This window comes from Brucella sp. JSBI001 (genome assembly GCF_026014005.1).
GTDB lineage: Bacteria > Pseudomonadota > Alphaproteobacteria > Rhizobiales > Rhizobiaceae > Brucella > Brucella anthropi.
This window is the reverse complement of record NZ_CP110339.1, coordinates 2,169,943-2,400,628: the sequence shown is the minus strand read 5'-3', so window position 1 is coordinate 2,400,628 and position 230,686 is coordinate 2,169,943. Positions and strand designations below refer to the sequence as shown.

Below are 230,686 nucleotides of genomic sequence, written 5' to 3'. Positions count from 1 at the left end.
AAGCTTGGGAATTGACCCGCGATCTGTTGCGCGACACGAAACCGGTGGTGCGCACGGCGGAAGAACAGACTTGGGATGCAAGCGCTGCAATGAAGGCGCAGGACGATCTCATGGCCATGTTCTGGAAAAGCAACGTGCCGGGATCGGCAGCACCTGAATGTCTGATGGCCGGTGCGCTGCAATCGCTGGAAAACAAGGGCTTCGTTCTTGCTCCCTATGAGGAGCTTCTTCGCGACGGGCTGACCGCACTTGAACGCGGTGACTTTGAAACGCTGTATCGCGTCGACATGCGCCTGCGTGTCCTCATGCGCGCTGCACGGCCCGATCCGGACCATCCGTCACAAAAGACGGTGCGTTACGGATCGTGGGACGAATTCGACGCCGCCGTTCAATGGCCTGACGATGTGCTCTATGCTGTCCAGTCCGATGATTTCCGCGACCGCACCGCAGCCGCCTGGATGGCGCAGCTCGTGGGCGCTGCGGCTGGTACGGCGCTCGAAGGTTATACGGCAGAAAACATCGCCGAGGTCTTCGGACCGATCCGCGATTATGTGCGCGAGCCCAACACCTATAATGACGACATCACCTTCGAGATCGCATTTCTCGAAGCCTTCGGCGACAAGGGTTCTGCCGTGACCAGCGCCGACATTGCCGAGCGCTGGACCTCGCTGATCCCGCTTGGCTGGTCGGCGGAGGCAATCGCGCTTTCCAATATGCGGCGCGGCCTCACCGCGCCCGAAACCGGCACTTCCGACAATCCGTTCGATGAATGGATCGGCGCACAGATGCGCGGCACAATCTGCGGCATGGTCGTGCCGGGGCGTGCCCGCGAAGCTGCCCGCCTCGCCTGGATGGACGCCGAAATCTCCCATGCCGGAAACGGTATTTTGGGCGAAGTCTTCAATGCTGTCATGGCGGCGCGCGCTTTGCAATTGGCGACACGCGCGAATTGCTCGTCTCGACAGCAGCGCTTTTCTCAACCGACACCGAATATGGCGCGGTTCTGGCCTTCGCGCTCGATGCCTGCCATTCTGCCGGCAACTGGCAGGACGCATGGGCGAAATGCGATGTGGAATATGCCGAATATAACTGGATTCACGTCTATCCGAATGCAGCCGCACAGGTGATTGCGCTCTGGTTCGGCGAAGGCGATTTCGACCGCACGCTCGAAATCGTCTGCGGTATTGGCCACGACGTCGACTGCAATGCCGCGCAGATTCTGAGCATGATCGCCATCCAGCGCGGGTCCGCCATCATCGCCGAACGATGGTCGAAGCCGCTGCTGGCCGACGACATCGTCACCTATATGCGCCGCCCGGCGAAAATCTCCTTCGAAGCGCTTGTCGACCAGACGGTCAGTGCCGCGCGCAACGCTCTCTAAATCCCCTCATCAGGAAACCATCATGGCCCGTAAAATCATTATCGATACCGATCCCGGTCAGGACGATGCAGTCGCCATTCTTCTGGCCTTGGCAAGCCCGGAACTCGACATTCTCGGCATCACCGCAGTGGCAGGCAACGGCCCACTGGCGCGCACCGAAATCAACGCCCGTACGATTTGCGAAGTGGCGAAAAAGCCGGAAACCAAGGTTTTTGCAGGCTCCATCCGTCCTCTGGTGCGCCCGCTCGTGACGGCCGAAAACGTCCATGGCAAGACCGGTCTCGACGGTTACGACCTACCCGCCCCGACCATGTCGCTGCAGGCGCAGCACGGCGTCGATTTCATCATCGAAACGCTGATGAAAGAGGAGCCGGGCACCGTCACGCTTTGCCCGCTGGGACCGCTGACCAACATCGCATCCGCACTGATCCGCGAGCCGAAGATTGCTGAGCGCGTCAAGGAAATCGTGCTGATGGGTGGCGGCTATTTCGAGGGCGGCAACATCACGCCGTCGGCGGAATTCAACATCTATGTCGATCCGCACGCCGCTGCTGTCGTGTTCAAATCCGGCATCAAGATCACCATGATGCCGCTCGATGTGACACACAAGGTGCTCACCACCGAAAAGCGCATCGCCGCCATTCGCGGCATTGGCACGCATGTCGGCGAAGTGGTTGCAGCGTGGCTCGAATTCTTCGAGCGCTATGACGAAGCCAAGTACGGCACCGACGGCGGCCCGTTGCACGACCCGAACGTCATCGCCTATCTCATCAAGCCGGAACTCTATTCCGGACGCGAGTGCAATGTGGAAATCGAAATTAATTCGGAACTGACGATCGGCGAAACAGTCGTCGACTGGTGGGAGGTAACCGACCGACCGAAGAATGCGCTCTTCATCAAGGATGTGGACGCAGACGGCTTCTTCAGCCTGCTGACCGAGCGCCTCGCAACGCTCTGATTTTTTCTGAGCATGATCTTATCCGAAAACCGGTATCCACTTTTCGGGATCATGCTCTGAGACATAATTCAGCCACAAAAAAGCCGCGAGTACCTTATTCTCGCGGCTTCTTCGCCATGTTTCACAGGAGGTTTTTGCGCAGTTTTCTGCTCAAAATGAGCGAAACTGGCGCAAACTGCCCCGAATTTTTATTCTGCCTTAATTTGCAGAAGTGCCGCCACTTCCCCGGCGGTCGGTGCAGCCGCTCCCGCGCCCGCTCTTGTGACTGCAATCGCACCCGCTGCCGAACCATACCGCACGCAATCATGCAGGGACTGACCTTGCGAGAAAGCGACCGCGAAACCACCATTGAAACTGTCGCCGGCGGCAACCGTATCCACCACTTTGACCTTGAACGGCGCGAAGTGTTTGACCTCGTCCGCCGTCACCAGCAATGCACCACGGCTTCCAAGCTTGACGATGACCGTCTTCGGCCCGCGCTCCAGAAGATTGCGTGCGGCGGCTTCCGCCGAAGCAAGATCGGTCGGCTCGATACCGGTAATTTCAGCAGCTTCTGTTTCGTTGGGAGAGATGATGTCGCTGAGTGAAATCAGGTCCGCCATGCGGCTTGCATCGCCGACCGGTGCCGGGTCAAGCAAAACACTGCCGCCTGCCGCACGCGCGGCTTTTGCCACGGCCAGATTGGCTTCATGCGGAACTTCGCGCTGCAACAGCGTAATCTTCGCCCTGGCAATATCGGCAGTATAGGCATTGATGTCGGCAGCCGACCAGTGCGCATTGGCTCCGGCACAGACCGCAATCGTGTTCTGCCCGGCTTCTTCAACCTGAATGATCGCCATGCCCGTATCGACGCCGTCAATCACGCGCACCCTTTCGGTGTTGAGGCCAAATTCCTGCATCTGCTTCAAGGCCAGTTCGCCGAAGGCATCGTTGCCGACAGCTCCGACGAAGCGGATATCACCGCCCATCTTGGCGACCGCAACCGCCTGATTTGCACCCTTGCCACCGAGGCCAATACCATAGCCCGATGCATTCACGGTCTGCCCCGGACGCGGCAGTGCGGCCATCCGCGCGCTGACATCCACATTCACACTGCCGAAAATGAAAATCTTCAACACCGTCTCCATAAATATCGGCGTATTTCCTGCAGCTCTAGCATAGGAAATACGCGAAACAAAGTTGAGCCAACATAATCGCGACCGGCTGAAATTTCCATGCCAGGCAGGTCGTGATGCACAGGTTGGGTCAAACGTCATCTCGTCGAATCTTATTGTAAGCACGACTTAATTAGGCCCTGATTCTGGAAGTATATATTTTCTGCCTAATATTCTTTTCTTATTTAATTGGAGATAGACCATGCGAATTTACGGCTACGCTATTATTACTTCCCTTATTCTTGCTAGTGGATCCTTTGCAGCAAATGCGGCCCCAAAACAGGTCACAGATCCCGGCTTTACAATCAATGCAGACAGACTTGAAAAAGTAACAGACAACCATATGAAAGCGTCCGGCAACGTTTCCATCAAAATAGACAATACAGAGATAAAGTCGAACAAGATGGATATTCAAGTCCACCCTGATAAGCTTGAACTATCCGATGGAAAATTTAAAGCAACCATAAAAAGTAATTGAATTATATTACTCTCGACTATTTTGCTTCGAAGACTGCGGGGAATGATATTCTCCGCAGTCTCTGGAGCAGATATTTTATTCGGCTTTCAGGAACTCACCCACTTCCAGCAAGACGAATTCATTGTCATCGACCTTGTCGAGGAAACGACCAGCCGAGAACGGCAGATTGTTGTCGTTGCCGACCACGATATGCGTGTCGTCCACACGATCCACATTCTCGATGGTCAGGAACGGCATATCGTAAATGCCATCACGCCCACCCTGACGGCGCTTGTTTTCCGGGTCGGCGATGGCGAGCAGATCGATATAGCCGATCTTGCGCACTTCCTTGCCGACATTGCTGTCGTCGAAAGCGATCTTGTAGATGCGCTTGACCTTCGACGGCACATCGAAGCAATCGGCCTGCGGCTTCTTTGGATCGGCGCAGGCCTTGTCCGCCGTGCCGACGCCGTTGTCACGCTCGATGACCAGCGCTGTGGTTTCATCCAGCATGTTGAAATCGCCGATGGCTTCGCCACCCTCGGCCAGCGGATAGAGCCAGGAGCGGCCCGTCCACTTCTTGTCGGCAACGTTGAATTCGATGACCCGCAGGCCCGTCTTGCCGCTTTCGGTCTTTTCCGGCGCGCCATCGACGAAAAGCGGGCCTTCCAGAAGACCATAAAGCTTCGAACCGTCCTTCGACATCGCCAGCCCCTCGAAGCCGCCAGAGCGCTTCAGATTGTAAGACGGCAGTTTGAGGCTCGGATTGGCCGGCAGAGCGAGTTTCGGATTATCAGGCGACACCACTTCCGTCTCGCCGACAACCGTCGGAATAACGTCGGTCAGCTTGCCGTCCATGTCGAATTTCAACAGGAAAGGACCGAATTCCTCGCCGACCCAGAAGCCATCCGCAACCGGCTGGATGGATTCCACATCGAAGTCGGCGCCAGTCAGATAGCGCTTTTCAGCGCCTTCCATGACGATGGGAAACGGAGCCTTCTTGTCCGGATCGCTGAGGAACACGGTCTTCACGCGCTCGACCGTTCCCTTGTCCCAGTCGAACTTGACATTGTGCAGCATCAGCATGGCATCCGGCGAGTTAAGCTTCGAGCCAAAACCATTGTCGGACAGGGACCAGAAGCTGCCGTCTTCCATGGTCTTGATGCCGGAAAAGCCCTGCACCGGCTGGCCGTCGAACGGCACAGACAGACCGGTCTTGCGCACGCCGTCCTTGCCTTCAACAGTGCTGATGCCCTCAGCACGCTTGCGGTCGGCGGTGGTGAACTTGCCCGACGTCTTCAGGTGATCCGCCGCATCATCCGGTGCAGCGATGATCGTGTTCGCAGGCAGGATGGCATGGGCCTTGAGTGTTGCAGGAAAAGCCTTTTCTTCAGCGGAGGCCGGAAAAGCCGATGCGACGGCACCGGCAAGCATGGTCGAAGCGACGAGACGCGATATCATGATAAGTCCCCGTTGGAATTCAAATACAGGGACGCAATTAGGCTGGCTTTGTATCGCTGGCTTGACGCTTCCGTGAAGCTTTGACGAAGGCCCCCAACTTTCACCGGGGGCCAACTGTCTCATCAAGTCATTAGAGCATAATCCGACCGGAGTGAAACGAGGATCGATAAGATTATGCTTGAAATAAAGAAGTTAGAGCGCCCATCTGATCCTGTCAGATCGAAACGCGCTCTAAACCGCGATCTTGCCGCCGCCCTGCTTGGTGATTGCCACCACGGCAGGCCGAACCGGCATATCGTCCTTGAAATCCGGCCAGCGGGTGGACAGGTCCTCGTAATAGGACGGACGGCCATGACCGTCCCAATCCTCGCCGCCGTCGCCCGGATGCTGCACGGCGACGAAAGCCGTCTCATCGTCGGGTGCGAACAGCGGACCGCACATTTCTCCACCCACCGGCACGCGGTAGAACAGTTTCGAGGTCGCGCGCGCATCGCCTTCCGTGTCGACGGCCCAAAGCCCATCCGTGCGACCGGTACCCTTGTTGCTGTTGCCATCGGTTGCGACCCAAAGCCGACCGGCACTGTCGACGGCGGCGTTGTCCGGCATACCGAACCAGCCATTGCGCGTCGTATCGGTGGAGAAGCTGGCACCGACTTCGGCCACGGAAGGATCGCCGCATTTCAGCAGCACCTCCCACTTGCCTGTCGTGGCGGCAAAATCCTGACCATCTTCCTCGATCTCGATGATATGGCCAAAGGCATTCTTGGCGCGCGGATTGGCGGCATCCACCTGATCGTCCTTGCGCTTCGTGTTGTTGGTGAGCATGACATAAACACGGCCATTGACCGGGTTCGGCTGCACGTCTTCCGGGCGGTCCATCTTGGTCGCGCCGAGAAGATCACCGGCACGCCGGGTTTCGATCAGCACATCGGCCTGACTTTTGAAGCCGTTCTGCTCGGTCAGCGGACCCTGACCGAATACCAGCGGCATCCACTCGACCTTGCCATCCTCATGAAATTTGGCCACGTGAAGCGTGCCTTCATCCAGCAGGTCCATATTGGCAGCGCGATCATCCGGGTTGAACTTGCCCGCCGTCACAAACTTGTAGACATAGTCGAAGCGTTCGTCGTCTCCCAGATAGAAGACCACGCGCCCGTCCTTGTTGACGATGGATTCGGCACCCTCATGCTTGAAACGGCCAAGCGCAGTTCGCTTCTTCGGCACGGAGTTCGGATCGGACACATCGACCTCGACGATCCAGCCAAAGCGGTTCGGTTCGTTCGGCTCCTTGGAAACATCGAAACGGTCGTAGAAACGTCCCCATTCGTATGAGCCTTCGGGAATGCCCATGCGGTTGTAATTGGCGGTTTCCGCGTGACCTTCCGGCAGTTGGCCGATGAAATAGCCATGGATGTTTTCCTCGGCCATGATGTAGGTGCCCCAGGGCGTGACGCCGCCTGCACAATTGTTGACCGTACCGAAAACCTTGGTGCCGGAAGGATCGGCATTGGTCTTGACGCGATCATGACCGGCGACAGGACCGCTCAGCGCCATCTCGGTATTGGAGGTGATGCGGCGATTGTTTGCACCGTCGAGCACCGGTTGCCACTTGCTGTCCTGCTTGCGGATTTCGACAATCGTGCCGCCATGGGCAGCCATTTCGATATCCACCTGTTCTTTCGAGAGCGGAGCCTGCTCCACCTTGCCATCGACGATCTTGACGAGGCCAGGGAACATCAGGTGCGGATTGGTATATTCGTGATTGACCACGAGGAAGCCATGTTCCGGCGATCCCTCGATGGCGATATAGCCGACATAATCATTGTTGTAGCCGAACTGGCGCGCCTGCGCTTCGGCTGACTGTCTGGTTGGATCGAATTCCGGCGCATCGGCGAAAAGCTTGTCACCCCAGCGCAAAAGCACGTCGGCATCATAGCCTTCCGCGACATGGTGATGGGCATCCACACCGGCCTCGACCTCCTTGAAGGAAAAGGCCGAACCGGATGCAGCGCGCGCATCACCGGCGCTCATCAGTGCCAGCGGGCTGACCGTTGCCGCAATGGCCGAGACAGCAAGCGATCCACGCAGAAAGCCACGGCGGGAAAAGCGGCGGCTGATGATTTCGCCCATGGTCGGATTATCGGACGGATTGCGCGGATCGGCATCTGCTTCTTCCAACTGGCTGGTCTTGAACAGACTTTGCTGGGAAAGTTTCTCGGACATTGTTGGCTCCATATCGAACAGTGGAGTTGCAAATTAGAAGCACTAGATGACAGCCGCACGACATTGCGCCCGCCGCTGCGCGAACCTGCCGAGAATTTTTATCCAATTGTAGAATAATTTTGCCGGCAAATGCGCTTTCGGATAAAACCAACCCGGTTTTATCGATTGAGGGGTTGGTGATGACCGACATGACGACCGCACGGCGCAACATTGTTGTCCTGACGATTGCACAGGCACTGGGCGCTTCCAGCCCGCCTATCGTGATTTCGCTTGGCGGTCTGGTTGGCCAGAAACTGTCTTCCGATCCGGCGCTCGTCACGCTGCCTGTCAGCCTGTTCAATCTCGGCCTTGCGCTTGGCACCCTGCCTGCAGCTTTCTTCATGCGACAGTTCGGACGCCGCAATGCCTATATGCTGGGCGCGCTTGTCGGCGCTTCGGCGGGCGTGATCGCAGCCGCAGGTATTTTTACCGCCTCCTTCCTCATCTTCTGTCTTGGAACGCTGACCGCCGGTTTCTACGCCTCTTATGTTCAGAGCTATCGCTTTGCCGCCACCGATGCGTCCACCGGCGACATGAAGGCGCGCGCCATATCGTGGGTCATGGTGGGTGGGCTTGTTGCGGCAATCGTCGGGCCACAATTCGTTATCTGGACACGCGATACCATTCCGGATGCGATGTTTGCGGGCAGTTTCCTTAGTCAGGCGGTTCTGGGTCTTCTTGCCCTCCCCGTCCTTTTCATGCTGCGCGCGCCGAAAATCAGGACAGACCCCGGCGCCATCCATGATACAGGCCGCCCGCTGGGTGAAATTCTCCGTTCGCCACGTTTCATCCTTTCCGTGGCTGCCGGTGTCTGTTCCTATGCGCTGATGACATTTGTGATGACGGCGGCGCCCATCGCCATGGTCGGCCATGGCCATTCCGTCGATCATGCAGCCCTCGGCATCCAGTGGCATGTGCTCGCCATGTTCGCGCCAAGCTTCTTCACCGGCAAGCTCATCGCCCGTTTCGGCAAGGAAAAGATTACCGCGCTCGGTCTGGTTTTGATCGCGTTCTCCGCCATCATTGCATTGGGCGGCTTTGATGTCGGCCATTTCTGGGGTGCGCTGATCTTCCTCGGCATCGGCTGGAATTTCGGCTTTATCGGCGCGACCGCCATGGTGACCGATTGCCACACACCGGCGGAACGCGGCAAGGCACAGGGTGCGAATGACTTCATCATGTTCGGCACCGTGGCCTGCGCTTCGTTCTTTGCAGGGTCGCTGTTGCATTCTTCAGGCTGGGAAACCATCAACTGGCTGGTCTTCCCGGCTGTCGCCCTTGTTCTGGTTCCGCTCATTCTGCGTCTGAAGCCGAAAGGGGCAGCAGCCGAAGCCTGATCGATCAAAAACCCTGGTCTTTCATCCAGCGCCTGCCGCCTTCGGACACTGCGTCATAAACAGCGCCGCCGAGGGCGGTCCCAATATCCGTATGCAAGCCTGCATATGATGCCGTCTCTTGCGCCTGCCCGTGCGGAGCGGAAACGGCGATGCAATCTGTTCCGGTTCCCGTTGCAGCTCTGCCGCCGACATCGAGGCCGAGTTCGATAATAGCGGCGGTACGGGCCTCGGCAGCAATGGACATAGCCTCTATATGGGCTGCGACCGACAATGGCTTGTCGATGTGAACCAGAAGATTGATCGTTCCAACGGGCATTTTCATCTGCGTGAGTTCCCCCACCCTCCCCGCATTCGACAGGCCGACAGTGGCAAGGCAGGCGGCATGCGCTTCGCCGGAGCACCGTGTTGCAACATGGTGTTTGTGTACGCTACGCGATGTCATCATCTGCACCGCTCCGCCGTAACCGGCTTCGGCCAGTTTCTCTTGCAGCATAAGCACCGGGTCCACTTCCAACGTCAGATCATCATTGCGCACTTCCAGCCAGGCGACGGAGCACGCCGAAACGAACCCCGGACGTGTCAGAGACCAGCTCAGGATGTTTTGCCTGTCTGGGAATTCAGCCGCCAGGATCGGGCCGGAACAATGGATTGAAAAAGGCAGCATGACCAACCTATCGCAGATCAGTGCGAAGTTCGCGACCAGCGCCTGCCAGCCATCCACAGGAGTGCGGTGTCGCGATACCAACGGCGCGGCGATAAAGCACGCCTTCGTGACTTGGCCCTGATTTCGCAAGACGGTATTGATCTCGGAATATTGTTTCGCGCGTCACGGAAACGGACAAGCGGTTTGCTCTGGATTGCGTCATGATCAACGATCTCACCGATGAGATATTCTGGATATTCACCATCGGGTGCTGCATCCTCTTCATCATGCGCCTTCTTTCGCCTCCCCCGCGTCATAAGGTTGATCAAAAACAAGACTTAAACACTTTGCGCCCTCGCCGCCGTTCACGCCGTCGCCGCTTTCAGGCACTGGACTAAGACCAGACCTAACAGCCACATAAAGTTTCAAAGCGCGAACCCTTCGCGAGCTGTATAGTCTTAACCTCAATTGCCGTTGTGAGGCACCAATATCAGTGGTTATGCAACCCGTGACATCAGTGAAAAGGGCAGCCGAACAATCCGCTCCGGCCGAGTTTTATCTTCCGTGTCTGTTTTCCGGCTTATACTGGATAGCTTGATCTCCTTGAACTTCATGAACGATACGAAACCTAAATAGCCGTTTGGTTTTGTCATGCTGACTGGGCTTTATGGCTAACGACTTTGTCCATTCAGGGCAGCCATAAGCATAGGTCTGATCGAGAAAGAGCCGTTGGCAGCCTTTTCCGTCAGAATTCGCAAATAGCCGCCAGCGGACTGGATTTGCTCATAGCGCTGCAGGATATAAGCGATCACAATCGATGCATTGTGAGTTCCCAGCGTTTTCTTTGCGAGATCGTAGAGCTTTCCATCGATCCCGAGGAACGAGCGTACTTTCTCTGCTGTATTGGCCAAATCCTGCCAATGTCGGATGGATGAAATCGCATAGGCCGTGATCTCGGGACAGGAACGGAGCACCATGTCGAGCGAAACCGTGGGTTCAAACGGAGCACTGGTGATTTTATTGATGCGCTGGTCGATAAATTCAGGCGTTGCCTTTTCAAAATGGGAATCTGGATTCGATTCAATTTGCTGCCGCTCATTTTGAGATTCATTGGCGCGCAAATTTTGAACATTTTCATGAATTTTCAACGTGTTATCGATTTCCGCACGAATGTACTGCATGGATTCGACCAGCGCCGCCAGTTCTTCATAGTCTGCACGACGAGGAATGCTGTCGACGATCAGGCGGAAACGATGATGGATGTCTTCCCAGTCTCCGGCCAGTTCTTCCAGTGCGGCGAATTCAACAAGCTTGGTAATGTCGCGGCGCAGCAATGTCAGGCGTTCGCGCATTTCACGCAACGCCGTCTTTTCTGCCCTCACCTGCTCTGCAGCCGCTTCCAGTTCACGAGCACGTGCCAGCAGCGGTGTCAGTGAAAAGCCGAATGCAATCTGCACGTCTCCACTTTTGGCACGGCGTGCATAGCGCTTACCATTCGGGCTGTCCTGACGATGGATGAAACCGCTATCGACCAGCGCTGCCAGATGACGGCGCAAGGTTGCATCGGCCATGCCATGGGCTCGTAATGCCAGTTGCTTGTTGGACGGGAACACGATCAGGCTGTTCTGCGCATTCAGTTCCGTTTCCGGATAGAATGACAACAGGGCTGAAAGAACCGCCAGAGAACGATCATTCAGGCTGAACTGCGTTTTTGCTTCGCACAGCCAGCGATGCAGTTGCCACTTATCGGCAACCGTTCCCGGTGCGATTTGCTGTGTGTTCTGTTGACTTGCCAACAAGGCAAGCGTCATCCTTCGACTGCCAAACGGCGTCGAGGCCAATTGAATCTCCATTTTCTTTCACCTTCCACAAGGCAAAAGAAATCCACCCGCCGAAATGACGCTAATTACACTTGACAGTGATTCGTGGATTTGCGATTCTCTAGCTGCTAAACCAATGAGAAGGGCTTCCACACGGCGACGTTTGGGGGCCTTTTTCTTTGCTGTCTCGTTCCTCTTCCTGAACAGTTTCGACGCAAACACACTTACTATTGAACGCTAGAGCATTTCCTGTTTGTTGAACGCATTGGAAATGCTCTATTCTTTGTTCTACGCATGTCTTGACCCCGAAACCGGTTCCCACTTTCGGGAGACATGCACTACACAGTCGAACCGTGGCAACCGCCGCCGTTCGTTACGCTTACTTACTTCTCCTCGCTCTGGAACGACGCATAAAGTTCATCCAGATTACGAGAAAGCCAATCGGCAAAACGAGGCCCGTTGGCTGCACTGAGCGCCAATGTAGCCGATTTGCCATTCTGTTTGATAACTGCGCTGACCGTCTTGTCAGAAGCTGTCCAGCTGGTGCCAGGACGCAGAGCCGCCTTGGTAACAGGCTTCTTCTGCTTGCCGCCTTTCAGATAGCCGTAAAGCTGCTCGAAACGATCAACGGATGACGCATTTTCAAACGCTGATGTCACCAGAAGCTCTTCTGCTGCATCTTTTCTGCCCGGGATCTCGATCAGTTTACGCAGTTCCAACCAGCGGTCACGACCAATGCCCTTGGCCGGACCGATAGCCAGAAGAATATGTTCCGGAATAGCCTTCGGAATAGTCAGCATCTTCGACAAGGTCTGGTAATCGACTGTCAATGCTGCCTGTATGGCTTCACGCTCAAAGCCAAGTGATTCCAGACGCGCCGCGAAGAAAACACGCTCGATGAAGCTCAAATTGGCACGCGCGGAGTTTTCCTGGCCCTGGCTCAGAATATGTTCCAGATCGGCGAGAGGCTTAATGACGGCTTTGACTTTGATGCCCAGCTCTCTGGCAACCCGCGCGCGCCGATGGCCGAAAACGATCATATAGCGATCGCTGGTCTCGGGATGCGGACGAACGAGAATAGGGCTGTCCTGACCACGCTCGCGAATGGCTTCCAGAAGTTCCCGATATTCTTCGTCATCCGTTTCAGGCAGACGGTCCGCCACGAAGGAGACATCAAGATTGGCGGGATCAAGCTCGATAATGGCTTCGCCATCAAGCTTCTGGGCTGCCTGCTTTGCCAGCTCGTCAATCGAAGCGGACAGAGACTTGGCGGCACCGAACCGGCGCGATACGTTTTCGACCGACTGTGAGGCTTGTTCGGCCGCCGGTTCGTCCCGCATAACGCTTTCGAAGATGTTCTTTCTTGCCATTCTCATGTCCTCAAACCGGTCAGAGACCTGATTTTATTCAATATTCGCCGCTTTAGACGGCAGTCTAACGCCCCCATGCCTCGTGAATGAGGCCGCGAATTTCAGCGTTAACCGCTTCCATGGCTTCCATGGCGCGATCATAGGTGCCGCGATTCATCGATGAACGCTCGACCTCGTAAAGCGTCTGCTTGGTAAGACCAGCATCCGAAATCGCGGTTGATTTCAACATCTGGTGCTTCAGCATGTGCGAGGCGAGCATGCTCTGCATGAAACCGACCATCTGCGCTTGCGGAACGTCGGTCGGCTCGTAACGGGTAATCAGATAGCGGAACCAGTCGAGTTGCACCGCACCACCTGCCTGACGAACGGTCTTCAGAATGTCACCGAGCATCAGGAGGAATTGCGACATGGACATCAGGTCGAGCATCTGCGGGTGAACGGTAATCAGGACGGATGTTGCGGCAGATAGCGCCGTCAGCGTCAGATAGCCGAGCTGGGGAGGGCAGTCGATGACTACCACATCATAGTCACCATCCACATCGGCGAGAGCCTGCGCGATGCGGTTCCAGAAAGTCTTGCCCTCGCCGCCATTCTGCATGGCAAGCGGCGTGTCATACTCATATTCCTGCAGCTCCAGCATGGCTGGAATAATATCGAGGCCGGGGAAATTCGTCCGGCGAATGACCTCACGGATAGACTTCCTTTCGGAATCGTAACGAATGGCTTCATAGAGCGACGGAAACTCGTCGAGCTCCGGCTGAATGCCATGCAGAGCCGATAGCGAAGCCTGCGGGTCGAGATCGATTGCAAGTACGCGATGACCGGTCAGGGCCATGTGTTGCGCCAGATGTGCAGCCGTTGTCGTCTTGCCTGAGCCGCCCTTGAAGTTGACGACACCGATGACCTGAAGCTTCTCATTGCCGCGACGATGCGGAACGTAGCGCTTCACTTCAGCGCGACCATTCTGGTCAAGCCACTGGCGCAGCTCCTGAATCTGTTCGACACTATAGGCGCGACGGCCACCTGTCAGAATGGTCGGCTCGACACCTTTACCTTCCAGATGTAGTTTCTTGAGATTGCTGGGGGAGACACCAAGGAAGTACGCAGCCTCGGCCATCGAAAACTGGCGCAGCATATTCTTGCGCGCATCTGGCGGAAAGTTTTCGTGACGCAGCAGATTGAGCTTGCGAGAAATCTCGCGCCCTTGCGATAGTATCATGTCGTCAAACGACAAAGCTGCTGCTGGATTTGCGATATTCATTTACTTGGGATCCCTAGTGACGGCACTGGAACTAATACCGCCTAAATACCGTCATTATGTCCGATTCTTATTCTATCGCAAGAGGCGACGGAATTAACAAAGAGTTAGCACCGAGAGTAAAACTAAACAAAATTTTATTGATTCGGCTGAGAATAGCCTATCTATTTGTTTTTGTATGATAATATTGATTTTAGACGGCAGTCTATGATTCAGAGGTCTCCTACATCTGGAAATTTCAATTGAGAAGAGTCTGTTTCCACATGGGAATGAGACAGCTTTCCTGTTGTTGGAGGCGCCGGGCCGATTCTCTGATGGTATAGTTTATCAAGCATCATTCCGACGCCGAAATGATAAACTGGCACTCCTTGAACCCATCGGCGTGGAGTGGCTCTGCTCGGATCCTAGCTCGAGAAGAGATAGGTTATACAGAACGGAAATATAGGCGTTACCAACGCGTTTGTTTTTGGGGGCGAGACATGCCTTCTGCGCTTTTCCCATGCTGAGGTTCGTCCTGAATAGTCTTTGACCAGGCCGATAACCGCCGTTGGAAACTGCAAGGAGTACGACATACTCATTTTATGACGGGATGATTTCGAAAAGGGCTTTATTCCGGCCCGCTTCACATGGCCTCCTGCAGATGCGACGGAGCGAATACGAAACGCGCAATTGCGGAATGATAGAAGGTGCGCAGGTGGCTTCGGCGATCTAACGACGAAAGCTCGAAGAGGGGAGGGGCGGCGAACTTTTTCTCTGAAAGTTAGAGGCCGAATTCGTCGTGGCTCGGTTCCAATTTTGATATCGAGCTTGTTTTTCGGCTTCCGATCACTGGTTTCAAAGACCATGGCCTTTTTCCCACGATGGTGCAAACCAGCGCCTCCCATCTTTCAATCTGTGGGGCTTTTCATCTCTGGGGGATAGATTTCTTAACCAAATCGGGTTAGCATCGGAATCGTCAAGGAGATTGCTCCTGCGCTGTCAGCTCAACGCATCGCGACGCGCCAAATACCTTCCCAGAACAGCGAAAACCATTGTCAGCCTGGCGAAATCTAAGGCGTATTTAGCTTTAGTATTTTCCATAATCGCTAATTTTTTCAATATATTACTTATGTGGCTCGACATCATAGAAAGTGGCCGACAGGATTGGTTATGCGTGTTCGGTAAGAAGACGCTCGCAGAAGTGCTATGCAAAAGAAGAAGCTGGCGGAACGGCTTCATTGCGTATGGCCATTGCTATCTCTGGCTGCGAAGAAATGCGTTATGCCAGGCTCAAGCTTTCAAGCTGCATAGGCTGTCCGTTCGTCAGCCCTGCTCTCTTTGCCTGGGCCGACAAGTGTTGAGCGTAGGAAAAATTGTAGGTAGCGCTTGTCAGCAATGGCGCGCCGAACTTCGCCACGTCCTTCCGCACCAATCCAAATCGTGCCCTGAATGCCTTCGTAAATTGTGTGCCGTCATTAAAACCGCATTGATAGGCTATTCTTTTCAGCGAGGTTGACGGTGCTGTCTGCCTCACCAGCGTTTGGTATGCACTGTCCATTGGGGAGTTGGCGGCGCTTTTGCGGTAGAAATGAGTAATCAGAGCGTTCAAGCGATGAGCATGTCGACCCGTAATCATTCGCTTACGCAGATTGCCGATGGTAGCAGTCAGGAGGAGTGCCGGCAAAAGGCGCGAACCATTTGTTATCCGTTGAGAGAGCTGCCCCGCGAATATAAAAACTGCATCCAGCGTGAAGTGGCAAGATGCATGGGCACGCCCTTCAAGTTCTGATCGGATACTTGCTTCGGGATGAATGAATGCCTGGCGCCGGAACTGCGGTGTCAGGTTTTGCCGAGTCGTACCCAATTTATGAGGCGGCAGATGACGCAGTTGAACTCCCACCGCCTCGATTGCTTCTATGATGCCTGCAATCCTTTGAGCAGGCAGACTATCCAAACAAGCAGAAATCTTTTCGACCCGTGTTTCGCGTCGGTCGGGTCATGTTTTAATTCTTCGAAGCGGTGGTTAGCGGAACGACGATCTCTTTCCAGAATTTGTCTTCATCGATGTAGTTCTGTATGGCGGCTTTCTGAGTGCCGACCGGTCCCGGTTTTGCCTCCGCATTGCCTCCTATATCATTGTTGGTGAAAGCAAGGCTTCGGCCATAGTCGAGACCCATCTCTGTGTTCACGTCGACATAGACACCGGTGGTAGGTACAGCTGCGCCATCCTTGGGGCGAGGGGCGTTGTTCCAGGCAAGGACAATCGACGGGTCGATGACATAGGCGGCCGCAAACAGGTCCCAGACGTTATCGGGTCCGAATGTGGTTCCGCCTTGCGCCTTGATCTGTTCTTCCCGTGCAAGCCAGAGTTTCTGAATGCCGGGAGGGCTGCTGTCGACCATTTTCCGATAGAGGTCCTCCGGCATTCCTCCCGTATGTTCATTGGCTTCCAGACCGGAGATCACCTGATTGCCATATGCCTTGAAGGATTCGGAATTCGGATCGCCCCATTTCGACCTGACACTGATCTTGGCGGCTTCAGGGTCTGCCCACCAGTTGAACTCTGCCGATGCCGACGAATTCCCCGGAACGTAGAAGGCGCCGCCCATATAGACGATTTCAGCGACCTTCGATGGAAAGCTCGGATCCTTCAGGATGGCGCGTGCAATATTGGTGAGTGGACCAATTGCCACCAGCTTGACCTGGCCGGGATACTTGTTGACGGTGTCGACGAGAAAATCCACAGCGTCTCTGTTGCCATCCGGGTCCGGATTATCCAGGCCATACACCCGTTTATAGGATGGGGCCTCGCCATATTTATGCTTGTAGACGTCGGACCATTTTGCCGTCGGATCGGCATCGATCTCATTGCCCGCATCCGGCCGCAGATAACCGCCCCAACCGGTGATAGGGCTGATTTGCAGTTCGGCTGCCAGCACTTCCGGGGTGGCTTTGTTTCCTCGCCAGTTGCGGATGCCGTAACGGCTGCCTTCGTAGATTGGCACCTCAGAGCCGAGCGCCTCCAGTTGTCGCGCGCCCGCGGCGACACCGGCTGGCATGGGTGTGTTTCCTGAAACGACGGTTACGCCCAGCAGGTCGATGTTGGGAGCGCGCTCCAGTAGAAGCATGGCGGTGCCATCGTCGAATAGCTCGACCATATCCGCGTCTAAAATGACTTTCGTGCGCGTTTCTTGAGAAAATGCAACGCCAGATATTGCCAGCGAACAAGTCAAAGTCCAGGCAAAGATAGACGGCCTGATATCCATTCTGTCCTCCCTTTGTGATGCCCGCACTGTCAGGGCGGGGCAAGGCAATAGAATATTACGTGGTTTCACCTGTCAACATGAAGAATTTATGTATATCCAAATCTTATACAAAAAATCATTCTATATATATTTGAGAGCTACTGTTTAGAACTTCATGCATGTCCTGTTTTGCGCTGCCGCGCGGATAGATTGTTTTACCATTATTACATCAACGAAAATGGTGCGGTGCTTAGGTTTTCTGAAACCAGTCTTTCGTGTGTCTGGAGTATGCCCCAACCGAAGCGAAACGAAACAGTTTGAACTACTCATAAAAACGTTTTTATTTTTCTTGAAAACGTTTTTATATGTTGTTACCGTTTTGGTATGACGATTGTGGGAGCTTGAAATGTCGAGGTCGATTGACCGAATAAAAACGCGTGTGCGACCGACGATCAAAACGCTCGCGGAACACACGGGCTATTCGATTGCGACGATTTCGAAGGCATTGCACGGTTCGCCGGTTGTGACGGAAGAGACACGCAAGATTATTCTCTCCGCTGCAGACGAGCTTGGCTATCAGGCCAATGCCCGTGGCATGGCGTTGCGTACCGGCAAGACCTATCAAGCCGCCGTATTGATGCCGATGAATTCGGTGGCGGGTTATGAATGGGACGGTGTCGAATATACGCAGATTCTCAGCGGTCTCAGCCAGATTCTCGACGATAGCGATTATCAGCTTTCCGTTTATGGCTATCGCAGTTTTGACGATGCCTGTGCCATCACGCACCGCATCGTCGATCAAAGCCTCGCCGATGGCCTGATCTTTTCAGGTGTTCTGGCCGACGATGCGCGCATCGACATGCTGGTCGAGGCTGACTTTCCTTTCGTGTCCCTGGGGAGATGCCGCAAATCGCTCGTTTATGCCCATGTCGATGTGGACAATGAATGGGCCGCAAATGCCGCAACTGCACGACTGATCGCTGGCGGGCACCGGCGCATCGGTCTGGTGAATGCGGATGCGCGTTTTTCCTATGCTCTCGACAGGATCGATGGTTTTACGCGTGCCTTCACGGAGGCAGGTGCTGCGCCATGTACCGATCTGGTTATCGGCGGCGACTTGTCCACACGCTTCGGACGCGATTCTGCGCTGGCTCTCCGGGAAGAGCGTGATCCACCGACTGCGCTGGTCTGTGTCAATGAATCGACAACGCTCGGTGTGTTGTCCGCATTGCGGTCGCTGGGGCTGGAAGTCGGGCAGGACATCGACGTCATCGCCTATGACGACATCAATGTCAGCGCCTATTTCACCCCGCCGGTCACGACCCTCTATCAGCCGATCGAAGTGTTGGGGCAACGGCTGGGGGAATTTCTGTTGCGGCGTATGGGAGGGGAAGACCCTGCGCAGTTGAGGGAGGTTTTTCGTCCGGAGCTCGTCGCGCGTCAGCCCGACGATCTGGGCGGGAAGTTTAATTCCTAGAGCGGTTTGGCCTTCTCACGGGGTGGCGGGAACCGCTCCGGCGAACAGCTTTCAATGCTGTTTCAGAGACGCAACCGCTTCGTGCATTCGTCGAAAGTGTTCTAATGGGAGGAGTACACATGAAAAAGACAATCCTGACTTTGGCGCTTGCGCTGATGTCCTCTGTCGCCGCACATGCGGCCGATCTTGAGGGAAAAATGCTCAAGGTCGGTTCCGACACGACCTCGCCGCCGATGGAAAGCGTCGATCCGGCTACGGGACAGATCGTCGGCTTCGATGTCGACGTGGTGAATGCAATCTGCGCCAAGATCAATTGCAAGGCGGAATTCGTGACCACGGGCTGGGATGGCATTTTCGCGGCTCTGGAGCAGGGCAATTTCGATCTCGTTGCATCGGGAGTTTCGATTACCGATGAACGCAAGAAGGCGATGGATTTCTCCGAGCCTTACATCATCAACAGCCAGGCCGTTTTGATGCGTGCCGAAGATGATGGCCTGACACTTGATGACTTCAAGTCGAAAGGCAAAAAGCTGTCAGCCCAGGCGAATACGACCGACGCTCAGGTAGCCGAAGGTATTGTCGGCAAGGATAATGTTGTTGCCTATGACAGTTTCAGCGCCTCCGTCATCGCGCTCAAGAACAAGGACGTCGACGGCGTGGTGATCAACGGCGCCAATGCACCCGCCTATGAAAAGGAATTCGCAGGCGAACTCGTCGTTCCAATTCGCGACCTGCAATCCGATCCGCTGGGGCTGGTCTTCCGCAAGGGCGATGAAACCGCTGCCGCCTTCAATGAAGGGATCAAGGCCATCAAGGAAGACGGCACGCTCGATGCTCTCATCAGCAAATATTGGGGCGCAAAATAGTTCGGAACATTTCTGGCGGTGAACCTGCGAAAGTAAAGCACGTGCTGCCGAGATGATGCGCAAAACCAAGAAGGTGAGCCTATCCCGAAGAACGCATGGCGGTTTTCGGGATAGCCAAAACAGATAGAGCAGTTCCAACAACTCCAACTCCGTTGGCCTTGGCCCACACGCAACGCCTCTGGAACATCGCATCCAGAGGGTCGGGAGACGGTTCAAATGTATTTTTTGATGCGCTTGCGTCCGAGCAACATGATCGTGCTCGCCGCACTGCCGTTTGTCGTCTATCTCTTCGCCAGTTCAAACGACTACCAGCGTTCGCTTCTGGCTATCCTGGGCGTCGAGCCGGGATCATCAGCTTTCGTGCCGGGTTTTGTCCTGCTTTGCGCAGCCTTTGCCTCCGGTCTTGCCACGATGCTGTTCATGCGCAGGAACAATACGCGCTGGGCGATTCCTTGCGCGGCGCTCAATCTCCTGTCGGCTGCCGCGCTCGTGGCAACACCTGTTGTGTATCCCTATCTGCACTCGGTTGTGGCCAATGGGGTCGATCCGTTCACGTCCGATCTCGTGATGAAAGGCGTCACACCGCGGCGCCTTACCGAGGCCGCGGCACTAGCGACGGATCGGTACGGGTTCATCATCCTGTTGAGCTATCTCGGTGCGACCGTTCTGGGTCTGCTTCTGAGCCTGACGGGGCGATCCGGGAACGGATTGTCGGGATCGCGCAAGGCGGGTTTCATCCTGCTGGCAACGATCAACGGGCTTGGATTATTTCTTGTCCTCTTTGCAGCGCATGTGGCATTTGCCGCCGGGGTTGCAACGACCATTCGGGCGGCCATTTCGGCTTATATCATTGCGGCGCTTCTGGCCCTGCTTTGGGTTGGCCTGCAAAAGCTTCAATATAGCAGCCGGGGAGACTTTATCTTCATCGGCCTGACGTTGCTGATGGCCTGCATGGCTGCCTGGTTTCTGTTTCAGCCGCGCCAGGCCTATACGCTCGCCGGCACCCTCGACGGCAAGATCGGCGTGGTAACCGGCACGCCATCGAGCATGATCGGTACGGTGCGATACGGCCAGTTTCCCGATGGTCCCGAAAACGAAGTGCCATTGCGCACATTTCGCGGTCCGCCTGAAGCGCTCGCCGCCATTGGCAAGAAGGCGGATGTCAGCGCGGTTCTGCTTCCGGCGGCTTCAGTCCCGGCGAACATGCCTGTCCTGTGGCAGACGGAAGCGTTGAACGACCGCGACAAGTCGGCGGGCATTGCCTTCGTCGTTCTGGCCATTGCGCTCGGATTGCTGACGGCTTGCGGCCATATCCATCGCCGTCATCCTCTCTCCATCGGCTCAGAATTCATCGTGGATACGATCCGGGGCATTCCCATGCTCGTCATCGTACTCTATGTCGGCCTGCCCTTGAGTGGCGCCCTGAAGGACGCCACGCAGGGCGTGATCGATCCGCCGAATATGGCTCGCGGTGTGGCGGCGATGGCGCTGGCCTACTCGGCCTATCTGGCGGAAATTTTCCGCTCCGGCATCAACGCCATTCCGCGGGGACAAATCGAGGCGGCGCGCAGCCTCGGTCTCAACGGCTGGCAGACTGCCCGTCTGGTGATCCTGCCGCAGGCTTTCCGTATCATCATTCCGCCGCTCGGCAACGAACTGATCGCTATTCTCAAGGACACGTCGCTTCTGTCGATCCTGTCCATTCGGGATATCACGCAGCGCATGCGCGAGTTCCAGTCAGCAAGCTTCCTGCCGTTCGCGCCGTATAATTCGGCTGCGATCTTCTACATCCTCCTCACGCTGGCTGCGGCCAGTCTCGTCAGCACAATCGAGAGAAAATATGATGCCAACAAACATCGTTAAAGCCCGCCAAGACCTGCAGCAGCGCGCCTCCGGACTGGTCTTTCCGAATGACTTTGCCTTTGGTGCCGCGACCTCGGCCTATCAGATCGAAGGCGCCCCTTATGAAGACGGCAAGAGCGAGAGCATCTGGGACCGGTTCTGCAAAAAGCCGGGCGCCATCATCGACCAGTCCAGCGGTGACGTTGCTTGCGATCACTACAATCGCTGGCGCGAGGACATTGCGGTGCTGAAAGCGATGGACCTCAAAGCCTATCGCTTCTCCCTCGCCTGGACCCGGATTTTGCCGGGGGGGTACGGTGCGGTCAATTCCAAGGGAATAGGCTTTTACGACCGCCTCATAGGCGATCTGCTGGAGGCGGGCATCGAACCCTATGCGACACTTTATCATTGGGATCTGCCGCAGGTCTTGCAGGACAAGGGCGGCTGGTATGTTCGGGAGACTGCGGATGCGCTGGCCGAATATGCCTCGGTTGCCGTTCGCAGTTTCGGTGATCGCGTCAAGAAGTGGACGACCCTCAATGAACCATGGACCTTCTGTTGGTCTGGCCATGCCAGCGCCGAAGATGCGCCGGGCTTGGCTGATGGCGTAAAGGGCGGGGTCACGTCAAGCCATCATGCACTGCTTGGCCACGGCAAGGCTGTTCAGGCCATTCGTGCAGAACGCACGGATGTCTCCGTGGGCATTGTGTTCGATCTCAACGTGGCGGAACCGGCCAGCGCCGATCCGCGCGACGTTGCGGCAGCGAAACGTTTTGATGGTGCACAAAACCGCTGGTTCCTAGATGCCGTTTTCAAGGGTGCCTATCCGCAGGACATGTTGGAGCTTTACGGCGATCTCCTGCCGCCCATCTATCCGGAAGACAACAAGACGATTGCGGAGCCGCTCGATTATCTGGGCGTTAACATCTATCGCCGGTCTGTGATCGCGGCAGGTGACGAACTGCCACCGCTCAACTATCGTCGCGTACAGCCGGAAGGCACCTATTCCGCAGTTGGTTATGAAGTCTGGCCGCGCTGCATCTATGACATTCTTCATTATGTAAATGACGGCTATGCGCCAAAGGAAATCTATATTTCCGAAAGCGGCGTGGCAACGCGGCCGGAAGATGTGGGGCCGGACGGGCATGTCTGGGACGATCTGCGGGCGAAATATTATGTCGATCATCTGGAGCAGGTGGCCAAAGCCATTGATGAGGGCGTGCCGGTGAGGGGTTACTTCGCCTGGACACTGACAGACAATTTTGAATGGGCCTTTGGTTACACGACACCTTTCGGCATTACTCATGTCGATTTCAAAACCCAGGAGCGTCGCGTCAAATATTCCGGCGAGGTCTACGCCCTCATCGCACGGCAGGACGGAAATATTGAAACGAGGAGCGCGGCGATTGGCTGACAACGGGCACAGGACCGTCCTCATTACCGGAGCCACGCGCGGCCTTGGCCGCGAACTGGCATGGCAATATGCCAAGGATGGCTGGCGTGTGATCGCCTGCGGTCGCCGCCCGCCTGAAACGCCATGCGCCCCCGGTATCGAGTTTCAGACGCTCGATACGGCTGACCCGGTTTCGGTGGCAGCGCTTGGTGATCGTCTGGCCATGCGTTCTCTGGACCTTGTCATCAACAATGCGGCTGTTCGCAGTCGCATTGCTGGCCTTACGCCGCTCGATCCGGATGATTTCATGGCAGTCGTCAGGACAAATATGCTCGGCCCTGTTCTGGTCGCGCGCGCATTGCGGAGCTGCCTGGCGCGTAGCACGGAGCCGATGATTGCCAATATCAGCAGCCGGGCCGGCTCGATCTCAGAGGGGCTGCTGGACGATGACGACGACGATTATGCATATCGGTGCTCCAAGGCCGGATTGAACATGGCGACTGCCCAACTGGCCTTGGATCTTCGGGCCGAAGGCATAAAGGTGATTGCACTTCACCCTGGCTGGGTAAAGACGGATATGGGCGGTGAAGGAGCAGTCATGAATACGCAGAACAGCGTGTGTGGATTGAGAGCGGTAATCGCCGGTGCTCCCAAAACCGGGGCCTTCCTGTCCTATAACGGCGACAAAATCCGTTGGTAAGCTGACCTGATTCAACCAGATCGAAATACGTTCCGGGCAAACAGTGGTCGTTTATCGGGGATCAAGCGGCGCATTGACTCCTCTTAAAAACTGGCTATAACCATAAATGCAGACTGAAGATTTAAGACCATCTGCAAGGATGGTCTTATTGCGTCTGGAATCCGGATAAGTCCTCTTGCAGATGTCTTAACGACGTTGGGAGGACGCCGTAATGCACGGAAGCAAGATAGCCCTGAGGGGCGTGCCGGATATTATTTCCTACATTGATGCGAATGACGGTATTCGAGGTCGCGCCGGTATCATCTGGTGGCTTGCCCTCGGCGGCCTGTTTCTTGATGCTTTCGCCAATTCGGCGCTGAGCGCAGGGCTTGGACCTATGACACGGGATCTGGGGCTGGATGCGGCGCAGGTTGCGCTTATGACGTCTTTCGCCTCGTGGGTATCGATCGCATTCAATCCAATCGGCGGCTGGATCGCCGACCGCTGGGGCCGTATGCGCCCGCTGATCTTCGCAAAGCTCATTGCGCTCATCGGTGCGGTGCTGGTGATGACGGCCCATTCCTATGAAGTCATCCTCATGGGGCGTTTCTTCGTGGGCGCTGCCTACGGTATCGATTTTGCTATCGCCATGGCCGTACTTGCCGAGTTTACGCCTGCGCGCCTGCGCAGCCGCCTCAATACGTGGCAGGGCATCTGGTACACCGCTGTTTGTACAAACGTGCTTCTGGCCATGCTGTTCTACAGCTGGGACGTGGGTGACTCGATCTGGCGCTATTCTGTTGCCGCAACGGGTGTGTTCGCCTTCGCCATCATGGTTCTTCAGGCGGTATTCATGGTTGAAAGCCCGATCTGGCTCGCCCGCAAGGAGCGGCTGGAGGATGCTGCCCGTGCGATGACCCGCATCTATCACCGCGATTTTGTTGCCGCCCTGCCTGAAGACCGTTTGCCGGTTCTCAATCAGGCCCGTCGCGGCATCGCCAATGTTGCCCTGATTTTCCGTGGCATCTATCTGCCGCGCACGATTCTTGCTGCAACCGTCCAGATCGGACAGTCGATCCAGTATTTTGCCGTGGGCTGGTATCTGCCGCTTATCAGTGCGGCGCTGTTCGGCAAGGACTTCCTCTACGCCATGATGGGCACGCTGGTGTTCAACGTGTTTGGCATCATCGGTGGCTTCTCTTCGCCAGTCATCGGACGCGTACTCGGCTTGCGCAAGGCTTCCGCCATCGGCTTCGGCGCGGTTTTCGTCATGCTGCTGATCATGGGCCTGTTCCATGACACCATGCCGACCTGGCTCGCGGTGATCGTGCCGTCGCTGTTCATCCTGTTCCATTCCGGCGGTCCCGGTGCGAACGGCAAAAGCCTGTCGTCACTCTCGTTCCGCAGCGAATTGCGTGCTGGCGCCAACGGTGTGATCGGAGCGCTCGGTGCCATGGGTGCGGCTCTAGGCCTGCTGGTCTTTCCGATCTTCCGAGAGACCTACGGTCTCGGCACGACATTCCTGATCCTGTCGGTCGTTCCACTGATTGCCTGCATCATCTGCTCGATCATTAAGTGGGATCCGACACGTACCAAGATCAGCCCGGATGACGAGCCGAATGCGCCGCAGTTCGAAGGCGACAGGTAATAACGGAGGATAATGTGAACGGACGCAGACAGGCCATTCTGGCTATTGATGAAGGAACGTCCGGAACCAGGGCCGCGCTTGTCGCGGCCGACGGTTCGGTCTCTGCCGTCAATTACACGACGCTTGCCGTATCTTCGCCGCGTCATAACGTGGTGGAACAGGACGCCGATGTTCTTTGCAAAAGACCATCGAAGTGTGTGGCAAGACGATTGCCGCAGCGCGGGATGCGGGCGTGGAGATCGCCGCAATGGCAATTGCCACGCAACGCGCAACCGGTGTTCTGTGGGATACGGAGACGGGTCGCGCGCTGGTCCCGGCCATGGTGTGGCAGGATTCGCGCTATGCCGAAGAGCTGAAGCCGCTCGGCGCCATATGGGACGCGAAACTCGTGTCGCTTGCCGGGCGTCCGGTTGGCGGACGAGCGATCTATCTGTGGGCGGCGCGCCATATGCAGGAAACGCCTGCTGTGCGCGAGGCGTGGAAAGCGAAAAGACTTGCCTTTGGCACGGTCGACAGCTGGCTGCTGTGGATCCTGTCCGAAGAACGCAAAGCCGTTACGACGCCGACCAATGCGACCTCTGCCGGTGCCTATATTCTTGGTGAACATCGCTATTTCACCGATTGGGTGGAAGCGCAGGATTTTCCGCTGGAACTTTTGCCCGAGCTGAAACAGGACGCCGATGATTTCGGTTTTACGCGGCAGGACATTCTGGGTATCCGCGTGCCGATCAAGGCGTCCTGCGGTGATCAGCTCGGTGGTCTGGTCGGCCTTGGCTGTCACGATGCGGGTCAGGCCATGTGCGTGCATGGCACGGGAAGCTTCGTCGATCTGGTGATTGGAAAGCAGACGCCGAAAAATCCCGGCCTCTACGAGGCAACTTTCACCATGACGGCCTGGCGGAGCGAGAACCTCTCGCATTTCGCGGTCGAGACCTATGCCGCCACAACCGGCTCGGCGCTCAACTGGCTCTGCAATGAAATGCGCTGGTTCGAGAATGCCAGGGAAATCAGCGAACTGGCTGCGACAGTACCGTCTTCCAACGGCCTTTTCTTCATGCCGACCCTGACGGGATTGCGCCAGCCGAACATCGTACCGGATGGCCGGGCATCGCTGACCGGGCTTTCGATGGCCCACAGCCGGGCGCATCTTGCTCATGCCATTCTGGAGGGCATTGCCCATTCGGTTGTTTCCTGCGCAGAGGCAAGCTCTGAAGTGGCTGGCGTTCCGGTGCGGGAAGTGGTGGCAGGCGGGGGGCTTTCGTCCAGCGATACGCTGCTTCAGCTGCAGGCTGATCTCAGCGGTGCTCCTGTGCGGCGCATGGCGGATCAGGATCGCGCGAGCCTGCGGGGCACCGCGTTTCTGGCAGGCAGCGACGGATTGCTCTGGAGCGACCTTGCGGAAGCGCGCGCCACGCTGCCCGAAGGCAATCTCTTCATCCCCAAGACCAGCGAAGCGGAAAGACAAGACCGTAGAGCGCGATGGCACTCCCTCACGGATGAGGAAGTCGCACGCGTTCAGTCGGGTCACTATCATTAAACAGGAGTTGAAATGCTGAATCTGCGCTCCCGGCGCGCGGACAAGGATCGCGCCCGGATGATCCGCACCGAGCCGCTGAGGTTGAACCGGTCGGAACAGGAAGACCGTCTTGCCACTGAAACCTACGACATTCTGATCGTTGGCGGTGGCGTGACCGGTGCTTACTGTGCCTTTGATGCAAGTCTGCGCGGCTTTCGCGTTGCGCTGGTCGAAAAGGATGATTTTGCATCCGGTACGTCGTCCAAATCCTCCAAGATGGTGCATGGTGGCCTGCGCTATATCGAGCAGGGCAATCTCGGTCTGGTGCGTCACTCGCTGCTGGAGCGTCAGCGCCTGCGGCGCAATGCCAGTCATCTGGTGCAGCGCCTGCCTTTCCTGTTCCCCATTCTGGAACGGGATGGTGTGTTCGATTCCCGCTTCGCCAAGGCATTTGAAGGCCTGCTCTGGACATATGATCTGGCTGGTGGCTGGCGCGAGGGCATCCTGCATCAGAAGCTGACTGCGGCGGAAGTGCTGGCGCATTGCCCGACCTTCAAGGACGAATATCTGCGTGGCGGCCTCATGTATTTTGATGCCCGCGTCGATGATGCGCGCCTGACGCTGGCGCTTGCCCGTTCCGCCGGCTTTTATGGGGCCACGGTCCTCAACCATTCGAAGGTAGCAGAGATTACCCGTAGCTCGGGTCGGGTCGACGGCGCTATTGTTCAGACTGTCGAGGGTAAGGAAATCCAGGTGCGCGCCAAGACCGTCATCATGGCGACAGGCGTGTGGCTGCGCGACTGGATGGGACTCGGCAAGGATGGCGAAAAGCCCTTGCATGTGCGTCCGGCCAAAGGTGTTCACGTCGCGATCCCCTGGTTGAAAATTCGCAACGACTGCACCGTGACGGTGCCCGTGCCCGGCCGCAGCCGCCGCGCGACCATCACGCGCTGGGGCAACGTCTCCTATCTTGGCACGACCGACGAGGACTATCAGGGCGATCTCGATGATGTGCATTGCACGCGTCGCGAGCTTGATTTTCTGATCGAGGGCGCGTGCAGCGCGCTCAATATCGACCTGACGCCGGATGATGTCGTCGGCAGCATTGCCGGGTGCCGTCCGCTGGTAGCCGCTTCGTCTGGTGGTAGCACCATGGACGTCAAACGCGATCATTCCGTGCATGTTGCACCAGACGGCCTCGTCACGATTGTGGGGGGCAAGCTGACGACTTCGCGTCATATGGCCGAACAGACGGTGGATGCTGCTGCAAAAGTTCTGGGTGATCGTCGCCGCTGCACCACGAAGAAGGCGTTTCTGCTGGGTGCAGCGGGTTATGACGCACAGGCAATCGTGGCCTCCGGTGGCATGGAGGCACATCTGGGTGAACGTTACGGCACGGAATCGCGCTTCGTCAGCGATCTGATGGCTGCTCGTCCTGAGCTTGCCGAACCGGTGGTGGAGGGCCTGCCCTATACCGGCGGAGAAGTCGTCTACGCTGCCCGGCATGAACTTGCCCGGACCATAGATGACGTGCTGTCGCGCCGTATGCGTGCCCGCCTGATGGCGCGCGATGCCTCCGCCCGCGCCGCCGCAAAGGTTGGCGCCTTGCTGGGTGAAGAGCTGGGTCTCCCCCAGGCCGAAATCGACCGTCAGGTCGCCGCCTATGTGGCCGCGACCGAAAAAGAAAAATCCATTCTCACAGGAGCGAACTGAACATGATCAGCAAGGAAGCCATCAAGCGCGGTTACAATCGCGGAAATTATGTCGTTGGTGCCCCGACCCAGCCGCATTATGCCGGCAGCATCAACGAAATCGGAATCAAGGCCGATCTGGCTCAGGACGCCGTTTCAGTGGACGCCGCCCTTGTCGCGAAGCTGCAGGGCGTTGCTGACGAAGTTCTGACTGCGCGCGAAGATCTCGTTGTGAATACCCGCGACTGGTGGGCGCGCACGATGGTCGCGGAAACGGGCGGAAAGCCTGCAACGGTTGATGGCGTGTTCGTTCGCGTTTCGACGGTGGAGCAGGTTCAGGCTGTCATGCGCCTTGCGCACGAAGCCAAGGTACCCGTCACGGTTTCTGCCGGGCGCTCCAATGTTACTGGCGCGGCGCTGCCGCTGCGCGGCGGTATCGTGCTTGATGTCTGCAATCTAAACCGTTTTGTCAGCTTCGATGCGGACAGCCAGATCGTCGAAGTTGAAGCTGGCATGTTCGGCGATATTTTTGAGGAAATGATCCAGCGCGACTTTGGCATGACCATGGGGCATTGGCCGTCCTCGTTCGGTATCAGCACTGTGGGCGGCTGGATAGCCTGCCGCGGCGCGGGCCAGCTTTCGACGCGCTACGGCAAGATTGAGGACATGGTCTATGGCATGGAAGTCGTGCTGGCCGATGGTTCGCTGGTGACGGTTGGAAACTATGCCCGCGCGGCAATCGGACCTGATCTGCAGCAGATCTTTATCGGTTCGGAAGGTACGCTCGGCATCATCGTGAAGGCGCGCCTGAAACTGCATCGCCTGCCGGACTACGCTCGTGCGATTGCCTATGGGTTCAAGAGCTTTGCCATCGGTCTGGAAGCCTGCCGCCGCATCATGCAGGGCGGTGCCAATCCGGCAGCGCTGCGTCTTTACGACGAGTTGGAAAGCGGCGTGCAGTTCGGTCTGCCGGAAAGCAACGTGCTGCTGATTGCGGACGAAGGCGCGCAGGAAACGGTCGATGCCGTGATGGCGATCAGTGAGAAGGTTTGCGCTGAACTCGGTGACAAGCTTGATGGTGATACGATTTTCGAGAAGTGGCTCGATACGCGTTATCTGACCGGCAAGAGCGCCGAGGGCTTCAAGCGCAGCCCAGGCTTTGTTGCGGATACGCTGGAAATGACCGGCTGCTGGCGCGATCTGCCTGCGATCTATGATGAGGTGGTCGCTGCCATCAATGCAGTGCCGGGTACGCTGGCCGGTTCGGCGCACCAGTCACATGCCTATGTCGATGGCGCCTGCCTTTATTTCTCGCTGCGTGGTGACGTGGACGTGGAAAAGCGCGCAGAATGGTATCGCGCTGCATGGGATGCTGCCAATGCCGTTCTAATCAAGTATGGTGCGGCCTTGAGCCATCATCATGGTGTCGGACTGCTTCGCGCGCCTTACATGAAGGATGCTCTGGGATCAGCATTTCCGCTGCTGAAAACGGTGAAGAAGGCGCTTGATCCAGACAATCTGCTTAACCCCGGCAAGCTCGGACTTTCGCTCGACATGCCAAGAGACGGAAAATGACGGAATGACTTTGGACAGAACGATCGGTGAGCGGCTTTTACGGGCGCCAGTCATGGCAACGCTCTACGGCGTGGACAATCTTCAGGCGTTTCTGGACAGCAAGGCGGAAGTGGGCATCGTTGCCAATATCGCCTTGCGCCATGTGGCCGAAGTGCTGAACGCGCTCAAGAAAAGCAACAAGCTGATCGTTCTGAACATCGACAGTTGCGAAGGCCTGTCGCAGGACAAGGGGGCCATCGAGTTTCTTGCCGAGATTGGCATTTCGGTACTGTTGTCGACCCGCGTTCCAACAATTCAGAAGGCTGCGCAATGCGGCCTTCTCACCATGCAGAAAGTCTTCGTGACCGACCGTTCCACCTGGCCTCGCAGCCTGAAGGCAATCTCGCAAAGCGCACCCAATCTGGTGCAGATCATGCCATCGCCGATGCTTGGATACCTGTCTGCAGAAGACAAGCGCCGCCTGCCGCCCATCGTGGCTTCTGGCTTTATCTGCAATGAGGCCGATGTTGCTACGGCAATGAAGCAGGGTGCCATTGCCGTTTCGTCAAGCAACAAGTCGCTCTGGAACTATGGTAGCCGTCGATAGACGTCAGGCAAATGCAGTGGAGTCTGTTGCTATTCCACCCGGATACATACCCTTCAAGGACGCTCCGGCTGCATGACTGTGGCCAATGGTTCTGGCCAGCTTAATCTGTTTTGAACCTATTCAAGCCTATCCGCGGGTGCGCTCTGTATGGCGGCGTTCAGCTTGTTTTCGTCGGTCGAGACTTACTTATAGCAACCCAGTTGCGCGGCTTCTGTTCTCGCCTGTACCCGCTGTATTTCTCTTAGCGCCGGATATTCCGTTCGCTGGAGAAGCTGCTTGCACCTGACCTGTTTATATTCAGGGTCGATCGGCCGATCCGTGCTGCAACCAGACAGGACGAGTATTGTGATACAGGCTGCAGCGAGCGTTCTCATTAGCGTTCCTCCTTGAGGAGAGTATAGCGCTCATTCACGTAACGGGTAGAAGGGATGATCCAGAAGGAGTGATAAAAGTGCATGGTCGTTTGCCGGGCTATCTCTTCAACGAGGCTTGAGAAATATCTCGTGGAGACAGCGATCTCGCAAGCTACGGACCATTGATCAGGTTTTCACGACATTCTCTGAGCATCCATCAATGATCAGAAAATGCACCTACACTTCATTTGGTTTTGGGTGAAGGTCTTTGCCGTTCGAGCCATCGCCCGTAGGATGAGAAGATCGAGCTGACGGTGAAAAAGAAAACGGCCACCAGAATGTAGGCTTCGTCGTAATAGCCGAGCCATGAAGGATCGGTCGCAGAAGCTTTGGCCGCATTCAGAAGATCGAAAATTCCGATCACCGTCACCAGCGATGTGGCGAGCAGAAATCCCACAGCGAGATTGACAAGTCCGGGTATGACGATGCGGATTGCTTGCGGCAAAACGACCAGCCGCATCGACTGTGCCGTGGTCAGACCCAATGCCGTGGCGGCTTCATACTGGCCGTGTGAAATCGCCTGCAGCCCGCCACGGATGACTTCAGCCACATAAGCCGACCAGAATAACGCGATGAGGAGCGCAGCCCGCCAGATCTTATCGAGCTGTTCACCGCCCGGTAGCGCCATCGGCAGAATGAGCATGGCCACGTAGAGGATGGCGACCATGGGAATGGCGCGCATGAGTTCGATGTAGATGATCGAATGTACTCGTATCAAGCCCATCTTTGATCGTCTTGCCAGCGCCAGCAGCACGGCTATGGGCAACGATGTTGCAAAGCAGGTCAGCCAAAGAAGCAGCGTCACCGGCAAGCCGCCCCATTGATTGGAACTGATGCGCGGAGAAAACCAGCCGCCAGTCATAAGCGCCCAGCAAAGAAGCAGCGTAGCGACCCACAGCCATACAAGCCGTATCGACCAGAAGCGGGGCGAAGCCGAAAACCCAAGCAGACCAAATATTGCGACCACCGCCAGTGCCGGACGCCATTGCAGTTCCGCCGGGAAGAACGCAAAAAGAATGAAACGCAACTTGGCTGTAATAAAGGCCCAGCATGCACCTTCTGCCGCTTTGCAATCGACGCTCGTGCCAGCAAAGACGGCGTTGAACAATGCCCAGTTGAATATGACCGGGATCGTCCAAAGGAGAAAAACCAACGTAACGAGAGTGATAACGGTATTGAGCCGCGAGCCGAAGAGCCCGTCACGCACGTGACGCCAGCGGCGGAGAGCTGTGGTTGCGAAAACGCCAGGTATGGTGACGATCAGCCTCTCGTGAATTTCGCTCATTTCAGCAATTGACCTCGAAGCGCGACGCGGCGGTTATAAATATTCATTGCGATGGAAACTGCGATATTCAACACAACATAAATGCAGACGAGCAGCACTAGCGCCTCCAAAGCCTGACCTGTCGTGTTGGATGTCGTATTGATGATGCTGACCAGGTCCGGGTAACCAATCGCCACCGCAAGGCTCGAATCCTTGGTGAGATCGAGATAGCAGGATGTCATCATCGGGGTGATGACACGCAAGGCCTGTGGCAATACGATCAACCTGAATATCTGGTTATTATGCAGGCCGAGCGCGCGCGCTGCTTCCCATTGGCCTTGGTTCACGGACTGAATGCCCGCCCGCACGATTTCAGCGATGGTCGCGGAAAACTTGACTGTCAATCCGATCAGAAGGACTGCGAATTCCGGGCTGAGTACATGGCCGCCGCGAATATTGAAGCCGGACAGAGATGGAGCCTCGATACTTATGCCGACGCTGCTGGCCTTGACGGCTGGCAGAAAGAATGCAGCTCCAACAATGAGCGTGATCCATTTCGTGCGGCGGATTTGAGGCTTCCAGCGCCACCATAAGAACAAGGCGATTGTGCAAGCTGTAAGCAGCAGCACATCTGGTATAGTCAGGTCGATCGTCAATGCAGGAACGTACACACCGCGATTGCTGAGATAAAAACTGCCGAAGGCGGAAAAGGCTCGTCTTGGTGGTGGAAAGGCCTGGATTAAAGTCAGCCAGAAAAATAGCTGCAGCAGAAGCGGCGTATTGCGGATGATCTCAATATAACCGCGCAGAAGTCCGCCCAACAGGGGATTGCGCAACATGACTGCAACGCCGATCAGCACGCCAAGGATTGTTGAAAGCACGATCCCGCCGACCGCTACCTTAACAGTGTTCAGCAGGCCGACGCTGATCGCGCGCCAATATGGATCGCCAGCCTGAAAGGCAAACGAACTCTCGCCAATTTCGAAATTTGCGGAGCGGAAAAGGAAGCCGAATCCGGGCTGGATTCCGTGTCTATGCATCGCTTGCAGAACATTTCCCGCCAGCACGAACAGCGCAGCAAACAGAAGGACGATCAAAGCCAGCTGAAGCAGCGGATGCGGACCCAGCCAGCGTATAAAACCGCGCGGACGCGGTGGTGTTTGTGCACTGCTACTGCAAGTCCAATCGATGATTGAAGTCATGTCAAAATTCCGGTCGCTATGCAAGGAGTGGGAACTTTTGTTCCCACTCGAAAGTCGGCTCACCGGAATGGCGGCGAATAGAGGAGGCCGCCATTGGTCCACAATCGGTTATACCCACGATCGAAGCCGAGCGGTTTCAGATTGCGGTCGAAAATCTCACCGTAATTGCCCACGGTCTTGATGATGTTGTAGGCCCATTTCGGATCAAGGCCGATTGCTTCACCCAGTGCGGGGTCGACACCAAGGAAGCGCTTAATAGCCGGGTCCTCCGACGTCAGAAATTCATCGACGTTGTCCTTGGTGATGCCCCATTCTTCCGCCTGGATCGTTGCGTTGACTGTCCAATTGACGATCTCCAGCCAGCGGTCGTCGCCACTGGCAACAGCAGGGGCCAGCGGCTCCTTGGAAAGGCGTTCCGGGAGAAGCACGTAATCATCGGGATTCTTCAATTGTGTGCGTTTACCGACAAGATCGGTGGAATCCTGCGTCAGAGCATCAACGCGCGCCGATTCCAGTGCTGCATTGAATTCGTTCGTATCCTCGATGGTGACCGGCGTGAACTTGTGGCCGGTCTTGCGGAAGTAGTCGGCAATGTTGAGTTCACCAGTGGTTCCGCTTTGAACACCAATCGTTGCTCCGTCGAGATCAGCCGCACTTGAGACGCCCAGATCTTTGCGAACCAGAAGTCCTTGTCCGTCGTAGAAGACTGTCGGGCCGAAATGGAAACCGAGTTGAAAGGCACGCGTAATCGTTATCGTGACGCCGGAAAGGAGCACGTCGAACTCACCTGCCTGCAGGGCCGGCAGCCGTTGTTGCGGCGAGGAGTTGGTGAACTCCACCTTGTCTGGATCGTTGAAGACGGTGATGGCGAGCGCTTTTCCATAATCGATGAAAAAGCCTTGCCATTTACCGTCGCTGCTGGGCGAAAAGAAACCGGGCGTCGTGCCGACCCCGACTTTGATCACGCCGCGCTGCTTGATGCGGTCCAGCGTTGGACCCGCGTTGGCGGTTGTTCCCGCCACAAGGCTTGCAGCCATTACCGCCGCGCTCAAAGTCAAATTCACCAGCAGCTTGTTGCCGCGTGCCGCCCGCCCTAACCAACTCGTCATTTGCAATCCCTCTCCTACCCAACGCATTGCATCGGGCTTATCTGTTGACTAGGAAAGCTTAGGGCAATGAAAATAATGTAAGAAAGGAAGTGCTATCTATTTTTTATTTTCCAGGGGACAATTTATTCTTCTGAGCGGCGTTCATTTATATTTCGGATATTTTCCAGTATTTACGAATTAAATGGAATGCATCGATAAAAATATTATGATTTATAGTTTTGTTTTATAACTATAATGGATTTTTGCAGAAATATAATCTTGATGGATGTTGATTGGGGCAGATATTGCCCCGTTCTGATCAGCCTATCGAGACGAGTTCTTGTGAAAGAGCATTCATGGTTTCAGCGCCATCGGCGGTAATGAGGAATTGTTCTTCGATCATCAGGGCTCCTAGTCCGTTTGCGTAAAACGGCGCCTCCACGGCCAGCACCATGTTCGGTTTGATGGCCATGTCGTTGCCATGCGAGATGAAAGGCCATTCCTCGATCCCGAGCGCCGAGCCGACCGAGTGCCCGAAATGCCCGCGATAATATTCGCTGAAGCCATGACGACGCATGGTGGAGAGCATCGCTTCGTGAACCTGACCGAATGTGTTGCCGGGTTTCAGCAGGGCTGTTCCGGCTTGAAAGGTCTCCTGGAGCGCTTTGTAAATCTGCTCAGCAAGAGGAGCAGGCTTGCCATAGACGAAGGTGCGTGCGCCATCCGAAGAATAACCATTCACAAGCGTGCCGACATCGGCCTTGATGAGGTCGCCTTGCGCCAGTTGTGCGGCAGGGTTTTGAAGGTTCGGCCCGACCGAAATATAGGCCCAATGGCCGGACAGGCTCTGGCCGTTTGCTTTGGCAGCATTGGTCGCTCCGGTCAGCCAGGCATCGGAAAGCTCGGCGGTTGTGGAGTCCGACCGCGCCGCAGTCGCCATATTCTGCAACCCGCTTTCCGCATAACGGGCGGCATTGCGTAGATATTCAATCTCGCGGGGGCTCTTTATCAGGCGCAACCGCTTTACGATGCTGGAAGCATCGCGCCATTGGGCAAAAGGCAGAATTTCTTTCAACAGCACAAAATCAGCCACAGGCATGAATTCAAGGTCGACGCCGAGGCTGGCTTGAGCGAGACCACGTTCGGCAATCATATCTGCAAGCAATTGAAAGGCTGCTTTCTGGTCGAAGGTTTCCGGGCGGGGACCGATATTACCACTGTTGCGATAGGCAGCGTTGAGGTCTTCTATCGTATGGGCGTCGCGAACCGCGACGGCGTCGATCCAGATTCGATGCGAGCGGAAGTCGATCTCATCAGCCGTTGCGCGTGCTGCTGTCAGCGCCTGATCGCTGACAATGGCGCCAGCACGTGTCGAGGCATCCGCTGGAACCAGCGCTATGGCCGAACCGGCGCGCCCCCACATTGTCGCCACGCCCGCAGCAATTCCGGTGGCATAGCGAAAGTTTTCCGGCTGAAAAAGCACCAGTGCATCCAGTCCTTCTGCAGTGAGCAGATCCTGTACGCGGTTCCGATCCATATAAGTCATGGCTGATCTCTTGAGGTTATGCTTTGTCAGTGCGCCTTATATCGGACGGCTTGTGCTGCAGTCCGGATGGTTTGTCCAATAGATTGACTCTTTATGGAATAAATTTCTAATAATTCTCGCTATCTCATGGTGCCACCGCTTACCGATGCTCTCGCGGTCGCGGTATAAGCGTTGCTAATGGAGAGCCTGATAGGGCGCTTTCCACGCAGGAGAATAATATGGGCGGCTTCAACATTCGTGATCGCAAATCTGGATTGGCTTACTGGAGCTTGAGCGCGGCATTGGCCGTGACGCTCGGTATCGGATCGTTCAGCCAGGCGTTGGCACAGGAAAGCGACCCGGACGCGACAATCAATATCGGCTCGCTCTACGAACCGCAAAACCTCGACAATACCGCCGGTGCGGGGCAGGGCATCAACGAAGCCTTCAACGGCAATGTCTATGAGGCCCTGTTCCGGCTTGCTGATGACGGCAAGGTCGAGCCGGTCCTGTCGAAGGATTACAGCGTCAGCGACGACGGGCTGACATATACGTTCAAGCTGCAGCCGGGCGTGACTTTTCACTCTGGAGCGCCGTTGACTTCCAAGGACGTCAAATTCTCCATCGAGCGCGTTGCCGCGCCGGAATCGAAGAGCTCACGCAAAAGCAGCCTCAAGACTATTTCGGCCGTTGAGACTCCGGATGATGAAACCGTTATCGTCAAGCTGTCTTCGCGCTCAATCTCGCTGCCGTACAATCTAAGCTATGTATGGGTGGTGAACGACGAAGCGAAGGATCTGCAGTCGAAGGAAGACGGAACCGGACCTTACGAGCTGGAAGACTGGCGTCGTGGGTCGTCCCTGTCGATGAAGCGCTTCGATAAATATTGGGGCGCCAAGCCGAAAAACGGCGAGGTGGTCTTCCAGTATTTCACCGATGCAAGCGCGCTGAACAATGCTTTGCTGACCGGTTCGGTTGATATCATCACGTCGGTTCAAAGCCCGGATTCACTAGCCCAGTTCAAGGACAATCCCGATTTCACCGTCAGCGAAGGGCAGTCGACCACCAAGCTACTGCTGGCCTATAACGACCGTATTGCGCCATTCGACAATGTCAAAGTGCGCAAGGCGCTCGCCCGTGCAATCGACGACCATAAGCTTTTGAAGGCTGTGTGGGGCGATTATGGCACGCTGATCGGCTCATTCGTACCGCCGACCGATCCGTGGTATGTCGATCTCACCAAAGTCGACGCCTATGATCCTGAAAGTGCCAAGGAACTTCTCAAGGAAGCTGGTTACCCGGATGGCTTCACCTTCACTATCGATACGCCGAATTACGATCCACACCCGATTGCCGCGCAGTTCATCCAGAGCGAGCTGGCCAAGGTCGGCGTAACCGTCAAGATCAACGTCATCACTGCCAATGAGTGGTACACGAAGGTCTATAAGGCACACGATTTCCAGGCCACCTTGCAGGAGCATGTGAACCATCGCGATATCGTGTTCTATGGCAATCCCGATTTCTATTGGGGTTATAACAATCCGAAGGTTGTCGAGCTCATCAAGGAAGCGGAAGCAAGTGCTACGACGGATGAACAGACGGCCAAGCTGACCGAGGCGAACAAGATCATTGCCGAAGATGCGGCCAGCAACTGGTTCTACCTCTATCCGCAGATCGTTGTTTCGAAAAAATCAGTGAGCGGCTACCCGATCAACGGCCTGAACTCCCAGTTTTCCGCCTATGACATTGTGAAAGCGGAATAATAACCGCCTGTCGATATCGAGAACATCAGCTCGACAGACTGCGCCGCCTGAATTAATTTCCGGCGGCGTTGTCGCATTTGCATGAGGGTCCGAGCGCTGCCCTGACATCGGAGAGGTAAACGCTATTTTCGCCTATATCATACGCCGTTCAGCCATATTGGTTCTGTCGGTTTTCATCGCATCGATCGTGTTGTTTCTGCTGTTGCGCCTTCTGCCGGGCGATCCCGCAAATGCGCTTGTTTCTGTCGGCGCGGATGCGGCGCAGATCGAGGCCGCGCGCAAGCAGGTCGGTTCGGACCTGCCTCTCTACGAGCAGTTTCTGCGTTTTATCGGTAGCCTCCTGCGCTTCGATCTTGGTAATTCCTTTGTGAGTGGAGCACCGGTTCTTGCCGAAATCGGCAAGCGGTTGATTGTGACCGTGCCCTTGACGCTGATGGCATTCGTCGTTGCGATCATGATCGCGGTGCCACTCGGCATTCTGTCGGTCGTGCGCCAGGACCGCTGGTATGGAACGGTGATATCCGTCATCTCCCAGCTCGGCATCGCCGTGCCGGTGTTCTGGATAGGCATTCTGCTGGTCTGGTTTTTTGCAGTTAAGCTGCGGTTGTTTCCTTCGGGTGGGTTCCCATCACGAGGATGGCAGTCGGCGCCGGCTGCTTTTCAATCGCTGGTATTGCCGGTCACAACCATTGCCATCGTCATGTCGGCATCGTTGATCCGTTATGTCCGTTCGGCCACGCAGGACGTGCTTGGCAGCGACTATCTTCGTACCGCACGGGCGCTTGGCGCGACATTCTCGCAGGCTCTTGTCCGTCACGGTATTCGCAACGGCGCGGTGCCGGTGATCTCGATCCTCGGTATCGAGCTTGCCTCGACTTTGCTTGGTGCTGTGGTGGTCGAACGTGTCTTCTCGTTGCCGGGTCTCGGTTCGATGCTTCTGCTCGGCATAGAGCAGCGCGACTATCCCAATGTTCAGGGTGTTCTGTTTGTATCGACGCTTCTGGTGCTGCTGGTCGGCTTTGCCGCAGATCTCCTGCAACGACTGATCGACCCGCGCTTGCGCCAGCGGTCTGCGGGAGGTCGTGCATGACGGAGCCTGCTGATATGACGCCTGCCGTCAGGGATGAAAAGCCGGCTTACCGACTGCCATGGCCCCTTATTGTGGGTGGATTGCTGCTGGGGTTGCATCTGGCTGTCGCTCTTCTCTCGCTGGTCTGGACACCTTACGGTGCCGGCGAAATGGTCGGTGGACGACTGGAGGCTCCGTCCTGGCTGCATTGGGCCGGTACGGATCGTCTGGGACGCGATTTGATGACACAAATCATGATCGGTTCGCGCATTGCGCTTATCGTCGGCTGTGGAGCCATCGCGCTCAGCGCAGTGATTGGCGTCACGCTGGGTGTGCTTGCGGCGTTTGCAACGCAGACGCTTGATGACGTGCTGGCGGCAACGCTCGATATTCTCATTGCCTTCCCAACCCTGTTGCTGGCCATGTTGATCGTGGCTTCCAGCGACGGTGCAAGCCTGACGACCGCCATCGTGGCCATCGGTATCGCCGGATCGGCCATCGTGGCACGTCTGACCCGCATCCTCGCAAAGCGGGTTCTGGCGATGGATTACATTACGGCATCGCGCATTTCCGGCACATCACGGCTCGGGTTGGTCCGCATCCATGTGCTGCCGAACATCTGGCCGACGCTGATTGTCAATTTTGCGCTTCAGTTCGGTCTGGCGGTGATCGCGGAAGCATCGCTTTCCTATCTTGGTCTTGGCGCTCCACCGCCCAATTCATCCTGGGGACGGCTTCTGCAGGAGGCGCAAGCGTCGGTTTATACGGCGCCGTTCGGTGCCATAGCACCCGGTCTGGCGCTTGTCTCATTGGTGATCGGGCTCAATCTGTTTGCCGACGGGCTGCGTGACGTGGCCGACCCAACACGGAGGAGACAACGTTGAGCATTTTGCTGAATGTGGAGAACCTCCAGATAGAAACGGCAGGCAGGTCTCTGGTTTCCGGCGTCTCGCTATCGGTTGGACAGGGTGAACGGGTCGGTCTGATCGGTGAATCCGGTTCAGGCAAGTCGTTGACGGCTCTTGCTATCATGGGACTGTTGCCGGACGGCATGCGGGCAAGCGGATCGATCACGCTCGACGGCCACCAAGTGATAGGGGCGCGAGACCGTGAGCTGGTGCCATTGCGCGGGCAGAGCATTGCAACGGTTTTTCAGGAACCGATGACGGCGCTCGACCCGCTGATGCGGATTGGCAAACAAGTCGGTTTGGTCGTCCGTCGCCGTGCGCTTCGGGATGGTCACCGAACCGGGAAAACTGAAGTCAGTGCTGAGGTCCACTCACTTCTGGAACGCGTATCCCTGCCAGACCCGGAGCGCATTGCCCGATCCTGGCCCCATGAAATATCGGGTGGTCAACGCCAGCGTGCGGCTATCGCAATGGCTCTCGCCTGTCGCCCCAAGCTTTTGATCGCGGACGAGCCGACGACGGCGCTCGATGTCACCACGCAGGCCGAGATTTTGAAGCTGCTGGAGCAACTGGTGCGGGACGAGGGAATGGGGCTTCTGTTCATCAGTCACGATTTGCCGGTGGTTGCGGCCGTCACCGAACGCGCGCTGGTCCTGCGACACGGAAAACTTATAGAAGAAGGGCCGGTTGCGGCGCTTTTCACCGATCCGCAGCAGCCCTATACGCAGGGGCTCGTGGCCGCTGCACGGGCGTTCGATGCCGCTCTGGAGGTTGCGCGATGACTTTGATGGACCTTTCGGGCGTTTCCTTTGCCTATGCCGGCGGTAAGACGGTTTTGCATGATGTCGATCTGAATCTTGAGACCGGAAGCAATCTGGGCATTGTCGGTGAGTCCGGTTCCGGCAAAACGACCATGTTGAAACTGCTGCTTGGACTGCAGCGCCCATCTTCGGGGAACGTTTTGTTTCGCGGCAAGCCTCTGGATATTGGCAATCGCGGTTTCATGCGCGATTTTCGCCGTTCGGTGCAGGCGGTGTTTCAAGATCCCTATTCATCGCTCGATCCGCGCCAGCGTGTCTTCGACATCATTGCCGAGCCGCTGCGATCTTTGAAAATCGAGACCGATATTGCGCAGGCAGTTGCGCAGGCGCTCGATTCCGTCGATTTGCCAGCGGATGCCGCCCGCCGCTATCCGCACGAGTTTTCAGGTGGCCAGCGCCAGCGTATAGCCATCGCTCGGGCAATTGTCTCTAAACCCGAGCTCGTCATCGCCGACGAGGTGGTCAGCGCGCTTGATCTGAGGACGCGCGCCCGCATTATCGATCTCATGCGGTCTCTTTCAGAGCAAACCACTTTCGTGGTGGTGTCGCACGACATTGCGCTGGTCGCGCTGTTGTGCGAGCGGTTGATCGTTCTGGAAAAAGGCCGGATTGTGGAGCAGGGCAATACGCGGGATATTCTGGCCGATCCGCAGCATGCCTATACGAGAAAACTTCTCACCAGCTTGCCGAGAATGCCCCAACCGGCTTGAGGATGGAAGCATCATTATATCATCGCGATGCCGGCTCATTGATCTGCAAATGATGTGATATTTTAGGTACATCCGGACAACAAAGTTTCCGGCGCCGCCCTCTTGTTTCCAATGAAAGCGGGCGCGAGGTCCCTGCCGAAGCCAATGTTTTAAAACGATAAAAGATGAGTATTTGATACATGTTTGTTTTCTCTGCCTGGAATTCTTCTAAATAATTGTGATTGCGCGATATTTTCCGGACCTTTATGGCGTGAATGAGTGTCTGTTCGTCCGCAGATGCTGGAGCATATGTTTAGTTCGGAGCACGCGAACAAATGACTTCCCGGTTGTGGGATCTGGCAGAACTCTATGAAAGCGAGCAGATCAGTCTGCGGGCTTTTGTGCGTCGTATTGTCGGAAATACCGCCACGGCTGAAGATGTCGTTCAGCAAGCCTTCCTGAACCTGCTTTCCCGCTATGAAGATACGGCACAGGCGCCAGGTCCTGCTTATGTAAAGCGCACAGCGCGCAATCTCGCGCTCAATCACTTACGCGATGCCCGCCGCAGGGCGGATGTCGAAATCGAGGTCGATGAGCCCGAGCGCTTTGCCGATGCGAGACCATCGCCGGAAATGACGGTGCTTTATCGCAGCGAGCTTCATCGTCTTTTACATTCCGTTGCGCAGCTTCCGCCGCGTCGGCGCGAAGCCTTTGTTCTCAACCGGATCGAGGGGTTGAGTTATGACGAAGTTGCCGAGCGTATGGGAATTTCCCGAAATACGGTTATAACGCAGATCGTGTCAGCGCTGGCTGAACTCGACAGGCGGCTTTCAGAGTAATTATAAGCGGGAACATCAAGACGCCCATGAAGGAGTTTGAAACCGATCCGGTTTACATGAAGGCGCTGGAATGGTTTGTGCTGTTACAGGACAAAACCGTCAGCGCCGATGACCGGCGTGCGTTTTCAGCCTGGATTGCATCTGACCCTGCGCATCGAGTGGCCTATGAGCGTGCGCAGACGCTGTGGCAACGCTTCGATGCCGTGAAGCCTGAATATGACCGCTTCCGCCAATCGGGCCATAAATCGGACGGTCGTGTGGGCCGGCGCGGCGTTGTTCTGGGTGGCCTTACCGCTCTCGTTCTTCTGCCTGGCGCTTATCTCTTGTCGCGTCCCGGTCTGTTTGCGACTTATCAAACGGGTGTCGGTGAACGTCGCAGCTTTACGCTTGCCGATGGAAGCACTGTCGAGCTTGGCAGCTATTCGGCGCTTTCCCTCGATTTTTCGGGCAACGGGCGCAACCTTGTGCTCCATGAAGGGCAGGGGTTCTTTCAGGTCGCCTCCGATCCGTCGCGCCCCTTTGTGGTTAGCGCCAATGGCGGCACGATCACCGCGCTCGGGACTGCTTTTGACGTGAAACTGATCGATCGGGCGGTCACTGTTTCAGTGGTTGAGCATGCAGTTTCAGTGGCTTTTGGTCAAAGCGATCCGGTGCGCCTTGATGAGGGCTGGCAGATAACTTATAGCGGTGATGAAGCGGCTTTGCCGCAACGGGCCGACCAGCAGACGGTTGAAGCCTGGCGCAATGACAGGATTATCTTTGAGGACGTTCCGCTCAGCCGAGTACTGAGCGAGCTGGAACGCTATCGTCGCGGCAGGATTTTCCTCACCGACACAGAAATCGGCAATATGCCGGTTACGGCAATTTTTGATACGCGTGATGCCGAAGCGGCTCTTGCAACCATTGCCGAAACCTTGCCGGTCAGGGTCCTGAACGGTTCCGGCTGGGTGACCGTCGTTACACGGCGATAATAACTGGATTAAAAAAATCAAATTTTTTTAAGCTACCGATCATTAGATCGCGTTTCCGAGGTGTCTAATCCTCTGAGGGGCTGCGTGGTAGCCATGAAGTAACAGGAAAATCCTGCCAAAAGCAGGGGCATCAGACATCGGGGATTAAACTATGCGCGTCGATATGAAGAGCCGAACTCAGACTGGTCGTGGCCAAGGTTCTCAGGCTCTTCTTAAAACCGGGCTGTCAGCGCATCTGCTCGCGGCAAGTGCGCTGGTTGCGGTCGCGGCATTCGCGCCAAGTACGGTTTGGGCGCAAGCCGCTGCCAACAGCCAGGTGCAGCGCACGTCGTTTGATATTGCAGCACAGCCGTTGTCCAAAGCGCTGGTGCAATACTCAAACAAAACCGGCGTTCAGCTGTTCTTTGACGCAAATATTGTGCGCGGCAAGAACTCCGGCGGTGCACAAGGTTCGCTGACACGTTCGGAAGCACTAGGCCGGATTCTCTCCGGTTCTGGCCTCACATATAGTTTGCGCGGCAATACCGTCACGATATCGGCGCAGCAATCAGTCGATGCTGGCGCGGTTGCTCCTGATGGGTCTTTGCTCCTCGATACGATTACCGTTGAAGGCAATAGTGGCAGCGACACGTCGAGGAGCGTTGTCGTTGAAAGCTCTGGCGGAGCCACCAAGACCAATACGCCGCTTATCGAGGTGCCGCAGTCAGTATCTGTTGTCAGCCGCAAGCAGATCGAGATGCAGAATGCGCAAAGCGTCACGGAAATGCTGCGTTATGTCCCCGGCGTAAGCATTGAAACCTACGGTCCGGACCCAAAAGGCTATGACTGGATTTTCATGCGCGGTTTCAACGCGCAGTCGACCAGTTCCTATCAGAACGGCCTGCGTCAGCTCTCCAATTCCTACACCTTCTTCCGTACCGATCCGTACGAACTGGATTCCATCGAAGTGCTGCGTGGTCCTGTTTCGTCGCTTTACGGACAGAGCGATGCTGGCGGTCTGGTCAATCGCGTTACCAAGAAGCCGCAGGCTGAAGCTTCGCATGAAGCATCGGTCGAATATGGCAGTTTCAATCGCAAGCAGATTGGCGTCGACCTGACCGGGCCGGTCAATGAAGACAAGACACTGCTCTATCGTCTGGTCGGCGTGGTTCGCAAGGGCAACACGCAGTTCGAATATTCCAATGGCGACGAGGTCAAGGACGATCGCTACATGATCGCGCCTTCGCTCACCTGGGCACCCGATGCGGATACGTCGTTGACGGTTTCGGGCCAGTTGCTGCGCGACGATAGTGGCGGCAGCGTGCTGCCTGCGACGATCAGCAGCCTTTATCCGAATTACCCCAATATTCTGGTTGGTGATCCTGATTTCAACCGCAGCGTCCAGAAGCAGGGCAGCATCGGCTATCAGTTTGAACATCATATCAACGACACCTGGACGGTGAAGCAGAACCTTCGCTACGGACAGGTCAGCTTCCTGCTCGACAATGTGCTGGCGCTTGGGCTCGGGCCGACCGGGATCACGCGTCAGGCGCGTCGCTTCGATGAGAATATGAGCGGGCTGGTGGTCGACAATCAGGCCATTGCGGAATTTGAAACCGGCAACATCTCCCATCAGGCACTGTTCGGCCTTGATTACTCCTATTCGGATTCCGATGTGACGCAGTATCGTGATCCGGCCCCAACGCTGAACCCGTTCAATCCGTCTTATGGTATTCCGATTTCTGTTCCGACGACGGTAACGCAAAGCTATCGCCAGAAATACAATCAGACCGGGCTTTATGCGCAGGATCAGATCAAGTTCAACGACAACTGGATTGTCACTTTGGGCGGGCGCTATGACTGGCTGGACCTCAACAGCCATAATCGTCTCGATTCCAGTGATACAGATCAGAGCATTGGGAAATTCAGCGGTCGCGCGGGTATCACCTATGTGACGCCGTGGGGCATCGCGCCCTATGTCAGCTATTCGGAATCCTTTGTGCCCAATCTCGGCGCGGATAACAGCGGCAACACTTTCGATCCGTCGGAAGGCCGTCAGTGGGAAGTCGGCGTAAAATATCAGCCAAAGGAAATCGACGCGCTGTTCACGCTGGCGTGGTTCGACATCGTGAAATCGAATGTCGTTTCCTACAGCTATATCGATGGGCCACAGGCGACGGGCGAGGTGCATTCGCGCGGGCTGGAACTCGAAGGCAAGGTCGATCTGAGCTATGGCTGGGATTTCGTCGGTTCCTACACCTATACCAAGGCGGAAATCACCGAAGATGCTGCGGCGTTTATCGGCAAGCAGGTGACGATGGTGCCGGAACACCAGGCTTCGGCATGGCTCAATTACACGTTCAACAGCGGCATGCTTGAAGGCCTCAGCCTTGGTAGCGGCGTGCGTTATGTGGGTGCAAGCTATGGCGACAAAGCCAATACGATCAAGGTCGATGGCCGAACACTCGTCGATGCCGGTGTGAGCTACAAGTACAAGGACATGACCTTCCAGGTGAATGCCACAAACCTGTTTGACAAGAAGTATTTCACCACCTGCGAGGATGCGTTCAGCTGCTACGAAGGCGATCGCCGCTCGGTCATAGGCCGTGTGAAGGTCAGTTTCTGAGGCGAGCGTTTTGCTGACACGTCGCCAGATAATGTTCGGTTCGGGCCTCGCGCTTTGCGCGGGGCTTTCTGGCTTTGGTTTCAGTGCCGCCGCCGCATCTCCTCCACGTGTGGTGGCGATCGACTGGGCAGCGGCAGAAGCCATGCTTTCATTCGGTATTGTTCCCGTAGGGCTTTCCGATACAGCGTTCTATCGTCAGCGCATGGCGGCACCGGTTTTACCGGAAACGGTCGTTGATGTCGGGCCGTTCTGGGAGATCAATCTTGAAGCCCTTGCAGCGCTGAAGCCCGATTTTGTGATCGCAACGGACTATAATCTCGTGATGACGCCGCGCATCGCGGATGTTGCGCGTGTCGAGCTGGTGCCGAGCATCACAACGCCGAATGTCGAACGATACCGGCTGGCGATCGAGATACTGAACCGCGTCGCGGACTTATGCGGTGTTTCGCCTTCCGTGCCGTCTTCTGTGGTTGAGGACGCGGAAAGCCGTTTTGCAAAGGCGCGCGAGACTGTCTCGAAGCATGATTACGCGGTGGGTATCATGCTGCCTGATATCGGCGGGCGTGAAATGACCATGTATGGCGAAGGCACGCTTCCCGATGCCGTGTTGCGAAAACTCGGACTTTCCAATGTCTGGGAAGGCCCGGTCAATGGAACCGGCATGGCGCGTGTCGGACTTGATCGGCTGATGGAAAGCGCTGATGCGGCGTTTCTCGTCGTGGATATTCCTTCGCAGCGGGTTCAGACCGAACGCTCCTTACAACAGAACACGATGTGGAAATTGCTCCGACCAGTGCGCGACGGGCGCGTGGCATGGCTCAATCAATTCCATCCTTTTGGCGGTGTACCTTCTGCGGCCCATCTGGCGGATCTCATCGCCTCGGCATTGGAGAACATGGCGTGAGCAGCGTTGAAGTAACCCACGGCCGCACGCGAGCTTCCCCGCTGCGCTGGGCAATGCTGGGTTTGTCGGTCGCATTTGTATTGTTGCTCATTGTTCAGGGCTTTTTCAGCATTGCTGCGCCTTCGGAATGGCTGCGCATCGTGGCAGCTCCCAATCTGGACGATCCACGCCATGTGATCGGTTATTACAGCTTTCTGCCGCGTCTTGCGGTTGGCCTGCTTGTGGGTGGTGCGCTCGGGCTTGGCGGCGCAGTGTTTCAAACCGTTCTGCGCAATCCGCTGGCTGAACCCGGACTTCTTGGTGTTGCCTCCGGCGCGCAGATTGCACTGGCTTTCACGCTGGTTTTCGCACCCGGCCTATGGATGGCGGGCAACGAAGCCATCGCGCTCATCGGTGCTGGACTGGCACTCAGCCTTTCGCTGTTTATCGCCTCTCGCGGACGGTTTTCATCGACAACTGTCGTGCTGGCCGGCTTGATGGTCGGGCTTTATTGCAATGCAATCTTCAGCCTGCTCGTACTCTTCAATCATGATTACCTCATCAACCTGCTGACCTGGCAGGCAGGTTCCCTGCAGCAAGGTGGCTGGGAAGTCTGCCTTTATCTTCTCCCGCGTCTCCTGCCGCTTGCAGCGCTTATCTTCATCCTGCAACGGCCGCTCAATCTTCTTTCGCTTGGCGATAATCAGGCAAAGGGACTCGGTATTTCGCCAGCAATGATGCGGCTGGTTCTGCTTGCTGCCGCAGCGGCGATGGCTGCGGTTATCACCAGCAGTCTTGGACTGATTGGTATGATCGGACTTGCCGCACCAAATCTTGCACGCACTTTTGCGCCCGGACAGGATGGGCGCAGGCTCTTATGGTCGGCCTTGCTTGGTGCGTTGCTGCTGGTCGGTATCGATCAGCTGCTGCGGGCCATAGCGCCTTTCGTCGGCAACATTCCCGCGGGTGCCGCTGCAGGCCTTTTCACAGGACCAATTCTTGTCATTCTGGCAAGCCGCGTTCGTCTGCCTGCTGTGCCTTCAACGCAGGCAATCACCCCGGCGAGAGAGCAGATCAAGAAACCGCTGCACCTGCTTTTAGCGCTTTCATGCGCTCTTGCCCTTTGCATGATCATATCGGCGCTGGTGTCGAAAACACCTGAAGGCTGGAGCCTTGGCGCACCAGAGGCCGTAACATGGTGGCGTGTGCCACGTATTTTTACGGCGGCCGGCGCAGGCATATGTCTTGCGGTTGCGGGCCTTGTTCTACAGGGTACGCTCCGAAACCCGATGGCCAGTCCCGACTTGCTTGGCATTGGTTATGGCGCGGGCTTCGGGCTTGCAATCGCAGTGCTCTTCATTGGCGATGCGGGTGGCTTTTCCAAGCTTGTTGTGGCCTCCATTGGCGCTTTGGTGGTGCTCAGCGCCATTGCCGGGATCGGCTGGCGTATGGCGTTCCAGCCAGAGCGTGTTCTTCTTGTCGGCGTAGGCTTGGGAAGCATGTTCCACGCGCTGATGGTCCTGCTTCTTGCCAGCGGCAATCCGCGTGTGGCTGGCCTCCTGAACTGGTTTTCCGGTTCAATGGGCAATATCGGCTGGAATGACGCGGCTTTGGTTTGCATCTGCGCGATTATCGTTCTGCTTGCGGCTCTTCTTTTCAGGCGCCCACTCGACCTCTTTCCGTTGGGCGATGTGACAGCGCGCGCTGTTGGCCTCAAAGTCTCGTCAAGCCGCGCGATCCTTCTTGCTCTTGCAGGTGTTGGAACAACAGCGGCAACGATCACCATTGGGCCTGTCAGTTTCATCGGTCTTATGGTGCCGCATTTTGCTGCCCTGCTCGGGTTCAGAAGCGTGACGATGCGCCTGCTCGCCAGCGCTCTGCTCGGCGCATTGCTGCTCGTTTTTGCGGATTGGCTTGGGCGCAATCTCGCTTATCCGTGGCCCATGTCTGCCGGGTTGCTCGCATCCCTCATCGGGGGCGGCTTTTTTCTCAGGTTACTTTCCAAACCAAATTAGCCAAATCAAACTAGCCAAGTAAAACTAGCCAAGTAAAATTGGATCGACCTTTAGTCTGAAAACCATTCCGGCTTTCAATCATTCCAGGCAGATTGAAGAAGTGGGTGACACTATTCGCTTTTCGCGTAAGGTCGACTGACTTCTATTGGATTTCTAGAACTCGCATTCATCGGCAAAAAATCCGTGACGAGATAATCCATCGGAGGGGCTTGACTGACAAGGACCCGATACAGAAAACCTAAACCATAAAAAGATGCATGCCTTCTGAGAAACGGGAGAAATAAACTTTGGCAGTCGGTCGTCAATCCATGCCGCCGCTCAACGCGCTGGTAGTTTTCGACAGTGCGGCTCGGCTCGGGAGTTTCTCTCGCGCAGGTTTGGAGCTCGGCCTCACCCAAAGCGCCGTCAGTCGGCAGATTGGCAAGCTGGAAGCCTTCATAGGCTCGAAACTGTTCAATCGTCTGCCTGTCGGCGTGCAGTTGACTGCTATCGGGGAGAGCTATGCCTCGGAGGTAAGCCGACTTCTGGGCGATCTGAGCGCTGTCACAGACGGCTTGCGGGCATGGATTGGGCCGCGACAAATCACGATCGCCTGTTCACGCGGGATTGCCGACCAGTGGTTCCTATCGCGAATAGGCAGGCTGAAGGCGGAAATTCCCGGAATCGAAATCCGGTTGCGTGTAACGGATGACGTGGCACATCTGCGCCTGGACGAGTTTGATCTTGCGCTATTCTATCGCAAGGAGCGGCCTATCGGGGTCAATCTGACCGTGCTGGGCCGGGAGGAAGTCGTACCCGTCTCAGCGCCAGGCGTGCCCGGCATCATGGAACAGGAGGCACCGGTTCTGCTCGCCATCGAAGATACAATGCGCGAGTGGCAGGGTTGGCCGGAATGGTGGCATGATGCCAGACTTTCTCGTCCAGCCGGTGCACTGGAATGGCGGCTCGGTGACTATGGTCTTTGTGTTGCCGCCGCAACGCAGGGCATCGGTATCACGCTTGGCTGGACTTGGCTTATCAAGGAGCAGCTTGCGAGCGGAACATTGGTCCCGGCGCACAGCCACATGATGCGGTCGGACGCCTATTTCTATCTCATGCGACCAGCTGATCGTCACCAGCGCAAAATCGTGCGGGAAGTGTCCGACTGGCTGATAGCAAGCAATGGAACAGATCCAATCACATAAAGATGATCGGATCTGTTAAAGATATCATTCCTGCGGAAGAGCGACGCGGCGACGCGCAACCATGCGGAAACGGATGTATCCGATAACGGTGATGATCAGCCAGGCAACCTGTGAGATGAAGGAGCCGAGGTTGAAATTCCAGGCAAGCGAATAGATCAGCGCGACCCCGCCCAAAACATTCAGCAACGGAATGACCGGATCATCGACGGTAAAAATACGCAATTGAATCAGCGCATAGCCCAGAAGGTAAAAGAACGCGCCCACCAAGCCGACCACATCCGGCAAACCCATTTTCGATCTCCAGGATCATCAAAATCTGAAAAAGCGGGGATTGCTTTCCTGAACGAAAAGCACCCCTGCCATCACTGTTGAACGCTCCTTTATTCCTGTTCGTGCAAATGCCAAGACACACATTTCGCATGGGGGTATGCACAAAAGTCATACCCAGAAATTCGACATCAACCCTTGAAAATAAGGGGTCCAGTGAGCTACCCCACCCGCAAAAGCCAATAAGCTATGACTTAAACACAGGGGTACAGAATGCCTGAGCAAAAAAGCCAGTTTCAATTGACACGCCGCTCTTTCATGTCGGGCGCAGCCGGCTTTGGCCTTGTTGCGGCAAGTGGCATGAGTGGCCTTATCAATTCTGCAATGGCCGCAGAAGGTGATGGCACACCAAAGAAAGGCGGAGTGCTCAAGCTCGGCATTGGAGGCGGCTCTACCACAGACAATTTCGATCCGCGCCTGCTGAAGGATTGGGTTCCGGTCAATCAGGCTTACATGCTGATGAACGGCCTTGTCGAAATCGACGCCAACAACAAGGCTGTGCCCGAGCTGTTTGAAAGCTGGGAACCGTCTGCCGACGCCAAGGAATGGACCTTCAAGGTTCGTCAGGGCGTGACCTTCCACAACGGCAAGACGCTCGACGCTGACGACATCATCTATTCGATCAACCTGCATCGCGGCGAAACCACATCCGGTGCTCGTTCGCTCGCTTCGGAATTTACCGATGTCGTCAAGGTTGATGCCGCTACAGTCAAGATTGCGCTGACGAGCGGCAACGCCGATCTGCCTTACATCCTGTCCGATTATCACTTCCTCGTGGTTCCCAAGGACTGGACCGATTTCAACAAGCCGGTCGGCACTGGTCCTTTTGTCTTCGAGCGTTTCCAGCCGGGCGTGCGTTCGCGTTTCACGCGTAATGAAAGCTACTGGAAGCCCAATACGGCCTGGGTAGATGCAGTTGAAGTCATCGTCATCAATGATGTGTCGGCCCGTACCAACGCCATGATGTCCGGTCAGGTTCACGCTATCAACCAGCTTGATTTCAAAACTGTCGATCTGCTCAAGCGCAATCCGAACCTCAACATCGTCCAGTCGTCCGGCGGCCAGCATTTCTCCTTCCTGATGGACTGCACGCAGGCGCCGTTCACCGACAACAACGTCCGCCTCGCCGTCAAGCACGCCATCGACCGGGAGCAACTGCTCAAGACAGCCTTGCGCGGCTACGGACGCTTGGGTAACGACAATCCGATCCCGAGCACCGACCCGTTCTTCGACGCTGCACTGCCGCAGCGTGCCTATGATCCGGAAAAGGCAAAGTTCTACCTGAAGCAGGCTGGTATGGATTCGCTGAAAATTCAGCTTTCGGCTTCTGACGCAGCCTTCACTGGCGCCGTCGATGCAGCCGCGATCTTCCGCACTGCTGCAGCCAAGTCAGGGATCGAGATCGATATCAAGCGTGAGCCGGCCGACGGATATTGGGACAATGTCTGGATGAAGGCACCGTTCTGCATGTCTTATCGTGGTGGTCGCCCGACTGCTGATCAGGCCCTGTCGGTCGCTTATGCATCCAACGCTTCGCAAAACGATACACATTGGAAGAACGCTGATTTCGACGCCAAATTGCTCGAAGCCCGTGCAATGCTCGATCAGGCCAAGCGCAAGGAAATCTATGCCGAGCTGCAGGTCATGATCAGCAATGATGGCGGCGCGCTAATCCCAATGTTCGGCGACTATCTCGACGCCACCTCCAAGAAGCTCAAGGGCGTGACCACGCATCCGATGTTCAATCTGATGGGTGCGCGCCTTGCCGAAAAAGTCTGGCTGGAAGCATAATGTTCGTTCTAATTCTCAAGCGTGTGGGGCTCGGGCTCCTCACGCTGTTCCTCGTGTCGGCGTTGATTTTCGCCGGCACGCAGATCCTGCCGGGTGATGTGGCGTCCGCCATTCTCGGTCAGAATGCCACGCCGGAAGCGCTTGCGACGCTGCGCGAAAGCCTCGGTCTCAATCAACCGGTCCTCGCACGCTATTTCGCGTGGCTTGCAGGTTTCGTGACCGGTGATCTTGGCACGTCACTTGCCAACCAGCAGCCAGTTGCCGATCTTTTGTGGCCACGCTTCTGGAATACGATGGCACTGGCAGCCTTTGCCGCGGTCGTCAGCGTTCCAATCGCCATCCTTCTCGGCCTTGTCACCGCGGTCAAACGCGGCGGTATTTTCGACCGTGTTATCAACATTGTGGCGCTGGCCTTCGTTTCACTGCCTGAATATTTCCTCGGCCTGTTGCTGATCCTGTTCCTGTCGATCCGCTTCAACCTGCTGCCAAGCCTTGCCGACACCTATGAAGGCATGACCTTCCTCGAATGGATTCAGGCCACGGCCCTGCCCGCCTTGACGCTGGTTCTCGTGACCGTCGCGCAGATGATGCGCATGACCCGCACGGCCGTTTTGTCGGTGATGGATCAGGCCTATGTCGAAACGGCATATCTCAAAGGACTTCGTACAAAGCGCGTTGTGACCAAGCACGCTCTTCCAAACGCGGCGGCGCCTATCGTCAATGTGGTGGCGTTCAACATCGCCTACCTCATCACCGGTGTGGTGCTTGTCGAAGCTGTTTTCAACTATAACGGCCTTGGCCGCTTCATGGTTGACGCCGTTTCCAAGCGTGACCTTCCGCTCGTGCAGGCTGCGGCCCTCGTCTTTGGCGCGGCTTATGTCATTCTCAATATCATCGCCGATGTCGCTGCCATCGCGCTCAATCCGCGTCTGAGGCACCCCCGATGAAAAAATCTATTCCCCTGACGGCGTGGGTCGGTCTTGCGATCGTCACGCTCTGCCTCCTGATGTTTCTGTTTGGCCCGCTAATCGCGCCTTATGGTCAGGAAGAAATCGTTGGTGCACCGTTTGATCCGCCATCGGCACAGTTCTGGTTCGGTCTCGATCAGAATGGTCGCGACATGCTCTCGCGCTTGCTCTTCGGTGCGCAGATGTCGATTGGCGTCTCGCTCGCAGCGTCGCTCCTGTCGTTCAGCGTTGGGGTACCGCTCGGCTTCCTTGCAGCCATCTTCGGCGGCTGGGTCGATACGATCCTTTCGCGCATCGTCGATACCGTCATGTGCATTCCGGTGCTCATTTCGGCGCTTGTCATCCTGCAGGCGCTCGGCTCGTCACTGCCGGTTCTGATCATCACCATCGCATTGCTTGATTCCACCCGCGTGTTTCGTTTGGCGCGTATCGTGGCGCAGGGCGTCAATGTGCTGGAATATGCTGAAACCGCCCGTCTTCGTGGCGAAGGTCTCGGCTGGCTGATCTGGCGTGAAATCCTGCCGAATACGCTGCCGCCGCTGATTGCGGAATTCGGCCTGCGTTTTTGCTTCACCTTCCTTTTCGTGGCCGGTCTGTCGTTCCTTGGCCTTGGCATTCAGCCGCCCTTCGCGGATTGGGGCGGCATGGTGAAGGACAACCAGCAGGCTATTCTCTACGGCCTCTACGCACCGCTTTTCCCGGCGGCTGCAATCGCCATCCTCACTGTTGGCGTCAATCTCGTCGTTGACTGGCTTCTCGCCGGACGCACGACCACGCAGGGAGCTGATCGATGAGCAAGGATATCGTTCTTTCAATCTCCGACCTCGTCGTCAAAGCACCCAATGGCGCAACGCTTGTCGATCATGTCGATGTGACGCTGAAGCGCGGTGAAGTGCTTGGTCTTATTGGCGAGTCCGGCGCAGGCAAATCCACGATTGGCCTTGCCGCGATGGGCTATGGCCGTGGCGGCTGCAGGATCGCTGAAGGCACAGTTGTCGTTGACGATATTTCGCTGATGGATGGCACCCGCGAGACCCGTGAAAAGGCGCGCGGCGCACGCATCGCCTATGTGGCACAAAGTGCGGCGGCGTCGTTTAATCCGGCGCACCGCATCGGTGATCAGATCATGGAAGGCCCGCTTTATCACGGCCTCATGACCAAAGCCGAAGCAAAGAGCTGGATGCTGGAGCTGCTGCATACATTGCAGCTTCCCGATGCCGACACCTTTGGTGATCGCTATCCGCATCAGGTTTCCGGTGGTCAGTTGCAGCGCGCGATGGTTGCTATGGCCATGTCCTGCCGCCCGGATATTCTGGTGCTGGACGAGCCGACAACCGCGCTGGACGTCACGACCCAGATCGAAGTGCTGGCACTCCTGCGCAGCCTGATCCAGCGTTACAACACTGCCGCTCTTTACATCACGCATGACCTTGCAGTCGTGGCCCAAATTGCCGACCGCATCATGGTTCTGCGTCACGGCAAAATGGTCGAGCTTGGTTCTGCAGAAGAAATTCTCGAAGCGCCAAAGCAGGACTATACCCAGCGTCTGGTGTCTGAGCGTGAATCGAGCATTTCGGGCGAACAGGCCGAACACAAGACCGGCGAAATCCTGCTCGAAGTGAAAAACGCAACCGCCTATTACGGCAAGAAGCTCGTCCTGACCGATGTGGGTTGCTACATCCGTCGCGGCGAAACGCTTGCGGTCGTGGGTGAATCCGGTTCCGGAAAATCAACGCTTGCGCGCATTATTGCAGGCCTGCCGCCACACTCAAGCGGTATCATCACGCTTGCCGGACAACGGCTGGAAGCGAACTACAAAAAGCGCTCGCGCGAAGAACTGCGCCGCATTCAGCTGGTTTACCAGCTTCCGGACGTGGCATTGAACCCACGCCAGACCGTTGGTGAGATCATCGGTCGTCCGATGAAGTTCTATTTCGGCATGAATGAGGACCAGCGCGAGATCGAGGTCAAGCGCCTGCTTGAACTGATCGGCCTGCCTGCCGACTTTGCGAACCGCCTTCCGGGCGCACTTTCAGGCGGACAGAAACAACGCGTGTGTATCGCCCGCGCGCTGGCAGCAAAGCCTGATCTTATCATCTGCGATGAAGTCACCTCGGCGCTCGACCCGCTCGTGGCTGAGGAAATTCTCAGACTTCTGCGCAAGTTGCAGGACGAATTGCACGTGTCATATCTCTTCATCACCCACGACCTTGGCGTCGTCCGTCGGCTCGCCGACCGCACCATGGTGATGCAGAAGGGCAAGGTGGTCGAAACCGGCACCACGAAGGCAATCTTCGAACCGCCTTACGAGCCCTATACGGAGCAGCTCATCACATCCGTTCCGGAGCTGCGCCGCGACTGGCTGGACGACATACTCAAGGCTCGCGCCGCCAGCTAAACTACCGATGCGGCGCTAATGCCGCACCGGCTCCTCTTTATTGAAATTGGAACCGATCATGACCGTCAATATCACCGAGCACCTGTGGATCACTCTGAAAGATGGTACCCGTCTTGGCGCGCGCCTGTGGCTGCCTGAAGGCGCCGAGGCAAATCCCGTTCCTGCCGTGCTCGAATATATTCCATACCGCAAGCGTGATGGCACCCGTGGCCGCGATGAGCCAATGCATGGCTATTTCGCACAGAACGGCTATGCCGCGATCCGTGTCGACATGCGTGGTACGGGCGAATCCGATGGACATATGGCTGACGAATACATCCAGCAGGAACAGGATGACGCGCTGGAAGTCATCGCCTGGATCGCTGAGCAACCATGGTGCAGCGGCAATGTCGGCATGATGGGCAAGAGCTGGGGTGGCTTCAACGGCCTTCAGGTCGCAGCCTGCCGTCCACCAGCATTGAAGGCGATCATCACCGCCTATTCAACCGACGACCGTTTCCGCGACGACATCCACTACATGGGCGGCCTGCTGCTCAATGATAATCTCTGGTGGGGCACCATCATGCTCGCCTATCAGTCGCGTCCGCTCGATCCGGCGATTGTGGGTGCCGGTTGGCGCGATGCATGGATTGAGCGTCTGGAACGCCTGCCATTCTTCCCGGCGCTCTGGCTCGAACACCAGCATTACGATGAATACTGGAAGCATGGCTCGGTCTGCGAAGACTGGTCAGCAATCCAGTGCCCGGTTCTCGCCATTGGCGCATGGGCCGACAGTTACACCAATGCTGTTCCGCGCCTGCTCGAAAACCTGCAGGTTCCTGCGCGTGGTATTATCGGCCCTTGGGGCCATGTCTATCCGCAGGACGGCCTGCCGGGTCCGGCAATCGGCTTCCTGCAGGAAGCAGTGCGCTGGTGGGATCAGTGGCTCAAGGGCAAAGACACCGGCATCATGGACGAGCCGAAGCTGCGCGCCTATGTCTGCGACACCATCGAGCCGACTGGCTCCCGCGACTTCACCAATGGACGCTGGGTTGGCGAACAGAACTGGCCTTCGACGGAAATCACGCCTAAGTCCTTCGCGCTTGGTGCAGATTTCACGCTGGGCAAGGCCGATGCCGCCAAGGCTGTGCTTTCGATTTCCTCGCCAAACAGCCACGGTAAGGCTGGCGGCGAATGGATGGCAACGGGTTGCCCCGGCGAACACCCGACCGATCAGCGTCTTGACGATGGCGGCTCGCTCAACTTCGACACACCCGTCCTGACCGAAGATCTTGAAATTCTGGGTGCGCCGGTTGCTCGCCTGACATTTACCGTTGATCAACCGGTTGCACAGGTTTCGCTGCGCCTGAGCGACGTTCTGCCGGATGGCCGCATCACCCGCGTCAGCTATCAGGTCTTCAACCTCAACCACATCAACGGCCATGACAAGCCGGAAATGCTGGCGCCGGGCAAGACCTATGAAATCGCGATCAAGCTCAACGATAGTGGCTATAGCTTCAAGAAGGGCCATCGCATCCGTCTTTCGGTTGCAACGGGTTACTGGCCGATGGTCTGGCCATCGCCAAAGCGCGTGATGCTGACGCTCGACACCGCCACATCGGTTCTCGATCTGCCCGTGCGCCTGCCGTCTGCTGACGATGCGAAGGTTTGCTTCCAGAAGCCAGCGCATGGCCCGGCAACACCGATGACCCAGCTTGATCCGGGCAGCGTACGCCGCTGGACCGAACAGGATCACGTCACCGGCGAAACGCTCTATGTGACGGAAGGCATCGGCGGTCTGTTCGGCGAAGGCATCTTGCGCTTTGACGATCTCGGTACACAGTTGAGCCACAGCCTCAAGCGCGAGCTGCGCGTCAATGACAATGACCCGCTGTCGGCATCCTATGTGCTGACACAGGCCTATCAGATGGGGCGTGAAGGCTGGATGATCGACATCGAAAGCACCACGAAGATGCATTCAGATGCTGAGAGTTTCTACATTTCCGGCGTACTGACGGCGAAGGAAAATGGCGGGACGGTCAAAATTCGCGAATGGAACCAGACTATTCCGCGCGACCATCTTTAAATGGTCACCACCAGCGTCAGTCCATTTTATTGGATTGACGCTGGTGATGAAACATATGCCGGACGGCACAATGCCAGTTCAATTCAGCTGAACAAAACGTCGTCGGACGTCAATTCGCTCAGCAAGACACCTTCAATTACAATCCCATTCGTTGCGCCATCGATGCTGACGAAAACACCGTCTGGTGTATCAACTGACGCCGCGACGAAGCTGGCGAAATCAGTTATGACCTCAGTATCCCGGAACAAAAGCACATCGCCACCTTGGACATCAAAGTCGGTGACGTGATCAATATCGTTGGATTGCAGTGATGCATTGTCCCAAATGAATGTATCGGCTTCAGTTCCACCGCTGAGAGTGTCTGCACCGGTTCCGCCCAATAACCGGTCGGAGCTTGCGCCACCGTACAGTTTATCATCGCCCTCGCCACCGAGAAGGCTGTCCAGCCCAAACGCTCCATGGATCACGTCGTTGCCCCCGCGACCATTATAGGTATCGTTCCCACTCAAACCTTCACGATAACTCTCGATGCTGACGATGCGGTCATCGCCGTTTCCGCCGAATACCTGAGCACCCTGATAGGCGGAGATGACACTGATGTTGAACACCTCGGTCGAGGTATAGTCGGCGGCGTCGAACTTGAAACCGGCTGCCACATCGTCGAAAGTGACGGCCAATGTATCAATACCGTCGCCTCCATCAATGGTGCCAAGTCCTCCATCCGAATAGATCGAAAACGTGTCGTTTCCGGCACCGCCGTGCATTTCAAACCAATAGCCACTATAGCCGCTGTCTATTGATCCTGCGGTGAAGTAGTCGTTTCCGTCGCCTCCAAACAAGATATCGCCGTCCGTGCCCGTGTTCTGTAAATAGTCGTCGCCTGCTCCACCCAATAGTATGTCGGTTCCAGCTCCGCCGTAGAGACGGTCATTGCCATCTCCTCCATTCAGCGTGTCGTTACCTTCGTCGCCCATCAGGGTATCGTTTCCCCTGCCGCCGCTGAGCTTATCGTTGCCATCATTACCGGACAGCGTGTCATTGCCATTACCGCCGTCGATCACATCATCACCGCTGCCGCCCTTGATCTGGTCGTCACCATCCCCGCCCAGTAGATTGTCGTGGCCCGCTCCACCGGTTATCTGGTCGTTGCCAGTACCGCCTCGCACATAATCATTGCCCGCGCCTGCATGTATGTTGGCAAACTGGAAGCCCGTAGCGTCGATAGTATCATTGCCCGCGCCGGTCTTGAGGTTGAGGCGTTCCAGATCGGTGAAGTAGAGGTGATCAAAGCTTGAGCTGCCATCTCCCCAATAGGCATGCCCCTGCATTGCGTTAAACGCAACTGAGTCTGAACGATTGGATAAATCGGTAACGAGCGTATCAACCCCTTCATCACCTCTTGCCGCACCGCCCGAAAAATTGAATATGAGGCGGTCGTTGCCGCTGGCGCCGTTTAATTCATCGAACTCCGGCACATTGCGCCATGTTGTTGTCAGGACGTCATCGCCCGCACCGCCGTCGATGATATCGCTACCAAGACCTCCGTCGACGATGTCATTTCCCGCAAGGGCCCAGATGCGGTCATTCTCTTCCGTGCCAACTATAGTATCGGCATCATTGGTTCCAACGATCTTCGGCATCGCATGTCCTCCTAATGAATATAGCAGAAGTATGGGCGAATATTTTATCATAGTTAAATAAGATAATATTACATTCAAAACTATTTTGATTATCAAAGTAATTTAATGATAGATATTATGGTATATGGAAGATAATTGTAAATTATAAATCGACTTGGTTGTGAGCCGATATTCTCATCGAAGCGAAGTGCGATTTGGAACGGAAGCTTCGATTATTTTCATCCAGATGGATGCTTCCTCGACCGTAACTGACCGGTGTATGGACGGTACGATTAGGCTTCGTACTCAGTCCCTATTGCAATAGCAGTGCGCGCTTGCTTAATTGAAAAAATGGCGTTTACCCTGCGGCAGTTACAATACTTCATCGCTGTGGCCGAACAGGGGTCTGTGACCCGTGCGGCGCAGAAACTATCCATTTCCCAATCGTCCGTTACAGAAGCCGTCAAAGAACTTGAGACGGACCTGAATGTAGAGCTTTTCGAACGGCACCCTCGCGGCCTTACCGTTACACATAACGGTCATCAGTTTTTGCGCCACGCAACGAAAATTCTGGCAGACGTATCGGATGCCCGCCGCTCCTTCACGGACAATCGCATTCAGGAAAAAGGTAAACTCAATCTCGGCGTCACCTCGCTCGTCGCGGGTTATGTGCTGTCGGACCTGCTTGCCCGCTATCGCCGGGCTTTTCCCGGCGTTGAAATCAGCGCCATCGAGGATAATGGTTCCTATCTTGAACATCTCCTGGTCGGTGGTGAACTGGACGTGGCAGTGATGGTTATCTCCAATCTCCGGGACCGTATGGCACTTCACGCGGAAATTCTCGAAACTTCGCCATATCGATTGTGGTTGCCGCTCGGCCATCCGCTGGTCCCGACGGACAGCATTTCGGTAAGCGACATTGCGAAGGAGCCGCTGATTATGCTGACAGTGGATGAAATCGAGGAAAATACCGGCAAGCTGCTTGCCGCTCTCGGCGCTCGCCCGCATGTGGCTTTCCGCACGCGTTCAGTGGAAGCCGTGCGCAGTTTGGTAGCCACAGGCGCGGGCATCGCGCTCCTTCCCGATCTCGTCTATCGCCCTTGGTCGCTGGAAGGCGATCGCATCGAAAGCCGCGATGTCTCTGGGTCACTGCCTGTCGTGCAGATCGGCATGGCCTGGCGCAAGGGATCGAGCCTGCCCCAATCCGCGCGTGACTTCATCGGTATTGCCGAAGCTGCCCGTTCGGGCAGATTGCGTTAAGCTTCGATATCGGAAAAATCGATACCAGCTTTTCGATAAATGAATTTGCGAAAGGCAGGGTTTCAGCACACGATCCGCTCCGGGAACAAAATCACTGAATGTGAAAAAACGGGAGTGGTCGATGAAAAAGATTCTGCAATCCTGTACCGCCTTGATGGCTGTCGCAAGCTTTGCGACGCAGACCATCGCCGCCGAACCGCTGAAAGCGATCGGCGAAGGTGAAGGCGCGCTGAGCATCGTGGCCTGGGCGGGCTATATTGAACGCGGCGAGACCGACAAGAACTACGACTGGGTTACGGATTTCGAGAAGGAAACCGGCTGCAAGGTCAGCGTGAAGACCGCCGCCACTTCCGATGAAATGGTCGCGCTGATGAATGAAGGCGGCTTCGATCTGGTCACCGCTTCCGGTGACGCCTCGCTCCGCCTCGTGGCTGGAAAGCGTGTTCAGCCGATCAATACCGACCTTATCCCAAGCTGGAAGACCGTAGACGAACGGCTGCAAAATGCGCCGTGGTTCACCGTCAAGGACGTGCATTACGGTGTGCCCTATCTCTGGGGGCCGAATGTGCTGATGTACAACACTGATGTTTTCAAGGACGAAGCGCCGAAGAGTTGGAACGTGGTGTTCGAGGAACAGACCCTGCCGGATGGCAAGTCCAACAAGGGCCGCGTGCAGGCCTATGACGGCCCAATCTATATTGCGGACGCCGCCCTCTATCTCATGAAGCACAAGCCGGAACTTGGTATCAAGAATCCGTACGAACTCAATGAAGACCAGTATAAGGCAGCACTTGATCTCTTGCGTGGACAGCGCAAGCTCGTCAGCCGTTATTGGCATGACGCCATGATCCAGATTGACGATTTCAAGAATGAAGGTGTCGTGGCTTCCGGCTCATGGCCGTTCCAGGTCAATCTTCTGAAATCGGAAAACGCAAAGATTGGCTCGACTTTCCCGGAGGAAGGTGCGACCGGCTGGGCCGACACCACCATGCTGCATGTGGATAGCGAGCACCCCAATTGTGCCTATAAGTGGTTCGAGCATTCGCTAAAACCGAAAGTTCAGGGCGATGCCGCAGCCTGGTTCGGTGCTGTACCGTCCGTTCCGGCAGCCTGCAAGGGTAATGCGCTCCTGACCGATGCAGGTTGCGCGACCAATGGCTTCGATAATTTCGCCAAGATCAGCTTCTGGCGCACGCCGACAGCCAAATGCGAAAGCCAGGGCGAATGCGTGCCCTATCATCGCTGGGTATCGGATTATATCGGCGTCATTGGCGGTCGCTGACATCGACTATCATAAGCTCGAAGATCGCCCTTCCTTCTGTTGAAGGAAGGGAACGGAAAGACGTGCCCGCCCGCCAACAGAGGCTGGCGCTCCATGATGGATAGAACCATGACAGCAGCAGTTCGTTTCGAAAATGTGAGCCGTTACTTCGGCGAAGTCCGTGCCGTCGATCATGTCAATTTGACCATCGCGTCCGGTGAATTCTTTGCCATGCTCGGCCCTTCCGGTTCCGGCAAGACAACCTGTCTGCGGCTGATTGCAGGCTTCGAGCAGCCGACTGACGGCACAATCGAAATCTTTGGCGAAAGTGCGGGCGGCGTGCCGCCCTACCGGCGCAACGTCAACACGGTCTTTCAGGATTATGCGCTGTTTCCGCATCTCAGCATTCTGGACAATGTGGCCTATGGGCTGATGGTGCGCGGCGCCGGAAAGGCTGAACGACACCGTGCCGCCGAGGACATGCTGGAACTGGTCAAGCTGCCCGGTTATGGCGCACGCAAGCCGAGCCAGCTTTCCGGCGGACAGCGACAGCGCGTCGCGCTGGCTCGCGCCCTCGTCAATAAGCCCAAAGTGCTGCTTCTCGATGAGCCGCTCGGTGCTCTCGACCTCAAACTGCGCGAGCAGATGCAGGAAGAGCTGAAGAGCCTGCAAAAGGCGCTCGGCATCACCTTTGTCTTCGTGACCCATGATCAGGGCGAAGCGCTGTCCATGGCGGACCGTATCGCTGTCTTCAACAATGGTCGTATCGTTCAGGCCGGAACGCCACAGGAAATATATAACCGCCCGCAAACCCGGTTTGTTGCCGATTTTGTCGGCTCTTCCAATGTCGTCGCGCCGGAGGTTATGGCTGCATTCGGCGGCGAACGACGTTGGGCAAGCCTCCGCCCGGAATCCATTCGCCTTGCAGACAAGAGTGATAAGGTCGGGGTCGCGGCGCGGATCGAAACCGCCAGCTTCCTTGGGTCATCTACACGTCTCGGTGTTGAAGCTGAAGGCGCCAGACTGCATGTCATGCTGCCTGCTGGTGCAACCGTTCCCGAGACCGGATCGGATATCCGTATTGTCTGGAATCCGGGTGACGTTCATTACATGGATCAAGCAGCATGACCGGCGTGCAGGCTTCCACACTCGCGAACTCCGGGACCAATCCGGCGGCTTCCATCTTGCCGCAGCGCGGCGGAATGCTCGGTCGCCTCTCCGACCTGTTCTGGCGTCGTCCGGGATTGCTGCTGTTTCTCATGATTACGCCGCCACTGCTGTGGCTGGGCATCATCTATATCGGCTCGCTGATCGCACTTCTGTTGCAGAGTTTCTTTTCGGTCGATGATTTCTCCGGTCTGATCGACTATAATTTCACGCTTGCCACCTATGCGCAGCTCTTCAACTCGGCCAATCTCGACATCATCATACGCACCGTCTCGATGGCTGCGCTGGTCACGGTCGCATCGGCCTTCATCGCCTTTCCCATCGCCTATTATGCCGCCCGCTACGCACGTGGGCGCTGGAAAGCGCTGTTCTATCTCGCATCATGCTGCCGCTCTGGTCGAGCTATCTGGTCAAGGTCTATGCGTGGAAACTGATCCTCGCCAAGGAAGGCATCCTGACCTGGATATTTGCAAAACTGCACCTGTCCTGGCTGCTTGACGGCATCCTGTCCTTACCCGTCATCGGCGGCAATTCGCTGTCGGTCAGCTATCTCGGCACGTTCATCGTCTTCGTCTATATCTGGCTGCCCTATATGATCCTGCCGACGCAGGCAGCACTTGAGCGTGTGCCCGGCAATCTGGTCGAGGCGTCGTCCGATCTCGGCGCAACGCCGGCGCAGACTTTCCGAACCGTGCTTATGCCGCTTGCCATGCCGGGCATCATTGCGGGATCGATCTTCACTTTTTCGCTGACACTTGGCGATTACATCATTCCGCAGATCATCGGCTCGTCGCGCCTGTTCATCGGGCAGGCCGTCTATACCCAGCAGGGAACGGCAGGCAATGTGCCGCTGGCGGCTGCCTTCTCCGTCGTGCCGATCGTCATCATGGCCATTTATTTGTGGATCGCCAAGAAACAGGGGGCTTTCGATGCGCTCTGATCGTAACAACCGCGCTTCCTTCGGATTGAAGCTTGCTGCCGGACTGGGTCTCGCCTTCCTGCATCTGCCGATCCTGCTCATCTTCGTCTATGCCTTCACGACGGAAGAGAAGAGCTATCAATGGCCGCCGCCGGGCTTCACGCTGCAATGGTTCGAAGTCACCTGGAATCGCGCCGATGTTTGGTCGTCGCTGGCGCTCTCCGTGCAGGTGGCGACGATTGCGACCCTGATTGCGCTCGTGCTTGGAACGTTGTGCGCCGCCGCTGTCAGCCGAACGCATTTCTTCGGACGCGAAAGCATTTCGCTGCTGGTCATCCTGCCCATAGCTTTGCCCGGCGTTGTAACCGGCATCGCGTTGCGCTCGGCCTTCTCGCTGTTCGACATTCCGTTTTCGATGTGGACCATCGTGCTTGGTCACGCGACCTTCTGCGTGGTGGTCGTCTACAACAACGCTGTGGCCCGCTTTCGGCGCACCTCCGGTTCGCTGATTGAGGCCTCGATGGATCTTGGTGCCAACGGATTCCAGACATTCCGCTATGTGATCCTGCCGAATATCGGAACGGCTTTGCTCGCAGGCGGCATGCTCGCCTTCGCACTGTCCTTCGATGAGGTGATCGTCACCACATTTACTGGCGGCCAGCAGATGACCCTGCCGATCTGGATGCTTCAGGAACTCATTCGGCCGCGTCAGCGCCCCGTCACCAATGTGGTGGCCATGGTGGTGGTTCTGGTGACCTTCCTGCCCATCCTCGCAGCCTACTATCTCACCCGCGATGGCGATCAGGTCGCCGGTCACGGGAAATGACACAAGGGAGAACGACATGAACACCGAAATGTTGATTGGCTCGCGCTTTGAAGCGGGTACGGAGACGGAAGAAAACGTCCTCAATCCCAAGACCGGGGAGACCGTTCTCAAGCTGCCCGAGGCATCGCTAGGACAGATCGACGCTGCAGTCGCCGCAGCAGACGAGGCATTCAAGACCTGGTCACGCACCACACCCGCCGAACGTTCCAATTATCTCCTCAAAATCGCCGATGCGATTGAGCGGGACGCTGAAGGGTTCGCCACGCTGGAAGCGCTCAATTGCGGCAAGCCGATCAATGCTGTCATCAATGACGAGATTCCGGCCATCGTGGATTGTTATCGCTTCTTTGCGGGTGCAGTGCGTAATCTTCATGGACCGCTTGCCGCCGAATACATCCCGAACCACACATCGATGATCCGTCGTGATCCGGTTGGCATTGTCGGCTCCATCGCTCCTTGGAATTATCCTTTGATGATGATGGCATGGAAACTGGCGCCAGCCATTGCGGGCGGCAATACGGTGGTTTTCAAACCGTCCGAACAGACTCCGCTTACCGCGCTGAAAATGGCCAATCTGCTGGCGGATATTCTGCCGGAGGGCGTCGTCAATGTCGTTCTGGGGCGAGGTGAAACCGTCGGCAACGCGCTGATCAACCATCCGCGGATCGACATGGTGTCAATCACCGGTGATGTCGCGACCGGCAAGAAGGTCTTGCAGGCCGCGGCCAAGACCGTGAAGCGCACTCATCTGGAGCTTGGCGGCAAAGCGCCCGTCATTGTCTTCGATGATGCGGACATCGAAGCCGTGGTCAACGGTATCCGCACCTTCGGCTATTACAATGCCGGACAGGACTGCACCGCTGCCTGCCGCATCTATGCAGATGCACGCATTTACGACCGTTTCGTCGCGGACCTGTCATCTGCTGTTTCGAGTATTCGCTACAATCTGGACGACGACAGCCAGAACGAGATCGGACCGCTCATTTCCCGCCGACAGCGCGACCGTGTCGAAAGTTTTGTGGCTCGCGCTCGCGAGCACAAGCATATCGAGGTGACCGCGGGTGGTAATACGTCCGGTGCCAATGGCTTTTTCTTCGAACCGACCGTCATTGCAGGTGCATTGCAGGAAGATGAAATCGTGCGACGCGAAGTCTTCGGTCCGGTTGTATCGGTCACACGCTTCAGCGAAGTCGAGGAAGCCGTGCGATGGGCGAACGACAGTGACTACGGGCTGGCCTCGTCGGTCTGGACCAAGGATGTCAGCAAGGGCATGCAGGCCGCAGCCCGCCTGCAATATGGCTGCACATGGATCAACACCCACTTCATGCTGACAAACGAGATGCCGCATGGCGGCCTGAAACAGTCGGGCTACGGCAAGGACATGTCGATTTACGCGCTGGAAGATTACACCGCCGTGCGTCATGTCATGATAGCTCACTAGGGGAAATGCTGAGAAGTGAGAGGCATTTCTTGTGAACAAGATCTGCGCCAAAACAAACAGTTAGAACGCCGATCTGATTCAATCAGATCGGCGTTCTATTACGCATCACAGATGTATTGTTCCGTCGCTGTTCGCCCGTCGCTTTGAAGCTCTTCAAACAAGGCTGACATAAAGTATGGCAGTGCCTATGATCATTCATCAATATTGTTGAACGATATATTCCATGTTAGAACTTGTCCGTCATGGAATGCGCGGTGGCGTATCGTGGCGATCCAAACGCAAGAGAACGACAGAGCGCTTCATGAAGATAAATTCGATCACGCCGCGGCCTGCCGATGCTGCTGTTCGCATGGCCGTCAAACCAGTGATCTGTTATCCGGTCGATACGCTGCGACGACCTGATCTCGATGCCTATCGCGCCCTTCGCGACAAACTTGTTCTTGTCGAGCGCATCACCGTGCAGCCGAGGGATGCAGAGTGCTGGCCCGTTCCGGCCGGGCATTTCTGCCGTATCGTATGCAGCGAGGGACCGCAGGTCGGTGATCTCAACCTGTTCAATGCGGACGACCTCAACGAGAAATTCTATAGCGGCAAGACGCGCGCGCTTAACGGAACTCATGTGGGGCTGGGAGACCAGCTGTTCTCCAGTTTTCCTTACTTGCGTCCGATGGCCACCATCACTCACGACAGTCTGGACTGGTATGGTTTCGACGAATTTGGCGGCGCGGTGCATGACGTGATCGGCACGCGCTGCGATCCTTATACCAATAATCTTCTGAGTCATGGCGGGCAGTACCATCACTGCTGCCATTCCAACCTCACGCGCGCTTTTGCGAAGCAGACGGGCAAGCCGCTGCACGAGGCCGAAACCTATATTCACGACGTGCTCAACGTGTTCATGTGCACGGGCTTCACCCGGGATACTGGGCAATATTTCATGAAGGCAAGCCCTGTTCGACCGGGCGACTATCTGGAATTCTTTGCCGAGATCAATCTTCTTGGCTGTCTGTCGGCCTGTCCCGGGGGTGACTGTTCGGCAGAACATTCTTCCGATACTGCCGCCTGCCATCCGATGGTGGTAGAGATTTACAAGCCAGAACGTCTGCCGGAAGGCTGGGCGCCGCCTGCTCTCAACGGATATGATCGCACACACGGTTTCTGAACCAACAGCAGATCAACAAAAACGCCGCGATCAATCGCGGCGTTTTCTTTCAATTGCCGAAACTCTATACTTCAGTCGGCGGGAGCGTAGCTGCCATCTTCGCGGTGCACTTCATTGCCAGCCAGCGGTGGCGTGAAAACACAGACCAGCACAAGGTCGCCCTTGGTCGCGCGCAGGATATGCGGGTCGTTTTCGTTCAGCGCATAGATGGTGCCGGGGCGGATCGGAAACACTTCGCCGCTCAACTTGTGTTCGACTTCGCCTTCACCGGAAAAGCAATAATTGGTTTCGAAGTGGTTCTTGTAGTGCAGGTGCAGTTCAGCGCCTTCCTTGACGCGGGTTTCGTGGACCGAATGGCCCATGCCGTCGTCACGCACGATCATGCGGCGGCTTTCCCAACCGGGTCCGGAAGCATCGCGTGCGGTGCCTGCGATTTCATCGGATGTCACGACAATCATAGTATTCTCCTCATTTCAGTGTCAGAAAAGGCTGTTAAAACTTGGCGGCCAGCGGCTCGAGTACTTCTACGACGGCCAGTAGCGCCTCGTCCTCGCCGCGCAGTCCGGTCAGCATGAGACCGGCGGGGTGCTTGCCCATCGGCAGCGAGATGCTGGGCAGATCAAGACGATTGGCGAATTCTGTCAGCGAGAATGCACCCCGGTTGAGCGCCAGATAGGTTTCCTCGTCTGCAAGCGCGGCCAAAGCGGGCGGCAGCATAGGAACGGTCGGCAGAATGAAGCCGTCAAAACCCTCGATTTCCGCGTCGAACTGCTCACGGCAGGCAGCAAGGGCGTTCAATGCATTCACATAGAGATAGGCGGGATTTTCCCGACCTTTTTGAATGCGCGTTCTGACCAAGGGATCGTAACTATCGAAATCGACGGCGAGCCGCTCGCGATGAAGCGCGTAAGCCTCGGCACCGATTATCCCGCCATCGACGGCAATCCTGGCACTCTCGATCAGGCTTGGAAGTTCGATATCCTGGACGACAATTCCTGCTGCTTCCAGAGCGGACCGGCAAGCCCCGAAAAGATCTTCAACGGTATTGTCGAGAGCGGTTTCCGAAAGCAGGCGGGGAACTGCCAGTCTTATCTGCTTTGAGCGCCGCGGTTTCCTTGCCGGGATGCCGGTGGCAACATCATCGATCAGGCGACAATGGGCGACCGAAGTGCTGATGATCCCCGGCACGTCAAAGCTGGTCGACAACCAGTGCATTCCATCGGTTTCGTAGCGTCCGCGGCTTGGTTTGAAGCCCACGACGCCACAGAAAGCCGCTGGAATGCGCGCTGAACCGCTGGTATCGGAGCAGATGGCGAAATCGCTATATCCGCGCGCGACGGCCACCGCTGCACCAGAACTAGAGCCGCCAGCGATCGCCTCTCCGGCAGGGTCGAGCGGCGTGCGTGGCGTGCCGAAATGTGTGTTGACCCCGAGCGCGCCATAAGCAAATTCGGTCATGTTTGTCTGCGCGAGCAGTGTTGCGCCACCCATGCGAAGCCTGCGCACCAGAGCGGCGCTTGCACTTGCAGGAGCTGCCTCTTGTAATGCTTTCGAACCACAGCTGGTCACCCAGCCTTCAGTGTCGAAGCAGGCCTTGACCGTCATCGTCAGTCCTGCAAGCGGCGGGAGTTCACGATTGGTTTCACTGAGCGCTTGCCAATGGCCGAGCTCGGTGCGGGCCGCCTCGAACCGCCGGTTGAGAAAAACCTCTCGCGCATTCCAGTCACGCGCCGCATAGTCGGCCAGCGCCAGGTCGAGCTTTTCAACCCGGTTGCAAGCCATGGCAGATCCCAATGCGGATTTGTCTTGCGGATCGTGTTTCATAAAGCATGTCCCGTTAGAGCATAATCCGACCGAAGTGAAACGAGGATCGATAAGATTATGCTTGAAATATAAGAGGTTAGAGCGCCGATCTGCTTCAATCGAAGCAAAACGCGCTCTATCGCAATAGGCTGCGATCAGTTCCGGACCAATGCCGTCAGCATTTTCTCTGAATCCGCCAGATAGTTCTCAAGCTGATCGGCGGCGGCTTCGCAGTCACCCGCTGCGATGAGGCGGCAGATTTCGGCTTCTCTTTTCAACCAAGGTTCATGGAAAGCCTGTTCGTTGCCGGTGACGAAAACCAGACGCAGCTGGGTCACGAGCAGGGAGAACATCTGATCGAAGATAGGACTACCATGCAGCGATACGATTTCCTGGTGAAAGAGAAGGCTCTGGCGGGCCACCGCCGTCCAGTCCGCGCGGGCGGTCGCTTCACTTTCATTGCGGATCACCTCGTTGAGCCTTTCCAGCCAGTCGGCGGGAACCGAGTTTCGCCCACGGAGGGCGCCGAGCTCAACGACCCGGCGCACCACGAAGATGTCGCGAATGTCCGTTTCCGTTAGCCTTTTCACGCGGACGCTCTTGTTCGGCTCCTGCGAGACCAGTCCCTGCTGGCGCAGAAGCTGCATGGCTTCGCGCAGGGTGTTGCGCGATACATCGTAGACATTGATCAGTTCGGCCTCGATCAGGCTCGTGCCGCTCAACAGGCGGCCTTTGAGAATGTCGTCGCGTATGGCATTGGCGACGCGAATGAATGCGGGATCACGAAGGGTGGCAGGCTGGTTCATGTGTCAGACCGTCATATTCTTCAGGAAAGGTTTCAGCTGCGGATAGATACCGGATTTGAGTTTATCCGGCGTATCGTCGCAGACGACCTTGCCCGCGTCCATAAAGAGAATTCTGTCGGAGACTTCGAAAGCGAAGTTCATTTCGTGGGTTACGATGACCATCGTAACGCCTTCGCTTGCGAGCGAGCGGATAACGCCCAGCACTTCCTCGACGGTTTCCGGGTCGAGTGCCGAAGTGGGTTCATCGAACAGAATGATGCTTGGCGACATCATCAGGGCGCGAGCGATTGCAACGCGCTGCTGCTGACCGCCCGAAAGCTGGTGCGGATATTTTTCCGCATGGGCGGCCATGCCCACCTTGTTCAGATAATGAAAGGTTTGCCGCTCAAGGTCGGCTCGCGCACCGATCTTGTGGTACAGAGGCGCGAGGAGCATGTTTTCAAGCACAGTCTTGTGATTGAAAAGATTGAAGCTCTGGAACACCATGCCGACATCGCGGATCAGGGAAACGTCTTCCCGGAAGACATGCTTGCCCGATTGCGTCAATTCGGCCGAGATGAACGGCGAGCCGTGCAGTTTTACTTCACCGGCATCGAGACGTTCCAGTCCGTTGAGCAGGCGAATGAAGGTCGTCTTGCCCGAGCCCGAACGACCGATGATGGAAATGACCTCACCGGATTTCACCGTCAGGCTGACGCCCTTCAACACTTCATGCGAACCATAGGCCTTGCGAAGTTCAGTTACTTCCAGGGCAATGGTGTCGGCTTGCTGGGATTTGCCTTGCGCGCGATCGACGGGAGCTTCAGTGCCGGACAGTTTTGCCGCAACCTCCTGTGGCGACAAGGTGCGTGCCTTCTGACCGCGCCGTATCACATCCGAGCGGCGTTCCAGCATTGAAAGACCGCGATCAAACAGCGTGACGATGAGGACGTAGAAGAAGGCGACGACGGTGAGCGTCTCAAGCACCAGAAAATTCTGTGTATAGAGCCGCTGGCCGACAAGCAGGATTTCGGCAAGCGAAATAACGGAAACCAAAGAGGTAAGCTTGACGATGGTGACGAGTTCATTCGACATTGCGGGTAATGAAACCCGGATTGCCTGTGGAACGACGATCAAGCGCTGGATACCGAGGAAGCTCAGACCCAATGCACGCCCCGCCTCGATCTGGCCTTTATGAATGGCGAGCAAACCACCCCGATGGATTTCTGCCATATAAGCGGTTTCACTGATGACAAGCGCGATCAGGCCAGCCGCGAAAGCATTCGACAGGAGCGTGCGAAGGACCGGAAAGACCTGCGGCAGGCTGTAGATGAAAATCAGCAGTACCAGAAGCGGAAGGCTTCGGAAGAACCAGATATAGGCCCGCGCGGGACCGTTGATCACCGACCATGATGATTGCCTTGCCAGTGCCAGACCGAAGCCCGCAATCGCCGCCAGAAGCCAGCTCAACAGGCTGAGCTTGATCACAACCCAGCTCGCCTCCCAGAAATCCCGGTCTGCAAGCAGACCGAGCGCGTAATGCCAATCGTAGTTCAAGCGAAGCCTCCCGTTTCGGCCATGCAGAGGGAAATGGGGCCAGTCCGCCCCGCTTCCGGTTTATTGAGCCGTGGAAACGACCGCGTTGATTTCATCGTCGGTGACAGGCTCCATGCCATAGGTTTTGACGAGCGTGTCATAGGAACCATCCTTTCGCATCTGGGCGAAAGCATCGTTCATGGCATTGAAAAGCTCTTTGTTCTGCGGGGTGGTGGCGATACCCACCATGATCGGATAGATGAGCGCACTGGATGTAACGGCATAATCGTCGGGGAACTTCTTCAGCAATTCGGCAGCAACGACATTATCCATGAATTCCACGTCGACCGAGCCGCTGCGCAATGCCTGCGTGACCTGTGCATCTGTGTCGAATTCGCGTGTCTCGATGGCGCCGAGATTGTTCTTGGCGCAATAATCTTCCGACAGTGCCTTCAGCTTCGGGAGCCAGGACGCTCCTTGCATCGATCCGATGATCTTGCCACACAGCTCCTTTTCATTCGCCGGGCGGAACTTGGCGTCCTTCAGCACGAGCAGGGACGAGCCAGCCTTGATGTACGGGATGAAATTGAGAATCTTCTGCCGCTCAGGCGTGACGTAAAGCGCCGATGCAATGACATCGAAATGGTTGGCGCGTGCACCAGTGATGAGGCTGGTGAAGCGCGTGTCCTTGAACTCTGCAGCAAGCCCAAGCTGCTTTGCCACCCCTTCCATCAGCTCGACATCGAAACCTGCCGGCTTGCCGTCCTTCATGTAGACGAAGGGAGGATAGGTCAGGTCAGATCCGACCGACAGTGTGTTTTCCTTGACGGTCTGAGGCGCGGCTGCGGCCTCATGCGGGGCCAACGCAACGACGGCAAATGTGGCAGCGAGCAAGGCTGATTTCAGTTCAGTCACGCGTTTTGAGATTGTTGGAGCAGGCATATCGTTCCCTTTTTTGTTCAATAATATTGTTGAACAATTAAGAGATGGGCCGTGCGATGTCAATATGTCTTCACGTGGGAGCGATGAAGACACGTATGCTCATCTCTTCCGATGCGATTAGGCGGTATCGGAGTTTCATTTCTCGGAACTGGTTTCCAAAACTGGTCTTTGCAAGTTTTGCAGACTTTTGAAGGGTAGCTTTTCGCCAGAGCGCTCCCAGTTAAAACGGAGTCGCTGAAACCGCTCTAAGTATTTGGTTCATTGCATTTGCCTCATGCAAAACCGCTCCGCACGTTTGCTGGAAATGCTTTAACTCTCGAAATCGCCAAAAATATCCTGGAGACGGGTCAAACTCTGCACTCTTTCATCCACCTGACTACCGAGCTGTATGATGATATGCGAAAGCATGAGATCCATGATGGCAGTCATCGTTGCCGCGCCGTCCCAAAGTGGACCGTGAGAACCGGGTACGATCAGCGCAATATCGGCCACCTCGCTTGCCCACGGGCAAAATTCATCGGTAAAAAGTATCACTTTTACGCCCATTCGGCGCGCTTCAATGGCTAGAGGGCGGGCTTTTGACGCGAAACGGCGGACATCGTGCAGAAACAGAACGCGGTTTTCCCTGGAGCCATCCAGGACTTCTGCATAGGTGCCGTTCAACCCGTCCATGAAGGACACTCCCGGACGCGAATAGGAGAGCTGTGACGCAAAATATTGCGCTATGCCGCGCACATTCTGATAGGCTGCAACATAGACCTCGCTTGCCCCGATCAGTGCGTCGATGGTCTCCTGCCATTCAGGACGGGTAGTCAGTTCATAGACGGTGCCGAGATTTTCGATCTGCTGTTGCACCAGACCGGCAAGTAGCTTGCCTTCGCGAAAATCCTGCTGGAGCCGGGCAACCGGCCCCTTGACCTGCCATGCGGGGTTGGAACGACCGCGCCTTAACGCTGTTTTTAACTCCTCCAGCCCGTCGAAACCGAGCCGTCGCAAATAGCGACCGACCGTCATCTGGGAAATGCCAAGACGCTCGGCGATGGACTTTGCCGTTTCGAATGGCAGTTCTGCCAGATTACGCTCGATATAGCTTGCGATCAGCTTGTCGGCCTTGGATTTGCGTAATTCCGCACTTTGGAGACGTATGAGAATTTCTTTGGACAAACTTACCCCTCCCGCTTTGGCTCCGACCCTGATGATGAAGACCGGAGCCAGCACAACAGCTTATTGCGCTGTTTTTACCTTTGTCCATGCCCGGTCGAGCTGGCGCACGCCGGAACCCAGATCCTCGAAGATCTGGAGTCGTTTCATCGTTTCGTCTGTCGGATTGATTTCCGTGCTGTTCTTGATGTTGTCAGGTGTCAGCTGACGTGCCGGCACATTGGGCGTCCCGTTGGTCTGTTGGGCTACGTTGAGCGCGGCGATTTCCGGGCGCGTGTAAAACTGCATGAACTTGATGGCATTGTCCTTGTTCGGGGCTGTTTTGAGAACGCACATATCTTCTTGGTACATGGTCGCACCTTCTTCCGGAATGACGTAACCCAAATCTTTCGGATTGCCTAAAACATCCACCATGCTGCCGATAAAATAATGCGCGGCGGCAACGTCGCCCGCGCCGACCATGGGACGGGAATCATAGGTGAAAGCAGCCACATACGGCTTCATTTCGATGACAGTGTCTGCGGCCTGCTGAAGTTGCTTCGGGTCGGTGGAGTTTACGGAGTTTCCGTTGAGAAGAAGCCCAACACCCAGCACTTCACGCATGTCATCGAGAAGCGTGATCTTGAGACCCTTTTCCTTGACCGTCGCAAGAAGATCCTTCCAGCCGGTCACGTCCTTGCCGAGCACGCGACGGTTATAGAGAATGCCCACCGTGCCGAAGGCGTAAGGCAGGCAATATTCTCCGTTGAGGTCGCTTTTGGCGCGCAGAAAGCGCGGGTCGATGTTCTTGAAGCCCTCATATGTATTGATATCGGTTTTCGCAAGCAGATCGAGCTTGGCCATGATGTCCTGCATATGCACGGACGGAAACACGATATCGTAACCGCTGGCACCACCCTGAATCTTGGCCAGCATTTCCTCATTGGAGGAGTAGGTCGATAGATTGACCTTGACCTTGGTCTCTTCTTCGAATTTCTGAAGCACCGCAGGATTGATGTATTCGCCCCAGTTATAGATGTTCAAGTCATCTGCGAAGCTATTGCCTGCAGACATGCCCAGAACGGTGAGCGCAATCAATCCAAGGCGCGGAACAGCACCATTGAAGATCGTCATTGTAGTTCCCCTTGTCATATTTTTCCCCGCGGCCCGCTTTCATTTCTCTGCCTTGGCAGGGATGCAAAGTACGGTCTTCGGGGCGTTGACTTGTACTGGAAAATGATATCAACATAACCAAATCACGCAAGAGTTAATTAAATAACATTTCGGGGAACGAAAATGCGGGATGCGATTGTACGGCTGGTTTCCGCGGCCAAGACCTTTGCGAGTCCGGAGGGCGGCGAGGTCAAGGCATTGGACGGTATCGATCTGGATATCGGCCGTAATGAATTCATCACTTTGCTGGGCCCTTCGGGCTGCGGCAAGACGACTTTGCTCCAGGCGATCAGCGGGTTCGCTGCGTTGGATGCCGGACGGATCGAGATTGACGGCGTCGACATGACGGACCGTCCACCTTATCGCCGCCCGGTCAATACGGTCTTTCAGAACTATGCGTTGTTTCCGCATATGAGTGTGGGGCAGAACGCCGGATATGCTCTGGAAGTCGCTGGTGTCGGCAAGGCGGAGCGCACGGAGCGTGTCAGGGCTGTTTTGCAGATGGTGGGGCTGGCTGGTTTGGAGGCCCGCCTGCCGCGACAGCTCTCGGGTGGCCAACAGCAACGTGTGGCTCTGGCCCGGGCCATCGTGGCCCGCCCGAAGGTGCTGTTGCTCGATGAGCCGCTATCTGCACTTGATAAGAACCTGCGCGAGGCGATGCAGTTCGAACTGAAGACCTTGCAGCACGAGCTGGGCATTACCTTCATCTTTGTCACGCACGACCAGCAGGAAGCGCTGACAATGTCGGATCGGGTGGCGGTGCTCTCGAATGGGCGCATCCAGCAACTGGACGCGCCGCGGGTTGTGTATGATCGCCCGGTCAATGCCTTCGTCGCCAATTTCGTCGGTGCGAGCAATCTTCTGGAAGGACAAGTCGACGCCAACGGCTTTGTGCTGCCGGATGGAACGGTTCTGCAGCACGATGGTGAAGGCAAAGCCAAAGGCAGGGGCACCGCACTTCTGCGTCCAGAAAACTTCTCGCTTATCGCGCGCAATGAAAGACATGGGGCGCTTGATGTCACGCTCGACCAGATTGCCTTTATCGGTTCGTCTTTCGAATTGCTCGGACACCTCGCTTCCGGGCGCAAGCTGACGGCGCAGATTCCGGCGGTGGACCGAAACTCGGTCAATGATCTGCAGCCGGGGCAGGCCGCGCGCTGGTATTACGATCCGGCTACGGTCCATCTTCTTTGCGAAGGGGAGGCTGCGTGATGAACCTCGCGAGCTTGCGGCGTCTTCAGCTGGCAGTTCTTCTCGGACCGGCGACACTGTTCCTGATCGTTTTCTTTGCCATTCCACTCGCGATCATGGTGGTAACGAGTTTTCTCGCGCCTGGTCTTTATGGTGGCGTCGAATGGGAGTTCTATCCTCATAATTTCGGGCGTATCCTTGGTTTCGCGGATCCGGCATTCGAGGAATTCGACCCGATCTATCTGGCGATTTTCTTCCGCTCGGTGAGGATAGCCATCGTGACGGTCATTGCCGCCTTGCTGGTCGCTTATCCGGCCGCCTTTTATATCAGCAGGCTTCCCGACAGGTGGAAGAACTTCTGCATCTTCCTCATTACCTTGCCATTCTTCGCCAGCCTGATTGTGCGGCTGTTCGTATGGGTGATGATCCTGCGCCCGACAGGGTTGCTCAACGAGACCTTGATGTCGCTCGGCATTATCTCGCGTCCCCTCGACATGATCTATACCGACGGCGCTACCGTGCTGGGCATGGTCTATGTGTTCCTGCCGTTCATGTTCATGCCTATCTATGCAAGCATTGAAAAGCTGGACTGGCGTCTGGTACAGGCGTCGCTTGATCTGGGAGCCGGCCCGGTGCGGACATTCTTCCGGATTGTCCTGCCGCTGACCACGCCCGGCATTGCTGCGGGTTCGGTAATTGTCTTCATTCCTGCGCTCGGAAACTTTGTTGTGCCTGCAGTGCTGGGTGGAGCCAAGGTGATGATGCTCGGCAATCTGATCGAAGGACAGTTCCTGTCGGCGCGCAATTGGCCGTTCGGGTCGGCGCTCGCGATGATGGTGATGGCCGTCATGTTGCTGCTGCTGTTTGGTTATGTGCTTTTGACAAACCGGCGCAATGCCGCCGAAGCGTTGTAGCGGTAAGGGAGACGCAACCATGAAAATCGCCCGGTCTCTCTTCAATGGCGGATTGCTGCTCTACGTCGCGTTGTTCTTCGCCTTCATCTATATCCCGCTGGCACTTATCATCGTCTATTCGTTCAACGCCAATCCGGTGAACATGATGGTGTGGAGCGGCTTTACGACCGACTGGTATGCGCAGGTTCTGGGCTTCAAGACAGTGGTTTCGGAAAGCGCACTCTATATTGAATCGACGGATCAGCTTGTGGCAGCCGTGTTCAACAGCCTGAAGATTGCGACTTCAACGACACTGATATCGACTGTTCTCGGAACTGCGCTGGCGCTGGCCATGCATCGCTACAATTTTCTGGGAAAGCGGTTCTATCAGGTGACGCTTTTCATGCCCATGTTGATGCCGGATATCGTGCTGGGCATTGCGCTCCTGATCTTCTTCGTCAACGCGGGTATTCATCTGGGGCTGACCACGATTATTACCGGCCAATGCACTTTTCTGATCTCTTATGTCTTCATTGTTGTTTCGGCCCGGCTGGCCAGTATGGACCGCACGCTGGAATATGCATCGGCCGATCTTGGCGCCAATGAATGGACCACGTTCCGCAAGGTCGTCATGCCCCAGCTCATGCCCGGCATTCTCGGTGGTGCGTTACTTGCCTTCATCATTTCCATGGATGACCTCGTCATCACCTATTTTATCGCAGGCGTTGATGTTACGACCCTGCCGATGTTCATCTTCGCCATGCTGCGTCGCGGCATCAAACCGGAAATCAATGCGATTGCCGTGATGATGCTGACCTTCTCATTCGTTGTGGCTTCGCTCGGTCTCTATCTTCGTTCTCGGCAGAAATAATATGACTTCACAAACACCTACACGTAAACCGCGCGCTCGCGATCTTGGGCTTCCTTTCACTGGTGTGACCGGTCCGTACAACGCGATCACCGATGTCGATGGCGTTGGCGTCGGCTTTCAGACCATTATCGAGAACGAGCCGCGCCCCGGCCGCAAGCGTCCGGCGCGTAGCGGCGTGACCGCCATTCTGCCGCATAAGCAGTCTGAAACCCCGGTTCCGGTTTATGCAGGCGTCCATCGCTTCAACGGCAATGGTGAGATGACCGGAACGCACTGGATCGAAGATGGCGGCTACTTCCTGGGCCCTGTCGTTATCACCAACACGCACGGTATCGGCATGGCACATCATGCGACAGTGCGCTGGATGGTTGACCGCTATGCCTCGACCTACCAGACCGACGATTTCCTCTGGATCATGCCGGTTGTCGCAGAAACTTATGACGGTGCACTCAACGACATCAACGGCTTTCCTGTGACGGAAGCGGATGTGCGCAAGGCGCTCGACAATGTTGCATCCGGCCCGGTGCAGGAAGGCAATTGCGGCGGCGGCACCGGTATGATCACCTATGGCTTCAAGGGCGGTACAGGCACGGCATCGCGCGTCGTGGAGTTCGGCGGTCGCAGTTTCACCATCGGTGCTCTGGTGCAGGCCAATCACGGGCAGCGCGATTGGCTGACCATTGCCGGTGTGCCGGTGGGGCAGCATATGCGGGATGGCACGCCGCAGAGCCAGTTGCAGGAGCGCGGCTCGATCATCGTCGTGCTGGCGACCGATCTGCCACTGATGCCGCACCAGCTGAAGCGCCTAGCGCGTCGTGCAAGCATCGGCATCGGCCGTAACGGAACGCCGGGCGGTAACAATTCGGGCGATATTTTTATCGCTTTTTCCACCGCCAACCAGAGACCTATGCAGCATCGTTCCGCGCCCTTTCTGGACGTCGAGATGGTGAATGACGAGCCGCTTGATACCGTCTATCTGGCGGCGGTCGATAGTGTGGAAGAGGCAGTGGTTAATGCGATGATCGCGGCTGAGGATATGGGTGGAACACCCTTTGACCGGCTGCTTGTTCAGGCCATAGATCACGAACGTCTTCGTGCCGTGCTGCGCCAATATGGGCGTCTTGCCTGACTCTTCGTAGGATAAGGATTGGAACTCCAGTTCCATCGGATAGCGATCCGGTTCGTTCCACGCGGTTTCCGTCATGCAGGACGGAAATCGCGAATGTCTCCCTTTATCTTGCCGTCTTGACAGTATTCTATCGACGGCACTACGCTACAGTAACACGGCAGATTTTACTGAAGTGAGGGGAGGAATTCATGACTAAAAGTTCAATTATTACAGGGCTGGGTCGGGTTTCAATTTCACGACGCCAGTTTATAACATCGAGCGCACTGGGCGCCGGTGCTCTGCTTCTACCGTCCCTGCCATCTTTTGCAGCTGACAAGCCCAAAGTCGGTCTGGTCATGAAGTCGCTCGCCAACGAGTTCTTCAAGCAGATGCAGGCAGGTGCCGAGGACTACGCCGCCAAGAACACCGACAAGTTCTCCTTTGCCGCTGTTGGCATGAAGGACGAACGTGATTTTGCCGCACAGGTCGATGCTGTGGAAAATTTTATCACGCAGCAGTTCAATGTGATCGTGCTGGCTCCGGCGGATTCCAAGGCCATGGTGACGCCGGTTAAAAAGGCTCTGGAGGCCGGCATCAAAGTCATCAATATTGACGTGGCGCTCGATGAAGAGGCGAAAAAGCAGGCGGGTGTCGACCTTGCCTTTTTCGGTCCGGACAATCGCGAGGGCGCAAAGCTTGCCGGCATGGCGCTTGCCAAGGAACTCGGCAAGGGCGGCAAGGTGGTTATCCTTGAAGGCAATCCTGAGGCAGACAATGCCAAGGAACGCAAGAAGGGCTTTGACGATGCCGTGGCCGAAGGCGGTTTGACACTGCTCGATTCCAAGACTGCCCATTGGGAAACGGAAGAAGCCAACACGCTGATGACCAATTTCCTGACCCAGTATCAGGACATTCAAGGTGTTATGGCGGCCAACGATTCCATGGCGCTCGGCGTCGTGAAGGCGCTGGATGCCGCCGGAAAATCGGGCCAGATCAAGGTCGTGGGCTTCGACAACATTCCTGCTGTCCAGCCTTTGATCAAGGACGGCAAGATGCTCGCAACCGTCGATCAGTTCGGCGCACAGATGGCGGCCATGGGCATTGATTACGGCCTCAAGGAACTGGCAGGCGAAAAGTTCTCCGGTTGGGTCAAGACGGACATCAAGCTCATCACGGCCCAGGATCTCTGAAAACCGGGATCTTCCAAACATTGCCAATTATGGGGCGGCGCTCCGAGTGCCGCTCCTCTTCACCTGGCAGGCAGGAACAGATATGCAGTCAGCCGACGCCATTTTGAGATTGGAAAATGTCGGCAAGACCTTTCCGGGGGTGGTTGCGCTAAACGGTGTCACGCTGGAGCTGCAGCGTGGCGAGACACATATCATTCTGGGTGAAAACGGTGCGGGTAAATCAACTCTCATCAAGCTTCTTGCTGGCATATATCAGCCCGACACGGGCGAGATTTTTCTGAACGGCCGGCCCTACAAGCCAAAGACCCCGCATGACGCGCAGGTTCAGGGAATCCGCATCGTTCATCAGGAACTCAACCTGCTGTCGCATCTTTCCATTGCCGAAAACCTGATGCTGGAAAGCCTGCCGAGACGCTTCGGCATCATGGACCGAGCGACATTGAACCGGCGCGCCGAAGAGCTTTTGGCTGAGGTCGGTCTGGCGGTCGATCCGCGTATGCCGGTTTCGGAGCTGGGCGTTGCGCAAATGCAGTTGGTCGAGATCGCCAAGGCGCTCGGTTATGACAGCAAACTACTGGTTCTGGACGAGCCGACGGCGACATTGACTCCGCCGGAAATTGAACGGTTGTTTGCGATCATCCAGCGGCTGAAGGCGAAGGGTGTCACGATCATCTACATTTCTCACCGTCTGCACGAGGTCTTTGAGATTGGCGACCGCGTGACGGTGTTGCGCAATGGCCGCCTGGTCGAGACGCGCGACCTGCAGGGGCTGCGCGTGCCGGATCTGGTACGCATGATGATCGGTCGCGACATTGCGGATGAGTATGGCTTTAATGCCGATATCAAGCTTGGGTCCGTCGCTCTGGAAGTGAGGAACGTGAAGCGCAACAGCGGCGCTCCGCCGGTTTCGTTTTCGGTGCGTCATGGAGAAATTCTGGGTGTCGCCGGTCTGGTCGGGTCGGGCCGCACCGAGGTGATGCGTGCAATCTTCGGCGCCGATCCAAGGTCGGCAGGGGAAATCGATATAGATGGAAGGCCGGTGACTATCCGTGACCCGCGCGATGCCGTGCGTAATGGTCTGGGTTTTCTGACAGAAGACCGCAAGAGCCAGGGGCTGCTGCTAGACATGCCCGTGTCTATCAACACCACGATCACCGACCTGAAGAAAATCTCGCACGGTGGCCTGCTGGATAGCCGGGTGGAGAAAGGCGCGGTAACTGAGCTGGTCGAGCGGCTGCGCGTCAAGACTGCGTCTATCGATACGCCGGTGCGTAACCTCTCCGGTGGCAATCAGCAAAAGGTGGTTCTGGCAAAATGGCTGTTTCGCGGGTCGTCCACACTGATACTCGATGAACCGACACGTGGGGTCGATGTCGGCGCCAGGCGCGAGATTTATCAACTTCTGTGGATGTTGGCTGCGAACCAGAAGGCAATTATCATGATTTCCTCGGATCTGCCCGAGTTGATCGGCATGTGCCACCGCATCATTGTTTTCTCGAACGGCAAACTGGTTGGGGAGCTGGACCGATCTCAATTCGATCAGGAGCGTATTCTTTCGCTCGCCTATCAGGAGCATGTTCACGCATGACGGAACCCATTTCTCCATCTGCCCAACACCCCGGTGCTGCCGACCGCCAGAAGCTGAAGCGCTTCCTGTTGCGTGATGCCGGCGTATTCTTGGCGTTGATCCTGATAACGCTGGTATTTTCCGTCACTGCGCCCTATTTCGCAACATCGGGCAACGCGCTGAAGATCTTCGTTCAGATCGCGATCAATACGGTCCTTGCGGCAGGTATGACTTTCGTCATCCTGACTGGTGGCATTGACCTCTCGGTCGGCTCTGTGCTCGCCTTATGCACGGTCGTTGGCGCTCTTATCATGACGTCCGGTCTGGAACCGGCCTTGTCAATCCCGCTGGCAGTCCTGGCATGCGTCGCCGTTGGCGGGCTTTGTGGCTTCATCAACGGCAAGGTGTCAACCTACTGGAAAATCCCGTCGTTTATCGTCACGCTGGGCATGCTGAACATCGCCGCCGGTGCGGCACGGGTGGTTTCCAATAATTCTACCATTACCGGACTTCCGCAGGGTTTTGTCGACTTCGGCAATCTGATTGTCGGAGGCTTTCTGCCGTCGATTTTCCTGATCGCAGTGGCCGTGATTGCTGTTGGCTGGTTCGTTTTGCGCTTTACGGTTTTCGGTCGCATGATCTATGCGGTTGGCGCCAATGATGAGGCTGTGCGCCTGTCGGGACACAATCCCGACACATACAAAATCGCTGCATTTGTCATTTCCGGCGTCACCGCTGGTATTGCTGCGATTGTTTATCTCCTGCGCCTGAACATCGGCAGCCCGATTGCGGGCGTTGGCTATGAACTGAACGCGATTGCAGCCGTCATCATCGGCGGGACAAGCCTTTTCGGCGGTAAGGGCTCAATCGTTGGCACGCTGGCCGGGGCCTGTATTTTGCAGGTGCTCGCGACCGGGCTGCAATTGCTTGGTATCGGCGATAATTACAAGCCAATCATAATTGGCACCGTGATCATCCTCGCCGTGATTGTCGATACCTATCGTGAGAGGCTGTTACGGCGTATTCGCTGAATGCATAATGAGAAAGTGAAGGCGCGGCCGGGTCAAGGTTGGACAGGATTTGTTACCCGGCAGCCATGCTCTGGATACAGCAAGATTGCCTTTGGGAGCCGTCTTCTCTGGTTATGAAACTCGCCGGCCCGTTGAGGTTGATCCATTTGGAATGGTAGCGTCACATTAAATTGCGCGCAACGCTTGGGTGGTATGTCAGGAGAGATGAAGCAACAGGTACGGCGATAAGGGTGAAACAGACTGCAAAGCGAAAGATGAAGCCGAAACTGGCAAAGCGGCAGGCGTCAGCATCACACTCCCATGTCAATCCAGCAACGCGGCATCAAGATTCGGTTGTGCGGATCATAGCATTCGATTCAACTAACCGACAGGATCGCTCGCTTACCGGTATCCCTGATATCACGGCAACGCGATGGATGTGTTTTGGCATTGCCATGCTCCTGTCGTGTGTTGCGTTGGCGCTTCCTGCACTCACGATTCTCATCCGACCCAGCCCTGACCTCGATCCGATAGCCCTAATTGTATCGACACTCATCGCAGCAATGCTTCTTGTTCCGGCCTTCATGTTTGCACGCGCTGGTCTTTTGGCTGGCGCCTGGATCACCATTACACCGGAGAGCGTTGAATACGGTTCAGGTAATGGAATTGTGGAGAAGCAAGGCACCAAGATCGAATGGGCGCGCATAGCGTCCGGTCAGATGGCACGTTATGACGTTCGTCTCATTTTGAAAGGGCCTGTGCGGGAGCCTCGGATAGCGTTCGGTTATAAAATGCCCGACGGAACGCAGAACGAGTATTCGCTTCCAATGTCATTGCGGGAACGTGGCATGCAATGTCTGTGGTTCGTCAATGCTGACGCCCTGCGTATTGCTCTGCTACAGAACATGGCAGCTCGCTCGAATTTGTGTTTCGACCCGGATATTTTCGTTGAAGCCGGTATTGATCCGGAGACGTGGCATCTGATGCCAAAGCCCCGCAAGATTGAGTGGGCGATAGCCATAGCTTCGATGGCAGCGGTGTTGATATTCGGCAGTTTTATATCGGCGACGACATCTGTCGTGTTGGTCGTTGGGAGTGTTTTCGCAATTCTGGGATTGGGCCTTCTTGCAACATTCAGTTTCAGGAAGAGAGCTTATCCGGGCTTCGATCACGTCATCTGTTTTTGTGAAAACCGATAGTTCGTGCTGGGTTATTGTGGTTCTTCCATATCCGCATAAACCAGATAGCGGAGCGGCCCAGGCGTGATAGCATCGAATGGATAACAGGTCGACAGCACAACATGACGGCCTTCGCTATTCACGGCGATCTTCGCTTCATCCCAACGCGCGACGGCCATATGACTAACACGATAGGAAATCGCCTTACCGTCGCTGCGGGTGACGAGTATCTGATCGTTCTTCTCGATATTCTTCAGAAAAGCGAAATGTGTATCGCGATGCGCAGCATACACGGCTGTTCCCCGTTCCCCGGCCATCGGCGTATTGTCCAGATGACCGGGGCCGAAAGCCAATGCCTGACCGCTGGAGCCTTTCAGCGCGATGGCGGATTCATTAAGTCGTGGAGCTTCGATGCGGGCAACTGGCCATGTATCGACCCAGCTCCAGGGTTTGACTGGTGCGCCAGTTTCAATGCTTTCCGCAAAAGCTCGTTCGAGGAGGATCTGTGCCACAAATGCCTTCGCATGGATCCAGATTCCCTGACTGGCAATTATCATCCCGAGCGCAATCAGCACGATGCCCACCGTGGGGAGTAAGGAGCGCCACAGTGCGCTCCCCGTCATAATCGGATTGATAGACATCACGCATTCTCCTTGCGGCGGAAGAACCAGAAGACGAACAAGCCAATCAGTATCAGACCCAAGCCTTGCATGAGCAGTAGTGTCGCTGGCGTTGCCGTTTGCGGCAGCGGGATCGACTGCGATGGCGATGATGGTGATGCAGGGCTTTCGTGGCTGCGGACAGCGTCATTTACACCATTCATGTCCATGTTTGCGTGATCCCCGACGGTGCGATCCGCACGGATGTCGAACAGCTTGTCATAATCCCAGCCCGCGGGCAGTTGCAGAGGAATATCGGCACGGGTCAGCGGCGCATTTGCCGGTCGCGACGGTGTCTTGTCGACAGCTACGAGGCTCGTCAGACGGCTGACCAGATGATGCTCCAGCGCAAGGTGGAGAATACGCGCATCGGCGGCGTCCTGGGAAATTTTCCCAAGGGTAAGTTCCACTTCCGCATCATCGATCTTGCGACGTGCCCACAGTTTTGAAATGCCTTCAGCATTTATTGCCTGATCGAGTGGCAGATTGACTGTCCACGGACGGCCATCAATCTGGCCTTCAATAGCAAGGTTTCCGATCGCCTTGCCCATTCGCGCTGCGATGACAAGTGGTTCACCACGATAAAGATCGGGCAAAAGGGAGGGCGTCATGCTCACATTCTTTTCCGAGAAACTGGTCTTCAGATCGGTAACAGCCGGTTTTTCAAGCTTGTCGAACAGAGCCCGCATGCGTTCGTTCACTTCAGCCGCCGACCCGATATGGGTGAAGGTTCCACGTCCAAGTTCAGCCGCACGGTTCATCAGATAGGAGTTCGGGGCAGAGCCGATGCCGACCATGAAAATACGCGAGCGCCCCCGACGTGCTGCAACGGCATCCAGCAATTGCTGCTCATTGCTGATCTCGCCGTCGGTCAGAAACACGATCTGGCGCAATCCATTACCCTGATTACTGTCATCAAGCGCGGCATGAAGGGCAGGCAACATTTCCGTGCCGCCTTGCGCTTCAAGGCTCGTCACGAAGCGGCGAGCGGACGTGATATTCTCCTGATTGGCATCGACTGAATCTTCGAAGAATTTGGTCAATGTGTCGTCGAAGCGGATTACGTTGAAACGATCTCCGGGTTGAAGTTGCGACAGTGCATAATCCAGGCTGGCCTTCGCCTGTTCAATGGAAGTACCACCCATTGATCCGGAATTATCGATCACGAAGATGACCTCACGCTGGACCTTTTTTGGGCTGGCAAGCGCCGGTGGCGTAACATAGGCAAGCACATAGTCATCCTTGCCGATATGTTCGCGGAACAGCCCGACCTGCGGTGCATCGCTTGCGACGGCGCTCCATTCCAGAACGAAATCACGATCTGCAGCTGCCATTCCGTCCAGCGTGATTTCCCGTGTCGCGTCGTTCGTCGTATCGATCCTGACCTTGTGGAAAAGGCTCTCAACCTTTCCAAGCGGGAAGCCTGCCTTAAGTTTGACTGAGATGCTCACAGGATTTGTTCGCAGGGCAGCCGGTGGGGCCAAAGGCGTCACGAGTGGCGCATTGTAAGTATCAGGCTTGCCCGTATCGCTCGACTTGCCCCAGCCGTTCTTCATTTCGACTTCCTGGACAACCGGGTAGGCATTGTCCGGGTTGTAACGCGGTGCGACGACTAAAGGCACACGCAGCGAGAAACGCTCATCGGAAAGCCGTACCGCCTGCTGATACTCGATCTGGATAACGACTTTCTCGTGCGGACCGATATTGGCGACCGCATTGGTAAACACGTTGGGTCGCTGCTGTTCGATCAGCGTTGCTTTTTTGCCTTCGCTTTTCGCCTGTTCATATATTTCGCGGGCTGTCTGCTTCTCCTTGATGTCAGCGACAATCACACGATCACCGATGACCATCTTCAGCGAATAGACCGCACTTTCTTCTGGCAATGGGAAAACATACAAGGCTTCAACGAAACCGTCGGTCGGGTTCTCGAATGCCTGCGTCAGCCGGGCTCGGACCGTCGGTCCACTCACATCGAGATCGACGTCCGTTGCGAGCCGAGGCGCTTCGACGTAACGTCCGGCTTCGTTTGTCTCCAGCAGAAGGCTGCCGGATTGAACCTCGTTTGGCGTGACCAGAGCGGGTGTTTCAGCGCGGGCCTGCACGATCTGCAACAGACAGAAAATGACAGCCAATGCGGGCAACAACGCCATGTTGCAGAACCAGATGAACGAACAGAAGCGGGAGAGTACCCGACCTCTATTGCTATGATTTGGTAGATTTATCGCGGGTGACATGACGTGCTCCTTGTTCACCTCGAAGAACTGGAGCCATTGTCGCTGGAGCCACTGTTTCCACTCCAGCGTAAGCTTTGCCAAGTTTCAGCCGTCACTTTCCGCAAATCGCCTTGCCGGTTACGCATATGTGTGGAATTGTGCAGAAAAGTACGCAGTTCAGGATAAGCCATGTCCGATCAGAACTCTCATCTGCCCGACCAGATCAATGCCCGTGTTGCAGTCCGGATTCGTGAGGAAATCGCCCGACGGCGTATTTCGCGCCAACTTCTGGCCGATGAAGCGCGGATCAGCCTCTCGACTTTGGAAAAGGCGCTGTCGGGTCACAGGCCCTTCACGCTCGCAACAATCATCCGGCTCGAACAGGCAATGGGCGTCGCCCTGCGCGAACAGGCAGGTGAAGCGCCCGCCCAGTTGGCCAGAAATGGCAACAGTCACGCAGCGGAAGAACTGGGCGCCTACTCGCGCGCCTCGGTTTCATGGCTTGAAGGTGATTACCTGACCTTGCGTCCGTCCTTTGGGGAGGACAAGGCCATCTTCGCTTACATCACGGAAATCGGTTGGGATTTCGATGCCGGGCATCTCAATTTTCGTGAGCGTGAACGTTCTGACGTCTCGTTCTCACAACAGGGAGCTGTCTCCGTTCCACATCTTTCGGGACACATCTATCTCGTCACGAATACATCTGGCCAGTACCGTATGGCCGTGCTCTCCCGCCCAAGCATCACAGGCGAAATGTTCGGCATCCTGACGACATTGCGTGCCGGGCAGGGTGCACATCTGACACCAGTTTCGACACCGCTTGCGCTCGTGCCCATGAGGCAATTTGTCGAGTCGTCATTTGGGCGTGTGCGACCTGGCGACATATCCTTTGCAGCTTATTCGGCAATTCTGCACAAGACATTGGACGACGGCTATGCGGGTTTTATTTCGGGGTAATTTTACAGCGAAATCCAATTCGTTTTGGCCTTACTCCGTTCAATCCCTCTGTCTGTAAACGTTGTCGTTATGATAATTAAGTGTACTTTCGTAGCCATGAAATCTCGTATACTTTCCGCTGGATAACTCCTAACCCGGAGGATTGTCGCGTTGAAAAATTTATTGAGCGCAGCATTTTGTGTCCTGCTACTTGGGGCTTTCAGCCAGTCCGCGTCCGGTGCGTCAATCGGTGCTGGCAATCCCTATCCTGTTAGCCACTACAAGTGTGAGGATGGCACTCAGTTGGCGGTACGCCTCTTCGGTGATCGCGCTTCCGTCTCTGTTAACGGCAATGCGGCGATTGATTTACCTTCTATCGGCAAAGAAGGTACGACCTATTCGAACGGCCGACAAACGCTGACCATCATACAGGGACGTCTCTCATGGGGCGTGGGCCGCGCTGTTCCTTCAGCATGCAAGGGCGGTTGAAGGGCAGGTCTTGCCACGAGGGAATTGGCAGGCAGAGGAAATCAGTCCATTGGACTGATTTCCTTCGTTAGGTGCTTTGCGTGTTTACTGGAAATGGCCTAGCTCGGACTGTGAATAATCCAAAACTTCTCCAGATCACTCGGATTATCCCATGCTGCTACAGCGCCGGGACGAACGAGGAAGATATCGCCCGCCACGAATGTCACGCTTCCCTCGTCAGGGTTTGACAATGTCACCTCGCCCCTGCGCAGCATCATCAATTCCGAGAATGAATAGGTGATCGGATGACGAGCATAAGGCGTCGTGGCCCAGATGCCCCAGGCGATTGGATCGTCACTTTGGAACTCGTGACGGGAAGTCGTTGGTGCAGGGGTGGTCAGAAGTGCCGGATTGGGCGCTCCGCCAGGTGACATGGGATGGTCAAGATCAAGTTTACCGAAGGATACGCTTAGGCTCTCCTGATGTATCGTGAGGATGACACAATCTGCCGCATGTGCGCGCCATGAGAATATGCCTGCAGGCAGACTTGCTACCTCACCGTTGGTCAGTGTGAATTCGAGACCATTATTGTCCCGGATATTCAAAGCACCATCACACAGCATTATGATGGAGGAAAACAGGCTTTCTACCCCTGTTCCTTGGCCAGAAAGGATTGCGCGTCCGAAGCCGAAAGGCTCCGTCGACTGACCGTCCAGGCTGATGGCTCGGAAAGCTGTTTCCAGATCGGAGCCGCAAGCAGGTGCAACGCCCAGATTGATTACGTTTCTCAGCACGTTAGGTTCTTTCTGCATGGGATTTATTTCGATGCGAAACCAAGGCTGTCCTTGATCCAGTACCAGCGGATGCCGAGGTCCATGACAGGCTTGCGGATCGCATGCCAGGCAAGGCGGGGTATGCTGGTGGTCGGATAAACCATGGGGCGGCCTTCGGCGATATATTCGGCATACATCTTGCCAAAGGCAGTGGCCATGGCCACGCCCCGGCCATTATAGCCAAGCATGGCATGCAAGCCCGCAGCGGGATTGTGAAGATGTGGCAGGCCATCCATGGTCAGCGCCACGTGCCCGGACCAGTGATAATCGATGCCGATACCTTCCAGCTGTGGAAACAGCCGCACCATTCCGGCTTTCAACGCTTCCATCAGCGCTTTCTTTTCGTTCATTCCGACGGCGCCGCGTCCGCCAATAAGAAAACGCCCGTCTTCAGATTGGCGCATATAAAAAGCGATCTTGCGTGTTTCGGATAGAACCACTCCGCCTGGCATGATCTCCCGCCGCTGCTTTTCTGAAAGCGGCTCTGTCGCGATCAGCATGCTTTGCACCGGAAGAATGCTTTGAGCGAGACCCGGTACAAGGTTGTCAGTGTAAGCGTTGGTGGCGACAAGTGCTTCGCGTGCGCGAACCGACCCATTTGCGGTCTTTGCAATCCAGTCGCCATTCTCCGGCATCAGAGAAGTAACGGAGGAATCTTCAAAAATCTGAACGCCGCGTGCCGTGGCGGCGCGGGCAAGCCCACGGGCATAATCCAGCGGCTGCAGGGCACCTGCGCGGGGATCGCGCCATCCGCCGAAATAGCGCTCCGTGCCGGAAAGCTCAGTAATCTGCGCGCGATCCAAAATCTCGACTTCGACGCCTTGCGCCTGCCATTGCCGCGCACGCTTATGGACGGCAGCGGTTGCAAGCTGGGAATGGGCGGCCTGTATCCACCCGGCTCGAACAGGAGAGCATTGGATATCAAGTTCGCGTACAAGGCCGAAAACAAGATCGCCTACACCACCCACGAGGTCGATCATGCGCTTGCCGTGCTCTGGACCATAGGCAGCCAGAAGATCTTCGGGGTCATGCTTCAAACCGGGGATCACCTGTCCGCCGTTGCGTCCTGATGCGCCGAAGCCGACATGGCGCGCCTCAAGGACCACTACAGTTTTCCCGCGTTCGGCAAGGAACAACGCGCTGGAAAGGCCTGTAAAGCCGCCTCCAACAATAACGACGTCCGCCTCGTGCACGCCATTCAGTTTGGAATGGTTCGGTTTTGCCTCGCCAGCTGCGTTCCACCATAATGAGCGTGAGAAGCTCTCAGGGCTGCTTGCCATTTTCATCTTTCTCCAGCGTTTTTTCGGCCTGTCGAGCGACTTCACTCGGGTTTGTTCACCCAGAGCACGAAGGCTTCGGCTTCACCATTATTGAAGAATCTGTGGCGGGTCGTTGAAGGCAGTGCAAATCCGTCACCTGTTGAAAGCAGGTACTGTGCGTCTTCAATCTGCAGCGTGAAACTGCCCGAAATGACGTAACCCAGCTCCTCGCCGGAATGCGTGTAGCATTCCTCACCGGAACTCCCGCTCGGAATGATCCGCACTGCGAAGGATTTCATGGTCTCAATGAGTTCAGGCGAAGCACGGTGCTTGATGACGCCACCAGCGTTCAGCACTTCTGGCTGTTCTCCAGCACGCAATACATAGGGATTAGCTCGGGCAGCCGCGGCGAAGCCTTGCGGGTCGATGAGCTGGGCCGGGCTCATGGAGAGCACCTCGGCAATCGTATAGAGGGTACGCACAGTCGGCGATACGAGGCCCCGCTCGATCTGTGACAAGGCACCCGTCGACAGACCAGAGACTTCCGACAGATAACCGAGAGTGAGACCCAGTGTCTGCCGTCGCAAGCGAATGCGCGCTCCAATATCCCCTGCGTCGTTGGGCGCAGGCTCGCTGGTCGGGGCGGTCGGGGATATTTCTGCCTTGTTCACTTTTGGCATCCTTTGATGGCTCTCGCTACAAACAGGATTGAATCGGGGTTGATTAGTTTTCACTATTCTGCTTCATATTTGATCTACGTTCAATAAACTAAAAACAAAATCCATCCAAAACATGGAGGGGGACATATCGGACATGGCTCACAAGGATACACCTTATTGGTGGGAAGCCGCTCCGCCGCGTAGCATCGAGAACCACGAAATCGAGCGGGATTGCGACGTTGCCATTGTTGGTGCGGGTTATGCGGGGCTTTGCGCTGCTCTTCATCTGGCGCGCGCAGGGCGAAAGGTTCAGGTTTTCGAGCGGGAACAACTGGGGTTTGGCGCTTCCAGCCGCAACGGCGGCTTTACCAGTGGCAATATTCGTCCCGACGATAAGACACTGGTGCGCAAGTTCGGCTTGGAACGTGCGGTCAAGATTGCTGCTGAAGGCCATGAAGCGCGTCGCTTCATGATCGATTTTCTGGCTAATGAAGGCATCGACGCGGATTTCCAGCTTGTGGGACGGTTCAGCGGTGCGATGACGCGCGCCGAATATGACGATATGGCGCGAAGCGCTGAAGCTATCCAGCGCGCGACCGGCATTGAATCCTATGCGGTTCCCTTGAACGAGGTTCGCCGCCATATCGCCACGGACCTCTATGCTGGCGGCAGCGTGCGTATGGATATAGGCGGTCTGCATCCGGCAAAATTTCATGCGGAACTGGTGCGGCTTGCACTCGCTGAAGGGGTGCTGATTCACGCCGAATGCCGCGTAGAAGGGATCGACCAAGGCGCTGATAAAAAGACAGTAATTACCGCGCGTGGCCGCGCTCAGGCACGCGAAGTCCTTCTTTGCACGAACGGTTATACCGACCATTCGGACCGTTGGTTGCGTCAGCGGCTGGTGCCTTTGCGTTCACGAATCATCGCAACCGAGGATCTGGGTGAGGAACGTGTGCGCGACTTGGTGCCGGGGTTGAAAATGCTCACCGACACCCGTGCTATGACTTACTATTTCCGCCCATCGCCGGATGGACGGCGCATTTTGTTCGGTGGGCGTGACGTAACAAGCCGAGGCGACCCGGATAGTGCCACGCAGCGCAATTATGCAGAAATGTGCAGGGTTTTCCCTCAACTTGAAGGCGTTGGTATCTCGCATAGCTGGTTTGGCTATGTGGCGATGAATCGGGACATGGTGCCTCGAATTTTTCAACGTGGAGCGGTTCATTATGCAACCGGTTTCTGTGGCTCGGGTGTCGTCTGGGCTCCCTGGCTCGGCCTCAAGGCAGCGCAGAAAATACTGGGCGTACCGAACAGCGAGAGCAGTTTCGATTTTCGTCCCCCACGTCTTGTTCCTACGTGGCGCGGAAAAGCCTGGTTCATGCCGCTGGTTTTCGCCGACCTTGAACGGAAGGACCGCAAGTTAGAAGCAACAGCATCCAGTGAGCGAGCATTGAGAAACAGCACGGGTTCTCAGGGTGGCCACAAGTGAGAAGCCGCAACGCGGACGCTGGTCACAATGAATTTCACTTTATCAAACGCAGTTTCACAAACGGCGTTACGAATAACAGGCTTATCGCTGCATTTAGGAAGGAGAATGTCATGCGTCTCAAGAAAATTTTCGGTCTGGCGGCTATGGCGGTGATCATGGGGGGCGCGATGCCTGCCTTGGCCCAGGAGGTCGTCAAAGTAGGCTCTTCGCCAACCGGTTTGCCGTTTACTTTTGTGAACACGGAAACCAAGGCGATGGATGGCGTATTGGTCGATGTGGTCAAGGCTATTGAATCGGATATCGGCATCAAGCCGGAATTCGAAGCCGTGCAGTTCTCGGCGCTCGTGCCATCGCTAACCTCGAACAAGATCGACATGATTGCTTCGGCAATGTTCATCACGGAAGAACGTGCAAAGGTCGTGGACTTCTCTGATCCTGTCTATGGTTATGGCGAAGGTGTCTTCGTACCGGTTTCGGATGATACTGCCTACAAGACCTATGCGGATCTCAAGGGCAAGACCATCGGCGTGCAGGTGGGGACCACTTTCGTCGATCTCTTCAAGAAGAGCGGGCTGTTCAGCGATGTTAAGGTCTACAAGGGCATTCCCGATATCATTGCTGACGTGAACGCCGGGCGTATCGATGCCGGTTTCGGGGATGGTCCGATGGCTGCCTATTACCTCTCTCAGGGCCGGTTCCCCAAGGTGAAGATGGTCGAGAGTTATGAAGCTTCGGCTGGCGGCGAGTTTGGTCTGGCCCTGCGCAAAGGCGATGAACGTATGCCCAAGATCAACGCGGCCATCGCCCGCATCAAGTCGGACGGTACGCTTCAGAAAATTCTTGCGAAATACGGACTGAAATAATTCCAGTGCGAGCATGGGGATCAATCCCCATGCTCGAGATTTCAGGTGTGCTCCACGCGCGCGTCCAAGGTGAAGCTCTTCATGCTTTCCGGTCTGCGCACGAGACGGGGCCTACCGGCCGCAAGGCCTAATCCCCGTTTGATCGCGCCAAATAAATAGAGTTAAAGCCAATGCAAAATTTTTTCTTGGACATCCGCGAGTTCTTCCCGATCTTGCTGGAAGGCGTGAAATACACGCTTCTTGTGACCCTGGGTTCCCTTGTCCTTTCGACGCTTCTGGGGCTCGTTTGGGCGCTGATGCGGGTATCGGGGATCCGTTGGGTGTCGGCTATTGCCGCAGCTATCGTTAATGTGATCCGCGGTATCCCCATTCTGGTGCAGCTGTTCTATATCTACTTCGTTCTACCGGAATTCGGCATTGCGCTGTCCGCTCTTCAGGCTGGTATCATCGGTCTCGGCATTGCCTATTCGGCCTATCAGGCAGAAAATTTCCGCGCTGGTATCGAAGCCATCGACCATGGACAGACGGAAGCCGCGCAGTCCATCGGTATGGGCTGGTTCATGACGATGCGCCGCGTGATCCTGCCGCAGGCTGTTCGTGTGATCCTGCCGCCTTACGGCAACATCATGGTCATGCTGTTGAAGGACAGCTCGCAGGCATCGGCCATCACCGTTGCTGAACTAACTCTACAAGGTCAGCTGCTTGCCTCTTCGACCTTCAAAAACATGAGCGTCTATACGCTGGTTGCCATGTTCTACCTCTGCCTGAGCTTGCCGCTGATGATGGCTGTCGGGCGTCTCGAAAAGCTCTTTGGTAAAAGAAACGGACACTGATCATGGCGATGATTGAAATAAAGAACGTCACCAAATCCTATGGTCCGCTTCAGGTTCTCAAGGGCATCAGTGCTGATGTGCAGAAGGGTGAAGTAGTCTGCCTCATAGGTCCCTCCGGTTCGGGAAAATCCACGATGCTGCGCTGCCTGAACGGGCTGGAAACCTATCAGGGCGGCGATATTCTGATCGAAGGCCAGCGCGTCAACGCGAAGGATCGTTCGATCCACGATATTCGCACGCGAATGGCGATGGTCTTCCAGCGGTTCAACCTGTTTCCCCATCGAACCGCACTTGAGAATGTCATCGAGGGGCCGGTCTACGTCAAAGGTGAAAAGCCGGCCGAAGCTCGCAAATATGGCGAGCATCTGCTTCAGCGCGTCGGTTTGGGAGATCGGGCCAACCATTATCCGGGCCAGCTTTCCGGAGGTCAGATGCAGCGTGTTGCGATTGCCCGCGCCTTGGCGATGCGACCACAGGCAATCCTTTTCGATGAGCCGACGTCTGCGCTCGACCCTGAACTGGTGGGCGATGTGCTCGATGTCATGCGCAGTCTTGCGGATGAGGGGCTCACCATGCTGGTGGTGACGCACGAGATGGGCTTTGCCCGCGACGTAGCTGACCGTGTCCTTTTTCTCGATGGCGGCGTCATCGTTGAACAGGGTAAGGCCAAGGACGTGCTCGGTGCACCCCAACATCCACGTACACAGGACTTCCTGCGCCGCGTTCTCAACCACTGATCCAAACTTACGCGTGACACATGCCTTGTGTCGCGCTGGAGGCGTCATGGCTTTCTATTGTTATCTGGATGCGGCGCGGACCGAGCAGATTCGCGACGTGTTTGCCCACGAACTGCCGGAGACGGAGTTCCTCTCCGGAGCGTTGAATGCAGACACTGCGGCAAGGGTTCGTCATTTGCTATGCTGGCAGGCTCCTGAAGAGCTGGCGGAGCGCTTCCCTGCATTGGAAATCATTTTCTCAAGTGGGGCAGGTGTAGAGCAATTTCTTGAAGCAGATATCCCTTCTCACGTTCGCATTGTCCGCATGACCGAGCCAGGTCTTGCACGGATGATGCAGGAATATGTGACGCTCGCCGTGCTGTCCGTATTCCGGCAATTGCCCGCTTATCTGAAACAAAGCCGTGACGAGATTTGGCAGACGCTTCCTCAGCCAAGTGCGCATCGCCGCCGGGTGGGTGTAATGGGGCTTGGATATCTTGGCCAGGCCGCGTTGACAGCGCTCAAGCCTTTCGGTTTCCCATTGTCCGGCTGGAGCCGCAGCGAGAAGAATATTGAGGGTGTGCAGTGTTTTTCCGGTGAGGATGGGCTTCACGAATTCGTTGCACAGACAGATATACTTGTCTGCCTTCTGCCGCTCACGGCGGAAACGGAAGGCTTGATCAATGCCGGGTTTATTGCGCGCCTGCCGACGGGGGCAAGTGTGGTTCTGGTCGGTCGCGGGCCGCATACGGATTATGATGCCCTTCTTACAGCTCTCGATAGTGGACATCTTTCGTCGGCTTTCATTGACGTGACTGCCCCTGAACCACTTCCATCGGCGCACCCCCTCTGGTCGCATCCAAAAGTAATCCTTACCCCCCATATTGCTTGCGTGACTGACAGCCATGGAGCGGCTGACATACTCGTTGAAAACCTGCAGCGGCTGCAGACGGGCGAAGCGCTTATGGGGGAGATTGACCGCAAGCGAGGTTACTGAAGCAGAGGGAGGAGCCATAACGTTGGCGATCGATCAACGAACCCCCATCGTGGCGAGGTGCAGTTTGATATTGTTCACTCCGTTGCGGCAACAAGGCGTTTGCAGGCGCTGACCAGATCAGACTCCGACAGCAGCGCACCGCCGACGAGGTACATGATGTCATTGCCGTAAGCTTCGCGCATTTCCGGGATGCGGGCGAAGGTCATGCCACCGCCGGGAGCGGCGACGATGGCCTTGGGACCACCCATATCCACGGAGCAGGCCTTTGCGATCGATTGACATTCCTCGCGAGTAAAGCCGAAACGGCCACCGAAATTTGGATAGACCACGGCGTCAGCGCCCATCAGGCGGTGCAGCGTGCCAAAAAAGGCACGGTGCGAGAAGCCACAATCGGGTGAGACGACGTTGGCGCCGGAAAAGGCCGGGTGCGAGACGATGGGCAGGGAAAAATTCGGATCTGCAGCAAGTGTACGCACGATATCATAGCCGGCAAGCGCTGGAGCGATCATCACACCGCCTGCGCCGCATTCCTGCGCCTGTTTTGCCCGCTCGATGATCGCGGTTGCAGGGCCTGTGATGTTAGGAACGAAACTCGCGCGACCGTCGCACTTCGCATTCGCCTCGCCGACCGCCTCAATACAGGCCTTCAGCCGCTCCTCGAAGGGAGCGGTCTTCTGGTCGACGAGACCGTGGTCGTCCTTCACAAAATGCATGCCGCCCAGCGCGAAATCATGGGCGAGGCGGGCAAGCTCCGTAGTCGACAGGCCGACCGGCTTGATGGCGGACATCAAGAGCGGCTTTTCGCCGATGCCAGCGCGGGCACGCAGGCCTACTATGCCGTGGCGTGGTCCCTTGCACAGATCAAGCAGGCCCGGCGACAGGCCGATATCCTCGACCTTGATGCCGGGCTTGATGGAGCTGTTACCGAAGACGATGTTGAGAAACTGCAGGAAATCCCCGCCGATATCGTCCTCCGAATAGGAGATTGCGGCGAGAAATCCCGGTCTGCCTTCGGGATCCTGGAGCAGGCTTTCCAACCGACCGAGTATCTCGTCCTCGACATAGCCTTTCGGCACGACGTTGCGCGGGATTTCCACGGTCTGTTCCAGCGCGATGTCGAGCGCACGCGCTTTGGCCTCCGCCTCGTCGGCGGCGCGCACGAAATAGGTAACCGTAAAGCGCGGTGCCATCAAAGCGCCTCGGCCTTCTGTGCGGAATGCACATGATCGAGGCGCACTTCCACCAGTTCCTCTTCGCCGATGGCGAGATTCTTGCCGACAAGTTCTTCAATTGCCGAAACCAGAGCGCCAGCATCCAGCCCATATTTCTTCATGAGATATGGCTTCGAGGCGCCGTGCGCAAAAGTGTCGTTGAGACCAAGGCGTTTGAGGCGGATACCAAGCCCTTCTTCCGCAAGGATTTCCGAGACCAGCGAGCCGAGGCCGCCGATGATGGTGTGGTTTTCCAGCGTGACGATACCCTTCTTGCCGCGCGTGGCTCTCAGGAGACCGTCCTTATCGAATGGTTTCAGCGTGGAGGCGTGAAGATGATGGATCCCGACACCACGCGCGGCGAGTGGGCCAGTGGCGCGCAGCGCTTCCTCGGTACATACGCCGGAAGAGACGACGAGGATGTCATCGCCTTCCGAGAGCGTGCGCAGCTTATTGAATTCAAAAGGCGTTGAAAACAGACGAGGTACTTCGCCGCGCAGGATGCGCACATAGACCGGGCCGTCGATGCTGTCGGCGACTTCCAACACAGTCTCGACTTCCGTCGCATCGCCCGTTTCGAGGATCGTCATGTTCGGTACCGCGCGTAACACGGCAATATCCTCAATCGCCTGATGCGTAATGCCGCCCGGTGTGGTGATGCCGGGAAGGAACCCCATTAATCGCACCTTGCGGTTGGAATAGGCAATCGAGTTGATCAGCTGGTCGTAGGGCCGTCGATAGAGGAAGACCGAAAAGGTATGGATGAACGGCCGGAACCCCTGCATGGCGAGACCGCCAGCAAAGGACAACATGTTCTGTTCGGCCATGCCGAGAGTGAGAAACTGCTCCGGATGCCGATCGCGAAAACCATCGACTTCGCAAGACGAGGTGAGATCAGCTGAAAGGCACAGAACTTCCGGACGCGCGGTGGCGAAGGCTTCGAAAGCCTTGGCGTAAGGGCGGTTGACGATTTCGACCATTGTCAGGCCCTTTCCATCGCAGTGAGATCGATACCGAGTTCGATGGCAAGTGCCGTCTGCATTTCCTGCCTCTCTTCCGCGCTCTTGAATCGGACATAGTGCAGGCGCGGGAAACGCTTCTTCAGAAAATCCATGCCCTGGTAAGGCGAGGTGTTGGCGAGGATGACAAGTGGCTTGTCAGCCTCCGCGCTCTCGGCAGCTGCACGTAGTGCGCCCAGATCGTGGCCATCCACCGAACGGCAGGTGACCCCAAAGGACGCCACACGGGACGCAAGGTCGCCAAGGTCGAGCACGGAAGACATGGCGCCGTCGCATTGCTGGCGGTTTACATCGACGATCACGCGGATGTTGTCGATCTTGTGATAGCTCATTGCCGCAAGACATTCCCAGGTCTGGCCTTCCTGGAATTCGCCGTCGGACATATAGACCCAGACTTTGCCGGGCTCCTTTTTACGCAGCCGCGCCCAGGCGACGCCTGACGCCATGGAAAGCCCCTGGGCCAGCGATCCTGTGGTCACTTCCATGCCGGGGCTATGTTCGGCGCCGATCATTTCGACGGAGCCGCCATCCTTGTTGAAATGATCAAGCGCGTGTTCGTCCATCCGTCCCATTTCGATCAGCGCGGAATAGATGACGAGCGCATAATGGGCAGGCGAGATAAAGAAGCGGTCGAAGTTCGGACCGACGGGACCATGATATCCGGCGCCGGTGAAGGCATCCGGATTATGCGCCGAAGGCACGCCACGGAAAGGCAACGGCACTTTCGGCAGGGTTGGCTCGCCGAGCGTCAGCAACTCATTGTAGAGCAGCGCAAGGCTCTCGGCGGCGGAGCAGGCCTGGCTCAGATAGCCGCCATTGTTCTTCATCGTATGGAAGAAGACCCTTCGACGGATGCCGAGTGCGATTTCCTCGGTGGATTTTTCGTTGGTCAGAACCATCGTCTCAGCTTCTTTCCGGGAAGAGCGCCTTCAGGCCTTCAGGCGACGGCGTTGCGATGCCGCGTTCCGTGATGAGGCCGGTGATGAGGCGGGCTGGCGTGACATCGAAGGCGGGATTGGCGGCAGGGCTGCCTTCGGGCGAGATGCGGACGCTCGCAATGGATCCATCGGCGGCGCGGCCCTGGACGAAGCTCACTTCGTCGGCGTTGCGTTCTTCGATCGGGATTTCCTTGACACCGTCATGCACCGTCCAGTCGATGGTTGGCGAGGGGAGTGCAACATAGAACGGCACGTCGTTGTCACGCGCCGCGAGCGCCTTGAGGTAGGTGCCGATCTTGTTGCAGACATCGCCGTTTGCAGTGGTGCGATCTGTGCCGACGATCACCATATCGATATCGCCGTGCTGCATCAGATGTCCACCGGCATTGTCGACGATCAGCGTGTGCGGCACACCATGGCCGTTCATTTCCCAAGCCGTCAGATAGGCACCCTGATTGCGCGGACGCGTCTCATCGACATAGACATGGACCGGGATTCCTTCCTCGACGGCCATATAGATCGGCGCGGTCGCGGTGCCATAATCGACGGTAGCAAGCCAGCCTGCGTTGCAATGGGTAAGGATGCGCACGGGCTCGCCCGGATTCTTTTTCGAAGCGATTTCGCGAATGACATCGAGGCCGTTCGCGCCGATTGCGCGGTTGAGCTCAACATCTTCTTCGGCGATCTCGGCGGCACGCTTATAGGCAGCATCCGCACGTTCCGCCTCAGGCAATGGACGCAGATATTCGCGCATCGCATTCAGCGCCCAGCGCAGGTTGATGGCGGTGGGGCGGGTCTCGTTGAGTTCTTCCCATACGGCATCGAGGTGAGCATCCGAGGGGTCTTTCGCCATCGCGATGGCGACGCCGTAGGCGGCGGTGACGCCGATCAGCGGCGCGCCGCGTACCCACATGTCGCGGATTGCATCGGCGACATCGGCGACGGTTTTCAGTGTCACGACACGGAATTCATGCGGCAGCCAGCGCTGGTCGATGATGTCAACGGAGCGACCGTCTTCGTTCAGCCAGATCGTATGGTAGTGGCGTTCTCCGACTTTCACGCGAGAATCTCCTTTTCAAGCCGCTCCACGGTCTCTCGGATATCCCGAAGACTATGGATGCGCTGCCGGTTGACGGCGAGGTGACGCCCGAACTTCAGCGCCTTGCTCTCGCAAGAAGCGCGGCGGTCGGGGTCGGTGATGGTTTCAAAATCGGCATTGTGGGCAAGGCCCAGGATGCGGCGATGGGTTTCGATGCCAGCAAAGCCCAGCATTTCGTGCCAAATCTCGTCGATGACGATGTTGAGTGCCTGTTCGGCGGCAAGCGGGTCCTGGCGATCTTCGAAGAGGCTTGCCTGATAGAGGATACCCTTACGCTCCGTACGCCACAGGGCAGCGAATTCGGCGCGGAACGTTTCCCAAAGTGTGTCGATCGTATCCAGAAGATAGGCACGCATGCTGTCGCGAGCGCCGGGTGCAGTCTCATGACCAGCCTGTGAAAAATAGCTCATCCAGAAATTGGCGATCAGCATGCCGACGTCGAAGCTGATTGGACCGTAAAAGGCAAATTCCGGATCGATGACACGGGTCTCATCGTCGGTCACCATGACCGAACCGGTGTGCAGGTCGCCATGGCATAGTGTTTCGGCCTTGGCAGAGAAGAGGTGTTTCAGCCGCTGCGCTTCCACCTTGAGCTCGCGGTCGGCGCGCAATTCCGCCACGATTGGATCGAGCTGCGGTGTGGTGTGGTGATTGAGCTTTGCCTCGAAATAGGGATCGGAAAAGACGAGATTTTCCGTGATGTCGCAAAGCTCGACATTGTCAGAGAACAAGGCGACATCCGCCTTCTTGTCGCGGGTCACCATGGAAAGGTCGGACCCCCGGAAAAGAGTACGAGCAACGAAGAGGCCGAGGTCACGACCGATCTTGGGAAGTTCGCGACCGTCAATCAAAGCACGGCGCAGAATGATGTGCGGGGTCAGGAATTCCATGACGATGATTGCCTGGGCTTCGTCAAAGAACAGGATTTCCGGCACCATACCCGGGTCACGCGCGCCCTGGCGCTTGAGAGCGTGATATTCGAAAAACGAGCGTTTGAGCGGAAGCGGCCAGCTTTCGCCGACGAGACGCACGTAAGGCAGCGCCTGCTTGACGATCACAGCGCCCGCTTCACCTGTGACGATGAAGACCAGATTGAGATTGCCGTCACCGACTTCCCGGATGGTCCAGCGCGACGAATCGCTTCCGACCGTCTCTTTCAGGGCGGCGTTGCCGCCAAGCCGAACGGGCAGTGTCTCTATACTCAGCGCCTCGAAGACGTGGCTGTCCATTATGCTCTCCTCCTGCGCATGGGCCGCCTCCACCATGCGCCGCCATGCCGTCTTTCCCACAGCTAAGGCATCATTCTGTCAAATGTCAATGGCCTTGACATTTGATGGCGGCCTATCTTAACGTGGCGTCAGTGGGAGGAGTTTATGAGCGAACAGCCAGTGTTTCGCATTGAGGGCGTGCGCAAATCCTTTGGACCGGTGACGGTCTTGCAAGGTGTTGACCTCGACCTCAAAGCAGGCGCAGTGACGGTTTTGATGGGTGCCAACGGCGCCGGAAAATCGACGCTCGTGCGCATCCTCTCGGGCGTCTACACGCGTGGTGGCGGCACCATCACGCTGGCAGATGCTGCCTTTGATCCAGCGACGCCCGCCGAGGCAATCCGTGCCGGCGTTGTCACAGTGCATCAGAACATCAATGACGGCGTCGTCGCCGATCTCGATGTGGCGACCAATCTCACGCTCGATCGGTTGAACGGGCGTGGTGCGCGGCTTTTTTTCAATCCGCGCCGGGTGCGTCGCGAAGCGGCGGCGGTCGCCTCGCGCATGGGCCTTGCCATCGACCTTTCGGCCAATATCACTGACCTGACACTTGCGGATCGCCAGATGGTGGCGATTGCGCGTGCCATGGCGCATGAACCGAAAGTGCTGATCCTCGACGAACCGACGTCGTCGCTTTCCAGTGCCGAGGCGGATCGTCTGTTCGACCTCGTTGATCGGTTGAAGGCGCGGGGTGTCGCCATTCTCTATATCTCGCATCGCATGTCGGATATTCGTCGCCTTGCCGACAGCATCGTGTCGCTGCGCGACGGTCGCATCACGGGCCGTTTCGAGGGGCCGGAACTCGATTACGAGGGCGCGGTCAATGCCATGTTGGGGCGCAAGGTGTCGGCTGGTGCCGTTGCCGTGCGCGACGCAAGTCGCCCGGTCTTCAGCGTGCGGGGCCTTAAGCTTTCCGAACAGGCGCGACCCTTCGATTTCGATCTCGGCGATGGCGAGATCGTCGCAGTCACGGGTCTTGTTGGAGTCGGCAAGACGGCACTTGCTGAAACGCTGTTTGGTGCGCGGGCCCCGGAAGCAGGCGAAATGACGCTGGATGGCGTGAACTATGCACCGAAGACAACGGGTCAGGCGATTGCTAGAGGCGTTTTCCTTGTCGCCAAGGACCGTGCGATTAGCGGCATCGTGCCGGACTTCAATATCTACGAGAATATCAGCTTGCCATTCTTACGCCGGCTTTCGACTTTCGGCATTTCAAGCCGACGGGCAGAGAAGGCAACGGCGCGCCAGCAGATTTCGTCGCTCGGTGTCGTCTGCCGCAATGAGCGTGACGAGATGCAGACGCTGTCGGGCGGCAACCAGCAGAAGGTTATGGTTGGCCGCTGGCTTTCCGAGCCATCGCGACTGCTCATCCTCGATGAGCCCTTCCAGGGCGTCGATATCGCCGCTCGTCGCGACATAGGTGAGAAGCTGCGCGCTTCTGCGGCAGGGCGCACCACAATTCTTTTCCTGACGGAGCTCGATGAAGCCTTCGAAGTCGCCGACCGCATTCTCGTGATGTCGGAACACACCATCGTAGGCGAGCACCGCAATGTCGACGTCGATGTCGAGCGGCTGCTCTCCGAGATTGCCGGACAATCCCATCAACAGGTCAGTGCATGATGATAAGTGAACAGAGCAAATCCGCCGCCACCGGCGCAGTTCCGCCTGCGGTCCTGAATATCCGGGAAACCGCGATCAAATATGGCTTCCTCGTGCTGCTTGCTGGCATGGTGCTCTATTTCTCGGCTGTAACCGGTGGTTTCGCTTCGCCCCAGAGCGCGGTCTTTATCCTGCAATCCGTGTCGATCACCGGTATTCTTGCACTTGGTGTCACCGCGACACTCGTTGTCGGCGGTTTCGATCTTTCCATTGGCTCGGTTGCGACTACCGCCATGATGGCTTCGTCCTATGTGATGGTGGTCATGGGTGGTGACGCCCTGACAGCGACACTCGTCTGCCTAGCCGTGGGCGTGCTCGTCGGTTTGGTGAACGGGATCATCATCGTCTATATGCGCGTTCCCGATCTTCTGGCGACGCTTGGAATGATGTTCCTGCTGCTCGGCCTGCAGCGTATCCCGACCGAAGGACGCTCGATTGCAACGGGCATGACGTTGCCGGATGGCTCGACGGCAACGGGCGCTTTCAGCCCGGCCTTCCTCGCGCTTGGCCGTCATCGTTTCGATTTCATCCTGCCCAATCTGGTGCCAGTTTCGGTGGTCGTGTTGATCGTGCTGGCCATCGTCATCTGGTTCTTCCTTGAATATACCCGCTTCGGCCGGATGATGTACGCTGTCGGCTCCAATGAGCGCGCGGCAAGCCTCGCCGGCGCGCCGGTCAATGCCTACAAGATCTCGGCCTATATCATCTCCGGCGTCTTCGCCTCGATCGGCGGCATTTTGCTTGCCGCCCGCCTCGGGCGCGGGGATATCGCCTCGGGCAATAATCTGCTTCTCGATGCCGTTGCCGCAGCCCTCATTGGTTTCGCAGTGCTTGGCGCTGCCAAGCCGAATGCGTTCGGCACTGCCGTTGGCGCTCTCTTCGTCGGCATTCTTTTGCAGGGCCTGACGATGATGAACGCGCCTTACTACACCCAGGATTTCGTCAAGGGCGCGGTGCTCGTCATCGCCCTGATTTTCACCTTTGCGCTCTCGAAAAGAGGCAAACGCTGAGGCGGGAACCTTCAGCGGGCTAACAATATTGATCAGTGGAGGAGACTGACATGAATTTCACGCGTAGAACCCTGGGCAAGCTGACGCTCGGGCTGATGGCTGCAGCAACATTTGCCACGCCGTCCCTTGCGGCGGATATGCCGAAACCTTTCGACAAGCCGGGTGAGGTGAAGATCGCACTCGTGCGCTATCTGTCGACCGGCGACTTCTTCCAGTCTTACCTCGCGGGCGTTGAAGCACAGGCCAAGGCGCTGGGCGTCCAGCTTCAGGTGTTCGACAGCCGTCAGGATGCAGCTCTGCAGGCCGATATGGTCGATCAGGCCATTGCGCTTGGTGTGCAGGGCATCATCATCCAGCACGGCCTGACTGAATCTATGAAGGAAGCCGCCAAGCGTGCGGTCGACGCGGGCATCAAGGTGGTGGCTTTCGATGTGAATGTCGAGAACGAGAAGATCCCGCAAGTCGAGCAGTCCGATCATGACCTCGCTCGTTTGGCACTTGAACAGGCGATCAAGGACAATGGCGAGAGCTTCAAGGCTGGCTATGTCTATGTCGCAGGCATCGCGCCGCTCGACCGTCGTGACGAGAAATGGAAAGAGTTCAAAGCGAAATATTCGGGCATCAAGGAAGCTGCCCAATTCGGCACGATGGATAATCCCATCGCCAATTCGGTTGCCAATCAGGCGCGCTCGGTGATTTCTGCCAACCCCGACATCACCGTGATGTTTGCACCCTATGACGAATTCGCCAAGGGCGTGAAGATTGCGGTCGACGAAGCGGGCATGTCTTCCGACGTGAAAATTTACTCGGCGGATATCTCGACCTCCGACATCGCCGCCATGCGTGAATCCGGTTCTGCATGGGTCGCGACAGCAGCGACCAACCCGGCTGTGGTTGGTCAGGTTTCCGTGCGCTCGCTCGCCATGCTGCTGGCCGGTGAAAATCCGGGCAAGCAGGTCATCGTGCCGCCGACGCTGATTACGCAGAAAGATCTCAACGATCAGGACATCAAGAATATGGAAGAGCTCGGCACGAAACTGCCGCAGTTCGCCCATGCCGATGTTGCCATGCCTGCATGGATGCCGAAGCCCTGATTTAGAGCATTTCCAGCAAAGGTGCGAAGCGGCTTTGCGTAGGATAATGCGGTGAAACAACCGCTCTAGGCATGACGGAATGAAGAAGGGGCGGTCCATCGGACCGCCCCTTTCTATATGTCTGAAAGGCTGAGGAAGTTGTCTGCACCAGCCCGAAAAATCAACGCATGGCTGCCGCGATATTCCCGCCATCGACGGTAGTCACGTCGGCCGTCGTGCGTTCGGCTAGTGCATGGTGCACGAAGGCACGGGCGACATCTTCAGCCGTCACTTCAAGGCCAAGCAGATTGCCGCCCATATAGTCCTTGACGGAGAGGCCGCGAGCCGCAGCCCGATTGGCAATCATCTCATCGTTCAGCAGGCCGGAACGGATGCGATCGGCATTAACCGCATTGACGCGGATGTTGTCGGCACCGTGTTCCAGCGCGTACTGGCGTGACAGGAAGAGCGTTGCCGCTTTCGGCAGGCCGTAGGCACCGAATTTTGCGCCCGGATTGACCGCCTGCTTGGAGGCATTGAACAGCAGTACGCCGCCGGTTTTCTGTGCCTTCATGATGCGCACGGCATTTTGTGCGACAGTCTGATGAGCGAAGAAATTGAGCTCGAAACTCTTGCGCAGCAGCGTGTCGTCCATCGTGGCGATAGGGCTTTCCCAGGCCGCGCCGGCATTTGACACCACAATATCGACGCCGCCAAATGTTGCGACTGCCTTATCAAAGGCGGCTCGCACAGATGCGGGATCGGTGATGTCGCAGGCAATGCCGATGGAACTGTTTCCGGCAGCCTTCGCAACCGCCGAAGCCTTCTCGCCATCGAGATCGAGCGCAACGACATGAGCGCCCTCGGCTGCAAAGGCCTTGACGACGGCAGCACCGATGGCTCCCGCACCGCCAGTGACGACAGCGACCTGCCCAGTGAACGGTTTCGGCTTGGCGCCCGCGAGCTTTGCCTGTTCGAGCGACCAATATTCGAGATCGAAGAGATCGGGACGGCTGACCGGCTCAAAGCGACCAACGGATTCTGCATCGCGTGCTGCTTCGATCCACATCTCGCCGACATCGACGGCGATGGTCGCATCCTTGAAGGTGCGACCGTGGCCAAACATGCCAAGGCCGGGCACCAGCGTCAGGCGCGGCATGGGATCGAGCATGGTGCGCTTGACATCGTCGCGCGCATCGTTGCTACGGAAATATTCGGTGTAATTGGCGACGAAGGTTGCGACGTGCTGGTCGATGACGGCACGGTAGCCGGCGAGATCATCCGTGGCCGGTGCGGGCAACACCATAGGGCCGGTCTTGATGCGGATTGAAAGATCGGGTGTGGAGACACCGCGCGCCGCCATGTCCGCGACCTCGCGGGCATTGACGAAATCGAGAATAGCCGGAGTTGTGCGGAAAACGCTGACCATCCGGTCGTAGCGACCTTCTCCCTTGTCGACGGCAACTGCGCCGCGCAGCATGGAGGCGATATCGCCGGGCCTTGCCAGCGAAGCAGGGAGGGTGGCGGGCGTGAACGGATTGCGACCGTGGTTCTTGACGTGATCCTCCGCGACCGTGACATAGTGGATCATCCGGTCATAGGCTTCCTTCGCAGTGTCGCCAAAGGTGAAGATGCCGTGCTTGTCGAGGATCAGGCCCTCAACCGTCGGGTCCTGTTCGAACACTTCGGCGGCCGCCTTGGCGAGCGCGAAGCCGGGCATGATATAGGGCACAAAGCCCATTTTCTTGCCGAAGAGTTCTGTGCTCATCTTCTGGCTCTCGGCCTGATCTGCAATGGCGAGAATAGCCGTCGAATGCGTGTGGTCGATGAACTTGTGCGGGAGGAAGGCATGCAGTAGCGCTTCTACCGAAGGGTTCGGAGCGGCGGGTTCGATGAGATTGGCGCGCAGCAGCGTCACCATATCCTCGTCCGAAAGCCTGTCGAGTTTGCGGCTCTTGAGAAGGGCGTCGATTTTCACAGCGGGCAGGCCTGCCGGTTCGATAGTTCCCATGTCCCAGCCGCTGCCTTTGACGCAGAGCACCGCATGCGTGTCGCCGACGAGGTCTGTTACCTCGGTTTTTACCGACGTGTTGCCGCCGCCATGTAGCACCAGTCGTGGCTCGCCACCCAGAAGCCGCGTCGTATAGGTACGCAGCGCCAAATCGCGGTTGACGCCTTTCGCGGCGTATTCGGCGATGACCTTTTCCGCTTCGTCATCGCGCCAGAGATTTTCCATGGTAGTCAGCCTCCCGATAAACCGGCCCGACCGGCATCGGCGGACCCAAACTTTTCTGGCTCAAGCCTTGCTTGAACCGCCTTTGCCGAGCCCATCCTCGCTCCAGCGATCCAAAATCCGACGCGCCATGGAGGTGGTAATGACGAGATGGGAAGCAAAGTCGCCCTTCAACGCCGCCACCAGGGGCTCGAACTTGTTGTCTTCCTGCACGACAAGCATGCGTTTCTTGATGGCGCGAATGGAGGCGAGGTCGGCGGAAATGCAGCGCCTGTTGTGATTGCAATCCAGCCATTGGCCATCGCGATCTATGAGCTGACCGGCAATGACCCCGGCAGCGCCCTTTTCGCCCATGGCATGCATGTCGGCAGCCGAAAGCGCGCCGCATTTAACGAGATGGCTGTCATCCTCAATACCGCCGACGGAATAAAGCGCCAGATTGCAGTCCGGGATTGTAGCGAGCTGTTCTTTGATGACAGGTTCACCGCGCAATTCGTCAGCGAGGCGCTCGGAAGAGAGAACGAGCGGCGCGTAGAAGTTGATGCCTTCGGCATTGAGGCGGCGAGCGATTTCCGTAGTGCATTGGTCCGGCCTATAGGAATAGGGCGCACCGAGATTGCCGCAGAGCTGAACAACGGTAACGCTGCTCAGATCTGCGAAAGGCATTACGTCGGCAATGTGATAGACGGTGCGGCCCCAGGCAACGCCGACGCGGTCGCCCTTGTTGAGGAGTTCAAGGAAAACAGAAGCTGCGACGACAGGCATTTCAGCAGCTGGATCCATCGCTTGTCGGTCTTCCGGCACCAGCCAGACAGTGTTCAGGCCTGTCGCGTCTTCCAGTTCACGCGCCAGCACATCGTCTGAAAACAGTTCTGAGGAGGTCGAGATCGTGACGATCCCCATCTCGCGGGCCTTGCGCAGATACATCGCAATCGAAGCGCGGGAGATTTCAAGCCGCTGCGCTACCTCGTCTTGGCGCAGGCCGTGCGTATAATATAGCCAGGCGGCCTTATGGATGATCTGGTCAATCGGTCGGACGGGCATTGGGGTTCTTTCCTCGGTGTTCTGACATTAGTCATCGATACTGACAAAAGTCAATGCTTCAGCGCTGGCGAACGACGTGACATAATTAAAAGAGAATTTAGCCTGACGAACCGAGTGAACATCACGGGAGTCTCGGAAGGGCATTTATAGAGTTTTCGAAGTCCATGCGAACTTGGTTTTTTACGTTCAGTGACTTTCAGTTCCGCTTATTGCGGAGCGAATCTTTAAAACAATCGAGGCTTTTGGCATTCCGTCTGCCTGACCATTTGACGTCGCCCCCTGATTAGATTTGATTGAAGATGGCCTTAGAAACTCGCCCGATCCTCTGTTCGTTGTATCTTCCCCCCGCCAGATGTTCGGGGGTGTATTGCTGGAATGTTCCGATCGCAACGTCCTTTTTTGGTGATCGTAGCACGTTCATCAAACGCTACCTGATCGAATTGGCCGAGCCGTTTGAAGCAGTAATGAAGCCTTCGATGACACCAGTTTTAAACCATTTGCGCAGGTTATGGCGGCATCGTCAGCTGTTCCAATCACCCGCGCGAAAGTGCATAGCTCGTGCCGTGCTGTCCGTGTGTGCCGGGCAAAAGTCCACTTATCTCCGATAAGTGGATCGTTTTGGTTGCCGGTTGATATAGCTTGGCGGAAAGTCTGGCTTTGGGTAATCATAGTTGAGGGGTTGCCAAGCCCTGGAAACCTAATATCTGCCGAGACGGAGTGAACATGGCCATAGACGATATTTCATCTCTCCCGGTTTCGCAGTCCGTTGTCGGAAAACTGACGAGAGCAGCGATCTTTCTGGTCGTGACTATGAATGACGGTCATGAAGCAGAAAAGACTGTGCGTGGTCTGTGCGCTGATCTTTCGAGCCTGGTGCGAGGTGTCGGTTTCCGGCGATTGAATGGGCAACTCTCCTGCGTCACCGGTTTTGGAGCGCGGGCCTGGGACCGTCTCTTCGGTTCACCGAGGCCGAAGGAGTTGCATGTATTCCGTGAGATACGCGGCGTTCATACCGCCGTATCGACACCCGGTGATATTCTATTCCATGTCCGGGCAGACAGCATGGACCAGTGCTTTGAGTTGGCAAGTCATATCATGTCGCGGCTTGTAGGTTGTGTTTCCGTTGCCGATGAGGTGCACGGCTTTAAGTTTTTCGACGACCGCGATCTCTTGGGTTTCGTCGACGGTACCGAAAATCCAGTCGATCAGGCCGCTCTTGCAGCAACTCTCATTGGAAACGAGGATCCTGAATTTTCCGGCTGCAGCTACGTGATCGTCCAGAAATATCTTCATGACCTCAATAGCTGGAACAGAGTCCCGATCGAGGAACAGGAAAACATAATAGGTCGGCACAAGCTGTCTGATATTGAGCAACGCGATGAGCAAAAGAAGCCTTATGCTCACAATGTACTTACGAACATTGAAGAGAACGGAGAACAGCTTCAGATCGTGCGTGACAACATGCCTTTTGGCGCAGTAGGCAAAGGAGAATTCGGCACTTATTTTATCGGCTTCGCCCGTTCGCCGTCTCGTATCGAGAAAATGCTGGAGAATATGTTTATCGGCAATCCACCCGGCACTTACGATCATATTCTCGATTTCAGTCGTGCGGTAACAGGCTCACTGTTCTTCATTCCTACTGTGACTTTCCTTGATGCTGTTAGCCCCGACACAACCTCGGCGACACTTGCACTCACACCTGATTGATCTCCAGTTTGGCTCCGTCGGGCCGGCTGATAGCCGCAATAGGTTGGCAGGCCAGAAAACCTGTGCTGGTGGCGGGTGGTGTTGCCGCGCGCTTCGATATTCTAAAGAACATCTTCTCGGGGCAAGATTTGCTACTTCGTGAAAGCGTCCGCTTTTACCAGCGGGTGCACTGTCGACGTGATCGCAAATGAGGTTGATCCGGACGGACGCAGCTTATTGGTATGTCATCGGGTAGGCGTGGATTGCTGTAAAACTGGTACGACTGCATCGGCTTCCTGAGCTGGTTGTAGACAATCTATCGCCCCCATTGAGAGCGAGTGGTGAACGATGTACTTGATCCAGCAACCAAACAAAAAACGCGGCGCTGATCTCCAAAGTCATTCAGGCATGAAAATCCGTAACAGGTGACTTGTGCAGGAGTCACCTGTCTGGATGGGTCTCTGGTGCAGATACTGGCAACGGCTCGTCTCAAGCCCGGCCGAGACGTTTACGCAATTCCTCATTCTCGGCGCGCAGTTTTGCAGCAAGTTCCTTGCGTAGTTTGAGGTTCTCCGCTTCAAGTGCAACCAAACTCGAAAGATCATCGCTGGACAAGCCCGTAGATGACACGGGTCTGTGCTTTGCAGCAGCGTTTTTCCAGTTGTAGTAGGTTTGTTCGCTCACTTCAGCCTGCTGCAAAGCAACCTTGAGAGTGGATTTTCCACCCTTTGTTGCTTTCTCGATAGAAGCGAGAATGGAGGCACGCTGAGCCGGCGTGTACTTGTTGCGCTTGCGCTCCAACGGCGGTAGTGTAGCGGGCTCAGCCTTTGAAGCAGCTTTGACCGCTTTAGCGGCCTTGATAGCAACTTTGGTTGCAGCTGGAGAAGAGGCGGTTCCAGTTCGTTTTGATTTTGGTGCGGCTTTTTTCCGCGGAGCGCGCGTCTTTGGTTGGTTGCCGACAGGTTCAGCATCATCAGTTTTCGTTACAGTCGGATTTGTGTCTGTAATCGTTTCATTAGCCACGTGGATTTTCTCCTGGTTTGCTAGTCGGAATTGGCTCGATCGTAGAATATATAGATCAATGCTTAATGTGGAAATAAGATCAAGCATTTCGTGGAGCGAATATTTTCGTAATCATGCCTTGGTCAAGCAATGGATTCGGAAAAAACAATCTGTAGGTAGTGATAAAAACTCCGCGAGCCAGCAGTTGACATAGTTCCTTGGATAGTTGTCACGGATGGCAACTCTGGTGTGCCATTTCATCGTCGCATATAAGAACAGGCGTATTGGGTTCTGTTGCAAACTTTTCGTCAATGGATGAACTGATAGGATACGGGCTTTTAATCAGCTGAGTGTTTTAGATGTTCAAAGGCCGCCATTTTGATAAATCAGTCATTCTCCTGTGTGTTCGGTGGTACCTGGCTTACAATTTGAGCCTGCGCAATCTCAAGGAGATGATGTCGGAGCGTGGCATTGGTCTCGATCATTCAACGGTCCATCGCTGGGTCATCCGCTTCAGCCCAAAACTGCTTGAACGGTTCAATCGAAAGAAGCGTCAGGTCACACGCAAATGGAATCTTGATGAGACTTACATCAAGGTCAAAGGCGAGTGGCTGTACTTATATCGTGCCATCGATAGCAATGGCGATACGGTTGAGTTCTATTTCAGCAAACATCGTGATCTGACTGCTGCTAAACGCTTTCTGCGTAAAGCTCTGGCCCGCCACGGTAGGCCGGAACGCATCACCATCGATGGAAGCGAGACCAACAGAATAGCTATAATGCAATGTGATGCTGAGAGCCGACTCAGACAGACTGGCAAACCTATTATCATTCGCTCCAGCAAATATATGAACAACACGATTGAGCAGGATCATCGTCGGATCAAACGACGCACACGCTGCATTCTTGGGTTCAAGTCAGAAACCGCTGCCGGCATCACACTCGCTGGTATCGAACTCATTCACATGATGCGTAAGCAGCAAGGCGTCTTTGAATATCAAAAAGCACTCTCTATCAAACAACAGTTCGAAGCACTCGCAGCATAATTACGTCCAGAGTTAAGCCGTGCTCAATTCAAATCAGATCTTTGCAACACAACCCTTCGGAGCTCGGTAAATTTGTTGTCCAGTACATCGAGCCTTTGCAAACGCCTAATACCGTATAACGTTGTTTACATCACAGAGACAAATAGACCTTTTATCTACTAATTTGTGGAAACCTTACCCGTGTTCACGTCGAGATAGACTCGCTTTGCGCCTCCGTTGCAATAAGTAAAATAGATGCCGACACCTCTGCTTTTTTGTGTCGAGCGCATCCAGCCACCCTCATCAATAAAGTCTTGCAGCGTGCATTGGCCTGAGACCATTAATTCTTCAGCTGCCGCGAGGAAACGGTCCCTGTGTTCTTCGTATCTGTCGGAATCTTTCAACGCTTGTTCAATGGCTGAACTTCCAGCTTCGGGTTTCGGTGGCCTATCCTTGGATAAGCCATCCAGTTTGACCCACTCGGCGAACTTGCCGCCAACGATCCCATTGGTTTTGTCACAAACCGCTCGTCCTGAATCCACATACTGGGATTTGCCGCCTGAACACGAGGCATCATAAAAATGGGTTACGCGGCCCCATCCATTTTTCGTTTCCAGGACTTTCGCCGATTCACGGAAGAGCAGCTTTCCGACCGTTCCACACTTAACGCTAGGACAGGTTTTGCGCTCGACAGCTTCGACTTTTACCCAGAACTGGTCCTCAGCTTGCGCTGATCCGGAAACGAGCGTTGCGGCCGACATCGCAATGGCGAAACTGATCGTTTTCATGTCGCGCTATCTTAAAACTTGAATTCTGGTGTCGATGCAGCCGCATCAGCTTCCATGTCAACGCAGCCCTTCAGGATAACGTATGAGCCATCACTGTACCGAGCAACTTCCTCACAGTGATTTCGTGTCTTTGAGGAGAGAGCCGCCCATTTTGGTTTCAGCTCATTGTAAGAGCTCTGCTCCATCTCGATGCATCCTTTGTAAACGACCGATGAGCCGCCGCTGTAGTCCGAGACGCCTTTGCAATAAGTTGCGGGGTCATAGCGGGGTAAGGACTGCGCGAGTGCAGATGTCGCGGTAGCCGCGAGCAGCATAATTCCGATTGCGGTAGTAAATTTCATGATTCCAACTCCAAGCCCTCGTTGGATTTTATCGGCGTGAGTATTTAATTCAACTCACGGAAAGCGAGACCAGAACTGGAAATTCATTGTTTCAGAGTTTCGCTTGAACGGATTACGCAAAAGAGGGCCGTAGCCCTCTTTTGTCTGATATCGAACATAATATCAGAAGCTAACCTTCAACGAAGCATTGAAGCCATTTCGTTGTGCACCAGAGCCAAACTGGCCACTATAAGACACTCCGAGAATAGCATCTTTCGATAGCGCGAAATCCAGCCCGGCTTCAATGATTGCCGCGTCCTTGGCTATCGGCGCGCCCGCCACAGTGAAAGCGTTCGAGCCGACAAAGCTGGCCGTTGAAACGGGGTTCACGTCACCCGATGCATGCCTCCAGCCGATATCGGCGCGGGCTGTTGTCGGGATGGTTCCAAGATCGAAGCCAGTCGATGCCCGAACGCCGAGAGTGCTGAACGTGGTGCTCATCGTATCGGAATTCATGGACAACGCCGCTGCGGTCTGGCCATCTTCATCAAACCCGTCAGTTCCCAAACGGACATAAGACAGATTGGCGTAGGGTTCGATCACTGCCTTGGGCAGACGGATCTTGTATCCGAGCTCACCAAATATCTGGAACGTTCCTGCGTCGTAGTCCGCATTCAAGTTATCGCCGAAAGCGGGGAAGGCGACAGATCGGTTCATTTCTATCTGATGCCAAGTGTAAGCGAGACCCGAGCTGAAGGCCAATGCGTTGCCGTTAGACAACTGCCATTCGGTGCCCGTGTAAGCGCCGAGGGTGTAGTTATCGCTGCTGCCAGAAGATGCTCGGCTGTCTACGTTAAACGAGGTATGGCTATAGCCAGCAAGAAGGCCGAGACGCCAGTTTTCATAAACAAGCCTATCGATACCCGTGACGAAACCACCGACCGACGATTTCATGCGGCCAGTGTTGCTGGTCGAATCCTGTTCGCTCCAGGCTCCATAAGCGTATCCCCATCCCGTATAGAGATCTTCAGTATCCGTTTGTGGCGTCACGACATCGAAAGCCTGAGACTGCTTGGCTTCCGACACATAGTTCATCGTTGCCACTGGGGCTGTCGGCGTGGAGCCGTTTGCCTGCTGAAGTCGATTAGTTATAGCGCTGTTGATGAACTGCGACTGATTGATCAGCGCACCTTTCGCAGCCGCATATGCTTCACCAGACAGATTGTCATAAGCAGCACGGGCTTCGTCGGCCGAAAGCATCAGGAGCCTGTTGTAAAGCGCCAGTGAACTTCCGGTCTGTGAGAGAGAATCCAGTGCCTGAGCGGTTGCGAACTGGTTGTTCGTGTTTGCAACTGTCGTGAACAATGGGCTTGGCTCCGGCTTTTCGCCGGGTTCGGGCTTGTTTGGTTCCGGCTCCGTAGTTTTCGGCGTCAATGCAACGTTAAAGGCATTCAAACTCTGTTCTGGATCGAGTGTGAAGGTCAGAAACGCTGAGTTCGAAGTCACATCAGCAAATTGACCACTGACTAAACTGCCTGCTGACAGAATATTGTATTTTTGGCCTGCCTGGTAGCTGACCTCGGGGTCGAGCGCCGTGATAACGAGATGCGAACCGACAATGTTCGCACGACCGGTGACATTCACGAGGTCGGCACTGCCATCGCCTGCCAGCTCGGTCATGAGAAAGGAGCCAGCTTGCAGTGTCAGGTCACCATTGATCGTCAACGTTCCAATCGAGTTGCCAGGAGACAGAATGCCACCGGATTGGATGCTTACAAGAGAGCCAGCGCCAGAGCCAAGCGTACCATAACCGCCAAGAGTTGCGCCGTCAGAAACGGTTACATCGCCCCCGAGCTTACCGTTTCCGAGTGCGTCTCCAACAATCAGCTTACCGCGCTTAACCGTAGTAAGCCCATCATAATTGGAACTGTCACCCGTCAGCGTGAGCGTATTGGTTCCTTCTTTGATGATTTCACCGTTGCCAGCATAGATACCTTTCCAGGAAACGGCATTCGAGCGGTCATAAATCAAGGTGCCCAGGTTGATAATTGTTCCAGTGAAATTGGTGCCGCCAATATGTCCAGTCGTGCCGCCGCTACCCAGCTGAAGTGTGCTGTCAGGTCCAATAAGGACGTCGCCTCTTGAACTACTGGTGGTGGTAAGAGTGAGCTTTCCGCTGCCGACGTGGGCGAAAAGACCATTGCCAGTAATTTCTCCATTGTAGAGGACGTCATCTGAGCGATTGAAAACAACCGCGCCATAATTGGTTATGCTGCCAGCGACTGATCCTTCAGTACCGCCATTTCCTAACTCCAGGACCGCACCAGCCATGATGCCTGTCCCGCCTGTATAGCTATTGGTACCAGTGAAAACTTGTTGTCCACTACCGATATTTACGCCGCCAACGCCGGAGATCACACCGCTAAACGTTCCAGCGGCGTTATTGATTTGCAGGTAATTGCTGCCAAGCGCGACATTTCCATGGCCTGAAAGGTTGTTAATCTGTGCGGAACTGGCATTGGAAACGTCGAACGTTCCATCAACTTGAACGCCGCTTGATTGGTTCACGCGCCCTTGACCAGATAAAGCTAACGTCGCGCCGTCGGCAATCGTGGTTGCTCCAGTATAATCATTCATGCCCTCCAAGGTCAGCGTACCATTGCGGAATTGCTACTATCCTTGACTGTCAGGCCACCGCTTCCTGATATTGCCCTTCTGATCGTGCTCTCGTTCCCTGCCATGTCGATGGTGCCACCACCTGCCGACAGATTGATTGCCCGCGACGTCGACAAATCAAAGGCTGAGCCAAATTTGAGTTCGCCGCCATCGAAGGTTAGTCCTCCATTGACGTCACCGAGATTGCTATCAGAGGAAACAGAAAGCGTACCCTGGTTGAGAACCGTGCCGCCTGCATAAGTGTTGTTTCCTGAAAGCGTAAGCGTGCCCACACCGTTCTTAATAAGCCGCGCCGCCGAACCACCGCCTGAATTCGCCTGAATTCTGCCCGTCAAAGATATCTGATGTCCGGCCGTGTCTACCGCGAGATCGGCATCGGTGTTCAGACTGAAATTGTTGGCTAATGTTACGTCTTTGTTGGCAGAGAGAGTGCCTGTAGCAAAAGTTGTCGTAATTCGCGCTGTTGAAAGGGCATTATTATCGCCTGCTACGATAGTGCCGTTGCTAAGAAGGATGGACCCTGAGCCGCCGCCAAATGTGTTGGCATTGTTAAGGACGAGTGTCCCTCGCACTGAGATTCCCGTGCCAACGCCGCTGATCTGACCATCAATTACAAGTGTTCCAGAGCCTGTTTTATCGATGAGGCTGGATCCGCCATTAATATTTCCGGTAACCAGCCCCGTGCCTAACGTAGAGAACGTCAACATATTATTATTTGTAACGATATTCCCAGTTAGCGTTGCATTGCCGCCGCTGTTTATTTGAACCGTCCCCGATGTTAACAAATCAAAATCATCCGAGACGGTTTGTTCACCGGAGATAACAAGCGTACCACCTGAAAATACACTCTGAGCTAGCGCTGATGAAATGAATGTTGTCGAAGACAACAAGAGTATGGACGCCGCGATAACGCAGCGCGAAGTATTTCGCGATACTGACATGTTTCCTACCCCAAGACGCCTTCCGACCGCAGCGTCTGTGTCCCCAAGTTTGATCTTCGCATTCGAATGGACGAGACGAAGATATTGCCCATTTTCATATTCTCTAATTTATGAAGTACTATTAAGAGGAAATCCACGAAAAACAGCGGGTTGTGTGCAAAAAACCCCCATAAATTGCGAGAGACGTTACCTGACTATACTTGCGAAGCTTACACAAAAAGCCGCCCAACCATCATGGTTGGGCGGCAAGTGAAGGACCCAGGAGCAACCCAAAGTGTTGATTTTCGCTGAGAACTGACCCGGTGGGGGTGCGGATAAAAACGGTTGTGTTGCAAAGATCTGATTTGAATTGAGCACGGCTTAACTCTGGACGTAATTATGCTGCGAGTGCTTCGAACTGTTGTTTGATAGAGAGTGCTTTTTGATATTCAAAGACGCCTTGCTGCTTACGCATCATGTGAATGAATTCGATACCAGCGAGTGTGATGCCGGCAGCGGTTTCTGACTTGAACCCAAGAATGCAGCGTGTGCGTCGTTTGATCCGACGATGATCCTGCTCAATCGTGTTGTTCATATATTTGCTGGAGCGAATGATAATAGGTTTGCCAGTCTGTCTGAGTCGGCTCTCAGCATCACATTGCATTATAGCTATTCTGTTGGTCTCGCTTCCATCGATGGTGATGCGTTCCGGCCTACCGTGGCGGGCCAGAGCTTTACGCAGAAAGCGTTTAGCAGCAGTCAGATCACGATGTTTGCTGAAATAGAACTCAACCGTATCGCCATTGCTATCGATGGCACGATATAAGTGCAGCCACTCGCCTTTGACCTTGATGTAAGTCTCATCAAGATTCCATTTGCGTGTGACCTGACGCTTCTTTCGATTGAACCGTTCAAGCAGTTTTGGGCTGAAGCGGATGACCCAGCGATGGACCGTTGAATGATCGAGACCAATGCCACGCTCCGACATCATCTCCTTGAGATTGCGCAGGCTCAAATTGTAAGCCAGGTACCACCGAACACACAGGAGAATGACTGATTTATCAAAATGGCGGCCTTTGAACATCTAAAACACTCAGCTGATTAAAAGCCCGTATCCTATCAGTTCATCCATTGACGAAAAGTTTGCAACAGAACCGACACCTGTTACCTCTGTCGCATCCCGACGAAGTTGTCGACCTCATTGAAGAGGCCGCCGTCGCGGCAAAGTAGTAGGTATCGTTACAGGTCTTTGATTCTTCTGGGCGAGGCGAAACGTGCTTTAAATCGAGGTGATAACCAAGACTCTTGACTGGTTATCAATGTTGTCATCCATTTGAATAACTGAACGGTAGAGTTCAAAACCCGTGAAACGCCATATCGAGCGCGGATACGATCTCGTCATGTGAAGCAGAAAGGTTTGTGACTGGGTTCTTTAATACGGACACCGGAATTGCCGACATAAACTGTGTAACCAACACATGCTCCTCTCCTTCAATCTCGAAGCTCGGATTGAGCCGCTTCGCCGGGATCGGGGCAAGCGCTTTAATAATTAGAGGAATGACAATACGTGTTTTCAGCTCTTCCAGTAGGTCAGCCTGTACGTCGAGTACATAGCCGCCACCCGGATTGGAGTAAACGTCATATCTCGCCATTAGAATTGACGATAACGTCCAAGAGGTAAGCCATTTGCTTCGACGTAAGCATTAGAACTTTGCATCGCTGGACGATTTTCTTCTTTCCAAAGTGCTGACTTGGCAGCAGCTAGCGCCTGCGCAATTCCACTCTCGGCGGCACGCGAAATATTTATCTTATGTCGGCGCGCTTCAGAAAGAAGCTCATTATCGATTGAAAGATTGGTTGCGCGCTTGAATGTCCGGGCAGATTCCAGTTGTGGCATAAGATATGCTCCTTTGGTCGATAAATATATGCGCATATTTATGTGCATTCAATCGGAATCTGTATGTAACTCGTAGGCAGATGATGGCTCCGGACCAGTCGCATTTATGTGCATGGTCACTGTCTCACGTTGTATCGCCCGCGTCACGATGAAGACGTGGGGTTGCTCGATATAGGAACAACTGACGCGATCTGGTCGGGCGCGAGATACGCGAAGCTCTGACTGGCAATCAAAACCACAAATGACCGCTTCGAGTCTTCATTCCGGACATTGGATTGCTTGTCGTGCGCGCAAAAAGCGGACCGACTGCCGACACATCAGTAAGATATGTGACGGTTGGGAAGCTTACAGGCATCTGTATGAGCGAGAAGTGGCGGGAGCGCACCCGCAAGTGCCTTGACATACTTCGAACTCCATTATTTATACAGTGTATAAATAATGGAGTTCGAAATGGTCACTGGACATGTATTCATCGCCACGAGCCTCGATGGTTTTATTGCTCGTGAAGACGGGGATATCGATTGGCTACTGGAGCATGATCAAGTCGGGGAGGATCATGGGTACAATGACTTCATCAGGGATATCGACGTCATTGTGATGGGACGGGGCACCTACGAGGCGGTCCGAAGCATGGGCGAGTGGTTCTATACCCGACCGGTACTGGTCCTATCGGAACAGCTTGCACCACAGGAGGTGCCATACGAGCTCAGCGGTAAGGTTCGCTTTTCGGACAAATCTCCCGGAAGCGCAATGGCGATGCTTGCCTCCGAGGGCGCTCGACGCGCTTATGTGGATGGAGGGCGCGTCATTCGATCTTTCCTCGAACTTGACATGATCAGTGACATGGTGATCACGAGAGTGCCGATCTTGCTCGGTGCCGGACGCCCCCTTTTTGGTGGGGGGCATCGCGATGTGGCCCTTGCACACAAAGGCACAAGGTCCTTCCCTTCTGGATTGGTCCAGTCTCATTACGAAGTCATGAAATGATGGCAAGGGGGCGAGGGAGGCCAGCAGCGAACGGAAAGCCCGTTTCGCCGGAGAGTATTCTTTCGGAGGCTTTGAGCATACTCGATACCGACGGTCTCGACGGCTTGACCATGCGCGCATTGGCAACACGTGTGGGCATCAATCCCATGACAATCTATCACCATTTCAAGGATCAGGACGGACTTATCAAAGCGCTTGCGGAGCTTGTGTATGCTGACGTCGCGGCGTCTGAAACAGGCGAAGCTCTTGCGCGCGTCCACAGTCTTCTCACAGCATACTACTCTAAGGTTGTTCTCTATCCAGCCTTGACCTTGGCCATATTTGCGCGGCCAGCGATTTTTCCCGATCATGCCGTGAGGATTACCAATGAGTTGACCCGCTTGTTGAGCGAGCGCAGCAACGCCGTTCGTTGGACGCACATACTGATCGACTACACGCATGGTGCCGCTCTCGCCGTGGCGAGCCAGAGCGGGCGCGGAAGGCGCCAGCACTCAAATGAAATAGTGCTCAACGATTATGAGATGGGACTTACAGAACTGCTAGGGGCATTTGGAGAGTTTATTGATCGTCATAACGCTTAGATCGAGCGTAGCCCTTGAGTTACCCGATGCAAACCGCCTTGCGAACGTTATCGATCGCGCGGAAGCGAGAGTGCAAAGCTACGCTTACCTTTCTTACTCCTAAATGTTTATGATAGATGGCGTATTCTCCATTTGAATCGGAACGCCAAGAGAGAATTCTGACGCCGAATCTTTCCTTGGGCGTTCCCCTGATTGGGGAGAAGGCCAAAGGTTCCGTGCTTCAGGGCCGCGCCAAGCCCTTTAGAATACAATTGGCTCTTGGGCTGGGCGCATAGCAACCTGTCCTTCACTTTGCCTGATTGACGGTTATAGCGATCATGTGGAGGACATCGTCAGCGCTGCACCCGCGTGAGAGGTCATTAGCGGGTTTGGCGAGGCCCTGAAGCACGGGGCCTATGGCCTGCGCCCCACCAATACGTTGGGCAATCTTGTAGCCGATATTGGCGGCTTCGAGATTGGGGAACACAAAGACGTTGGCATTGCCCTTGAGCGGTGAATCCGGCGATTTGGCATGGCTGATTGCCTCGACGAATGCCGTGTCGAACTGTAATTCTCCATCGATGCACAGATCAGGCTTACGCTCCCGCACCGTCCGGGTTGCCTGAACGACCTTTGACACACGCTCATGCGCAGCGCTGCCGCCGGTGGAGAAGGACAACATGGCAACGGCCGCATCTTTTTCCGTGAGCTGGCGGTATGAATCTGCCGACTGGATGGCGATGTCGGCAAGTTGTGCGGAATCCGGTTCCACCATGAGGCCGCAATCGGCAAAGACGAAAGCGCCTTTCTTCTGATGATGAGACTGGCACAGCAGCATCAGGAAGAAGCTTGAGACGAGCGATGCGCCGTCGGCCTTACCAATGATCTGCAGGGCATGGCGCACCACATCGGCTGTCGTTGCGACTGCGCCAGCCACCGTCCCATCCGCATCGCCTTCGCGTACCATCATGGCGGCGAAGCCGAGTGGCGTCTTCACCATCGCCTCGGCCTGTTCTTCCGTCATGCCCTTGGCCTGACGCAGCCGATAGAGTTTTTGCGCATAATCCGCGCTTTTGCCCGATACTACTGGATTTATGATCGCGATCTTTGAGCCGTCAATCTGCCTGCTGATGACGCTTTCGGAGCCCAGAAGCGTGATGCGGGCAATGGCTTCGCGTTCGGCACGGAGCGCCGCATCGATGATGCGCGGATCTTCGCCCTCGGCCAGCACGATGTGACGTGGCCTCGAACGAGCTTTCTCAAAAATCTTTTCCAACGGCAGCATGGCGCATTCTCTTCAAAAGGCCGGGAGTTGCGCTCCCGGCCTGATCACTGACGGACTGGTTCAGACGGGCATTTGCTGGCGCATGTCGGCCTTGTCGATGCCGGCCACGACAACGGGTTTCTTCATCGCATCGCGGCGGAATGGTTCGCCCAGTTCCTGATTGAGCACGACTTCGATGAAGGTAGTCACCCCCTTGGCCTGCTCGTCGATTGCCGTCTGCAAGGCTTCGGTCAGCGCCTGCTGGCTATCGACGGTCACGCCTTTCAGGCCGCAGCCATCCGCCACCTTGGCGTAGCTCAGGTTCGGATTGAGTTCGGTGCCGACGAAGTTGTTGTCGTACCACAGCGTCGTATTGCGCTTTTCAGCACCCCACTGATAGTTGCGGAAGATGACCATGGTGATCGCAGGCCAGCCCTTGCGACCGATGGAGGTCATCTCGTTCATGGATATGCCGAACGCACCGTCGCCTGCAAAGCCGACCACTGGCGTGTCAGGCTGGCCGATCTTGGCGCCGACGATGGATGGGAAGCCATAACCGCAGGGGCCGAACATGCCCGGCGCCAGATATTTGCGTCCGTGTTCGAAGCTTGGATAGGCGTTCCCGATGGCGCAGTTATTGCCGATGTCGGTGGACATGATGGCGTTCTTCGGCATGCCAGCCTGAATGGCACGCCATGCCTGCCGCGGCGACATGCGGTCCTTCTCGCGCTCGCGCGCACCGGCATTCCAATGCGTGCCCGGATCGTCATCCTCATGATCCATCGAGGAAAGTTGCTGCAACCAGGCGGATTTACGCTGATGGATGAGCTGCTTGCGCTCGTCGCGACCTGCATTGCCCGCATTGGCTCCCATCTGGTCGAGAATCTGCTGCGCAACCTGCTTGGCATCGCCGCAAATGCCGACCGAGATCTTCTTGGTGAGGCCGATACGATCAGGATTGATGTCGACCTGAATGATCTTTGCATCTTTCGGCCAATAATCGATGCCGTAGCCGGGTAGGGTCGAGAACGGATTGAGACGGGTGCCGAGCGCCAGAACCACATCGGCCTTGGAGATCAGCTCCATCGCGGCCTTGGAGCCATTGTAGCCGAGTGGACCTGCGGACAGCGGATGGGTGCCGGGAAAGGCATCATTATGCTGATAGCCGCAGCAGACCGGCGCATCGAGCCTTTCGGCAAGCGCGATGGATTCAGGGATCGCACCGCCGATAACAACACCGGCCCCGTTAAGGATGACCGGGAATTTCGCATTGGTCAGTAGTTTTGCAGCCTCGGCAATGGCATCGCGTCCGCCGCTCGGGCGTTCCAGTCGAACGATCTGTGGCAGGTCGACGTCGATGACCTGGGTCCAGAAATCACGGGGAACGTTGATTTGTGCCGGTGCACAGCCGCGCCATGCCTTCTCGATCACGCGGTTCAGCACTTCGGGAATGCGGGTCGCGTCGCGCACTTCTTCCTGATAGCAGACCATCTCTTCGAACAGGGCCATCTGGTCAACTTCCTGAAAACCGCCCTGACCGATGGTCTTGTTGGCAGCCTGTGGAGAGACAAGCAGCATCGGCGTGTGGTTCCAGTAAGCAGTCTTGATGGCAGTCACGAAGCCGGTTACGCCGGGCCCGTTCTGAGCAATCGCCATGCCCATCTTGCCTGTCACGCGGGTATAACCGTCGCAGATCAGCGCCGCATTCGTCTCATGGGCGCAATCCCAGAAGGTAATGCCCGCCTTCGGAAACAAATCCGATACCGGCATCATCGCGGAGCCGATGATCCCGAATGCATGTTCTATCCCATGCATCTGCAAGACCTTAACAAATGCTTCTTCCGTCGTCATTTTCATGGCAGTGAATTCTCCTAAGCTACTTTTTCGTAGGTCGGCGTAGCGGCGTTTTGTGCCGTTAAAGCGCGTTTCCTGTCTTCCAGGACCATCTGAGCCAGTTTCGCGCCGATCATCATCGCCGGAGCATTTGTGTTACCGGAGACGATTTCCGGCATGATCGAGCAATCCGCGACGCGCAGACCTTCAATGCCGCGAACACGCAACCGGTCGTCGACAACATTGCGTTCGTCGACGCCCATCCGGCAGGTGCCGGTTGGATGGTAGATCGTGGTGGAATTGCGTCGCGCCCAATCCAGCAATTCGTCATCGCCATTCAGATCGGCTGTCGGTCTGAACTCCTGTGCAATGGCAGATTTAAGGGGTTCAGTCCGTGCTATGCGGCGTGCGATGCGAATTCCCTCGACCAATGTCTGCTGGTCGTTTCTGGTTGCTAGATAGTTGGGCTGAATGACTGGATGGTCGAAGGGGTTGCGGGAACGCAAAGTGATTGTTCCACGACTTTCCGGCCGTAACTGGCACACCGACTGGGTGAAGGCAGAGAAAGGATGCACACCTTCGCCGGGGCTGTCGGCTGACCATGGCTGGATGTGAAACTGAATATCCGGCGTGGCGAGCTCTGGCCGCGTCTTGACAAATCCGAAGACGAGGCTGGCGGCCATCGTCATGGGGCCGGTCCGAAACAGCGCATACTCGAGACCAATGGCAGCCTTCTTGATGAGACTGCGAACTTCATCATTGAGCGTCGGTTCGTTACATTTGAAGACCAGCCGGGCCTGCAAATGGTCCTGCAGGTTCTGGCCCACTTCCGGCGCGTCGTATTGAACAGAAATGCCGTGAGCGGCCAGTTGTTCAGCCGGGCCGATGCCGGACAGCATGAGTATCTGGGGCGAGCCGATAGCTCCAGCGCACAGGATGATTTCATTTCTGGCATGGATCGTGTGGCGGGTGCCGTCCGGACGCTGATATTCCACACCTGTCGCGCGACCATTCTGGACGACGACACGCATGATGTGGGCATCGGTTTGGATGGTCAGATTTTGTCTATGACGAATCGGGCGCAAGAATGCGGCTGCGGAAGAGCATCTGCGTCCTTTGTGCATGGTCAGCTGAAAATGCCCCACGCCCTCCTGCGTTGCCCCATTATAGTCGGGGTTGTAATCGTAGCCATTCGCACGGGCGGACTCGATCCACTTTTCGCAGATCGCCCGCTTCAGGCGTGGGGCCGACACCTGCAACTCACCCATGGTTCCACGGTCTGCGGCTGCCGGGCGATGGAACGTTTCGAAACTCTCGAAAATTGGGCCAACATCCTGCCAGGACCAGCCGGAATTGCCGAACTGTGCCCAACGATCATAGTCTTCTTTCTGTCCACGCACGTAAAGCAGACCATTGAGCGAAGATGAGCCGCCGAGCACCTTCCCACGCGGCCAGCTGAGGCTGCGTCCGTTCAATCCCGAATCCGGTTCTGTCTGATAACACCAGTCGTAATTGGGGTCGTGCATCGTGCGAAAATAACCAACCGGAATGTGAATCCACGGATTGCGGTCCTTGCGGCCGGCTTCCAGCAGGTGAACGGTGACCGAAGGATCCGCACTGATCCTGTTGGCGGCGATGCAGCCCGCCGAGCCGGCACCCACTATGATGTAGTCTGCTACTTCATTCATAAAGAACTTCCTCCTAACAGGGTCCGTGTCGCACGACGGGGCCGGATCCCTGTCTTGCTGCCCGCTGGGGTGTGCTGGTTCCGCTAGAGCCGCTTTCGCCTGCGCTCGATTGCAACAGCGGATGCCAACGACACCGCAGCTGCAAACACCACGTAGACGCATACCCAAAAAGGATCGTTGTTATTGATGGACATCAGGTAAGTGGCGATCATAGGTGTCAGACCGGAAGCGATGATGCCCGAGAACTGATAGACGAAGGATATCCCAGTATATCTGACAGTCGGATCAAACAGGTCTGCAAACAGGGCAGCTTCCGGTCCGTAGCACATGGGATAGATAATGCCGAACGGCAGTACGATGCCCAGAACGATCAGCACGGGAACGCCTGTCGACATGAGCCAGAACGCCGGGAAGACGCTCAAACCCAGCAGGAGAGATCCCCATGCATAGGTAACAGGTCGTCCGACCCGGTCGGACAGGCGTCCAAACAGGGGAATGAATACGATCATGACCACGGCGGCGGCGCAGACTGTCCATAATGCTGCCGTCCGATCGAGTCCGGCAAAACGGGTCAGGTACAGGATCGAGAAAACGGCAAAGATGTTGAAGAAGACGCCGTCAATGTAACGGGCACCCATGCCGAGAATGACGTTACCCGGATAGCGCTTGATCATGGTGGTGAAAGGCAGACCTGGATCCCGACCGCGAGACGCAGCCTTGGCTTTTTGAAACTCGGGGCTTTCCTGAATGTTGGACCTGATCCATGTCCCCAGAAAGACAAGAACGATTGATCCAATAAAGGCAGCACGCCAGCCCCATATCATGAACTGTTCGTCGGGCAGAAGTGACAGGAGCGCCATGACACCTGACGACAGGAATAGGCCCAGAGACAGGCCGATCTGCGGCAGGGAAGCGTAGAAGCCACGCTTGTCCTTGGGCGCATATTCATAAGCCATCAGCACCGCACCGCCCCATTCACCTCCAATGCCAATGCCTTGGAGGATGCGAAGGAACAAAAGCGTCACGGGTGCCATCAGGCCGATAGTTTGATAGCCGGGCAAAAGACCGATGGCGACGGTAGCTCCGCCCATCATCAGCAAGCTGATGATCAACATCGCCTTGCGCCCTATCCGGTCGCCGAAATGTCCGAAAACGAGGCCGCCCATAGGTCGGGCGACAAAGCCTACCGCAAAAGTCGCATAGGCCAGCATAATGGAGACAGTTTCGTTATCCGATGGAAAGTAGAGGTGGTTGAAGACGATGCCCGCCACCACACCATAAAGAAAAAAGTCATACCACTCGATGGTGGAGCCGATCAGACTGGCAAAGACGACTTTCCTAACATCATTCGCCTGGCTGCCGCTCCTCACAGCGTCCACTGTTGTATCCGACATGACGCCCTCCTGCGTTTTGACGGTTATGGCCCGATCCACACTCCTCCTGTGGATCGCAGTGTCGTTACCCTTGTTTCAAAATGCACGAGAGTCAATAATTTTTTGAGACAGTTTGTCTCGAAAAATATCAACTTATTGAATTCACCGGGTATAAATTCGCTTGGTTACGTCTCCGGGCTGGGTTAAACCACTAGGAAACCTCAGTGTGACGTAGTGTTTTCATGAAGAATGAACCCAATAATCTGATTGCCAGCCCAAGTATAAGGAACCTGCAGATTCTTGAGTTGCTGGGGCGTCAGAGACGCGCAATGACCCCTGCTGAAATCATTGAAGAACTCAAACTGCCCAAACCGACAGTTCACCGTCTGCTCGCCTATCTGGAGGAGCAGGGCTTTCTCACCAAGAACATTGATGGGAAGAGCTATCTGCCCGGTGCACGCTTCCGCGAAATGGCAATCGGTGCGATGCACGCTTCACTGAGTAGTCTTCCGAGCAGAAATGTTCTGATCTGGCTCAATCAGCAGATCGGCGAAACCTGCAACCTCGCGGTTCCGGACAATGATGCGATGATTTATGTCGATCGCGTGGAAACACAGTGGCCGTTGCGTATAGCGCTTCATATTGGTTCGCGTGTGCCGCTCCATGCCACTGCGTCAGGGAAAGTCACACTCAGCTTGCTTCCGGAAGAGGAGTTCGAACGCTATCTCCTCACCGGAGACAAGCAGTCCTTCACCAAAAAAACCATTGTCGATACAACGATGCTTCGCGTGGAAATCGAGCGTGCAAGGGTGCGTGGGTTTGCAACGGATCAGGAAGAGCTCGTTGACGGCATGATTGCTGTTGCAGTGCCTGTCATGGATGCGCGGCACAATTTTTGCGCCACCTTGTCGTTCCACGCACCGACCCAGCGGCTATCTCTGGAACAGGGGCTTGCCCATCTTGATGACTTGCGACTAGCAGCAGAAAAGCTCGGCAAGTTTATCTGAATACCGCCCAAATGCTAACCTGTCATCATTGACAGAACGTTTGCAACACGTCCATGCTTCACGCATTAGAGCAGTAAGGTCCGCTTGGAACGCAAGCAATTGAGAGTACTGCTGGTTCGCTGCCGCATCCTCTAACACTAAACGCGTCTGGCGTGGCCCGGCAAGCACGGCGCACGATTGCCAGCAGGGAAAGCCGAACCAAATGGCTGCATTTTTTTGACTTCTGCGTACCGGGTCAGGAATGCCCAACAGGGATCTGGTTCAACAGTGCGAACAAAATGGCCGAGAGGATTGCGGCAGCAGGAACCGTTACCACCCAGGCGGCTGCAATCGTGAGCGCGTGAGAGCGGCGAACCAGCTTTCGACGGCGGCGCTCCTCAACCGGAATGGAATCCAATGGCAGGGCTTGGCGCGCTTTCTTCAATCGTCGTTCCGTGTCCCATTCGCGGAAGAACCCAACGCCAAAGATCGCGCCTATGGCTATATGGGTCGAACTGACCGGTAATCCCAACCAGCTGGCCAGAATGACAGTGATTGCGGCTGACAATGACACGCAATAAGCCCGCATCGGGTTCAGCTTGGTGATCTGGTTGCCAACCATTCGAATGAGCTTGGGGCCAAACAGGCACAAGCCTAAAGAAATGCCACATGCACCGATCAGCATAACCCAGAGCGGAATCACGACGCCGTGGTTCAACGCCTCGGTTTGCGATGTCTGGACAATTGCCGCGAGCGGTCCCACAGCATTCGCCACGTCATTTGCGCCATGGGCAAAACTCAGCAAAGCCGCCGACACAACCAGAGGAATGCTGAACAGGATCTTGAGTGACTTGTTGCGGTTTTCGAGCCCATATGACTGGCGGTGAATGACCGGGATCAAGATCAACCAGCTTCCAACACCAACAGCCAATCCAAAGATCAGAGCTACCTCAGTCGACACATCGATCAACTGTTTCAGCCCTTTCATGATCAGATATGTCGCAAAGGTTCCCGCCATGAGGCCAACAAGGATCGGGACCCACAAACGAGCAGCAGCAATCTTATCCACGCGATAGATAATACGGGATTTGATCAACCAGAGAAAACCAGCAGCTATGATCGCACCCAGCACAGGCGAAATAACCCAGCTTGCCGCAATAGCCGCCATTTGAGACCAGTTCACTGCTCCGAACCCAGCTGCGACAATGCCGGCGCCCACGACACCGCCGACAACCGCATGCGTGGTTGAAACAGGAGCGCCGATCCATGTCGCAAGGTTGACCCAAAGCGCCGAGGCGAGCAACGCTGCCATCATTGCCCAGATGAACATGATCGGTGTTGCAAGTGTGTCTGGCGCAATTATGCCGGTAGCGACCGTCGATACAACATCGGCTCCTGCGATGAGTGCGCCAGCACTTTCAAACACCGCGGCAATCGCAATCGCACCACCCATGCTCAGCGCATTGGCACCGACGGCCGGTCCCATATTGTTAGCCACGTCGTTGGCGCCGATGTTCAAAGCCATGTAGGCGCCAAAAACGGTCGCGGCCACAACAATAAGCATCTGAGTGGTCTGGTCCAGCAACATGGCAGCGACGAGCCCGGCCAGCATGATGAATACAAGAGCAATGCCTGGAGCCACGAGCGGACGTGAGACGTAACTCGTTGCTGTTTCCAGCTGAACGAAGCGGCTCAAGTCCCGGTCCAGTGTCTCCAGATGCCGAGCTTCGAGATCTTCGTGTGCCATGATTTACTCTTGATTTCTAACGCAGCGCACCCGGCCAAAGCGGACGCTTGGGAATGATCCAGTTCAGGAACTTGACCGGTGTTTAAATGCGGCCGTTTTGAAAAGTCAATGGTTTGAGGTTGAGACGATCAATATGGAGCGCTGTTCTGCTGGCTTTGAGGGAACCTTAATCTGATGCACGATCCGACAACGGAATAAAGCTCTGTGTCAATTAAGTCGGCTTATTTGCTGAGATAACGCCCCGGTGCAAGGAAATTTTTTGACAGCTATTGATACTGGTTCGGACATAATGAGCTGGTGACAGTTCTGCGCTTGTGTCACGTGAATTTTCTAGCCGAGATTATTGCAGAGGCGGTGTGGCTGTATTTCCGGTTTCCGTTGAGCATTCGCATGGTCGAAGTTATGCTGGCTTCCAGCGGGACCTTTGTCACTCACAAGACAGCGCACGAATGCGCTGAAAAGTTCAGACGAGACTATGCCAATACCATCCGTTGCCGTACACCGCGCCTTGGTGAGTCCAGAAATACCAAGATACCAGGGCCGCCAATACTCATTTCAGGAGTTGCTATAACGCTTGTCATTCGATGTCGACGCACATCAGAGCGTGGAGTTTCACCTAGATTGCCCTCCATCCAGTCATTCATGACTACCATAGATTCAGCTGCGAATCTGGACCGGCAATCAAACATCTCGGTCCGCGTGGGTAGCTGGCTGAAGAGAATAATACGACGCCAGGACTCCAACCTACGATATTTCCATGGCGGCCACTGCTACAGCAAGTAGACGTCAAAAAGCCATCCGACGGTGATCTTCGCACGGACGGCGCTGATAAAACTCAATCTGTACTGACAAGTGGCTGGCACATGCAAACTGGAAAGCAAGGTTTCGTTGTTCTATTTGTCGGCGTTAACGCTCGCGATCAAAGGGGCCATAAATATAGCTCTCGCAGAGCGATATCACCTGCAACGCAACTTCAACTTCATCCCATCCGGAAGCAACAGCTTTACTCATAAGATTCCTAACGGATAGATCAAGTGCCTGGGCACATTGTCTGCCATAGTCGGAGTTGCCTGATTTTACCTTCGGTCGTTCGATTGGAAAGGGCATCGGCTGAATTATATCCCACAGTTTAATCGGCAAAAGCGGTGAGCGGAGCGATCTTAGTTTCCATTGAACTAGATACATACTTTCGCCAATTGGGGTTGATCGTGAGGGCGCCTTTTCGCGAATTTTTTGCGCAAATGACGTGATATTTTCTCACGATCATTATCACGCATGACCTTGTGAATGCAGCGAGCGCTGAAAAACTCTTTCAGTCTCAGCCTCTGGAATGTGTCTTTACCTGTCGCTTTCATGAATACCCTCGTGGCGACACGATTAATTTCCCCATTAGTTGGAGGGTCTTACGCCGCCGGTGCATGCGATAGTGTTCTTCGGAATTGCCCCACGATAGCTTATGCAGAAGCCGAATCCATCAATTTTCAGGTCGATCCCTTTACCATACTTTGGTAGGTAGCAGGATCGGTGTAAAACTCTAGCCAAAAGTAGACTATCCGAGCATTGCTGCCATTTAAATACGACACCTGCCGTATAGCATTGCGTTTGAGTGAAGCTTAATGCTCCCTCATCGGGCCAGGGGGAGAAGCCGTCATGTTGTCGATGAACTTATGGATACCTTTTGCGGTCGCTACGCTAACGTTTGCTTGCATGCCAGGACCCGCAATACTTTACATGACCGCGCAGACCCTTGCGTATGGTCGTAATGCGGGCCTAATGGCTGCTCTCGGCGTTCATCTAGGATGTTACGTGCATATCGTGGGTGCCACGATCGGCCTTGCATCGTTGATGGAACATGCACCGCGGGTCTATATGATTATAAGATTTATCGGCGCCGCATATCTGATCTGGTTGGGAGCCGCCATTTTCTTCGAGTGGAGTAAGAAAGATCAATCCACCAGCCCGACATCAAAAACGTTTCGCGATAGCATTGTAGTTGAAGTTCTCAACCCGAAGACGGCACTTTTCTTCCTCACCTTCCTACCGCAATTTGTACAACCCACAGCCGAAATTCCACTCTGGCTCCAGTTCCTTGTGCTGGGGATGATAGTGAACCTGATTTTCTCAACTGCCGATGTTGTGGCAGTCGCTATTGCTTCATTTGCCTTGGAGCGACTTCGCCACAACAAGGCTGGTTGGTTGGTGCCAAAGGCGTGTGGTACGATACTTGTAGCGTTGGGTGCGTCCCTCGCCAGCTATCACATTTAGCAGAGACAAATGGCGGTTTCTGCGGCAGACAAGGCGACGCTGTATTAAAGTGGCACTGAAGAAGTCAGAAGAACTCCGGTTTGCATCATGCCGGTCATCCCGATTGGGATGAGGATCAGCGGCTGGAGGAATGGTAGATGGTCTGCACGGGATTGATGGTTTGGTAAAAGAACAGAGGAGTTGAAAATCTCACGCTCTCATGAGCAATATCAATCAATGTTTGGGTGACGGTCGGCCAATTTTTCACGCTGCGCAGATAGCTGAGCGATCTTCGCCTGGAGCGTGGCGATCTCCACGTCGATATCCTCAATACGTTCTTCAATAATATCGTAGGATTCTTGTAGTAAAACTTGGGCTTCTGCTGGGTTAGAAGCATTCGGCGTATCACCCCGTAGTGGCTGGTTGGCGGTCTCGGGCAAGAATACGCTGGTGACGATGCCGATTACTGCTGCGCCCATCAGATAATATGCTGGCATGAGTAAATTATTGCTGCTTGCGACCAGCCATGCTGCCAACGTCGGAGTGAGCCCGGCAGCTATTATAGCTATATTGAAGGAGCTCGCCAGGGCGCTGTATCGAATTCGGGCGGGGAATAGAGCAGGTAGGGTTGCCGCCATCACTCCGATCATACAGTTGAGCGCGATTGCCAGGAGCAGCAGCCCGAGGAAGATCTGGGCAGTTTCGTTGCTGGCGATCATCAGAAAGGCGGGAATAGCAACTACGAACAGGGCGATACTGCCAATCAGAATGAAAGGCCGTCTCCCAATGCGGTCGCTAGTGAAGCCGATGAGTGGCTGCACGAAAAGCATGCCGATCATCACTGCGATGATAATCATCACGCCATGATTTTCTGAGTAACCCAAATTACTGGATAGATAGGTCGGCATATAAGTAAGGAGCATGTAATAAGTGATATTGGTCACCAGAACCATGCCTATACAGACGAGCAAGGACCTGCGATACTTGGTGAATATCTCGGTAAATGGCACCGTAGGCCGCTCTTGCAGTGCTGATTTGTCTTCCTGCTCCAAGCGTTCCAATTGCTGGGTAAAAGCCGGGGTTTCTTCGGCAGCATGGCGCAGATAAAGGCCGATAAGTCCAAGCGGCGCCGCAACCAGAAAGGGTACACGCCAACCCCAGCTCAAAAATGCTGCTTCGGACAAGAAGGTCTGTAAAAGAACCACAAAACCCGCACCGAGAACGAAGCCTGCAATAGAACCGAAATCGAGCCAGCTGCCCAATACACCACGCTGGCGGTCAGGTGCATACTCCGCCACAAAAATAGCCGCGCCTGTATACTCCCCGCCTACGGAAAACCCCTGTGCCAGTTTACACAATAATAGCAGTATAGGAGCAAGTATACCAATGCTGTTGTAGCCGGGTATCAGCCCGATACAGAATGTGCTTGCTGCCATGATGATTATAGTGAGCGACAATACTTTTTGTCGGCCAAAGCGATCACCCATGATGCCGAAAAACAGTCCACCGAGTGGACGTATAAGAAAAGGCACCGAGAAAGTCGCGAGCGCTGCAATGGTTTGAATTGCAGGAGAGACTTCAGGAAAAAAGACTTTGCCCAGTGCGAAAGCCACAAAACCATAAACGCCGAAGTCGAACCATTCCATGGTGTTACCTAAGGCAGCGGCCGTGACAGCTTTCTTCAACTTCGATTGATCGACGATTGTGATGTCATCGATTGTCAATGGGGAGGCTTGATTTGTCATATTCAGGTCTCACGGCCGGGGAGTCCAACAGTATCAGTATTTAACACATTTTCCTAACATCAAGCATAAGACTAGAACAGTTGGTTATGTATTCTCGGTGATTGGTGCGCAACGCCCGATGCCGTGCAGAACCAATATGTATTGTCCGGCCTGAACAGGTCAGCAGCACTCAAGCAAGTCAACCGTTAAACACGGAAGTCCATTGCTCATGTCGGCGGTATCGTCGCACTGACTGATACGGTTCACCGCAACTGCTACCAATGTCTAGTCAATTGCCGGCTATTTTCTTGCATGTGAAGTTGGTCTGGCTGCCTTGTCCGGCTGTGGGGCATGCTTCGTTTGGCTGCTGCCGAGGGAAAGGCATTGCCGCCGGGGCTATCATAGTCACTATCGCTGGTGGTTTGCTTTTGGCTTTCCATTATTTGCAGCAGTTTTGACCATCATATTGTTGATGCTGACAAAGCCGTCATTTTAATAGAATGCCACCTTAATAGTGATTGCAGTCTTGCCCTAGCTACCGTTGTCACGGATCAAATTGATCGAGCTGTTCTTTGTTCTTGGCCTTACGTCGAAAGGATCGACCAGGCTCCCTTCGTTCTTCTCGTCCTTCCAAAGAATGCTGCGGCTCTTCAATCTGGTGTTCTCTGGTGCTACTCAAAAACGGACTGGATTCGTCGGTCTGTTTCATCGGAGACCGTATTGATCCGGTGTTCGCTTATCAGTTCGCTGATTATCGCCAGAAAGCGCTTCAGTGTCGGTGACATGTCACCGGCGCGATAGGTAGCATATAAAGGGATTTCCGGTGGCGACGGATGAATTGGTTTGAAAACCACTTCCGGCTGCGCCAGCTGTCGCATGCTGGCGGGCAACAGGGCGACGCCAATATTGGCGCCGACAAGGCTCAGAAGCGATTGCACCTCTACGACCTGCTGGCGAATTGTCGGCGTGAACCCTGCTTTGACACAACACTGATAGAGGAAATCTGCAAATCTCGATTGATGCAGGCCGAACATGACGAACGGCTGATCTTTCAGTTGCATCAAGGAGACGCTGTTCTGGCTGGCGAGAGGATGCGATCTTGGCATGGCTACCATGAGAGCTTCCTTCATGATGATTTCCCGGTGCAGGCCGTCCTGATGCGGCGGCATGCGAAAAAGACAAACATCGATGCGACGCTCAAGCAGTCCCTGTATCTGGAGCGCTGGCGTTAATTCATGGAGCTGCCAGTCGACATCCGGATAACGGCTGGTGAAGATATCGAGCGCTCTGGGAATGATGCCGACCAGCGAAGAACTGATTACGCCAATGTCCAGTCGACCGATGGAGCCTGCTGCTGTCATACGGGTCGTGACAACAGCTTTTTCCAACTGCTGGAAGATCAGCGGAACCTGCTCTTTCAAAGCCATTCCCGCTGCAGTCAGTTCGACATTGTGATGGCTGCGTTTGAACAGCACGACGTCGAGACGGTCCTCCAGTTGTCTGATCTGCTGACTGAGAGGAGGCTGCGACATATTCAAACGGACTGCGGCGCGACCGAAATGGAGCTCTTCCGCGACGACCAGGAAATAACGCAGTGTTCGCAGATCGAACGGTTTCAGATGATTGTAAGCCATATCGAAAACCTCTCGCCAACCGGAACAAACAACACTGTACGTCTCAAAGGGGGAGGGGCGATAGTCCTTGAAAATACGAAACTCTGTTGCCGGACGCGGCTTGATTTCACTGCCGTCTTGCGTTTATGAGACCCATGTCAGGCGTGGGGATGAAGATCTGGGAGATCTTCAAGGGATGCTGACCGGTAAATTCCTTGCCCGTTCAACAAGGCCAGCGGCTTCCCATTTTCGAGGTTTACGTGTTCGATATCATTCTTATCTTCGCTGTTCTCAGCGCAACCATGCTGTTTGACTGGACCAAACAGTCTCCAAACTGATCGCCTGCGGCGGCCACCTTCCCAGAAGAGCTACAGCCGGCCTCAGGGTCGGCTTTTTATTGTGATTTGCTTTCCTGATGGGCGTTTCTGAGCTTCGGCGCCGGATTCGACCATATCGAAATCGTCTCACCATGCGCTGAAAGCGATATTGTACGTCTTACCATCAATGCGGCGATAGTGGGCAGTGACGAAAATCACTGCTGTCGAAATATAAGCCTGCCGTCGCCTGGCGAACGGTTGCCGCACCAAAGGGGGACGCAGTTGGTTTTCTCGAGGATCGGTCCTTCACGACCGGGAAAAGGAGACCAATCAATGATCATCGATACCAGTTGCTATCCGACCAATCTGGTCGATCTGGCCTGGCAGCATGATGGCGATCCGTTCAGCGGCGAGCGCCTGATTCAAATGATGGACGGCCCTTATACGATCAACGGCAAACCACGTCGCATCGACAAGGCGTTCATCCAGCCGCCGCAGGGCAACACCATCTATACGTGGACAGATGGGGAGCTAGACGGGCGTCAGTCCATCGATGCCTATATGGCCTATACGCTTGAAATGGTTCAAAAATACCCGGACCGGTTCATTGGCTGCTTCGTCTATAATCCGCGTTGCGGCGTGCAGAACGGGGTCGAGGCCATTGAGCGCTATGTGAAGGAACATGGTTTCCGCATGATCCAACTGCAAGCCAATATGCATGCATATCGGCCTGACCGTGCCAAGGACTGGCTGCGCCCAGCGCTCGACAAATGCCGGGAACTGGGTGTGCTCGTCAAGCTGCATACCGGTGATGGCCCCTACAGTATTCCGACGGAGTGGATTCCGCTTATCAAGGAATATCCGGACATCAATTTCATCATGGCGCACTTCGGTGTGCAGACCGGAGGGGTCTACTGTTTCGAGCCTTTCCAATGGGCAATGGAATATCCGAACGTGTTCTGTGAAAGCAGCTGGTGTCTGCAGTCGCGTATCGTTGAATTTGCCAAGGATTTGCCGACGCACAAGATCCTTTACGGTTCAGACACGCCGCCTAACGAACCAGGCATGTGGCTGAATCTGCTCGAAGTGCTTTGCCATGAACCGCCGCAAGGGATGAATCTCGACGAGGACACGCTTGAGGATTACCTCGGCAACAATCTCGCCCGAATGTTGGGCATGGAGCCAACTCCTCCGCCCGCCACCTATCAGAATGCAGTCGCAGAACTTGAACGTCATGGCATCGAAAACAAGCACTACCTGGCGACCCTTGCGTAGTTCAGCGGAGAATCCACATGATTATCGATACCCATCTGCATCCAACCAATCTTGTCGATGAGGCCTGGCGTCATACCGGTGAGCCGTTTACCGGCGAACGCATGCTGAAGCTCATGGACGGTCCGTATATGATCAACGGCAAGCCGCGCCGGATCGATATGGGCTTCATTCAGCCGCCGCCCGGAAACACGGGCTACCGTGATGGTAACCGCCGCGGACGCGACGGCATTCGTGACTACATGTCCTATGTCGCCGAGCTTTGCCAAAAATATCCGGACCGCTTCATCGGCAACTTCAACTACAATCCTCGGTGGGGTCCGGAAAACGGCGCTGCGGAACTGGAATTCCATGTCAAGGAATATGGCTTCAAGATGCTGAAGCTGCATTCCAACATGCATGGCTATCGCCCGGACCGCGCACTGGAATGGTTGCGGCCTGCCATGAAGAAATGTGCGGAGCTGGGCGTCGTCGTGCTTATCCATACGGGTGACGGCCCCTATTCGATCCCGACGCAGTTCTATCCCATCATTCGCGAATTTCCGATGGTCAACTTCATCATCGGCCATTTCGGGATACAGACGGGCGGCAACTATTCGTTCGAAGCGTTCTGGATGGCGATGGACACGCCGAATGTCTATTGCGAATCCGGCTGGTGCTTCCAGTCGCGCATCGTGGAGTTTGCAAAGCAGTTGCCGCCGAACAAGATCGTATTCGGTACGGATTCGCCACCGAACAATCCGGGTATGTGGTTGCGCGAGCTGGAGGTTCTGTGTTCGCCGGAGCCGCAGGGTATGAACCTCAGCGAAGATATTCTCGAAGACTATCTGGGCAACAACATAGCCCGTCTCATCGGTATCGAACCCACCAAGCCTCCCAAGGATCTGGCGGAAGCGGAGAAGCGTCTCAAGGCCACCTACGTCTGAGGCGCTGTGCGGGGTGTGCATGCGCACCCCGCACATTTCAGGAAATGACATCGGGAGGAGTCATGAACGGGCTGCATTCAGTCACCAAGACGGGAACACAGGATTTTCAGAGTTTCGCGAACGTCTACCGGCAACTTTATCCCGATGACGTCGTTCATATCCGCGAACCTCTGCAGGACGGCCGCGATGTTACCGCACTGGTGGCGACGCTGGCTGAAAAGGGCAGGACACCGATGCTGGTCTGCGATCAGGTTCCGGGCAGCGAGGTGCCGCTGGTCACGAATGTGTTTGCATCGCGCGAAAGGATCGCCCGCATTTTCGGAACGCGTATTTCCGAGCTGCATGGCGAGTACCAGAAACGCGCCAATGCTCTGATCGAGCCTGAATATGTCGCCGACGGCCCGGTGATGGAACAGGTCGACGAAAGCAAGGACGTCGATCTCGACAAACTTCCGATGATCCGGCATTTCGAGAGTGATCGCGGCCCCTATATCACAAATGCGATCATTGTTGCGAGTGATCCTGAAACCGGCATTGCCAATCTCAGTTATCACAGGTCGATGCGGCACTCCCAGTCGACACTGGCAACGAGCCTGCACTCACGCGGGCATCTATGGCGCATGTATCAGACGGCGCGTGAAACCGGTCGGCCGCTGCCGGTGGCGATGGTGGTTGGGGCGCATCCGCTTTTCATGCTGGCTGCTTCCGCGCGGTTGCCATTCGGTGCAGATGAGCGTGCTGTTGCCGGCGGACTGATGCGCGAGCCGTTGCGTCTGGTCAGAACACCACGCTACGCTATCGGTGTTCCGGCGGCGGCAGAATATGTGCTGGAGGGGTATCTTGATCCCCATGCACATGTCGAGGAAGGACCATTTGGCGAGTTCTCTGGCTATTCTTCGGATCGGTCGACCAATACGCTGTTTCACGTAACGGCTGTCATGCGTCGTCGGACGCCTTGGCTGGTCGATGTCGTGGGCGGTGCGACGGACGAGCATCTCAACCTTGCCCGCCTGCCGCGGGAAGCTGAAATGTTCGAGAAGCTGAAAGCGCGGTTCCCCTCGGTAACGAGGCTGCACTATCCCACCTCCGGAACGCATTTTCACTGCTATGTCGCGTTGAAGCAAAGTCGGCCCGGCGAAGCGCGCCAGGTGATGCTGGGCCTTCTCGGCTGGGACCCCTATCTGAAAACGGTCATAGCCGTCGACGACGATATAGACGTCACGCAGGACAGTCAGGTGTTGTGGGCAATGGCCACACATTTCCAACCGCATCGTGATCTTTTCACGATTGACGGTCTGCCCGGCAGTCCGCTCGATCCATCGTCAAGTTCTGACGGTACGACGTCGCGGCTGGCGCTCGATGCGACGCGAAGCCCTGATTTTCATGGCATTCGTGCCGTGATTGGCGACGATGCGCTCAGGCGTGCGCGCGATCTTCTGGGCGGTCTGACCGGAATAAGACCAACGGGAACACCGTCATGAACGCCGTCTCTCCACGACCACACGACTACCGCCCGCGCATGGTGGTTGGGATCAGCGGTGCGTCAGGCTTCGTCTACGGCTTTCGCCTTCTCGAAATCCTGCAGCAACTCCAGATAGAAACGCATGTTGTGGTGAGCCGGTCGGCGCTTCTGACCATGACCCACGAGACCGACTACAAACTCGCTGATATTCGCGAGCAGGCAAGCTATTTCTACAAATCCGACGATATGGCTGCCAGCATTTCGAGCGGGTCCTTCAGAACCATGGGTATGGTCGTGGTGCCGTGCTCGATGAAAACGCTTGCGGAAATTGCACATGGCCTGTCGGGGAGCCTGATCAGCCGGGCAGCCGATGTCACGTTGAAGGAGCGGCGAAAGCTGGTGCTGCTGGCCCGCGAGACGCCGCTGACGCAGACTCATATCGCCAACATGCTGACCGTCACCCAGATGGGCGCCATCGTGACGCCCCCTGTTCCCGCCTTTTATGCCAGACCCGCAAGCATCGCGGAGATGGTCGATCACACCGTTGGTCGGGTTCTGGATCTTTTCGATCTGGAGACGGGTGGCGTGCGGCGATGGCTCAAAATGCCCTGACAACGATAATCCAAGGGAGAAGAACGATGTTGAAGACAGTCAAGGACAAGATTCCGGTCACCGTGCTTACCGGCTTTCTCGGCTCCGGCAAGACAACGTTGCTGAACTACATTCTGAAGGAAAATCACGGCATGAAGATCGCTGTGATCGAGAACGAGTTCGGGGAAATCGGCATTGATGGCGATCTGGTCGTCGGCAGTACGGAAGAAATCTTCGAAATGACCAATGGCTGCGTCTGTTGTGTGGCCGAGGCACGTGACGATCTTCTGCGGGTTATACGCCAGCTTCTGGCAAGACCGGAACGTCTCGATCATATCATTATCGAGACGAGCGGACTTGCCGATCCTTATCCGGTGGCCCAGACTTTCTTCCTCGATGATCCGATCCGCAATGAAACCAATCTCGACGGAGTCATAACGCTGGTCGACGTCAAACATATTCGCCAGCATCTGGACGATATCCATCTGGATGGCATCGACAATCAGGCGGTCGATCAGATCGTCTGTGCAGACCGTATCGTGCTCAACAAGGTGGACCTGGCACAGGACGCAGATATTGCCGATGTAAGCAGACGCATCCGCCAGCTGAACGAAACTGCGGATATCGTGCTGTCGAGCTATGCGCAGATCGATCTCACCAAGATCCTGGGACTGGCGGCCTTCGATCGCAATCGCAAGATGGCTGCCGAGATCGATTTCGACTGGCACGTGCACAATCATAATCACCATAGTGATGGGCACGTTCATGACCACGAGGATCACGGTCATGAACACGCATGGCTCGGGGATGCCAGCCATACCCATGACACGTCGGTCACGTCCGTCGGTATCGAATTTCCGGGCAATATGGACCCGCAGAAAATTTCGCGATGGGTGCAGGAACTCAAGCGACAGAACAACGAGAATCTGTTTCGAATGAAAGGCATCTTTTCCGTTCAGGACGATGACTATTGCTATGTCCTGCACGGCGTCCACAACGAGATCGAATTCCGCCCCAATCATCCATGGGCAGGGGATGAACGCTCGAACAAGATGATCTTCATCGGGCGCAATCTCGACCGGGCTTCGTTGCAGGCCCGCATAGAAGCATGTCGGGCATAATAACCCGCAATCGACCGGCTTCGGAGCCGGGAGTTTATCTGCTGCATCGCTTGATGCGGGGATAATTTCCGAAGCCGGTTTGATGGAACAGGCAATGAAAACGTCAAGACAAGACGTCACGAAAGGAACGGCCACAAGTCGTTGGAAATTGACTCAATAAGGGGAACAACGATGACATCTGCAATACATCCAGTCGATGAAATATTACCTGCCAAGAAAACACTCACTCTGGCGCTGCAGCACGTTGCGGTGTCCTATGTGGGATCGGTTGCGGTGCCGCTGATTATCGCTAATGCGCTCGGCTTCAGTTCCGAGGAAACTATCCTCCTGATCAGTGCCACCTTCTTCTGTTCAGGTATTGCGACGCTACTGCAAACCATAGGATTCTGGCGTTTCGGCGTCCGTCTTCCGATCATGAACGGGGTCGCCTTTTCCAGTGTCTCGGCCATCATCGCCATCGGCTCCATGCCGGGGGTGGGGATAGCGGGCATTTGCGGTGCCGTGATTGCAGGCGGTATCTTCATCATGCTGATCGCACCGGTTACCGGGCATCTGCGTCGCTTCTTTCCGCCCGTCGTCACGGGCTGCATCGTCACCGCCATCGGCGTGCAGCTTCTGCCGGAAGCCTATCAGTGGGCAGGCGGCGGACGCGGCCAGTCCGATTTTGGCGATCCCGCTTTTCTGGGCGTGGCGTTGCTGGTGTTAATCTTAATCCTTGCCTTCAATCGGTTTGGATCGCCGCTCCTGAAAAACCTGGCTGTGCTTTTCGGTATGGGTGCGGGCGCTCTGGTCGCCTTTCTTCTGGGGATGGGCAATCTCAACGCGGTCGGGGCCGCTCCATGGATGACCGTGCCGACGCCGTTCCATTTCGGACTGCCGACTTTTGCCGTCCTGCCATTTATGACGATTGTGATCGTGATGATCGTCCAGACAGTGGAATCCATGGGGCTGTTCATTTCGATCGGTGAGATTGTCGACAAGGATGTAACGCCTGAACAGGTTGCCGATGGTGTGCGCGCCAACGGCCTTGCTAGTGCAGTTGCGGGCATCTTCGCGGGCTTTCCCTTCATTGCTCACATGGAGAATGTCGGCCTCGTCATTCTAAGCGGTGTACGCAGCCGCTGGGTTGTGGCGCTTTGCGGTTTCATGCTGTGCGTCATCGCCTTCTTTCCTAAGTTTGGTGCAGTCCTTGCGGCGGTGCCTGCACCGGCACTCGGAGGCGCAGCGGTGGCGATGTTCGGCATTGTCGCTGCGGCTGGCATCCAGTCGCTGTCCAAGGTCGATTACGCGAATAATCAGTACAATATCCTGATCGTCGCGTTGACGCTGGCCATCGCTTTCATTCCGATCATGTCACCCAATCTATTCCAGCAACTGCCGGACTGGACGCAGTCCATCCTGCATTCGAGCGTTGTGGTGGCTTGCGTGGTTTCCGTTACGCTAAATCTCGTCCTCAACGGATTGGGCAACAGTAACCAGGCCCATGAAAGCCATCATGACGGTCATCTGGCCGAGGCGAAGTCCCAGACCAACGGTAGTTGAGCATAATCATCTGCGGCGCCGGGCAGAAAGCCCGGCCTGCACACCAGAGGTTCGCACCCGCCCGCTATAGAAGCTGTGGAATACAGGCCTGCGGGGCGGACCCGTTTTAACTTTTCAACTCCATTCAGATAGTGAGGTTCACGATGGATAATCTGTTCCAGCAATCCAACGCGCCGTGCCGCCGCCTTGTCCGGGGAGGTGTGGTTGCTGTCGGCGCCCGCGATGTCCGACAGGCCGACATGTTGATTTCCGAAAAGGGCGTCATCCTGGATATTGCGTCCGACATCGAGCTTGAAGACGACATGCAGCTCATCGATGCGGAAGGCTGCATTGTTTCGCCGGGTCTGGTGGATATGCACCAGCATCTCGACAAAACAGGCGTACTGCGTTTCGCGCCCAACCCGTCGGGCACTTTGCAGGGCGCGCGTGACGCTTTCGCAAAATATGCACGGCAGGCCCCTCCCGACGATATTTTCAAGCGGGCATCCAGAACCATCGAGCGTTGTCTCAGCCGAGGCACCACGGCTATCCGCAGCCATGTGAATGTGGACAAGGATGCGGGCTTCAACGGTATAGAGGCGCTAGCGAAACTACGATCGGACTGGGCCGACCGGGTGAAGCTGCAGCTCGTGGCTTTCATGATCCCGCATCCTGGGCAGGATCTGGACTGGCTGGAGGCCAACATCGATCGCGCGGTCGCGCTGGCCGATGCCGTTGGGGGCACGCCCGCAGTGGCGGAAGACCCGGAGCGTTATCTCGATATCCTGTTCTCCGCTGCGGCGCGCCATGGCCGTCCGATCGACCTGCATCTCGATGAACATCTCAACCCGCAACGCCCGCTTTTTAATGCTGTTTTCGAGCGGGTCCGCCGCTATGGTCTGGAGGCGCGCTCCGTGCTAAGCCATGCTTCGGTTCTGAGTGCTATGGACCGGCCTGATTTCGAAGCGATCCTGGAGCAGATCATCGCGCTGAAGCTCGGTGTTGTCACGCTGCCTGCGGCCAATCTTTATCTACAGGCGCGCGATTGCGACAAGCTGCCGCCACGCGGACTGACGCGGGTGGCCGAGATCGTGCGGGCCGGTGTGCCTATTGCCACTGCTTCCGACAATATCGAAGACCCTTTCGTTCCGACCGGCTCCGGTGACATGCTGGAAATCGCACGATGGACCCTGCTTGCAGGTCATCTCAAGGGCGACGAACTTGCTACCGCCTACGCGATGATTACGGCAATCCCTGCAAAACTCATGGGGCTTAAGGAATATGGCTTGCATCGGGGCGCATGGGCTGATTTTTTTCTCGCCAAAGCCGAAAGCATCGAAGGCTTGGTGGCTGGCGGAACAACGCATTTACGAGTTTTCTCCAATGGAACGCTTGTATCGGAGACACAGATCGCCACGAGGACCCGGGCGAAGACGCAATCCGTCGTGCGTGAACCGGCCTGAAACGTCGCACGCGCCGGGCAATCGCTTGATTTGGAGGAGGACTTGCCATCATTCCCATGAGACGGCAGATGGACCGCGACGGCAGTAGAACAGATTACTCCAAATAGATTATCATACTCACTGCCCGCCATGGCGCTGCGCGTGAAGCCGAGAGCATTCCCTGAAGCATCAAGAATGCGCAAATAAACGCCACGACGGTAGTCGTTATCTGATTATCGCGTAATGAAGCCCGGAGTGTTCTCTTCATTCTTTCTTGTCACAGGCTCGACATAGTGTCACTGCGGCTGAAGCTAGCGAGGAGACGCTTTCTTTAGGATGACCAGGCACAGTGAAGGCGACCAACAGAGCGGATCGTGCCATATTTCTGCTTGACTGTGAATGGGCTGGTAATCCCCCCGTTTTTAACGGGGCTCGTCAGTAGAATTCACGCGGCCATTTTCAGTTTCTGTGCGGGCGTTACTCCGCCGATGCCCATATTGGGACGTTCGTTGTTGTAGGTCCATAGCCACTGCGTGGCAAATTCCTGCGCCTCCTCAATGCTTTCGATGATGTATTGGTCGAGCCACTCATTCCGAACGGTGCGATTGTAGCGCTCGACATACGCATTCTGTTGTGGCTTGCCGGGTTGGATATGGCTCAAGGCGATGCCTTGGTTGGCAGCCCACTCCATCAGTTTGCCACTGACGTATTCCGGCCCATTATCAACACGAATTGCGAATGGTTTGCCGCGCCATTCGATGATCTGGTTGAGGCTGCGGATGACGCGTTCAGCAGGCAGCGAGAAGTCTACTTCAATGCCCAAACCTTCGCGGTTGAAGTCGTCCAGGACGTTCAGCAGCCGGAATTGCCTTCCATCCTCCAGCCGGTCGGCCATGAAATCCATGGACCAGACCATATTCGGCGCATCTGGCACGGTCAGAGCATCGGGCTTGTCCCGCTTCAACCGCTTGCGCGGCTTGATCCTGAGGTTCAATTCAAGCTCACGATAGATGCGGTAAACGCGTTTATGGTTCCAGTGATGCCCCCGGACATTGCGCAGATAAAGGAAACACAGACCGAAGCCCCAGGTCTTCTTTTCCCGCGTCAGTCCGATCAGGAGATCGGCAATCTGCTCGTTCTCGTCGTTCAGCCTGGCGCTGTAACGATAACATGTCTCACTGACCTCGAAGGTGCGGCAGGCAAGCGCAACGCTCACCCCTCGCAACGCCACTGCTTTCTCGGCCATCTCCCGGCGTTGAGATGGCCGCGTCACTTTTTTCCAAGAGCCTCTTTGAGCAGTTCCGCTTGCATGCTTATCTCCGCATACATCTTCTTCAGGCGACGGTTCTCGTCCTCCAGAGCCTTCATCTGGCTGATCATCGAGGCATCCATGCCACCGTATTTGGATCGCCATTTGTAGAATGACGCAGTGCTCATTCCATGTTCCCGGCATAACTCGGGTACAGGAACGCCGCCTTCCGCCTGGCGAAGGATGGCAAGGATTTGCGGTTCGCTGAATCTGCTCGTCTTCATCAAAATCTCCTCGATCATATAGCCCGAGAAAATTCTACTTTTGAAGTCCGTTATTTGGCGGGGGATTACCAATTCTGTTATAACTATTTATATGGATTATTAATTTTGGAAATTTATTTCCTTTAGGGGAATCGGATTCTATTTAAATGATTGCTTCGAACACTCGCCAACCTACAGAATTCAATTTCCTAAAACGGAACGCAATGACGAAGATGAACGAAGTGTGCTCAATGGTGGTTATACGAAATTAAACTTGACTATTATAGTCATATATAAGATGAGGAGCGGGCGAGCTGCCAGAGCAGCGACGCACCAGTTCGTCATCCCCCATTTGACTGGTTTCAAGCAATGTGGAATTTGCATCGTCTTTTCCAGAACCATGCCCGGGAGTTGAACCGGTTCTTTCGGCGCAGGGGGCACAATGCGGAAACGGCTGCCGATTTGACGCAGGATACATTCGTCCGGGTGCTGACTGCGACACCACAAAAGGACGGCAATCCGCGTGCCTATCTGCATCAGGTTGCGCGTAACCTGTCGATCGACTTGTATCGGCGCGAACGGCTGTTCCAGCAGTCCGATCTAGCAGAAGACGAATGGCAGCGACTTGCCGATAACACGCCGACGCCCGAAGCGGTCGTCTATGACCGGCAGCGTCTGGCGATCATCGAAAGCGCGCTCCTGGAACTGCCTGAAAAGACACGCAGGGCCTTCGAGATGCATCGTCTCGACGAGAAGACGATCACCGAAGTCGCGTCGGAGCTTGATCTTTCCGTATCGCGGACATGGACGCTCATCAAGCGCGCCTATCTGCACCTGCGCGCGCGGCTCAAGGAAGATGTCTCTTTTTGATCGCCGTTCTTCCGCTGGCAGGTGAAAATTCCCGCCGCTCGTCCGTTTCACCCATTATAGAGAGATTACTCCGGCTTGCGGAGTTGCAGCGCCACGAGGAACTATTCGTTCATGGATGAAAAACTGTCGAAAAGCGAAAGGCTGTTCGAGGAGGCGCTCGACCTCGTCATCCGTATGCAGGACGACCCCGGCAATCCGGTCGCGCATGACCTTGTCGCCCGCTGGCGTGCCCGCAGCCCCGATCATGAAACCGCTTGGCGCGAGGCAATGGAAATTCACGACATGGCCGGAAAGGTAATGCAGGCGCAACGCAATAGCGCGGCTGGCAAGGCGATGTCGCGCCGCTCGGTTCTATTCGGCGGCATGGCTGGTCTGACGGTGATTGGCGCAGGCGCAATACTAGGACCACAGTTGGTCCTGCAAGTGCGCGCCGATTATGTGACGGCCACCGCCGAATTGCGCCGGCTCGCACTCAAGGACGGAACGCAGGTGACGCTCGGTCCGGACAGCGCCATCCGGTCGCGCTTCGGCGACCAATATCGCCGCGTAGAGCTTCTGGCAGGCATGGCCTTCTTCGATGTCGCACCCGATACGGCACGGCCCTTCCAGGTGACGACGGGCGACCTGGTGGTGACGACGCTGGGAACGGCGTTCGACGTTAGTAACGATGCGGGTTACCTCGCCGTTTCCGTCGATTACGGCGCGGTGGATGTGAAGGTTCGGGCGGCGGGCTTGCCCACGCAGCCGCCGGTTGGCGCAGGTGAATGGCTGTCCTTCGATCCCCGCAGTTCCAGCTTTGAGCGCGGTGTTCGCGATGTCAGCCAGATCGCGGCATGGCGGGAAGGGCTGCTGGTGGCGGATCGCGATACCATCGCCTCGGTCGTTGCCCGTATTGCGCGGTGGAAATCGGGCCGTGTCGTGCTGGCCCAGTCGGATTTTGGCGCTGAGCGCATCTCTGGCGTGTTCGATCTCAACCAGCCGCTGTCGGCACTGGAAGCGGTGGTCGAACCCTATGGTGGCAAGGTTCGTCAGATCTCGCCGTGGCTCACGATTATTTCCACTATCTGATTTTTTCCCTCTTTTTTAGAAATCAGGGGAGAAAATTGCGCCCGCCCGTCCGTTTCAGACATCAGGGCCGGAAGTTAGCTGCTGCCATACGACTGCCCATTTCCATAAATGGCGGATTGGAGTGGTTGAGCTATGGGGCTTGATGTCAATATTCGGGTTGGGCGGCAGTTCGGACGGCAATTTGGAATCGGTATTCTGACGACGGCGCTTCTGGGATCGACCTGTGTCGTCGCACTTTCATTGGCGGCAAGTGTCGCCGCGCATGCCCAGACCGCGAGGCAGACCTCGTTCAACATACCCGCCGGGTCCCTTTCGGGCGCGCTTGCCACCTTCGGCAAGCAGGCGGGTTTGCAGGTCACCTATCTGCCGGAGCTAGCCTCTGCCAAGCGCTCTGCGGGCGTTTCCGGCACGATGACATCGCAACAGGCGCTGACAAGGCTTCTGTCGGGGTCGGGCATTTCCTACCGGTTCACCGGCAGCGGAACGATTGCGCTTTCTGGCCAGACAGTTGGCGGACAGGCGCCGCTCGATGTGGGCGGGACGACGCTTCTCGACACGATCACGGTTACGAGTGGCGGGGGCATCGCCGCGCAGGATGCGCCTTACGAAACACCGGCGGCCACTTCGCACATTTCAGCTGAGACCATCGAGCGGTTCAGGGGATCCAGCCCTGCCGATATTTTCCGCGGAACGCCGGGCGTGATGTCGGGCGAGGCGCGCAATGGTGCAGGCGCGGTTGATGTCAATATTCGCGGCATGCAGGGCTTTGGACGGGTTGCCACCACGATTGATGGCGCGGAAAACGGCATCACCGTCTATCAAGGGTATCAGGGTCTTTCCAACCGTACCTATATCGATCCCGATTTTATCGGCGGCATCGATGTGAGCAAGGGATCGGATGCCGCGTCGCGCGGCATTGCCGGTAGCGTCGCCATCCGTACATTGAATGCGGACGATATCGTCAAGCCGGGCGACACCTGGGGCATCCGGGTGAAGGGCGAATATGTCGGAAATTCCTCGACGCCGCATGGTGACGCCAAGGGCGGTTATCAGTGGCCCTATTCCCCGAGGGACAATCCGGTGACCATTCCTTCCGGCGATGGCTTGGACAGGCCGTCCCTTCTTTCGCCAACTGCCGGTTCAGGCAGCATTGTCGCAGCCATGAAGGAGGAGAACTACGACCTCTTTGCGGGCTATGCCTATCGCAAGCGCGGCAATTATCATGCGGGCAAGCACGGCCCATCGGCAGAGCCGGTCAATGTCGGGCCGCGAAGGGTGTGCAACACTTCGGGAACATGGTGCGAAAACTGGCCGTCCTATGTCGAAAACGGCGGCCTCACGAATTATCGCGCCGGGGAAGAGGTGCTGAACACGCAGCTCCAAACAGAATCCTATCTGACCAAGGGGACGTTCCGCTTCGACGGCGGCCACGAGCTTCAGCTCGGCTATACCGGTTTTCGCAGCGAAGCGGGCGATCTTCTCGCCTCGCGCTTCACCGACGATCGCAGCCAGCCGGTTCAGCAGGAGCAGACATCGGGCGCAAAGCTCGATACGGGCACGCTGCGCTATCGCTGGAATCCGGACGACAACGATCTGATCGACATGAAGGCCAATGTCTGGCTGACCAGGCTCGAATTGCGCAATCCGCGACGCGGCTCGCCGATCCCGACTTCGGAATCCGTTGGCCTTCCTTCCAGTTACAGGACCGGTGCAGACACGGTCATGTGGGGCGGCGATATATCCAATACGTCAAGTTTCGATCTGAGCCGCTACGGTTCGGTCGATCTTACCTATGGTGTTTCCTATCTCAACGAGGATACCAAGCCGAGCGGCTATACCGATCTGCTGGAAGGCTGGCTGAAACTTCCCAACGTCTCCCGTGAAGAAGCTGCCGTCTACACCAAGTTGGGTTACAAGCCGGTGGACTGGCTGACACTGAATGCGGGCTTGCGATATTCGCATTACTCCTCACATAACCGAGGCGAGAGCTCCAATGTGGAAGAGGAGCCGAGCAATCGTTCGCAAGGCGGAATAAGCCCGACGGCGGGCGTCGTGGTCGAGCCTTTCGACGGGGCGCAGCTCTACGTCAACTATTCCAATGCGCTGCGTTTCCCGAGCACGGTCGAATCCATGGGTGTTTTCACCGTGATCCAGCCGGACCTTGCTCCCGAACGGGGCAATAACTGGGATATCGGCGCAAATCTCAAGCGGAACGATGTTTTCCAGAGCGATGATACGCTCATGATGAAGCTCGGTTATTTCAACTGGGACATCAAGAACTATATTTCCCGCGAATGGTGGAGTAGCCCTCTCGGTTACTCCAGCATGCGGATTCACAATATCGACCGGGCCCGCTTTTCAGGTCTGGAATTCTCGAGCCGGTACGAAGCCGGAGGTTTCACCGCCGATCTGTCGGCCAACTATTATCTCGATGTGGAGTTTTGCCGCACGGCAGATACATGCGGTAACAAGTCGCTTTATGGAGACTATGCGACCAACCATGTTCCGCCGAAATATTCCGTCGATCTGACACTGTCGCAGAAAATGCTGGAAGACAGGCTGACACTTGGCGGGCGCGTTTCCTATATCGGTCCGCGTGCCATCGGCCATGGTGATGTGACGGCGACGGGCGCCAGCGAATTCATCTCGCAGACGCGATGGAAGCCTTATGCGCTGGTGGATGTTTTTGCCGAGTACAAGGTTACCGACAGCCTGACCGCGACAGCTCGCATCGAAAATCTAACGGATCAATACTATGTCGATCCGTTGGGGCTGGTGAACCAGCCCGGACCGGGCCGCACTTTCTATGCAGGCTTGACGAGCACGTTCGGCGGTGACCAGAAACTGCCGCAACTATCGCCCTTCTCCCGCTGGCAGGGCACTGCGCCGCGCGTCGACTGGACCGGGTTCTATGCCGGTGTCCATACCGGCATGTCATCGGGGCGGAATTGGGGCACCACCACGGCGCTCAACGGTAGCGCCGACCCCATTTCCGCCTCTGAATCGGCAGATCGCGGCTTCGGTACCGCGCCGCTCTATGGCGCTCAGGCCGGTTACAACTACCAGCTCGGCAACCGGCTCGTGCTCGGCATAGAAGCCGATGTTAGCAAGACACGTATGCGTGGTTCGCAGACGGCCATGATGCAGGAGGAATGGCTTCAGCCGATCAATGACGTGGCGGGCATCCAGTCAGTGACCCATTACGACATCGACTGGACCGGTTCGGTTCGCGGCCGTCTCGGCTATGCGCTCGAAAATCGCTGGCTCGTCTACGGTACTGCAGGCGTTGCCTTCCTGCATGAAAGACAGACCCGCGATCAATATCGCTACACGCAGGACATGATGGGCCAGAAAGACACGGCCATGTTTGCCGTCGACCAGTCCTCGGGAACGCGCGCTGGCCTGACGGTCGGCGGCGGCGTGGAATACGCAATCAACGACCGCTGGTCGGTAAAGGCGGACTACACGTACAGCCGGTATGGAAACCGCAGCTTCAATTTCGAAAACGGACGCGCGGGAACCAGCGGCAACTACACCACGACCGAGCAGGTCGGGACGGAGATGGTGCCGCCGGAGCCATTCATCTGCGAAATCCTCGGGGGGGAATTCTGCGAGCCGAGCGAGCGCCCGATTTACGAAACCGTCGAACATCAGGGAAGTTCCGGTGTCGTGAATGGACGCAAGGCATCGAACTCTCTCGATACGCACACCGTGAAGGTTGGTCTCAATTTCCACTTTTAGGCTGAAATGCGGAACGACGGAAGTTCGCAAGGTCTTTCGTCGGCTGTCCGTTCGGTTGATTCAATCAAAACAGGGAAAAACGTCATGTTAGAAGCCGTGATTATTCGACACCCCGCCCTTCTTCGTTCGAAACGCCTGAAGGCGCGGACGGCAGAGACGCATGAACGGCTGGATCAGAGCATCATACGTGGAAATCCCTTCGCAAGCCGTGATCGCTACGGTCTTTTTGCGGCGATGCAATATCAGTTCCACCGCGATATCGACGCTCTCTATGACGATGAGGCACTTGATGCGCTTCTGCCTGATCTGAAAGGCCGGCGCCGCTTCGAGCAGATTGGCCAGGATCTGGACGATCTCGCGCTGCCGCATCCGGCGACGGATAGAGAACCGGCATTCACCGTCCGGCAGTCGGTCGATATTCCGACGGCCCTTGGCTGGCTCTATGTGGCGGAAGGCTCCAATCTTGGCGCCGCATTCCTGCTGAAAGAGGCGGAAAAGCTTGGACTTCATGAAAAGTTCGGCGCCCGTCATCTGGCCGTGCACCGGAAGGACGCGGACTGCATTGGCGGACCTTTACCGCAGCGCTGGACGAGATCGCACTGAGCGAAGCCGAAGAAGACCGGATGGTCGTGGGTGCGGAGACAGCATTCCGTCGTGTTCATGCACTTGTGCGGGATATGTTCGAATGAACGCTGTCGACCTATCGACCCGTAGCGGGGAATTCACACCTGGCGAAACAGCGCGTTATCCCGACGAAAGACAACGCGCAGGTTATCTAGCGCTCGGCTTTCTGCTCAGCGGGGCCGCGCTGGTTGGCTTGCAGGTCTGGTTGATGCCGTCTGCCTTGTTTGGCTTTTGCGCGCTGCTTTGTTTTATCCAGTTGTCATCGCGGGCCCTGCACTGGCTCGAGAGCAATCGTATTGCGCGTCGCACGCTTTCGCTCTGGCGAAGGCTCGGCGCGTTTCCGCGTCTTTTTCGGCTGTCGGTCCTCGCCTTGATCGTCATGCTCTGCATTGTTGCGCTGGCACTCGGCTCACGCCTCTTCTGGCATTTCGAAATGGCGATCAACGTACTGCTTTGCGCAGGCCTGCTGCTCTTCGTCGGACCGCAAAAACGGGTGGAAGCGTGCGTCTGAAGCACCAAAGGACATAAGTCAGTTCGACATGAAGCATATTGAAGACGACCGGAGTTTCGGCAGCAGCTTTTCGGAGCTTACCCTGTGGGCCGGTGCCGGGCTCATGGTTCTTTCTATTCATGTTGGCACCGCGCTGTGGCTCTTGCGTGATGCCGAGATGGTCGCTGCTGACGACATGCCGCCAGCGGCGATAATGATCGAGCTTGCGGAAATGCCGGAAGCGCAAGCGACGGAAGAAAACGAAGTCTCTCCCGATCAGGAAACAGCGGATGCCAGCGCGCCTGCGGAAAATGTGGAAGAGCCGATAGAGGAGCGGGAACAGCCGGAGGAATTGGCCGAACAGGAGCCGGAGCCGGTTGAGGACGAACAGGCGGAAGAACTGGTTCAACTGGACAAGATCGAGGTTCCACTACCAATTGCACGGCCAAAACCGCCCGAACCGGAAAAGAAAATTGTTCGGAAAGAGGAAGCGAAAAAGAAGCAGGTCAATCAGCGCCAGCAGGAGCAGGCCGCATCGCGGCAGGTAAATCAGGCGCAGGCGCAGGTGATCCAATCCACTCGCAACGCGGCACGCCAGTCGGCATCGGGCCTGTTTGCGTCTTCGATCAGTCCGGCCCGCTGGCAGTCGCGGCTTATGGCGCATCTAGAGCGGCGCAAGCGTTATCCCGCGGGCGCAAAGTCCCGTCGCGAGGAAGGCGTCGTCTATGTCCGCTTCCGTATCGACGAAACGGGTAAGGTCCTGTCGGCTTCGCTGGCACGTTCGTCGGGCTTTCCGGAACTCGACAGCGAAGTCCTGTCGCTGGTCCAGCGTGCCTCGCCGGTTCCCGCACCACCGCCCGATGTCAACAGGACGATCACGGCGCCGGTGAAGTTCTCGCGTCGCTGATCACACTTTTGGTGATATCACATTAAGTTTGCGAGGTTACGAGAGTCGTCTGGCACCATGCTCTTAGAGGATAGGTCGGTGGAGCGGGATCGGCCTTGGTGGCTTCTATAACTGGAATGACGACACATATTCAGTCTTCGGCGAAGGCTCCGTCAACACCAGCATTGTAAACTTCGCCGACAGCTATTCACACAAGACAACCGTCGGCTTCAAGACAAGCTGATAATCCCATCGACGATATCCCGGCTTCACGATCGGGTATCCCACTATCCAGCGAACCAGCAGGGGATTGCGTCAGACACAGGCTGATCAGTCACGGCCAAACCCGTGCAAGATTCGCAATTCGGCGGTAGGAGATGACACCGCTCGTAATCGCCGGCATCGCAACAACCGTAGTATTCCTTATCGTACCATGGCGGTCCTGCAATATAGCAGGATCGCTTTTATACGCCTTGTTCCCCGCAGCTATCTTTCTGCTCAGCGTCTATGTAGCCGCTCCATTTCTTCACAGCAAAAGCATAGAAATTGGCGCGCAGTGAGTGTTGTTGAATGGTGAGAAGCCGCCAGAACAATAAACTTTGCAAGTATCATTTTCCGGGATGAGTAATTGTTGAGGTGTCGATTTCCACCTCAAAATGGGTCGGTTTCGCATTTCGCGCTTATCCGCCGATGAAAAGAAATGACAGTACCTTCCAAAGATTGAACTGAACAACATGAAGCGACCAGATGGGTTATTCCGTTCTGTACATCAGAAGGTTTCAATATGAATTCATTTTTCCGACAGTTTCACAATGGGCTGTCGCGATATTGCGCGATTGCAGCATCTATTTGCCCATTTTGAACCCAATTATCATTGCCGGGCTTCACAAGGATGCCTATGCCCGGTCGCGAGTCTGAACAGTTTCGCGGCGGATAATAAATAGGAGGCATCGACTGTTAAATATTTTGCGTCCGGATTATTTTATGGACAGGCATTTACGACATTTATTACTGAGAATTGTCAGATCTAATCTTAATTCTATTTTGGATGGAAGTAACGTTCATTTTGAAAGCAAGGTCGCGTTCGACGATACGACCATGCTTTTTAGGTGACACGTCCAACTCGAACCAAGTGCCCGATGAACAAACCCACTCGTACCCAGCTGCTATTAACCGTAAGTGTGGCGGCAATCTGTGCCTTAGCAAGTTCTGCCCGTTCCCAGCAGATCAAAGCGGATGGAACGGTAGTTTTCGTTCCGGCGGATGTTGTCATTGATACGGGGACTACGGCAGCCGCTGCTGGCTCAGTGTTGTGGGCACTCAATAGTGGATATATTAATGCTGATGCGGGAGTAGAGCTAACAACAGGTGGTATTAACGCTCATGCAGTTTTAGCAATGTTAAACAGTACCATTCTGGTTTCTGCTGGAACTGTCACCACCAGGGGAAATGCTTACGGCGTTTATGCCACTTCAGGCGCGTCAATTACTGCGAGTAAGCTAGACTTCAATACCGGAGGAAGCAGTAATTGTTAACGAGGGCTCAACAGTTACTATTTCCGATAGTATTATCACATCCGTGGATGTGGGTGGGCTGTCTACCGGGATTGTCTCGGCGCGATGATCCCGTTGGGGTTGGTCGCGATCTGGATCGGTGGCGCTGGAATTTTGTCCGTGGGCGGTTATCTGGTGTTACTCGGAATAGGAAGCGGGGCCTTTGCGGTGGCGCGGGCCACGATGCCGCTTGTGTTCTTTGAGAAGGCCGACATCACTGCCGCGATGGCAGCCTTCGCATTACCGATGAACCTCATCAATACACGGGCTCCACCGATTCTCGCGGCGTTGCTCTCTAATATTGGAGCACAGGCAGTTTTCGCGATTCTAGGCGGGCTAAGCATGGCCGCTTTCGCAGTTTCATTGCAGTTGAACAGCATTAGAAGGCGACTAGAGATCGCCGAATGACCCCGCACGACTCAAGCTATTGTCCTATAATTACTATCTTTTTGCTGAGGGTCGCGAAACCGGGGGCGCTCGGCGCCACACCATAGGACTGGAACGGCGCAGGCTATCTTGCAAAAATTGCGTTCTTGCTCGAAAGAGCGTCGAAGATTTGCAGCGAGACTTTTGATGGGCGATTTCATGTGGCATCAATTTCAGCGAGATTATCCTCGGGCGGTGCAATGGTATCGCCGCCATGCGGTGAGCGAGCCGTGAGATCGCACGGAATCCGGGGGGGGGAAACTGGTTGTTTTATCGCTGACATCCTGACCATTATCGAAACGGTCAAATTGCATGGGTATAGTCCCGGAGCTCATCTCACAGATGTTGTGACGGGATCCAGAGCCATCAATAAAATCGACATGAGGAACTGATGCCGTGGCAGTGGACGCCGGTGAAAGTGCTGTGGGAGGCGGCATTATGGCACGCTCAAGGTTCATCTATGCGCTTAATGAAGTCTCCCTCATGATTGGCTAGAACCTCGAAATAATCGAAGGGTATTGCCAAGTTGTTGAACTTTGGTTGAACGCGGAGAGCGTTACGTGACGACAGAACGCTCTCCTGGTTTTGTCATTTCGGGAGGGTGTTCAAAGTTTCGACCCACGACGGTTATACACAAATTACGAATTGTTTATAACGCTTGCTCACAGACGGTCCCCATGGTATTAGTTGTACCCAAATTGCGAATTGGGTACAACGTCATGAAAGAGATCGACATCACTTTTAAAACTATGTTCTCGGAACTGGAACAGCGGTCTCTGGATGCGTCCTTTGCAACCGAATTTTCGACGGATGGCAACTTCGTGAAACAAACATCCAAAGAACGGGATTTCTGGTATTTTCAGATCAGAACGGATGGTGTTCCGCACCGAAAATACGTTGGCCCGACCTCGGACGAGGAAATCACGAAACGGGTTCAGGCGTTCAAAGAAATCAAGAACGACCTGAAATCACGTCGACAACTTGTGTCGACCTTGACCAGAACAGCTAGACTGCCGAGACCCGAAACTTTCACAGGTGACGTTGTGGAAGTACTGGGTAACGCGGGCTTCTTCCGGCTACGTGGCGTTCTGGTCGGTACGGTGGCCTTTCAATGCTATTCTGGTCTCCTGGGCGTCAAGCTGCCGATCATTGCAATGCAGACTGGTGATGCAGATTTTGCGCAATTCCATTGCATCTCTGCTGCCGTTGGCGACAGCATGCCGCCGATGCTCGGTCTGCTGAAGGAACTCGATGGCACGTTCCGGGAAACTCCCTATCAGAATGACGGCAGGTTCACGACCCAATATGAGAACGCGAAACGATACAAGGTGGAGTTTCTGACACCAAACAGGGGCAGCAACGAATTATCCGGCAATGCGTCACCAATGCCGGCCCTCGGTGGTGCCAGTGCTCAACCTTTGCGGTTTTTGGATTTTCTGATCCATGAACCCATCCGGACAGTGCTGCTTCACAAAAGTGGTGTACCTGTAACCATTCCTGCTCCCGAACGTTTTGCTGTGCATAAAATGATCGTCAGCACCCGCAGGCGGAACGATGCCTCAGGCTACTCGAAGCGTGATAAGGATCTCTTGCAAGCGAAAGCCCTTATCGAAGCCTTGATTCAGACACGTAGAGAAGGCGACTTGGCTATGGTGTTCTCGGAAGCATGGAACCGAGGGCCAGCCTGGAAAGAAGCGCTTACGATTGCCAGGGCGACTTTTGATGCTGACGCAAAGGAAAAGTTTTCCGAAGCCCTGCGAGAAGGACTGGATCAGATAGGTGAAAGCCCTGCTGGCTACGGTTTTGAAAAAAATGGCTTCAAACCTTGAAGACGCCAAAATCCCACGCGTGGGGTTCGTGGGATTTGAACGTGTTCTCAATTAGGGGCGGTAGACCGCTGATGCGAGTCGGCGATGCTATGAGCCGCATAGTTACACCACTTGCCCAGAGCCTGCGCATGGTCGCTCGCCAGCTGTCGGATTAGGTACGTGTTTGTAAACGAAAGCCAGCCGGATGTGTCGGTAATGCCATAGATTGCGGCGTTTTCGGTCAGATTACCGTCCGGGTCTTGGCTGCACTTGAACAAAGAGGGATTTATTTTTGTATTGGTTGGGGGGGCGCGATCAACTGAATCAACTCTACCAAACCGCTATTGGGCGAAAGTTCTTAGCGCATTGATGATACTGATAAATGACCGGCTTGTAAGCGATTGTGCGATCGTTGAGAGTGCGCGTGGCGTGCCCAGAATGCCGATACGGTGAGTCAAACCAATGGAACTCTGTTCGCAGAGCTTCCATGGCTCTGACAAATTTCCACCAGGCGTCCGATTCCGGTTTTCGCATTGCGAAGACGGAGTATCCTCGATCGATCTCGTCCAAAGCTTCCAATCTGATGCCATGCCGTTCAAGCTTGCCAGTGAGCGGGACGCGCATTTGCAGCCGCGCAGCGATATACTGACCGGCCGTAAAATGATGAGAGCCGCCTGAGTTCATTAGATAGAGACGTTCAGGTTGCCAATCGAACTGCAGAAGCGTTTCAGGAGCGTTGCTGTTGGTTTCCATGCGGAACTGACCCTATGGGGATGCGGACTAAAACTTGGATCACCAGGAGATAGTTCATGTCTTCCCATGCAGATAGAATTCGCGCCGTCGAGCTGTATATTCAGCTCGGCAAGCGGGTTAAGGCGACGAGCCGCCAATTGGGTTATCCGACAAGGAATGCGCTGAGAAACTGGTATCCGAATACCAGCAGCATCAAGACCTGCGTGTTGGTTGTGTTGCTCGCACACCGAAGTTTTCTAAGGTCCAGAAGCAGGCGGCGCTTGAACACTACCGCACTCACGATCGGTGTATCTCTGCGACGATGAGGGCGTTGGGGTAGCTGATCCCATAGCGGCAATACCAACACACCGCCCATAAAATCACGTCACCCTGAAAATGGCGCCACTTGAAATCGTTGATCAAAAGTCTCGCTGAAAATTGTCAGCACTCTTTCGGAAATCGGCAAAATTTTTACAACAGAACCCTGAAAGCGCAGCTGGTTGCGCTCGGTGAGAAAGGCGGTTCCGTTATGGACGTTTTGCCTCTCTGTTGAAGAGGCATACAGTGCTGCCAACGAACCGTTACCAGTGGCAGAATAAGAGCCATCTGCGTTAAACGAGCTTCACGGCTCAATTTTCGTTCGTGCTTCCGGCGCAATATTATGCTCTCTGTTGCGGTTTTGCTACCACAAATTGAGTTCCGGTGTGTTAGCTAGATCTAAACTTATCTGATTCTGGAGAATATTATGCTGCACCGGAAATGCGCCCTTCTTTCGACGTGTTCGGCGTTTGCGTTCACTGTTCTTCTTCCGGCCGCTATTTATCTGGTTCCATCGCAGGCTTTGGCCGCATGTACGACAACGGGCGGTTCAACGACTTGTACGTCGACCGCACCGGCAGTGTGGACAGCAACTGTGGGTACGGGGCGTTCGGATAACAATCGGTCTGTTGATGTGCAGTCAGGGGCAGGAATAAACACAAATAACGCTCCTGCCATCAGTATCGGAGATGGCAGTACGATCAATGTCCGTAATGGCGCAAGCGTCACAAACAACTCCACTCCATCCGGTTCGGGCCCATTCGGTACCGGTCCCAATACCATTGAATTCGGCAGCAACGGACGGCTAACAATCGAGCAAGGCGGCCAGGTTATTGCAAACGGCACCAATACGCGGGCCGAAGCCGTCAACGTGCATGGTTACGGCAACACTATCATCAATCGAGGCCTGATTCAGGGGCAAAGTAGTGCGGCGATCTGGTTCGAAGATCAGGTAACCGGCGCCAAGAATACGGTGGATAACTACGGAACTATCCAGAAACTCGGCGGTGGTAGCGTCATCGGAACCAACGGCGGTGCCGGTATCAACTTCATCAACCGTACTGGCGCTCAGGTCGTCGGCGACCTGAGCTTCGCAGGTGGCAACGATACGCTCACATTTGAACCAAACTCAGTCGTAACGGGTAACATTAACGGCGGCGGCGGCGTTAATGATCTGATTTTGCAAGGTATTTTGGGTTCCAGTGATACGCTTGCAGGTGCACTCAGAAACTTTACCACCCTGACGAAGAACGGTGATGGACTCTGGACGGTAAGTGGTAGCCTTACAGGGTTCACTACAGTTACAGTGAATGATGGAACGCTGGCCCTGACGGGTAACAATAAAGATTATACCGGCAACGTGATTGTTCGTCCGGATGGCGTTCTAGAAGCGCGTGCGCAAAGTCTGCCCGTTAAAACCGTAATAGCCAACAACGTCAATAACGTGCAGAACGACGGCCTCGTTCGCTTCACCCAACCGGACGACGGCACTTATATTGGCCAGATCGTGGGCTCTGGCGCGGTCGAGAAAACCGGCGCTGGGGTTCTGACCTTGACGCCTGCTGCCCCGGCTGGGAACACTTATTTTGGTGGTACAAGAATTAATGGAGGCACGATCGCTGTCTCGGCCGACAATGCCTTGGGCAATGCGAATGGCGGCCTCACTCTCGATAGTGGCACACTGCGTTTCGACACTTCGTTCGATCTCGCGAGCAGTCGTGCTATTGTTCTTAATGCCGGTGGCGGCACGTTCGATACGAATAACAACACGACCAATGTAACCCAGGCAATTACGGGTTCGGGCGGCCTTACCAAGGCCGGTGACGGTGTGCTCAACCTTGAGGGATCCAATGCCTTTGGTGGCGCGACTACGGTAACGGGCGGCGCACTTTATGTGAATGGCAATCAAAGCGCTGCCACGGGTGTGACAGATGTAGGAACTGGCGCAACAATTGGCGGTGCTGGCACGATCGGTGGCGATGTCACAATACAGAATGGCGGTACGCTTGCACCCGGCCGTGCAGGGGCCGTTCCCGGAGCGCTGACAATCAACGGAGATCTCGCACTTAGTGATGGCTCGGCGCTCGAATACAGTTTCGGACAGGCCAATGTAGTTGGGGGAGCACTCAACGACCTGACAACAGTTCATGGAAACCTAACCCTCGACGGCACGATCAACGTTGTTGCCACTCCGGGCGGATCGTTCGACCCCGGAGTTTACCGTGTCATCAGCTATGACGGCACCTTGAACGATAACGGTTTGGCGGTTGGAACAATCCCCGCGAGCGGCTACTACGTTCAGACGGCGGTCGCAAATCAGGTCAATCTGGTCAATACGAGCGGATTGAATTTGAACTATTGGGACGTGTGGCCGGCATCAAATGGTGCAATTGGCAACGGGGCGGTAAATGGTGGCACCGGTACATGGCAGAGTTCGGGGTCCGGTGGATCCAATATCAACTGGACCGAACCAACGGGAGCTATCAACGCACCATATCAGGACGATGCCTTCGCCATCTTTATGGCCACGGCCGGAACTGTAACTGTCGACAATAGCGTTGGTGCAGTTCGTGCGGCAGGCATGCAGTTTGCGAGCGACGGTTATGTCGTTACCGGAGATCAGATCACTTTAGTGGGGGCTCCCTCGTCGATTATCCGTGTGGGTGATGGTACGGCTGCAGGTGCCGGTTATACCGCGACGATTAACTCGGTACTTACCGGTAACACCCAACTGACCAAGACAGATCTCGGCACACTGGTTCTCCAGGGCAACAATAGCTATACAGGCGGTACGGCGATCAATGGCGGCGTGCTACAGATCGCGAGCAATGTTAATCTCGGTGGTGCAACGGGTGGCATGTCCTTTAATGGCGGCACACTGAGAACGACAACCGATTTCACGATTGATCGCGCTACGGTGCTTGAGTCCCGGGGTGGTACGATCGATACGTTTGGTGCGACGAGGCTCGATTATGACGGTGTGATAAGCGGCAATGGCGGACTAACGAAAATCGGCACTGGTACGCTTGTCCTGAATGGCGAGAATACTTACGCTGGCGGAACCGCGGTCAACGGTGGAACTGTTCAGATCAGTTCGGATGCAAACCTAGGGGCAGCTTCCGGGCCGCTTGGCATCAACGGAGGCACACTGCATTCGACCGGCAATATCGCGATGAATCGCGCGACGACCATAGGGGCTGGCAATGCGACAATCGAAACCGATGCGGGGACGATCCTCACCCAGCAGGGAAATATCGCCGGAACAGGCGCACTGACCAAAACCGGCGACGGTGCACTGGTCCTTACGAGTGCGGGAACCTACAGTGGCGGCACCACCATTTCATCAGGGCTGCTTCAGCTTGGCGATGGCGGGACATCGGGCTCAATTGTCGGCGACGTCAACAACAATGGTATTCTGGCATTCAACAGGTCTGACGCACTCGTGTTCGATGGCGTGATCTCCGGAACAGGTAATGTTAGGCAGATCGGATCCGGCGTCACCATTCTCAACAATCAGAGTGCCTACTCGGGCGCGACATCTGTCGAGGCGGGAACGCTCGCGGCGGGCGGAGTGAATTATTTCAGCTCCAACTCTGATTTCACTGTGGCCCAGACCGGTACTCTGGCACTCAATGATTTCAACCAGTCGCTCAAATCATTGAGCAATTCAGGAATTGTCGACCTTGGACCGGAAGCAGGGACCACGTTAATCGTGACCAGCGACTATACCGGAAATGGCGGGACCGTCCGGATCGGAACTGCGCTTGGCAACGACAGTTCCGCAACAGACAGACTGGTCGTCAATGGCAACACGAGTGGAACCGGCGTTCTGGCTGTCAAGAATGTCAATGGCAGCGGCGCCCAGACGAATGAGGGCATCAAGATTGTCGACATTGCTGGCGTGTCCAATGCAACATTTACGTTGCTGGGCGACTATGAGTTTCAGGGCGCACCAGCTGTAGTCGGTGGTGCTTATGCCTATCAACTCTACAAAAATGGCAAAACCAATCCGAACGATGGCGATTGGTATCTGCGCTCGACTATCAAGAACCCGATTGATGGCGGTGGAACAAATGGCGGCAATGATGGTGATGGCGGCGAGGAAATCCCGCTCTACCAGCCGGGTGTCCCTGGTTACGAAGCCTATCCACAGCTTCTGCTGGGCCTGAACGGCCTGCCCACGTTGCAACAGCGCGTCGGCAATCGCTACTGGAGCAATGCAGGCAATATCATGCTCGCAGAAGGCGCTGATCCGGTCGGCTCTCCCTATGCTCCAGCAGAAGAAGCTGGCAATCTGATTGAGGGTAACGGCGTGTGGGGGCGCATTGAAGGCGCTCACACAAAGGCCGATCCACGTTTTTCCACGTCTGGGACGGATTACAGTTTCAACACACTCAAACTGCAGGCTGGCCTCGAAGGCATGCTGGCTGAGACGGAAAACGGAAAGCTGATTGGCGGGATCACTATTCACTATACTCACGGTAAGGCCAAAACACGTTCGGTCTACGGGGACGGCGAAATTTCGACCGACGGTTACGGCTTTGGCGGTACGCTGACTTGGTATGGCGATAACGGCTTCTACCTTGATGGCCAGACTCAGGTTACCTGGTATGACAGCGATCTTATGTCTTATCTTGCCAATATGGGACTGGCAGACGGGAACAACGGTTTGGGTTATGCCTTCTCTGCGGAAAGCGGCAAGCGGGTAGTGATCGATCAGAACTGGTCGGTTACCCCACAGGCACAGTTGACCTACTCGAATGTCGATTTCGACAGCTTCAATGATGCCTTCGGTGCGCGGATCAGTCTTGATCGTGGTGAGAGTCTGCAGGGCCGCATCGGACTGGCTGTTGAACACCAGAACTCCTGGTACAATGCCAGCGGCCTCATCGACAGAACCTACCTCTATGGTATCGCGAACGTATATTACGAGTTCCTCGATGGAACCAAGGTCGATGTTTCAGGAACGAGTTTTGCCAGCAAGAACGAACGTCTTTGGGGTGGTATCGGTCTGGGTGGCAGCTATAACTGGAGCGGAGACAAATACTCGATCTATGGCGAGGGATCTGTCAATACCAGTCTCGAAAACTTCGCCGATAGCTATAGTTACAAAGGTACACTGGGCTTCCGAGTGCGGTTCTAGAATGTAGCCGCCAGTTTTACAGTCACCGGCAAACAGTTTGCCGGTGACTGTTTTTACGATATTTCCTTGCATGGCGCGCGGCCTGGCTTTTAATTGGCGGAAATATCCATCGGCTTGATAGCCAAAAAAGCGACCTGTCTTCCGAATTTGCTCAATCACCCCTCGACTGTTGGCGTGTTCCACAGTTCCAAGTCGTTATTGTCGGCCTCGCCAAAAGCCTTCCTTGAACGCGCCTGGTCATTCTTCAGGCTCGCATCTTGCGCCTCGTCGCTGCTATCCAACTCGAAGGCAGAAACAACGCTCAACGAGGTCAATCGTATTGCCTGAGCTATATGGGGCGCCGAGTTCCGGTGTTGTTGCAATTGCAACGCTGTGTTCCTTGTCCTGAGGCTGGTACTTGAATCCAAACTCATCATACTGAAGCAGAGCGCGTATGAAGAAAAACAAGGAGGCCCGCGTGAAGGGGAACAATGTATTTGCGATGCGACATATCTGGTTGCATGTATTTGTATTGGCGATCATCTGTATTTCAGAACTGGTTGGCATTCAGAAAATATCTATTGGGATAGGCGCCGTAATTTTCCTGCCGATGCTGTATGCGTTTACTCTTGGTTTCATTCTGAACCCGAGTATCTTGAAGGCGACGGGAAAAGTCCTGAAGTCCGATTCCGTCAAACTGTCAGGCACTATGATCACCATTGCTATTATGCCGTTTATTGCCAAGTTCGGCACGACGGTTGGTCCTCAAATCGAGAACATCATTGCTGCGGGACCTGCTTTGATTTTACAGGAAATCGGCAATCTGGGGACTATAGCCGTCGCTTTTCCTATCGCCGTATTCCTGCTGCGTATGGGACGAGAAACGATCGGGGCGACGTACTCCATCGATCGCGAGCCCAATCTCGCGCTTATTGCCGACAAGTACGGTCTGGATAGTCCGGAAGGCGCTGGAGTGATGGGGGTATACGCTACCGGAACGTTGATCGGCACGTTCGTTTTTGCCTTGATGCCGCCGCTAGTCAACGGTCTGGGAATTTTCGATTTTCGTGCGTTGGCCATGTCGTGCGGTGTTGGTTCGGGCAGTATGCTCGCGGCCTGCACTGGTGGACTGGTGAGTGTTTTGCCAGAAAAGAAAGATCTCATTCTAGCTCTTGCTGCTGCGAGCAACATCCTCACCTATGCAACGGGACTTTATGTAGGCCTCTTTGTGGCGTTGCCGCTCACGGAATGGCTTTATAAAAAGTGCCGCCCCGAAGAATATCGCAACGCGGCATAAGGGAGAGACGGATGACTTCCAAATCAATGAAGAATACAATCGATAACCTGACTTTATCCGTCGAGACAACTGACGAACGCAAGATCGATATTGTCGAAAATGCCTTGCTCCTGGTCATTGCATGCTTTCTGGGATTGGTTGCAAACTGGGTCGGAACAAATGTGACGCCGATCCAGGCGCTGCCCGGCATGCTCGTGCTTTATGCAGCGTCTATCGGTGGATTGATACTGGCCCGCTTTATGCCTTTCTATTTGCCGAGTGTAGCATGGGTTTCCCTCATCGCCATTATCATCACTATTCCGGGCGTTCCGGGCGCTGATTATGTTCTGGCGAATGTCGGGGAATTAAATTTCCTGGCGCTCGCAACACCGGCGCTGGCCTACGGAGGGCTGGCGTTGACGCGTAACGAATTCGAGATTGCCCGCCGCTCCGGATGGAAAATTGTCATCGTCGCTATTTGCGTAATGATCGGCACCTATCTTGGTTCGGTGGTAGTCGCTGATCTGGTATTGCGCATTACGGGTTAAACCGTCGCGTGGCAGGTTCGATGCCGGGCCTGCCACGAACGTGTAGGGGAAACGATACTATGCCTATTTTTCTCAGCGAAACAGATCTGGCAGAAGCGACGGCCTGGCGCCATGATCTCCATCGACATCCCGAAACTGCGTTTGAGGAAAACTGGACCTCTGCCTTCATAGCCGAAAAACTTCAGCTCTGGGGATTTAGCGTTCGCTCCGGTTTTGCTGGTACGGGGGTGATTGGTAGCTTGACGCGAGGGACATCGAAACGCGCAATCGGTATCCGCGCCGACATGGATGCCTTGCCAATCGTCGAAAAGAGCGGTGTCGATTATGAGTCGGAGACTTTCGGCAAAATGCATGCCTGCGGTCATGACGGGCATGTAACCATGGCTCTTGCTGCAGCAAAAGCTGTCAGCAAACTTGATTTTGATGGAACTGTGCACTTCATTTTTCAACCGGCGGAAGAGAACGAAGGTGGCGGTCGCGAAATGGTGCGCGAAGGGCTGTTTAAGGACTTTCCGGTTGATGCGGTTTACGGTCTTCACAATTGGCCAGCACTGGATGTTGGCACCTGTGTTGCCCGCGATGATGCGATGATGGCAGCCTTCGGTACGTTCGAGATCGAGTTGATCGGCAAGGGAGCGCACGGAGCGATGCCACATGAAGGCGCCGACCCGGTGGTCGCCGCCGCGCAACTGGTCACGGCATTGCAAACCATTGTCAGCCGGAATGTTTCGCCACTGGAATCTGCGGTTGTTTCGGTAACGCAGATGCATGGCGGTGATGCTTGGAACGTGATTCCGGAAAGTATGATCGTCCGTGGAACCACTCGCTGGTTCTTACCTGACGTCGGGGAGACGATTGCTCGCCGGATACAGGCGATTTCCACTTCAATTGCCGAAGGCTTTGGCTGCACGGCACGTGTTGCTTATGAAGAACGTTATCCATCGACGATCAATACAGCTGACAATGCCCGCAAAATCCGGAACCTGGCTGCTTCGCCCGATCTTGGTCTCAAGGTTCTTGACGAAGCCCCAAGCATGGCGGCGGAAGACTTTGCATTTATGCTGGAGGAGAAGCCGGGTTGCTATTTCTGGCTTGGTAGTCGTCGCGACGATACCAATCCGGGCTTGCATTCGCCCTATTACGATTTCAATGACGCCCTGCTGTCAATAGGCGCCAATTTCTGGATCAAACTGGTTACAAGTGAACTGGCGGCCAGCTGATTGCTGTCTGGCCCTGTTTCTATACTCTATTCAACATAGAAACCAACGAAGCAAAATGATGCCATGGAAACGCTTGATGCAAAAGAATTGCGGATGTTCATGGCGGTGGTCCGGATCGGATCAATCAGAGGTGCAGCCGAACATGTGAACGTTGCACCTTCCGTCGTGAGCCGTCAGATCGCCGAAACCGAGCGCAAGATTGGCTTGTCTCTGTTTGAACGAAATGCGCGCGGCATGGCGTTGACTGAAGCGGGCGAGTTGGTTCTGGAGCATACTAGACGTGTTTTGGAAGAGCATAGCCTGCTTACCGAACAACTCGGGTTTCTCAGGGGCGTGCAACAACGGCGTGTCCGCATTCTTTGCGGGGAGGGATTTCTCGCCGATATCTTGCAATATGGACTTGGTTCATTCGTCAAAATCTATCCTGATGTGCAGTACGACATGCAGCTCGGCGGCACGGAAAGCGTTCTGGACGGGATTGCCAACGGGGATGCAGATATCGGAATTGCGTACAACCCGCTGGTCGATGCGAGGGTTCGCTCGCTTGCAATCTCGAAACAGCCGCTCTGTCTGGTCGCACCGCCAGAGCACCCTCTATTGGCCAAAGACAGGTTGGAACTGGCTGACTGCTCGGGTCTGCCCAATGCGTTATTAGGACCTGGCCATGGCATTACCCGGTTGGTCACCCGTGTTGCCGCCGATCGCGGTTTTGCAATCTCTCCCGTTGTTGAAACGACATCGATAGATGTTTTGAGACGGTTCGTAGTTGCCGGGCTTGGCATTACTTTTTTGCCGCGCTTTGCCGTCTCTACCGAATTGGAACGCGGAGCCGTAGCGATACGCGAATTGTCAGATCCGCTACTGGCCGAGGCTAGTGCACACCTGATGGTGCGGGCCCGGCGCCGTTTACCGCTTTCAGTCGAGCGACTGAGCGGGTTTCTCTCCAACAACATGGCAGCGTTTCGATAGATCCTTCAACGGACTGTTGCGTCGGATGAGACGCAGCGTTGCCTGTAAACCGGCTATGCCTCTGCCCCCTTTGGTGCGAGCCTTTCACCATTAATGATGCGACCAGTCTGAGGGTTGGTCGATGAACAATGGAGACATGGAATGGCGCAACCTGAAAAGCCGGTAATCGGTGTTGTTGGTCTTGGCAGTATGGGGCTCGGCATGGCTCAGACCCTTGTGGCAAAAGGGTTCGTTACGCTGGGGTTCGATCTATCAGCTGAGCGCAAGACACTTGCCCGAGCAGCAAAAGTGATGCCTGCAGACACACTCGAGATGCTTTTCGAAGAATCTGAGTTTCTGGTTTTCTCTCTTCCGACGGCTCGGGATGTCGAGAATGTGGTCAACGCGCATATCCATCAGTTGACGGGCGGGCGCAGACGCGTAGTCATTATCGACACGTCGACCTCCGAGCCAGATGTCAGCCGCGCGCTGGCGCAGAGGCTTGCTTCACTCGGACATGGCTTTCTTGATGCTCCTGTGAGCGGAGGCCCGGCCGGAGCCGCATCCGGCAAACTGACGATGATGATCGGGGGCAGCGATACTGATCTGGCGCTGGCGCAATCGGTTATCGAGGCAATGGCTGCCAAGGCCCTGCATGTGGGGCCTAGCGGAGCAGGTAATGTTGCAAAACTTGTCAACAACCTGCTGGCTGCGGCTCATATGGTGGCAACCAGCGAAGGCCTGAAACTTGCACTTGCCGCTGGAATAAGCCCTGAATCGGCCCTCCGTGTTCTGAACGCCGCTTCCGGTAAATCCATGATCAGCGAAGTTCACTTTCCAACCTGGATAATGAACGACCGTTTCGACAGCGGCTTTTCGATGGGGTTAATGCGCAAGGATGTACGGCTGGCACAAGAGATGGCTGAACGCGCAGGCGTGGACAATCCGCTGACATCGGTTGTGGCAAAACTCTGGGCTGGTTCGGAGCATCTCAAGGACAGTGATGACTTCACCCGAATGGGCGCTTTTCAGCCTAATTCATCAAGGTAAGGACCAGAATTATGACGCGACTACATGATCCCAAAGAACAAGCCGCACGTATTGCTCAAATTTTCGAGAGGTTCTTTCCGAAGAGTGAGATTGGCAGTTTTGTGAACGGTGAGATAGTTGCCGGAAGTGGCAACGAGCAAAATCTGACGGACCCGGCGACCGGTATAGTTTTTGCCTCATTCAAGGATGCAGACCAGTCGATTATCGATGCGGCGATGGACAGTGCGGCTCGTGCTCAAAGGGAATGGATGGCACTGACGGCATCAGCCCGCGGTCGCGTAATGAACCAAATCGCCCGCTGTATCCGCGAACATGCACCGTTGATCGCCGAAATCGAGAGCCGTTCCGCCGGTCGCCCCATCCGCGACATTCGCGGCGAGGCGGTCCGTGTGGCAGAGATGTTTGAATATTATGCCGGCTGGTGCGACAAGCTCTATGGTGATGTTATTCCAGTACCAAGCAGCCATCTCAACTATACCCGGCATGAACCAATTGGTGTGGTCACGCAGATTACGCCGTGGAATGCCCCCCTTTTTACTGGTGGATGGCAGATCGCACCCGCAATCTGTGCCGGAAATGGCGTTGTCATCAAACCTTCCGAGCTAACCCCACTTTCCACACTCATCCTGGGGCTGATGTGCGAGCAGGGTGGTGCTCCGCGCGGATTGGTAAACGTGATTGCAGGCCAAGGTCCAACTGCCGGACAGGCAGCCGTATCCCATCCACGTACGGGTTTGGTGGTTTTTGTCGGGTCAGCACAGGCCGGATCAGCGATTGCGTCGACTGCTGCAAAAAATGTGGTTCCGTGTATTTTGGAACTGGGCGGAAAATCCGGCAATATTGTTTTCCCCGATGCCAATCTGGATCGCGCGATTGTTGGTGCGCAGTCGGCTATCTTCAGCGGAGCGGGGCAAAGCTGCGTTTCCGGGTCACGCTTGCTAGTTCACCGGTCCATCCACAAGGCGTTTGTGGAGCGCTACGTTGATGCTGCCAATCGTATTGTTGTCGGAGACCCGTTTAACAATAACTCGCATGTCGGTCCGATCAACAACGCGCGTCAATGGATGAAGATTGATCAGATGGTTCGGGATGGTGTGGCCGAAGGTGCGATACTTGTGGCAGGTGGAAAGAAACCTGACGCACTGGAGGAAACCGGGGGCTACTACTATGCGCCGACAATCCTTGATCGAGTTGAACCGGCAATGACGATTGCCAGGGAAGAGGTGTTCGGTCCGGTTGTCTCTGTCATGCCTTTTGACGACGAGGCGGAAGCAATTGCGCTCGCCAACGACAATCCCTACGGTCTCGCAGGTGCCGTTTGGACCGAGAATGTCGCGCGGGCTCATCGTGTTGCAGCCAGCGTGCGGGCCGGAACCTTCTGGATCAATGGTTATAAAACAATCTCGGTCATGTCGCCGTTTGGCGGTTTCGGCCGCAGCGGTTACGGTCGCTCGAGCGGCAAGGATGCGCTGATGGCTTATACGCAAGCAAAGAGTATCTGGGTGGAGACAGCCGAAAACCCAACGGTAACGTTCGGTTACTCGCCAGAAGCATAACTGGAGGAATGGCAGCAAGGTGTTGCAATCATGGACCGATTACAAATCTTGCTGCCGCCTCTTCCGAGCGAAGCCGGTCTCAAGGAGGCGGATCGGAACTCCTGGGACCCGGGCTTGGCCGACAGGTTGCTGGTCTTGTTACTTGGTGGTGTAACCGCCGTTCACGAGGATTGTCTGGCCCGTCATCCACCAGCCATCGGAGACAAGAAAACGGATATAAGGAACGATGTCCTCAATGTCGGTAAGTCCGGTCTTTGAGAAGGTGGAGAGCGCCGCCGCCGTTTTATGATAGGCTTGGGCCTCGGCGCTTTCCTGGCCGTAAAAGAACGGTGTGTCCATCGGTCCGGGCCCGATGGCCGTCACCGAAATCCCGCGCTCACCGAACTCTTTCGAGGCCGCACGCGTGAAGTGCTCGACAGGCGCCTTGGTGCCGGCATAGCTCGAGTAGAAGGGCGTGAACGCACCGAGCAGGGAGGTAACGAGTGTCACCAGCTTGCCGTTGTCGTTGAGATGCTTGCCGGCTTCCTTGATAAAGAAGAAAGCACTCTTGGCGTTGACGGCGCTCATCTCGTCATATTCGGCTTCGGAAATCTCAACAATCGGCTTTTTGAGTACCTTGCCGACCGTGTTGATTGCAATATCCGGTCTGCCGATAGCGGCGACAGCATCTGCGAAAAGCTTTTCGACAGCGCCTGCCGTCGTCATGTCGGCCTTGATGGCGACACAATCGGCGCCGGCTGTCTTGAGCGCCGCCACCGTTGCTTCAGCATCGGCTTTGGTCGCCGGACTGTTGTAGTGGATAGCGATCGCTTTCGCGCCCTGTGCTGCAAGATCGCGGGCGATCAGTCCGCCGAGATTTTTTGCCCCACCGGCGATGATAACAGTTTTGCCCTTGATGCTGTGATCGGTCATGAGGTGGCCTCCTTAGCCAACGTGCGACCACACCAACGGCCGCTTTCGTCGGGAAAAGATATCGTCTATAATTTCGGTATAAAGATTATCATTCTGACTTCACTTGTCAGAAAAGCAGTACAATAAGGATTCCCGTGTACCTTGGACCGCATTGATCTGTTCCGTATTTTCACCCGTGTCGTTGAATGTGCGAGCTTCACCCGTGCCGCCGACACGCTTGGCGTGCCGCGCTCCTCCGTTTCCGCCGCGGTTCAGGAGCTTGAAGGACGGGTTGGGGCGCGGCTGCTTCATCGCACCACCCGCAAGGTTTCGCCGACCCAGGACGGGACGGCTTTTTACGATCGTTGTCAACGTGTTATCGCCGATGTTGAGGAAACGGAAAATCTATTCCGACAGAGTGCAGCTCAACCATCGGGCAGGCTGCGCATTGATGTCCCCGGTCGGATTGGTCGCCTGATCATAGCGCCAGCGCTTCCGGAGTTCCTTGAGCGCTATCCACAGATTGACATCGACCTTGGAGTTACGGATCGTGCGGTGAATCTGGTGGAAGATAGCGTGGATTGTGTTGTCCGCGTCGGTCTCTTGAGCGATTCAGGCCTGATTGCTCGCCCAATCGGCAGATTGGCCCTGATCAATGTCGCAAGCCCCGCCTATCTGGCGAGACATGGAACCCCAAGGGAAATAAACGATCTCGACAAGCATTGGGCTGTCAACTACGCATCACCGTCGAGCGGTCGCGTTGAGGACTGGGAATGGCTGGAAGACGGAACCTTGCGCACCTTGCCGATGCGCGGGAGGGTCACCGTCAACAGCGCTGAGGCCTACATTGCCTGCTGTCTCGCCGGGCTCGGGGTGATCCAGATTCCGGCTTACGATGTGCGAAGCCATCTCGATGCCGGTGAACTCGTTGAGCTGATGCCTGACTATCGCGCCGAACCGATGCCAATGACGCTGCTCTATTCGCATAAGCAACATCTCTCACGCCGGCTGCATGTGTTTGCCGAGTGGCTTGAGACTTTGCTAAAGCGAGAACTCCTGGATAGCCGGGGCGCATCATAAGCCGATCAATGTTAACATTGGGGTTAAGCAATTCCTGATCATTGAACGGACGCCTTCTGTCTGCCAAAGGGCGGCTCTGCCAAGCAAGCTGCAAACCGTGGCGTTTGATAGCGGGAAAGCCAAAATGGCTTTCAGTCGAGTGTTCGCAAGTGCCCGAGAATCCGTATCCGTATTTCCTTGCCGCTGCGTATAAATCTTCGCGCAGTGTCGGGGAGGTGGGTAGCTGGAGATTGATAGCGAGATGATCGATCAATTGCGTTGGTGCAACTGGAACGGTAGATGCGGAACTCAATCTCGCGGTCAATGACTTAAAGATATAAACATCTCTTTATATTCTATTGACATTATGTGGCCGATGCAGGAAGATTGTAATGCCTAGGTTCTCCGGCTGTCGTGTTCGATACGCCGGAGCTAAGAGGGAAGTCCGTGCCCCGTCTCATTCGGGAAAGCCGGCGCTGCCCCCGCAACTGTAAGCGGCAAGCTGACGTCCAGATTGTCACTGGGGTTCTCCCTGGGAAGACGGACGAGAGCAATGACCCGCGAGCCAGGAGACCTGCCTTGGCAAAATAACGTCCACGGGCGGGGTGTCCCGGTGTGCCGTAGCGAAGACCGTCTAACGGTCTGTTTTGCTATGTGTCCGCTGACCCATGCCCCCAACTTATTGGGGTAAGCCATGTCTCAAACCGCAATTCCAGTCGCCGCCAGGGGCGGGCCGGTCGTCGATCGCCCGCGGATCACGATGCGTCACGACTTTACATTCCGCGTCAAGAGCCATCATTTCGATGAGAACTATCTCCCCTTGGACAGTACGCGTATCACGACGAATTTTGCCAATTTGGCCAGAGGAGAAAATCGCCAGGAGAACCTGCGCAACGCCTTGAGGATGATTGACAACCGTTTCAACGCGCTGGTGCATTGGGACAACCCAACAGGCGATCGCTATTCCGTTAAACTCGAGATTATTTCGGTGGAGATGGTCATTGATGCGGAAGGCAGCAAGAATACTTTCCCACTCATTGAAATATTGAGAGCGAATATCGTCGATCGGAAGACAAATGAACGCGTCGAAGGTATCGTTGGGAACAATTTCTCTTCTTACGTGCGTGATTATGACTTCAGCGTCGTGCTGCCCGAATACAATAATGGTCGCACCACATTCAGCATTCCGGATGACTTCGGGGACCTCCATGGAAAACTGTTCAAATGCTTCCTCAACTCGAATACTTACAAAGAGCAGTTTCGTAAGCCGCCAGTCATATGCCTGAGTGTCTCCAGCAGTAAAACATATCATCGTACTGGAAATCGCCATCCTGTATTGGGCGCAGAATATCAACAAAATGAACTGTCTTTGACGGATCAGTATTTCCAGAAAATGGGGTTAAAGGTACGCTTCTTCATGCCGCCGAACAGCGTTGCGCCGTTTGCCTTCTATTTTGTCGGCGATCTCCTCGGCGATTATACCAATCTTGAACTCATCAGCACGATCAGCACGATGGAAACCTTTCAGAAGATCTATAGACCCGAGATTTATAACGCCAATTCCGTGGCCGGGGCCTGTTATCAGCCAGATTTGAACCATCAGGACTATTCACTGACTCGCATTGTCTACGATCGCGAAGAGCGTAGCAGGCTTGCTGTTGAGCAGGGGAGGTTTGCTGAGGAGCACTTCATGAAGCCATATAAGACCGTTCTTGAAGAATGGTCTGCCAATTACTCCCTTTAGTAAGTCGATACATAAGGTCGCCCATCATGAAAAAACTGTTGCCCACATCTACCGCTGGTAGCTTGCCTAAACCTTCGTGGCTTGCACAACCTGAGAAACTCTGGTCCCCCTGGAGATTGCAGGATGAGCAGTTGATTGAAGGTAAACGGGATGCCCTGCGTCTGGCATTGGACGATCAGCGACAGGCAGGCATTCACATCGTCAGTGACGGCGAGCAAACACGCCAGCATTTTGTCACGACGTTTATCGAGCACCTTGACGGAGTTGACTTTGAAAAGCGTGAAACGGTCAGGATCCGCAATCGCTATGATGCGAGTGTGCCGACAGTCGTTGGTGCTGTATCGCGTCCAAAGCCGGTTTTTGTCGAAGACGCCCAGTTCTTACGTCAGCAGACCCGGCAGCCCATCAAATGGGCCTTGCCGGGGCCAATGACCATGATCGATACGCTCTATGATGCATATTATAAAAGTCGAGAGAAGCTGGCCTGGGAATTCGCCAAGGCCCTCAATGGCGAAGCGAGGGAACTGGAGGCTGCCGGTGTCGATATCATCCAGTTCGACGAACCGGCGTTTAACGTCTTCTTTGACGAGGTGAATGATTGGGGCGTCGAAACCCTCGAGAAGGCAATGGAGGGGCTTCGGTGCGAGACTGCCGTGCATATTTGCTATGGTTACGGCATCAAGGCCAATACAGATTGGAAAAAGACCCTGGGAACAGAGTGGCGGCAATATGAGGAAACATTCCCCAAGCTACAGAAATCGAGTGTCGATCTAATCTCGCTGGAATGCCATAACTCGCATGTTCCAATCGAACTTATCGAACTTGTTCGAGGCAAGAAGGTGATGGTGGGCGCCATCGACGTGGCAACCAACGCCGTGGAAACCCCGGAGGAAGTTGCCAACACTCTGCGGAAAGCCCTTAAGTTCGTCGATGCCGACAAGCTCTATCCTTGCACGAACTGCGGCATGGCACCCTTGTCTCGTCAAGTGGCGACTGGAAAGCTGCGGGCCTTGAGTGCAGGTGCGGAGATTATCAGAAGAGAGCTTTCGGCCTAGTGCTGGCTGAGCAACAGGTGGTCGCCATGACTATGGTGGAGCGTCGCTTCGAAATTGTTGATAGAGCCACGTTTCACAATGACGTGGCGCTCCTCGGCTCGACAGTCAAGGTTGCAGCGAAACTTCTCTTAACGGATTGCCGCCATCGATGAACAGCCTGCCCGTTGGTTTCAGTGCAGCCCTGATGCTCTTGATTGCAAGCCTGGTGACTTCTGGATGACGGCCATCCAGTGCACCGACGCGCATTGCGAACGCCATGTCGAAAAGTTCATCACGTGCTGAAAGCTTGAGATGTTCAATTGCCACCTGCCTAAACTCCAGGCGGCCTGATTCAATTTCTTGCTCTGATCCGGTGCGCGCCAGGCGTATCGCCTTTTCGGACCGATCTATGGCAAGCACGAAGCCGCTTCCAATGTTTCGACTGACCTCTCGTGCGGCAACACCTGGACCACATCCGATTTCGAGTATGCGAAGCCCCTCCTTCAACGGAAGGGCGTTCACAAAATCGGCGATCCTCGGCGAAACAGCAGCGGGCATTTAGGAGTATTACGTCAGATCTGCTTTCATCGCCACTCATTCTGGTAGATTGCCGCCTCTGGTGTCACAAAACTCCCAAACCCTGAAACACCTTTCGTTGCCGATTTGTGACGGGAGCAATTCTCAATCAGGAACTATCGCCTTCACGACGACAGCGTGAGCTTGCGCTACGACGAGCGCGCGATGTTGAATGCCTACCTAGTTGTTCCGCGAGGGGGAACATTTATAAAGGGTCGTTATTCAAGGAGCATGTCGAGCACACAGATTATCCCCCGATGGTAGTCTGTGTAGCTGGGCTGACGTCGAGGGCATGGTCAGGAAGACGGCTGACGTGTTTGGCTGAATTGACGCATTCGACAACAATGCGGGCATGTCGATTGCCTTGCTGGCCATCTCAAGGAAGCACATCCGAATTGTAGCCCGTGGTTAAATCTCACAGAGTGAGCAAAGGCTTTATTTCGTTTTGCTGGGCCGCAGACCATAAATGGATCCGATTGACAATATCCTGGGGAGCTGTCGGTAGCGCTTTGTTTGGAATTACTGCGACAGTGCCTTGAAAAACCAGGATCAGATTGTCTGACTGCAAGATTGCATGATGGTACATCGCCCAACTCAGTTCGATCGTATAGATTCGTGTGGCCTGTCTGAAGCCCGTTGGTCCAATTTTGACATGGAAGTGAGGAGAGAAGGCAAGCTCCTGTTCGATATTCCAGTGCGCTATGGTTTCACTATATTCGCGATTTGACTTTTTCGAGCCGATCCACAGGACAAGCCATACAGCAATTGCGACAAGAGGCGCAGGCGCTAGGATCCAATAATCAAGGCTGGCCCGTGCCCCGGGGATAAATGCCAACGTTACAGAACAAATGAGGCCGGCAACAACGGCGGACCAAAAGGAAAGGTTCGTTCTGATCCACCAGAAATGCCGATCCCACGACCGGTCGAACATCATCCGGTAATTTTGATAGGCCTGATGTTCAAAGCCCAGAACATAGTCCGGTATCTGATCCACGTTCGGCGCATAGGTGATAGTAATGCTACGATCGTCAGCCATTCTTACCGTTTCTCTATCTCGTTGGGGCAGTGGCACATTCGAACAAGAAGCACTTCTGAACTCGGCATTTCAAGGAAAGAGCAGGTTTCTGCAGAATGATCATTTTGCCACCTAAAGAGGATGTTTCGGGAGAACAATGTCAATCTGGTGCCGAAGCTCCCGATGCGCCGTAGTCTGACGAATGAACTTTGGGTGTGGGATCAACCTGATCCGGTAACTGAACAAAGCCGGCTTTGATACTCGAGCTGCGGTGGGGAACGGATTCAGTTTTTTGCTTCAAGGCGGACCCCGAGAACAGATTAGTTGCGGTTGAATCGAATGGAATCCAGCTGCCCGATCATCACTGCAAGTCCAAAACAAACTGATCCGAGTCCAAATGATATTGTCCCCAGTATCAATCGCTGCGTTGAAGGGGCGTCAATGATAAACAACAGACCAATCACGATCTGGATCACGGCGAGAGCAAAAACTACTATTTTCATTATCTGTCCGAACTGACTAATCTGGATGAAAACTGGAGCGGCTATGGTGCGCGCCGGATCTTGTGGCAAAATTACTTGACCACGGCAGCGCAGTCGAACTTGATGGCATCAATGTCACCCGAGGCAACATTGTATTCGCTAACCTGCAGAAAGGAACAGATGTAAATTTTCTCTTCATTCTGCAAAAATACATAGTTTCCCGTCGCCGATTTAATTTCATAACCCTGCTCAGCGAGATCCAGAATTGTGGGCTTTCTTTCCGCGTTCGCGCTAGCAGTGGTGGCAATTGCAATAATGAAGGCGGTGTAAAAAAGTTTCATTTTATTTTCGTGCCTGGATTGGACTGTGCGATTGATTGGGGTGAATCCACACAATACTTATGGCGAAGCCGTGTTCAACTGAAAGTTGGTTCCTGTTTGGCGCAGATCGTATCCACGATTTCCGTGTCGCAAACTTTCACAATGCATAATGTTTGATTCTGCTCTCCTGTATGTTGAGTATCTGGTTTGTCAGAATAAAAATGTCTTTTCAAATCGAAGTGCCGGCCGTCACAAGAAGGATAAGTTCGAGCGGGCGGGCGATTTGCGCTCCGACTGTCCTCAGGCCGGATTTACGCACGTCACACGGTTGAGGCCGGGGCACCGTTGCGTGCTGATGCCAGAAGGGTCGTAGGTCTATTGCCCGTTTCCTCACCCGTTGCCTTCGGTCTAACCGATAGAGTTTCGTTCTTTTCTACGTCGTCGTGCACATCTTCGCATTGATGAGGGAATGGTCTGCTCGCGGAGTTCTAAAAGTCCGTTTTATCGCTTTTCCTGTATAGAGCTCAGCAACCCTTGTAGAAAACTATTCGTACAAAGCTGCAATATCAGATGGTTTCCCTTCCATCCGTATTTGGAAACCATCTGATGCAGGTTTTTCATCGCGTCACATCTGCGGTCGGGATAGCGGATCCGGCTTGCCAATGTTCTGCGTGATTGCTTCGACAACCGGTAAATCCGGTGCCGACACGCTTTGTCCGTCCAGTATCCTGCGGGCGCGATCCTTATCAATATCGCCTACCCAGGATGCGATGACGACGGTTGCCACGCAATTGCCGATATAGTTGCCGAGTGCGCGCGCAATGCCCATGAACCAATCCACCGAGAGTACAAGGACCAGCCCTATGGCAGGGATGCTGGGGATGGCTGCCAGCGTCGCGGCAAGAATGACAATCGCCGAACCCGGCACGCCATGAGCACCTTTGGACGTTACCAAAGCAACACCGAGAATTGCCAGGAGATCGCCGAACGCAAGTGGGGTATTCGTGGCTTGGGCTATGAATACGGCGGCAAGTGTCAATTATATCGAGAATGCGTCAAGGTTGAACGAATACCCGGTTGGGATGACGAGGCCGACTGTGGAGTCTTTTATACCCAGATGTTCAAGTTTGCGCATGGTCTGGGGCAAGACTGCATCGCTCGAGGCTGTACCCGCAACAATACTGACTTCAGTGCGCAAATAGCGCAGCAGCTTCACGATGCTGAAACCGGCAGCCCTCAGTATGGAACCGAGTACGATGGCGACGAAAAGCGCAATTGTCAGGTAGAACAAAACCACCAGGTAGCCCAGTTGCGCCAATGATCCGATGCCGTACCTGCCGACTGTGTAGGCTATGGCGCCAAATACGCCAAACGGTGCCAGGCGAACGATAAATGCCATGATTTTGAAGACGACTTCGCCAGCCATCTCGATGATATGGAGAAGCGGCCTGGCGCGCTCGCCAACTTGTGCAAGTGCGCAACCAAAGAGGATAGCAACCAGAAGTACCTGCAGGATGTCACCCTGGACGAAACCACTCACAATCGTGGTGGGTATGAGCTTCATCAGGAACTCTACCGTGCCGCCGCTGGAGACATCGTGTGCCTTTTCCACATAGGTGGAAAGGGCGGACGCATCGAGCTTGCTGACATCGATGTTCATGCCGTGGCCCGGACCAAAGACATATGCAACAACGATGCCGAGCGCGAGCGCGATTGTGGTGACGACCTCGAAATAGATAAGAGCCCGGACGCCGACGCGCCCAACCTTGGTGAGGCTGCCAGCGCCAGCAATTCCATGTACAACCACACAAAAGACAATCGCTGGAACCAGTATCTTGATCAGTTTGATAAAACCATCGCCGAGCGGTTTCATTTGCATCGCCATGTCAGGTATGAAGAAGCCAGCGGTGACACCGAGAACAAGTGCTATGCACACCTGTCCGAGCAAGGACTTTGACCAATTCGGCATTTAAGTTCCTCCCAATCAAGAAGGGGGAATGATTTTCGCGAAAGCCTGCGAACAACGGCCTCCACGATAGCGTCGCCTTAACCGGCTGGTTTGAATTGACTTGTTATTCAAGCGTCATGACCGAAGCCCGACATGCCCACTTCAAACGCCACCGATTTCCTGCCGAGATCATCGCACATGCGGTGTGGCTCCATTATCGGTTCCCGTTGAGCCTGCGCGACGTGGAATATCTGTTGGCGGAGCGCGGCATCATCGTCACGTTTCAGACCGTCGCCGAGTGGGCGGCGAAATTCGGCTTGAAGTTCGCTCATCAATTCCGCCGCCGCTCACGAGGCCACTTTGCCGACAAGTGGCAGCTCGATGAGATGGTGGTGACGATCAAGGGAAAGAAATACTGGCTGTGGCGCGCCGTAGATGCCAACGGTTACGTCCTCGATGCCCTGCTGCAAAGCCGAAGGAGCAAGGTAGCAGCGCTTCGTTTGATGAGAAAACTGCTCAAGGGCCAGGGGACCACCCCGCGTGATGGTAACCGATAAGCTGCGTTCCTATTCGGCCGCGAAGGCCGAGTTGATGCCTGGCGTCGAACATCGCTCGCACAAGAGATTGAACAATCGAGCTGAGAATTCGCATCTACCAGTACGACGACGAGAGCAACGTATGATGCGCTTCAAGTCCGCGCGACAATGTCAACGCTTCGTCTCAACTCACGGCCAGACCGCCAATCTGTTTCTCCTTCACCGCAAATGCTTGACCGCCGACGAACACCGCCAACTCCGCGCAATCGCCGTCACTACCTGGCGTGAAATCGCATTGTCGACTGCGCTCTGAAATTCGCCCTTCAAGAACTCACGACGTCCGCAATCGGTTAAGGCGACGCCACCCTCGTAGGTTCTTCAGTCCCTGAAAAAGCCCGCAGTCAATGAGAATGTTATTCGCATTGAATGAGAGCAAGAATTTTGAACCGGTCACAGTTCCGGCTCCCCCCAGAAACTTCAGCTTCAGCACAGTTTGTCTTCCTTCTTCAAGGGCCAGAGGATTTAATCATTCGATACGGCTTTCGTGGGCGGTTTTGAGAACGCCTGGTTCATCTGGTGTAAGGCCATTTCCAATCCCTGATTTCCGGCATGTCCTCGCCATGATCGCAAACGTATTTCTTATGCAATGTCAGTTTTTCCTCGAAGTTGGCAATCAGAGGTAGCGCTACCTCGTTGTTTAATGGCAAACGCCTTATCGCCTCAATCGCCAGATGAAAGCGGTCCAGTTCGTTGAGAACCGCCATATCGAAAGGCGTTGTCGTTGTCCCCTTTTCGATGAAGCCTCGCACGTGGAAGTTAGGGTGGTTGGCGCGCTTATAAATGAGCCTGTGAATGAGATAAGGATAGCCGTGATAAGCGAAGATGACCGGACGGTGGGTTGTGAACATCAGGTCAAAATCTTCATCAGAAATACCGTGCGAATGATGCTGCGGTGACTGTAAAACCATCAGGTCCACGACATTGACAACGCGGATGCGCAGGTGCGGTAGAGACTGACGCAGTAGATCAACCGCAGCAAGGGTTTCCATGGTCGGGACATCGCCCGCGCAAGTCATCAGTATGTCTGGTTCCAGACCGTCTTCCGTCCCGGCCCAGTCCCATATGCCCAGACCCGCTTCGCAATGGCGTATGGCGTCCTCCATTGCGAGCCATTGTAGTTCTGGCTGCTTCCCCGCCACTATCACGTTCACTCGGTTCCAGGTTTTCAGGCAATGATCGCCAACCCACAGCAACGTGTTGGCGTCCGGTGGAAAATAAACTCGAACCACGTCTGCACTTTTGTTGGCGACGAGATCAACAAAGCCTGGGTCTTGATGAGAGAAACCGTTGTGATCCTGACGCCACACATGAGACGTCAAGAGATAATTGAGTGACGATACAGGCTTTCGCCATTCCAATTTTTGCGCAACCTGCAACCATTTCGCATGTTGATTGAACATCGCATCAACGATGTGGATGAAAGCTTCATAGCAAGAGAAGAACCCGTGCCTTCCGGTCAGCAAATAGCCTTCGAGCCAACCTTGGCACAAGTTCTCGCTTAATACTTCCAATACCCGCCCGTCTGACGACAGATGATCATCTGTATCAAGCGTTTCAGCCATCCATACACGGTCGCTAACGTCGAAAACAGCGCCGAGACGGTTGGAAGCTGTCTCGTCTGGACCAAATATGCGAAAGTTCTTCTCATGTTCGTTCAGCATTAGAACGTCACGGAGATATTCACCAAAAATTCTTGTTGATTGTGCCTCTTTCACGCCAGGTTGATCCATAGACACAGCATATTTACGGATATCGGGTGTGTGAAGTTCGGTGCGCAGCAATCCTCCATTGGCATGTGGATTGGCAGCCATGCGTAACTCGCCTTTTGGAGCGAGCTCACGTAATTCGGGTTTCAATGTACCCATTTCGTCAAACAAGTCCTCCGGACTGTAGCTATTTAGCCAGTTTTCGAGGATCTTTCTGTGTCCGCTGTTTTCCCGGCAGTTCGCAACAGGCACCTGATGCGAACGCCAGTAATTCTCTACAATTTGACCGTCGACTGTTTTGGGACCCGTCCAGCCTTTCGGGCTTCGCAGGATGATCATGGGCCAGAACGGACGTTCTGGTGATTTAACATCGGCATTCTTCTTGATTGTAGCAATACGTTCGAAGACCGCGTCAAGTGTTTGCGCCATTTTCTGATGCATTGCTTCCGGCTCGCTGCCCTCGACGAAGAACGGTTCGTAGCCATAACCGATGAACAAGTTCGTTAGGTCATTATCTGCTAGTCTCGCGAGTATAGTAGGGTTCGCTATTTTGTAGCCATTGAGGTGCAGGATCGGCAGGACTGCGCCATCGCGGGAGGGATTGAGAAACTTGTTTGAATGCCATGAAGCGGCAAGCGTTGCTGTTTCTGCTTCGCCATCGCCTACGACACAAGCAACCACCAGATTTGGGTTGTCGAAAGCGGCGCCATAGGCATGCACGAGGGAGTATCCAAGTTCTCCGCCTTCATGAATTGAACCTGGTGTTTCAGGCGCGACGTGGCTTGGTATGCCGCCAGGAAATGAAAACTGGCGAAATAACTTGCCCATGCCTGCTTCGTCCTGACTTATTGCGGGGTATATCTCCGAGTACACTCCTTCGAGATAGGTGTTCGCCACAATGCCCGGACCGCCGTGACCGGGGCCGCATATGTAGATTACATTGGCAGCCTGTTGCTTGATAATGCGATTAAGATGAGCATAAATGAAATTGAGGCCAGGCGTCGTACCCCAATGACCGAGCAATCTGGGCTTAATATGTTCCGGTTCAAGCGGTTTGCGCAGGAGCGGATTGTCCATGAGGTAAATCTGCCCTACCGATAGATAGTTGGCCGCGCGCCAATATCGATCAATTAGCGAAAGCTCCTCGGAATTAAGAGGACCAAGAGGTGATGCCCTGCTCATGCTTCGTCTCCTTCACTGATTTACGCAGTCATGTCAGTTATGGTTTAAGCGGCGCTGTTCTCAAGAACCTGAAGTGTTTCCAAGGCGATGATACGTTCTTCGTCGGTAGGAAGTACAAATGCAGCCGTACGGCTCGAGTTGGTGGTGATCCGGAACGTATTTCGATTGTTGGCACTAATATTGAGATCTATCCCTAGCCAAGAGAGGCGTAGGCAAACCGCAGCGCGAATCTCTGGCTGGTTCTCCCCAATTCCGGCAGTGAAAATGAGTGCGTCGAGACCGCCAAGAGTGGAAACAAGACGGGCAATTTCACCAGCTATACGCAGAGTGAATACTTCAAGAGCCTCACGGGCATGGGGTGCGTTGCTTTCAAGGAGATCGCGCGTATCACCGCTTATTCCGGAGAGTCCGAGAAGGCCCGAGCGATGATAGAGCAAATCTGATAGCGCATCTGGAAACATGTTCTCTTGTTGCAGAAAATAAAGAAGCAAGCCCGGATCGAGTGCTCCGCAGCGGGTTGCCATCGGAATACCGTCCAGTGTCGAGAAGCTCATGCTTGTATCGATGCTTTTGCCCCCCTTGATGGCGCAAAGACTGGCTCCGCTGCCTAAATGTGCGACTACGATCCTTCCGACAGCAAGCTTTGGCTGCTTCTGGGAAAAACTGCCGATTATCGACTTATAGGAGAGGCCATGAAAGCCATATCGCTTTAAGCCACGCTCGTGGAATTCACGTGGAAGCGCGAAGCGGCGAATGACTTCCGGGATAGTTTGATGAAACGCAGTATCAAAGGATACGGTTTGCTTGACGTGCGGAAAGAGCTTTTGGATGCCTCTGATTAAAGCGACGCTTTTCGCTTGGTGCAACGGAGCAAAACTTGACAATCTTTCAATTGCGTTGATGTGCTTATCATCGACCAAGATTGGCTGGATGAATTGGTCACCGCCGAAAACCACCCGGTGGCCAACTGCCAGCATACGGGAGAGATTTGTATGCGTCGAGAGCCTCGAGAAAAGTTCTTCAACGATCACAGCGATCTCATCTGCACCAGATGTATCTAATACGATATCTAGGTTGCAAAGTTCTCCCCGTAAGCGAAAGGTTAAGGGTGAGCCGTTCAGATCGATCCCACCTCGGGAGAATTTTACGATCTGTTCCCCATCATACGCGAAAAAACCGAGTTTCACGCTGGACGAACCGGCATTGAAAGTAATCAGCTGCTTGTCCAAGCCGCATTTCCTTTGCTTCAGATCGACTACACTAGAGCGCGTTTCGATCTGATTGGATCAGATCGGCGCTCTAATCATTTGTTTTTACGCGCATCTTTTCCGAAAACCGTTTCACACTTTTCGGGATGCGCTCTAGCACAATGCTATTTAGATTATTGGTCTCACGCTGCGTTTAAAGAATTTTAGCCCGAAATTTTTGCCGACAGCATAGACAATAACAGCTGCAAAATTGCGTCGCATTGTTTGAGATCAAATTAAATCAGAGTTTTTGATCTCAGGAGCGATATGCACAGTCAGGCATGCACGTGCCATCGCTTTCAATCGTGTGTGCGTTGCCGTCTTTTGTGCGGATATACTGCAATAAAGCGGTGTTTCTGTGAGTTGATCGCTTCGTTCACGCTTAAGATCGAGCTCAACGGCCCGCGGATCCTTCGAAAAACGGATCTCCCTTGAATATTGTTGCCGGAACTAGGCGCAAAAGTATACCTTGAATAGGATGCATTCGCGATAGTTTTTTCTTAAAGCGAAGCGGGCTTTGACGTCTGTATTCTGGTCGAACTGATATTCGAAAAATACCCGAATTGGTTCTAGACTGATCTAGGGGCGGGCTAATGGCACTTGGCAAAGGAAGCATGAAGAAGTATCAAACAGGGATTCGGTTTGAGTTTCTTTGGTCACGCCTAAAACAGCACCCCCTGTCGCGTGTGGGGCCGGGCCTGATTACTGGCGTGGCGGACGATGATCCCAGTGGAATTGCAACCTATTCTCAGGCTGGTGCTCAGTTTGGTTTCAATATGCTGTGGACCATGCCTGTTGCCTTCCCGCTGATGGCGGCAATGCAATCTATGTGCGGTCGCATTGGTCGCGTCACAGGAAAGGGTTTGGCCGCCAATATCAAGCAAACGTATCCGCCAATTGTTGTCAGAAGCGTTGTCTTGTTGCTGTTAATCGCCAACGTACTTAATATAGCCGCTGATGTCGCAGCGATGGGTGAAGTTGCCGAACTGGTCAGTGGTGTCGACCGCCATCTGATGACAGCCTTGTTTGTAGTTGCGACGCTTTTGCTTCAAGTATTCATCCCGTATCATCGCTATGTCTATTTCCTCAAGTGGCTCACACTCTCCTTACTGGCGTATGCCGGTGTTTTATTCGCTGTGCACGTTCCGTGGGCGGAAGTGGCGCGGCGCACGATGTGGCCGACATTTGCCGTGGATTCTAATCCCGCTGCCATGATCATCGGTGTTTTCGGCACTACGATCAGTCCTTATCTTTTTTTCTGGCAAGCTTCAGAGGAAGTAGAAGAAATGCATGGAAGAAACAATGAAGCTCCCCTTTCAAGGGATGCGGCCGCCGCCCCTAGGGAGCTTCAGCGCATACGCTGGGATACTTGGAGTGGTATGCTATATTCCAACGTCACGGCCTTCTTTATTATACTGGCTACCGCGGTCACATTGAACGTACAGGGCATAACAAGTATTGAAACCGCTGCCCAAGCAGCCTCTGCGCTTAAGCCGCTGGCGGGCAATTTTGCTTATATTTTGTTCGCACTTGGCATTCTTGGTGTCGGTCTCATTGGCGTGCCTGTTCTGGCCGGGGCCGGTGCGTACGCATTATCTGAAGCTCTGGGCTGGAAATCCGGTCTTGAACTCAAAGCAACTGACGCACGGGGCTTTTATGGCATTATCACAGTTAGTATTTTGCTCGGGCTTGTGATTCAATATTCCCCCATAAGTCCCATGAAGGCCTTATTTTGGAGTGCGGTAATAAACGGGGTCGTGGCCGTTCCTTTGATGGTGGTGGTGATTCTGCTTGCTTCAAACAAATCTGTGATGGGTGCTTACCGAATTGGATTACCGCTTTTAACACTCGGCTGGATTGCCACCCTGGTAATGGGCGCCGCCGCAGTGGCAATGTTCATGCCTTGATGGTCTTTTAAATCCAACATCGTTGCGAAGCGGAGACACTATGATTTCTTTGTTTTCATTCAAGGGTCGGATTGGGCGGCTTCCTTACGATTACAATCCCTCTCGCCTTCGTTTTCCTGAACTGGGTTGCTTGGTGGTTCTTTGCTACGACCCGCTCTGATACATATGGCCCAGTACATATTCAGAGGATGAGTTCGTTCGGTTGGATTGTCTGCGCGTGGCCGTATTTCGCGGCAGGTGTAAAACGTTGTTATGATGGTGGGAAGTCCGGGATATGGTATGTAATCTGGACCGCGGGGTGCTTGAGTGGTTGGATATCGAGCATTTATTTTCAATCGAGGTACGCAGGATTCGCCGGCAATGATCGCACTATGGACGATCATTGAGATGGAACTCCTGAAAGGAGATCCAATGAAAACAGATTTGGTCAGCCTGCTATAGAAATTGGAGAGGGAAGTTTTTGAGGCCCTTTCGGTGGGCACAAAGCGCACACGCTGAACCTCACTATCTCCGTCGAATAGGTGCGAAGAACGTACGAAATGCGTTCTGCACGCTGCGTCATCGCCGCCTTATCCACTTCTGTTAAGAGAACTGGTTTTCTTCGGACCGAGCCCGCTGATCACGGTTTCGCACATACAATTCTAGATGCACACCCAGTGACTATTTAGCGTTTGCCTGATCACCAACCCAAACTCCACAATAAATAGCAATGGCGAGTTCGATTCTTATTCTGCTGGACGCGTCCGTGGGATGATTATGCTCATATAAATATTGATGCATCGCGATGATGGTTCAGAATATGGCTTGAATGGATATGTATAGATAGCTGCAACAAAAAATTGTGCTAAACTCGTGCATAGAGGAGAAATTCGGCTTGTGAGCGTCATGAGATATATCATCGATAAGCCGACTTTCTTGAGGAGGTTCTAGTGAGTGCACCGCCAGGATTGATATTCGGTCCCAAAAGGGATGGAGGATACCCAGGCAGAGAGATAGACTGCCAAGAGTCTATTTCTGCCCGATTAGTCGAACTCATTGATATCGCTACAAACGCAGGTTGGACGGCTCTCGAAGTGACGCGGGCAATTCGTAATCTCTCGGATGATTTGTTGCTTGGACTGGAGAATGAGTTGCCCGAAAATTAGCCCGGACGTTCGACAACGATTTGACGCTTTGATTGTGGCAATGTGTCGTCCGATTTGATTGAATTCCCTAAAATCGCTCCGCAATTATGCGTCTCATATCTTGCATGCATCAAGATGTAGAGAAAGATCGGAAGTATCTTTTCAGTTTTTCTGTCCAAACGACAACGCAGCGTTACCCGACGTGACCGGTGTCGCAACTTTTTATCTCTGTTCAGATCGAGACCACTTTTTGAACGGGAGCCAACGCATTGAAGGTAACCGGTGTCACACCCGCACCTTGACGCCGCAGCCTATTTTTTGTGGCGAGCGGGTTCAGACTGAGACGTAATTGCAAAACTGGACTGCGTGAGCTACTTAGCGTCATCCACAAGGACCCGGTGAAACTCCGGGTGGCTCTTCTGGCCGCCGATCCGCCAGACAACACAGCAACGCAACCTATTCCATTTTCGAGGACCGAGTTTCCCTCGGCCCGTTGCCTCAACTGTGAAAAATCTCCCATGCGAACTCTTTCAAACTACCGTCAGGAGTGGTTCTCCAACATCCGTGGCGACGTGCTTTCGGGTATCGTCGTCGCTCTCGCGCTTATCCCGGAAGCGATAGGCTTCTCGGTGATTGCGGGTGTCGATCCCAAGGTGGGGCTCTATGCCTCCTTCGCAATTGCCTGCGTGGCCGCCTTTGTGGGCGGTCGGCCGGGCATGATCTCTGCCGCCACGGCTGCGACCGCTGTCGTCATGATCTCGTTGGTCAAAGAGCACGGTCTTCAGTATCTGTTCGCGGCCACTATTCTGATGGGCGTCATCCAGATCGTCGCGGGATGGCTGAGGCTCGGCCGCGTAATGCGCTTCGTCTCCCGCTCGGTTATCACGGGCTTCGTCAACGCACTTGCGATCCTGATCTTCATGGCCCAGTTGCCCGAACTCATAGGGGTCCCGACGCTTACCTACGTGATGATCGCAGGCGGCCTCGCCATCATCTATCTCTTTCCATACGTGACCAAGGCGATTCCATCGCCGCTCGTGGCCATCGTGGTCCTCACGGCCATGGCGTGGTGGTTTGGCATCGACCTGCGCACCGTCGGCGACCTCGGTGAGCTACCGTCTTCTATCCCATTCCTGATGCTTCCGCAGGTTCCGTTGACCTGGGAGACGCTGCAGATCATCTTCCCATACTCGGTGACGCTTGCTGCTGTCGGCCTGCTCGAATCGCTACTTACCGCGCAGATCGTCGACGACATGACGGACACGCCGAGCAACAAGAGTCAGGAATGCGTTGGACAGGGCGCGGGGAACATCGCCTCGGCACTGATCGGCGGCATGGGCGGATGCGCCATGATCGGACAGTCGGTCATCAACGTAACATCTGGCGGTCGAGGACGGCTTTCAACGTTCGTCGCGGGTGCTTTCCTGTTGTTCCTGATCGTCGTCCTTAACGACCTCGTCCAGATCATCCCCATGGCTGCGCTTGTTGCGGTTATGATTATGGTTTCCATTGGCACTTTCTCCTGGCGGTCGATCCTCGACCTGAGACGCCATCCGCTTCCGTCATCCGTCGTCATGCTGGCGACGGTCATCACTGTCGTCGCAACGCATGATTTGGCGAAAGGCGTGATCGTTGGCGTCCTTCTGTCCGGCATCTTTTTTGCTGGTAAGGTAGCCCGTCTGTTCAGGGTCACGCGCGTGGAGGATGCCGAACAAAACAGTGTCACCTATGCAGTGGTGGGGCAGGTCTTCTTTGCGTCGGCGGAAGCCTTTATCCATGCGTTCGACTTCACGGATAAGGGTAAGCGGATCATCATCGATCTGACAAAGGCCCATCTCTGGGACATCACCGCAATTGGCGCGTTGGACAAGATCGTATTGAAGTTCCGTCAGGCAGGCGACGAGGTCGAAGTCCTCGGCTTCAACGAAGCGAGTGCTGATATGATTGACCGCTTCGCACTGCACGACAAGGATGAGCGGCTTGCGGCAAGCGCCTCACTGCACTGAACAACGTGGCTGCGTACATTCGTGCGTAGCCATCTGCCCCGGAGTTGTGTTGCAACGACGCCTTGCTTTTGCGCACCACGTGAACCAGTTTGATGCCGCTAGGCGAGACCCCGATCAACCGTTCCAGCCTGCTTGTACCTCATCAACACAGTCATGACGTCAGGAACTGCCAGTATGCGTTCTGCGAACTCCCGAAAGCCGCCAATCAACTTTCAATTCCAGCGATGCAATGGGGTGTTGTTTTAAATGGTGTGCGGTTAAATCATAACCGGATGTTTCTGCTTCTGAAATGTCTGCGATAGATTGCAGGAGACACAGTGAATGTTTTAACAAACTGAAGCCTGAATGAAACCGTTGAACCAAAGCCTGCCATACTGGCGATATTCTCGACGGAACAATCGCCAGTTTCCAACAGGCGCTGCGCAACGGAAAGCCGCTGATTGAGCAACCACTGGACCAGGGTTGTCCCTGTTTTCTGGCGGAAATGGCGCGTGAAACTGCGGCGGCTCATATTGGCCCGGTTGGCGAGAACGTCGACGGTGATGGTTTCATTCAGATGAGCCAGTGCCCAGTCCATTGCCTTGGAGAGACTGTTGGTGCGGCTTATATCCGGTATCGGCATCTCAATATACTGGGACTGCCCGCCATGACGATAAGGCGCGACGACCAGTCTTCGGGCGACACGATTGGCAATTTCCGCACCCTGATCCTTCCGCAATATATAGAGACAACAATCAATGGCCGCCGCCGTGCCAGCCGAGGTAATGATGTCTCCTTCGTCGGAGTAAAGCGCATCTCTGTCGAGGTGGACGTCTGGATAGGCCTTTTGGAAGTCATCAGCCCAGGCCCAATGTGTAGAAACAGTTCTTTTTTCGAGAAGACCTGCATAAGCCAGAACGAATGTCCCCAAGCAAAGCCCCACAATTCTGGCACCGCGTGCTTTCGCCTTTACCAGAGCGTCAATCAGTGTTTTCTGGGGAATGTCATCGGGAGCGCCCCAGGAAGGTATGATCACAGTGTCAGCCTGCTCCACGACCGATAAATCGTGTCTTACGTCGATATCAAATCCGGAAAGCGTTCTTATCGGACCGATGCGTTCTGCGCATACATGCAAATTGTATCGCGGAATGCCGAGCTTCAGCAGGTCGTCGCCAAACACGATACCCGGTACTGAAAGATGAAAGGGGCTTATTCCGTCGTAGGCCAAGACAGCTACAGTGTGCATTAAAGGGTTCCATCTTCCGTTTGGCCCAATGTTAGCAGAAATTGTCCGATGAGCCACTTTCATGTCGATCGAAACCAGGCGAAGCAATTGCATCTTTTGAACAAGAGGACGTTATGATGCAACATCCCACGATAAGAGCAATCGCCGGTGCTCCCGAAACCTCCAGGCTGGACCCTTCTGTAACGGCACTCCTTGTGATTGATTTTCAGGAGGAGTATTTCAGCGGGCGACTACCCATCCCCAATGGTGCAGCAGCACTAGAGAATGCGAAGCTTTTGATTGAAAAAGCCGACAAGGCTGGAATGTCCGTTTTCCACGTCCAGCACATTACACCTTCCGGGTCTCCCATTTTTGCCGAAGGCGGGGAAACGGTCGCTTTTCATCGCGATATCACTCCAGAGAAGCACCATGCAGTCATCAGGAAATCTGAGGTCAGTGTATTCCAAGGCACCGATATCGACGTCCAGCTCAAGGCCGCCGGTGCAACGACCCTGATCATTACCGGGTTGATGACACATGCTTGTGTAGCGGGTGCCGCAAGGGATGCAGCTCCTCTGGGTTACCAGGTGATTGTCTCAGCCGACGCCAGCGCCACGCGAGACCTGTCTAATCATCAGGGTGTCATTATTCCCCACGAACAATTGCACCAGTCTGCACTCGTGTCATTGGAAGATACCTTTGCTGAAGTGCACAGCACGGCAGAAATATTGAGCTACTTCACGGCCTGATATGGAAATGATCGCGTGTCTCTGCAAATGATCGAAGCGGCCGATTGGAAGGGGTGGGTGGTGTCCATTTTACCCTTCGGTCACAAAACATTCCAAAGCCTGCCCAATTGAAGCGGCTGGGTTTTCTGTCTGTCTCCTGAAGTCGACACGTCAGAGAAGAAGAAGGACAGAAAGGGATATTGTCCTCTCCGACCGGAATGCGCCTTCATGTTTGAAACTGGTGTGCCACTCACACACTTCTCAAAGCAGTCGTTCCACTGATCAAGCTTTAAATGTCCGTGATGGACAGAAACGCGAGTGGCTGGTTTCGAGCCGACAGATGTTGAAAATGGTCTTCCTGTGTCTGAAAAGTCTGTCGTTCGAACCTGAGTTTTACACTATTGCAATCGAAATTCCTCCGAAAAAATCAACAGTGGAAATTATATCGCCAAACTTGGGAGATTCCCAATTCTCAGCGAGGGACTTCTATGTCGCCAATTGAAACTTGCCGCCCTCTACAGCCTCAATCACCATGCCGAGCGTTTCATGGCGGTCTTTTCCATCGGTAGACAGAACATGCCTTTCAAGCTGAGCCATCGATGAGAACTGTTGATGGAGTGCCGTGATCGGCGCCGGGTCGTTCAACGTGGCACCTCCACGCTCCTGGCAGCGGAGGATGGCAACATCCAACGGCGGGCGCAAGACAACGTAATGGAGAGGCGTGGCAAGTCTCCTGAACGGCTGCAGAAACCAAGGGCCGATTATGCCATCGACGATGACAAAATAGCCGCCCTTGGCATAGGCTTCGGCAACACCTGCGAGTACGTCCATGACCACGGCGTTCTGTTCATTTGCCTCGGGCAAATACGGCGGGATGGCGCCGTTTTTGATGAAGTGCCAGAAGTCGTCCGAGTGTAGATGAACCTTGGGCGAGCCGGATTCTTTGGCAAGGGCTAGTCCCGTGGTGGTCTTCCCTGAACCGGGTGGTCCCGTGAGGATAAGTATTTCGCCTGCGTGTTTCATAATGTTGCTTCGATTGTATTCTTTTACAAGAGTCTGGAGACATGTGACGCGTTTTTGCTGTTGTACCATGTCCGGTTTCTGACACTTTGATCAACCCATTGAATGACAGCAATGAGAGTCGAAGATTGTCAGTCAGTAAAGCGCTCTTATTCCAGACATTGGCTTAGCGCTCACATGCTTTAAAGCGGTAGCTCTACTTTCATGCTTCAACGACCGTTAGTGAGTGGGGGGTGTCAGTCGGCTTGCAGGAAGAGAGGATAGAAGCGGACAGTGGGACCGCAACAATCTGTCGTGTAAGTCGGACTTTCACGCCCAACCTGGCAATCATAGACTGGTCTGTTGCTGTCTTTCGCTTGTCGCAAAAATGTTTCAATCACTTTTTGAGTAATTCTTCTACAACGTGGGAACCGAGTGTCTCTCTTAGCGCTGCAACTCCGTTTTTGGGCAATCTAGATAGGTCACTGATGATGCCCGCTTTCCACGCATCACCGCGTGCCCATGCTTCCTCCCAAGCATCGCAAAGCTCATTGCCGTGGCGCGTTTTCACGAGAGCTTGCGAAGAGCAAAGCAGCCTGCGTCAGATCTTTGTCGGCCTTCAAGCGCCCCAACATGTCATTGCGTCTTCGAGAGGACACAATCAGCTTGTGGATGGCATACCTCTCGGGAGCAGGAACGAGAACGTTTATGCCTTCGCGGAAAAGAAACACCGTGCGGATAGGCTCATAGATCAGGTAGTCGAGGAACCGCAAATTCTCTGCCGACGCGCCGCTGAGGACGGGCATGGGCGACGGTTTGCCTGTGTATTCTTTTGATCCCCGATTCCCGGTCAGGAACTCCATCCGATAGCCTTTGGCGTTCACGAAGGCGACGACCTTGGCCTTATCGGTCTGGTGCGGAACCGCTCGGAATTCAGGATCGACTACCCGGAGGATTTCGAGGATTGGCGGGAGACTATCTTGGACGCCAGCCGATATTGCGAAGTTCTGGGCGAAGTTGGCGTCGCCTGTCTGCATCGCCGCGGAGGGAAGCCAGACACCGAGCAATCCAGCATAGGTGCTGAATGCCACCGACCCAATCGAGATGGCGCGCAGCCGGAACAACCGAACGTCGGCTAAGGCTTTCGTGACGTTACCAGCGAAGGGATCAAGACTGGGAAGGCCGGCGCGTCGCAGCGTGCTAACCATGCGTCTACGCTCGCGGATGTTGTCCTTGATCTTTGTGATCGCTTCGTCGCTGGCGGGACCGACGTAGTTTCGTTTGTCTTTGCCCTCGGGAGTGGAGAGATCGAAATACCAATATTCGCGATTTTTGACGGTCACCCTCACAAACCATCTTTCTAAAGGGAAGTCTGTTACGAATTGTGCATCTATTGTCCGCTGCGCCAACTCCGCAAACATCGTTCTATAGCTAATGTCGATCTCTTTCATCCTGGGCCTTTCGAATGAGTTGATCGATCAGAGGCGAGCTGAACTATGTAGTTATAAGTTACTGCCAAAACCTTATAACGAATTGACCGCAAATAAAGGCCCAGGAAATGGGGCCCAAGATGTCGTGTTCGCCTGTACCACGTGGCAGGCAAAACATGCTGGAGGGGCGGGGCGACCATTATCCTCCAGTCGCAAATCATAAGCCCGCCTGAAAAACCAGGCGAGATTTTCGCATTCGGGAGCTAGCGGCGTTATGTCTTGGCCGCAGCTATTCCAATTCACGGCAAAAAGCCGAATGGCCGACTCGGACCTTATCTTGGTCGTCAGAATTGAAAGAGCATGGGTTCTTGACTGGCAATCAGTACGTAGTCAATGGCAGGGGGCAGCGGTTCATTTCCCTTCAAGGATTAGCGGTCTATGCTCTAACGACAGTTCACTTCTTGATTGGCAATCTGGAAGTGGAGTTGCATAAATCCGTTGAAGAGGCCGCCCGGTTGATGCGTCTTGGTCAGGGCGCAGCAATGTGGCCAGCGGCCTTAGGTTTCTTGAAGCCAGATCATGGTTCGTTTGGTCGGCTTCGAATACGTATATCCCATTGACATATCCCATTTGATTCACTATCTACATCATATCACTATGGATAAAACTAGGAGTGACGCAGATGGAGCAGGGAGCAGTATTCCAGAGCAACCGGAGCCAAGCTATCCGCTTGCCAAAAGCAGTAGCATTGCCTGCTGATGTGAAACGCGTTGATATTGTTGCTGTGGGGCGCACTCGAATCATAGCACCCGCTGGTGAGGTCTGGGATAGCTGGTTTGATAGCTTAGAGGCGACTTCCGACTTCATGAATGAGCGTGATCAGCCTGCTCCACAGGAACGCGAGGCGTTCTAATGCTGAAGTACATGCTGGATACAAATATATGCATTTTCACGATCAAGAACCGGCCGCAGCAAGTGCGCGAGGCGTTCAACCGCTTCCACGATCAATTGTGCATCAGCTCAGTCAGTTTAATGGAGCTGATTTACGGGGCGGAGAAGTCTGCCCATCCTGAAAAGAACCTTGCAGTCGTGGAAGGGTTCGCAGCTCGCCTTGAGGTGTTATCGTATGATGAACCGGCAGCAAACCATACGGGCCAATTACGTGCTGAATTGGCCCGCAGTGGAACTCCAATCGGTCCATACGATCAATTGATTGCTGGCCATGCTCGCTCGCGTGGCCTGATAATCGTTACAAACAATCGCACGGAATTTGATCGTGTTCCTGGCTTGCGAGTAGAAGACTGGACTGATTAATCCCTAACGTATGTTCACGGTATTCATTGATAATCCAGGATGATGTATTTCTGTTCACGTTACTGAAGGGTCGTGGGTTCAATTCCCTTCAAGGCGTGTAATTGTGTTCGGCACAGTGATAAAGGCGATCCTTGACAGGAATCCGCAGTCCTTGAGAATGAAGCACTTCCGACAATTTTTAAGCTTTCCTGATGCTTCGCGCTTTCGATTAGTAGGCTACCCAGTATTCCCAGTTCAGAAGATTTTAGTTTAACGAGAACACAACAACAGCTTTCCGTCAGACTTTAGGTATGCAAAATCGGCATATCGATCAGCGTACTTTCGATTTCTGCTTTCGAGGTGAGGCTCATATAATGATGTATCATTCATCAATATGTCAAAAAAGCCAAGAGGACACGAATATATGGCGTATGTAACTGCAGAAATTCGAGCTTCGAAAGTATATCATGGATATGGTGAGGATCGGAAAGCTGTAATCGATAATCTTGACGCGGGCGGATTTGTAACAAAACTTATAAAGGTTTCCAGAATTTTGTCGGTTACCGAAGATTATATTTTTATTGAGTGTCCTCACAACACCGTTCAGACGTGGGAGTATAAGGGAGCGCTTGAGGATTTCAGGTTGAAACTGCGTCAGGCGGGGGTCGCGGCGGAATGAGTGCTTCTCCTGCACGTGGGGTTGAAAAATGAAAATAGTGTCCGTCAACGTTTACTATGTGCGCGGACAGGGCCTGAAGCCCGTTCTGGTGAAAATTCAGACGGATGAAGGCATATCCGGATTAGGCGAGGCCGCCATTTCCTATGGAAGCGGCGGCACAGCTGTAGCGGGTATGATTAAAGATCTGAGCGAACGGTTTTTGTTGGGGGCTAATCCGCTGTCCATCAATCGAATCGTTTCGGACATGTACGATCAGGCGTTCTGGTTAAAGAACCCCGGCGGAATTGCTTGTGCCGGGATGAGCGCCATAGAGCAGGCGCTGTGGGATATTCGCGCCAGAGCGTTGGATGTGCCTGTATATGAACTCTTTGGCGGAAAAATTCGCGATGAACTGAACTACTATGCGAATGGCTGGTATTTCGGAGCGACATCCAACTCAGACCTGATTAGAAAAGCTGCCGACGCTGTTGACGACGGACATTATGCCCTGAAGATGTATCCGTTGGCGCAGATACAGCCAAATGGAACATTGCGGCATCCAAATGGTCGATACTCTGACAATCGTGACGCGGTCACCGCTGGAATCGAACGCGTGCGCGACGTACGAAAGGCGATCGGTTCCGATGTCAGGCTTATGCTTGATTTCGGTGGCGGCATTTCTATCGCAGACACCATGCGGTTCTGTGAGCGTATCAAAGAATATGAAATCGAGTTTGTGGAGGAAATCACCGATCCGGGCGACCTCGGTGCGTTGTCTCAAGTCGCTTCGTCGATTGATATTCCGATTGCGACTGGAGAGCGGCACTATCTCAGACAAGGTTTTCGCGATCTTCTTGAGAGACGTGCAATCAGTATATTGCAACCCGATATTGGCAATGCGGGTGGTTTCGCGGAAGTCCATAAAATATCAGCGATGGCTGACGCCTACGGTTTGAAGGTGCAGCCGCATGTGTGCGGAAGTTCTATCGCAGCCAACATCGCGACCCACATGAGCGCCTGTTTACCCAATTTTTATATTCAAGAACATTTCCCATATTGGGCTGACATACCCGGATATATTGAAGTGGCTACCGTCCCCTTTGAGGAAACGGTCAGGAACGGACGCCTTCCGATCTCAGAACACATTGGGTTTGGAGTCGAGTTGCATGAGGCTGTCATGAAGGAACATCTTTGGGCTATTATCCGATAAATGCCGTTACCTCATACTGACGGGTGAACTGCAATCTAACATCGCTATTGTCTGCTATTTTGTTTGCCCTTGGCACTGTTGTAGGCGAGTGTGTGCCACAACTGAAGTGCTGGGATGAGATTTGATGAAAAAGCCAGGGAAACAAAACTGGGAAGTAGGGATGAACCTCATCTACTTTTCAGCCTTCCGGGCGGTGATGCTAACTGGAACGGTAAGCGCCGCTGCTGAACTTATAGGGCGCAGTCAACCCGCCGTCAGTCGGCTTCTGAATAAGCTTGAAACCGAGTTGGGTGTCACCCTGTTTGAACGCAGAAAAGGTTTGATCACGCCGACGTCGGTTGCCCACCTTCTTCTGGATGAAATCGATAGAGCGTATACATCTCTCGATTCTTTGCGAAATTTTGCGGCAACTGTTGCCGAAGGTGAAACCAGCCGTATAACTGCGGCTGTTATGCCCGCCCTTGGGATAAGTTTCATGCCCCAGGCGCTAAAGAAGTTTAAAGATAGCTGGCCTCAAACACGTGTGCAGTTGAATATACGGCTTTCTGCCAAGATCGAAGAATGGGCGGCGTCCCAACAGCTGGATTTTGGTCTTGCTGAACTCCCATTCCGCAGATCTGGCTTTCAAACAGAAGTTTTCAGCGATGCCTCTTATATTGCTGCGGTTCCACGTGACCACCATCTCGCGAGCCGCGACAAAATTGAACCACCGGATCTTCGAAACGTACCATTTGTATCATTTGCGTCATTCACCGCAGCTGGCCCGATTATTGCGCAGGCATTCCGCGCGGCGGGTGAAAAACTGGACCCAGCTTATGAAACAACGATTTCCGCTGCGGCATATGAATTCGCCAAAATTGGCCTGGGGGTCGCGCTTATAGACCCTTATACGGCCATTCACCAACTTGATGATCGGGTAATGCTGGTGCCATTCCTGCCTAAAATACCGTTCAACGTGGCGCTTCTTCGCCCTTACTCCCGTCCGCAAAGTCGCGTGTCGGAAGCGCTTCTGGACCTTCTTTTCAGCGAGCGAGACGCAGTGTTGGCGAAGTTGCCGCACTTTTGACGGATAGGAATCAGACTTCCGGGGGCTCATCCATTATGCATTTACTGCATATAGGAGGCCAATTTTTTTATTTTGAGCATTCCGAATTAGCTGCTGTACTCGCCCGACGCCTAGGAAGGGAGCAGTTAAATGAGGATGGAGGCCGCGCGGGACGAAAGTTATGATGTGATCGTCATTGGCGGCGGTATCAACGGTACCAGCGCTGTCCGCGAACTCTCCGCCGCTGGGTACAAGGTCTTGCTTGTTGAAAAGGGTGATTTCGCAAACGGCGCGTCGAGCAGATCGTCCAGGATACTCCACTGCGGTCTAAGATATTTTGAGACGAGACATCCCATCCGCACGTTCGCATCGTCGCCTTTGAAGTTGAAGAACGCGATTTCCATGGCGCGTGCCGCTATGAATGCGCGGGAAGAACTGGTGCGTCTCCAACCAATGCGATGCAAGCCTTTCAAAATGTGCTTTCCTTTATACGAAGCGGATGATCTGCGTGGATGGCACCTGGATATTGGGCTTTCGCTCTTGAAGCGTCTTGGATCGGGGCGACTGCCGCTGGAGTACCAACGGCACAAGCGCAACTTTGATAGCTCAGTGCCTTTGGCAAAGGACCTTCGAGATAGGAAACAACTGAAGTCGATAGCGACTTACCGCGAATACATCATGGACTGGCCCGATAGGCTTTGCGTCGATGCGGCCATCGAAGCAGAGAAGCTAGGCGCTGATGTCCGTTTGTTCACCAGTGCGAGCATCAGAGAAAAAAACTCTGATGGGCTGTGGCGGGTCGATCTTAGCACCGCAGATCGTGAAATGAGCAGCGTGTTCGCACCTATCATTCTCAATCTTGCCGGAACTTGGATCGATGACGTTCTACAGGGAGTGTCCGGGGAGGGGAATGATCGTCTGATTCACGGGACGAAAGGCGCGCATATAGTCGTTCGTCTTCCGGATTATTATCGTGGTCATGGGGTCGCGGCGCTTAACCGATTGGGAATGCCGATTTATTGTCTGCCGTTCAATGAGGACCTGTATCATATTGGCCCGACTGAAACCTATTTCGAAGGCGACGCCAGTAACGTTAAGGCCGATGACGTCGATATTGAGTTTCTACTCGATGAAATCAATTTTCTTCTCCCAGCCCTCAAACTGACGAAACACAACGTCGAATTTACCTGGGCCGGTGTGCGGCCGTTGACCTTCAATCCCAAAAATCCTGACGGCGACAGAGTTCGGCAAATTCATGATTTGAAGGGCAAAGGCCATTCGGGAATTTTCGCGATGACCGCCGGACCAGTTATGAGCCATATGAGTGCAGGAAGGGAGCTGCTGGCGACAGTAGATGCAAACATTCCGATGCGGCTTGATCGGCAAAGAAGGCCAGTGCAGCAGACGAATACACCGTTGGGGACCGATGAAGGCGCGTTGTCGTTTCGGCATTATGTCTCGTACGAACACGCCCAGGATCTGAAAGGTATCTTCTATACCCGTAGCGGCATAGGTTGGGGGCGGCACATAGACCGAGCCACTGCAACTGATGCGGCCAGTGAAATCGCGGATTTGCTAGGATGGGAGCCAGAGCAGATCGAGCGCGAAGTAGATAAGTTTCTTCAATACCAACGGGAAATTCACCGTTCGGGAGAGCCTGCAAAATCCTAACGAAACAAAAAAGAGGAGTGAACAGAAATGGGTATGCGCAGACATCAAAATCTTGCTTTGGTGGCAGTTTCCACACTTACTATGGCGATTTCGCTTTTTGCGAGCCAGGCTCGTGCTGATGGCGAGCGATTGAAGGAAATCCTGGAGCGCGGCACTCTCCGTGTTGGTTTGCAAGGGGCTTTCAAGCCCTGGTCTTTCCCAGGCGCGGACGGCAATCTTCAAGGTATCGAAGTTGATCTCGCCAAGAGCGTCTCGGATGCGCTGGGTGTCAAACTAGAGCCCGTCATTATTACATCTGCGAACCGCATGCAGTTCCTCCAGCAGAACCGGATCGATCTGATTGTCGGCGGTATGTATGATACTGCGGAACGTCGTAAGGTGATCGGCATTATTGAACCCGCTTACTGGGCCTCGGGGCCGACCTTGCTTGCCAAGAAGGGTGTCATCAAAAGCTGGGACGACATTGCCGGAAAGCCGGTGTGCGGAAAGCAGGGAAACTACTATAATCAACAAGTCGAACGGCAACTGAAAGCAAAGCTGATTGCATTTACCGGAAATTCCGAAGGTAAGGAAGCTCTGCGTGCTGGACGTTGCATTGCTTGGGTCTACGATGACGTCAGCATCATGGCTGATCTCGAGACACCGGAATGGCAAGATTACGAGATGCCTGTTCAGGCCCTCTATAATAATCCGTGGGCTGCTGCTGTCCCGCTTGAAGAACGCGATAAGGGTTGGGGCGCATTCATGGCGGGTATGGCATATCGCTGGCAAGCTGATGGTACGCTGATTGAACTCGCCAAGAAATGGAGTGTAGCACCGTCTGATTGGTTCACCGAGCAGAATAAGAAGCTCCATTGGGATACCGCTTACCTCGAGCCGAAAGAGTAAGGCCGGTGCTTTCTGATCAGCAGTAGCTCGGAGTGATGATGATCGAACATATATCAAGTTTCTTCCGCAATCTGAACGAGACTGCGGGCTTGAACTTTATCGTCTTCTATGACGACTACGAGTTCAGCCGCTTTCTTGAAGGGGCGTTGATTTCACTGCGGCTTATGGCGTTTTCCATCTTGCTGTCGCTGGTGATCGGCGTGTTGGGAGCTTGGGCACAAACGTCAAAAAGCGCGATAATTCGCGTGGCGGTTGATGCTTATATCCAGGCGTTTCGAAATACACCTCCGATGATCCAGCTTTTGTTTTTCTACTTCGGTCTGGGTGCGTTCACGCCAGCCGTTGACATGGGGGGATATTACGAGCCCATTATCTCTTCTTTTGGGTGGGCTGTAATCTCGCTTGGTATCTTTGGTGGGGCGTTCAACGTCGAGATATTCCGGGCTGGCCTGGAAGCCGTTCCTGAAACGACAAAAGAAGCGGCTGAAAGCCTCAGCTTTTCGAACTGGCAAATCTATATGTATGTGACACTTCCACTGGCGTTTCGCATTAGCCTGCCAGCTTTGACGAATAACCTAGTGAGTTTGGCCAAAACAACCTCGCTTGCTTATGTTATCGCCGTTCCAGAAATGACCTATGTCCTCAATCAGGTTTGGTCGGACAACATCAACGTGCCTGAGATGATCCTCGTGCTTTTTGTGTTCTATGTCGCGGTTGTGAGTATCCTCGCCTGGGGCCTCCACGCTCTCGAACGCCGTTTGGCACTACCGGGGTATGGACATGAATAAGCGCGCTTTCACAATTGTTCCTTCGCATTACGGCGTAACGGCATTCTCTAGCGCTCTGTCGTTGCGATACGGAATTGTTCTCGTTGCAATGTTTTTCGGATCATTGTGTGTCGCTTATGCGCAAACAATGAATGCCGGAACGCCGACTGCAGTCGAGACACTTTTCGGGTGGGTTCCATTCATCTTGCGTGGCTTTTTGCTGAACCTCTATATGAGTTTTTTAGCGATGGCCTTGGCGACGGTTCTCGGAATTCTGCTCGGTCTCATGCAGATCAGCTTGTTCTGGCCGGTAAGAGCCATTGCGCGCCTGGTGACGCATCTCCTGAGAAACTCGCCTTGGCTCGTTATTCTCTTCATCGCCATGTATATGATGCCAGAGGATTTTGGTCTTCCGGGCGGGATTGTGATACCGTTTCCTGGCTGGATGAAAGCAACCGTCGCTTTTGCGCTGCCCGTCATGGGCAACATAAGCGAGATCGTCCGTGGGGCGGTTCGATCCATTCCGTCGGGGCAGTGGGAATCGGCCGAAAGTCTTGGCTTTACCCGTGTTCAGACACTTTGGAACATCATATTGCCACAGAGCTTCCGGCGTTCAATACCTCCATGGATGAACTGGTACGCGCTACTTACGCTCTCCACTCCGATGGCCTCTATTTTCAGTGTCAGAGAGTCTGTTGCCAACGCACAGGCGGCAATGGAAGCGTCGGGTGGACGACCAGAGTTTCTCTTTCCGTTCTATCTGTTTCTTCTCTGTCTGTTCTTTGCATACATCTATCCAATCGCGCTTCTGACAAGAAAACTGGAGAAAAGATATGCTGCCTAAAGAAAATACCGAAGCGCGCCCTCTGGTTTCTCTAAAAGATGTGCACAAGGCGTATGGTGATCTGGAAGTTATCAAAGGGATCAGTCTCGATGTTCGCAAGGGCGAGGTGATCTGCATCATCGGCCCATCGGGTTCGGGTAAATCGACTCTCATTCGATGTATCAACGGTCTGAGCCCAGTGCAGAAAGGCTCCATAATCGTCGACGGGCAAGAGGTGAATGATCCCAAGCTCGACAAGCTCGCATTGCGGCGAAAGGTCGGAATAGTCTTTCAGCAGTACAATCTGTTTCCACATAAAACGGTATTGCAGAACGTGATGATGGCACCGATCAAGGTCCTGCGTGAGCCTAAACGGGAAGTCGAGGAACGCGCGCGCGCCTTGATTGCAAAAGTCAAACTTACTGGCAAGGAAGACCAATATCCCGGTCAGTTGTCAGGTGGCCAGCAGCAGCGCGTCGCCATCGCACGAAGTCTGGCCATGCGTCCTGACGTTATGCTTTTCGATGAAGTTACCGCTGCGCTCGATCCTGAGACCGTCAAGGAAGTATTGGCGACGATAAAGGAACTCGCGTCAGACGGGATGACCTGCATCCTGGTTACGCATGAAATGGGCTTTGCACGCGAAGTAGCCGATCACATCTATTTCACGGATCGAGGTGTGATTGTCGAGCACGCTCCACCGAAAGAGTTCTTTACCTCAGCCAAGGATCCTCGGACCCAGCAGTTCTTAAGTCAGATATTCTAGCCGGATAACGACACGAAAATCATCAGTAGCATCACGAGCATGCCAGGCCAAGTGCCAGGTGTGAACGGGTTTCTGTAAGCTAAAGGAAAAAGCGATGTACCAGCAAGCCTCCAACGGTGTCAAAAATGACCCACTGCTGCAGCCGCTGAAAATCAAGCATCTTGAACTTCGCAATCGCATCATGAGCACCAGCCACGCATGCGGGCTGGAGGTCCATGGGCTGCCGCTTGAAGCCTATCAACGGTATCACGAAGAAAAGGCCAGGGGCGGACTAGCCCTGTCGATGTTCGGTGGGTCCTCCAACATCGATATTGATTCCCCGAATGTCTTTCGGCAACTGAATGTCGGGACAGATGACATTATCCCGCATTTTCAGCAGTTTGCCGAGCGTATGCATCGCCACGGCGCTGCACTCATGTGTCAGATAACCCATCTCGGTCGACGCGGCGAAAGTTATGGTGGCGATAGGCTGGCGATGATTGCACCGTCCCCTCTCCGGGAGACGCTTCATCGCAGCATCCCCAGAGAGATGGACGACCATGATATTAATCGCGTTGTGAAGGCATTTGCCGCTGCGGCGGTACGATGCAAGGAGGGAGGGCTGGATGGCATCGAGACGCATGCCGGCGGTCACATGATCGGGCAGTTCCTGTCACCGATTTCCAATCGCAGAACTGATCGCTTTGGCGGTTCGCTCGAAAACCGAATGCGGTTTCCGCTGATGGTGCATGAGGCAATCAGAAAGGCCGTCGGTAATGATTTTGTCGTTGGTATCCGCATGGCAGTGGATGAGGGGCCCGATGGCGGCATGGGTTTTGAGGAATCTCTGAAAGTTGCGCAAGCACTTCGCGATATTGGCGGCATTGATTTTTTCAATGCGATTTATGGCATGATGGACACGACCCGTGGTCTGGCTGAGGACGCTATGCCAGGAATGGGATCGCCACTTGCGCCCTGGGTCGAGCCGGTCGGACGCTTCCGGCAGGAGCTCGATATTCCGGTATTTCATGCCGCACGTATTTCCGACGCTGCTTCCGCCCGATACGCTATCCGTGAAGGCAAAATGGATATGGCGGGCATGACCAGAGCGCAGATCGCTGATCCATACCTTGCAAGTAAAATAGCATCGGGACGGGAAAACGAAATCCGGCCATGCGTAGGTGCTACACATTGCCAGTCGCCGCATCGTCCTGCGTGCCTCCATAATCCGGCAACGGGCAGAGAAACGGTCCTGCCTCAGGTCTTTACAAAAACCGACAGCGGCAAACGTAGGGTCATCGTGGTCGGCGGAGGGCCCGCAGGCCTTGAGGCAGCCAGAATATGTGCGGAACGGGGTCATGAGGTTTCGTTGTTTGAAGCGGCCCCCGATTTCGGCGGTCAGCTTCTTCTTGGCGCGAAGGGATCGTGGCGCGGTGACCTCATCGGTATCGTCGAGTGGCGGGTGGCTGAACTCAATCGTCTTGGTGTGTCGCTACAAACGAATGCCTATCTTGATGAAAATGAAATCCTGGCACTGAATCCAGATGTCGTCTTGCTAGCAACGGGCGGCATGCCGCAAATTGATCTTCTGCATGGCGGTGATCTATGCGTTTCTACCTGGGATATCCTGGCTGGTCAGGCCAGACTATCAGGTGAAGTTCTTGTCGTTGATGGTACCGGACGACATCCAGCCCCTTTGGCGGTCGAGAAGGCCGTTGGTGCAGGAGCCAGGGTACAATTCATAACGATAGATGCCCAAATCTGTGAAGAACTGACTTATGCCGAACGGGTACGCTGGAAAAAACTATTTTTGAAATTCGGCCTGTATCCCAAAACTGAAACACGTTTGACGGCAGTCGACCGCCAGGACAACCGCCTGATCGCAACTCTTGTGAACGACATTACCCGGGAAACAGAAACAGTTGTGGTCGATCATGTTGTTGTGGAGCAGGGGAGTATTCCGTCCAACGAAGTTTTTGAAGCACTTCGATCCAGTTCTTCAAACGACGGTGTGACCGACCTGCAGGCCATGGTTGATGCCAGACCGCAGCCCAACCACGAAAGACCTGGATTTGAACTTCACAGAATAGGAGATGCTCTGGCCAGCCGAAACATTCACTCCGCGATGTTGGATGCAATTAGAATATGCAGCTCGCTTTGAAAACTTTGGGAGCACACTCAGCGTCCGAATTTATCCAGCAGCTGATACCATGCGGCTACTGTACGGACAGCTGGCGCTCTCATAGAGAAAAATGGGATGTCTTCCGGTTTCTGGCGCCGCATCAGCGCCAGATCGGGCTTTTGGCCTTGCAAAAGATCAATCACGTAGCGTCCGAGAAGACTCGACATCGCGATTCCTGTTCCATTGTAGCCAAGCGAGAACCCGATATCCTTGTCGATCAACCCGATCTGCGGAAGACTGTTCATCGTCATGGCAACAAGCCCCGACCATTGATTGGCGATCCTGCAGTCTTTCAGCTGCGGGAAGATTTCAAACATTGCTCTCTCAAGGGTCGCGTAGGCGGCTGCCGAGTCATTTCTGCCAAATGCGCCCCTGCCGCCGAAAAGCAAGCAGTCCCCGCTTCGTCGAAACCAACGCATCATTCTCCGCGTCTCGCTGTAGCTCCGATTGTTGCAAAGAATTTCATCAAAAACAGAATTGGGCAACGCTTCCGTCGAGATGATCGCACTCCGGAACGGTATGATCGTCTTACGCACATTGCTGGTAGCGGTCGTGATGTCGGAATAGGCATTCGTTGCGATCAGAATCTGTTTGCAACTGATCGATCCGGTTTTGGTACAAACGAGTTTTGTCGAACCGTGATTCACAATGCGAAGAGCGGGACTATTCTCATAAATGAGGCCTCCGGCCAGAAGCACGGCATTGGCCAAACCCCGACAGTAACAAAGAGGATGAATGGTGCCAGCGTGAGAGTTCAAAACTCCTCCGTAAAAGCGCGTACTTCCGGTCTCTGTCGCAACTTCACTAGCTCCAAGCACTGCGATGCTCGTATCGCCGAACATGTCCCTGATCGTCTTCGCTTCTTCCACGAGCGCCGCGAATGCGGTCTCGTTATGCGCACAGCGAATGTTCCCGGTTTTCGTCAGTTTCGCTTCCCGGATCTGAAATCGCTCGACATAGCTTTCAACGCAATCCATGGCTTTGTGACCGAGCGCGTTCATGCGTTGAGCGACTTGCCTGCCGTGAGTTTGCGTCATGACGCTTAGTGATACACGATACTTCGTTGATACCACGCCGCCATTTCTTCCTGATGCGCCGAAGCCGACTTCTTCTGCTTCGAGAACAACAGGTTTCAAACCAAGTTCAATTGCTCTTACGGCGGCCGACAAGCCTGTATACCCACCTCCGATGATGACCAAATCAGCGGCAATGTCGTCCTGCAATGTCTTGCAGTTCAGAGGTGGTGTTGCAGTCTCACGCCACAAAGATCGGGGTAGGCCGAGTTCTCGCATTTGGAAAATACCTGGGCTTATTTACAAGTTATTTTCTCTCGCTTTCGACAGCATCGGCGAGTTCTCGCAGGGTCGAGAAATGGAAGTCCGGCGTCGTCACTACTTCCGGAACAGGCGTTCCACCGAAACCCTTGAGACCCTTTCGGCGCTCGATCCAGCAGACATTGTATCCAAGCTCTTTAGCGACGCCTATATCGTGGTACTGGCTCTGGGCAACATGCAGGATTTCATCCTGCTTGAAACCAAATGCCGATTGGCGCCCAAGATTGTAGGAAAAGAAGCGTGGATCCGGTTTTGGATACCTTGCATCGTCAGCAGTGACGCTGTCGTGAAACGGGTTGCCGAGCTTGTTCGAATTGGCGCTGAAACCGACACGATCATAATTGGTCATCGCAACAAGTCTAAAATGCCTACGCAATCGTCTGAGCGCTTCAGCGGAATCCTCGAATGCGGGAAATTCAAAGAAGTGGCTATGAAATTTGTCACCCGCGGCGCTGTCGTCCGACAGCCCAAGTTCTTTCGCAGCGTAGAGATAAACTTCGCGCATGACCTCGCTTGCGCGGCCCGGAAATTTCTCCCTTGCTTTCAGATAGGGCTGGAAAATCTGATCATCACTCAGCGTCTTCGCGGCCGCTCCGCCTGCGGCGCGAAAACCATCCAGAATACCCTTCTCGAAGTCGATGCAGGTTCCGACGATATCAAAAGTCAGAACTTTAAAATTTTCGAAGGCCATGAAAATTGTTTCTCCTATTCCGGGCACAAGCCAGTTGTCTGGCTACATTGGGATACTTGAGACAAATCCATCAATTCCAAAAATAATCACCTCTGGGGTTACATTTTGTAATGTCACATATTCGACGGCTCCTTCCCTCGCTCAACGCACTCGTCGCCTTCGAAGCGGCAGTCCGATGCGGAACATTTGCAAACGCGGCACGGGAACTTGGGGTTACAAGTCCCGCAGTCAGCCGCACCATCGGGCGTCTGGAGCTTCATCTCGGAATGCAGCTTTTCAAACGAACGCCGATGGGAGCAGAACTGACGGAACAAGGAGGTGATCTTTTTGCGGAAGTCTCGAAGAGCTTTTCAAACATTGAACGTGTTTTGGCTGGACTAAGACAAAATGCGCAAACGAAGCGACGCACGCTGCGAATATCAGTCTCAGGGGCTTTCGCTACGCATTGGTTTATGCCGCGGATGAACCAATTCCAAGCGCTGTTTCCTGATGTAGACATTCAGTGGCAACTGATCATCGGGCCGCTCGATTGTCCGGTTAACGACGCGGATATCGCGATGCGGTTCGATCCGAAAGTGGATGACCGGTATCGAATTTTTCCACTTATGCCAGAGATTCTGCTGCCTGTGCGATCTCCGGCCTTCGATTTCAATTCGAAACAGTCCCAGTCGGGTTTGAATCAGGTGATTACTCTTAGCGGGTCACAGTTCAGATGGGCAGATTTGTATTCCGTTGATGTACTGACAAAGATAGCCCGGGAACTTCAATTCTCGGATTACAATGTCGTTGTACAGGCCGCGCTGATGGGACAAGGCAACGCTATCGGCTGGTTAAGTGTGGTGTCAACCTTGCTTGCCAACGGCTCGCTCGTTCCATCGCATCCTGTTGTGGTTTCGACTGGCCGAAGCTGTAATCTAGTGACTTCGATCAAAACGGATGAATGGTTCATTCGCGACATTTGCGACTGGATCATCGATGAATATCGACGGGATGTGAGAGAGATTAACAAAGCATACGAAGGACTGATCAACGAATTCTGAGATTCGCTGCCCGTAGCGGCAATCCAAACTTCGCTGTCGCTTTGATCAAAAAGTAAATGGTCGCGGGTTTCTATCCGATGCGCGTATGATGTGCTCTTGACTGGCAATCAGGTGGTTGTGCCGACAGCTCATTATGCCCACTTCAGCACATTTTTTGGCCGTACCGGACTTTCTGCTTCCGGCCCATTCAAGACCGTGTCACCCGTTCGAGATCATCAAAACGGCCGATCATGCGGATGGCGTTATACTCTATTTAATTGTGAAAGGGCTCATAAAGAGCAGCGCCAGCTTTGAGGGCCGCTAGCTTGAGCCGCTTGTCTCGAGTCCAAAGGGATGTGCGCTGATCAAGTAGGACAGAAGCGAGCAAGTGAGCATCCGTGTAGCCAATACCCATGCTAAAAACGCTATGCCTCTCAATGAGAGTCATAACCTCGTCGTGGGTTGCTACGATAGTCTCACGCTGTGCGCGGAGAAAAGTTAACACAGCGGTCCTGTCGCGTAGGCTGCCCAAAGCAAGTTCGCCAATAACTGCCGGATGGCAAAGCAGAAGATCGTTACCAATAATTTTTACAAGATCGTTATCACCTCGGCGGAAATGATCAATCCAAATGGAAGTATCTGCTAGTATCACTTATTCACTGAGCTCCGACGGCGGGGGGCGGCTTCAGCGTCCGGCATGGTACCTCCAAGAGCGATAAGCCGTTTACCAGTCTCGACGCGCACGAGTGCTTCTAACGCTTGGCGGACCAAAGCGGCTGTCTCCTTTGTGCCCGTCAGGGATCTGGCTTTTTCCAAGAGATTATCATCAAGATTAATGGTTGAACGCATAAAACTACCTCCTGCAGTTGAGTTAATTTATCACCAAATGGTGCTAATTTCAACACTTAGGTTGTCACTCTGATTTACATGCGTGGCTATCGTAAGTTGTTATGAGGAGGCTCGGCATTCTCACACTTCTGACTGGCAATCTAATGGAAGAATTGGCAATCAGACGTGAACGCCTCAGACGCTTTCAACCCGCAAAACCGCTAGGATATTCTATCCAAGAACGGAGTTGATGGCCGCTGCGACTGCTGAATTGCTTATGGGCTTGCGCACGATGGTTACGTCGCGAAGCTTTTCGGGGATGAGCACCCTGTCGCTATAGCCTGTCGTAAAAAGAAAAGGGATTTTCAGCTTTAGAAGCAATTCGGCGATATTTTCCGAAGTACGGTCTCCCAGATTAAAATCGAGAATTGCAAGATTGGGTTTGGAACGTTCAATCATCTCGAATGCCTCAGGCGCACTCGAGGCAAGATGAATATGCTCGGCGCCCAATTTTCGTAAGGTGTTTTCCATATCAAGGGCAATCAGGCTCTGATCTTCGACAACCAGAATCTTCATTCCATTGATGTGGGTTTTCTCGACAATGTCTTTTGGAATATCTGCCGTGATCAACTCGTCGTTTAATTGCGTCACATATACAGATGGAACAGAAAACTGCGCCTGAAGCCCATCCCGGTGGTATTCGATTTTGACTTTTCCCCGGAGGTCGTATTCGAAAGAATTTCTTATCAGCTTGCTACCGAATCCCGTTCGTGACGGCCACGTAACGGATGGCCCATTGGCTTCGTTCCAGAATACTTCGCAATCACCGGATGCTACCAGTTTCCACCTGATTTTCAGGCGTCCATTCGGAACCGAAAGCGCGCCATATTTCGCAGCATTTGTCATCATTTCGTGGAAGACCATGGCGATAACGCCAAATGCTCTTTGATCGAGATGGACCGGTGGACCTTCCAGAGTTATGCGACCGGGTGTGTCAATATAAAGATTGACTTCGGTTTTGAGCAAACTTGCTAGCGAACCGCCGTTTTCGCCGTCCAAAGACTGGTCGTGAGCTGATGCGAGTGCGCGTAATCGCCCTTCAAGCGTTTGAGCGTAGTCAGCAACATTCGCAGCGTTGGCTCCCGTTTGAAGCGCAATCGACTTGACCAGAGAAAGAATGTTCTTAACGCGATGATTGAGTTCGGCGTTCAAAACCCGACGTCGCTGTTCAGTTTTCGCTCTTTCCTGTTCAGACAGTTCATTTTGCCGAAGGATGACGTCGCGTAAGTAAGTGCCAATCGACTGCGCTACTGAGAGATCTGTAGTGGTCCAGGGCGTTGAACGCCCACGAACTTCTTCCCGCCAGGTATAGAAGCTGCCTCTGGGCGTTAATCGGGTACCGAAAGGTGTTTCGACAGTAGTCTTCACCGGCTCTCCCGCCCATTCGATGGCGTGGGCCTCCTCATTGCGGAACAGTACAAGATAATCACTGAACGCCATGGAAAGTGGAATTGCGAGCATGCCTGCAACGCTTCCGGCGTAGTCGGCCAAGTGGGTTCTGATTTCCTGGCTTGCCCAAAGCTCGCGTGGAGATTCATCGCCTGCAACTTTGAGTAGTTGGCGCGTTTGATGTTCGTTGAGCGTATCGCCACGTTGAAGCCACTGCCCGTTCATCAACAATGCAGCCCCGTTGCCTGCAACCAATTCGGGAAACCGGCTGAGTTGTTCCCCCAGACTGTCGCGAATTTCATCACCGATACTCAGTTGCGATACAATAGTGTCGAGCTTGGTTCGTGCGTCTGCTGTGATCTGCAGTGTTTTTCGTCTGTCACAATCGGCTATATGTAGCGAAAAATACTGCCCGAACAGTTCAGCTCCTATGCGCAGAGGAAGAGGGGTGACTTTCTGACTGTCGTGATGACAGGAAATCAGGCCCCATAGTTCACCATCAACAACAATCGAAATCGACAATGACGCGGAGACACCCATATTCTGCAGGTATTGGCAGTGGATCGGGGAAACACTGCGCAACTGCGCAAAGGACATGTCGACAGCAGGTTCGTCTGCTGCAAGTGAGGGACAAAGTGCAACGGGCTGATAGGATGTGTCGGAAATCATCCTGATTGTATTGACAAGATAGAGACGTCGAGCCTGGAGGGGTATATCCGATGCAGGAAAATGCTGTCCCATGAAGCTGCCAAGCGCGGGTGATTTTGCCTCCGCAATGACGCGACCTGCTCCGTTATGGAGAAATTGATAGATCATCACACGGTCGTAACCCAGCATGGCCTTGACAAGGCGCGCGCCCGTTGCAGCGACCCTCTCTACTGTTTCCTCGCGACCAATGCGATGGATGACGCTACGCGTGAGATCAAGTGCCTGCCGGGCACTTTGCCCTCGATCCGCGCAGGGCTCTATTTCGACAAAAGTCTTTCCCAGATGCGTGTGGATCACAGCGTCAAAAAGCGTGGATTTGCCTGGAAAGCGAAGCCCAAGTACCACTGAGGATAAGCCCGGCTCTCTCGCTTTGGCCGCGGCGTTACGGAAATCATGCGCATTTTTCTCGCCAACAATCAAAGAAATGTCGGTGCCAGGGATCAAATCCCCTCGATAGCCCGTTATGCATGGAATATTAGCAGAAGCAAAAAGGAAATTTTGGCCAGACTGATCCATAACGAGCATTGCGCCGTGCGGTTGGATCGAACCAGGAATGTGGATTGGTTCGAGATCACAATTGGTGAGATTAACAGGTTCAGACATATCCATTGCGGCAGAACTTTCCGGACTTAACCGTTCGTGAGCGCACCTTTTGCAGGATTGCTAAACTATCTGAGAGCTGAAAACGGCTAGACGTTGTGACCGCTGACAAACGAAAATATCCGTTGAGATTGTATTATCAACGATGGAGCATGAAAACAAACCCGTCTTTTCAATGGGTTAGGTTAATTGCGTCTAAAAGTAACATAGACCGAAAGGATCGTCCGTCCACTATTGGACACAACGGCCGCGAAAAGAGGAACTCGACTGTATGAATTTAACATCGACCCACGAGATGTCGGGCAATTTGCTTCTGATGATGCTCAATGAGGAAGACCGACAAAAGCTGCTGCCCCATACGGTCTTCTACGAACTTGAGGCGGAGGCTGTTTTGCAGAAGGCCGGAGACGATGTTGTTCACACTTGGTTTCCGTGCGGATCCGCGTTGGCGAGTTTTCAGCGCTGGGTCGACGAAGACAACAGCGCTGTCGAGATTGCGTTGATCGGGAGGGAAGGGGCTGTAGGAGGTATTGTGTCGAACGGCAGTTTACCCGCCTATGCCACTGCCATCGTTCGTAACTCGGGAAGTTTTATCAGGATCAAAACGGCTGCACTCGAACAGTTGAAGCTGGATTCCATCTCGCTTCGGCACTGGTTTGCGCGCTATTCCGATTGCCTGATGGCACAGGTATTTCAAACAGCTGCGTGTAACGCGACCCATACGATAACACAGCGAACCGCCAAATGGCTGCTGTCAGCGGCAGAACGAACTGGCACAGATCAGTTTGAAATGACGCACGATCAGTTGTCGGAAATGCTTGGAGTTGGCAGGACATTTGTAACGCGCATTGTCGGTCAATTGCGCAATGAGGGCATCATTGTCACCAGGCGCGGGTTATTTATCATTAAGGACAAGAGCGCTTTGAAGCGCAAATCGTGCAAGTGCACACAGGAAATCGAAGAGCATTACGATGCAGTAATGCATGGAATTTATTCATAAAGATAATATTTAGTCTTGGCCCGTGTAACGAATTATGGAAAATTTTGCTAATGAATCAACGCACCGTCCTGCAACGTCGTTGGGATTTGAAGGCGGCTACCGCTCCCTACCACGAACGGATTGACAGGCTTGATTCGTTTTATGGCATGTTCATTTCGTTGGACGCCTACAGGAAATATCTGGAAGCCACCTGGCGTAGCAGAGTGGCGTTGGAAACATTGCTGGATGTCAGTGACCTGAGACGAGTATTCTCAGATTGGGACAATCATAAAATTCAATCTGAACTTCAAATGGATTATGCGGATCTGTCGGACGGGGAAGAACCGAAGAAGTCGGAATTGCAGTTCGACGCAGGGGCGCCTGTTGATCTGCCTTCAGCGATTGGTACGCTATACGTGCTTGAAGGTTCCGCTTTGGGGGCAACAGTGCTCATCCACAAGGCGCGATTGCTTGGTCTCGGCGCCGGGTACGGTGCGCGACACCTGGCAAAGCAGGTCGGAAACCTGGCCGGTTGGAAGAAGACTGTTGCTTTGCTTCAAACCATGTCGCTCGACAAAAAAGATGAAGAACGGTGCTTCGAAGCCGCGATTGACAGCTTTCGCACGTTTGAGATCAATTATGAGAAAGCGTTTGGTGAGCCATAAGATCGCGAGCAAAATAGGAGCTTGCTGAGCTGCTATGAATTCACTTAGCTGATGCGTGATTTATTGCTAAAAGGTCAGAGTTCGAGAGTGCTGCTTGCGATGACGCCCTACATTTGAAATCTGGTGTGATCCAGATTAAATCTGTTTGCGTATAATGCTGATGAACACAAAAGTTTCGTTCCTCTCGCAACAGTGGCACATGGAAGCTCAGCATAATTTACAGGTTCTGGCTTCGCTACATCTGAGCGGATGGGGTTTAATACGGATGAATGGACAGACCGCACCTGAAGATCAGCCCTCAATGGAGGAATTGATGCTGGCGGTCAGTTCCCGACGCGACGTGGACGCTTTCGAGGTGATTTTCAAGCATTTCGCACCCCGGGTGAAGACTTATATGGCCAAACTGTCTGCTGATACGCAAACAGCGGAAGAATTAATGCAAGAGACCATGATTGCAGTCTGGAACAAGGCAGATCAGTTCGATGTTGCCAAAGGAGCCTTGTCGACCTGGATTTTCACCATCGCACGAAACCAGCGCATCGATGCAGTGCGACGCGCCCGGCGCCCGGAGTTCGACCCAACCGATCCGGCCTTTGTGCCCGATGCGGAACAGTCCGCTGACTTGAGGATTGCCGAACGGCAATCCGCCAGCCAGTTGCGCGCGGCAATGGCTGACTTGCCGAAGGAGCAATCCACCTTGCTTGAACTCGCTTATTTCGAGGAAAGCACGCATAGCGCCATCGCAAAGAAGCTGAACCTCCCGCTTGGCACGGTTAAATCCCGCCTGCGGCTGGCATTCAACAAATTGCGCGCTGCGCTCGATAATTCGGGAGCGCACTGATGGATATCAAGCATCATCTGAGCGACGAACTCCTTTCAAGCTATGCTGCAGGCACGTTGGCCGAGGGTTGGAGCATCGCGGTCGCCACTCATCTTGCGCTCTGCCCGGCCTGCCGTTCAAGGCTCAAGCAGTTTGAACAGATTGGCGGGCAGCTTCTTGACGCGGTTGAGCCACAGAAACTCGAAGCATCCACATGGGATAGTTTCAAGGACAGGTTGCAGAAGACACAGCAATCAATGGAACATTCGGCACCGCGCTTCGAGATAAAGCAGCCTGCCGTGATACCGGAACCGCTGCGATCCTATGTCGGTGGCGATTTGCCGGACCTGAAATGGAAATCGCTTGGCCGGGGTGCCTATCAGGTGCCAATCGAGACAGGCGACAGCGAAACGCAGGTTCGCCTTTTGCGAATTCCAGCGGGGAAGCCGGTGCCAGAACATGGGCATGGCGGTCGCGAACTGACATTGGTGTTGAGCGGTAGTTTCCATGATGGAACCGGGCTTTTTGCGCGCGGTGATATTGAGGAAGCGGATGCTGATCTCGTGCATCAGCCGATTGCCTCACCGGATGGCGATTGCATCTGTCTTGCGGTGACTGACGCACCGCTCAAATTCCAGAGCTGGCTTATGCGGCTCGTGCAGCCATTGATCGGCATCTAAAGAAAAGGCGGCATATTTGCCGCCTTTTTCATTAGTTCAACACGACAATTGCCGCATTCAACGCTGTCGCCAGCGATAGCCATATGAGGTATGGCACGAATAGCAGCGCCGAGATGCGATCTGGTTGCCACGCGCGAATGATAAACAAAAGCACGCAAAACCAGACGCCGATGATTACGACAACCCCCAGCACGGTCATGTGAGCGCCGAAGAAAATAGGCGTCCAGATGAAGTTCAATACCATCTGGCCAAACCACAGTCCGCGCCGCTTCCACCCACGATCGCTTATCCATGTGCGCCAGCCTGCAATGGCAATGAAGATATAAAGTATCGTCCAGATGGGGCCAAAGGCTGCGTTAGGCGGGGTAAACCAAGGCTTTTGAAGCGCTGCGTACCATTCGCCCGGCGGGAAACCGATACCGATTGCCATTCCTACAACAATGATGACGAAGACGAAGACGGCCAAAAGACCCCATCTTTGCATATGCTTACTCCAACCTAGCCGCTGCTCCGCGACGTAACCCAATAGCCAATATAGGCTGACGCGGCAGACAGGACAGTGCCCCAGACCACGTCTGCGATTGTCAGGGTCCATGACCAGTTTTTCAAAGTGGCCTGATTGGTCAGATCATAAGTCGCATAAGCGACGAATCCGAGAAGCGCACCGTGAACGAGCGTGACTGTACCACTACCGGCCAGAAGTCCGGGCTTGACCGCAAAGAAAACCAGTCCAAACACGAAAATCACATAGAAAACGACTGCTGGCGCGAGACGAAAACCTGGCGCAAGCATGTCGCCCATGACAGGGCGGTAAAACACGTTCGCCATGTTGGATAACCACACGGAGTCGATTGCCAGAAATGCAACCGCTGTCACCACATAGGCTATGAGATAATCTTTCATCGATAACTCGCTCTTACTTGATTCGGGTCCAGCCCACATTGCGACACAGGAGGCCAGCCAGAACGCAGCCATTGCTCGTCATGGTATCGCCGTCAACTTTCACGCTGATCTTGTAGGTGAGGTTACGTTGCGGATCGAAAGCTGTGCCAGAATATTGTCCGTTCGCAGTTTCGTTGATGCTCATCACCAGCCGGTCGCCGGTTTTCTCTTTTGGTGTTCCGGGCTTGATCCAGGTATTGGTGGCGCAGATATCCTCGCCGCATTCAGCAATTTTCACTCGCGCATTCCCATCCCCGCGCACCCAGTTGCCGTTGATCTCAGCCGCCTGCGCTGTGAAGGGAAACGACACTGTCATTATGCCAATCGTCAGTATCCATTTCATCGACGCTTCCTCCGTTAGTGGGGGGGTGAAGCCTAAGCATGTTCAATCGTGTAGAGCCCAACATTGATTGCACCTTCCTCAAACCCACCTTCGCAATAGCAAAGGTAGTATTCCCAAAGCCGTCGGAATTTATCGTCAAAGCCAAGCTTCGCGATTTCAGGCCAGTTGGCGATAAAGCGCTGACGCCATTCGGCAAGCGTAAGCGCGTATGAATGGCCGAAATGCTCGGTCTCCTTTAAAACCAAACCGGCCTTCGTAAGGTCGCGCTCAAGCACTTTATCTGACGGCAGAAAGCCCCCCGGAAAGATGAATTTCTGGATGAAATCGGCCTTGCGGCGATAATTTTCGTAGCGCGCTTCTTCTATTGAAATGACCTGCAGGACTGCTCTGCCGCCGGGCTTGAGACAGCGTTTCAGGGTTGTGAAATATTCCGGCCAATAGGCTTCGCCAACGGCCTCAAACATTTCGATTGATACAATGCGGTCAAACTGGCCCTGAACATCGCGGTAATCTTGCAAGCGAAGGTCAACGGCATCGCTGAGCCCTCCGTTTTCAACTGCGGCTTTTGCCCAAGCGAGCTGCGATGGCGACAGGGTTATTCCCGTCACATTGGCATTGTGACAGTTTGCGAGATAGCCCGCCAGGGCACCCCAGCCACAACCGATTTCAAGAATTCTTTCGCCGCCCTCAAGCGCCAGTTTTTCAGCAATACACTGCAACTTCTGCTTCTGCGCACTTTCAAGGCTATGGGTCGTCTCATTCCAGATCGCAGATGAATAAAGCATCGAAGGGTCGAGCCATCGGGCATAGAAATCATTGCCGAGATCGTAGTGAGCTTCGATGTTGCGCCGGCTGCCGCGGCGCGTGTTTGCATTGAGCAGGTGGCTGATACGGTTCAGCACCCGCATCCAGCCAGATCCGCGTAATGTGGATGTCAGCGTAACGCGATTGCGCGCCGCAAAGCGGATGACCGATGTGAGATGGGGTGATGTCCATTCGCCTTCGATATAGGATTGCGCAAAGCCAATATCCCCGCCCGTCAGCAGGCGACGCAGGCTGTTCCATTTGACAATTGCAATTTTGGCTTCCGGTCCGGGCAATAGACCATTAACAGCAATGACCTCACCGCCGGGCAGTGAAAGCACCAATCGCCCATGCTGGACCTGCTTCAGCAGCCGTTTCAACACGATAGTCGAAGGGCTGAAAGCTGGTCGTTCAGTCCGGCTTGATGCCGATAGTTGATGATACTCGTCGAGCTGGCTCATGCGGCCTTGTTCCTCTGCTGGGCGGTCTCGTTACGAACAGATGTGATGGAAATCTCTGGCCCTGCAGGTCTTCTGCGTAAACCGATGCCCTTCAACCATATTTTCAGCGCCTCCCAGTGAATGCCGCCAATCACTTTCAAGGTGAGAAACGGAATTGTAAGAAAGGCGCGTAGCAAGGCGGCGTCGCTCAATTCAACCCGGCGCGCCAGATGGCGGGCAGTCAAAAGCAGGCCTTCATCGTCAAAACTGTTGATGCGGATGGAAAGCCAGTCTGCGGGAGGCGTGACTTCAAACTCATATCGCAGCTTCATGTCCATGAAGGGCGAGACGTAAAAAGCCTTGTCGCAGCTTTGTACGATGCGTCCGTTAACGCAGTTATGGACCGGGATCATATAGCCGTGGCGCTGGCGGAAAGTGTTATCAACTTCCCAAAGGATTGCCACAAGCTCACCGCCACAATTATAGCAGAAGAAAACACTGAGCGGGTTAAATGCCCAGCCCGCAATACGCGGCATAGTGAGCAGGCGGATCGCACCGCCATCAGGCAGTATTCCGGCTGCCTCCATGGCACGTTCCACCTGCTCACGCAGCGGCAGAGCCGATCCATCGCCTCTGTCTTTCCTGTAGAAAGAAAACAGATTGAAACGGTCAAGTGAAAACAGCTTCAATTTGCGATCGAGGGCTTCCAGTTCATCAAGGTCGAGCAGGAGCGAGTAGATTTTATAGGCCAGTTTGTGAACCTTCGGTCGTAAACGCGCATGGGTCACATGACCGGGAAACAGTGCCGACTGGAAGCTCTCGGTCATGCCAGTGCCCTTTCCCGGAGAGGCAAACTCTGGCGAACGATGCGCCCACTTTCCTGCTCGACCAGCCATGGGCGGCGCATACCGCCCAGATCTTCTGCCACGGCGAGACCGGCCTGAAGGCCGTCCTCATGAAAGCCGGAGCCGAAATGCGCGCCGCAAAACCATGTCCGGCGCTGCCCTTGCAAGGACCAGATTTCTTTCTGCGCACGATCCGTTGCCATGTCGAAAATCGGATGTTCATAGATCTCGCGACGGATCACCAGTTCCTCGCGCGGTGCACGACAAGGATTGAGCGTAACAAAAGTCTCAGGCGCGTTGCCCAGCGGTTGCAGGCGGTTCATCCAGTAAGTAATGGATGGTTGCGTCGAGCCAGTGGCTGCGTTGGTAAGGTAATTCCAACTGGACCACGCCGCGCGACGTTTGGGCATCAGTGAAATATCGTTGTGCAGCACCGCTTCATTTCGTGAATATTGAAACGCGCCAAGAATGCGGCTTTCATCCCCGCTCGGATCGGCCAACATCCGCAAAGCCTGATCGGCATGCGTGGCAATCACAACATCGTCGAACACATGGGAAACGCTGTTTCCGTCGATCAACTCGACAGAATGCTCGGCACGTCGCACGGATTTGATCGGTGTTGAGAGCCTGATCCGGTCCGCGTAGGGCTTGGTGATCCGCCTTAGATATTCTCGGCTGCCGCCGGTTACCGTACGCCAGATTGGTCTGTCACGAAGAGCAAGAAGACCGTGATTACAGCAGAAGCGGACGAAGCTGGCAGCCGGATATTGCCCCACTTCCATGGCAGGGGTGGACCAGATCGCTGCCGCCATCGGATAAAGATGATCTTCACGAAAAGCCCGGCCATAACCGTTGCGTGCAAGATAATCATCAAGCGAAATACCGCCCATGATACTCAGGTCTTTGGGTGCATTGCGATAAAATCGCAAGAGATCGCGGATCATCGACCAGAAGCGCGGGCTGACCAGATTGGAGCGCTGGGCAAAGAGGCCGAGGCCGGTACCGCCGGAATATTCGTAAGCGCCATTTCCGACTGAAACGGCAAACGACATGTTCGACGCGGCGGTTGGAACTTCAAGCGCGCGAAACAGGGCGGTCAGATTGGGATAGGTCACTTCATTATAGACAATGAAACCGGTATCGACGGCCACAGGACCGTGACTGCTCTCAAATTCTACAGTGTTGCTATGGCCGCCGATGCGGTCCGATGCTTCAAATAAAGTCACGTCGTGGCGTTGCGAAAGCAGCCATGCAGCAGACAATCCGGAAATCCCGCTACCGATAATCGCGACGCTGAGATGCTTAGGGCTGCCCGGACTGTTCGTGATATCCATAGTCCCTCTCTTCACCGCGGGTTGAGCTGCGTGTGTGCCGCATTTTCATCGTTTTACGTTTTGAGAAGAAGTTTGGTTCAGTCGGCGACCAAACTTTTTTAATTTTTGCGCCGCTTAAGAAACCAACCAGTCAAAAAGAACGTATTGCATAAGGAAAAGCAAACTCCCCATTAAAGGTCCGCCATGCAACCCGGTCTGCTTTTAATTGTTGCCATCAGCCTGTCTGCCATCATGGCATTTGCCTGGGCGCTTGAACGAAAGACCGGCAAAAACGGCTGGATCGATGCCATCTGGTCGTTTTCGGTTGGGGCGGGCTCAATCATAGCCGTCATGCTTGCAGATGCGACCTGGCAACGGCGTTCAGTGATACTGATCCTCATTCTGGCGTGGTCTCTTCGCCTTGGCTTTCACATCGCCAAGCGCAGCATGGGCCATGGTGAAGACCCCCGTTATGCAAGGCTGATAAAAGAATGGGGCGAAAACGCATCCGTTCGCCTCTTCTGGTTTTTGCAGATACAGGCTCTCGCAGCCTTCATACTCGTTCTGGTAGTCTACATCGCAGCTGTAAGTCGCCCCGGTTTTCCATATTTCTGGGATATGGTCGGGATCGCAATCGTCGCCATAGCACTGACGGGGGAAGCGCTATCTGACGCGCAGCTTTCGCAGTTTCGCAAAACCTCGGAAGCCAAAACTGAAATTTGTGAAACCGGCGTTTGGGCCTATTCCAGACATCCAAACTACTTCTTTGAATGGCTGTTCTGGTGTGCGTGGCCGCTGATGGCAATCACCGCATCGTCATGGAGTTGGCTGTCGCTGCTTGCTCCGATCCAGATGTACTGGTTGCTGGTGCATGTCTCCGGCATTCCCCCGCTTGAAGAGCACATGCTGAAATCGCGCGGTGAAAAATTCCGCGCCCTGCAACATCGCGTCAATGCATTTTTTCTCGGGCCGCGAAAAGGCAAGGGAAGATCAAGGCGCTCGACATGAATATAGTGGCATCTGCGCGTCCGAAAATACGTTCTCCAACACATAAACCAAGGATCATTGAATGACCGCGAAAGCGCTTGTCTGGTTGCGCAACGATCTGCGCCGTGCTGACAATCCTGCCCTTCATGCCGCGTCGAAGCTGGGGGGGCACGGTCACGGCCCTTTTCGTACATGAAACCAATCCAAAATTGCGTGCACCCGGCGGCGTTGTCCGTTGGTGACTGGAGCAGAGCCTAAACTTGCTCGAGAAAAGCCTCAACCAACGAAATGTCGAATTGATTGTTGCCGATGGCGAAGCGCTCTATATCATCGAGCAGTCAATCGAGGAAACGGTTTTGATACCGTTGCCGGAACCGATGTTATGCTCCTCAGGAACGTGAAGTCGATGTGTGCTCATCAAATTCATCTTAAAGGATAAAGGATTCCACGTGGAGTCCTTCGCGGGCAATCTGCCGGCGGAGCCCTGGGAGATTAAAACCGGCAACGGCGGTTCTTATCAAGTTTTACTCCATATGCCAAATCGCTGCGCAGGCACGTCGTGAGCAAACCACTACCCTCACAAGACCAGTTGGTCGAGACATCGACCGTCAAACACAAGCCCAAGAGGGAAATTTACAATGAGGCAATCTGGGCTGGGAAGATGAGCGGTCTTTGGCGAATAGGCGAATCTGTTGCAAATGTTTCGTCAATGGGAATTGATATAGGGTTTCCAGCTTCTAAAAAGCTGGATTGTTCGATGTTCAAAGGCCGCCATTTCGATAAGTCCGTCATCCTTTTGTGTATTCGATGGTACCTGACTTACAATCTGAGCCTTCGCAATCTGAAAGAAATGATGGCCGGGCGCAGCATCGCGGTGGACCATTCCACGGTGCACCGCTGGGTTCTGCATTTCAGCCCCATGCTGCTTGAGTGTTTCCATCGAAGGAAGCGTCCAGTCACACGCAAATGGAATCTGGATGAGACCTATGTGAAGGTCAAAGGTGAGTGGCTTTATCCGTACCGAGCCATCGACAGCAACGGCGATACAGTCGGGTTTATGTTCAGCAGAAATCGCGACCTGAAAGCTGGCAAACGCTTTATCCGCAAGGGGCTGGCCCAACATGGCAGGCCAGAGAAGATCACAATTGACGGCAGCCAGACCAATCGGATGGCCATCATGCAATGTGATGCAGAGAACCGGTTGCGACATGGTGGCAAGCTCATCACCATCTGCTCGAGCAAATACATGAACAACACCATCGAGCAGGATCATCGCCGTGTCAAACGACGGATACGATCCATGCTCGGCTTCAAGGCTGAAGCCGCTGCCAGCATCACGCTCGCCGGTGTCATGCTCGTTCATATGATGCGAAAGCTGCAAGGCAATTTCGGATCAACCGCACCGCTTTCACTCAAACAACAATTCACAGCGCTTGCAGCATAGTTGCGTCCAACGGTTCGCCACGCTTTGCCTCACCGAAATTTTTGCAACTGATCCACCAGGAAGATAGAGAAGATCATGGGGCGGTTCAAATCGCCCCGCCAAGCACAGCGCTTCCTGTCAGCCCACGATCAGATAAATACCGTCTTTCGTCCCCGCAGCTACCACCTCCCATCCCACTCCTGGCGACACGCCAGGGCAGATGCCTTCTGCCTTTGGTCCGACTACGCCGCAGAAATGACGGCTTGAAAAGGCAACCGCCGCGCGCCCGTGCAACCAATCACAAACAGCTTGGCAACACCGTTTCCAGTATCTTGTCGTCAATGAGGTGCTCGCCAGTTCAGTGCGTATCGGGTGAATCGAAGCTGACCGCTGCGTATCAACGCGCCCTTGTCGACCAGATCCTGCAAATCGCGGGTGGCGGTAGCGCGTGAGGTCTTTGTTATGGCCAGATAGTTCTCGGCACTGAGGCCACCGATAAAGCCATCCGGTCCCGCTTCGAACAGACGCGCAATGACTTTCTCCTGTCGGGGATTGAACGCTCCCCTGAACCGGTCGTAGAAATGTGCCTTGGCGATGTAAAAGCCGACGCGATCCAGCGTAGTTTGTTGAGCAGTCAGCACGGTTTGGGAAAACCATACCAACCATTCGGTGACGTCGAGGGTCCGCTGATGGGTTTCCAACTGATCGTAATAAGCCTTCCGTTGCTGTTCCATGGTGAAACTGAGCATGATCAGGCTCGGTTGCCCCAGCGATTGGCCGAGCGCTTTCTCGGCCAGTGCGCGACCAAGTCGTCCATTGCCGTCTTCGAACGGGTGAATGCTTTCGAACCACAAATGGCTGAGCCCGGCGCGGGTAAGCGCGGGGAGGGGCGTACTGCCTGTCAGAGCACTTGCGTTGAACCACGATATGAACTGATGCATTTCCTCCGGTACCTGCGCTGATGGCGGCGCCTCGAAATGAATCGTCGGACGGTCCAACTGGCCAGAGACGATCTGCATAGCGTCGGAATGGCTGCGATAAGCACCTATACTTTCCAGATGCCGACTGCCTGTCATCAACATCGTATGCCACCGAAACAGAGTGGCGTCATCAAGCGGCAGGGCATAGGTGCCATAAACGTCGACCGTCATTTCCGCGATCCCGTGTTCACGCGGTTGCACCGAACGCCGGTCCGTGTCCAGGCCGAGTTGTCGCCGCAGTGATGACTGGACGCTCAAGCGGTCCAATGTTTCGCCTTCGATCGCGCTCGTCTTGATCGCTTCGTCGCTCAAGAGTTCGATGCGCAACCGGTCGCGGTCGTCGGGATCGATGTGACGCACAGCGCCGATGACTTCGCCGGAGGAGAGCAGAAATCGCTGTTCCAGTGCCGCGAGTGCAGACGCGTCATAGCGAAAATGCGGCCAATCAGGCTGTGTCCAGTTCCAGGGCATGAGCGATAACATCCATTTCTATCGCTCACTATATCAGATATTAATGAGTAATAGAAGTCGCCCCTGATACTCACCGCCCTGTTTGTGGAGAATATGTTGTGCGTCCGCTTTGCGCTTTTTTCCAGACATTAGCGTAGCATTCTCACGCGTTCCAGAGCCGGTCGTTCCGCTTTTTTGCTGCTAACTAACATGATGGGGTGGGAAGCGGATGAGCGGGTTTAGGGTTCGAGTCTTCGTAAGCGGACCTTTAACTGGTCGGTGGCCGCGGCAGACTTGAAAGCGCATTGCATATAATGACGTTCCAGGGCAGCTGAAAAACCCACTTCGATCTAATTGGGACGCAGCGCCTCAAAACTGATAATCTCGTCGTCCCTATGCGGTGCTCTTCCATGCTGGTAGTTGCCTGACACCACTATATCGACAAAGCCCGTGCGCTGCAGCGCCATCAAGAACTCTTCGACTCCCCACCACCGCAACTTAAACAAATCGAGTTCGGATTTCACAAGATTTCCATCTCGCCAGAGTTCATAGCGCAGATGGGTCAGTGTGGTTTGCGCGATATAGTCGGTTTCAACCCGATGATCTGTGAGTGTTAGCAGATCTCCGTCCTGGGTTTTCCAACTTCGGACCGAACCGGTCGGCCCAAGAAAACCGCCTATGGGATCGAGATCTATGATTAATTTTGCCCCTGGGACCAGGCAATCATAGAAGCGCCTTAGCACGCCGGTCGCCGATGTCAGATCCGTGACCAGCTGAAACGACCCCGCCGGAATGATGACGGCAATAAAGCTTTTGCTATAAGAAAACTCTTCGAAAGTCTGTCGTGTCACGCTTGCGTAAAGGTTTCTCTTCCTGCATTCGTCCTGGCAGTAACCAAGCATCTCGTCAGACGCATCGAACCCCTCTATCGAAAACCCGGACTCAAGCAGCGGCACATAAACACGACCGTTGCCGACAGCAGGTTCGAGGATCGGACCTTCGGACCCAGCGAGCCGTCGCTGATAATATTCCACGTCGCCGAATGAACGCCCGACCGGTTTATCCAGATTATAGACCCAGGAAGCCAGTTTTCCGTAACGATTATTCATTCCAGCCTCGTAGGATCGATTTAGCCGTAGCACTTTCACCATATGCGAAATCAACCGCGATATATTTAAAGGAAACGATCCTCGCAAGTTTTAGGTGACTAGAAGGGGCTGGAAACCCTGTCGGTGAAGCGGCCACTCTGGGTTTAAGCTACGTCCAATTCTTGACACTGCGTAATCTGATCTGCGCGTTTGCGAGGTGGTTCCCTGAAGAAGTTATAGTGGACGCAGACAGTCGAGCACGCACAACTCAACCGCGTCTGTTGTCTGACGCAATGGATAAATTCAATTAGCGACAATTACAGCGTTTTCGAATTCATGTATTCTGTATGTGTTTGTCGTCAATCGCCATTTAATTGTTCTTCTCATAGCTGGGATCGTGACATTGCAGAGATTGATCGTAACGGGCCCAAATGGCGCGGGAAAAAGTTACCTCGCGGCAAAATTGTCGGCAGTTCGTCCCGATGTGCCAATTATCTCCTTTGACAACATTAAGCTCATCAAAAACTGGGAACAACGTTCAAAATCACAAATTGAGGTCAAACTGATTCAGGCATTGCAAAGTGACGCATGGATATTGGAGGGTGGTCCAAGTTTATTGCCTTACGCAATACCATATGCTGACAGTCTTGTCTGGCTAGACCCACCCAGATGGGTGCGAGCGTGCCGTTTGGCCATCAGACCGTTGCTAAACTTCGGACGGGCTCGTCCAGAGCTTCCTGCAGGCAATATAGATTGGCCATGGGAACAATACCGTTTTGCAATCCGTAGCCTGAGACATCAAACCAAGTTTCAAGAAAACATTGCTAGCCAACTTGCTGCTGTCGATAATATACATGTCTGGCGCGTCAGGAAATCAAGCGAAATTTCCGCTGTAATCAATGCATGGCGAATGGCAAATGCTTAAATCACTCTTCGGATATTACCGCCATCCCGCCTGAACGTCTTCTGAATACGTTACTTAAATAGCAATCGCGGGGTACGGTTGCCGTAAGGCAATTTTTTGGAACGATATCTGGACCAATCGTCGACCGCATTTTCCGAGATGTGCCAAGTCACCTAAATAGTTTCACGGATGGCTGCTTCGGAGGTTGGACGAAGTTCGGAGAAGGTCTGCAATCAAGGTCGAAAGTTGTCGGTCTGTAATGTGCCGTCTTATTCCGCTGTTGAGACAAAGTTTCGCGTACGCCTGTAATCAGTCGGTTTGCTAACTGTTCCATGTATGTCCGTGAAGCGTCTTATTCCGGACATTAGCTTAGCATTCTCAAGCTTTCCAAAGCGGTCATTCCGCTTTTTCTTACTGCTAACGACCATTATGGGGTGGAGAGGGGCCTAAGCACTTCAAGCTGACAACCCGCACGAAGCCGGCAGCCTTGAGATCGAGGTCGTCAACGAAGTCCTCGATGAAGCGGACCAAGTTTTCCGGTCCCACATAATCATCGACTGCTCCCGGCAGAAGCAGTAATTGCGAGCGATCTGTTGCAGAAAGATGTGACATAGTAAAGTATAACCATCAGCCGCTATCTTAAGGAATCCACATTGAGTTTTCAGACCGGGGAACCGCATGGGACATTTTAAGCTTGTTTATCAGAGCTATCCGCTCGACCTTCCAGTCGAAGAGCCACGCATCACCTTGCGGGCCTCAAGTGGATCTTGGCCTGGTCAGCAGCTGGATGACTACGTCGTCTTGGATTTAGACGTGAAATCTCCGAAATTCTTCTTCGATCCTAACAATGACCCCGAGGATGACGTCTCCCAGTGGTTGAACCCGGGTCTGGATACACAGTGGCTCAAAATACCATTGAAGCGCTTCGAGAACGATGACTATCGCAGCCTCCAGGAAATCCGGGTCGACTTCCAAGGCGAAGGAACTCGAAACGCTTTGACGAGTGAAGATTGGTGGGAAGCCCCAGGTCTTATCACCACCTACAGCGATGAGTTTTTCGCTCGTGCGGAAATTTCCATCCGTCACGACGGTGGTGGCATGTTTTCGGTTCAGCTTTCAGGCGCCACCCAGTTTGCCACTGCCTTTGACATAGCCTTTAGTGCTCCCCTGACCGTCAAGCTGGTCGGATATCGCAACTCGTCGACCAAAGATGATCTTTTAGGCTGGTTCAACAGCTTTCTCAGAAAAGACGACTTCATTTTCACGCCGCTGCAGCGAGGTGAAGATCTCTATCTCAATGGTGCGGTCAAGTAACAGCCGCGCCAATCGCGCTGAATGCTTCGAGAATGACCGTCACAGCACTGTCCCGCTTGTGGCTTCATTCGGGTGTACCCGGCTTTGTTGATCATCATCGCTTCTCTCCTTCGGGCTGGCGCCCCTGTTGCGGCGGCGCGCCGCCGTGCAGTCCTGGGTAGCGATCAACGGGGATCGCCGGTTCAAGGTCGGAACATCAGCCCCCCTTCACGTAGCCCAGACCCTCGACGATCTTTCCGTCACGGACGCGCATAATATTGACGTCTCGACCCCGGTCCGCTTCCCGGTTGCTCCAACGAAGTTGCCAACGGATGATTCCGCGATCGCCCATCGCGGAGATTTCCTCTGCTTTGAAGACGAGGTTGTCGGATGACGCGACGCCCTTCCAGAAAGCAAGGCAGGTCTCACGTCCTTCGTAGCGCGCGCCATCCGGGGCCGGCGCCGTATTTTCGAGAACACAGCCGTCGCCGATGAGGTCATCGAGGTCTTCGGGGTGATGCTGCTCGAATGCGTTGTGGAAGCGTTCCACAATTTCATGAGTAATTTTGCTGTCACTGGTCATCTTCTCACCTCATTGAGCGATGGAGCCGGGTCTATTCCGCGTAGACAGATGGACCACGGCTCGATTCGAACGGATATCGTCGGCTTGGTTCTCTCTCACGTGCTTTGCGACTGGCCGCATGCGACCGTCATTCCGGCAGCGGCGCCGACTCACCAGGCATCTTGGCGTAGGCCAGGGCTTCGATGATCCGCCCGTCACGAACACGTATCAGGGTGACGCCGCGGATCGAGCCGCTGTCGCCGAAATGGAACCGCCAACGGATGTTTGCGCGGTCACCCATGACGATAGTGTCTTCGACCTCGAAGCGGTTGACGCGGTCTGCGGCCATGGCCTGCCAGAACGCCAGGTTGACATCGTAGCCTTCGTAGCGCGTGCCGTTCGGTGCCGGCTGGATTGACTCCATGACGCAATCCGGCGCGACCAGGTCCTCGAAAATCTCGGGATCGTGCTCCTCAAACGCCTGGTTGAATCGGTGGATGACTTCGGCTGTGTCTTTCGCATGCATGGGTCGTTTTGTTCGACCAACAGGGAAAAGGGGCACGAGTGGGTCAATTTCCACGGATCAGACAGTAAACCTTTGAAGGGTTGGAAAACGGAAAGGCAGCTTTCTGACCGGCAAAGTGTGAGAGAGGTCTACCGGTACTGCAAATGGCTGCCGGGCAAGGCGGGCTCTCCCTCCCAACGTATGCGACAGAAATGTCGAAGATTTTTTAGTGACTGAAATCTTGTCGATACAGCTAGGAATTGGGCGATAAAGGGAGGTTCGCGCCAAGGGTTATTCAGGGTTATTCAAACCCGACTTTCGCATCGGTAACGGTAATCCCCGATGATTAACGGTCCCAATTCTTGAGATATTTGGCTGGCGATGTGCCGAGCGCTTTCTTGAACATAGTGATGAACGCTGACACCGATTCATATCCAAGGTCGCCAGAAACCTGCTGCACCGTTGCCCCAGCTGCAAGACTTCGGAGTGCGATGATCAACTGCAACTGCTGTCGCCAACGACCGAAAGTCAGGCCGGTCTCCTGTTGAACGAGACGAGCGAGCGAATTCTCGCTCATCGCCACTCGCTCCGCCCATTGCGCTATCGTGCTACGGTCGGAAGGGTCGTCGACCAGTGCCCACGCGATGCGTCCAAGTCGAGGTTCATCCGTCAATGGCAGATGCAGATCCTCTACTGGCATACGCGGCAAAGCCGATAGAAGCAGTGTGGTGATGAGATCAGCATCGGCCATCGCGACGGCGGACTGGTCAGCCAACTCGATGATAAGTTCCCTGACAAGTGGAGACAGGGAAAGCGTGCAGCATCGGTTTGGAAGATCGGCAGCGCCTGGTTCAATGAACAAGAAGAACAAGCGAGCATTGGCGGTCGCCACATTGCTGTGCAGCATACCCCCTGGAACCCAGACGCCACAACGCGGAGGTACCATCCAAATCCCGCTCGGAACACGACAGGTCACTCCTCCCCGTAAAGCCAGAACGAGCTGGCCCTTGCGATGGCGATGCTCAGGTGCTTCGCGTTCATTCTGCGACACATCAATCCTTACAGCACTCGCCCGTGCCGCGGACTTGTCTAGATCATTATCGTCTCGAGCCCATGAGAGGGCCATCGGAATTTGGTGGGATTTCGTTATCATATGGGAGAATAACTAAATTCCTCAGCCTGATTTGTCGATAAATTTTCGAATGGACATGACGTTCGGAGACCTCAATGGCATTTCAACAACACGATCCCCATTATACCCAGCTCTCATCAATCGAAGTCTCATCACAGTTGCCGAGGGCCGGGAGAGTTCAACAACACCTCCTCCCTTTACTGAAGGGAGCAAGCTTCGTCCTCTCCAGGTTCCGTGCCCTAATGATTTCTCCGGCGACAAATACGCCGGCCATGTCATGTGTGGATCCTGCGGAAGCTTATCTGCATGCCTGCGTTGCGGCCGCGCCTTTTTGCTATGTCTCACCTGCGATCTACGGCCTCACCGGCACGATTGACGAGCGAGGCGTTACCCGGAGCAGTTCACAGCCAGGAGATAAGGTGTGAGCGTTCGGTCGATTGTCACCACCGATACGGTCGTCTTTTCATTGAAGACATTCCTGGCAGCAATGCTTGCCTATTTCATCGCGATCAGCTTCGACCTTCCTCGACCGTTCTGGGCGGTGGCAACCGTCTACATCGTCGCTCATCCGCTTTCGGGCGCGATCTCATCGAAGTCGGTCTATCGATTGCTCGGAACCCTCATCGGTGGCGGTGCAACGATCGTCATGGTTCCGAACCTGGTGAACGAGCCGATACTGCTTTCAGCGGCGATCATTGCATGGGTATCTGCATGCACGTTCTTCAGTCTTCTGGACCGCACGCCCCGAAGCTACGTCCTGTTGCTGGCGGGATATACGGTGCTTCTTGCAGGACTGCCGTTGGTCACAGCCCCGGCGAACACGTTCGACACGGTCGTGTCGCGCATTGAGGAGATCGGTCTCGCAATTATATGCGCGTCGATCGTCAGCCATGTCGTCTTTCCAGCTCATGTGGGTACCGTTCTTGTCAATCGGATCGACGGATGGATGGCCAGGGCGTGGTCGCTCCTCACAACAATGGCGGTCGGAGAATGTGGTGAAACCCAGAGCAGAGTGGCACGACTAGGCCTGGCTGCGGACGCAGCAGACTTGCGGTCATTTACAACCCATCTTCAATATGATGGCTCCAGATATCGACGTGCGATATCGTTAGTGCGATCACTGCAGCACCGCATGGTGTCTCTCCTTCCACTCTTGGCAGAAATTGAGGATTTACGACGATCACTGGTCAAGCTTAGCACGCCCGGCTCGGCAGTTGCTTTGTCGTTGATTGCCGCTATCGGTTCGGCGATCGGCTCTCGATCAAAGATTCCCACAAGGAGTTTCACGACAGAGATCGATGCGCTCGACCGTTTTGATGCGCACCACTCTTGGGAAAAGCACCTTCTTGCCAACGCCGCTCGGAACCTGCGGGATATTCTTCGGATCTCCGATGACTGCGGTACCCTTCGCGAAGCCATAGAAGATGAGAACACAGCGAGAGCGGCTCGCCGCTTCGCTTTTATCGACCAGACGCCAACCCAGCATCGTGACGTCGGCATGGCTTTGTTATCAGCGGTGGCAGTCGCGATTTGCCTGTCGTCATCGACCCTTTTCTGGATCGCGAGCGGTTGGTCTGACGGAATGACATTTACACAGATATCAGGCGTCCTTTGTTGCCTCCTCGCGACGATGGACGATCCGGTTCCTGCCATGCGCAAGTTTGTTGGCGTGACAATCGGCGCGGTCGTCGCAGCGTTCGTCTACGGCTTCGCAGTCCTTCCTATGATCGACGGATTTCTGCCGCTCGCCGCAGCTCTCGGGCTGTTTCTGATTCCGGCCGGGATATGCCTCGCTGAGCCTTCCCGGGCCATCGTCGGGATGGGACTTTGTATAAACTTTCCTCTTCTTCTCATGCTTCAGTCACACCAGAGCAGCGACTTCGTCTTATTCGGGAACACAGGAATCGCGACCATTCTTGCGATGATCTGGACGATTGTGGTCTGCAGGCTCTTCCGTTCCGTTAGGGCGGAGACAAACGCCAGAAGGCTTTTTTCCGTTGTACAGAAGCATGTCGCGAAAATCGCGGCCGGCAGACATACCGAGCCCCATGTCACGCACCATCGCGTCATTGATGTTGCCGGCCTCTTTGCTTCCAGAGCTGCAAAACTTCCACTGAGTTCCGATGCCGCAAATGCCGACCTTACGCGGGATCTGCGGACGGGACTTCATATGATGGCTATGCAGAAGCTTGTCGATGAAGTGTCCAGCTCTATTCGCTGCAAAGCGGAAGCAGTCTTCGAAGCACTCGAAGACGTGTACGAACTGAAGTCCGGTGGCCGCCGCGGACCTTTGGAAAATGCCCTGAGGATTTTGGATGATCTTATTCTTTCCGCTCCGGGCACGATCACATCAACTGCGGAAGGGCAGCTTCTGGTGAGCGCGGTCGCTCTTCGCCTTTGCCTCGCCCCGGACTTTGATCCGCCGGTTTTAACAACACCACCTTCAAGGAGGATTGCTGCGTGACCGGACAATTCGATCTTTACGGCGTCTTCCTGCCGTTGTTCGCGGCGCTGGCCCTTTTCGCGTACGGCGTGTTCCGCGTTCTCGCGTCGGTTCTCGACAAGGACGGATTTTACCGACTGGTATGGCATCGCCCTCTGTTCAATCTAGCGATCTACGTCACCCTCCTCGCTGGATTTTCAGTCGCTTTAAACTGGTTTCAAAGATGAAGAATGTCACCATCATTTCCGCACGAGTCTTTTTGACACTTTCTATGGTCGGCTGCGCAGCGGTACTGAGCTGGCACCTATGGTCCTTCTACATGGAAGCGCCATGGACGCGCGACGCTCACATCCGTGCTGATATCGTGCGACTTGCGCCAGATGTCTCCGGCCCCGTCACTGAGGTTCTGGTGTCGGACAACGCTCGGGTGGAGAAAGGGGCGCCGCTGTTCCGTATAGAAACAGATCGATTCAAGCTTGCACTCCGCGAAGCGGAAGCCCAGACGCAGAGCATGAAGGCCGCGGCGGAGCTGGCGAAGACGGATTTCGAACGATATCAACTGCTAGCCTCTAAAGAAGCCGTCAGCCTAAAGCAGCGGCAGCAGGCGGAAAGCCAGATGCATCAGGCAAACGCAGCGTATCAATCAGCACTTGCAGCGCGGGATCTGGCCAGACTCGACCTTGAACGGACAACCGTGAAGGCACCGGCATCAGGGGCGATCACGAATTTCTCTGTGCGCAGGGGAAACTATGTTTCTGCGGGAAGTGCAGTCGGTGTGCTGGTTGAAAGAGAATCCATCTACATCGCAGGATATTTCGAAGAGACGAAGCTTCCCAGAATCCACGTCAACGATCTCGTGAGGATCGATATTATGGGTGAGCCGGAACCGCTGATCGGACATGTCGCAAGCATCTCCGCGGGTATCGAGGATCGGGAGCGAAGCGACTCTGTCGGTTCCCTCGCAAGTGTGGCTCCGACGTTCTCATGGGTCCGTCTGGCCCAGAGGATTCCGGTACGGATCGAGATCGATGATACTCCCGATGCCGTCCGGCTCATTGCGGGCCGCACTGCAACAGTGACGATTGAACCGACGCGCAACTAATAATGTGAACTTATCTGACCCGGCCAAAGGCATAATCTGGTCGATAATATTATCCTGTCGAAAGTTTCCAAAAACCTGCGACTGTCAATTGCCATCTGATCTGCAGCGAGGCAGCTGAATAAAATAATGTCTCCAATGAGGGTCGAAAGCCGCTGTTCGGTAACGCGCTTTCATTTCAGATATTAGCGTAGCCTTCACACCTTCCTCAAAGCAGTCGTTCCATCTATTTTCCCA

Annotated in this window: 192 protein-coding genes, 11 pseudogenes, 1 riboswitch and 1 other annotated feature (1 of these 205 cut by a window edge); of the genes and pseudogenes, 122 read left to right on the top strand and 81 right to left on the bottom strand. The window is 54.7% G+C overall.

The window, feature by feature from the left end; all coding sequences use genetic code 11:
- From LJ361_RS11260 to LJ361_RS11250, 3 genes and pseudogenes are all read left to right on the top strand, one after another.
- Positions 1-899: pseudogene (locus tag LJ361_RS11260) on the top strand (ADP-ribosylglycohydrolase family protein); its annotated part reaches 25 nt to the left of the window's first position; the annotation flags it as partial.
- 50 nt (positions 900-949) lie between these two features.
- The gene (locus LJ361_RS11255; protein WP_413775040.1) at positions 950-1,381 is read left to right on the top strand and encodes an ADP-ribosylglycohydrolase family protein; all 432 of its coding nucleotides are present in this window, start codon (positions 950-952) and stop codon (positions 1,379-1,381) included.
- A gap of 22 nt (positions 1,382-1,403) precedes the next feature.
- Positions 1,404-2,339 carry a nucleoside hydrolase gene (locus LJ361_RS11250; RefSeq protein WP_258124646.1) on the top strand — a complete coding sequence of 312 codons (936 nt, stop codon included), beginning with the start codon at positions 1,404-1,406 and terminating at the stop codon, positions 2,337-2,339.
- A gap of 188 nt (positions 2,340-2,527) precedes the next feature.
- Here LJ361_RS11250 and rbsK read toward each other — a convergent pair whose 3' ends face one another.
- The gene (gene rbsK, locus LJ361_RS11245) at positions 2,528-3,466 is read right to left on the bottom strand and encodes a ribokinase (protein ID WP_264813568.1); all 939 of its coding nucleotides are present in this window, start codon (positions 3,464-3,466) and stop codon (positions 2,528-2,530) included.
- A 229-nt stretch (positions 3,467-3,695) separates the two neighbouring features.
- On the opposite strand from rbsK, the gene LJ361_RS11240 reads away from it, so the two are divergent.
- Positions 3,696-3,971, top strand: a complete 276-nt coding sequence (locus LJ361_RS11240; RefSeq protein WP_264813567.1) for a hypothetical protein — start codon at positions 3,696-3,698, stop codon at positions 3,969-3,971.
- A 75-nt stretch (positions 3,972-4,046) separates the two neighbouring features.
- On the opposite strand, the gene LJ361_RS11235 is transcribed toward LJ361_RS11240, so the two are convergent.
- Together LJ361_RS11235 and LJ361_RS11230 are read right to left on the bottom strand one after the other, a co-directional pair.
- Positions 4,047-5,411 carry an esterase-like activity of phytase family protein gene (locus LJ361_RS11235; protein WP_264813566.1) on the bottom strand — a complete coding sequence of 455 codons (1,365 nt, stop codon included), beginning with the start codon at positions 5,409-5,411 and terminating at the stop codon, positions 4,047-4,049.
- A gap of 231 nt (positions 5,412-5,642) precedes the next feature.
- Positions 5,643-7,634: a PhoX family protein gene (locus LJ361_RS11230; protein ID WP_264813565.1), complete on the bottom strand. Its 1,992-nt coding sequence runs from the start codon at positions 7,632-7,634 to the stop codon at positions 5,643-5,645.
- A gap of 179 nt (positions 7,635-7,813) precedes the next feature.
- Between LJ361_RS11230 and LJ361_RS11225 the strand changes: the two genes are divergently transcribed.
- Positions 7,814-9,010: an MFS transporter gene (locus LJ361_RS11225; protein ID WP_264813564.1), complete on the top strand. Its 1,197-nt coding sequence runs from the start codon at positions 7,814-7,816 to the stop codon at positions 9,008-9,010.
- A 4-nt stretch (positions 9,011-9,014) separates the two neighbouring features.
- On the opposite strand, the gene LJ361_RS11220 is transcribed toward LJ361_RS11225, so the two are convergent.
- Together LJ361_RS11220 and LJ361_RS11215 are read right to left on the bottom strand one after the other, a co-directional pair.
- Complete coding sequence (locus tag LJ361_RS11220; protein ID WP_264813563.1) at positions 9,015-9,674, bottom strand: adenosylcobinamide amidohydrolase; 660 nt, start codon at positions 9,672-9,674, stop codon at positions 9,015-9,017.
- Positions 9,675-9,681: 7 nt separating this feature from the next.
- Positions 9,682-9,876 (bottom strand): hypothetical protein, encoded by a 195-nt coding sequence (locus LJ361_RS11215; protein WP_264813562.1) that lies wholly within the window; start codon positions 9,874-9,876, stop codon positions 9,682-9,684.
- On the opposite strand from LJ361_RS11215, the gene LJ361_RS11210 reads away from it, so the two are divergent.
- On the top strand, positions 9,875-10,051 hold the full coding sequence (locus LJ361_RS11210; protein WP_158304336.1) for a hypothetical protein: 177 nt from the start codon (positions 9,875-9,877) through the stop codon (positions 10,049-10,051). The genes LJ361_RS11215 and LJ361_RS11210 overlap by 2 nt on opposite strands.
- Before the next feature lie 273 nt (positions 10,052-10,324).
- Here LJ361_RS11210 and repC read toward each other — a convergent pair whose 3' ends face one another.
- The 5 genes from repC to LJ361_RS11185 form a co-directional block, all read right to left on the bottom strand.
- Positions 10,325-11,506, bottom strand: coding sequence for a plasmid replication protein RepC (repC, locus tag LJ361_RS11205; protein ID WP_264813561.1), 1,182 nt, complete (start codon positions 11,504-11,506; stop codon positions 10,325-10,327).
- 350 nt (positions 11,507-11,856) lie between these two features.
- Positions 11,857-12,843, bottom strand: a complete 987-nt coding sequence (repB, locus tag LJ361_RS11200; RefSeq protein WP_264813560.1) for a plasmid partitioning protein RepB — start codon at positions 12,841-12,843, stop codon at positions 11,857-11,859.
- Between the two features lie 64 nt (positions 12,844-12,907).
- Positions 12,908-14,104 carry a plasmid partitioning protein RepA gene (repA, locus tag LJ361_RS11195; protein WP_012093718.1) on the bottom strand — a complete coding sequence of 399 codons (1,197 nt, stop codon included), beginning with the start codon at positions 14,102-14,104 and terminating at the stop codon, positions 12,908-12,910.
- Positions 14,105-15,359: 1,255 nt separating this feature from the next.
- Positions 15,360-16,034: a helix-turn-helix domain-containing protein gene (locus LJ361_RS11190; protein WP_264813559.1), complete on the bottom strand. Its 675-nt coding sequence runs from the start codon at positions 16,032-16,034 to the stop codon at positions 15,360-15,362.
- 49 nt (positions 16,035-16,083) lie between these two features.
- Positions 16,084-17,238 carry a nucleoside hydrolase gene (locus tag LJ361_RS11185; RefSeq protein WP_264813558.1) on the bottom strand — a complete coding sequence of 385 codons (1,155 nt, stop codon included), beginning with the start codon at positions 17,236-17,238 and terminating at the stop codon, positions 16,084-16,086.
- 493 nt (positions 17,239-17,731) lie between these two features.
- On the opposite strand from LJ361_RS11185, the gene LJ361_RS11180 reads away from it, so the two are divergent.
- The 11 genes and pseudogenes from LJ361_RS11180 to LJ361_RS11130 all read left to right on the top strand — a co-directional run bounded on the left by LJ361_RS11180 (position 17,732) and on the right by LJ361_RS11130 (position 30,598).
- Positions 17,732-18,802 (top strand): LacI family DNA-binding transcriptional regulator, encoded by a 1,071-nt coding sequence (locus LJ361_RS11180; RefSeq protein WP_264813557.1) that lies wholly within the window; start codon positions 17,732-17,734, stop codon positions 18,800-18,802.
- Positions 18,803-18,921: 119 nt separating this feature from the next.
- Positions 18,922-19,668: a transporter substrate-binding domain-containing protein gene (locus LJ361_RS11175; protein WP_010660528.1), complete on the top strand. Its 747-nt coding sequence runs from the start codon at positions 18,922-18,924 to the stop codon at positions 19,666-19,668.
- Between the two features lie 216 nt (positions 19,669-19,884).
- Complete coding sequence (locus tag LJ361_RS11170; protein WP_264813556.1) at positions 19,885-21,531, top strand: amino acid ABC transporter permease; 1,647 nt, start codon at positions 19,885-19,887, stop codon at positions 21,529-21,531.
- Positions 21,509-22,924, top strand: coding sequence for a GH1 family beta-glucosidase (locus LJ361_RS11165; RefSeq protein WP_264813555.1), 1,416 nt, complete (start codon positions 21,509-21,511; stop codon positions 22,922-22,924). The genes LJ361_RS11170 and LJ361_RS11165 overlap by 23 nt, the downstream gene beginning before the upstream one ends.
- On the top strand, positions 22,917-23,603 hold the full coding sequence (locus LJ361_RS11160) for an SDR family oxidoreductase (RefSeq protein WP_264813554.1): 687 nt from the start codon (positions 22,917-22,919) through the stop codon (positions 23,601-23,603). The genes LJ361_RS11165 and LJ361_RS11160 overlap by 8 nt, the downstream gene beginning before the upstream one ends.
- Before the next feature lie 211 nt (positions 23,604-23,814).
- The gene (locus LJ361_RS11155; RefSeq protein WP_264813553.1) at positions 23,815-25,230 is read left to right on the top strand and encodes an MFS transporter; all 1,416 of its coding nucleotides are present in this window, start codon (positions 23,815-23,817) and stop codon (positions 25,228-25,230) included.
- A 14-nt stretch (positions 25,231-25,244) separates the two neighbouring features.
- Positions 25,245-25,939: pseudogene (locus tag LJ361_RS23600) on the top strand (FGGY family carbohydrate kinase); the annotation flags it as partial.
- 87 nt (positions 25,940-26,026) lie between these two features.
- Positions 26,027-26,767 carry an FGGY-family carbohydrate kinase gene (locus LJ361_RS23595; protein WP_413775055.1) on the top strand — a complete coding sequence of 247 codons (741 nt, stop codon included), beginning with the start codon at positions 26,027-26,029 and terminating at the stop codon, positions 26,765-26,767.
- A 12-nt stretch (positions 26,768-26,779) separates the two neighbouring features.
- Complete coding sequence (locus tag LJ361_RS11140) at positions 26,780-28,459, top strand: glycerol-3-phosphate dehydrogenase/oxidase (RefSeq protein ID WP_151689742.1); 1,680 nt, start codon at positions 26,780-26,782, stop codon at positions 28,457-28,459.
- 2 nt (positions 28,460-28,461) lie between these two features.
- Positions 28,462-30,012 carry an FAD-binding oxidoreductase gene (locus LJ361_RS11135; protein ID WP_264813551.1) on the top strand — a complete coding sequence of 517 codons (1,551 nt, stop codon included), beginning with the start codon at positions 28,462-28,464 and terminating at the stop codon, positions 30,010-30,012.
- 4 nt (positions 30,013-30,016) lie between these two features.
- Positions 30,017-30,598, top strand: coding sequence for a glycerol-3-phosphate responsive antiterminator (locus tag LJ361_RS11130; RefSeq protein ID WP_264813550.1), 582 nt, complete (start codon positions 30,017-30,019; stop codon positions 30,596-30,598).
- A 597-nt stretch (positions 30,599-31,195) separates the two neighbouring features.
- Here LJ361_RS11130 and LJ361_RS11125 read toward each other — a convergent pair.
- The 4 genes from LJ361_RS11125 to LJ361_RS11110 form a co-directional block, all read right to left on the bottom strand.
- Positions 31,196-32,296, bottom strand: a complete 1,101-nt coding sequence (locus LJ361_RS11125; protein WP_264813549.1) for an amino acid ABC transporter permease — start codon at positions 32,294-32,296, stop codon at positions 31,196-31,198.
- Positions 32,293-33,477, bottom strand: coding sequence for an amino acid ABC transporter permease (locus LJ361_RS11120; protein ID WP_264813548.1), 1,185 nt, complete (start codon positions 33,475-33,477; stop codon positions 32,293-32,295). Before LJ361_RS11120 ends, LJ361_RS11125 begins: the two co-directional genes overlap by 4 nt.
- A 59-nt stretch (positions 33,478-33,536) precedes the next feature.
- Entirely contained in the window at positions 33,537-34,514 is a 978-nt protein-coding gene (locus LJ361_RS11115; RefSeq protein WP_235924433.1) for an amino acid ABC transporter substrate-binding protein, read from the bottom strand.
- A gap of 370 nt (positions 34,515-34,884) precedes the next feature.
- The gene (locus tag LJ361_RS11110; protein WP_264813547.1) at positions 34,885-36,111 is read right to left on the bottom strand and encodes a M24 family metallopeptidase; all 1,227 of its coding nucleotides are present in this window, start codon (positions 36,109-36,111) and stop codon (positions 34,885-34,887) included.
- 218 nt (positions 36,112-36,329) lie between these two features.
- Here LJ361_RS11110 and LJ361_RS11105 point away from each other — a divergent pair, with 218 nt between their 5' ends.
- The 11 genes from LJ361_RS11105 to LJ361_RS11055 all read left to right on the top strand — a co-directional run bounded on the left by LJ361_RS11105 (position 36,330) and on the right by LJ361_RS11055 (position 49,837).
- On the top strand, positions 36,330-37,853 hold the full coding sequence (locus LJ361_RS11105) for an ABC transporter substrate-binding protein (RefSeq protein ID WP_264813546.1): 1,524 nt from the start codon (positions 36,330-36,332) through the stop codon (positions 37,851-37,853).
- A 157-nt stretch (positions 37,854-38,010) separates the two neighbouring features.
- Positions 38,011-38,943 carry an ABC transporter permease gene (locus LJ361_RS11100; protein WP_264813545.1) on the top strand — a complete coding sequence of 311 codons (933 nt, stop codon included), beginning with the start codon at positions 38,011-38,013 and terminating at the stop codon, positions 38,941-38,943.
- Positions 38,940-39,806, top strand: coding sequence for an ABC transporter permease (locus tag LJ361_RS11095; RefSeq protein ID WP_010660520.1), 867 nt, complete (start codon positions 38,940-38,942; stop codon positions 39,804-39,806). Before LJ361_RS11100 ends, LJ361_RS11095 begins: the two co-directional genes overlap by 4 nt.
- Positions 39,803-40,612: an ATP-binding cassette domain-containing protein gene (locus LJ361_RS11090; protein ID WP_029928616.1), complete on the top strand. Its 810-nt coding sequence runs from the start codon at positions 39,803-39,805 to the stop codon at positions 40,610-40,612. Before LJ361_RS11095 ends, LJ361_RS11090 begins: the two co-directional genes overlap by 4 nt.
- Positions 40,609-41,361 (top strand): ABC transporter ATP-binding protein, encoded by a 753-nt coding sequence (locus tag LJ361_RS11085; RefSeq protein WP_264813544.1) that lies wholly within the window; start codon positions 40,609-40,611, stop codon positions 41,359-41,361. The genes LJ361_RS11090 and LJ361_RS11085 overlap by 4 nt, the downstream gene beginning before the upstream one ends.
- A gap of 314 nt (positions 41,362-41,675) precedes the next feature.
- Positions 41,676-42,179: an RNA polymerase sigma factor gene (locus tag LJ361_RS11080; protein ID WP_029928614.1), complete on the top strand. Its 504-nt coding sequence runs from the start codon at positions 41,676-41,678 to the stop codon at positions 42,177-42,179.
- A gap of 26 nt (positions 42,180-42,205) precedes the next feature.
- Complete coding sequence (locus LJ361_RS11075) at positions 42,206-43,150, top strand: FecR family protein (RefSeq protein WP_029928612.1); 945 nt, start codon at positions 42,206-42,208, stop codon at positions 43,148-43,150.
- Between the two features lie 151 nt (positions 43,151-43,301).
- Positions 43,302-45,755: a TonB-dependent siderophore receptor gene (locus LJ361_RS11070; protein ID WP_264813543.1), complete on the top strand. Its 2,454-nt coding sequence runs from the start codon at positions 43,302-43,304 to the stop codon at positions 45,753-45,755.
- 10 nt (positions 45,756-45,765) lie between these two features.
- Positions 45,766-46,659, top strand: coding sequence for an ABC transporter substrate-binding protein (locus LJ361_RS11065; RefSeq protein WP_264813542.1), 894 nt, complete (start codon positions 45,766-45,768; stop codon positions 46,657-46,659).
- Complete coding sequence (gene fhuB / locus LJ361_RS11060; RefSeq protein ID WP_264813541.1) at positions 46,656-48,653, top strand: Fe(3+)-hydroxamate ABC transporter permease FhuB; 1,998 nt, start codon at positions 46,656-46,658, stop codon at positions 48,651-48,653. The genes LJ361_RS11065 and fhuB overlap by 4 nt, the downstream gene beginning before the upstream one ends.
- A 287-nt stretch (positions 48,654-48,940) precedes the next feature.
- Positions 48,941-49,837: a LysR family transcriptional regulator gene (locus tag LJ361_RS11055; RefSeq protein ID WP_010660512.1), complete on the top strand. Its 897-nt coding sequence runs from the start codon at positions 48,941-48,943 to the stop codon at positions 49,835-49,837.
- 24 nt (positions 49,838-49,861) lie between these two features.
- Here the strand turns inward: LJ361_RS11055 and LJ361_RS11050 are convergent, their stop codons facing one another.
- Positions 49,862-50,128 carry a CBU_0592 family membrane protein gene (locus tag LJ361_RS11050; RefSeq protein WP_011982533.1) on the bottom strand — a complete coding sequence of 89 codons (267 nt, stop codon included), beginning with the start codon at positions 50,126-50,128 and terminating at the stop codon, positions 49,862-49,864.
- 249 nt (positions 50,129-50,377) lie between these two features.
- Here LJ361_RS11050 and LJ361_RS11045 point away from each other — a divergent pair, with 249 nt between their 5' ends.
- The 5 genes from LJ361_RS11045 to LJ361_RS11025 are packed head-to-tail and all read left to right on the top strand — an operon-like array spanning position 50,378 to position 57,386.
- A complete protein-coding gene (locus LJ361_RS11045) occupies positions 50,378-51,955 on the top strand; it encodes an ABC transporter substrate-binding protein (RefSeq protein ID WP_264813540.1) in 1,578 nt (525 codons plus the stop codon).
- On the top strand, positions 51,955-52,902 hold the full coding sequence (locus LJ361_RS11040) for an ABC transporter permease (RefSeq protein ID WP_011982535.1): 948 nt from the start codon (positions 51,955-51,957) through the stop codon (positions 52,900-52,902). Before LJ361_RS11045 ends, LJ361_RS11040 begins: the two co-directional genes overlap by 1 nt.
- Positions 52,899-53,717, top strand: a complete 819-nt coding sequence (locus LJ361_RS11035) for an ABC transporter permease (RefSeq protein ID WP_010660508.1) — start codon at positions 52,899-52,901, stop codon at positions 53,715-53,717. Before LJ361_RS11040 ends, LJ361_RS11035 begins: the two co-directional genes overlap by 4 nt.
- On the top strand, positions 53,714-55,321 hold the full coding sequence (locus LJ361_RS11030) for an ABC transporter ATP-binding protein (protein WP_125334674.1): 1,608 nt from the start codon (positions 53,714-53,716) through the stop codon (positions 55,319-55,321). Before LJ361_RS11035 ends, LJ361_RS11030 begins: the two co-directional genes overlap by 4 nt.
- Before the next feature lie 58 nt (positions 55,322-55,379).
- On the top strand, positions 55,380-57,386 hold the full coding sequence (locus tag LJ361_RS11025) for a CocE/NonD family hydrolase (RefSeq protein WP_264813538.1): 2,007 nt from the start codon (positions 55,380-55,382) through the stop codon (positions 57,384-57,386).
- 83 nt (positions 57,387-57,469) lie between these two features.
- Here LJ361_RS11025 and LJ361_RS23490 read toward each other — a convergent pair whose 3' ends face one another.
- Positions 57,470-59,026 (bottom strand): calcium-binding protein, encoded by a 1,557-nt coding sequence (locus tag LJ361_RS23490; protein ID WP_278436514.1) that lies wholly within the window; start codon positions 59,024-59,026, stop codon positions 57,470-57,472.
- 330 nt (positions 59,027-59,356) lie between these two features.
- Between LJ361_RS23490 and LJ361_RS11005 the strand changes: the two genes are divergently transcribed.
- The 7 genes and pseudogenes from LJ361_RS11005 to LJ361_RS10975 all read left to right on the top strand — a co-directional run bounded on the left by LJ361_RS11005 (position 59,357) and on the right by LJ361_RS10975 (position 67,041).
- Complete coding sequence (locus LJ361_RS11005; RefSeq protein WP_010660504.1) at positions 59,357-60,265, top strand: LysR family transcriptional regulator; 909 nt, start codon at positions 59,357-59,359, stop codon at positions 60,263-60,265.
- A 121-nt stretch (positions 60,266-60,386) separates the two neighbouring features.
- On the top strand, positions 60,387-61,547 hold the full coding sequence (locus tag LJ361_RS11000; RefSeq protein ID WP_264813535.1) for an ABC transporter substrate-binding protein: 1,161 nt from the start codon (positions 60,387-60,389) through the stop codon (positions 61,545-61,547).
- Between the two features lie 108 nt (positions 61,548-61,655).
- On the top strand, positions 61,656-62,654 hold the full coding sequence (locus tag LJ361_RS10995; RefSeq protein WP_264813533.1) for an ABC transporter ATP-binding protein: 999 nt from the start codon (positions 61,656-61,658) through the stop codon (positions 62,652-62,654).
- Positions 62,651-63,633: pseudogene (locus LJ361_RS10990) on the top strand (ABC transporter permease). The gene LJ361_RS10995 and the pseudogene LJ361_RS10990 overlap by 4 nt, the downstream one beginning before the upstream one ends.
- Complete coding sequence (locus tag LJ361_RS10985) at positions 63,623-64,438, top strand: ABC transporter permease (protein ID WP_010660500.1); 816 nt, start codon at positions 63,623-63,625, stop codon at positions 64,436-64,438. The pseudogene LJ361_RS10990 and the gene LJ361_RS10985 overlap by 11 nt, the downstream one beginning before the upstream one ends.
- Before the next feature lie 16 nt (positions 64,439-64,454).
- On the top strand, positions 64,455-65,879 hold the full coding sequence (locus LJ361_RS10980; RefSeq protein WP_264813531.1) for a gamma-aminobutyraldehyde dehydrogenase: 1,425 nt from the start codon (positions 64,455-64,457) through the stop codon (positions 65,877-65,879).
- A gap of 301 nt (positions 65,880-66,180) precedes the next feature.
- A complete protein-coding gene (locus LJ361_RS10975) occupies positions 66,181-67,041 on the top strand; it encodes an urea carboxylase-associated family protein (protein WP_264813529.1) in 861 nt (286 codons plus the stop codon).
- A gap of 71 nt (positions 67,042-67,112) precedes the next feature.
- Here LJ361_RS10975 and LJ361_RS10970 read toward each other — a convergent pair whose 3' ends face one another.
- The 7 genes from LJ361_RS10970 to LJ361_RS10940 all read right to left on the bottom strand — a co-directional run bounded on the left by LJ361_RS10970 (position 67,113) and on the right by LJ361_RS10940 (position 74,381).
- Positions 67,113-67,499: an ectoine synthase gene (locus LJ361_RS10970; protein ID WP_010660497.1), complete on the bottom strand. Its 387-nt coding sequence runs from the start codon at positions 67,497-67,499 to the stop codon at positions 67,113-67,115.
- A 34-nt stretch (positions 67,500-67,533) separates the two neighbouring features.
- Positions 67,534-68,865, bottom strand: a complete 1,332-nt coding sequence (locus LJ361_RS10965; protein WP_264813526.1) for an amidase — start codon at positions 68,863-68,865, stop codon at positions 67,534-67,536.
- A gap of 134 nt (positions 68,866-68,999) precedes the next feature.
- Positions 69,000-69,650 (bottom strand): GntR family transcriptional regulator, encoded by a 651-nt coding sequence (locus LJ361_RS10960; protein ID WP_011982550.1) that lies wholly within the window; start codon positions 69,648-69,650, stop codon positions 69,000-69,002.
- A 3-nt stretch (positions 69,651-69,653) separates the two neighbouring features.
- Complete coding sequence (locus LJ361_RS10955) at positions 69,654-71,186, bottom strand: amino acid ABC transporter permease/ATP-binding protein (RefSeq protein ID WP_264813523.1); 1,533 nt, start codon at positions 71,184-71,186, stop codon at positions 69,654-69,656.
- A 60-nt stretch (positions 71,187-71,246) separates the two neighbouring features.
- Positions 71,247-72,107, bottom strand: a complete 861-nt coding sequence (locus tag LJ361_RS10950; protein WP_264813521.1) for an ABC transporter substrate-binding protein — start codon at positions 72,105-72,107, stop codon at positions 71,247-71,249.
- A gap of 309 nt (positions 72,108-72,416) precedes the next feature.
- Positions 72,417-73,271, bottom strand: coding sequence for a MurR/RpiR family transcriptional regulator (locus LJ361_RS10945; protein WP_010660492.1), 855 nt, complete (start codon positions 73,269-73,271; stop codon positions 72,417-72,419).
- 60 nt (positions 73,272-73,331) lie between these two features.
- Positions 73,332-74,381 carry a spermidine/putrescine ABC transporter substrate-binding protein gene (locus LJ361_RS10940; protein WP_010660491.1) on the bottom strand — a complete coding sequence of 350 codons (1,050 nt, stop codon included), beginning with the start codon at positions 74,379-74,381 and terminating at the stop codon, positions 73,332-73,334.
- Between the two features lie 162 nt (positions 74,382-74,543).
- On the opposite strand from LJ361_RS10940, the gene LJ361_RS10935 reads away from it, so the two are divergent.
- The 8 genes from LJ361_RS10935 (at position 74,544) to LJ361_RS10900 (ending at position 83,449) form a co-directional block, all read left to right on the top strand.
- Positions 74,544-75,632, top strand: a complete 1,089-nt coding sequence (locus LJ361_RS10935) for an ABC transporter ATP-binding protein (RefSeq protein WP_010660490.1) — start codon at positions 74,544-74,546, stop codon at positions 75,630-75,632.
- On the top strand, positions 75,632-76,525 hold the full coding sequence (locus LJ361_RS10930; protein ID WP_264813519.1) for an ABC transporter permease: 894 nt from the start codon (positions 75,632-75,634) through the stop codon (positions 76,523-76,525). Before LJ361_RS10935 ends, LJ361_RS10930 begins: the two co-directional genes overlap by 1 nt.
- Positions 76,526-76,544: 19 nt before the next feature.
- On the top strand, positions 76,545-77,375 hold the full coding sequence (locus LJ361_RS10925; protein ID WP_264813517.1) for an ABC transporter permease: 831 nt from the start codon (positions 76,545-76,547) through the stop codon (positions 77,373-77,375).
- 1 nt (position 77,376) lies between these two features.
- A complete protein-coding gene (locus LJ361_RS10920) occupies positions 77,377-78,504 on the top strand; it encodes a P1 family peptidase (RefSeq protein ID WP_010660487.1) in 1,128 nt (375 codons plus the stop codon).
- A gap of 188 nt (positions 78,505-78,692) precedes the next feature.
- The gene (locus tag LJ361_RS10915; protein WP_010660486.1) at positions 78,693-79,673 is read left to right on the top strand and encodes a sugar ABC transporter substrate-binding protein; all 981 of its coding nucleotides are present in this window, start codon (positions 78,693-78,695) and stop codon (positions 79,671-79,673) included.
- 82 nt (positions 79,674-79,755) lie between these two features.
- Positions 79,756-81,261 carry a sugar ABC transporter ATP-binding protein gene (locus LJ361_RS10910; RefSeq protein ID WP_010660485.1) on the top strand — a complete coding sequence of 502 codons (1,506 nt, stop codon included), beginning with the start codon at positions 79,756-79,758 and terminating at the stop codon, positions 81,259-81,261.
- A complete protein-coding gene (locus LJ361_RS10905; RefSeq protein ID WP_010660484.1) occupies positions 81,258-82,271 on the top strand; it encodes an ABC transporter permease in 1,014 nt (337 codons plus the stop codon). Before LJ361_RS10910 ends, LJ361_RS10905 begins: the two co-directional genes overlap by 4 nt.
- Before the next feature lie 254 nt (positions 82,272-82,525).
- Positions 82,526-83,449, top strand: coding sequence for a hypothetical protein (locus tag LJ361_RS10900; RefSeq protein ID WP_264813513.1), 924 nt, complete (start codon positions 82,526-82,528; stop codon positions 83,447-83,449).
- A gap of 11 nt (positions 83,450-83,460) precedes the next feature.
- Here LJ361_RS10900 and LJ361_RS10895 read toward each other — a convergent pair whose 3' ends face one another.
- Positions 83,461-84,069 (bottom strand): class GN sortase, encoded by a 609-nt coding sequence (locus tag LJ361_RS10895; RefSeq protein WP_010660482.1) that lies wholly within the window; start codon positions 84,067-84,069, stop codon positions 83,461-83,463.
- Positions 84,069-86,321: a marine proteobacterial sortase target protein gene (locus LJ361_RS10890; RefSeq protein WP_036563893.1), complete on the bottom strand. Its 2,253-nt coding sequence runs from the start codon at positions 86,319-86,321 to the stop codon at positions 84,069-84,071. Before LJ361_RS10890 ends, LJ361_RS10895 begins: the two co-directional genes overlap by 1 nt.
- Positions 86,322-86,489: 168 nt before the next feature.
- Between LJ361_RS10890 and LJ361_RS10885 the strand changes: the two genes are divergently transcribed.
- Together LJ361_RS10885 and LJ361_RS10880 are read left to right on the top strand one after the other, a co-directional pair.
- Entirely contained in the window at positions 86,490-87,257 is a 768-nt protein-coding gene (locus LJ361_RS10885) for a helix-turn-helix domain-containing protein (protein WP_010660480.1), read from the top strand.
- A 150-nt stretch (positions 87,258-87,407) separates the two neighbouring features.
- Positions 87,408-87,725, top strand: coding sequence for a hypothetical protein (locus LJ361_RS10880; protein ID WP_011983120.1), 318 nt, complete (start codon positions 87,408-87,410; stop codon positions 87,723-87,725).
- A gap of 98 nt (positions 87,726-87,823) precedes the next feature.
- Here the strand turns inward: LJ361_RS10880 and LJ361_RS10875 are convergent, their stop codons facing one another.
- The 3 genes from LJ361_RS10875 to LJ361_RS10865 are packed head-to-tail and all read right to left on the bottom strand — an operon-like array spanning position 87,824 to position 90,476.
- Positions 87,824-88,516, bottom strand: coding sequence for a cupin domain-containing protein (locus LJ361_RS10875; protein ID WP_264813512.1), 693 nt, complete (start codon positions 88,514-88,516; stop codon positions 87,824-87,826).
- 5 nt (positions 88,517-88,521) lie between these two features.
- Positions 88,522-89,817 (bottom strand): NAD(P)/FAD-dependent oxidoreductase, encoded by a 1,296-nt coding sequence (locus LJ361_RS10870; protein ID WP_029928571.1) that lies wholly within the window; start codon positions 89,815-89,817, stop codon positions 88,522-88,524.
- Between the two features lie 41 nt (positions 89,818-89,858).
- A complete protein-coding gene (locus LJ361_RS10865; RefSeq protein ID WP_264813509.1) occupies positions 89,859-90,476 on the bottom strand; it encodes a cupin domain-containing protein in 618 nt (205 codons plus the stop codon).
- A 133-nt stretch (positions 90,477-90,609) separates the two neighbouring features.
- Between LJ361_RS10865 and LJ361_RS10860 the strand changes: the two genes are divergently transcribed.
- The 5 genes from LJ361_RS10860 to LJ361_RS10840 all read left to right on the top strand — a co-directional run bounded on the left by LJ361_RS10860 (position 90,610) and on the right by LJ361_RS10840 (position 95,356).
- Positions 90,610-91,947: an NAD(P)/FAD-dependent oxidoreductase gene (locus tag LJ361_RS10860; protein ID WP_264813507.1), complete on the top strand. Its 1,338-nt coding sequence runs from the start codon at positions 90,610-90,612 to the stop codon at positions 91,945-91,947.
- Positions 91,948-92,057: 110 nt separating this feature from the next.
- Positions 92,058-92,810, top strand: a complete 753-nt coding sequence (locus tag LJ361_RS10855) for an ABC transporter substrate-binding protein (protein ID WP_010660474.1) — start codon at positions 92,058-92,060, stop codon at positions 92,808-92,810.
- Positions 92,811-92,980: 170 nt separating this feature from the next.
- On the top strand, positions 92,981-93,643 hold the full coding sequence (locus LJ361_RS10850; RefSeq protein ID WP_264813504.1) for an amino acid ABC transporter permease: 663 nt from the start codon (positions 92,981-92,983) through the stop codon (positions 93,641-93,643).
- An 8-nt stretch (positions 93,644-93,651) separates the two neighbouring features.
- Positions 93,652-94,380 carry an amino acid ABC transporter ATP-binding protein gene (locus LJ361_RS10845; RefSeq protein ID WP_010660472.1) on the top strand — a complete coding sequence of 243 codons (729 nt, stop codon included), beginning with the start codon at positions 93,652-93,654 and terminating at the stop codon, positions 94,378-94,380.
- A gap of 46 nt (positions 94,381-94,426) precedes the next feature.
- Positions 94,427-95,356 (top strand): 2-hydroxyacid dehydrogenase, encoded by a 930-nt coding sequence (locus LJ361_RS10840; protein ID WP_264813502.1) that lies wholly within the window; start codon positions 94,427-94,429, stop codon positions 95,354-95,356.
- A gap of 74 nt (positions 95,357-95,430) precedes the next feature.
- Here the strand turns inward: LJ361_RS10840 and LJ361_RS10835 are convergent, their stop codons facing one another.
- Genes LJ361_RS10835 through mtnK form a run of 5 tightly spaced genes read right to left on the bottom strand, consistent with a single transcriptional unit; the run spans position 95,431 to position 100,852 of the window.
- Positions 95,431-96,546, bottom strand: coding sequence for a RuBisCO large subunit C-terminal-like domain-containing protein (locus LJ361_RS10835; RefSeq protein WP_264813500.1), 1,116 nt, complete (start codon positions 96,544-96,546; stop codon positions 95,431-95,433).
- Positions 96,546-97,547, bottom strand: a complete 1,002-nt coding sequence (locus LJ361_RS10830; RefSeq protein WP_264813499.1) for a transketolase family protein — start codon at positions 97,545-97,547, stop codon at positions 96,546-96,548. Before LJ361_RS10830 ends, LJ361_RS10835 begins: the two co-directional genes overlap by 1 nt.
- A gap of 2 nt (positions 97,548-97,549) precedes the next feature.
- Entirely contained in the window at positions 97,550-98,485 is a 936-nt protein-coding gene (locus LJ361_RS10825) for a transketolase (protein ID WP_010660468.1), read from the bottom strand.
- Positions 98,486-98,489: 4 nt separating this feature from the next.
- The gene (gene mtnA / locus LJ361_RS10820) at positions 98,490-99,584 is read right to left on the bottom strand and encodes an S-methyl-5-thioribose-1-phosphate isomerase (RefSeq protein WP_264813497.1); all 1,095 of its coding nucleotides are present in this window, start codon (positions 99,582-99,584) and stop codon (positions 98,490-98,492) included.
- The gene (mtnK, locus tag LJ361_RS10815) at positions 99,581-100,852 is read right to left on the bottom strand and encodes an S-methyl-5-thioribose kinase (protein ID WP_264813494.1); all 1,272 of its coding nucleotides are present in this window, start codon (positions 100,850-100,852) and stop codon (positions 99,581-99,583) included. The genes mtnA and mtnK overlap by 4 nt, the downstream gene beginning before the upstream one ends.
- A gap of 144 nt (positions 100,853-100,996) precedes the next feature.
- Here mtnK and LJ361_RS10810 point away from each other — a divergent pair, with 144 nt between their 5' ends.
- Genes LJ361_RS10810 through LJ361_RS10800 form a run of 3 tightly spaced genes read left to right on the top strand, consistent with a single transcriptional unit; the run spans position 100,997 to position 104,654 of the window.
- Positions 100,997-102,511 carry a sugar ABC transporter ATP-binding protein gene (locus LJ361_RS10810; RefSeq protein WP_043062844.1) on the top strand — a complete coding sequence of 505 codons (1,515 nt, stop codon included), beginning with the start codon at positions 100,997-100,999 and terminating at the stop codon, positions 102,509-102,511.
- Positions 102,511-103,560, top strand: a complete 1,050-nt coding sequence (locus tag LJ361_RS10805; RefSeq protein ID WP_029928559.1) for an ABC transporter permease — start codon at positions 102,511-102,513, stop codon at positions 103,558-103,560. Before LJ361_RS10810 ends, LJ361_RS10805 begins: the two co-directional genes overlap by 1 nt.
- A gap of 50 nt (positions 103,561-103,610) precedes the next feature.
- Positions 103,611-104,654: a substrate-binding domain-containing protein gene (locus LJ361_RS10800; RefSeq protein ID WP_010660463.1), complete on the top strand. Its 1,044-nt coding sequence runs from the start codon at positions 103,611-103,613 to the stop codon at positions 104,652-104,654.
- A 160-nt stretch (positions 104,655-104,814) separates the two neighbouring features.
- Here LJ361_RS10800 and LJ361_RS10795 read toward each other — a convergent pair whose 3' ends face one another.
- Positions 104,815-106,869, bottom strand: a complete 2,055-nt coding sequence (locus LJ361_RS10795) for a bifunctional aldolase/short-chain dehydrogenase (protein ID WP_010660462.1) — start codon at positions 106,867-106,869, stop codon at positions 104,815-104,817.
- 60 nt (positions 106,870-106,929) lie between these two features.
- Entirely contained in the window at positions 106,930-107,910 is a 981-nt protein-coding gene (locus tag LJ361_RS10790) for a sugar-binding transcriptional regulator (RefSeq protein WP_029928557.1), read from the bottom strand.
- A gap of 723 nt (positions 107,911-108,633) precedes the next feature.
- Here LJ361_RS10790 and LJ361_RS10785 point away from each other — a divergent pair.
- Positions 108,634-109,617: a Dyp-type peroxidase gene (locus LJ361_RS10785; RefSeq protein WP_010660460.1), complete on the top strand. Its 984-nt coding sequence runs from the start codon at positions 108,634-108,636 to the stop codon at positions 109,615-109,617.
- 468 nt (positions 109,618-110,085) lie between these two features.
- Here the strand turns inward: LJ361_RS10785 and LJ361_RS10780 are convergent, their stop codons facing one another.
- Positions 110,086-110,619 carry a transposase gene (locus tag LJ361_RS10780; protein WP_029928555.1) on the bottom strand — a complete coding sequence of 178 codons (534 nt, stop codon included), beginning with the start codon at positions 110,617-110,619 and terminating at the stop codon, positions 110,086-110,088.
- Positions 110,620-110,957: 338 nt separating this feature from the next.
- Here LJ361_RS10780 and LJ361_RS10775 point away from each other — a divergent pair, with 338 nt between their 5' ends.
- Positions 110,958-111,644, top strand: a complete 687-nt coding sequence (locus LJ361_RS10775; protein ID WP_029928553.1) for an IS6 family transposase — start codon at positions 110,958-110,960, stop codon at positions 111,642-111,644.
- Positions 111,645-111,802: 158 nt separating this feature from the next.
- Here LJ361_RS10775 and LJ361_RS10770 read toward each other — a convergent pair whose 3' ends face one another.
- From LJ361_RS10770 to LJ361_RS10740, 7 genes are all read right to left on the bottom strand, one after another.
- Entirely contained in the window at positions 111,803-112,411 is a 609-nt protein-coding gene (locus tag LJ361_RS10770; protein ID WP_010660458.1) for a hypothetical protein, read from the bottom strand.
- An 11-nt stretch (positions 112,412-112,422) separates the two neighbouring features.
- On the bottom strand, positions 112,423-112,752 hold the full coding sequence (locus tag LJ361_RS10765) for a hypothetical protein (protein ID WP_010660457.1): 330 nt from the start codon (positions 112,750-112,752) through the stop codon (positions 112,423-112,425).
- Positions 112,753-112,914: 162 nt separating this feature from the next.
- Positions 112,915-115,368, bottom strand: a complete 2,454-nt coding sequence (locus tag LJ361_RS10760; protein WP_264813492.1) for an autotransporter domain-containing protein — start codon at positions 115,366-115,368, stop codon at positions 112,915-112,917.
- Positions 115,369-115,379: 11 nt separating this feature from the next.
- Positions 115,380-116,348, bottom strand: a complete 969-nt coding sequence (locus LJ361_RS10755) for an autotransporter-associated beta strand repeat-containing protein (protein WP_264813491.1) — start codon at positions 116,346-116,348, stop codon at positions 115,380-115,382.
- A gap of 376 nt (positions 116,349-116,724) precedes the next feature.
- On the bottom strand, positions 116,725-117,411 hold the full coding sequence (locus LJ361_RS10750) for an IS6 family transposase (RefSeq protein WP_191192558.1): 687 nt from the start codon (positions 117,409-117,411) through the stop codon (positions 116,725-116,727).
- A 271-nt stretch (positions 117,412-117,682) separates the two neighbouring features.
- The gene (locus LJ361_RS10745; protein ID WP_010660454.1) at positions 117,683-117,979 is read right to left on the bottom strand and encodes a CcdB family protein; all 297 of its coding nucleotides are present in this window, start codon (positions 117,977-117,979) and stop codon (positions 117,683-117,685) included.
- Positions 117,979-118,224 carry a type II toxin-antitoxin system CcdA family antitoxin gene (locus LJ361_RS10740; protein WP_010660453.1) on the bottom strand — a complete coding sequence of 82 codons (246 nt, stop codon included), beginning with the start codon at positions 118,222-118,224 and terminating at the stop codon, positions 117,979-117,981. Before LJ361_RS10740 ends, LJ361_RS10745 begins: the two co-directional genes overlap by 1 nt.
- Positions 118,225-118,674: 450 nt before the next feature.
- Between LJ361_RS10740 and LJ361_RS10735 the strand changes: the two genes are divergently transcribed.
- The gene (locus LJ361_RS10735) at positions 118,675-119,211 is read left to right on the top strand and encodes a dihydrofolate reductase family protein (RefSeq protein WP_010660452.1); all 537 of its coding nucleotides are present in this window, start codon (positions 118,675-118,677) and stop codon (positions 119,209-119,211) included.
- A gap of 71 nt (positions 119,212-119,282) precedes the next feature.
- Positions 119,283-119,792 (top strand): TetR/AcrR family transcriptional regulator, encoded by a 510-nt coding sequence (locus tag LJ361_RS10730; RefSeq protein WP_235691795.1) that lies wholly within the window; start codon positions 119,283-119,285, stop codon positions 119,790-119,792.
- Between the two features lie 286 nt (positions 119,793-120,078).
- On the opposite strand, the gene pta is transcribed toward LJ361_RS10730, so the two are convergent.
- From pta to LJ361_RS10710, 4 genes are all read right to left on the bottom strand, one after another.
- Positions 120,079-121,056, bottom strand: coding sequence for a phosphate acetyltransferase (pta, locus tag LJ361_RS10725; RefSeq protein WP_010660450.1), 978 nt, complete (start codon positions 121,054-121,056; stop codon positions 120,079-120,081).
- 60 nt (positions 121,057-121,116) lie between these two features.
- Positions 121,117-122,892, bottom strand: coding sequence for a sulfoacetaldehyde acetyltransferase (gene xsc / locus LJ361_RS10720; protein WP_012092919.1), 1,776 nt, complete (start codon positions 122,890-122,892; stop codon positions 121,117-121,119).
- Between the two features lie 14 nt (positions 122,893-122,906).
- A complete protein-coding gene (locus LJ361_RS10715) occupies positions 122,907-124,556 on the bottom strand; it encodes a GMC family oxidoreductase (protein WP_010660447.1) in 1,650 nt (549 codons plus the stop codon).
- Between the two features lie 83 nt (positions 124,557-124,639).
- Entirely contained in the window at positions 124,640-125,950 is a 1,311-nt protein-coding gene (locus LJ361_RS10710; protein WP_051129071.1) for an MFS transporter, read from the bottom strand.
- Between the two features lie 308 nt (positions 125,951-126,258).
- Between LJ361_RS10710 and LJ361_RS10705 the strand changes: the two genes are divergently transcribed.
- Positions 126,259-126,936: an IclR family transcriptional regulator gene (locus LJ361_RS10705; protein ID WP_010660445.1), complete on the top strand. Its 678-nt coding sequence runs from the start codon at positions 126,259-126,261 to the stop codon at positions 126,934-126,936.
- A 235-nt stretch (positions 126,937-127,171) separates the two neighbouring features.
- Here LJ361_RS10705 and LJ361_RS10700 read toward each other — a convergent pair whose 3' ends face one another.
- A complete protein-coding gene (locus LJ361_RS10700; RefSeq protein ID WP_010660444.1) occupies positions 127,172-128,662 on the bottom strand; it encodes an inorganic phosphate transporter in 1,491 nt (496 codons plus the stop codon).
- 294 nt (positions 128,663-128,956) lie between these two features.
- Here LJ361_RS10700 and LJ361_RS10695 point away from each other — a divergent pair.
- Together LJ361_RS10695 and LJ361_RS10690 are read left to right on the top strand one after the other, a co-directional pair.
- Positions 128,957-129,178, top strand: a pseudogene (locus LJ361_RS10695) (IS6 family transposase); the annotation flags it as partial.
- Positions 129,179-130,312: 1,134 nt separating this feature from the next.
- Entirely contained in the window at positions 130,313-130,927 is a 615-nt protein-coding gene (locus tag LJ361_RS10690; protein WP_036577792.1) for a LysE family translocator, read from the top strand.
- Positions 130,928-131,136: 209 nt separating this feature from the next.
- On the opposite strand, the gene proP is transcribed toward LJ361_RS10690, so the two are convergent.
- The gene (gene proP, locus LJ361_RS10685; RefSeq protein ID WP_010660441.1) at positions 131,137-132,651 is read right to left on the bottom strand and encodes a glycine betaine/L-proline transporter ProP; all 1,515 of its coding nucleotides are present in this window, start codon (positions 132,649-132,651) and stop codon (positions 131,137-131,139) included.
- Between the two features lie 313 nt (positions 132,652-132,964).
- Here proP and LJ361_RS23590 point away from each other — a divergent pair, with 313 nt between their 5' ends.
- Complete coding sequence (locus LJ361_RS23590) at positions 132,965-133,126, top strand: DUF2269 family protein (protein WP_226622774.1); 162 nt, start codon at positions 132,965-132,967, stop codon at positions 133,124-133,126.
- A 175-nt stretch (positions 133,127-133,301) separates the two neighbouring features.
- Here the strand turns inward: LJ361_RS23590 and LJ361_RS10675 are convergent, their stop codons facing one another.
- Positions 133,302-134,264 carry a LysR substrate-binding domain-containing protein gene (locus LJ361_RS10675; RefSeq protein WP_122241733.1) on the bottom strand — a complete coding sequence of 321 codons (963 nt, stop codon included), beginning with the start codon at positions 134,262-134,264 and terminating at the stop codon, positions 133,302-133,304.
- Positions 134,265-134,893: 629 nt separating this feature from the next.
- Between LJ361_RS10675 and LJ361_RS10670 the strand changes: the two genes are divergently transcribed.
- From LJ361_RS10670 to LJ361_RS10640, 7 genes are all read left to right on the top strand, one after another.
- Entirely contained in the window at positions 134,894-135,835 is a 942-nt protein-coding gene (locus tag LJ361_RS10670; protein WP_010660439.1) for an amidohydrolase family protein, read from the top strand.
- A gap of 17 nt (positions 135,836-135,852) precedes the next feature.
- The gene (locus tag LJ361_RS10665; protein WP_010660438.1) at positions 135,853-136,758 is read left to right on the top strand and encodes an amidohydrolase family protein; all 906 of its coding nucleotides are present in this window, start codon (positions 135,853-135,855) and stop codon (positions 136,756-136,758) included.
- Positions 136,759-136,820: 62 nt separating this feature from the next.
- Positions 136,821-138,239, top strand: a complete 1,419-nt coding sequence (locus LJ361_RS10660) for a UbiD family decarboxylase (RefSeq protein ID WP_151612459.1) — start codon at positions 136,821-136,823, stop codon at positions 138,237-138,239.
- Entirely contained in the window at positions 138,236-138,832 is a 597-nt protein-coding gene (locus LJ361_RS10655) for a UbiX family flavin prenyltransferase (RefSeq protein WP_051129070.1), read from the top strand. The genes LJ361_RS10660 and LJ361_RS10655 overlap by 4 nt, the downstream gene beginning before the upstream one ends.
- A gap of 26 nt (positions 138,833-138,858) precedes the next feature.
- The gene (locus tag LJ361_RS10650) at positions 138,859-139,932 is read left to right on the top strand and encodes a CobW family GTP-binding protein (protein WP_036577799.1); all 1,074 of its coding nucleotides are present in this window, start codon (positions 138,859-138,861) and stop codon (positions 139,930-139,932) included.
- A 171-nt stretch (positions 139,933-140,103) separates the two neighbouring features.
- Positions 140,104-141,474 (top strand): nucleobase:cation symporter-2 family protein, encoded by a 1,371-nt coding sequence (locus LJ361_RS10645; RefSeq protein ID WP_036577801.1) that lies wholly within the window; start codon positions 140,104-140,106, stop codon positions 141,472-141,474.
- Between the two features lie 143 nt (positions 141,475-141,617).
- Complete coding sequence (locus tag LJ361_RS10640; RefSeq protein WP_122241737.1) at positions 141,618-142,916, top strand: amidohydrolase family protein; 1,299 nt, start codon at positions 141,618-141,620, stop codon at positions 142,914-142,916.
- Between the two features lie 424 nt (positions 142,917-143,340).
- Here the strand turns inward: LJ361_RS10640 and LJ361_RS10635 are convergent.
- A protein-coding gene (locus tag LJ361_RS10635; RefSeq protein WP_264813484.1) for an IS3 family transposase occupies positions 143,341-144,428 on the bottom strand; the annotation gives its coding sequence in 2 pieces (ribosomal slippage) (positions 143,341-144,167 and positions 144,167-144,428; 1,089 coding nt in all).
- Positions 144,429-144,776: 348 nt separating this feature from the next.
- On the opposite strand from LJ361_RS10635, the gene LJ361_RS10630 reads away from it, so the two are divergent.
- The 9 genes and pseudogenes from LJ361_RS10630 to LJ361_RS10585 all read left to right on the top strand — a co-directional run bounded on the left by LJ361_RS10630 (position 144,777) and on the right by LJ361_RS10585 (position 155,894).
- On the top strand, positions 144,777-145,277 hold the full coding sequence (locus LJ361_RS10630; RefSeq protein WP_094515198.1) for an RNA polymerase sigma factor: 501 nt from the start codon (positions 144,777-144,779) through the stop codon (positions 145,275-145,277).
- Between the two features lie 111 nt (positions 145,278-145,388).
- On the top strand, positions 145,389-146,345 hold the full coding sequence (locus tag LJ361_RS10625) for a FecR family protein (protein ID WP_094515199.1): 957 nt from the start codon (positions 145,389-145,391) through the stop codon (positions 146,343-146,345).
- A 132-nt stretch (positions 146,346-146,477) separates the two neighbouring features.
- The gene (locus LJ361_RS10620; RefSeq protein WP_264813483.1) at positions 146,478-150,086 is read left to right on the top strand and encodes a TonB-dependent receptor domain-containing protein; all 3,609 of its coding nucleotides are present in this window, start codon (positions 146,478-146,480) and stop codon (positions 150,084-150,086) included.
- A gap of 84 nt (positions 150,087-150,170) precedes the next feature.
- Positions 150,171-150,775, top strand: a pseudogene (locus tag LJ361_RS10615) (biliverdin-producing heme oxygenase).
- A complete protein-coding gene (locus tag LJ361_RS10610; protein ID WP_264813482.1) occupies positions 150,772-151,221 on the top strand; it encodes a DUF454 family protein in 450 nt (149 codons plus the stop codon). Before LJ361_RS10615 ends, LJ361_RS10610 begins: the two are co-directional and overlap by 4 nt.
- Positions 151,222-151,249: 28 nt before the next feature.
- Complete coding sequence (locus LJ361_RS10605; RefSeq protein WP_264813481.1) at positions 151,250-152,107, top strand: TonB family protein; 858 nt, start codon at positions 151,250-151,252, stop codon at positions 152,105-152,107.
- A 1,118-nt stretch (positions 152,108-153,225) separates the two neighbouring features.
- Positions 153,226-153,621, top strand: coding sequence for a hypothetical protein (locus tag LJ361_RS10600; RefSeq protein WP_151665466.1), 396 nt, complete (start codon positions 153,226-153,228; stop codon positions 153,619-153,621).
- Positions 153,622-153,759: 138 nt separating this feature from the next.
- Positions 153,760-154,047 (top strand): hypothetical protein, encoded by a 288-nt coding sequence (locus LJ361_RS10595; RefSeq protein WP_264813480.1) that lies wholly within the window; start codon positions 153,760-153,762, stop codon positions 154,045-154,047.
- 737 nt (positions 154,048-154,784) lie between these two features.
- Positions 154,785-155,894, top strand: a complete 1,110-nt coding sequence (locus LJ361_RS10585; RefSeq protein WP_036563812.1) for a GSU2403 family nucleotidyltransferase fold protein — start codon at positions 154,785-154,787, stop codon at positions 155,892-155,894.
- A 309-nt stretch (positions 155,895-156,203) separates the two neighbouring features.
- On the opposite strand, the gene LJ361_RS10580 is transcribed toward LJ361_RS10585, so the two are convergent.
- Positions 156,204-156,626, bottom strand: a complete 423-nt coding sequence (locus LJ361_RS10580) for a DUF6685 family protein (RefSeq protein ID WP_010660416.1) — start codon at positions 156,624-156,626, stop codon at positions 156,204-156,206.
- Between the two features lie 56 nt (positions 156,627-156,682).
- Here LJ361_RS10580 and LJ361_RS10575 point away from each other — a divergent pair.
- Positions 156,683-156,942: pseudogene (locus LJ361_RS10575) on the top strand (IS3 family transposase); the annotation flags it as partial.
- Here the strand turns inward: LJ361_RS10575 and LJ361_RS10570 are convergent.
- A pseudogene (locus tag LJ361_RS10570) lies at positions 156,942-157,025 on the bottom strand (IS6 family transposase); the annotation flags it as partial. The pseudogenes LJ361_RS10575 and LJ361_RS10570 sit on opposite strands and share 1 nt — an antisense overlap.
- A gap of 493 nt (positions 157,026-157,518) precedes the next feature.
- Between LJ361_RS10570 and LJ361_RS10565 the strand changes: the two are divergent.
- A complete protein-coding gene (locus LJ361_RS10565; RefSeq protein WP_264813478.1) occupies positions 157,519-162,066 on the top strand; it encodes an autotransporter outer membrane beta-barrel domain-containing protein in 4,548 nt (1,515 codons plus the stop codon).
- Positions 162,067-162,221: 155 nt separating this feature from the next.
- Here LJ361_RS10565 and LJ361_RS10560 read toward each other — a convergent pair whose 3' ends face one another.
- Complete coding sequence (locus tag LJ361_RS10560) at positions 162,222-162,380, bottom strand: hypothetical protein (protein WP_264813477.1); 159 nt, start codon at positions 162,378-162,380, stop codon at positions 162,222-162,224.
- A 119-nt stretch (positions 162,381-162,499) separates the two neighbouring features.
- Between LJ361_RS10560 and LJ361_RS10555 the strand changes: the two genes are divergently transcribed.
- The 6 genes from LJ361_RS10555 (at position 162,500) to LJ361_RS10530 (ending at position 168,643) form a co-directional block, all read left to right on the top strand.
- Entirely contained in the window at positions 162,500-163,342 is an 843-nt protein-coding gene (locus LJ361_RS10555; RefSeq protein ID WP_264813476.1) for a DUF3100 domain-containing protein, read from the top strand.
- An 11-nt stretch (positions 163,343-163,353) separates the two neighbouring features.
- Positions 163,354-163,869 carry a hypothetical protein gene (locus tag LJ361_RS10550; RefSeq protein ID WP_264813473.1) on the top strand — a complete coding sequence of 172 codons (516 nt, stop codon included), beginning with the start codon at positions 163,354-163,356 and terminating at the stop codon, positions 163,867-163,869.
- Positions 163,870-163,928: 59 nt separating this feature from the next.
- Positions 163,929-165,089: a M20 aminoacylase family protein gene (locus LJ361_RS10545; protein ID WP_264813472.1), complete on the top strand. Its 1,161-nt coding sequence runs from the start codon at positions 163,929-163,931 to the stop codon at positions 165,087-165,089.
- A 63-nt stretch (positions 165,090-165,152) separates the two neighbouring features.
- Positions 165,153-166,058: a LysR family transcriptional regulator gene (locus tag LJ361_RS10540; RefSeq protein WP_264813471.1), complete on the top strand. Its 906-nt coding sequence runs from the start codon at positions 165,153-165,155 to the stop codon at positions 166,056-166,058.
- A gap of 141 nt (positions 166,059-166,199) precedes the next feature.
- Positions 166,200-167,087, top strand: a complete 888-nt coding sequence (locus LJ361_RS10535) for an NAD(P)-dependent oxidoreductase (protein ID WP_264813470.1) — start codon at positions 166,200-166,202, stop codon at positions 167,085-167,087.
- Positions 167,088-167,098: 11 nt separating this feature from the next.
- Complete coding sequence (locus LJ361_RS10530) at positions 167,099-168,643, top strand: aldehyde dehydrogenase family protein (RefSeq protein ID WP_264813469.1); 1,545 nt, start codon at positions 167,099-167,101, stop codon at positions 168,641-168,643.
- A gap of 138 nt (positions 168,644-168,781) precedes the next feature.
- Here LJ361_RS10530 and LJ361_RS10525 read toward each other — a convergent pair whose 3' ends face one another.
- Positions 168,782-169,555 (bottom strand): SDR family oxidoreductase, encoded by a 774-nt coding sequence (locus tag LJ361_RS10525; RefSeq protein WP_094515218.1) that lies wholly within the window; start codon positions 169,553-169,555, stop codon positions 168,782-168,784.
- Positions 169,556-169,696: 141 nt separating this feature from the next.
- Here LJ361_RS10525 and LJ361_RS10520 point away from each other — a divergent pair, with 141 nt between their 5' ends.
- The 3 genes from LJ361_RS10520 (at position 169,697) to LJ361_RS10510 (ending at position 173,392) form a co-directional block, all read left to right on the top strand.
- Entirely contained in the window at positions 169,697-170,614 is a 918-nt protein-coding gene (locus tag LJ361_RS10520) for a LysR family transcriptional regulator (protein WP_010660407.1), read from the top strand.
- A 360-nt stretch (positions 170,615-170,974) separates the two neighbouring features.
- Positions 170,975-171,190: riboswitch (cobalamin riboswitch) on the top strand.
- Positions 171,191-171,353: 163 nt separating this feature from the next.
- The gene (locus LJ361_RS10515; protein WP_094515267.1) at positions 171,354-172,337 is read left to right on the top strand and encodes a DUF1852 domain-containing protein; all 984 of its coding nucleotides are present in this window, start codon (positions 171,354-171,356) and stop codon (positions 172,335-172,337) included.
- Positions 172,338-172,363: 26 nt separating this feature from the next.
- The gene (locus tag LJ361_RS10510) at positions 172,364-173,392 is read left to right on the top strand and encodes a methionine synthase (RefSeq protein ID WP_151614774.1); all 1,029 of its coding nucleotides are present in this window, start codon (positions 172,364-172,366) and stop codon (positions 173,390-173,392) included.
- A 105-nt stretch (positions 173,393-173,497) separates the two neighbouring features.
- Here the strand turns inward: LJ361_RS10510 and LJ361_RS10505 are convergent, their stop codons facing one another.
- From LJ361_RS10505 to LJ361_RS10490, 4 genes and pseudogenes are all read right to left on the bottom strand, one after another.
- Complete coding sequence (locus LJ361_RS10505; RefSeq protein WP_010660404.1) at positions 173,498-173,929, bottom strand: class I SAM-dependent methyltransferase; 432 nt, start codon at positions 173,927-173,929, stop codon at positions 173,498-173,500.
- 433 nt (positions 173,930-174,362) lie between these two features.
- Positions 174,363-174,983 carry a hypothetical protein gene (locus tag LJ361_RS10500; protein ID WP_029928543.1) on the bottom strand — a complete coding sequence of 207 codons (621 nt, stop codon included), beginning with the start codon at positions 174,981-174,983 and terminating at the stop codon, positions 174,363-174,365.
- A 553-nt stretch (positions 174,984-175,536) separates the two neighbouring features.
- A complete protein-coding gene (locus tag LJ361_RS10495; protein ID WP_010660401.1) occupies positions 175,537-175,785 on the bottom strand; it encodes a hypothetical protein in 249 nt (82 codons plus the stop codon).
- Positions 175,786-176,389: 604 nt separating this feature from the next.
- A pseudogene (locus LJ361_RS10490) lies at positions 176,390-177,733 on the bottom strand (C4-dicarboxylate transporter DctA).
- 116 nt (positions 177,734-177,849) lie between these two features.
- Between LJ361_RS10490 and LJ361_RS10485 the strand changes: the two are divergent.
- A pseudogene (locus LJ361_RS10485) lies at positions 177,850-178,561 on the top strand (IS6 family transposase).
- A gap of 256 nt (positions 178,562-178,817) precedes the next feature.
- On the opposite strand, the gene LJ361_RS10480 reads toward LJ361_RS10485, so the two are convergent.
- Both LJ361_RS10480 and LJ361_RS10475 read right to left on the bottom strand, forming a co-directional pair.
- Positions 178,818-181,196 (bottom strand): phosphoketolase, encoded by a 2,379-nt coding sequence (locus LJ361_RS10480; RefSeq protein ID WP_094515219.1) that lies wholly within the window; start codon positions 181,194-181,196, stop codon positions 178,818-178,820.
- Between the two features lie 44 nt (positions 181,197-181,240).
- Positions 181,241-182,425, bottom strand: coding sequence for an acetate/propionate family kinase (locus tag LJ361_RS10475; protein WP_151614775.1), 1,185 nt, complete (start codon positions 182,423-182,425; stop codon positions 181,241-181,243).
- A 611-nt stretch (positions 182,426-183,036) separates the two neighbouring features.
- Between LJ361_RS10475 and LJ361_RS10470 the strand changes: the two genes are divergently transcribed.
- Both LJ361_RS10470 and LJ361_RS10465 read left to right on the top strand, forming a co-directional pair.
- Positions 183,037-184,350, top strand: coding sequence for an NRAMP family divalent metal transporter (locus tag LJ361_RS10470; RefSeq protein ID WP_209418709.1), 1,314 nt, complete (start codon positions 183,037-183,039; stop codon positions 184,348-184,350).
- 1,512 nt (positions 184,351-185,862) lie between these two features.
- Positions 185,863-185,918, top strand: a sequence feature (sul1 is cis-regulatory element that is thought to sense ions involved in sulfur or methionine metabolism; They are found in Alphaproteobacteria).
- Positions 185,919-185,992: 74 nt separating this feature from the next.
- Positions 185,993-187,480, top strand: coding sequence for a SulP family inorganic anion transporter (locus LJ361_RS10465; protein WP_029928529.1), 1,488 nt, complete (start codon positions 185,993-185,995; stop codon positions 187,478-187,480).
- 262 nt (positions 187,481-187,742) lie between these two features.
- Here LJ361_RS10465 and LJ361_RS10460 read toward each other — a convergent pair whose 3' ends face one another.
- Positions 187,743-188,792 (bottom strand): GlxA family transcriptional regulator, encoded by a 1,050-nt coding sequence (locus LJ361_RS10460; protein WP_235907984.1) that lies wholly within the window; start codon positions 188,790-188,792, stop codon positions 187,743-187,745.
- A 26-nt stretch (positions 188,793-188,818) separates the two neighbouring features.
- On the opposite strand from LJ361_RS10460, the gene LJ361_RS10455 reads away from it, so the two are divergent.
- Entirely contained in the window at positions 188,819-189,433 is a 615-nt protein-coding gene (locus LJ361_RS10455; RefSeq protein WP_010660386.1) for a cysteine hydrolase family protein, read from the top strand.
- A 465-nt stretch (positions 189,434-189,898) separates the two neighbouring features.
- Here LJ361_RS10455 and LJ361_RS10450 read toward each other — a convergent pair whose 3' ends face one another.
- On the bottom strand, positions 189,899-190,435 hold the full coding sequence (locus tag LJ361_RS10450) for an ATP-binding protein (protein ID WP_010660385.1): 537 nt from the start codon (positions 190,433-190,435) through the stop codon (positions 189,899-189,901).
- Positions 190,436-190,808: 373 nt separating this feature from the next.
- Positions 190,809-191,862: pseudogene (locus LJ361_RS10445) on the bottom strand (GSU2403 family nucleotidyltransferase fold protein).
- Between the two features lie 661 nt (positions 191,863-192,523).
- On the opposite strand from LJ361_RS10445, the gene vapB reads away from it, so the two are divergent.
- From vapB to LJ361_RS10390, 11 genes are all read left to right on the top strand, one after another.
- Positions 192,524-192,754 (top strand): type II toxin-antitoxin system VapB family antitoxin, encoded by a 231-nt coding sequence (gene vapB / locus LJ361_RS10440; RefSeq protein WP_010660354.1) that lies wholly within the window; start codon positions 192,524-192,526, stop codon positions 192,752-192,754.
- The gene (gene vapC, locus LJ361_RS10435; protein WP_151614776.1) at positions 192,754-193,155 is read left to right on the top strand and encodes a type II toxin-antitoxin system tRNA(fMet)-specific endonuclease VapC; all 402 of its coding nucleotides are present in this window, start codon (positions 192,754-192,756) and stop codon (positions 193,153-193,155) included. The genes vapB and vapC overlap by 1 nt, the downstream gene beginning before the upstream one ends.
- 403 nt (positions 193,156-193,558) lie before the next feature.
- Entirely contained in the window at positions 193,559-193,813 is a 255-nt protein-coding gene (locus tag LJ361_RS10430) for a hypothetical protein (RefSeq protein WP_029928523.1), read from the top strand.
- A 28-nt stretch (positions 193,814-193,841) separates the two neighbouring features.
- Positions 193,842-195,002 carry a mandelate racemase/muconate lactonizing enzyme family protein gene (locus tag LJ361_RS10425; protein WP_029928521.1) on the top strand — a complete coding sequence of 387 codons (1,161 nt, stop codon included), beginning with the start codon at positions 193,842-193,844 and terminating at the stop codon, positions 195,000-195,002.
- A 124-nt stretch (positions 195,003-195,126) separates the two neighbouring features.
- Complete coding sequence (locus LJ361_RS10420; protein WP_226622753.1) at positions 195,127-196,068, top strand: LysR substrate-binding domain-containing protein; 942 nt, start codon at positions 195,127-195,129, stop codon at positions 196,066-196,068.
- Positions 196,069-196,197: 129 nt separating this feature from the next.
- On the top strand, positions 196,198-197,718 hold the full coding sequence (locus tag LJ361_RS10415) for an FAD-dependent oxidoreductase (RefSeq protein WP_209418708.1): 1,521 nt from the start codon (positions 196,198-196,200) through the stop codon (positions 197,716-197,718).
- 27 nt (positions 197,719-197,745) lie between these two features.
- Positions 197,746-198,606 (top strand): transporter substrate-binding domain-containing protein, encoded by an 861-nt coding sequence (locus LJ361_RS10410; RefSeq protein ID WP_308669823.1) that lies wholly within the window; start codon positions 197,746-197,748, stop codon positions 198,604-198,606.
- Between the two features lie 38 nt (positions 198,607-198,644).
- Positions 198,645-199,394, top strand: a complete 750-nt coding sequence (locus LJ361_RS10405; RefSeq protein WP_029928513.1) for an amino acid ABC transporter permease — start codon at positions 198,645-198,647, stop codon at positions 199,392-199,394.
- A 196-nt stretch (positions 199,395-199,590) separates the two neighbouring features.
- Entirely contained in the window at positions 199,591-200,217 is a 627-nt protein-coding gene (locus tag LJ361_RS10400) for an amino acid ABC transporter permease (RefSeq protein ID WP_235822969.1), read from the top strand.
- Positions 200,207-200,962, top strand: coding sequence for an amino acid ABC transporter ATP-binding protein (locus LJ361_RS10395; protein ID WP_151614778.1), 756 nt, complete (start codon positions 200,207-200,209; stop codon positions 200,960-200,962). Before LJ361_RS10400 ends, LJ361_RS10395 begins: the two co-directional genes overlap by 11 nt.
- A 94-nt stretch (positions 200,963-201,056) precedes the next feature.
- Entirely contained in the window at positions 201,057-203,102 is a 2,046-nt protein-coding gene (locus LJ361_RS10390; protein ID WP_151614779.1) for an NADH:flavin oxidoreductase, read from the top strand.
- 17 nt (positions 203,103-203,119) lie between these two features.
- Here LJ361_RS10390 and LJ361_RS10385 read toward each other — a convergent pair whose 3' ends face one another.
- Together LJ361_RS10385 and LJ361_RS10380 are read right to left on the bottom strand one after the other, a co-directional pair.
- Entirely contained in the window at positions 203,120-204,415 is a 1,296-nt protein-coding gene (locus LJ361_RS10385; protein ID WP_209418706.1) for an NAD(P)/FAD-dependent oxidoreductase, read from the bottom strand.
- A 28-nt stretch (positions 204,416-204,443) separates the two neighbouring features.
- Positions 204,444-205,148 carry an HAD-IA family hydrolase gene (locus LJ361_RS10380; protein WP_151607228.1) on the bottom strand — a complete coding sequence of 235 codons (705 nt, stop codon included), beginning with the start codon at positions 205,146-205,148 and terminating at the stop codon, positions 204,444-204,446.
- Between the two features lie 110 nt (positions 205,149-205,258).
- Between LJ361_RS10380 and LJ361_RS10375 the strand changes: the two genes are divergently transcribed.
- Positions 205,259-206,188, top strand: a complete 930-nt coding sequence (locus tag LJ361_RS10375; RefSeq protein ID WP_151614781.1) for a LysR family transcriptional regulator — start codon at positions 205,259-205,261, stop codon at positions 206,186-206,188.
- A gap of 253 nt (positions 206,189-206,441) precedes the next feature.
- On the opposite strand, the gene LJ361_RS10370 is transcribed toward LJ361_RS10375, so the two are convergent.
- From LJ361_RS10370 to LJ361_RS10360, 3 genes are all read right to left on the bottom strand, one after another.
- Complete coding sequence (locus LJ361_RS10370; RefSeq protein WP_151576612.1) at positions 206,442-206,819, bottom strand: type II toxin-antitoxin system VapC family toxin; 378 nt, start codon at positions 206,817-206,819, stop codon at positions 206,442-206,444.
- Entirely contained in the window at positions 206,816-207,016 is a 201-nt protein-coding gene (locus LJ361_RS10365) for a type II toxin-antitoxin system VapB family antitoxin (RefSeq protein WP_010660355.1), read from the bottom strand. The genes LJ361_RS10370 and LJ361_RS10365 overlap by 4 nt, the downstream gene beginning before the upstream one ends.
- Positions 207,017-207,226: 210 nt before the next feature.
- Entirely contained in the window at positions 207,227-209,761 is a 2,535-nt protein-coding gene (locus LJ361_RS10360) for an HWE histidine kinase domain-containing protein (RefSeq protein WP_010660341.1), read from the bottom strand.
- A 262-nt stretch (positions 209,762-210,023) separates the two neighbouring features.
- On the opposite strand from LJ361_RS10360, the gene LJ361_RS10355 reads away from it, so the two are divergent.
- The 4 genes from LJ361_RS10355 (at position 210,024) to LJ361_RS10340 (ending at position 212,896) form a co-directional block, all read left to right on the top strand.
- Positions 210,024-210,752 carry a Crp/Fnr family transcriptional regulator gene (locus tag LJ361_RS10355; protein ID WP_010660340.1) on the top strand — a complete coding sequence of 243 codons (729 nt, stop codon included), beginning with the start codon at positions 210,024-210,026 and terminating at the stop codon, positions 210,750-210,752.
- Between the two features lie 50 nt (positions 210,753-210,802).
- Complete coding sequence (locus tag LJ361_RS10350; protein ID WP_010660339.1) at positions 210,803-211,396, top strand: biliverdin-producing heme oxygenase; 594 nt, start codon at positions 210,803-210,805, stop codon at positions 211,394-211,396.
- A 301-nt stretch (positions 211,397-211,697) separates the two neighbouring features.
- Complete coding sequence (locus LJ361_RS10345) at positions 211,698-212,237, top strand: sigma-70 family RNA polymerase sigma factor (protein ID WP_151614787.1); 540 nt, start codon at positions 211,698-211,700, stop codon at positions 212,235-212,237.
- On the top strand, positions 212,237-212,896 hold the full coding sequence (locus tag LJ361_RS10340) for a ChrR family anti-sigma-E factor (RefSeq protein WP_151607225.1): 660 nt from the start codon (positions 212,237-212,239) through the stop codon (positions 212,894-212,896). The genes LJ361_RS10345 and LJ361_RS10340 overlap by 1 nt, the downstream gene beginning before the upstream one ends.
- Positions 212,897-212,927: 31 nt before the next feature.
- Here LJ361_RS10340 and LJ361_RS10335 read toward each other — a convergent pair whose 3' ends face one another.
- From LJ361_RS10335 to LJ361_RS10310, 6 genes are read right to left on the bottom strand one after another with little or no spacing between them, the layout of a single operon-like run.
- Positions 212,928-213,380 (bottom strand): TspO/MBR family protein, encoded by a 453-nt coding sequence (locus tag LJ361_RS10335; RefSeq protein ID WP_151607223.1) that lies wholly within the window; start codon positions 213,378-213,380, stop codon positions 212,928-212,930.
- A 14-nt stretch (positions 213,381-213,394) separates the two neighbouring features.
- Positions 213,395-213,799, bottom strand: a complete 405-nt coding sequence (locus tag LJ361_RS10330) for a DUF2177 family protein (protein WP_010660335.1) — start codon at positions 213,797-213,799, stop codon at positions 213,395-213,397.
- A 13-nt stretch (positions 213,800-213,812) separates the two neighbouring features.
- Positions 213,813-214,181 carry a DUF2147 domain-containing protein gene (locus tag LJ361_RS10325; RefSeq protein ID WP_029928465.1) on the bottom strand — a complete coding sequence of 123 codons (369 nt, stop codon included), beginning with the start codon at positions 214,179-214,181 and terminating at the stop codon, positions 213,813-213,815.
- Positions 214,182-214,213: 32 nt separating this feature from the next.
- Positions 214,214-215,446 (bottom strand): SAM-dependent methyltransferase, encoded by a 1,233-nt coding sequence (locus LJ361_RS10320; RefSeq protein ID WP_029928463.1) that lies wholly within the window; start codon positions 215,444-215,446, stop codon positions 214,214-214,216.
- Complete coding sequence (locus tag LJ361_RS10315; RefSeq protein WP_029928460.1) at positions 215,443-216,252, bottom strand: DUF1365 domain-containing protein; 810 nt, start codon at positions 216,250-216,252, stop codon at positions 215,443-215,445. Before LJ361_RS10315 ends, LJ361_RS10320 begins: the two co-directional genes overlap by 4 nt.
- Positions 216,249-217,604, bottom strand: coding sequence for an NAD(P)/FAD-dependent oxidoreductase (locus LJ361_RS10310; RefSeq protein WP_209418702.1), 1,356 nt, complete (start codon positions 217,602-217,604; stop codon positions 216,249-216,251). Before LJ361_RS10310 ends, LJ361_RS10315 begins: the two co-directional genes overlap by 4 nt.
- A gap of 183 nt (positions 217,605-217,787) precedes the next feature.
- Here LJ361_RS10310 and LJ361_RS10305 point away from each other — a divergent pair, with 183 nt between their 5' ends.
- From LJ361_RS10305 to LJ361_RS10290, 4 genes and pseudogenes are all read left to right on the top strand, one after another.
- Positions 217,788-218,591: a DUF1295 domain-containing protein gene (locus LJ361_RS10305; protein WP_029928457.1), complete on the top strand. Its 804-nt coding sequence runs from the start codon at positions 217,788-217,790 to the stop codon at positions 218,589-218,591.
- 61 nt (positions 218,592-218,652) lie between these two features.
- The gene (locus LJ361_RS10300; protein WP_235819964.1) at positions 218,653-218,766 is read left to right on the top strand and encodes a deoxyribodipyrimidine photo-lyase; all 114 of its coding nucleotides are present in this window, start codon (positions 218,653-218,655) and stop codon (positions 218,764-218,766) included.
- Positions 218,767-219,327: 561 nt separating this feature from the next.
- On the top strand, positions 219,328-220,014 hold the full coding sequence (locus LJ361_RS10295) for an IS6 family transposase (RefSeq protein ID WP_029928819.1): 687 nt from the start codon (positions 219,328-219,330) through the stop codon (positions 220,012-220,014).
- Between the two features lie 54 nt (positions 220,015-220,068).
- Positions 220,069-220,260, top strand: a pseudogene (locus tag LJ361_RS10290) (IS6 family transposase); the annotation flags it as partial.
- A 71-nt stretch (positions 220,261-220,331) separates the two neighbouring features.
- Here LJ361_RS10290 and LJ361_RS10285 read toward each other — a convergent pair.
- Together LJ361_RS10285 and LJ361_RS10280 are read right to left on the bottom strand one after the other, a co-directional pair.
- Entirely contained in the window at positions 220,332-221,444 is a 1,113-nt protein-coding gene (locus LJ361_RS10285) for a Fic family protein (protein WP_209418701.1), read from the bottom strand.
- A 329-nt stretch (positions 221,445-221,773) separates the two neighbouring features.
- On the bottom strand, positions 221,774-222,532 hold the full coding sequence (locus tag LJ361_RS10280; RefSeq protein ID WP_029928454.1) for a class I SAM-dependent methyltransferase: 759 nt from the start codon (positions 222,530-222,532) through the stop codon (positions 221,774-221,776).
- A 382-nt stretch (positions 222,533-222,914) separates the two neighbouring features.
- On the opposite strand from LJ361_RS10280, the gene LJ361_RS10275 reads away from it, so the two are divergent.
- Positions 222,915-223,436, top strand: a complete 522-nt coding sequence (locus LJ361_RS10275; protein WP_209418700.1) for a DNA topology modulation protein FlaR — start codon at positions 222,915-222,917, stop codon at positions 223,434-223,436.
- A gap of 396 nt (positions 223,437-223,832) precedes the next feature.
- Here the strand turns inward: LJ361_RS10275 and LJ361_RS10270 are convergent, their stop codons facing one another.
- The gene (locus tag LJ361_RS10270) at positions 223,833-224,027 is read right to left on the bottom strand and encodes a hypothetical protein (protein ID WP_081861797.1); all 195 of its coding nucleotides are present in this window, start codon (positions 224,025-224,027) and stop codon (positions 223,833-223,835) included.
- A gap of 66 nt (positions 224,028-224,093) precedes the next feature.
- Between LJ361_RS10270 and LJ361_RS10265 the strand changes: the two genes are divergently transcribed.
- Complete coding sequence (locus LJ361_RS10265; protein ID WP_036579105.1) at positions 224,094-224,729, top strand: hypothetical protein; 636 nt, start codon at positions 224,094-224,096, stop codon at positions 224,727-224,729.
- 196 nt (positions 224,730-224,925) lie between these two features.
- On the opposite strand, the gene LJ361_RS10260 is transcribed toward LJ361_RS10265, so the two are convergent.
- From LJ361_RS10260 to LJ361_RS10250, 3 genes are all read right to left on the bottom strand, one after another.
- Entirely contained in the window at positions 224,926-225,291 is a 366-nt protein-coding gene (locus tag LJ361_RS10260; protein WP_151576616.1) for a nuclear transport factor 2 family protein, read from the bottom strand.
- Between the two features lie 127 nt (positions 225,292-225,418).
- Positions 225,419-225,796, bottom strand: a complete 378-nt coding sequence (locus LJ361_RS10255) for a nuclear transport factor 2 family protein (RefSeq protein WP_010660320.1) — start codon at positions 225,794-225,796, stop codon at positions 225,419-225,421.
- Positions 225,797-226,121: 325 nt separating this feature from the next.
- Complete coding sequence (locus LJ361_RS10250) at positions 226,122-226,928, bottom strand: AraC family transcriptional regulator (protein WP_151614531.1); 807 nt, start codon at positions 226,926-226,928, stop codon at positions 226,122-226,124.
- Positions 226,929-227,328: 400 nt separating this feature from the next.
- On the opposite strand from LJ361_RS10250, the gene LJ361_RS10245 reads away from it, so the two are divergent.
- From LJ361_RS10245 to LJ361_RS10235, 3 genes are read left to right on the top strand one after another with little or no spacing between them, the layout of a single operon-like run.
- Positions 227,329-229,371, top strand: coding sequence for an FUSC family protein (locus LJ361_RS10245; RefSeq protein WP_151576618.1), 2,043 nt, complete (start codon positions 227,329-227,331; stop codon positions 229,369-229,371).
- Positions 229,368-229,577 carry a DUF1656 domain-containing protein gene (locus LJ361_RS10240; RefSeq protein WP_010660317.1) on the top strand — a complete coding sequence of 70 codons (210 nt, stop codon included), beginning with the start codon at positions 229,368-229,370 and terminating at the stop codon, positions 229,575-229,577. Before LJ361_RS10245 ends, LJ361_RS10240 begins: the two co-directional genes overlap by 4 nt.
- On the top strand, positions 229,574-230,452 hold the full coding sequence (locus LJ361_RS10235; protein ID WP_010660316.1) for an HlyD family secretion protein: 879 nt from the start codon (positions 229,574-229,576) through the stop codon (positions 230,450-230,452). Before LJ361_RS10240 ends, LJ361_RS10235 begins: the two co-directional genes overlap by 4 nt.
- Positions 230,453-230,686 lie beyond the last annotated feature (234 nt).

Coding starts and splice junctions, on each gene's coding strand:
- LJ361_RS11120 (WP_264813548.1), bottom strand. CDS start 33,477: ATGACTTCAATCATCGATTGGACTTGCAGTAGCAGTGCACAAACACCA.
- LJ361_RS10495 (WP_010660401.1), bottom strand. CDS start 175,785: ATGAAACTTTTTTACACCGCCTTCATTATTGCAATTGCCACCACTGCT.
- LJ361_RS11045 (WP_264813540.1), top strand. CDS start 50,378: ATGCCTGAGCAAAAAAGCCAGTTTCAATTGACACGCCGCTCTTTCATG.
- LJ361_RS10965 (WP_264813526.1), bottom strand. CDS start 68,865: ATGAAACACGATCCGCAAGACAAATCCGCATTGGGATCTGCCATGGCT.
- LJ361_RS10660 (WP_151612459.1), top strand. CDS start 136,821: ATGAACGGGCTGCATTCAGTCACCAAGACGGGAACACAGGATTTTCAG.
- LJ361_RS10935 (WP_010660490.1), top strand. CDS start 74,544: ATGCGGGATGCGATTGTACGGCTGGTTTCCGCGGCCAAGACCTTTGCG.
- LJ361_RS10395 (WP_151614778.1), top strand. CDS start 200,207: ATGCTGCCTAAAGAAAATACCGAAGCGCGCCCTCTGGTTTCTCTAAAA.
- LJ361_RS10710 (WP_051129071.1), bottom strand. CDS start 125,950: ATGTCGGATACAACAGTGGACGCTGTGAGGAGCGGCAGCCAGGCGAAT.
- LJ361_RS10500 (WP_029928543.1), bottom strand. CDS start 174,983: ATGGCTGACGATCGTAGCATTACTATCACCTATGCGCCGAACGTGGAT.
- LJ361_RS10840 (WP_264813502.1), top strand. CDS start 94,427: ATGGCTTTCTATTGTTATCTGGATGCGGCGCGGACCGAGCAGATTCGC.
- LJ361_RS10895 (WP_010660482.1), bottom strand. CDS start 84,069: ATGTCTATCAATCCGATTATGACGGGGAGCGCACTGTGGCGCTCCTTA.
- LJ361_RS10450 (WP_010660385.1), bottom strand. CDS start 190,435: ATGAAACACGCAGGCGAAATACTTATCCTCACGGGACCACCCGGTTCA.
- LJ361_RS10890 (WP_036563893.1), bottom strand. CDS start 86,321: ATGTCACCCGCGATAAATCTACCAAATCATAGCAATAGAGGTCGGGTA.
- LJ361_RS10800 (WP_010660463.1), top strand. CDS start 103,611: ATGAATTTCACGCGTAGAACCCTGGGCAAGCTGACGCTCGGGCTGATG.
- LJ361_RS10505 (WP_010660404.1), bottom strand. CDS start 173,929: ATGCCCGCTGCTGTTTCGCCGAGGATCGCCGATTTTGTGAACGCCCTT.
- LJ361_RS10360 (WP_010660341.1), bottom strand. CDS start 209,761: ATGGATATGTCTGAACCTGTTAATCTCACCAATTGTGATCTCGAACCA.
- LJ361_RS11185 (WP_264813558.1), bottom strand. CDS start 17,238: ATGGTCGAGCTATTCGACGATGGCACCGCCATGCTTCTACTGGAGCGC.
- LJ361_RS11225 (WP_264813564.1), top strand. CDS start 7,814: ATGACCGACATGACGACCGCACGGCGCAACATTGTTGTCCTGACGATT.
- LJ361_RS10785 (WP_010660460.1), top strand. CDS start 108,634: ATGGCCATAGACGATATTTCATCTCTCCCGGTTTCGCAGTCCGTTGTC.
- LJ361_RS10405 (WP_029928513.1), top strand. CDS start 198,645: ATGATCGAACATATATCAAGTTTCTTCCGCAATCTGAACGAGACTGCG.
- LJ361_RS11040 (WP_011982535.1), top strand. CDS start 51,955: ATGTTCGTTCTAATTCTCAAGCGTGTGGGGCTCGGGCTCCTCACGCTG.
- rbsK (WP_264813568.1), bottom strand. CDS start 3,466: ATGGAGACGGTGTTGAAGATTTTCATTTTCGGCAGTGTGAATGTGGAT.
- LJ361_RS10770 (WP_010660458.1), bottom strand. CDS start 112,411: ATGAAAACGATCAGTTTCGCCATTGCGATGTCGGCCGCAACGCTCGTT.
- LJ361_RS10350 (WP_010660339.1), top strand. CDS start 210,803: ATGAATCAACGCACCGTCCTGCAACGTCGTTGGGATTTGAAGGCGGCT.
- LJ361_RS10530 (WP_264813469.1), top strand. CDS start 167,099: ATGACGCGACTACATGATCCCAAAGAACAAGCCGCACGTATTGCTCAA.
- LJ361_RS10750 (WP_191192558.1), bottom strand. CDS start 117,411: ATGTTCAAAGGCCGCCATTTTGATAAATCAGTCATTCTCCTGTGTGTT.
- LJ361_RS10285 (WP_209418701.1), bottom strand. CDS start 221,444: ATGCCCTGGAACTGGACACAGCCTGATTGGCCGCATTTTCGCTATGAC.
- LJ361_RS11155 (WP_264813553.1), top strand. CDS start 23,815: ATGCACGGAAGCAAGATAGCCCTGAGGGGCGTGCCGGATATTATTTCC.
- LJ361_RS10645 (WP_036577801.1), top strand. CDS start 140,104: ATGACATCTGCAATACATCCAGTCGATGAAATATTACCTGCCAAGAAA.
- LJ361_RS10790 (WP_029928557.1), bottom strand. CDS start 107,910: ATGCCCGTCCGACCGATTGACCAGATCATCCATAAGGCCGCCTGGCTA.
- LJ361_RS10295 (WP_029928819.1), top strand. CDS start 219,328: ATGTTCAAAGGCCGCCATTTCGATAAGTCCGTCATCCTTTTGTGTATT.
- LJ361_RS10555 (WP_264813476.1), top strand. CDS start 162,500: ATGAAGAAAAACAAGGAGGCCCGCGTGAAGGGGAACAATGTATTTGCG.
- LJ361_RS10805 (WP_029928559.1), top strand. CDS start 102,511: ATGATAAGTGAACAGAGCAAATCCGCCGCCACCGGCGCAGTTCCGCCT.
- LJ361_RS10855 (WP_010660474.1), top strand. CDS start 92,058: ATGCGTCTCAAGAAAATTTTCGGTCTGGCGGCTATGGCGGTGATCATG.
- LJ361_RS10860 (WP_264813507.1), top strand. CDS start 90,610: ATGGCTCACAAGGATACACCTTATTGGTGGGAAGCCGCTCCGCCGCGT.
- LJ361_RS10960 (WP_011982550.1), bottom strand. CDS start 69,650: ATGAACCAGCCTGCCACCCTTCGTGATCCCGCATTCATTCGCGTCGCC.
- LJ361_RS10910 (WP_010660485.1), top strand. CDS start 79,756: ATGCAGTCAGCCGACGCCATTTTGAGATTGGAAAATGTCGGCAAGACC.
- LJ361_RS11095 (WP_010660520.1), top strand. CDS start 38,940: ATGACGGAGCCTGCTGATATGACGCCTGCCGTCAGGGATGAAAAGCCG.
- proP (WP_010660441.1), bottom strand. CDS start 132,651: ATGACAAATCAAGCCTCCCCATTGACAATCGATGACATCACAATCGTC.
- LJ361_RS10995 (WP_264813533.1), top strand. CDS start 61,656: ATGACAGCAGCAGTTCGTTTCGAAAATGTGAGCCGTTACTTCGGCGAA.
- LJ361_RS10525 (WP_094515218.1), bottom strand. CDS start 169,555: ATGACCGATCACAGCATCAAGGGCAAAACTGTTATCATCGCCGGTGGG.
- LJ361_RS11085 (WP_264813544.1), top strand. CDS start 40,609: ATGACTTTGATGGACCTTTCGGGCGTTTCCTTTGCCTATGCCGGCGGT.
- LJ361_RS11030 (WP_125334674.1), top strand. CDS start 53,714: ATGAGCAAGGATATCGTTCTTTCAATCTCCGACCTCGTCGTCAAAGCA.
- LJ361_RS10580 (WP_010660416.1), bottom strand. CDS start 156,626: ATGGAAACCAACAGCAACGCTCCTGAAACGCTTCTGCAGTTCGATTGG.
- LJ361_RS10470 (WP_209418709.1), top strand. CDS start 183,037: ATGGCACTTGGCAAAGGAAGCATGAAGAAGTATCAAACAGGGATTCGG.
- LJ361_RS10550 (WP_264813473.1), top strand. CDS start 163,354: ATGACTTCCAAATCAATGAAGAATACAATCGATAACCTGACTTTATCC.
- LJ361_RS11230 (WP_264813565.1), bottom strand. CDS start 7,634: ATGTCCGAGAAACTTTCCCAGCAAAGTCTGTTCAAGACCAGCCAGTTG.
- LJ361_RS10380 (WP_151607228.1), bottom strand. CDS start 205,148: ATGGCCTTCGAAAATTTTAAAGTTCTGACTTTTGATATCGTCGGAACC.
- LJ361_RS10865 (WP_264813509.1), bottom strand. CDS start 90,476: ATGCCAAAAGTGAACAAGGCAGAAATATCCCCGACCGCCCCGACCAGC.
- LJ361_RS10825 (WP_010660468.1), bottom strand. CDS start 98,485: ATGGTTCTGACCAACGAAAAATCCACCGAGGAAATCGCACTCGGCATC.
- LJ361_RS11215 (WP_264813562.1), bottom strand. CDS start 9,876: ATGACGCAATCCAGAGCAAACCGCTTGTCCGTTTCCGTGACGCGCGAA.
- LJ361_RS10250 (WP_151614531.1), bottom strand. CDS start 226,928: ATGATAACGAAATCCCACCAAATTCCGATGGCCCTCTCATGGGCTCGA.
- LJ361_RS10620 (WP_264813483.1), top strand. CDS start 146,478: ATGGGGCTTGATGTCAATATTCGGGTTGGGCGGCAGTTCGGACGGCAA.
- LJ361_RS10975 (WP_264813529.1), top strand. CDS start 66,181: ATGAAGATAAATTCGATCACGCCGCGGCCTGCCGATGCTGCTGTTCGC.
- LJ361_RS10355 (WP_010660340.1), top strand. CDS start 210,024: ATGAATTTAACATCGACCCACGAGATGTCGGGCAATTTGCTTCTGATG.
- LJ361_RS10605 (WP_264813481.1), top strand. CDS start 151,250: ATGAAGCATATTGAAGACGACCGGAGTTTCGGCAGCAGCTTTTCGGAG.
- LJ361_RS10480 (WP_094515219.1), bottom strand. CDS start 181,196: ATGAGCAGGGCATCACCTCTTGGTCCTCTTAATTCCGAGGAGCTTTCG.
- LJ361_RS10385 (WP_209418706.1), bottom strand. CDS start 204,415: ATGCGAGAACTCGGCCTACCCCGATCTTTGTGGCGTGAGACTGCAACA.
- LJ361_RS11170 (WP_264813556.1), top strand. CDS start 19,885: ATGTATTTTTTGATGCGCTTGCGTCCGAGCAACATGATCGTGCTCGCC.
- LJ361_RS10625 (WP_094515199.1), top strand. CDS start 145,389: ATGGATGAAAAACTGTCGAAAAGCGAAAGGCTGTTCGAGGAGGCGCTC.
- LJ361_RS10270 (WP_081861797.1), bottom strand. CDS start 224,027: ATGTCACATCTTTCTGCAACAGATCGCTCGCAATTACTGCTTCTGCCG.
- LJ361_RS10740 (WP_010660453.1), bottom strand. CDS start 118,224: ATGCCACAACTGGAATCTGCCCGGACATTCAAGCGCGCAACCAATCTT.
- LJ361_RS10700 (WP_010660444.1), bottom strand. CDS start 128,662: ATGGCACACGAAGATCTCGAAGCTCGGCATCTGGAGACACTGGACCGG.
- LJ361_RS10930 (WP_264813519.1), top strand. CDS start 75,632: ATGAACCTCGCGAGCTTGCGGCGTCTTCAGCTGGCAGTTCTTCTCGGA.
- LJ361_RS23595 (WP_413775055.1), top strand. CDS start 26,027: ATGTGCGTGCATGGCACGGGAAGCTTCGTCGATCTGGTGATTGGAAAG.
- LJ361_RS10515 (WP_094515267.1), top strand. CDS start 171,354: ATGCGTCACGACTTTACATTCCGCGTCAAGAGCCATCATTTCGATGAG.
- LJ361_RS10320 (WP_029928463.1), bottom strand. CDS start 215,446: ATGAGCCAGCTCGACGAGTATCATCAACTATCGGCATCAAGCCGGACT.
- LJ361_RS10810 (WP_043062844.1), top strand. CDS start 100,997: ATGAGCGAACAGCCAGTGTTTCGCATTGAGGGCGTGCGCAAATCCTTT.
- xsc (WP_012092919.1), bottom strand. CDS start 122,892: ATGAAAATGACGACGGAAGAAGCATTTGTTAAGGTCTTGCAGATGCAT.
- LJ361_RS10735 (WP_010660452.1), top strand. CDS start 118,675: ATGGTCACTGGACATGTATTCATCGCCACGAGCCTCGATGGTTTTATT.
- LJ361_RS11025 (WP_264813538.1), top strand. CDS start 55,380: ATGACCGTCAATATCACCGAGCACCTGTGGATCACTCTGAAAGATGGT.
- LJ361_RS11210 (WP_158304336.1), top strand. CDS start 9,875: ATGATCAACGATCTCACCGATGAGATATTCTGGATATTCACCATCGGG.
- LJ361_RS10900 (WP_264813513.1), top strand. CDS start 82,526: ATGAAGCCGAAACTGGCAAAGCGGCAGGCGTCAGCATCACACTCCCAT.
- LJ361_RS10665 (WP_010660438.1), top strand. CDS start 135,853: ATGATTATCGATACCCATCTGCATCCAACCAATCTTGTCGATGAGGCC.
- LJ361_RS10365 (WP_010660355.1), bottom strand. CDS start 207,016: ATGCGTTCAACCATTAATCTTGATGATAATCTCTTGGAAAAAGCCAGA.
- LJ361_RS11240 (WP_264813567.1), top strand. CDS start 3,696: ATGCGAATTTACGGCTACGCTATTATTACTTCCCTTATTCTTGCTAGT.
- LJ361_RS10655 (WP_051129070.1), top strand. CDS start 138,236: ATGAACGCCGTCTCTCCACGACCACACGACTACCGCCCGCGCATGGTG.
- mtnK (WP_264813494.1), bottom strand. CDS start 100,852: ATGGACAGCCACGTCTTCGAGGCGCTGAGTATAGAGACACTGCCCGTT.
- LJ361_RS11130 (WP_264813550.1), top strand. CDS start 30,017: ATGACTTTGGACAGAACGATCGGTGAGCGGCTTTTACGGGCGCCAGTC.
- LJ361_RS11035 (WP_010660508.1), top strand. CDS start 52,899: ATGAAAAAATCTATTCCCCTGACGGCGTGGGTCGGTCTTGCGATCGTC.
- LJ361_RS10600 (WP_151665466.1), top strand. CDS start 153,226: ATGAACAAACCCACTCGTACCCAGCTGCTATTAACCGTAAGTGTGGCG.
- LJ361_RS10465 (WP_029928529.1), top strand. CDS start 185,993: ATGCGAACTCTTTCAAACTACCGTCAGGAGTGGTTCTCCAACATCCGT.
- LJ361_RS11175 (WP_010660528.1), top strand. CDS start 18,922: ATGAAAAAGACAATCCTGACTTTGGCGCTTGCGCTGATGTCCTCTGTC.
- LJ361_RS10310 (WP_209418702.1), bottom strand. CDS start 217,604: ATGGATATCACGAACAGTCCGGGCAGCCCTAAGCATCTCAGCGTCGCG.
- LJ361_RS23490 (WP_278436514.1), bottom strand. CDS start 59,026: ATGCCGAAGATCGTTGGAACCAATGATGCCGATACTATAGTTGGCACG.
- LJ361_RS10690 (WP_036577792.1), top strand. CDS start 130,313: ATGTTGTCGATGAACTTATGGATACCTTTTGCGGTCGCTACGCTAACG.
- LJ361_RS10455 (WP_010660386.1), top strand. CDS start 188,819: ATGATGCAACATCCCACGATAAGAGCAATCGCCGGTGCTCCCGAAACC.
- LJ361_RS10755 (WP_264813491.1), bottom strand. CDS start 116,348: ATGTCAGTATCGCGAAATACTTCGCGCTGCGTTATCGCGGCGTCCATA.
- LJ361_RS10670 (WP_010660439.1), top strand. CDS start 134,894: ATGATCATCGATACCAGTTGCTATCCGACCAATCTGGTCGATCTGGCC.
- LJ361_RS10315 (WP_029928460.1), bottom strand. CDS start 216,252: ATGACCGAGAGCTTCCAGTCGGCACTGTTTCCCGGTCATGTGACCCAT.
- LJ361_RS10345 (WP_151614787.1), top strand. CDS start 211,698: ATGGAGGAATTGATGCTGGCGGTCAGTTCCCGACGCGACGTGGACGCT.
- LJ361_RS10775 (WP_029928553.1), top strand. CDS start 110,958: ATGTTCAAAGGCCGCCATTTTGATAAATCAGTCATTCTCCTGTGTGTT.
- LJ361_RS10950 (WP_264813521.1), bottom strand. CDS start 72,107: ATGCCTGCTCCAACAATCTCAAAACGCGTGACTGAACTGAAATCAGCC.
- LJ361_RS10870 (WP_029928571.1), bottom strand. CDS start 89,817: ATGGCAAGCAGCCCTGAGAGCTTCTCACGCTCATTATGGTGGAACGCA.
- LJ361_RS10835 (WP_264813500.1), bottom strand. CDS start 96,546: ATGGCACCGCGCTTTACGGTTACCTATTTCGTGCGCGCCGCCGACGAG.
- LJ361_RS10980 (WP_264813531.1), top strand. CDS start 64,455: ATGAACACCGAAATGTTGATTGGCTCGCGCTTTGAAGCGGGTACGGAG.
- LJ361_RS11140 (WP_151689742.1), top strand. CDS start 26,780: ATGCTGAATCTGCGCTCCCGGCGCGCGGACAAGGATCGCGCCCGGATG.
- LJ361_RS11220 (WP_264813563.1), bottom strand. CDS start 9,674: ATGCTGCCTTTTTCAATCCATTGTTCCGGCCCGATCCTGGCGGCTGAA.
- LJ361_RS10265 (WP_036579105.1), top strand. CDS start 224,094: ATGGGACATTTTAAGCTTGTTTATCAGAGCTATCCGCTCGACCTTCCA.
- LJ361_RS10765 (WP_010660457.1), bottom strand. CDS start 112,752: ATGAAATTTACTACCGCAATCGGAATTATGCTGCTCGCGGCTACCGCG.
- LJ361_RS10415 (WP_209418708.1), top strand. CDS start 196,198: ATGAGGATGGAGGCCGCGCGGGACGAAAGTTATGATGTGATCGTCATT.
- LJ361_RS10545 (WP_264813472.1), top strand. CDS start 163,929: ATGCCTATTTTTCTCAGCGAAACAGATCTGGCAGAAGCGACGGCCTGG.
- LJ361_RS10905 (WP_010660484.1), top strand. CDS start 81,258: ATGACGGAACCCATTTCTCCATCTGCCCAACACCCCGGTGCTGCCGAC.
- LJ361_RS10535 (WP_264813470.1), top strand. CDS start 166,200: ATGGCGCAACCTGAAAAGCCGGTAATCGGTGTTGTTGGTCTTGGCAGT.
- LJ361_RS10705 (WP_010660445.1), top strand. CDS start 126,259: ATGACCCCTGCTGAAATCATTGAAGAACTCAAACTGCCCAAACCGACA.
- LJ361_RS11125 (WP_264813549.1), bottom strand. CDS start 32,296: ATGAGCGAAATTCACGAGAGGCTGATCGTCACCATACCTGGCGTTTTC.
- LJ361_RS10760 (WP_264813492.1), bottom strand. CDS start 115,368: ATGAATGATTATACTGGAGCAACCACGATTGCCGACGGCGCGACGTTA.
- LJ361_RS10330 (WP_010660335.1), bottom strand. CDS start 213,799: ATGAAAGATTATCTCATAGCCTATGTGGTGACAGCGGTTGCATTTCTG.
- LJ361_RS11075 (WP_029928612.1), top strand. CDS start 42,206: ATGAAGGAGTTTGAAACCGATCCGGTTTACATGAAGGCGCTGGAATGG.
- LJ361_RS10335 (WP_151607223.1), bottom strand. CDS start 213,380: ATGCAAAGATGGGGTCTTTTGGCCGTCTTCGTCTTCGTCATCATTGTT.
- LJ361_RS10925 (WP_264813517.1), top strand. CDS start 76,545: ATGAAAATCGCCCGGTCTCTCTTCAATGGCGGATTGCTGCTCTACGTC.
- LJ361_RS10325 (WP_029928465.1), bottom strand. CDS start 214,181: ATGAAATGGATACTGACGATTGGCATAATGACAGTGTCGTTTCCCTTC.
- LJ361_RS11070 (WP_264813543.1), top strand. CDS start 43,302: ATGCGCGTCGATATGAAGAGCCGAACTCAGACTGGTCGTGGCCAAGGT.
- LJ361_RS10340 (WP_151607225.1), top strand. CDS start 212,237: ATGGATATCAAGCATCATCTGAGCGACGAACTCCTTTCAAGCTATGCT.
- LJ361_RS10585 (WP_036563812.1), top strand. CDS start 154,785: ATGAAAGAGATCGACATCACTTTTAAAACTATGTTCTCGGAACTGGAA.
- LJ361_RS11110 (WP_264813547.1), bottom strand. CDS start 36,111: ATGACTTATATGGATCGGAACCGCGTACAGGATCTGCTCACTGCAGAA.
- LJ361_RS10300 (WP_235819964.1), top strand. CDS start 218,653: ATGACCGCGAAAGCGCTTGTCTGGTTGCGCAACGATCTGCGCCGTGCT.
- LJ361_RS10425 (WP_029928521.1), top strand. CDS start 193,842: ATGAAAATAGTGTCCGTCAACGTTTACTATGTGCGCGGACAGGGCCTG.
- LJ361_RS10850 (WP_264813504.1), top strand. CDS start 92,981: ATGCAAAATTTTTTCTTGGACATCCGCGAGTTCTTCCCGATCTTGCTG.
- repA (WP_012093718.1), bottom strand. CDS start 14,104: ATGAATATCGCAAATCCAGCAGCAGCTTTGTCGTTTGACGACATGATA.
- LJ361_RS10795 (WP_010660462.1), bottom strand. CDS start 106,869: ATGGAAAATCTCTGGCGCGATGACGAAGCGGAAAAGGTCATCGCCGAA.
- LJ361_RS10920 (WP_010660487.1), top strand. CDS start 77,377: ATGACTTCACAAACACCTACACGTAAACCGCGCGCTCGCGATCTTGGG.
- LJ361_RS11235 (WP_264813566.1), bottom strand. CDS start 5,411: ATGATATCGCGTCTCGTCGCTTCGACCATGCTTGCCGGTGCCGTCGCA.
- LJ361_RS10885 (WP_010660480.1), top strand. CDS start 86,490: ATGTCCGATCAGAACTCTCATCTGCCCGACCAGATCAATGCCCGTGTT.
- LJ361_RS10915 (WP_010660486.1), top strand. CDS start 78,693: ATGACTAAAAGTTCAATTATTACAGGGCTGGGTCGGGTTTCAATTTCA.
- LJ361_RS10255 (WP_010660320.1), bottom strand. CDS start 225,796: ATGCATGCGAAAGACACAGCCGAAGTCATCCACCGATTCAACCAGGCG.
- LJ361_RS10540 (WP_264813471.1), top strand. CDS start 165,153: ATGGAAACGCTTGATGCAAAAGAATTGCGGATGTTCATGGCGGTGGTC.
- LJ361_RS10675 (WP_122241733.1), bottom strand. CDS start 134,264: ATGGCTTACAATCATCTGAAACCGTTCGATCTGCGAACACTGCGTTAT.
- LJ361_RS10235 (WP_010660316.1), top strand. CDS start 229,574: ATGAAGAATGTCACCATCATTTCCGCACGAGTCTTTTTGACACTTTCT.
- LJ361_RS10830 (WP_264813499.1), bottom strand. CDS start 97,547: ATGGTCGAAATCGTCAACCGCCCTTACGCCAAGGCTTTCGAAGCCTTC.
- LJ361_RS11115 (WP_235924433.1), bottom strand. CDS start 34,514: ATGGCTGCAAGCCTTGTGGCGGGAACAACCGCCAACGCGGGTCCAACG.
- LJ361_RS10410 (WP_308669823.1), top strand. CDS start 197,746: ATGGGTATGCGCAGACATCAAAATCTTGCTTTGGTGGCAGTTTCCACA.
- vapB (WP_010660354.1), top strand. CDS start 192,524: ATGGAGCAGGGAGCAGTATTCCAGAGCAACCGGAGCCAAGCTATCCGC.
- pta (WP_010660450.1), bottom strand. CDS start 121,056: ATGCTGCCGTTGGAAAAGATTTTTGAGAAAGCTCGTTCGAGGCCACGT.
- LJ361_RS11105 (WP_264813546.1), top strand. CDS start 36,330: ATGGGCGGCTTCAACATTCGTGATCGCAAATCTGGATTGGCTTACTGG.
- LJ361_RS11135 (WP_264813551.1), top strand. CDS start 28,462: ATGATCAGCAAGGAAGCCATCAAGCGCGGTTACAATCGCGGAAATTAT.
- repB (WP_264813560.1), bottom strand. CDS start 12,843: ATGGCAAGAAAGAACATCTTCGAAAGCGTTATGCGGGACGAACCGGCG.
- LJ361_RS10745 (WP_010660454.1), bottom strand. CDS start 117,979: ATGGCGAGATATGACGTTTACTCCAATCCGGGTGGCGGCTATGTACTC.
- LJ361_RS10640 (WP_122241737.1), top strand. CDS start 141,618: ATGGATAATCTGTTCCAGCAATCCAACGCGCCGTGCCGCCGCCTTGTC.
- vapC (WP_151614776.1), top strand. CDS start 192,754: ATGCTGAAGTACATGCTGGATACAAATATATGCATTTTCACGATCAAG.
- LJ361_RS10510 (WP_151614774.1), top strand. CDS start 172,364: ATGAAAAAACTGTTGCCCACATCTACCGCTGGTAGCTTGCCTAAACCT.
- LJ361_RS10985 (WP_010660500.1), top strand. CDS start 63,623: ATGCGCTCTGATCGTAACAACCGCGCTTCCTTCGGATTGAAGCTTGCT.
- LJ361_RS11165 (WP_264813555.1), top strand. CDS start 21,509: ATGATGCCAACAAACATCGTTAAAGCCCGCCAAGACCTGCAGCAGCGC.
- LJ361_RS11050 (WP_011982533.1), bottom strand. CDS start 50,128: ATGGGTTTGCCGGATGTGGTCGGCTTGGTGGGCGCGTTCTTTTACCTT.
- LJ361_RS10375 (WP_151614781.1), top strand. CDS start 205,259: ATGTCACATATTCGACGGCTCCTTCCCTCGCTCAACGCACTCGTCGCC.
- LJ361_RS11080 (WP_029928614.1), top strand. CDS start 41,676: ATGACTTCCCGGTTGTGGGATCTGGCAGAACTCTATGAAAGCGAGCAG.
- LJ361_RS10650 (WP_036577799.1), top strand. CDS start 138,859: ATGTTGAAGACAGTCAAGGACAAGATTCCGGTCACCGTGCTTACCGGC.
- LJ361_RS11250 (WP_258124646.1), top strand. CDS start 1,404: ATGGCCCGTAAAATCATTATCGATACCGATCCCGGTCAGGACGATGCA.
- LJ361_RS10305 (WP_029928457.1), top strand. CDS start 217,788: ATGCAACCCGGTCTGCTTTTAATTGTTGCCATCAGCCTGTCTGCCATC.
- LJ361_RS10630 (WP_094515198.1), top strand. CDS start 144,777: ATGTGGAATTTGCATCGTCTTTTCCAGAACCATGCCCGGGAGTTGAAC.
- LJ361_RS10715 (WP_010660447.1), bottom strand. CDS start 124,556: ATGAATGAAGTAGCAGACTACATCATAGTGGGTGCCGGCTCGGCGGGC.
- LJ361_RS10430 (WP_029928523.1), top strand. CDS start 193,559: ATGGCGTATGTAACTGCAGAAATTCGAGCTTCGAAAGTATATCATGGA.
- LJ361_RS10390 (WP_151614779.1), top strand. CDS start 201,057: ATGTACCAGCAAGCCTCCAACGGTGTCAAAAATGACCCACTGCTGCAG.
- LJ361_RS10875 (WP_264813512.1), bottom strand. CDS start 88,516: ATGCAGAAAGAACCTAACGTGCTGAGAAACGTAATCAATCTGGGCGTT.
- LJ361_RS10420 (WP_226622753.1), top strand. CDS start 195,127: ATGAAAAAGCCAGGGAAACAAAACTGGGAAGTAGGGATGAACCTCATC.
- LJ361_RS10260 (WP_151576616.1), bottom strand. CDS start 225,291: ATGACCAGTGACAGCAAAATTACTCATGAAATTGTGGAACGCTTCCAC.
- LJ361_RS10280 (WP_029928454.1), bottom strand. CDS start 222,532: ATGAATAATCGTTACGGAAAACTGGCTTCCTGGGTCTATAATCTGGAT.
- repC (WP_264813561.1), bottom strand. CDS start 11,506: ATGGAGATTCAATTGGCCTCGACGCCGTTTGGCAGTCGAAGGATGACG.
- LJ361_RS11000 (WP_264813535.1), top strand. CDS start 60,387: ATGAAAAAGATTCTGCAATCCTGTACCGCCTTGATGGCTGTCGCAAGC.
- LJ361_RS10940 (WP_010660491.1), bottom strand. CDS start 74,381: ATGACGATCTTCAATGGTGCTGTTCCGCGCCTTGGATTGATTGCGCTC.
- LJ361_RS10610 (WP_264813482.1), top strand. CDS start 150,772: ATGAACGCTGTCGACCTATCGACCCGTAGCGGGGAATTCACACCTGGC.
- LJ361_RS11005 (WP_010660504.1), top strand. CDS start 59,357: ATGGCGTTTACCCTGCGGCAGTTACAATACTTCATCGCTGTGGCCGAA.
- LJ361_RS10970 (WP_010660497.1), bottom strand. CDS start 67,499: ATGATTGTCGTGACATCCGATGAAATCGCAGGCACCGCACGCGATGCT.
- LJ361_RS11180 (WP_264813557.1), top strand. CDS start 17,732: ATGTCGAGGTCGATTGACCGAATAAAAACGCGTGTGCGACCGACGATC.
- LJ361_RS10845 (WP_010660472.1), top strand. CDS start 93,652: ATGATTGAAATAAAGAACGTCACCAAATCCTATGGTCCGCTTCAGGTT.